The sequence below is a fragment of the Burkholderia theae genome, assembly GCF_048565265.1.
GTDB classification, from domain to species: domain Bacteria; phylum Pseudomonadota; class Gammaproteobacteria; order Burkholderiales; family Burkholderiaceae; genus Burkholderia; species Burkholderia theae.
The window spans coordinates 683960-914645 of the sequence record NZ_CP183462.1 but is presented as its reverse complement, the minus strand read 5'-3'; the positions used below and the strand labels follow the sequence as shown (position 1 = coordinate 914645).

Annotated in this window: 192 protein-coding genes and 2 pseudogenes (2 of these 194 cut by a window edge); 93 read left to right on the top strand and 101 right to left on the bottom strand. The window is 67.6% G+C overall.

The genetic code is table 11. The features are described from left to right. On the bottom strand, positions 1-506 hold the 5' portion of the coding sequence (locus ACN22W_RS21575) for a class I SAM-dependent methyltransferase (protein WP_419689878.1). The gene continues 346 nt to the left of window position 1, outside the view; only the first 506 of its 852 coding nucleotides appear in the window; the start codon lies at positions 504-506; its stop codon lies off the left edge, out of view. Between the two features lie 131 nt (positions 507-637). Here ACN22W_RS21575 and ACN22W_RS21570 point away from each other — a divergent pair, with 131 nt between their 5' ends. Beyond that, positions 638-1612, top strand: a complete 975-nt coding sequence (locus ACN22W_RS21570; protein WP_419689336.1) for a LysR family transcriptional regulator — start codon at positions 638-640, stop codon at positions 1610-1612. A gap of 28 nt (positions 1613-1640) precedes the next feature. Here ACN22W_RS21570 and ACN22W_RS21565 read toward each other — a convergent pair whose 3' ends face one another. The 4 genes from ACN22W_RS21565 to ACN22W_RS21550 form a co-directional block, all read right to left on the bottom strand. After that, positions 1641-2099, bottom strand: a complete 459-nt coding sequence (locus ACN22W_RS21565; RefSeq protein ID WP_048251997.1) for an MEKHLA domain-containing protein — start codon at positions 2097-2099, stop codon at positions 1641-1643. Positions 2100-2371: 272 nt separating this feature from the next. Next, positions 2372-2749 (bottom strand): hypothetical protein, encoded by a 378-nt coding sequence (locus tag ACN22W_RS21560; RefSeq protein WP_419689335.1) that lies wholly within the window; start codon positions 2747-2749, stop codon positions 2372-2374. A 91-nt stretch (positions 2750-2840) separates the two neighbouring features. Continuing rightward, the gene (locus ACN22W_RS21555; RefSeq protein ID WP_412024628.1) at positions 2841-3113 is read right to left on the bottom strand and encodes a hypothetical protein; all 273 of its coding nucleotides are present in this window, start codon (positions 3111-3113) and stop codon (positions 2841-2843) included. 264 nt (positions 3114-3377) lie between these two features. After that, positions 3378-4337 carry a GlxA family transcriptional regulator gene (locus tag ACN22W_RS21550; RefSeq protein ID WP_419689334.1) on the bottom strand — a complete coding sequence of 320 codons (960 nt, stop codon included), beginning with the start codon at positions 4335-4337 and terminating at the stop codon, positions 3378-3380. A gap of 136 nt (positions 4338-4473) precedes the next feature. On the opposite strand from ACN22W_RS21550, the gene ACN22W_RS21545 reads away from it, so the two are divergent. Continuing rightward, positions 4474-5274, top strand: coding sequence for an SDR family NAD(P)-dependent oxidoreductase (locus ACN22W_RS21545; protein WP_419689333.1), 801 nt, complete (start codon positions 4474-4476; stop codon positions 5272-5274). Positions 5275-5656: 382 nt separating this feature from the next. Further along, on the top strand, positions 5657-7459 hold the full coding sequence (locus tag ACN22W_RS21540) for a sensor domain-containing diguanylate cyclase (protein ID WP_419689332.1): 1803 nt from the start codon (positions 5657-5659) through the stop codon (positions 7457-7459). 57 nt (positions 7460-7516) lie between these two features. Here ACN22W_RS21540 and ACN22W_RS21535 read toward each other — a convergent pair whose 3' ends face one another. From ACN22W_RS21535 to ACN22W_RS21525, 3 genes are all read right to left on the bottom strand, one after another. Then, on the bottom strand, positions 7517-8869 hold the full coding sequence (locus tag ACN22W_RS21535; RefSeq protein ID WP_419689331.1) for an MFS transporter: 1353 nt from the start codon (positions 8867-8869) through the stop codon (positions 7517-7519). A gap of 83 nt (positions 8870-8952) precedes the next feature. Next, positions 8953-10305, bottom strand: coding sequence for an MFS transporter (locus ACN22W_RS21530; RefSeq protein WP_419689330.1), 1353 nt, complete (start codon positions 10303-10305; stop codon positions 8953-8955). 157 nt (positions 10306-10462) lie between these two features. Next, a complete protein-coding gene (locus ACN22W_RS21525) occupies positions 10463-11422 on the bottom strand; it encodes an MBL fold metallo-hydrolase (protein ID WP_048245347.1) in 960 nt (319 codons plus the stop codon). A 177-nt stretch (positions 11423-11599) separates the two neighbouring features. Between ACN22W_RS21525 and ACN22W_RS21520 the strand changes: the two genes are divergently transcribed. Continuing rightward, on the top strand, positions 11600-13249 hold the full coding sequence (locus ACN22W_RS21520) for an IclR family transcriptional regulator domain-containing protein (protein WP_419689329.1): 1650 nt from the start codon (positions 11600-11602) through the stop codon (positions 13247-13249). 790 nt (positions 13250-14039) lie between these two features. Here the strand turns inward: ACN22W_RS21520 and ACN22W_RS21515 are convergent. Then, the gene (locus tag ACN22W_RS21515; protein ID WP_034179616.1) at positions 14040-14522 is read right to left on the bottom strand and encodes an Lrp/AsnC family transcriptional regulator; all 483 of its coding nucleotides are present in this window, start codon (positions 14520-14522) and stop codon (positions 14040-14042) included. Positions 14523-14807: 285 nt separating this feature from the next. Here ACN22W_RS21515 and ACN22W_RS21510 point away from each other — a divergent pair, with 285 nt between their 5' ends. Beyond that, positions 14808-15476, top strand: coding sequence for a LysE family translocator (locus ACN22W_RS21510; RefSeq protein WP_419689328.1), 669 nt, complete (start codon positions 14808-14810; stop codon positions 15474-15476). A 31-nt stretch (positions 15477-15507) separates the two neighbouring features. Continuing rightward, positions 15508-15939, top strand: a complete 432-nt coding sequence (locus ACN22W_RS21505) for a YqaA family protein (protein ID WP_419689327.1) — start codon at positions 15508-15510, stop codon at positions 15937-15939. Positions 15940-15963: 24 nt separating this feature from the next. Here the strand turns inward: ACN22W_RS21505 and ACN22W_RS21500 are convergent, their stop codons facing one another. Continuing rightward, positions 15964-17616: an acyl-CoA synthetase gene (locus ACN22W_RS21500; RefSeq protein WP_419689326.1), complete on the bottom strand. Its 1653-nt coding sequence runs from the start codon at positions 17614-17616 to the stop codon at positions 15964-15966. 168 nt (positions 17617-17784) lie between these two features. On the opposite strand from ACN22W_RS21500, the gene ACN22W_RS21495 reads away from it, so the two are divergent. The 7 genes from ACN22W_RS21495 to ACN22W_RS21465 all read left to right on the top strand — a co-directional run bounded on the left by ACN22W_RS21495 (position 17785) and on the right by ACN22W_RS21465 (position 27535). Next, complete coding sequence (locus tag ACN22W_RS21495) at positions 17785-18540, top strand: Crp/Fnr family transcriptional regulator (RefSeq protein ID WP_343493792.1); 756 nt, start codon at positions 17785-17787, stop codon at positions 18538-18540. 191 nt (positions 18541-18731) lie between these two features. Further along, positions 18732-21899, top strand: a complete 3168-nt coding sequence (locus tag ACN22W_RS21490) for an efflux RND transporter permease subunit (RefSeq protein ID WP_129514789.1) — start codon at positions 18732-18734, stop codon at positions 21897-21899. Positions 21900-21935: 36 nt separating this feature from the next. Continuing rightward, positions 21936-23165 (top strand): efflux RND transporter periplasmic adaptor subunit, encoded by a 1230-nt coding sequence (locus ACN22W_RS21485; protein ID WP_193100633.1) that lies wholly within the window; start codon positions 21936-21938, stop codon positions 23163-23165. Further along, positions 23162-24676, top strand: coding sequence for an efflux transporter outer membrane subunit (locus tag ACN22W_RS21480; RefSeq protein ID WP_419689325.1), 1515 nt, complete (start codon positions 23162-23164; stop codon positions 24674-24676). Before ACN22W_RS21485 ends, ACN22W_RS21480 begins: the two co-directional genes overlap by 4 nt. Before the next feature lie 22 nt (positions 24677-24698). Beyond that, positions 24699-25394 (top strand): heavy metal response regulator transcription factor, encoded by a 696-nt coding sequence (locus ACN22W_RS21475; protein ID WP_048245357.1) that lies wholly within the window; start codon positions 24699-24701, stop codon positions 25392-25394. After that, a complete protein-coding gene (locus tag ACN22W_RS21470) occupies positions 25391-26848 on the top strand; it encodes a heavy metal sensor histidine kinase (protein WP_419689324.1) in 1458 nt (485 codons plus the stop codon). Before ACN22W_RS21475 ends, ACN22W_RS21470 begins: the two co-directional genes overlap by 4 nt. A gap of 99 nt (positions 26849-26947) precedes the next feature. Beyond that, the gene (locus ACN22W_RS21465; RefSeq protein ID WP_419689323.1) at positions 26948-27535 is read left to right on the top strand and encodes a LysE family translocator; all 588 of its coding nucleotides are present in this window, start codon (positions 26948-26950) and stop codon (positions 27533-27535) included. 12 nt (positions 27536-27547) lie between these two features. Here the strand turns inward: ACN22W_RS21465 and ACN22W_RS21460 are convergent, their stop codons facing one another. Next, a complete protein-coding gene (locus ACN22W_RS21460) occupies positions 27548-28393 on the bottom strand; it encodes an AraC family transcriptional regulator (protein ID WP_419689322.1) in 846 nt (281 codons plus the stop codon). Positions 28394-28564: 171 nt separating this feature from the next. Here ACN22W_RS21460 and ACN22W_RS21455 point away from each other — a divergent pair, with 171 nt between their 5' ends. Then, positions 28565-29359, top strand: coding sequence for an SDR family NAD(P)-dependent oxidoreductase (locus ACN22W_RS21455; protein WP_419689321.1), 795 nt, complete (start codon positions 28565-28567; stop codon positions 29357-29359). A 32-nt stretch (positions 29360-29391) separates the two neighbouring features. On the opposite strand, the gene ACN22W_RS21450 is transcribed toward ACN22W_RS21455, so the two are convergent. From ACN22W_RS21450 to ACN22W_RS21425, 6 genes are all read right to left on the bottom strand, one after another. Continuing rightward, the gene (locus ACN22W_RS21450) at positions 29392-29760 is read right to left on the bottom strand and encodes a hypothetical protein (protein ID WP_419689320.1); all 369 of its coding nucleotides are present in this window, start codon (positions 29758-29760) and stop codon (positions 29392-29394) included. Between the two features lie 233 nt (positions 29761-29993). Continuing rightward, the gene (locus tag ACN22W_RS21445) at positions 29994-31064 is read right to left on the bottom strand and encodes an AI-2E family transporter (protein ID WP_419689319.1); all 1071 of its coding nucleotides are present in this window, start codon (positions 31062-31064) and stop codon (positions 29994-29996) included. 107 nt (positions 31065-31171) lie between these two features. Continuing rightward, positions 31172-32281, bottom strand: a complete 1110-nt coding sequence (locus tag ACN22W_RS21440) for an NADH:flavin oxidoreductase/NADH oxidase (RefSeq protein WP_193100641.1) — start codon at positions 32279-32281, stop codon at positions 31172-31174. A 149-nt stretch (positions 32282-32430) separates the two neighbouring features. Then, a complete protein-coding gene (locus ACN22W_RS21435; RefSeq protein WP_048245365.1) occupies positions 32431-33117 on the bottom strand; it encodes a type 1 glutamine amidotransferase domain-containing protein in 687 nt (228 codons plus the stop codon). A gap of 479 nt (positions 33118-33596) precedes the next feature. Continuing rightward, entirely contained in the window at positions 33597-34346 is a 750-nt protein-coding gene (locus tag ACN22W_RS21430; RefSeq protein WP_419689318.1) for an SDR family oxidoreductase, read from the bottom strand. A 140-nt stretch (positions 34347-34486) separates the two neighbouring features. Further along, positions 34487-35404 carry a LysR family transcriptional regulator gene (locus ACN22W_RS21425; protein WP_419689317.1) on the bottom strand — a complete coding sequence of 306 codons (918 nt, stop codon included), beginning with the start codon at positions 35402-35404 and terminating at the stop codon, positions 34487-34489. Positions 35405-35567: 163 nt separating this feature from the next. Between ACN22W_RS21425 and ACN22W_RS21420 the strand changes: the two genes are divergently transcribed. The 8 genes from ACN22W_RS21420 to ACN22W_RS21385 all read left to right on the top strand — a co-directional run bounded on the left by ACN22W_RS21420 (position 35568) and on the right by ACN22W_RS21385 (position 43507). Next, the gene (locus tag ACN22W_RS21420; RefSeq protein WP_419689316.1) at positions 35568-37052 is read left to right on the top strand and encodes a PLP-dependent aminotransferase family protein; all 1485 of its coding nucleotides are present in this window, start codon (positions 35568-35570) and stop codon (positions 37050-37052) included. 94 nt (positions 37053-37146) lie between these two features. Further along, positions 37147-37584, top strand: a complete 438-nt coding sequence (locus ACN22W_RS21415) for a carboxymuconolactone decarboxylase family protein (protein WP_193100648.1) — start codon at positions 37147-37149, stop codon at positions 37582-37584. 10 nt (positions 37585-37594) lie between these two features. Continuing rightward, entirely contained in the window at positions 37595-38014 is a 420-nt protein-coding gene (locus ACN22W_RS21410; protein ID WP_419689315.1) for a cupin domain-containing protein, read from the top strand. Positions 38015-38259: 245 nt separating this feature from the next. Next, the gene (locus tag ACN22W_RS21405; RefSeq protein WP_419689314.1) at positions 38260-38937 is read left to right on the top strand and encodes a TetR/AcrR family transcriptional regulator; all 678 of its coding nucleotides are present in this window, start codon (positions 38260-38262) and stop codon (positions 38935-38937) included. Beyond that, positions 38934-39899: an HlyD family secretion protein gene (locus tag ACN22W_RS21400; RefSeq protein ID WP_419689313.1), complete on the top strand. Its 966-nt coding sequence runs from the start codon at positions 38934-38936 to the stop codon at positions 39897-39899. Before ACN22W_RS21405 ends, ACN22W_RS21400 begins: the two co-directional genes overlap by 4 nt. Further along, positions 39896-40855, top strand: coding sequence for an ABC transporter ATP-binding protein (locus ACN22W_RS21395; protein ID WP_419689312.1), 960 nt, complete (start codon positions 39896-39898; stop codon positions 40853-40855). The genes ACN22W_RS21400 and ACN22W_RS21395 overlap by 4 nt, the downstream gene beginning before the upstream one ends. Next, positions 40852-42006, top strand: a complete 1155-nt coding sequence (locus ACN22W_RS21390; protein ID WP_419689311.1) for an ABC transporter permease — start codon at positions 40852-40854, stop codon at positions 42004-42006. Before ACN22W_RS21395 ends, ACN22W_RS21390 begins: the two co-directional genes overlap by 4 nt. A gap of 10 nt (positions 42007-42016) precedes the next feature. Then, entirely contained in the window at positions 42017-43507 is a 1491-nt protein-coding gene (locus ACN22W_RS21385; RefSeq protein WP_419689310.1) for an efflux transporter outer membrane subunit, read from the top strand. Between the two features lie 219 nt (positions 43508-43726). Here ACN22W_RS21385 and ACN22W_RS21380 read toward each other — a convergent pair whose 3' ends face one another. Both ACN22W_RS21380 and ACN22W_RS21375 read right to left on the bottom strand, forming a co-directional pair. Beyond that, positions 43727-44947 (bottom strand): porin, encoded by a 1221-nt coding sequence (locus tag ACN22W_RS21380; protein WP_419689309.1) that lies wholly within the window; start codon positions 44945-44947, stop codon positions 43727-43729. Between the two features lie 477 nt (positions 44948-45424). Then, entirely contained in the window at positions 45425-46489 is a 1065-nt protein-coding gene (locus tag ACN22W_RS21375; RefSeq protein WP_419689308.1) for a phytoene/squalene synthase family protein, read from the bottom strand. 370 nt (positions 46490-46859) lie between these two features. On the opposite strand from ACN22W_RS21375, the gene ACN22W_RS21370 reads away from it, so the two are divergent. Further along, positions 46860-48005 carry a glycerophosphodiester phosphodiesterase gene (locus ACN22W_RS21370; protein ID WP_412024659.1) on the top strand — a complete coding sequence of 382 codons (1146 nt, stop codon included), beginning with the start codon at positions 46860-46862 and terminating at the stop codon, positions 48003-48005. A gap of 74 nt (positions 48006-48079) precedes the next feature. On the opposite strand, the gene ACN22W_RS21365 is transcribed toward ACN22W_RS21370, so the two are convergent. Both ACN22W_RS21365 and ACN22W_RS21360 read right to left on the bottom strand, forming a co-directional pair. Then, the gene (locus ACN22W_RS21365) at positions 48080-49705 is read right to left on the bottom strand and encodes a rhodanese-related sulfurtransferase (protein ID WP_419689307.1); all 1626 of its coding nucleotides are present in this window, start codon (positions 49703-49705) and stop codon (positions 48080-48082) included. Positions 49706-49809: 104 nt separating this feature from the next. After that, positions 49810-50376, bottom strand: coding sequence for a cysteine dioxygenase (locus ACN22W_RS21360; RefSeq protein WP_129517267.1), 567 nt, complete (start codon positions 50374-50376; stop codon positions 49810-49812). 17 nt (positions 50377-50393) lie between these two features. On the opposite strand from ACN22W_RS21360, the gene ACN22W_RS21355 reads away from it, so the two are divergent. After that, a complete protein-coding gene (locus ACN22W_RS21355; protein WP_419689306.1) occupies positions 50394-51368 on the top strand; it encodes a LysR family transcriptional regulator in 975 nt (324 codons plus the stop codon). Between the two features lie 61 nt (positions 51369-51429). Here the strand turns inward: ACN22W_RS21355 and ACN22W_RS21350 are convergent, their stop codons facing one another. Beyond that, positions 51430-52767: an acyl-CoA dehydrogenase family protein gene (locus ACN22W_RS21350; protein WP_419689305.1), complete on the bottom strand. Its 1338-nt coding sequence runs from the start codon at positions 52765-52767 to the stop codon at positions 51430-51432. 269 nt (positions 52768-53036) lie between these two features. Between ACN22W_RS21350 and ACN22W_RS21345 the strand changes: the two genes are divergently transcribed. The 8 genes from ACN22W_RS21345 to ACN22W_RS21310 all read left to right on the top strand — a co-directional run bounded on the left by ACN22W_RS21345 (position 53037) and on the right by ACN22W_RS21310 (position 61109). Continuing rightward, positions 53037-54122, top strand: coding sequence for an LLM class flavin-dependent oxidoreductase (locus tag ACN22W_RS21345; protein WP_419689304.1), 1086 nt, complete (start codon positions 53037-53039; stop codon positions 54120-54122). A 20-nt stretch (positions 54123-54142) separates the two neighbouring features. After that, on the top strand, positions 54143-54982 hold the full coding sequence (locus tag ACN22W_RS21340) for a class II aldolase/adducin family protein (RefSeq protein WP_412024663.1): 840 nt from the start codon (positions 54143-54145) through the stop codon (positions 54980-54982). A gap of 32 nt (positions 54983-55014) precedes the next feature. Next, complete coding sequence (locus ACN22W_RS21335) at positions 55015-56049, top strand: ABC transporter substrate-binding protein (protein WP_193100663.1); 1035 nt, start codon at positions 55015-55017, stop codon at positions 56047-56049. A 4-nt stretch (positions 56050-56053) separates the two neighbouring features. Further along, complete coding sequence (locus ACN22W_RS21330; protein ID WP_412024664.1) at positions 56054-57136, top strand: ABC transporter permease; 1083 nt, start codon at positions 56054-56056, stop codon at positions 57134-57136. After that, positions 57130-57945 (top strand): ABC transporter ATP-binding protein, encoded by an 816-nt coding sequence (locus tag ACN22W_RS21325; RefSeq protein ID WP_419689303.1) that lies wholly within the window; start codon positions 57130-57132, stop codon positions 57943-57945. Before ACN22W_RS21330 ends, ACN22W_RS21325 begins: the two co-directional genes overlap by 7 nt. A gap of 50 nt (positions 57946-57995) precedes the next feature. Further along, positions 57996-59180: a c-type cytochrome gene (locus tag ACN22W_RS21320; protein WP_419689302.1), complete on the top strand. Its 1185-nt coding sequence runs from the start codon at positions 57996-57998 to the stop codon at positions 59178-59180. Positions 59181-59217: 37 nt separating this feature from the next. Further along, positions 59218-60171, top strand: a complete 954-nt coding sequence (locus tag ACN22W_RS21315) for an ABC transporter substrate-binding protein (RefSeq protein ID WP_419689301.1) — start codon at positions 59218-59220, stop codon at positions 60169-60171. A 71-nt stretch (positions 60172-60242) separates the two neighbouring features. Then, the gene (locus tag ACN22W_RS21310; protein ID WP_412024667.1) at positions 60243-61109 is read left to right on the top strand and encodes an MOSC domain-containing protein; all 867 of its coding nucleotides are present in this window, start codon (positions 60243-60245) and stop codon (positions 61107-61109) included. Between the two features lie 122 nt (positions 61110-61231). On the opposite strand, the gene ACN22W_RS21305 is transcribed toward ACN22W_RS21310, so the two are convergent. The 4 genes from ACN22W_RS21305 to ACN22W_RS21290 form a co-directional block, all read right to left on the bottom strand. Further along, the gene (locus ACN22W_RS21305; protein ID WP_419689300.1) at positions 61232-61720 is read right to left on the bottom strand and encodes a hypothetical protein; all 489 of its coding nucleotides are present in this window, start codon (positions 61718-61720) and stop codon (positions 61232-61234) included. Positions 61721-61992: 272 nt separating this feature from the next. Continuing rightward, a complete protein-coding gene (locus ACN22W_RS21300; RefSeq protein WP_419689299.1) occupies positions 61993-63393 on the bottom strand; it encodes a sensor histidine kinase N-terminal domain-containing protein in 1401 nt (466 codons plus the stop codon). A gap of 79 nt (positions 63394-63472) precedes the next feature. Next, complete coding sequence (locus tag ACN22W_RS21295; RefSeq protein WP_047903423.1) at positions 63473-64144, bottom strand: response regulator; 672 nt, start codon at positions 64142-64144, stop codon at positions 63473-63475. A gap of 125 nt (positions 64145-64269) precedes the next feature. Next, positions 64270-65505 (bottom strand): multidrug effflux MFS transporter, encoded by a 1236-nt coding sequence (locus tag ACN22W_RS21290; RefSeq protein ID WP_419689298.1) that lies wholly within the window; start codon positions 65503-65505, stop codon positions 64270-64272. Between the two features lie 102 nt (positions 65506-65607). Here ACN22W_RS21290 and ACN22W_RS21285 point away from each other — a divergent pair, with 102 nt between their 5' ends. From ACN22W_RS21285 to ACN22W_RS21265, 5 genes are all read left to right on the top strand, one after another. Continuing rightward, complete coding sequence (locus ACN22W_RS21285; RefSeq protein WP_419689297.1) at positions 65608-67095, top strand: PLP-dependent aminotransferase family protein; 1488 nt, start codon at positions 65608-65610, stop codon at positions 67093-67095. 217 nt (positions 67096-67312) lie between these two features. Beyond that, positions 67313-68413, top strand: coding sequence for an ABC transporter substrate-binding protein (locus ACN22W_RS21280; protein WP_048245395.1), 1101 nt, complete (start codon positions 67313-67315; stop codon positions 68411-68413). A 100-nt stretch (positions 68414-68513) separates the two neighbouring features. After that, complete coding sequence (locus tag ACN22W_RS21275) at positions 68514-70286, top strand: ABC transporter permease (protein ID WP_419689296.1); 1773 nt, start codon at positions 68514-68516, stop codon at positions 70284-70286. After that, positions 70279-71346 (top strand): ABC transporter ATP-binding protein, encoded by a 1068-nt coding sequence (locus ACN22W_RS21270; RefSeq protein ID WP_419689295.1) that lies wholly within the window; start codon positions 70279-70281, stop codon positions 71344-71346. Before ACN22W_RS21275 ends, ACN22W_RS21270 begins: the two co-directional genes overlap by 8 nt. 157 nt (positions 71347-71503) lie before the next feature. Then, on the top strand, positions 71504-72595 hold the full coding sequence (locus ACN22W_RS21265; RefSeq protein ID WP_419689294.1) for a porin: 1092 nt from the start codon (positions 71504-71506) through the stop codon (positions 72593-72595). 159 nt (positions 72596-72754) lie between these two features. Here ACN22W_RS21265 and ACN22W_RS21260 read toward each other — a convergent pair whose 3' ends face one another. Beyond that, positions 72755-73717 carry a quinone oxidoreductase family protein gene (locus ACN22W_RS21260; RefSeq protein WP_419689293.1) on the bottom strand — a complete coding sequence of 321 codons (963 nt, stop codon included), beginning with the start codon at positions 73715-73717 and terminating at the stop codon, positions 72755-72757. 46 nt (positions 73718-73763) lie between these two features. Beyond that, positions 73764-74015, bottom strand: a complete 252-nt coding sequence (locus ACN22W_RS21255) for a hypothetical protein (protein ID WP_419689292.1) — start codon at positions 74013-74015, stop codon at positions 73764-73766. A 95-nt stretch (positions 74016-74110) separates the two neighbouring features. On the opposite strand from ACN22W_RS21255, the gene ACN22W_RS21250 reads away from it, so the two are divergent. Continuing rightward, entirely contained in the window at positions 74111-74902 is a 792-nt protein-coding gene (locus ACN22W_RS21250) for an AraC family transcriptional regulator (RefSeq protein ID WP_419689291.1), read from the top strand. Positions 74903-74977: 75 nt separating this feature from the next. Here ACN22W_RS21250 and hpaI read toward each other — a convergent pair whose 3' ends face one another. Genes hpaI through ACN22W_RS21215 form a run of 7 tightly spaced genes read right to left on the bottom strand, consistent with a single transcriptional unit; the run spans position 74978 to position 80877 of the window. After that, the gene (gene hpaI, locus ACN22W_RS21245; protein WP_419689290.1) at positions 74978-75784 is read right to left on the bottom strand and encodes a 4-hydroxy-2-oxoheptanedioate aldolase; all 807 of its coding nucleotides are present in this window, start codon (positions 75782-75784) and stop codon (positions 74978-74980) included. A 7-nt stretch (positions 75785-75791) separates the two neighbouring features. Beyond that, the gene (hpaH, locus tag ACN22W_RS21240; RefSeq protein WP_343493755.1) at positions 75792-76595 is read right to left on the bottom strand and encodes a 2-oxo-hept-4-ene-1,7-dioate hydratase; all 804 of its coding nucleotides are present in this window, start codon (positions 76593-76595) and stop codon (positions 75792-75794) included. 20 nt (positions 76596-76615) lie between these two features. Further along, the gene (locus ACN22W_RS21235; RefSeq protein WP_057928246.1) at positions 76616-77008 is read right to left on the bottom strand and encodes a 5-carboxymethyl-2-hydroxymuconate Delta-isomerase; all 393 of its coding nucleotides are present in this window, start codon (positions 77006-77008) and stop codon (positions 76616-76618) included. Between the two features lie 34 nt (positions 77009-77042). Then, positions 77043-77891: a 3,4-dihydroxyphenylacetate 2,3-dioxygenase gene (gene hpaD, locus ACN22W_RS21230; protein ID WP_419689289.1), complete on the bottom strand. Its 849-nt coding sequence runs from the start codon at positions 77889-77891 to the stop codon at positions 77043-77045. A 49-nt stretch (positions 77892-77940) separates the two neighbouring features. Further along, positions 77941-79404: a 5-carboxymethyl-2-hydroxymuconate semialdehyde dehydrogenase gene (gene hpaE / locus ACN22W_RS21225; protein WP_129517246.1), complete on the bottom strand. Its 1464-nt coding sequence runs from the start codon at positions 79402-79404 to the stop codon at positions 77941-77943. Positions 79405-79426: 22 nt separating this feature from the next. Continuing rightward, entirely contained in the window at positions 79427-80191 is a 765-nt protein-coding gene (locus tag ACN22W_RS21220; RefSeq protein WP_419689288.1) for a fumarylacetoacetate hydrolase family protein, read from the bottom strand. After that, positions 80188-80877, bottom strand: a complete 690-nt coding sequence (locus ACN22W_RS21215) for a fumarylacetoacetate hydrolase family protein (RefSeq protein ID WP_419689287.1) — start codon at positions 80875-80877, stop codon at positions 80188-80190. The genes ACN22W_RS21220 and ACN22W_RS21215 overlap by 4 nt, the downstream gene beginning before the upstream one ends. 152 nt (positions 80878-81029) lie before the next feature. On the opposite strand from ACN22W_RS21215, the gene hpaR reads away from it, so the two are divergent. Continuing rightward, positions 81030-81470, top strand: coding sequence for a homoprotocatechuate degradation operon regulator HpaR (gene hpaR / locus ACN22W_RS21210; RefSeq protein WP_129517243.1), 441 nt, complete (start codon positions 81030-81032; stop codon positions 81468-81470). A gap of 55 nt (positions 81471-81525) precedes the next feature. Here the strand turns inward: hpaR and ACN22W_RS21205 are convergent, their stop codons facing one another. Then, positions 81526-82737: an SDR family oxidoreductase gene (locus ACN22W_RS21205; protein ID WP_419689286.1), complete on the bottom strand. Its 1212-nt coding sequence runs from the start codon at positions 82735-82737 to the stop codon at positions 81526-81528. Between the two features lie 651 nt (positions 82738-83388). On the opposite strand from ACN22W_RS21205, the gene ACN22W_RS21200 reads away from it, so the two are divergent. The 4 genes from ACN22W_RS21200 (at position 83389) to ACN22W_RS21185 (ending at position 87998) form a co-directional block, all read left to right on the top strand. Next, entirely contained in the window at positions 83389-83733 is a 345-nt protein-coding gene (locus ACN22W_RS21200; RefSeq protein WP_129517420.1) for a DUF3564 family protein, read from the top strand. A 418-nt stretch (positions 83734-84151) separates the two neighbouring features. Then, positions 84152-86050 (top strand): peptidoglycan D,D-transpeptidase FtsI family protein, encoded by a 1899-nt coding sequence (locus ACN22W_RS21195; protein WP_419689285.1) that lies wholly within the window; start codon positions 84152-84154, stop codon positions 86048-86050. A 168-nt stretch (positions 86051-86218) separates the two neighbouring features. Beyond that, positions 86219-87214 carry an arabinose ABC transporter substrate-binding protein gene (locus tag ACN22W_RS21190; RefSeq protein WP_193100684.1) on the top strand — a complete coding sequence of 332 codons (996 nt, stop codon included), beginning with the start codon at positions 86219-86221 and terminating at the stop codon, positions 87212-87214. A 19-nt stretch (positions 87215-87233) separates the two neighbouring features. Next, positions 87234-87998: an SDR family oxidoreductase gene (locus ACN22W_RS21185; RefSeq protein ID WP_419689284.1), complete on the top strand. Its 765-nt coding sequence runs from the start codon at positions 87234-87236 to the stop codon at positions 87996-87998. A 65-nt stretch (positions 87999-88063) separates the two neighbouring features. On the opposite strand, the gene ACN22W_RS21180 is transcribed toward ACN22W_RS21185, so the two are convergent. From ACN22W_RS21180 to ACN22W_RS21165, 4 genes are all read right to left on the bottom strand, one after another. Further along, complete coding sequence (locus ACN22W_RS21180; protein WP_129517238.1) at positions 88064-89779, bottom strand: cation:proton antiporter; 1716 nt, start codon at positions 89777-89779, stop codon at positions 88064-88066. Positions 89780-89987: 208 nt separating this feature from the next. After that, on the bottom strand, positions 89988-91382 hold the full coding sequence (locus tag ACN22W_RS21175) for a c-type cytochrome (RefSeq protein WP_419689283.1): 1395 nt from the start codon (positions 91380-91382) through the stop codon (positions 89988-89990). After that, positions 91379-93157 carry a GMC family oxidoreductase gene (locus ACN22W_RS21170; protein WP_419689282.1) on the bottom strand — a complete coding sequence of 593 codons (1779 nt, stop codon included), beginning with the start codon at positions 93155-93157 and terminating at the stop codon, positions 91379-91381. The genes ACN22W_RS21175 and ACN22W_RS21170 overlap by 4 nt, the downstream gene beginning before the upstream one ends. Continuing rightward, positions 93157-93897 carry a gluconate 2-dehydrogenase subunit 3 family protein gene (locus ACN22W_RS21165; protein WP_419689281.1) on the bottom strand — a complete coding sequence of 247 codons (741 nt, stop codon included), beginning with the start codon at positions 93895-93897 and terminating at the stop codon, positions 93157-93159. The genes ACN22W_RS21170 and ACN22W_RS21165 overlap by 1 nt, the downstream gene beginning before the upstream one ends. A gap of 565 nt (positions 93898-94462) precedes the next feature. Here ACN22W_RS21165 and ACN22W_RS21160 point away from each other — a divergent pair. Further along, a complete protein-coding gene (locus ACN22W_RS21160; RefSeq protein WP_419689280.1) occupies positions 94463-95047 on the top strand; it encodes an RNA 2'-phosphotransferase in 585 nt (194 codons plus the stop codon). Positions 95048-95059: 12 nt separating this feature from the next. Here the strand turns inward: ACN22W_RS21160 and ACN22W_RS21155 are convergent, their stop codons facing one another. Further along, positions 95060-95476 (bottom strand): DUF3995 domain-containing protein, encoded by a 417-nt coding sequence (locus ACN22W_RS21155; RefSeq protein WP_419689279.1) that lies wholly within the window; start codon positions 95474-95476, stop codon positions 95060-95062. A gap of 323 nt (positions 95477-95799) precedes the next feature. Between ACN22W_RS21155 and ald the strand changes: the two genes are divergently transcribed. Then, positions 95800-96915, top strand: coding sequence for an alanine dehydrogenase (gene ald / locus ACN22W_RS21150; RefSeq protein WP_419689278.1), 1116 nt, complete (start codon positions 95800-95802; stop codon positions 96913-96915). 39 nt (positions 96916-96954) lie between these two features. Here ald and polX read toward each other — a convergent pair whose 3' ends face one another. The 4 genes from polX to ACN22W_RS21130 all read right to left on the bottom strand — a co-directional run bounded on the left by polX (position 96955) and on the right by ACN22W_RS21130 (position 101849). Continuing rightward, positions 96955-98718: a DNA polymerase/3'-5' exonuclease PolX gene (polX, locus tag ACN22W_RS21145; RefSeq protein ID WP_419689277.1), complete on the bottom strand. Its 1764-nt coding sequence runs from the start codon at positions 98716-98718 to the stop codon at positions 96955-96957. A 147-nt stretch (positions 98719-98865) separates the two neighbouring features. Then, the gene (locus ACN22W_RS21140) at positions 98866-99258 is read right to left on the bottom strand and encodes a TraR/DksA family transcriptional regulator (RefSeq protein WP_129517231.1); all 393 of its coding nucleotides are present in this window, start codon (positions 99256-99258) and stop codon (positions 98866-98868) included. A 390-nt stretch (positions 99259-99648) separates the two neighbouring features. Continuing rightward, positions 99649-101055 (bottom strand): undecaprenyl-phosphate glucose phosphotransferase, encoded by a 1407-nt coding sequence (locus ACN22W_RS21135; protein ID WP_419689276.1) that lies wholly within the window; start codon positions 101053-101055, stop codon positions 99649-99651. Positions 101056-101066: 11 nt separating this feature from the next. Next, complete coding sequence (locus tag ACN22W_RS21130) at positions 101067-101849, bottom strand: Crp/Fnr family transcriptional regulator (protein WP_419689275.1); 783 nt, start codon at positions 101847-101849, stop codon at positions 101067-101069. Positions 101850-102792: 943 nt separating this feature from the next. Here ACN22W_RS21130 and ACN22W_RS21125 point away from each other — a divergent pair. The 6 genes from ACN22W_RS21125 (at position 102793) to ACN22W_RS21100 (ending at position 109711) form a co-directional block, all read left to right on the top strand. Then, positions 102793-103575: a Crp/Fnr family transcriptional regulator gene (locus ACN22W_RS21125; protein ID WP_419689274.1), complete on the top strand. Its 783-nt coding sequence runs from the start codon at positions 102793-102795 to the stop codon at positions 103573-103575. A gap of 179 nt (positions 103576-103754) precedes the next feature. Beyond that, positions 103755-104006 (top strand): acyl carrier protein, encoded by a 252-nt coding sequence (locus tag ACN22W_RS21120; RefSeq protein ID WP_129517227.1) that lies wholly within the window; start codon positions 103755-103757, stop codon positions 104004-104006. Further along, the gene (locus ACN22W_RS21115) at positions 104003-105199 is read left to right on the top strand and encodes an acyl-CoA dehydrogenase family protein (RefSeq protein WP_343493740.1); all 1197 of its coding nucleotides are present in this window, start codon (positions 104003-104005) and stop codon (positions 105197-105199) included. Before ACN22W_RS21120 ends, ACN22W_RS21115 begins: the two co-directional genes overlap by 4 nt. Then, a complete protein-coding gene (locus tag ACN22W_RS21110; protein WP_193100696.1) occupies positions 105196-106170 on the top strand; it encodes an amino acid--[acyl-carrier-protein] ligase in 975 nt (324 codons plus the stop codon). The genes ACN22W_RS21115 and ACN22W_RS21110 overlap by 4 nt, the downstream gene beginning before the upstream one ends. Further along, the gene (locus ACN22W_RS21105; RefSeq protein ID WP_419689273.1) at positions 106167-107222 is read left to right on the top strand and encodes a DUF1839 family protein; all 1056 of its coding nucleotides are present in this window, start codon (positions 106167-106169) and stop codon (positions 107220-107222) included. The genes ACN22W_RS21110 and ACN22W_RS21105 overlap by 4 nt, the downstream gene beginning before the upstream one ends. Further along, complete coding sequence (locus tag ACN22W_RS21100; protein WP_419689272.1) at positions 107219-109711, top strand: glycoside hydrolase family 2 protein; 2493 nt, start codon at positions 107219-107221, stop codon at positions 109709-109711. Before ACN22W_RS21105 ends, ACN22W_RS21100 begins: the two co-directional genes overlap by 4 nt. A gap of 40 nt (positions 109712-109751) precedes the next feature. Here the strand turns inward: ACN22W_RS21100 and ACN22W_RS21095 are convergent, their stop codons facing one another. Further along, the gene (locus ACN22W_RS21095; RefSeq protein WP_164992106.1) at positions 109752-111143 is read right to left on the bottom strand and encodes a sigma-54 dependent transcriptional regulator; all 1392 of its coding nucleotides are present in this window, start codon (positions 111141-111143) and stop codon (positions 109752-109754) included. 1149 nt (positions 111144-112292) lie between these two features. On the opposite strand from ACN22W_RS21095, the gene ACN22W_RS21090 reads away from it, so the two are divergent. Beyond that, the gene (locus tag ACN22W_RS21090) at positions 112293-112877 is read left to right on the top strand and encodes a drug:proton antiporter (RefSeq protein ID WP_419689271.1); all 585 of its coding nucleotides are present in this window, start codon (positions 112293-112295) and stop codon (positions 112875-112877) included. Next, on the top strand, positions 112874-114439 hold the full coding sequence (locus ACN22W_RS21085; protein ID WP_343493735.1) for a mannose-1-phosphate guanylyltransferase/mannose-6-phosphate isomerase: 1566 nt from the start codon (positions 112874-112876) through the stop codon (positions 114437-114439). Before ACN22W_RS21090 ends, ACN22W_RS21085 begins: the two co-directional genes overlap by 4 nt. A 7-nt stretch (positions 114440-114446) precedes the next feature. Here the strand turns inward: ACN22W_RS21085 and ACN22W_RS21080 are convergent, their stop codons facing one another. The 13 genes from ACN22W_RS21080 to ACN22W_RS21020 form a co-directional block, all read right to left on the bottom strand. Continuing rightward, positions 114447-115730 carry a hypothetical protein gene (locus tag ACN22W_RS21080; RefSeq protein ID WP_419689270.1) on the bottom strand — a complete coding sequence of 428 codons (1284 nt, stop codon included), beginning with the start codon at positions 115728-115730 and terminating at the stop codon, positions 114447-114449. Positions 115731-115743: 13 nt separating this feature from the next. Beyond that, a complete protein-coding gene (locus ACN22W_RS21075; protein WP_419689269.1) occupies positions 115744-116958 on the bottom strand; it encodes a glycosyltransferase family 4 protein in 1215 nt (404 codons plus the stop codon). A 153-nt stretch (positions 116959-117111) separates the two neighbouring features. Then, positions 117112-118278, bottom strand: coding sequence for an acyltransferase family protein (locus tag ACN22W_RS21070; RefSeq protein ID WP_419689268.1), 1167 nt, complete (start codon positions 118276-118278; stop codon positions 117112-117114). A gap of 157 nt (positions 118279-118435) precedes the next feature. Next, positions 118436-120112: an alpha/beta hydrolase gene (locus ACN22W_RS21065; RefSeq protein WP_419689267.1), complete on the bottom strand. Its 1677-nt coding sequence runs from the start codon at positions 120110-120112 to the stop codon at positions 118436-118438. A gap of 353 nt (positions 120113-120465) precedes the next feature. After that, positions 120466-121674 carry a glycosyltransferase gene (locus tag ACN22W_RS21060; protein ID WP_419689266.1) on the bottom strand — a complete coding sequence of 403 codons (1209 nt, stop codon included), beginning with the start codon at positions 121672-121674 and terminating at the stop codon, positions 120466-120468. A gap of 118 nt (positions 121675-121792) precedes the next feature. Beyond that, on the bottom strand, positions 121793-123031 hold the full coding sequence (locus ACN22W_RS21055) for a hypothetical protein (RefSeq protein WP_419689265.1): 1239 nt from the start codon (positions 123029-123031) through the stop codon (positions 121793-121795). After that, positions 123028-124461 (bottom strand): DUF6418 domain-containing protein, encoded by a 1434-nt coding sequence (locus ACN22W_RS21050; RefSeq protein WP_419689264.1) that lies wholly within the window; start codon positions 124459-124461, stop codon positions 123028-123030. The genes ACN22W_RS21055 and ACN22W_RS21050 overlap by 4 nt, the downstream gene beginning before the upstream one ends. Before the next feature lie 11 nt (positions 124462-124472). Continuing rightward, positions 124473-125654, bottom strand: a complete 1182-nt coding sequence (locus ACN22W_RS21045) for a glycosyltransferase (RefSeq protein ID WP_419689263.1) — start codon at positions 125652-125654, stop codon at positions 124473-124475. Between the two features lie 24 nt (positions 125655-125678). Further along, the gene (locus ACN22W_RS21040; RefSeq protein WP_419689262.1) at positions 125679-127901 is read right to left on the bottom strand and encodes a GNVR domain-containing protein; all 2223 of its coding nucleotides are present in this window, start codon (positions 127899-127901) and stop codon (positions 125679-125681) included. A gap of 235 nt (positions 127902-128136) precedes the next feature. Continuing rightward, a complete protein-coding gene (gene gmhB / locus ACN22W_RS21035; RefSeq protein WP_419689261.1) occupies positions 128137-128709 on the bottom strand; it encodes a D-glycero-beta-D-manno-heptose 1,7-bisphosphate 7-phosphatase in 573 nt (190 codons plus the stop codon). After that, entirely contained in the window at positions 128699-129430 is a 732-nt protein-coding gene (locus tag ACN22W_RS21030) for a nucleotidyltransferase family protein (RefSeq protein WP_419689260.1), read from the bottom strand. Before ACN22W_RS21030 ends, gmhB begins: the two co-directional genes overlap by 11 nt. Then, complete coding sequence (locus ACN22W_RS21025) at positions 129427-130008, bottom strand: D-sedoheptulose-7-phosphate isomerase (RefSeq protein ID WP_129517211.1); 582 nt, start codon at positions 130006-130008, stop codon at positions 129427-129429. The genes ACN22W_RS21030 and ACN22W_RS21025 overlap by 4 nt, the downstream gene beginning before the upstream one ends. Continuing rightward, positions 130005-131051 carry a dehydrogenase gene (locus ACN22W_RS21020; protein WP_193100710.1) on the bottom strand — a complete coding sequence of 349 codons (1047 nt, stop codon included), beginning with the start codon at positions 131049-131051 and terminating at the stop codon, positions 130005-130007. The genes ACN22W_RS21025 and ACN22W_RS21020 overlap by 4 nt, the downstream gene beginning before the upstream one ends. Before the next feature lie 651 nt (positions 131052-131702). Between ACN22W_RS21020 and ACN22W_RS21015 the strand changes: the two genes are divergently transcribed. Together ACN22W_RS21015 and ACN22W_RS21010 are read left to right on the top strand one after the other, a co-directional pair. Next, entirely contained in the window at positions 131703-132881 is a 1179-nt protein-coding gene (locus ACN22W_RS21015) for a polysaccharide biosynthesis/export family protein (RefSeq protein WP_419689259.1), read from the top strand. Positions 132882-133366: 485 nt separating this feature from the next. Next, the gene (locus ACN22W_RS21010) at positions 133367-135568 is read left to right on the top strand and encodes a glycoside hydrolase family 3 C-terminal domain-containing protein (RefSeq protein WP_419689258.1); all 2202 of its coding nucleotides are present in this window, start codon (positions 133367-133369) and stop codon (positions 135566-135568) included. A 144-nt stretch (positions 135569-135712) separates the two neighbouring features. Here the strand turns inward: ACN22W_RS21010 and ACN22W_RS21005 are convergent, their stop codons facing one another. Both ACN22W_RS21005 and ACN22W_RS21000 read right to left on the bottom strand, forming a co-directional pair. Further along, entirely contained in the window at positions 135713-135904 is a 192-nt protein-coding gene (locus ACN22W_RS21005) for a hypothetical protein (protein WP_419689257.1), read from the bottom strand. After that, positions 135901-136479, bottom strand: coding sequence for a DUF4865 family protein (locus ACN22W_RS21000; protein ID WP_419689256.1), 579 nt, complete (start codon positions 136477-136479; stop codon positions 135901-135903). The genes ACN22W_RS21005 and ACN22W_RS21000 overlap by 4 nt, the downstream gene beginning before the upstream one ends. Before the next feature lie 129 nt (positions 136480-136608). Here ACN22W_RS21000 and ACN22W_RS20995 point away from each other — a divergent pair, with 129 nt between their 5' ends. Both ACN22W_RS20995 and ACN22W_RS20990 read left to right on the top strand, forming a co-directional pair. Then, positions 136609-137466, top strand: coding sequence for a LysR family transcriptional regulator (locus ACN22W_RS20995; RefSeq protein ID WP_419689255.1), 858 nt, complete (start codon positions 136609-136611; stop codon positions 137464-137466). Positions 137467-137662: 196 nt separating this feature from the next. Then, a complete protein-coding gene (locus tag ACN22W_RS20990) occupies positions 137663-138250 on the top strand; it encodes an IMPACT family protein (protein ID WP_412024712.1) in 588 nt (195 codons plus the stop codon). Between the two features lie 94 nt (positions 138251-138344). On the opposite strand, the gene ppk2 is transcribed toward ACN22W_RS20990, so the two are convergent. The 7 genes from ppk2 to ACN22W_RS20955 all read right to left on the bottom strand — a co-directional run bounded on the left by ppk2 (position 138345) and on the right by ACN22W_RS20955 (position 145919). After that, positions 138345-139295: a polyphosphate kinase 2 gene (gene ppk2, locus ACN22W_RS20985; RefSeq protein ID WP_412024713.1), complete on the bottom strand. Its 951-nt coding sequence runs from the start codon at positions 139293-139295 to the stop codon at positions 138345-138347. Positions 139296-139382: 87 nt separating this feature from the next. Next, positions 139383-140768, bottom strand: a complete 1386-nt coding sequence (locus ACN22W_RS20980; protein WP_419689254.1) for an OmpW/AlkL family protein — start codon at positions 140766-140768, stop codon at positions 139383-139385. 4 nt (positions 140769-140772) lie between these two features. Beyond that, entirely contained in the window at positions 140773-142068 is a 1296-nt protein-coding gene (locus ACN22W_RS20975) for an HlyD family efflux transporter periplasmic adaptor subunit (RefSeq protein WP_419689253.1), read from the bottom strand. 12 nt (positions 142069-142080) lie between these two features. Beyond that, the gene (locus ACN22W_RS20970; protein WP_419689252.1) at positions 142081-143085 is read right to left on the bottom strand and encodes a hypothetical protein; all 1005 of its coding nucleotides are present in this window, start codon (positions 143083-143085) and stop codon (positions 142081-142083) included. Beyond that, positions 143082-145202 carry a peptidase domain-containing ABC transporter gene (locus ACN22W_RS20965; RefSeq protein WP_419689251.1) on the bottom strand — a complete coding sequence of 707 codons (2121 nt, stop codon included), beginning with the start codon at positions 145200-145202 and terminating at the stop codon, positions 143082-143084. The genes ACN22W_RS20970 and ACN22W_RS20965 overlap by 4 nt, the downstream gene beginning before the upstream one ends. A 132-nt stretch (positions 145203-145334) precedes the next feature. Then, a complete protein-coding gene (locus ACN22W_RS20960) occupies positions 145335-145520 on the bottom strand; it encodes a hypothetical protein (RefSeq protein WP_048245454.1) in 186 nt (61 codons plus the stop codon). Positions 145521-145742: 222 nt separating this feature from the next. Further along, positions 145743-145919 (bottom strand): hypothetical protein, encoded by a 177-nt coding sequence (locus ACN22W_RS20955; RefSeq protein WP_006479216.1) that lies wholly within the window; start codon positions 145917-145919, stop codon positions 145743-145745. Between the two features lie 279 nt (positions 145920-146198). Between ACN22W_RS20955 and ACN22W_RS20950 the strand changes: the two genes are divergently transcribed. Next, positions 146199-147614, top strand: a complete 1416-nt coding sequence (locus ACN22W_RS20950) for a TolC family protein (RefSeq protein ID WP_419689250.1) — start codon at positions 146199-146201, stop codon at positions 147612-147614. A gap of 300 nt (positions 147615-147914) precedes the next feature. Here the strand turns inward: ACN22W_RS20950 and ACN22W_RS20945 are convergent, their stop codons facing one another. After that, positions 147915-149135, bottom strand: a complete 1221-nt coding sequence (locus ACN22W_RS20945) for an ISL3 family transposase (protein WP_419684184.1) — start codon at positions 149133-149135, stop codon at positions 147915-147917. Between the two features lie 132 nt (positions 149136-149267). Here ACN22W_RS20945 and ACN22W_RS20940 point away from each other — a divergent pair, with 132 nt between their 5' ends. The 6 genes and pseudogenes from ACN22W_RS20940 to ACN22W_RS20915 all read left to right on the top strand — a co-directional run bounded on the left by ACN22W_RS20940 (position 149268) and on the right by ACN22W_RS20915 (position 155046). After that, the gene (locus tag ACN22W_RS20940; protein WP_174969392.1) at positions 149268-150305 is read left to right on the top strand and encodes an aliphatic amidase; all 1038 of its coding nucleotides are present in this window, start codon (positions 149268-149270) and stop codon (positions 150303-150305) included. Between the two features lie 68 nt (positions 150306-150373). Continuing rightward, positions 150374-150856 (top strand): AmiS/UreI family transporter, encoded by a 483-nt coding sequence (locus ACN22W_RS20935; protein WP_129517196.1) that lies wholly within the window; start codon positions 150374-150376, stop codon positions 150854-150856. Further along, complete coding sequence (locus ACN22W_RS20930) at positions 150856-151689, top strand: CbbQ/NirQ/NorQ/GpvN family protein (RefSeq protein ID WP_419689249.1); 834 nt, start codon at positions 150856-150858, stop codon at positions 151687-151689. The genes ACN22W_RS20935 and ACN22W_RS20930 overlap by 1 nt, the downstream gene beginning before the upstream one ends. Beyond that, positions 151686-153242 carry a nitric oxide reductase activation protein gene (locus ACN22W_RS20925; RefSeq protein ID WP_419689248.1) on the top strand — a complete coding sequence of 519 codons (1557 nt, stop codon included), beginning with the start codon at positions 151686-151688 and terminating at the stop codon, positions 153240-153242. The genes ACN22W_RS20930 and ACN22W_RS20925 overlap by 4 nt, the downstream gene beginning before the upstream one ends. Before the next feature lie 44 nt (positions 153243-153286). Then, positions 153287-154428 (top strand): annotated as a pseudogene (locus ACN22W_RS20920) (transporter substrate-binding domain-containing protein). Positions 154429-154434: 6 nt separating this feature from the next. Then, positions 154435-155046, top strand: a complete 612-nt coding sequence (locus ACN22W_RS20915; protein ID WP_129517192.1) for an ANTAR domain-containing response regulator — start codon at positions 154435-154437, stop codon at positions 155044-155046. Positions 155047-155097: 51 nt separating this feature from the next. Here ACN22W_RS20915 and ACN22W_RS20910 read toward each other — a convergent pair whose 3' ends face one another. Beyond that, on the bottom strand, positions 155098-155730 hold the full coding sequence (locus ACN22W_RS20910) for a hypothetical protein (protein ID WP_419689247.1): 633 nt from the start codon (positions 155728-155730) through the stop codon (positions 155098-155100). 145 nt (positions 155731-155875) lie between these two features. Further along, positions 155876-157597, bottom strand: a complete 1722-nt coding sequence (gene ggt / locus ACN22W_RS20905) for a gamma-glutamyltransferase (protein WP_419689246.1) — start codon at positions 157595-157597, stop codon at positions 155876-155878. Positions 157598-157994: 397 nt separating this feature from the next. Here ggt and ACN22W_RS20900 point away from each other — a divergent pair, with 397 nt between their 5' ends. From ACN22W_RS20900 to ACN22W_RS20890, 3 genes are all read left to right on the top strand, one after another. Further along, complete coding sequence (locus ACN22W_RS20900; RefSeq protein WP_129517190.1) at positions 157995-158519, top strand: metal-dependent hydrolase; 525 nt, start codon at positions 157995-157997, stop codon at positions 158517-158519. 202 nt (positions 158520-158721) lie between these two features. Then, entirely contained in the window at positions 158722-163164 is a 4443-nt protein-coding gene (locus ACN22W_RS20895; protein ID WP_419689877.1) for a DEAD/DEAH box helicase, read from the top strand. A 135-nt stretch (positions 163165-163299) separates the two neighbouring features. Further along, entirely contained in the window at positions 163300-164574 is a 1275-nt protein-coding gene (locus tag ACN22W_RS20890; RefSeq protein ID WP_419689245.1) for an APC family permease, read from the top strand. A gap of 166 nt (positions 164575-164740) precedes the next feature. Here the strand turns inward: ACN22W_RS20890 and ACN22W_RS20885 are convergent, their stop codons facing one another. The 4 genes and pseudogenes from ACN22W_RS20885 to ACN22W_RS20870 form a co-directional block, all read right to left on the bottom strand. After that, entirely contained in the window at positions 164741-165037 is a 297-nt protein-coding gene (locus ACN22W_RS20885) for an XRE family transcriptional regulator (protein WP_048245468.1), read from the bottom strand. Positions 165038-165110: 73 nt separating this feature from the next. Beyond that, positions 165111-165469 (bottom strand): annotated as a pseudogene (locus tag ACN22W_RS20880) (type II toxin-antitoxin system RelE/ParE family toxin). A gap of 127 nt (positions 165470-165596) precedes the next feature. Next, positions 165597-166583: a pca operon transcription factor PcaQ gene (gene pcaQ / locus ACN22W_RS20875; RefSeq protein WP_412024725.1), complete on the bottom strand. Its 987-nt coding sequence runs from the start codon at positions 166581-166583 to the stop codon at positions 165597-165599. 77 nt (positions 166584-166660) lie between these two features. Continuing rightward, the gene (locus ACN22W_RS20870) at positions 166661-167398 is read right to left on the bottom strand and encodes a helix-turn-helix domain-containing protein (RefSeq protein WP_419689244.1); all 738 of its coding nucleotides are present in this window, start codon (positions 167396-167398) and stop codon (positions 166661-166663) included. Between the two features lie 120 nt (positions 167399-167518). On the opposite strand from ACN22W_RS20870, the gene ACN22W_RS20865 reads away from it, so the two are divergent. From ACN22W_RS20865 to ACN22W_RS20855, 3 genes are all read left to right on the top strand, one after another. Then, positions 167519-168082, top strand: a complete 564-nt coding sequence (locus tag ACN22W_RS20865; RefSeq protein ID WP_419689243.1) for a YiiX/YebB-like N1pC/P60 family cysteine hydrolase — start codon at positions 167519-167521, stop codon at positions 168080-168082. Between the two features lie 349 nt (positions 168083-168431). Continuing rightward, entirely contained in the window at positions 168432-169055 is a 624-nt protein-coding gene (locus ACN22W_RS20860) for a response regulator (RefSeq protein WP_419689242.1), read from the top strand. A gap of 9 nt (positions 169056-169064) precedes the next feature. After that, positions 169065-172337: an ATP-binding protein gene (locus ACN22W_RS20855; protein WP_419689241.1), complete on the top strand. Its 3273-nt coding sequence runs from the start codon at positions 169065-169067 to the stop codon at positions 172335-172337. 24 nt (positions 172338-172361) lie between these two features. Here the strand turns inward: ACN22W_RS20855 and ACN22W_RS20850 are convergent, their stop codons facing one another. The 6 genes from ACN22W_RS20850 to ACN22W_RS20825 all read right to left on the bottom strand — a co-directional run bounded on the left by ACN22W_RS20850 (position 172362) and on the right by ACN22W_RS20825 (position 182946). Next, entirely contained in the window at positions 172362-173243 is an 882-nt protein-coding gene (locus ACN22W_RS20850; RefSeq protein ID WP_419689240.1) for a LysR family transcriptional regulator, read from the bottom strand. Positions 173244-173538: 295 nt separating this feature from the next. Next, positions 173539-174795 carry a DUF3300 domain-containing protein gene (locus ACN22W_RS20845; protein ID WP_419689239.1) on the bottom strand — a complete coding sequence of 419 codons (1257 nt, stop codon included), beginning with the start codon at positions 174793-174795 and terminating at the stop codon, positions 173539-173541. Positions 174796-175198: 403 nt separating this feature from the next. After that, positions 175199-176899 carry a mechanosensitive ion channel family protein gene (locus ACN22W_RS20840; protein WP_419689238.1) on the bottom strand — a complete coding sequence of 567 codons (1701 nt, stop codon included), beginning with the start codon at positions 176897-176899 and terminating at the stop codon, positions 175199-175201. 85 nt (positions 176900-176984) lie between these two features. Further along, positions 176985-178460 carry an efflux transporter outer membrane subunit gene (locus tag ACN22W_RS20835; RefSeq protein WP_419689237.1) on the bottom strand — a complete coding sequence of 492 codons (1476 nt, stop codon included), beginning with the start codon at positions 178458-178460 and terminating at the stop codon, positions 176985-176987. Next, positions 178457-181657 carry an efflux RND transporter permease subunit gene (locus ACN22W_RS20830; protein ID WP_419689236.1) on the bottom strand — a complete coding sequence of 1067 codons (3201 nt, stop codon included), beginning with the start codon at positions 181655-181657 and terminating at the stop codon, positions 178457-178459. The genes ACN22W_RS20835 and ACN22W_RS20830 overlap by 4 nt, the downstream gene beginning before the upstream one ends. Positions 181658-181668: 11 nt before the next feature. Beyond that, positions 181669-182946 carry an efflux RND transporter periplasmic adaptor subunit gene (locus tag ACN22W_RS20825; protein ID WP_343495348.1) on the bottom strand — a complete coding sequence of 426 codons (1278 nt, stop codon included), beginning with the start codon at positions 182944-182946 and terminating at the stop codon, positions 181669-181671. A 619-nt stretch (positions 182947-183565) separates the two neighbouring features. Between ACN22W_RS20825 and ACN22W_RS20820 the strand changes: the two genes are divergently transcribed. The 6 genes from ACN22W_RS20820 (at position 183566) to pcaG (ending at position 188927) form a co-directional block, all read left to right on the top strand. Next, positions 183566-184174: a hypothetical protein gene (locus tag ACN22W_RS20820; protein WP_419689235.1), complete on the top strand. Its 609-nt coding sequence runs from the start codon at positions 183566-183568 to the stop codon at positions 184172-184174. Positions 184175-184270: 96 nt separating this feature from the next. After that, complete coding sequence (locus ACN22W_RS20815) at positions 184271-185530, top strand: DUF3300 domain-containing protein (RefSeq protein ID WP_419689234.1); 1260 nt, start codon at positions 184271-184273, stop codon at positions 185528-185530. Positions 185531-185549: 19 nt separating this feature from the next. After that, entirely contained in the window at positions 185550-186485 is a 936-nt protein-coding gene (locus ACN22W_RS20810) for a DUF2950 domain-containing protein (RefSeq protein WP_419689233.1), read from the top strand. A gap of 249 nt (positions 186486-186734) precedes the next feature. After that, positions 186735-187484, top strand: a complete 750-nt coding sequence (locus ACN22W_RS20805) for a DUF4410 domain-containing protein (RefSeq protein ID WP_419689232.1) — start codon at positions 186735-186737, stop codon at positions 187482-187484. A gap of 138 nt (positions 187485-187622) precedes the next feature. Next, positions 187623-188330, top strand: a complete 708-nt coding sequence (pcaH, locus tag ACN22W_RS20800; protein WP_034179751.1) for a protocatechuate 3,4-dioxygenase subunit beta — start codon at positions 187623-187625, stop codon at positions 188328-188330. Positions 188331-188333: 3 nt separating this feature from the next. Then, entirely contained in the window at positions 188334-188927 is a 594-nt protein-coding gene (gene pcaG, locus ACN22W_RS20795) for a protocatechuate 3,4-dioxygenase subunit alpha (RefSeq protein WP_419689231.1), read from the top strand. Positions 188928-189397: 470 nt separating this feature from the next. Here pcaG and ACN22W_RS20790 read toward each other — a convergent pair whose 3' ends face one another. Beyond that, positions 189398-190177: an AraC family transcriptional regulator gene (locus ACN22W_RS20790; RefSeq protein ID WP_419689230.1), complete on the bottom strand. Its 780-nt coding sequence runs from the start codon at positions 190175-190177 to the stop codon at positions 189398-189400. A gap of 142 nt (positions 190178-190319) precedes the next feature. On the opposite strand from ACN22W_RS20790, the gene ACN22W_RS20785 reads away from it, so the two are divergent. Then, positions 190320-191099, top strand: coding sequence for an alpha/beta fold hydrolase (locus ACN22W_RS20785; protein WP_419689876.1), 780 nt, complete (start codon positions 190320-190322; stop codon positions 191097-191099). Between the two features lie 35 nt (positions 191100-191134). On the opposite strand, the gene ACN22W_RS20780 is transcribed toward ACN22W_RS20785, so the two are convergent. The 8 genes from ACN22W_RS20780 to ACN22W_RS20745 all read right to left on the bottom strand — a co-directional run bounded on the left by ACN22W_RS20780 (position 191135) and on the right by ACN22W_RS20745 (position 200494). After that, the gene (locus ACN22W_RS20780; protein WP_419689229.1) at positions 191135-191962 is read right to left on the bottom strand and encodes a M55 family metallopeptidase; all 828 of its coding nucleotides are present in this window, start codon (positions 191960-191962) and stop codon (positions 191135-191137) included. Then, the gene (locus ACN22W_RS20775; protein WP_419689228.1) at positions 191959-193053 is read right to left on the bottom strand and encodes a P1 family peptidase; all 1095 of its coding nucleotides are present in this window, start codon (positions 193051-193053) and stop codon (positions 191959-191961) included. Before ACN22W_RS20775 ends, ACN22W_RS20780 begins: the two co-directional genes overlap by 4 nt. Continuing rightward, on the bottom strand, positions 193053-193946 hold the full coding sequence (gsiD, locus tag ACN22W_RS20770; RefSeq protein ID WP_129517173.1) for a glutathione ABC transporter permease GsiD: 894 nt from the start codon (positions 193944-193946) through the stop codon (positions 193053-193055). Before gsiD ends, ACN22W_RS20775 begins: the two co-directional genes overlap by 1 nt. A gap of 7 nt (positions 193947-193953) precedes the next feature. After that, positions 193954-194874: a glutathione ABC transporter permease GsiC gene (gene gsiC / locus ACN22W_RS20765; RefSeq protein WP_048245480.1), complete on the bottom strand. Its 921-nt coding sequence runs from the start codon at positions 194872-194874 to the stop codon at positions 193954-193956. A gap of 67 nt (positions 194875-194941) precedes the next feature. After that, positions 194942-196504, bottom strand: coding sequence for a glutathione ABC transporter substrate-binding protein GsiB (gsiB, locus tag ACN22W_RS20760; RefSeq protein WP_419689227.1), 1563 nt, complete (start codon positions 196502-196504; stop codon positions 194942-194944). A gap of 129 nt (positions 196505-196633) precedes the next feature. Then, entirely contained in the window at positions 196634-198535 is a 1902-nt protein-coding gene (locus tag ACN22W_RS20755) for a dipeptide ABC transporter ATP-binding protein (RefSeq protein ID WP_419689226.1), read from the bottom strand. Between the two features lie 25 nt (positions 198536-198560). Then, positions 198561-199553, bottom strand: coding sequence for an isoaspartyl peptidase/L-asparaginase family protein (locus tag ACN22W_RS20750; RefSeq protein ID WP_419689225.1), 993 nt, complete (start codon positions 199551-199553; stop codon positions 198561-198563). Continuing rightward, positions 199550-200494, bottom strand: a complete 945-nt coding sequence (locus tag ACN22W_RS20745; protein ID WP_129517169.1) for a MurR/RpiR family transcriptional regulator — start codon at positions 200492-200494, stop codon at positions 199550-199552. The genes ACN22W_RS20750 and ACN22W_RS20745 overlap by 4 nt, the downstream gene beginning before the upstream one ends. 467 nt (positions 200495-200961) lie before the next feature. Here ACN22W_RS20745 and ACN22W_RS20740 point away from each other — a divergent pair, with 467 nt between their 5' ends. The 5 genes from ACN22W_RS20740 to ACN22W_RS20720 all read left to right on the top strand — a co-directional run bounded on the left by ACN22W_RS20740 (position 200962) and on the right by ACN22W_RS20720 (position 208766). Continuing rightward, entirely contained in the window at positions 200962-202233 is a 1272-nt protein-coding gene (locus ACN22W_RS20740; protein ID WP_419689224.1) for an MFS transporter, read from the top strand. Between the two features lie 27 nt (positions 202234-202260). Next, positions 202261-204681, top strand: coding sequence for a TIM-barrel domain-containing protein (locus ACN22W_RS20735; protein WP_419689223.1), 2421 nt, complete (start codon positions 202261-202263; stop codon positions 204679-204681). 115 nt (positions 204682-204796) lie between these two features. Next, on the top strand, positions 204797-205984 hold the full coding sequence (locus ACN22W_RS20730; RefSeq protein WP_193100755.1) for a porin: 1188 nt from the start codon (positions 204797-204799) through the stop codon (positions 205982-205984). A 387-nt stretch (positions 205985-206371) separates the two neighbouring features. Continuing rightward, positions 206372-208393 carry a BCCT family transporter gene (locus tag ACN22W_RS20725; RefSeq protein WP_419689222.1) on the top strand — a complete coding sequence of 674 codons (2022 nt, stop codon included), beginning with the start codon at positions 206372-206374 and terminating at the stop codon, positions 208391-208393. Positions 208394-208454: 61 nt separating this feature from the next. After that, entirely contained in the window at positions 208455-208766 is a 312-nt protein-coding gene (locus tag ACN22W_RS20720; protein ID WP_419689221.1) for a hypothetical protein, read from the top strand. A gap of 99 nt (positions 208767-208865) precedes the next feature. Here ACN22W_RS20720 and ACN22W_RS20715 read toward each other — a convergent pair whose 3' ends face one another. Beyond that, positions 208866-209705 carry a class I SAM-dependent methyltransferase gene (locus ACN22W_RS20715; protein WP_419689220.1) on the bottom strand — a complete coding sequence of 280 codons (840 nt, stop codon included), beginning with the start codon at positions 209703-209705 and terminating at the stop codon, positions 208866-208868. 179 nt (positions 209706-209884) lie between these two features. On the opposite strand from ACN22W_RS20715, the gene ACN22W_RS20710 reads away from it, so the two are divergent. From ACN22W_RS20710 to ACN22W_RS20700, 3 genes are all read left to right on the top strand, one after another. Further along, on the top strand, positions 209885-211348 hold the full coding sequence (locus tag ACN22W_RS20710; protein ID WP_419689219.1) for a metallophosphoesterase: 1464 nt from the start codon (positions 209885-209887) through the stop codon (positions 211346-211348). Beyond that, positions 211345-212730 (top strand): cytochrome-c peroxidase, encoded by a 1386-nt coding sequence (locus ACN22W_RS20705; protein ID WP_419689218.1) that lies wholly within the window; start codon positions 211345-211347, stop codon positions 212728-212730. Before ACN22W_RS20710 ends, ACN22W_RS20705 begins: the two co-directional genes overlap by 4 nt. A gap of 95 nt (positions 212731-212825) precedes the next feature. After that, positions 212826-213101 carry a hypothetical protein gene (locus ACN22W_RS20700; RefSeq protein WP_048245493.1) on the top strand — a complete coding sequence of 92 codons (276 nt, stop codon included), beginning with the start codon at positions 212826-212828 and terminating at the stop codon, positions 213099-213101. 180 nt (positions 213102-213281) lie between these two features. On the opposite strand, the gene ACN22W_RS20695 is transcribed toward ACN22W_RS20700, so the two are convergent. From ACN22W_RS20695 to ACN22W_RS20685, 3 genes are read right to left on the bottom strand one after another with little or no spacing between them, the layout of a single operon-like run. Then, positions 213282-213704, bottom strand: a complete 423-nt coding sequence (locus ACN22W_RS20695) for a DUF6691 family protein (protein ID WP_419689217.1) — start codon at positions 213702-213704, stop codon at positions 213282-213284. 1 nt (position 213705) lies between these two features. Then, on the bottom strand, positions 213706-214140 hold the full coding sequence (locus tag ACN22W_RS20690) for a YeeE/YedE family protein (RefSeq protein ID WP_419689216.1): 435 nt from the start codon (positions 214138-214140) through the stop codon (positions 213706-213708). After that, positions 214130-214480, bottom strand: a complete 351-nt coding sequence (locus ACN22W_RS20685) for an ArsR/SmtB family transcription factor (RefSeq protein ID WP_419689215.1) — start codon at positions 214478-214480, stop codon at positions 214130-214132. Before ACN22W_RS20685 ends, ACN22W_RS20690 begins: the two co-directional genes overlap by 11 nt. 161 nt (positions 214481-214641) lie before the next feature. Here ACN22W_RS20685 and ACN22W_RS20680 point away from each other — a divergent pair, with 161 nt between their 5' ends. Continuing rightward, on the top strand, positions 214642-214785 hold the full coding sequence (locus ACN22W_RS20680; protein WP_419689214.1) for a hypothetical protein: 144 nt from the start codon (positions 214642-214644) through the stop codon (positions 214783-214785). 43 nt (positions 214786-214828) lie between these two features. On the opposite strand, the gene ACN22W_RS20675 is transcribed toward ACN22W_RS20680, so the two are convergent. The 4 genes from ACN22W_RS20675 to ACN22W_RS20660 are packed head-to-tail and all read right to left on the bottom strand — an operon-like array spanning position 214829 to position 218380. Beyond that, the gene (locus tag ACN22W_RS20675) at positions 214829-216097 is read right to left on the bottom strand and encodes an FAD-dependent oxidoreductase (RefSeq protein ID WP_419689213.1); all 1269 of its coding nucleotides are present in this window, start codon (positions 216095-216097) and stop codon (positions 214829-214831) included. Further along, positions 216094-216327, bottom strand: a complete 234-nt coding sequence (locus ACN22W_RS20670) for a 2Fe-2S iron-sulfur cluster-binding protein (protein WP_419689212.1) — start codon at positions 216325-216327, stop codon at positions 216094-216096. The genes ACN22W_RS20675 and ACN22W_RS20670 overlap by 4 nt, the downstream gene beginning before the upstream one ends. Continuing rightward, entirely contained in the window at positions 216324-217451 is a 1128-nt protein-coding gene (locus ACN22W_RS20665) for an NAD(P)/FAD-dependent oxidoreductase (RefSeq protein ID WP_419689211.1), read from the bottom strand. The genes ACN22W_RS20670 and ACN22W_RS20665 overlap by 4 nt, the downstream gene beginning before the upstream one ends. After that, on the bottom strand, positions 217448-218380 hold the full coding sequence (locus tag ACN22W_RS20660; RefSeq protein WP_343495382.1) for a 4-hydroxyproline epimerase: 933 nt from the start codon (positions 218378-218380) through the stop codon (positions 217448-217450). Before ACN22W_RS20660 ends, ACN22W_RS20665 begins: the two co-directional genes overlap by 4 nt. A 266-nt stretch (positions 218381-218646) precedes the next feature. Between ACN22W_RS20660 and ACN22W_RS20655 the strand changes: the two genes are divergently transcribed. The 5 genes from ACN22W_RS20655 to ilvD all read left to right on the top strand — a co-directional run bounded on the left by ACN22W_RS20655 (position 218647) and on the right by ilvD (position 226193). Then, on the top strand, positions 218647-219567 hold the full coding sequence (locus ACN22W_RS20655) for a dihydrodipicolinate synthase family protein (protein WP_011547925.1): 921 nt from the start codon (positions 218647-218649) through the stop codon (positions 219565-219567). 186 nt (positions 219568-219753) lie between these two features. Further along, positions 219754-221379: an APC family permease gene (locus tag ACN22W_RS20650; protein WP_343495317.1), complete on the top strand. Its 1626-nt coding sequence runs from the start codon at positions 219754-219756 to the stop codon at positions 221377-221379. 77 nt (positions 221380-221456) lie between these two features. Continuing rightward, a complete protein-coding gene (locus tag ACN22W_RS20645; protein ID WP_419689210.1) occupies positions 221457-223049 on the top strand; it encodes an aldehyde dehydrogenase (NADP(+)) in 1593 nt (530 codons plus the stop codon). Further along, positions 223042-224064, top strand: coding sequence for an Ldh family oxidoreductase (locus ACN22W_RS20640; protein WP_343495315.1), 1023 nt, complete (start codon positions 223042-223044; stop codon positions 224062-224064). The genes ACN22W_RS20645 and ACN22W_RS20640 overlap by 8 nt, the downstream gene beginning before the upstream one ends. A gap of 269 nt (positions 224065-224333) precedes the next feature. Continuing rightward, positions 224334-226193, top strand: a complete 1860-nt coding sequence (ilvD, locus tag ACN22W_RS20635) for a dihydroxy-acid dehydratase (protein ID WP_419689209.1) — start codon at positions 224334-224336, stop codon at positions 226191-226193. A 109-nt stretch (positions 226194-226302) separates the two neighbouring features. Here ilvD and ACN22W_RS20630 read toward each other — a convergent pair whose 3' ends face one another. Next, positions 226303-227130 (bottom strand): SH3 domain-containing protein, encoded by an 828-nt coding sequence (locus tag ACN22W_RS20630; protein ID WP_419689208.1) that lies wholly within the window; start codon positions 227128-227130, stop codon positions 226303-226305. Between the two features lie 33 nt (positions 227131-227163). Continuing rightward, positions 227164-227574: a hypothetical protein gene (locus ACN22W_RS20625; protein ID WP_343495310.1), complete on the bottom strand. Its 411-nt coding sequence runs from the start codon at positions 227572-227574 to the stop codon at positions 227164-227166. 298 nt (positions 227575-227872) lie between these two features. On the opposite strand from ACN22W_RS20625, the gene ACN22W_RS20620 reads away from it, so the two are divergent. Together ACN22W_RS20620 and ACN22W_RS20615 are read left to right on the top strand one after the other, a co-directional pair. Next, a complete protein-coding gene (locus tag ACN22W_RS20620) occupies positions 227873-229408 on the top strand; it encodes a sigma-70 family RNA polymerase sigma factor (protein ID WP_419689207.1) in 1536 nt (511 codons plus the stop codon). A 181-nt stretch (positions 229409-229589) separates the two neighbouring features. After that, a complete protein-coding gene (locus ACN22W_RS20615) occupies positions 229590-230471 on the top strand; it encodes a helix-hairpin-helix domain-containing protein (RefSeq protein WP_129517147.1) in 882 nt (293 codons plus the stop codon). 1 nt (position 230472) lies between these two features. On the opposite strand, the gene ACN22W_RS20610 is transcribed toward ACN22W_RS20615, so the two are convergent. Continuing rightward, positions 230473-230686 carry the 3' end of a hypothetical protein gene (locus ACN22W_RS20610; RefSeq protein WP_419689206.1) on the bottom strand. It continues 539 nt past the right edge of the window, so the window shows 214 of its 753 coding nt (coding positions 540-753); the start codon falls outside the window, past its right edge; its stop codon occupies positions 230473-230475.

The window sequence follows — 230686 nt, the reverse complement described above, 5'->3', positions numbered from 1 at the left end:
TAGGTCGCGAATTTGCCGTCGGGCTTCAGCACGCGCCGGATCTCGCGGTAAAGCCGTGCACGATCGGCGATGTTCATCGCCACATGCTGCAGCAACACGACATCGAAACGGCCGTCGTCGAACGGAAGATCCAGCGCGCTGGCGGTACGAAACGACACCTGCCCGCTCTGCCCGGTGCGCTGCGCGAGATACCGCGCGGCATCCACGAACGGCTCGCTGAGGTCGATGCCCGTCACCCGGCAGCCACGGGTTGCAGCCAGCACGCGAGCCGGCCCGCCGATGCCCGAACCGACGTCCAGCACCGTCGTGTCGGCCGTGATCCCGACCAGTTCGGCAAGCTCGTCGGTGGCAGCCAGCCCGCGGGTGTGAAACTGGTCGAGGGCGTCCAGTTGCCGTGGTGTGAACAGTTGATCCTCCGGTCCAAGCGCCGTGAGTGCGGCTTTCAGCCGCTCGGTCAGGCCGGTCGCGCGATAGTGTTCGCGCACGCCATCCAGTGCATCGTTCACGGTGAGTGCCTCCATGGTTTCGAGCAGATCGTTTCGGGCTTGCGTACCGAGATCGGCGCGATGCCTCGTCTGCATGTGCAGGTGTACCATGGCCGCTGGCGAGCGACTATTCATCACAATGTTGATGGGCCATGAAGCAGAACTTCACAGTCAGGCAAGGCGCGCTCGACGGCGTGGAAGCTTTCCTCAGCGTTGCCCGGCATCGCAGTTTTCGCCGCGCGGCCGCCGAACTCGGCGTGACGCCGTCGGCCGTCAGTCAGGCCGTGCGTGTGCTTGAAGAGCGCATTGGCGCCGCACTCTTCATCCGCACCACGCGCAGTGTCGGCCTGACCGAAGCCGGCGAACGATTTCTGTCGCGTGCCAAACCTGCGTTCGAAGAACTCGTCGCCGCTAGCGAGGTCGCCCGCGATCTCGGCCAGAGGCCCACCGGACTGTTGCGCCTTTCGGTGCCGCGCGCGGTGGTGCCGATCCTGCTGGAACCGCTGATTGCCTCCTTCTGCCGCGCATATCCCGAGATCGAAGTCGAGATTGCCGCGAACGAAGCGCTGGTCGATCTCGCGGCGGAAGGATTCGACGCCGGCATCCGCCTGGGCCAGTTCGTCGACGCCGACATGGTCGCGGTGCCGTTGACGCCTCCGTTCCGTCTCGCCATCGTCGGCAGTCCGACCTACTTCGCAGGCCGCAGCCGTCCTGAACGCGTGGACGATCTGCGCGAACATGCATGCTTGCGATGGCGGAGATCCAGCGGTGCGATCGCGCCGTGGTCATTCAACGACGACAACGATCGCGAGATCGAGGTCGCCGTATCGGGCCCGTTTATCGCGCATGATTTTCCTACCCTGCTGGGTGCGGCAGTCGAAGGTCTGGGCCTTGCGCAGCTACCTGAGCCGATGGTCTCGGAAGCGCTGAAAGCGGGGACCCTGGTGCACGTGCTGGAGCCGTTTGCGCCGGTGAGGCCGGGCGTGTTTCTCTACTATCCGGGCCGCCGGCAGATCATGCCGAAGCTGCGCGCGTTCATCGATCACGTGAAGGACCACCCGCCAGGTCCCGGCAAAGTCGCGGCGCATCTTGCACCGGGGCGCGCAGGACCGAGGAAAAACGGATGATGGTTTCTTGAATGATCGCTATGCGCGATCAGATGTCACGCGTGCGCGGGATGACAACCGCCTGGCCGTGCAGTGTGCCGTCGGCGTCGAGTAGTTGCCACAGCGTGGCTTCCTCGATCATGAAGCGCTGGCCGGACTTGGTGACCCGCACGCCCTTGTAGCCCGCCTCGTAGCCGAGCCGCTGTACGCGTGCGAGGAATTGCTCCCGCTCCTCGCGATTCGGGGCCTCGGCTGAAAGTCGGGACGGCAGTCGGGTGATTTCATCCCAGCTATACCCAAACCGGCGCTGCGCGGCCTTGTTGCCGTAAATAAAGAGCGGGTCAGGATCGGTGTTGTGCGCGAGTACCGCGAACGGCGCACGCTCATAGAGCCATTCGGTAGCTTCGACCACGGGCATGGCCTGAGGCACCAGGGGGCGGCCAAGCAGCTGGGCATAGCTGTCGGCAAGGAGCTGATAGAAGGCTGGATTGCTGTGGAGTGGGATCATCTGAGACATCTCGACGGAGATCGTGGGGGCCGTCTGCGCGACTGTGGTGGTGCTCACGATACCGCATCTGCAGGCCAAGGTTCCTTGTTTCCCCGGCGTCCAGCGGCGGCAGAGAGCGGTGATTGGTCAATCGGCCGGAAAATGGTGCGAAGCGGGCATTCCACTGTCCGAGGTATGCAAGCGGTCATGGAGCGCTCGTGGTCGGTAGCCGTCGGCCACGAGCGGCGCTTCCCGACCCAGTTCAGTCACTCAGTTTTACCCGAACCGGCCATTCAAGTATCCGTCCGACGCCACGTCCATTGGTATCTTTCGACTAGTCTCGCAGCAGCAGAAAGCGCCTTCTCGCGCCAAAATTCTTCGGCTGCTTCGATGCGAAGATCTTCGCGTTCGAGCGCATCAGTCGCCCAGTGCAATCGGACGTCGCCGACGGGAAGATCGTCGGTATCCGACGCGACTGCACGAAACAGCAGAAACTCCGGTTCGCCTTCGACCTTTGTCCAATAAGCCAATGGAAGCATGGCCCGCGCCGTTTCAATGACGCCAAGACGACCCTCAAGCAAGTCCAGCGCTCTTGCGCGAATCTTTCGACAATTCTTGCGCCAAAGCGCTTCGTTTGTGATTCCCGCAGGAATCTGCATCTCTTGGTCCATCACTTGAGCACTTCATCGGGCTGAAACGACATTGTCGATGATCTGAACGGTGACGTCGAACGACCGAATCTGGCCGACATCGGGCAGACGTTCAGCAGAGGAGCGGGCCCAACTCAACCATGTCTGCGTCTTCCAGGGCGAAAGTGAGATTTTGCTTTGGGCACAGTTCCGCATCCCCTCGGATTACGTGGATGTCGACCAATTGGTTCACGCCGCTAAGCGCGTCGACGTAGCGAAAATATTTGTCGCCGAACTTTTCGTCCGCATCCTCCGCGTCGACGTGAGGTGAAATCCGGACGCTGAAGCGAGATTCGTACTGTGCGATGGCGTCGCCGAGAGTCAGAGCATCGACCTTCAGGGCCAAGTCCGTATGCGGGCATGGGCTGCCAGTGTATGTATAGCGCGAATTTTTTGGACCAAACACAAGAGGCATCTGCGTTCCTTTTTCGCTCGAAATAATGAACGCGATATCCCTTGACCAGTCCCGGATCGCGATCCGACATCAATTGTCGACAAAGTACCCGTCAATGTCGAGCGTCCGAAAGTGGCCGAATCCAGCCGGCAACAGCCCCCCCCACCCAAGCCGCCCCGATTCATCCACCTGCCCCTGCCTTTGGCGACCACCGCCCTAACGACCTCCCCGGTCGCCCGTGCGCGCATCGCGACGCATCGCCTGCGGCGGCACACCGAACCCGCGCACGAACGCCTCGCGCATATGCCGGCGATCGCGAAAACCGTTCTCCTTCGCGATCACGTCCAGCGGATGGCGGCTCTGTTCGATCATCAGCCGCGCCGATTCGAGCCGCAACCGCTCGATCGCCTTAGCAGGCGACTGCCCCGTTTCGAGCGTAAACACGCGGCTGAACTGCCGCGGGCTCAGATGAACCGCCTCGGCCAGGTCCTCGACCGTCAGCGCGCGGCCGAGGTTCTGCCGCGCGTAGTTCAGCGCGTTCTGGATGCGGTCGGATTTCGGCGCGAGCTCCAGCATTTCCGAATGCTGCGACTGGCCGCCGGCCCGCCGCTGGTGCATCACGAGCTTGTGCGCGACCGAGCGCGCGGCCTCGGCGCCGAGATCCTTTTCCACCATCGCGAGCGCGAGGTCGAGGCCGGCCGTCATCCCGGCCGACGTCCAGATCGGACCGTCGACGATGTAGATCCGGTCTTCCTCGACGCGAATCTCCGGATAGTGCCGCTGCATGTCACGACCATACGCCCAGTGCGTCGTCGCGCGGCGCTGCGCGAGCAGCCCGGCCTCCGCCAGCACGAACGCGCCCGTGCAGATGCCGGCGACCCGCCGCGCGCGCACGTTCGCGCGGCGCAGGAACGCGACGACGCCGGCCGGCGCCGGAGCAGCGACCGGATCGTTGACGCCCGCGACGATCCACGTATCGACGTCGAGCCGGCCGCGCAGCGCGCGCGTGGCGACCGACAGCCCGAGCGACGAGCGCACGTCGCCGCCTTCGACCGAATAGTTGTCCATCACGTAGAACGGCTCGCCCGCGCCCATGTTCGCGTACTCGAACACCGACTGCGCGGCGAGCGCCATGATCTGGAAGCCGTCGCTGATCAGAAAACCGATTCGGTGCATGTGTGTTCTCCAGTCCCGGGCGGGTCGGTCGGCCCGATGTCCTGAATCATACCTATCTACGTCATTTGTGTCGTGGCGATCCGAGGCCAGAATGCATTCACGCCATCCGGCTAACTTCATCGAAACGGAGCACATCATGACGCAAACGCATCGCGGTACCGCCCTCATTACCGGCGCCTCGTCGGGCATCGGCGCCCTCTACGCTGACCGGCTCGCGCGCCGCGGCTACGACCTGATCCTGGTCGCGCGCAACCGCGACCGGCTGGCCGCCCTCGCCGAGCGCATCACGAACGACACGCAGCGCAGCGTCGAGATCGTCGACGCGGACCTCAACGACCGCACGGCGCTCGCCGCCGTCGAGGCGAAGCTGAAGCAGGACGCGAGCATCACGCTGCTCGTGAACAACGCGGGTGTGGGCACGCATGCGCCGCTGCTCGACAGCGACGTCGACGCGATGACGCGGATGATCGACCTGAACGTGACCGCGCTCACGCGCCTCACCTATGCGGCGGTGCCCGGCTTCGTCGCCCGTGGCCGCGGCGCGGTGATCAACATCTCGTCGATCGTCGCGATCTCGCCGGAAACGCTGAACGGCGTGTACGGCGGCAGCAAGGCGTTCGTGCTCGCGTTCAGCCAGTCGCTGCATCACGAACTCGCCGACAAGGGCGTGCAGGTGCAGGCCGTGCTGCCCGGCGCCACCGCCACCGAGTTCTGGCAGACGGCCGGCCTGCCGGTCGAACACCTGCCGAAGGAAATCGTGATGCCGGCGGCCGACCTGGTCGACGCGGCGCTGGTCGGCTTCGATCGCGGCGAACTCGTGACGATCCCGTCGCTGCACGCGGGCGACGAATGGGAGGCGTACGAGACCGCGCGCCGCACGATGGCGCCGCACCTGTCGACCGATACGCCGGCACTGCGCTACGCGCCGGCGCGCTGATCGCACCGGAAAACCGGCTGATCGACGGCGGCACGCGCGTCGATCACCGGATCGTGCCGCCGGACGACGCGACACGCGGCGAATCGGCCGGCAGTCGTCCGGTGTTCGGCGGCACGTTTCCGGGCACGCGCCGATCGCTTCATTCGTCTGCGGGAAGGCGCCGGCGACGCATGCCGGCCTGCCGCCCGCGGGCCGGGAACGCGGGCCGGATTATTTCCCGGCCGGCGCAAATAGGTCACACAAAAAGCCGATTCCGGTTCGCTTGCCATGCATTCCGCGCAACAGTAAGCTCTACGATTGCAGTTTCCAGAGCAGTCTCATTCGACCGGCGTTCGTCCGATCGCAAGAGCAATCGTCAATCGTACCGTTGCGGAATTCGACCATGCGGTTCCGTATGTTCATTACCGAGACCGGCGACGCGCCGGCCTCCGCGCGCGGTTCGGCCGACAGTCAACCGGCGCCGCCCCCCGAACTGGAGACCATCTGCCGCGTCGCGCGTGCCCATTTCGGCACGGCAGGCGCATTCGTGGCGCGCGCCGAAGCCGATACGCAACGCGTGCTGGCGGCCGACGGCACGTTGCCCGGCCCACTTCCCGCCGACTTTTTCCCGTCACACGTCGAACGCGATCCGTCTGCCGACCGACGATACGTCGTGCACCGCGCGAACGGTAACCTGCAAAACGACGACAGCCCGCCTCACGCGCCGCAGATCGTCGCGGCGTGCGAGCTGGCTGCTCCCGATGGCACCGCACTCGGCACGCTGTGCATCACCCACGACGCCCGCCTGACGCTCGATGCGGCGCAATGCGCGGTGCTGCACGACCTCGCCACGCTGGCCGAACGCGCGCTCGCTCGCGCCATCGAGGAAGCCGCGTTGCGCGATCGGCTCGGCCGCGTCGAGGAGCACAGCAGGCTGACAACGCTCGCGCTGACCGAAAGCGGCACCGGCGTGTGGGATCGCAACGTGGAAACCGGCGAGATCCATTACTCGCCGGCCTGGAAGGCAATGCTCGGCTACGCGCCGCACGAATTGAGCTGCCGGATCGAGGATGCGTACGAACGGCTGCATCCGGACGATGTCGACGACGTGAAGGCGGCCATGCTCGCGCACTTCGAGCGCCGCACCGACAGCTACGAAGTCGAGCACCGCATCCGCTGCAAGGACGGTACGTACAAATGGATCTGCAGCCGCGGCAAGGTGATCAACCGCGACGAGACCGGCCGCGCGCTGCGCATGGTCGGCACGACCACCGACATCACGGCGCTGCGCGAGCTGGCCGCGCGGCTGCGCGATTCGGCCGCGCTCGTCACGGATCTCACCGACCAGGTTCCCGGGCTCGTGTTCCAGTTGCGGCAGGCAGCCGACGGGCGCCGCTACTTCTCCTATGCGAGTGCGGGGATCAGCGACATCTACGAACTGACGCCGGAGCAGATTGCCCGCAACGCGGAGACGGTCGAGACCCGGATTCATCCGGCCGACCTGGTCGCCTATCGGCAGTCGCTGCATGACTCGTCGCTGCGGCTGACGCCGTGGCGTCTCGAATATCGGGTGCTGCTGCCCGGCCAGGGCCTGCGATGGCGCGAAGGCGATGCGCGCCCGCAACGCATGGCCGACGGCGGCACCGTGTGGCACGGCTTCATCACCGATGCGACCGAGCGCAAGCACATCGAGGCCGAACTGCACCGGATGGCGACGACCGACCATCTGACGCAACTGTCGAACCGCCATGCGTTCATGCGGCAAAGCGAAGCCGCGCTGCGCGACGTGCGCGCGACCGGCCTGCCCGCCGCGGTGCTGATGCTCGATCTCGATCACTTCAAGGCGCTGAACGACCGCTGGGGCCACCCGCTCGGCGACCGCGCGCTCCGGCATTTCGCGCGGCTGCTGCTCGCGGAAACGCGGCCGGAAGCGATCGTCGGGCGCGTCGGCGGCGAGGAATTCGCGATCGTGCTGCCGAGGTCGGACCTCGATACGGCGCTGGCATTTGCGCGGCGCGTGCAGCAACGCACGATGCAGGCGCGGCTGATGCACGAGGATCAGCAGGTCGAGCTGACCGTCAGCATCGGCATCGACGCAATGCGGGAGTCGGACTTCGGCGCGTACCAGCCGCTGTCGCGCGCCGACAAGGCGCTCTATCTCGCGAAGGAGCGCGGCCGCAACCGGATCGAGGTGTATCGGGCGTAGCGGCAGCGCCCGCTTCCGCCTGAAACGGGACGACGGCAACGCGCTCCGGCCTCGCCTTCAATGCGGCGCTTCCGCTCTCGCCCCTGCGTCGCCGCGCGGCACCCCCAGCAGCATCGCGACCGCGCACGCGGCCAGCAACGCGGCGATCATCAGCATCGCCGGATCCATGCTGCCGGTTCGCGTGCGGATCAGCCCGACAAGCCAGGGCGTGATCATCCCGCTCGACACGCCGATGCTGCTGATCAGCGCGATCCCGCCTGCCGCGCCGGCGCCCGAGAAATACGCGGACGGCACGGCCCAGAACACCGGGTGCGCGGCAAAGATCAGCATGGCAGCAACCGACAGCAGCGCCATCATCGCGACGATGCTCGGCAGGTGCAGCGTCAGCAGCGCGAGCGCCACCGCACCGCCGAACGCGCACGCGGCGAAGTGCCGGCGCCGTTCGCGCTTGCGGTCCGAGCGCCGCGCGATCGCGATCAGGCCAACCGCGCCGATCGCGTTCGGCACGACCGACAGCAGGCTGATCTGCACGACGTCGTGGATGCCGAATTCGCGGATCATCAGCGGCATCCAGAACAGCAGCATCAGCAACGCGGTGGTCAGCGAGAAATAGATGAACGCGAACAAATACGTGCGCGGCTCGGCCAGCACCTGCCGCAGCGAACGCGGCGCATCCGCGCCCGCACCGGCGCGGTCGGCGGCCAGGTCGGCCGCGAGCCGCTGCCGGTCGGCGTCGGACAGCCAGCGCGCGTGCTCGGGACGATCGCACAGCCAGAACCACGCGATCACGCCGAGCAGGATCGCGGGCGCGCCCTCGATCGCGAACATCCATTGCCAGCCGTGCAGCCCGAGCACGCCCGACATCCCGCGCATGAGCCAGCCCGACAGCAGCCCGCCGACCATCCCGGCCACCGCGACGCCCGCGTAGAAGATCGACAGCACCGACGCGCGCCGCCGCGCCGGGTACCAGTACGTCAGGTAGAACACCACGCCCGGAAAGAACCCGGCCTCGAACAGCCCGAGCAGGAAGCGCAGCACGTAGAAATGCTTCGCGCTGTCGACGGTGATCATCGCGACCGACACCGCGCCCCACAGGAACATGATCCGCGCGAACGTGCGGCGCGCGCCGAAGCGGCGCAGCAACGCGTTGCTCGGCACCTCGAACAGCACGTAGCCGACGAAGAACAGCACCGCGCCGAGGCTGTACATCGCGTCGGTCAGGCCGAGATCCTGGCGCATCTGCAACTGCGCAAAGCCGATGTTGCTGCGATCGAGGATCGACACGATGTAGCAGATGAACAGGAACGGCACGATCCGCGCGCCGATGCGGCGGTACAGCGCGTCGTCGTCCGTCGAACCGGCGCCGGACGCGACGGCTCGCGCGGCGTCCGCTTGAAGAGGGGCTGACATCGATCGTCTCCTCGATGGATTCAGGTACGGGGCGGACATGGTGCGCCGCTCGCCGCCGCCCGCGGGCAGCGACCGGCCGTGGTTCAGTCGCGCGGTGCGGCTTCGGCCTTCACGCCGAGCATCAGCGCGGCGCCGCTCACGACCAGCAGCGCGGCCAGCAGGTACACCGCGAGATCCATGCTGCCCGTGCGGGTGCGGATCATCCCGATCACCCACGGGCTGACGATGCCGCTCGTGATCCCGATGCTGCTGATCAGCGCGATCCCGGCCGCGGCCGCATTGCCCGACAGGTAGCGGGTCGGCACGGCCCAGAAGATCGGCAGCGCGGCGAAGATCAGCGTCGCCGCGATCGACAGGCACGCGAGCATCGCCGCGAAGCTGTGCAGGTGCAGCGTCAGCGCCGCGAGCGCGAGCCCGCCGCCGATCGTGCAGCACGCGAAGTGCTTGCGGCGCTCGCCGGTGCGGTCCGAGCGGCGCGCGATCAGGATCAGCCCCACCGCGCCGACCGCGTTCGGCACGACCGTGTAGAGGCTCACGGCCACGACATCGGTCACGCCGAAGTCGCGGATCATCAGCGGCATCCAGAAGTTGAGCGTCAGCGACGCGCAGGTCAGCGAGAAATAGATGAACGCGAACAGGTACACGCGCGGATTCGCGAGCGCGGCCGCGAGGCTGCGACCGTCGTGCGTACTGCCGTGCCCGCGACCGTCCGCGCACAACGCGGCGACCCGCGCCTTTTCGTCGGACGTGAGCCACGCGGCGTCCTGCGGCCGGTCGACGAGGCACGTGAACGCGACGAACGCGAGCAGGATCGCCGGTGCGCCTTCGATCGCGAACATCCACTGCCAGCCGTGCAGCCCGAGCACGCCGCTCATGTCGCGCATGATCCAGCCCGACATCAGGCCGCCGAGCACGCCGGCTACCGCGACGCCCGCGAAGAACACCGAGATCGCCGCCGCGCGCCGGTTCGCCGGGAACCAGTAGGTCAGATACAGCACGATGCCGGGAAAGAAGCCGGCTTCGAACACGCCGAGCAGGAAGCGCATCACGTAGAAATGCGACGGCTGTGACACGAACATCATGCCCGTCGACGCGATGCCCCACAGCAGCATGATCCGCGTGAACGTGCGGCGTGCGCCGAAGCGTGCGAGCAGCATGTTGCTCGGCACTTCGCAGAACACGTAGCCGACGTAGAACACCGCGGCACCGAGGCCGTACATCGCATCGCTGAAGCCGAGATCGTGCTTCATCTGCAACTGCGCGAAGCCGATGTTGATGCGGTCGAGGAACGACACGACGTAGCAGAGGAACAGGAACGGGACGATCCGCCACGCGATCTTGCGGAACAGCAGCGCGTCTCCGGATTCGGACGTCGATGAGGATACCGAAACGCTCGCGTGTGCGATCGTCGCTTCGGCGGGAAGCGATTGGGGCATGTCTCTCTCCAAACGGGCCGCGCGAATCGAGCGCGCAGCAGTCTCCGAGGGCGTGCATGCGCCCTGCTTTCTTGTGAGACCGGATACGGCGGCGGAAACCGCCGCCTTCAGGGAAACGGCGGCACGTTCACGCGAACGCCCCGCCGCCGTGCGCCGCTCAGTCCTGCAGCGCGGCCCACATGTCCTTGTCGCGCTGCGCGGTCCAGATGCGCGGATGCGTGATGCCGCTCGCTTCGTCGAACGCGCGCGACACGTCGAACGGCAAGCAGTGCTCGTAGATGAACACGTGGCCGAACTTCGGATCCATCGCTTCGCGCGTGAGCGCCATCGACGCCTTCAGGTCGAGATTGCGTTCGACCGCCTTGCGGCCCTGCGCGAGCAGCGTCGTGACGAAATCCTTCGTGTAGTCGAGGCCCTTGTCGACCTCGGCCGGATTCAGCAGCGCAGGGCCGCGGCCCGGCACGAGCTTCTCGGCGCCGAGCGCGCGCAGCGCCTCGAGCGTGGCCGGCCACTGTTCGAGCTGCGCGTCGCCGCAATAACACGCGGCGTCGTATTCGACGAGGTCGCCCGAGAACAGCACCTTCTGCGACGGCAGCCAGACGATCGTGTCGCCCTTCGTGTGGCCCGAGCCGACGTGCATGATCTTCACTTCGAGCTTGCCGAGGAACAGCGTGATCTCGCGCTCGAACACGAGCGTCGGCCAGGTCAGGCCGGGCACCGTCTCGACGCCGGCGAACAGGCGCGGGAAGCGCTCGATCTCCGACTTCATGTCGGCCTCGCCGCGCTCGACGATCATCTCGTACGTGCCGCGGCTCGCGATCACGTGCTGCGCGCCTTCGTCGAAATACGCGGATGCGCCGAGCACGCGCACCGCGTGGTAATGCGACAGCACCACGTGCTTGATCGGCTTGTCGGTCACGCTGCGGATCTTCGCGATCAGGTCCTGCGCCATCGCGGGCGTCGCGGTCGTGTCGACGATCAGCACGCTGTCGTCGCCGATGATCACGCCCGAGTTCGGGTCGCCTTCGGCGGTGTACGCGTACGCGTTCTCGGACAGCTTCGTCCAGGTGACTTTCTTCTCTTCCAGATCGGCTTGGGAGGCGAATGCTTTGGCCATGTTGCGTTCCGTGGCTGCGAGCCATGTGTTGAGGGGAGTGAGCGGATCATCTTCCCGCATCGATTATTTGTCAATGACAAAGTCGCTTGCTATTGTCTAATACGGGTAAACCTGCGGGCTGGCGCGATAAATGGCGTCGGATACCATGCGGGGTTTCGTCAACGGAAGAATCATCGCGTGCAGAACCACGAAGTCAGCGCAGACGACGCGCCGCCCAAGGCGCAGCGCGGGATCCAGAGTGTCGAGGTCGGCGGCCGGCTGCTCGACGCGCTCGCGCGCCGGCGCAAGCCGCTCGGGCTGTCGGAGCTGGCCGCGGCGGCCGACCTGTCGACCGCGCAGGCGCACACCTATCTCGTCAGCCTGACGCGGCTCGCGCTCGTGAAGCGCGATGCGATCACCGGCAACTACGAGCCGGGCCCGTTGTCGCTGCGGCTCGGGCTGATGTCGATCGAGCGCCAGCCGGCCTACCGTGCGGCGCTGCCGCACGCGGTGCGGCTCGCGGAAGCGGTCGGCTTGAGCGTCGCGCTGTCGGTGCCGGGCGCGCTCGGCCCGACGATCGTGCGTATCGAGCACGGCGGTTATCCGCTGCACGTGAACCTGCATGTCGGCTCGGTGATGTCGCTCGACACGACAGCGACCGGCCGTGTTTTCCGCGCGTTCGGCGATCCCGCGCAACTCGATGCGATGGCGGCCAGCCAGGCCGGCGCGGGCGACACGCTCGCGGGCGCCGAAGGCACGCAGCCCGCGCCGGACGCCGACGCACAACAGGCCGCGCTCGACGCGATCCGCGCGCGCGGCATCGAACGTAGCGTCGACCGGCCGAGCCCCGGCGTCAGCGCGATGTGCGTGCCCGTGTTCGACGCGCACGGTCGCCTGCAGCTCGCGTTGACGGTAATCGGTTCGACGGGATCGATCGATGTCGACTGGGATGGCCCGATCGCGGCCGCGTTGCGCGATACGGCGCGACGGGCCACCGCGTCGCTCGGCGCGGAACCTGCCGAACCGGCGCCCGCACCGGAAGCAACCGCACCGCACGTGCCGCCGGCGCTGGCCGACGATGCGAAGGCGCAGCGCGGGATCAATGCGCTCGACAGCACCGGCGAGCTGCTGCTCGCGCTGGTGTCGGCGGGCCGTGCGCTGCCGCTGCGCGATCTCGCGGCGGCGGCCGGCATGCCGGCCGCGAAGGCGTTTCCGCATCTCGTCAGCCTGCAGAAGATCGGCCTGCTGAGCCGCGATGACGCCGGCTGCTTCGCCGGCGGCCCGCTCGGGCAGGCGCTCGGCCTGATCGCGATGCAGCGCGTGTCGCCGACGCGCGACGCGGAAGCCGAGATCGTCGCGCTGGCCGGCGCGACCGACATGAGCGTCGCCGCCGCGACGCTCGGGCCGCTCGGCCCGACCGTGATCCGCCTGGAGGAATCGGCGCGGCCGCAGCACGTCAGCCTGCAGGTCGGCACCGTGATGTCGCTCGTCAATACCGCGATCGGCCGGATCTTCGCGGCCGGCATGTCCGACGACGTGCTGGCCGACCTGCTCGCCAACGAGCCCGTGCGTCTCGCCGGCGGTGCCGCCGCGCAGGCCGACGACGCGTTCCGCGCGCGGCTTGCCGCGATCCGCGCGGCCGGGCTCGATTTCGCGTTCGACGCGCCGGTGCCGGGCATCGGGACGGTCGCCGCGCCCGTGTTCGATCACACCGGCAGCATCCGGCTCGTAATCGCGGTCATCGGCTCGTCGCGCGGCTTCCCGCGCGGGCCGGACAGCGACCTCGCGCAGACGCTGCTCGCCGCGACGCGACGGCTGTCGTGGCGGTTCGGATGGATCGGCCGGTAATCGCCGCTCCGCCTCGCCCCCGTCCTTCCCGCCGCTCGAATCCCCTCTCTTGCTCCACGCGAGGCCGTGCAAGCATGGCCTCGTCACGCCTGCACGCGACGAAACGGCGGCCAATATTCATGTTGCGCAGCAGCAACACAAATTGTCAGTAATTCTCATATAACGAAATCGCATTTCACAAGGCGGTGATGTTTCGTTATGATCAGGGTTATCCCTAACTCGCCACCTATATGGGGCTTCGTCATGCAAACGTCTAATGTCTCCGATCGTTCCACCGAATCCGCCGGCTGGCTCGCACGTGTTGGCGAGCTGATTGCAGAAGCTTGGCAACTCCACCTCGATAACTGCGAAGTCATCGCTGAAGCGCACGCGCGTCTGCCGCACTAAGCGGAACGACCGCACGACGACCTGCCTGATCCGCTTGCCCGGACGCGCGCCGCAAGGCCGCTGCGTCCGGCATCGGAGTTGGGCTGGTGTCGTGGTAACAAGCCGGGCTGGTCCCGGTTGAATGCGCTCATCACGTCGGGAGCGCGTTGAGGTCTGTGCCAACGCCGATCGATCTCGGCGCGGTTTTGTCGGTAAGTGGCCCGAGCGGGCCACCGTCATCCCGACGACGTGCAATTGCGTCAGATCATCCCTGACGGAAGATTCATCCGTTTTGCCTGCCTGTGTGCAGTACCCCGCCGGGCGCCTTCCGCGCCGGTCGATCGCAGGCTTTCTCCGCGCGATCGCGCAGCCGCATGCGCGATCCGTTCGACGACGGCCGCGCGCCCCATCCCCGCCCCCGCCTTCACACCTGGATCGACGGCACGTCCTTCATGCAGCGCAGCGCGAACATCGAGCGGCTGTGACGGATGCTCGAGATCTTGTAGAGCTTTTCGCGCAGGAAACGCTCGTAGCCGGCCGTCCCGTCCACGGCCACCTTGATCCAGTAGTCGTATTCGCCCGACACCAGATAGGCCTCGAGCACTTCGGGCAGCGCCGCCAGTTCCGAGCCGAAACGCGCGAGCGCGTCGTCCTCGTGGCGATCGAGCGTGACTTCGAGGATCACGATGTCCGCGTAGCCGAGCATGCGCTGGTTGACCAGTGCGACGTAACCGTCGATGTAGCCGTCGACTTCGAGCTGCCGCGTGCGGTTCCAGCACGCGGTGGTCGACATGCCGATCTGTTCGGCCAGTTCGGCGTTCGACAGGCGCGCATTTTTCTGCAGTGCACCGAGGATCTTGCGGTCCTGATTGTCGAGGGTTTTCGGCGTGCGTTCGCGAGTAGCCATGATGAGAAGAATCTTCTACTGAAAATCGGCATTCTATCTGAACAGGATTCCGGTTTCAGGTCCCTTTTGCCTGAAAACAGGAAGCCTTTTAACCGGGCCGCTTGATACATTTTCACCATGCCTGTTGCCCGGCACGCTCCCCGCGACACCCCCTTCGCACCGGGACGCACGGCCGCAATCACGAGTTGCGGTGCCGGACAAGCAGGCATGCGATTCCCCGCCGCCCGCACGCTTATCCACCGCGTGCGGACCCGGTGCCTGCTCCCCGTTCTTGCACTTCCCGTCATGTCGTTCAGGCTTTATCTGTCGTTCCTCGCTGCTTCCGTCGTTCTCATCTACGCCCCCGGTCCCGTCAACCTGCTCACGATGAACCAGGCGCTGCGCGCCGGCTGGCGCCGCGCGCTGCCGTGCGTGTGGGGCGGCACGCTCGCCGTACTGCTGCAACTCGCGCTGACCGCGCTGTGCCTGAATTCGCTGGTCCACATCAACGAGCACGCGCTCACCGTGCTGCGCTGGGCCGGCGCCGCGTATCTCGTGTGGCTGGGTGGCAAGCAATGGCTCAGCCGCGCGCCGGCAAGCGCGCCCGCCGCTTCGGCCGAAGCCGGTGCCGGTGCCGGTGCCGGTGCCGCGATCGTTCCGCAGGACACCGACACCGGACGCGCGCTGTTCTGGCGCGGCGTCGTGACGTCGGGCCTGAATCCGAAGACGTTGCTGTTTTTCCCATCGTTCTTTCCGCAGTTCATCAGCCCGACGGCCGACTGGAGCCTGAACCTCCAGTTCCTGCTGCTTGCCACGACGTTCGCGCTGCTGTTCGCGGGCGGCGTCGCGTCGATGGCGCTGTTCTCGCACCGGTTGAGCCGCGCATTGCAGCGCCCGGCGCGGATGCGCGCGATGAACCGCGTGACGGGTGGCTTGCTCGTCGGGATGGGCGCGATCATGGTCGGCTGGAACTGAGCGGCCGTCTTGCGGCCGGTACAATCGCGCGATGTCCGAATTGCTCACTTACGGCGGCCTGTTCGCCGTGTCGATGGTCGCCGCGACCCTGTTTCCGCTCCAGTCCGAAGCCGTGCTCGCCGGCCTGCTGCTTGCCGGGCGTGAACCCGTGTGGGCGCTGGTGCTCGTCGCCAGCATCGGCAACGTCGCCGGTTCAGTGATCAACTGGATGCTCGGGCGCGGCATCGAGCACTTCCGCGACCGCCGCTGGTTTCCGGTCAAGCCGGCCGCACTCGCGCGCGCCGAGCGCTGGTATGCGCGCTACGGCCGCTGGTCGCTGCTGCTGAGCTGGGCGCCGGTGATCGGTGATCCGCTGACGATGATCGCCGGTGTGCTGCGCGAACCGCTGCCGACCTTTCTGGCGATCGTCACGATCGCGAAGGTCGGCCGCTACCTGGCCGTCGCGTGGCTCGTCGTGCATTGAGCCGCGCGACGCGCCACGCTTCTTTTATTTCTTGCCGCCCGCCAGGTCGATCGCCTTGTCCGAGCCGACCGCATTGCGCAGCTGGAATTTCTGGATCTTGCCGGTCGATGTCTTCGGCAGCTCGCCGAAGCGCACGGCCTTCGGCACCTTGAAGCCCGCAAGCAGTTGCCGGCAGTGCGCGACGATCTCCTCCTCGGTCGCGCTCGCGCCTTCGCGCAGCTCGACGAACGCGCACGGCACCTCGCCCCATTTCGGATCGGGCATCGCGACGACAGCCGCGACCGCAACAGCCGGATGCCGGTACAACGCGTCCTCGACCTCGATGCTCGAGATGTTCTCGCCGCCCGAGATGATGATGTCCTTGCGGCGGTCCTTGATGCGGATGTAGCCGTCCGGCGTCAGCACGCCGAGATCGCCTGTATGGAACCAGCCGCCGTGGAACGCCTCGTCGGTCGCCTTCGGGTTCTTCAGGTAACCCTTCATGCAGATGTTGCCGCGGAACATGATCTCGCCGAGCGTCTCGCCGTCGGCCGGCACCGGCGCCATCGTGTCGGGATCGAGCACCGTCGCACCCGCTTCGAGGTGATAGCGCACGCCCTGGCGCGCATTGAGCCGCGCGCGCTCTTCATCGGGCAGTGTTTCCCAGTGCGACTGCTGCGCGCACACGGTCGCGGGGCCATAGACCTCGGTCAGCCCGTACACGTGCAGCAGGTCGAAACCGATCTCCTTCATCTTCGCGATCACGGCCGGCGCGGGCGCCGCGCCCGCGACCATCGCGTGCACCGTGTGGTCGATGCCTTCGCGGAATTCGGCCGGCGCGTTCGCGATCGCGCTCTGCACGATCGGCGCGCCGCAATAGTGCGTGATGCGTTCGCGGCGAATCAGGTCGAACACCGTCTTCGCGTCGAACTTGCGCAGACACACGTTCACGCCCGCGCGCGCCGCGACGGCCCACGGGAAGCACCAGCCGTTGCAGTGGAACATCGGCAGCGTCCACAGATACACCGCGTGCTTCGGCATGTCCCATTCGAGCAGGTTGCTGATCGCCGCCAGATACGCGCCGCGATGGTGGTAGACGACGCCCTTCGGATCGCCGGTCGTACCGGACGTGTAGTTCAGCGCGATCGCGTCCCACTCGTCGGCCGGCAGCGTCCATGCGTAGTCGGCGTCGCCGCCGGCAACGAACGCTTCATAGTCGGTCGCACCCGCGAAGCGGGCGGGATCGGCCGGCATCGCGTCGGCGACGCTGACGATCTTCAGGCCCGGCACCTCGAGCGCCGCGCGATGCGCGAGCTCCGCGTATTCGGTGTCGACGATCAGCACCTTCGCCTCGCCGTGACGCAGCATGAACAGCACCGACGGCACGTCGAGCCGCGTGTTGATCGTGTTCAGCACGGCGCCGGCCATCGGCACGCCGAAGTGCGCCTCGACCATCGCCGGGATGTTCGGCAGCATCGCCGCAACGGTGTCGCCGCGCCCGACGCCGGCCTGCGCGAGCGCACTCGCCAGCTGTTTCGCGCGCGTGTAGGTCTCGCCCCACGTGCGCCGCACGTCGCCGTGCACGATCGCGAGGCGCTCGCCATAGACTTCGGCCGTCCGGACCAGAAAGTCGATCGGCGTGAGCGGCACGTAATTGGCGTCGCGGCGGCCGAGCCCGGCCTCGAACATCTGCGTCATGATCCTGTCTCCCGTGTTCTGTCGACCGGGGTGCATGCACCCCGAATCGTTTTGATGTGGTTCAATTGCCGACAGCCTAACGGTCGCTATTGTGGGCCGTCTGTCATCGAAACGACAGAGTGCCCTTCGAGCGCCGCGCGTTATCCCTATTCTCGCAAACCCGCACCCATGCACGACCCTCTCGTTGCGCCGCCCGACGCGGCCGCCTACCCGGCCGACGCGCTTCCCGAACCCGGCCCGATGCCGGCGCTGTCGACGCTGTTCGGCCAGTGCGCGTGGTTCCGCACGCTCGCGCCCGAGCACCAGGCGCTCGTGCTCGCGCAGTCGCGCGTCGAGCAGTGCGAGGCCGGCGACGTGATCGCGCATCGGCTCGCGCCATCCGAATACTGGATCGGCGTGCATCGCGGGCTGCTGAAGCTCGCGATCTTCAACGTGTCGGGGCGCGGCTGCACGTTCTCCGGCGTGCCGTCGGGCGGCTGGTTCGGCGAAGGCAGCGTGATCAAGCGCGAGCTGCGCAAATACGAGGTCGTCGCGATCCAGCGCTCGACCGTGCTGTTCGTGCCGGTCGACACGTTCCATGCGCTGCTCGACACGAGCCTGCCGTTCACGCGCTTCGTGATCCACCAGTTGAACAACCGGATGGGCGAGTTCATCGCGTCGATCCAGAACAGCCGGCTGCTCGACGTCGATGCGCGCGTCGCGCAGTCGCTCGCGCAGCTCTTCAACCCCGACCTGTATCCGGACACCGGCCCGTCGCTGTCGATCTCGCAGGAGGAACTGGGGATGCTCGTCGGCGTGTCGCGGCAGCGGATCAATCAGGCGCTGCAGCAACTCGAGAAGCGCGGCGTGCTGCGGCTCGCGTACAACCAGATCGAAGTCGTCGATCTGGGTGCGCTCGCGCGGGTCGGGATGGAGCAGATTTGAGCGGCGCGCGATGAGCGAAACCGTCGCCGGTTGAAGCGCGCGCATGCATTTCGTCTTAGCAATCGGCCGACGACGCGCGCGCGGCAACCTGACAATTCCGCCAGTTTCGCGCCAGTAACCCGTTCAGCCCCAACGCCTATCATTCGGGTTCCCTTCACCGACGCCTGATCACCGCCTGTCCCGCTGCCTCCATGTGGATCGTCAATCTCGCGCTCAGGCGCCCCTACACGTTCATCGTAATGGCCATCATGATCGTGCTGGCCACCCCGCTTGCGCTGATGCGCACGCCCGTCGACGTGCTGCCCGCGATCAACATTCCCGTGATCAGCGTGATCTGGAATTACAGCGGCTTCTCCGCGACGGAGATGACGAACCGGATCACGGCCGTCCATGAACGGATCCTGACGACGACCGTCAACAACATCCAGCATGTCGAATCGACGTCGCTGCCCGGCATCGCGGTCGTGAAGGTGTTCCTGCAGCCGGGCGCGAACGTGCAGACGGCGATCGCGCAGACGGTATCGTCCGCGCAGGCGATCGTGCGCCAGATGCCGCAAGGCGCGACGCCGCCGCTCGTGATCACCTATTCCGCGTCGAGCATCCCGGTGATCCAGCTCGGGCTGTCGAGCACGACGCTCAGCGAACAGTCGCTCGCCGACATCGCGCTCAACTTCCTGCGCCCGCAACTGATCACGATTCCGGGCGCGCAGGTGCCGTTCCCGTACGGCGGCCGCACGCGCGTGGTCGCCATCGACCTCGATCCGCAGGCCTTGCTCGCGAAGGGCCTCACACCGGCCGACATCGTCAACGCGGTCAACGCGCAGAACCTCGTGCTGCCGACCGGCACCGCGAAGATGGGCCAGACCGAATACCGGATCGACACGAACGCGTCGGCCGACACGGTCGCCGACATCAACAACCTGCCGATCCAGACCGTCAACGGCGCGACGACCTATCTGCGCGAGGTCGCCGCGGTACGCGACGGCTTCGCTCCGCAGACCAACGTCGTGCGCCAGAACGGCCAGCGCGGCGTGCTCGTGTCGATCCTGAAGAGCGGCGACGCGTCGACGCTCAAGGTCGTGTCGGACCTGAAGGCGCTGCTGCCGAAGGTGATCCCGACGCTGCCCGAGGGGCTCACGATCACGCCGCTGTTCGACCAGTCCGTGTTCGTCAACGCGGCCGTGCAAGGCGTGATCCACGAGGCGCTGATCGCCGCCGTGCTGACCGCGATGATGATCCTGCTGTTCCTCGGCAACTGGCGCAGCACGCTGATCATCGCGATCTCGATCCCGCTGTCGATCTTCACGTCGCTGATCGCGCTGTCCGCGCTCGGCGAGACCATCAACATCATGACGCTCGGCGGGCTCGCGCTCGCGGTCGGGATCCTGGTCGACGACGCGACCGTCACGATCGAGAACATCGAACGGCACCTGCATCTCGGCACGAACCTGCACGAGGCGATCCTCGAAGGCGCCGGCGAGATCGCGGTGCCGGCGTTCGTGTCGACGCTGTGCATCTGCATCGTGTTCGTACCGATGTTCTTCCTGACGGGTGTCGCGCGCTTCCTGTTCGTGCCGCTCGCGGAAGCGGTGGTGTTCGCGATGCTCGCGTCGTACGTGCTGTCGCGTACGCTGGTGCCGACGCTCGCGATGCTGCTGTTCCGCCCGCAGCAGGCCAGCACCGGCCCCGACCACGCGACGTCGCGTTTCGCGCGCATCCATCACGCGTTCAACAACGCGTTCGAGCGGCTGCGCGCGTGGTACATCGTGCTGCTTAGCATGCTGCTGGTGCGCCGCCGCTTCTACGCGATGTGCTTCCTCGGCTTCTGCGTGTTGTCGACGGGCCTCGTATTCGTGCTCGGCCGCGACTTCTTCCCGAACGCCGATTCCGGCAACATCCGGCTGCACATGCGCGCGCCGACCGGCTACCGGATCGAGGAAACCGCGCGCCTCGCCGACCAGGTCGAACGCGTGATCCGCGAAGCCGTGCCGCCCGACGAGCTCGGTGCGATCGTCGACAACCTCGGCCTGCCGGTGAGCGGCATCAATCTGTCGTACAGCAACGCCGGCACGATCGGCACGCTAGACGGCGAGCTGCTGATCGCGCTGAAGCCGGGCCACCGCGCGACCCAGCACTACGTGCAGACGCTGCGCACGCTTCTGCCCGAACGCTTCCCGGGCGTCGAGTTCTTCTTCCAGCCGTCGGACATCATCACGCAGATCCTGAACTTCGGTCAGCCGGCCGCCATCGACGTGCAGGTGCTCGGCAACGATCTCGCGAGTAACATGACAATCGCAAGCAGCCTGATGAAAAAGGTCAGGCAAATCCCCGGCGCCGTCGACGTGCACGTACTGCAACGCAACGACGAGCCGACCCTGCTGGCCGACATGGACCGCACGCGCATGCAGCAGCTCAATCTCTCCGCGCAGAACGTCGCGCAGAACATGCTGATCTCGCTGTCCGGCAGTTCGCAGACGACCCCGTCGTTCTGGATCAACCCGCGCACCGGCGTCCAGTATCCGCTGCAGATCCAGACCCCGCAATACAACATCTCGTCGGTCGACGACCTGCTCGGCACGCCGATCTCGGCGAGCGGCCGCACGGGCGCGCCGCTGCAACTGCTCGGCAACCTGGTGCAGATGCGCAGCGGCGCGAACCCGGCCGTGATCACGCACTACAACATCCGCCCGGCGATCGACCTGTACGTGAGCGTCGAGGGCCGCGACCTCGGTTCGGTCGCGGGCGAGATCGACCGCATCGTGTCCGACGCGCGCGCGACGCTGCCGCGCGGCACCGAGCTGACGATGCGCGGCCAGATCGAGACGATGCGCACGTCGTATATCGGCCTCGGCGCGGGTGTCGCGATGGCGATCGTGCTCGTGTACCTGCTGATCGTCGTCAATTTCCAGTCGTGGCTCGACCCGCTGATCATCATCAGCGCAATGCCGGCCGCGCTCGCCGGTATCGCGTGGATGCTGTTCATCACCGGCACGCACCTGAGCGTGCCCGCGCTGACGGGCGCGATCATGACGGTCGGTGTCGCGACCGCGAACAGCATTCTGGTCGTGTCGTTCGCGCGCCAGCGCCTCGCGGACGGCGCACCGCCGCTCACGGCCGCGCTGGAGGCCGGCGCGACGCGGATCCGGCCGGTGCTGATGACGGCGCTGGCAATGATCATCGGGATGGTGCCGATGGCGCTCGGTCTCGGCGAAGGCGGCGAGCAGAACGCGCCGCTCGGCCGCGCGGTGATCGGCGGGCTGCTGTTCGCGACCATTTCGACGTTGTTGTTCGTGCCGCTCGTGTTCGGCGGTGTGCATTCGCGGCTGGCCCGACGGCGCGCGCGCCAGGCCGGTCACTGACTTTCGCCTATAGACCCGGTTGAATTGGTTGAATTCATGGAAGAGAAACATCACAGCTCCGTCGGCATCCAGGTGGACGAACACGGCATGCACCTGCCGACGCGCACGTCGGTGTCGCGGCGCGGACGGATCGTCCTGATCGTGATCGGCGTGCTGCTGGCCGCCGGCGCCGCGCGCACGATCGTCGTCAACGTGCTGAACCGCAACCGGCTCGACGCGGTCGCGGAGCAGAACACGCGCCAGTACGTGAACGTCGTGCATCCGGTCGACGCGGCGACCGGCGGCAAGCTGACGCTGCCCGGCACGCTGCGCGGCTTCGTCGAGGCGCCGATCTACGCGCGCGCCAGCGGCTACGTGCTGCGCTGGCAAGCCGATATCGGCGCGCACGTGAAGCAAGGGCAAGTGCTCGCCGAACTGGATACGCCCGAACTGAACCAGGAACTCGCGCAGGCCACCGCGCAGCGCCAGCAGGCGCAGGCGACGCTCGCGCTCGCGAAGACGTCGTTCGACCGCGCGCAGCAGCTGCGCCAGCGCGATGCCGTCTCGCAGCAGGAACTCGACGACCGGCAAGGCGCGTTCAACCAGGGCACCGCGAACCTCGCCGCGGCCGACGCGAACATGCGCCGGCTCACCGAGCTGAAAGGCTTCCAGCGGATCGTCGCGCCGATCGACGGGATCGTCACGCAGCGCAACGTCGACGTCGGCGATCTCGTCAGTTCCGGCAACGCGGGCCGCTCGCTGTTTACGGTCGTGCAGGCCGACCGGCTGCGCCTCTACGTGCAGGTGCCGCAGGCCTACGCGCAACAGGTGAAGGTCGGCCAGCACGTGAGCGTCGCGCAGACCGAGCTGCCGGGCCAGACCTTCGACGGCACGATCACGCGCACGTCCGAGGCGATCGACGTCGCGACGCGCTCGCTGCAGATCGAGATCACGCTGCCGAACCCGGACGGCCGGCTGCTCCCCGGCGCGTACGTGCAGGCGACGCTGCCGATGACGCCGATCGGCCGCCTGCAAGTTCCGGCCAATACGTTGCTGTTCCGTGCCGAAGGTCCGACGGTCGCGACCGTCGACGCGAACGGCCAGGTCCGCCTGAAACAGGTGACGATCGTGCGCACGATCGGCCAGACGCTCGAAGTCGACGGGCCGCTCACACCGAACGACCGGCTCGTCGCGAACCCGGGCGACGCGCTCGCCAATGGCGACCAGGTCATCGTGTCGGCGCCGGCGGCGAAACCCGCGTCCGGCGCGGCGGGAGCGAAGTCGTGATCGCGACACGCGTTCGCGTGCGGCCCGCGGCGCTTGCCGCCGTCGTGGCGGCCACCGCCCTCGCCGCCTGCACGGTCGGCCCCGACTACCAGCGCCCGTCCGTCGATACGCCGGCCGCGTGGCGGCTCGATCCGGCCGACGCGTACTGGCATCCGGCCGCGCCCGCCCGCGCGCCGCTCGATCCGGCGTGGTGGACCGCGTTCGGCGATCCGCAGCTCGACGCGCTCGAAACCGATGCGCTGCGCAACAACCAGAACCTCAAGGCCGTCGCCGCGCGCTACGACCAGGCGAAGGCGACGCTCGCGTCGGTCGCGTCCGCGCAATATCCGGCGGTCGGCCTGAACGCGAGCGGCCAGCGCTTCAAGATCTCCGCCGACCGGCCGCAGACCAACTACACGACAGTCAACGCGTCGACCGTGCAGAACGACATCCAGGTCGGCGCGAGCGTCAGCTACGAGCTCGACCTGTTCGGCCGCGTGCGGCGCAGCGTCGAATCCGCGCAGGCGAGCACCGAGCAAGCCCACGACGATTTCGTGAACGCGCGCCTCGTGCTGACCGCCGATCTCGCGTCGAGCTATTTCGCGCTGCGCGAGCTCGACACCGAGATCGACGTCGTCAAGCGTTCGATCGACCTGCAGCAGAAGGCGCTCGACTACGTGGACGCGCGCCATGAACTCGGCGCGGTGTCGGGCCTCGACCTGCTGCAGCAGCGCGCCCAGCTCGACGCGACGCGCACGCAGGCGCAGTTGCTGCTCCAGCAGCGCGCGCAGGTCGAAACCGCGATCGCGACGCTGGTCGGCACGCCGGCACCCACATTCTCGCTGCCGCCGCGTGTGGTGCCGATCAACGCGCCCGCGCTGCCGACCGGCATGCCGAGCGACCTGCTGCAGCGGCGGCCCGACGTCGCGTCGGCCGAGCGCGCGATGGCCGCCGCGAACGCGCAGATCGGCGTCGCGCGCGCCGCGTATTTCCCGCGCATCATGCTGTCGCCGGACCTCGGCTGGGATGCGACGCGCTTCGCGGGCCTGTTCACCGTGCCGGCGCTGCTGTGGTCGGTCGGCGCGTCGGTCAGCCAGCCGCTGTTCGAAGGCGGCAAGCTGAAGGCCGGCGTCGATTTCGCGCAGGCCGGTTATACGGCCGCGCAGGCCAGCTACCGGCAGACCGTGCTCACCGCGTTCCAGGAGGTGCAGAATGCGGTGACGGGCCTGTCGGTGCTGGCCGAAGCCGCGCAGCAGGCCTCGGCGGCCGTCGACGACGCGCGCAAGCTCGTGTCGCTCGCGCAGGATCGCTACGCGGGCGGCCTGACGCCGTTCATCGACGTGCTGACGGCCCAGCAGCAACTGCTGACGAGCGAGCGCCAGGCCGTGCAGATCCAGGGCCAGCGCGCGGCGCTCGTCGTTTTTCTCGCGAAGGCGCTCGGCGGCGGCTGGGACGGCGATGCGACGCACGGCCCCGCGCCGTCCGACGTCGCGGCGGCGGGCCCGCAGCGCACCGCGGGCGTCGGCCCTTAACCCGGTTACGCGGACACACAATATGAAAGTGCTGATCGTCGAAGACGAACCGAAAGTCGTCGAATACCTGAAGAGCGGTCTGACCGAGGAAGGCTGGGTCGTCGATACCGCGCTCGACGGCGAGGACGGCGCGTGGAAAGCCGTCGAATTCGACTACGACGTGGTCGTGCTCGACGTGATGCTGCCGAAGCTCGACGGCTTCGGCGTGCTGCGCGCGTTGCGCGCGCAGAAGCAGACGCCCGTCATCATGCTGACCGCCCGCGACCGTGTCGACGATCGCGTGCGCGGGCTGCGCGGCGGCGCCGACGATTATCTGACCAAGCCCTTCTCGTTCCTCGAACTGATCGAACGGCTGCGCGCGCTGACGCGCCGTGCCCGCGTGCAGGAATCGACGCTGATCTCGATCGGCGACCTGCGCGTCGACCTGATCGGCCGCCGCGCGACCCGCGACGGCACGCGGCTCGACCTGACCGCGCAGGAGTTCCAGCTGCTCGGCGTGCTCGCGCGGCGCAGCGGCGAGGTGCTGTCGAAGACGACGATCGCCGAACTCGTGTGGGACGTGAACTTCGACAGCAACGCGAACGTCGTCGAGACGGCGATCAAGCGCCTGCGCGCGAAACTCGACGGCCCGTTCGCGGAGAAGCTGCTGCACACGATCCGCGGCATGGGCTACGTGCTCGAGGCGCGCGAGGAAGGCGACGCCGAGAGGCAGGCATGAAACGCTCGATCGTCCTGCGGCTCTCCGCGATGTTCGGCATCGTGTCGCTGCTCGTGTTCACGCTGGTCGGCTGCGGGCTGTTCGTGATGATGGAGCGCCAGTTGTTCGCGGAGCTGCGCGCGACGCTCGACACGCGCGCCAAGGTCGCCGAACTGATCGTGTCGCATGCCACCACGGCCGCGCGCGGGCGCCTGCTGCAGGAGAAGCTCAGCGATTTCGAACCGCCCGATGGCTCGACGCACTACCAGATCGTCAGTCCCGATCCCGCCTTCCGCTTCGGCAACCCCGTGAACGGCGTGCCGATCGAGCCGCCGAACGGCTCGTTCCAGCGCTACGCGCTGAACGACAGCAGCTACGACGTGATGACGAAAACCGTCACCGTAGCCGGCAGCGGCGAGCGGCCGACACTGCAGCTGGTCGTCGCCAGTTCGTGCGAGCGCACGCAGCGGATGCTGCGCCGCTTCGGCTGGACCCTCGCCGTGCTGATCGCGACGGCCACCGTCATCACGCTGCTGCTGAGCCGCGCGGTCGCGCGCTTCGGGCTCGCGCCGCTCGACCGGCTGTCACAGGATGCGGCAACCGTGAGCGCCACGAACCGCCGCCAGCGGCTACAGACCGACGCGCTGCCGGCCGAACTGCGCGACCTCGCCGCGGCGTTCAACGGCGCGCTCGACCGCATCCAGCAAACCTACGCGCGGCTCGAGGCATTCAACGCGGACGTCGCGCACGAGCTGCGCACGCCGGTCAGCATCCTGATCGGCCAGACCCAGGTCGCGCTGACGAGCCGCGACCGCTCGGTCGACCGGATGCGCCAGACGCTGCAGTCGAACCTCGAGGAGTTCGAGCGGCTGCGCGTGATCATCAACGACATGCTGTTCCTGTCGCGCAGCGACCGCGGTGAACGCGCGACCGACCTGAAGGACGTGTCGCTCGCCGACGAGGTGCGGCGCATGCTCGACTTCCTCGAAATCCCGCTCGATGAGGCGCAACTGCACGCCGAACTGCACGGCGATGCGCGCGCGGCCGTCGATCCGTCGCTGTTCCGCCGCGCGATGACGAACCTGCTGATCAACGCGATCCAGCATTCGGCGCCCGGCGCGACGCTGAACGTGACGATCACGCGCCGCGACGCGCTCGTCGAAATGGCCGTCGCGAACCCCGGCGAACCGATCGACCCCGCCCAGCGCTCGCACGTGTTCGAGCGTTTCTACCGGCTCGAGGAAGCGCGCGCGAACAGCAAGGAGAACCACGGGCTCGGGCTGTCGATCGTCAAGGCCGTGGCCGAGATGCACGGCGGCGGCGTGTTCGTCGCATGCTCGGGCGGCGTCAATACGTTCGGCTTCTCGGTATCGACCCAACCTTGCGCGGGCGGCCCGCTGCGCCCGGCCGATGCAAACAGCCCCGCCGATACGCACGACGCGCAACCGGCGCACCCGCCGCGCGCGTTGCACTGACGGCGGCCGCGCGCCGTCGAGGGCAGTTTTCTTCAATACGGGCCGATGCGGCTTCCGTAGTCTCGATGCGACTTTCGACATTTCGCATGGAGACATCCAATGAGCATGCTGGTTTCGATGGCCGCGTTCGCGCTCGCCTCGTCGATCACCCCCGGTCCCGTCAACATCGTCGCGCTCAGCGCGGGCGCGCGCCACGGGCTCGGCGCGAGCCTGCGCTATGCGGCAGGCGCGACGCTCGGTTTCGTCGCGCTGTTCCTGCTGATCGGCCTCGGCCTGCACGCGGCGCTCGCGCGCTGGCCCGTGCTGACGACCGCCACGCAGTGGTCGGGGATCGCGTTCCTGCTATACATGGCGCTGCGGCTCGCGCTCGATGACGGCCGGCTGTCGGCCGACCCGAACGTGGCCGGCCCGACGGCGGCGGCCGGCGCGGCGATGCAGTGGCTGAACCCGAAGGCGTGGCTCGCGTGCGTGGCCGCGATGGGTGCGTATGCGGCCGATGGCGACCGCACGCAGGTCTGGTTATTCGCCGGGCTGTATCTGGTGATCTGTTTCGCGTCGATCGCGTGCTGGGCGTATGCGGGCGCATCGCTGCGGCACCGGCTTGCGAATGCGCGGCGCATGCGCTTTTTCAACCGGTTGATGGCGCTGCTGCTCGCGGGCAGCGCGCTGTTTCTGCTTGACGTGTAGCCACGCGCCCGTTCAACTCATCGCGCTGCGGTACTGCCCGGGCGTCGCGGCCGCGATCCGCCGGAACGCGCGCTGGAAATGCGCCTGGTCCGCAAAACCCGCGTCGAGCGCGACGTCGGCGATCGGCCGGCCGCGGCGCAGCTCGGTGCGGCCGTACTGCACACGGCGATCGATCAGGAACGCATGCGGCGTCATGCCGTAGCGCGCGTTGAATGCGCGGATCAGATACGACGGCGACAGATCAGCCGCCGCGCAGATCGCATCGAGCGAGACACCCTCGCGGCAATTCGCGGCGATGTAGTCGGCCGCGCGCGCGAGTTTTGCGTTGTCGTCCCCGGGCCGCGGGTCGGGCAGTTCGCGATCGAGCGCGCCGTGCAGCGCGGTGAAGAATTCGACCGCCGAGCTCTCCTTGCCGAGCGGATCGATCGCGGGCGACACGAGCGTGCGATAGAAGCCGACAAATTGCGTGAACAGGTCGCGCCGTTCCGTCAACTTCGGCGAAAACCCGTGGAAATCGCCATTCGGATCGCGGCCCAGCGAATGCTGCAGCCGCGCGAGCCATGGCACGTCGACGTAGACCATCCGGTACGCCCATGCGTCGGGGCCGTACGGATTGCACGCGTGCACCTGTTCCGGATCGATGATCACGAGCACGCCGCGCCCGACGTGTTCGTTCGTCGCGCCGTTCACGTAGGTGCTCGTGCCGCCGACGATCGCGCCCACCGAAAACGTGTCGTGCGTGTGCTTCGCGTAGCAGATCGAACGCCCGTCGTCGACGGTGCGCGCCTCGATGAACGGCAGCGCGGCATCGCGCCAGAACGGCGACGGTACGGCGGATCGGTTGGCGGAACGGCTCACGCGGCGGGCTCCCGGTTCGGACGGCGAACGCTCACCGTACAAGACTGTGCGGGACGATGCAACCGGCACTTTGCAGCTTCGATACCGGATCGCGCGGTTTGACCTAAGCTTTGAATTCCGCTCGCCGCGGCATGCGCGGCGGTTCCTGTTCACTCCTCTCCCGTCACCCACATGCACATCGATCTGAAAGGCAAGACCGCGGTCGTCACCGCCTCCACCGCCGGCATCGGGCTCGCCATCGCCGAAGGCCTCGCGCGCGCCGGCGCACGCGTCATCGTCAACGGCCGCAGCGACGCGTCGGTGCAGTCCGCGCTCGCGCACCTGCGCACCGCCGTGCCCGGCGCGAGCGTCGACGGCGTCGCCGCCGACCTGTCCGATGCCACTGGCGTCGCGCGCATCACGCAGCACACGGCCGATGCCGACATCCTCGTCAACAACGCGGGCATCTACGGCCTGAAGGCGTTCTTCGACATCGACGACACCGAATGGGAGCATTACTTCCAGACGAACGTGATGTCCGGCGTGCGGCTCGCGCGGCATTACCTGAAAGGGATGATTGAACGCAACGCCGGGCGCGTCGTGTTCATTTCGTCGGAATCGGGCCTGAACATCCCGGTCGACATGATTCATTACGGCTTCACGAAAACCGCGCAACTGTCGATCGCGCGCGGCCTCGCGAAGCTCGCGGCCGGCACGAACGTGACCGTCAACTCGGTGCTGCCGGGACCGACGATGTCGGACGGCGTGCGGGCGCTGCTGAAGGAAACGGCCGACGAATCCGGCCGCAGCGTCGAGGACGTGGCCGTGGATTTCGTGCGCAACCATCGCTCGAGCTCGATCATCCAGCGGCCCGCGACGCCCGAGGAGGTCGCGAACCTGGTGGTGTACGTGTGCTCGCCGCAGGCTTCGGCGACAACCGGCGCGGCGCTGCGCGTCGACGGCGGCGTGGTCGACACGATCGCGTGACCGCGTGATGCGGCCGGCGGCGGCCGTACTGCCTAACTGCCCTTGCCCGACTGCAGCTTGCCGTTGCGGTCGGCGTCCATGCAGGTATCGAAGCCGTGTTGCGTGACGACGCCGGCCCGGTCGAACACGACGAAATAAGTCCGGTGATCGTTGCCGTGTTCGATGAAGTAGTTGTAGCAGACGCCGCTGCCGTTGCGGACCATCCAGACGCTGCGCGGGTTGCCGCCGGCGCGGACGATGTCGGCGCGGGTCGCGCCATGCCGCGACGCGGCCCTTGCCAGCGGCGTGCGCGAATACGAAAACGGCAGCCACGAGTCGAACCACGCGCAGCCATGCAACATCAGGCAGCTGGCGGCCAGGGACAGCGTCGCTGCGGGACGGGACATCGTAATCAATCGCATGCTTGGGGAAATCTGCTGCGCCGTGCCGGCGCGATCGAAAACCTCATGCTACTCGACCTTTGGGTCCGGATCGAAAAGAAATGTAGAGATCCGCATCCGAATCGCTGGTTTCCACGCACGTTGCATGCCCCAGCGCAAGCCCGAGCGTTACCGACCGTTGCGGCCGGCGGATGCTTGCCCGCGCATCCATGCCGCTGCGCCGATGCGTCAAACCGGCGCAACGGCGTGCATCGTCACGCGATCCATTCGACCCACAGCACCGTCAGCACCGTCATCAGTGCGGGGCCGACGAACAGCCCGATCAGGCCGAACGTCTCGGCGCCGCCGAGGATGCCGAACAGCACGAGCAGGAACGGCAGCCGCGCCGAGTTGCCGATCAGCACCGGCCGCACGAAATGCTCGGCGACGAACACGACGACGAAACCGAGCACGGCCACCACGACGGCCCACACGGTCGCGCCCTGCACGAACAGCCAGAGCGCCGCGCCGCAGAACACGATCGGCGCGCAGAACGGCAGCATCGCGGCGACCGCCGTCACGAGGCCGAGCAGCGCCGCATGCGGGACGCCCGCAAGCGCATAGGCGATACCGAGCAGCGCGCCCTCGCCGAGCCCGACGACGACGAGCCCCGTCACCGTACCGAACACGGCCGCGACCATCCGCTCGATCAGTTCCGCGCCGTTGCGCCCGAACGCACGCCGCGCGCCCTGCAGCAATGCGCCCGACAGCTTGTGGCCCGCGCGCAGGATCACGAACAGCGTGACGAGCATGAAGCCGAATTCGAGCAGCGCATGCGCGAGCTTCGTGCCGAATTGCCGGCCGTACGCGAGGAATTTCTCGCTGTTGACGCCGTGCATCGCGCTGGACGCATGCAGCGGATGGCCGAGATTGGCCTGCCACCATTCGGTGATCTGCGCGGCGCCGTAAGGCAGCCGGCCGACCACTTCCGGCAGCGGAATGCCGTTGTCCTGGATCGAGTGCAGCCACTCGCGCAGGTCGTGCGCCTGCCCGACCGCCTCGGTCGCGGCGATGGCGACCGGCAGCACGACGAGCAGCGAGATCGCCGCCGTGATCACGAGCGCGATGACCGTCGGCCGGTCGCGGAACAGCCGGTGCGATTCGAAGCACTTCAGCAGCGGCCACATCGCGATGGCGCTCACGCAGGCCCACGCGATGGCGGGAATGAAGTCGCGGATCACCCACAGCGCGAGCACCAGCAGCGCCGCATACAGCACGGCGCGGGCGATCTGCTGGCCGCGCGGTCGCGCGGCGGGATCGTGAGACGACGGGACATGGACGCCCATGGCACCTCTGTCGAAATGGAAAAATGGCGGTTCGCGCAAGCCACCGGCCTGCGCGAACCGCCATTCTATCCATCGGCGCCGGATCGGCGGCGTGTTATCTCACCCGCTCAGGCCACCTTGTCGGCGATCCGGTAACGTTCGAGCCAGTGTGCGTATGGCGCGGGCAGCGTCCACGACGGGCGCTCGACGCCGAGCTGCTTCGCCGCGTAGTACGGCCAGTGCGGATCGGCGAGATGCGCGCGGCCGACCATCACGAGATCGAGCTGCTGTTCGGCGACGACGCGGTTCGCCAGTTGCGGTGTGTCGATCCCCCACGCGGACGACACCGGCAGCCCGGCCTCGCGGCGCACGCGCTCGGCGATCGGCGCGAGGAACGCCGGGCCCCACGGAATCCGTGCGTCGGGCGTCGAGAAGCCGACCGACACGCTCAGCATGTCGAGCCCTGCCTGCTTCATCCGCTGCGTGAGCGCGATCGATTCGGCGAGCGTCTCGTCGTCGCGGCCGTCGTATTCGATCACGCCCAGGCGCGCGGTCAGCGGCAGATGTTCGGGCCATACCTTGCGGACGGCCGCGAGCGTGTCGACGAGGAAGCGGCCGCGGTTCTCGGCCGAACCGCCGTATTCGTCGTCGCGCTGGTTCGAATGCACCGAGAAGAAGCTCTGGCCGAGATAGCCGTGCGCAAAGTGCAGTTCGAGCCATTCGAAGCCCAGGTCACGCGCGCGCTTCGCCGATGCGACGAAGTCGGCCTGCACGCGGGCGATGTCGTCGTGCGTCATTTCACGCGGCACCTTCGGCAGATGCGCGCCGAACGGTACGGCCGACGGCGCGATGGTCTGCCAGCCGCGCGGATCGCCTTCGGCGATATGGTCGTCGCCTTCCCACGGACGGTTCGCGCTCGCCTTGCGGCCCGCGTGCGCGATCTGGATGCCGGGCACCGAGCCGGCCGCCTTGATCGCCGCGACCGACGGCGCGAACGCTTCGGCCTGCGCATCGTTCCACAGCCCCGCGCAGCCCGGCGTGATGCGCCCTTCCGGCGACACGGCCGTCGCCTCCGCGATCACGAGGCCCGCGCCGCCGCGCGCGATGCTGGCCAGATGCACGTGATGCCAGTCGTTGACGACGCCGTCTTCGGCGACGTACTGGCACATCGGCGGCACCGCGATGCGGTTGCGCAGCGTGACATCCTTGAGTTTGAACGGTTCGAACAGGGCAGACATCCACGACTCCTTTGCTTGGTTCTGCAAAACGACTGGGAACGCGCCGTGCGGCGCGCACGGCGGAACGATTCGGGCCGTCGGCGGGCAGATCGCGCCCGGCGACGGATACGGAACGGCGCCGGCCCGGCCGGCGCCATGTGCTTGCGTGCTTACTGGCGGCCGAGCTTCGCGAGCAGCGCCTCGGCGGCGGGTTCCGACGACGCGGGGTTCTGCCCCGTGATCAGCAGCCCGTCGGTGACGACATGCGGCGCCCAGTCGGCGCTGCGCTCGAATTCCGCGCCGTTGGTCTTCAGCATGTCCTCGACGAGGAACGGCACCACTTCCGTCAGCTCGACGGCCGCTTCCTCGCTGTTGGTAAAGCCCGTCGCGCGCTTGCCGCGCACGACCGATTCGCCGGTCTTCGGGTTCTTCACGTGGCGCAGCACGCCCGGCGCGTGGCAGACGGCCGCGACCGGCTTGCCGGCCGCGAGCGCATGCTCGATCAGGCGGATCGAATGCAGATCCTCGGCGAGATCCCACAGCGGGCCGTGGCCGCCCGGGTAGAACACGGCGTCGTAGTCGTCCACCGACACGTCGGCCAGCTTGTGCGTCGAAGCGAGTTCGGCCTTGGCCGCCGCATCGGCTTCGAAACGCCGCGTCGCGTCGGTCTGCGACGCCGGATCGCTGCTTTTCGGGTCGAGCGGCGGCTGGCCGCCCTTCGGCGACGCGAGCGTCAGCTCGACGCCCGCATCCTTGAACGTGTAGTACGGCGCGGCCAGTTCCTCGAGCCAGAAGCCGGTCTTCTTGCCGGTGTCGCCGAGCGTGTCGTGCGAGGTCAGGACAACCAGAATCTTCATGATCGGATACTCCTTCGTAAGTGGACGGGAACGGAGCCGTGCGGCGCGGCCGCCTGGATCGAGCAGGCGGCGTGCCGATCACGCAGGCACCTGACGGTTAGTCAGTTGTCGCGCGCCGACGTGCGGCGGACGTCGCCGAAAATCCGTTTCCGTCTATTAGACCAGTCGTCTATAAATCGGCTTAAAAAAAAGCATCACGGCCAAGCGATACCCGATGGACTCAAGGACAACGCCTTCAGCATCCCAGCCGCATGTGGCAATTTCGCGTTCGCGGTGCGAGTGCCGTCGCATTCATGAAGCCGGATCATATCGCCGGATTAGACCGGTCGTCTAGTAAACACCCGCTCGACCCTGCCGCCCGCATGGGTTTCACAGTGCGGCCGGGCGAGCGGCCCAATCGCCGCCCGCCCGACCCGCACCTGGCCCCAATCGCTCCGGCTACCGGCCGGTCACGTCGTCGCCCCGCTACCCTTCGGCGCTCAGAGCAACCCCATCCCGCCCGACGCGATGATTTCCGCGCCGACGATGAACGCGGACTCCGGCGCACTGAGGTGCAGCACCGTCGACGCGATTTCATCCGGCGTGCCGAACCGGCCGATCGGGACAAGGCCCTTGATCTTGTCGGCCGTCGCATCGAGCGTCGCCGCATCGAGCCCGAGCTTGCCGTACAGCGGCGTCTGCACCGGCCCCGGGCTCACGACGTTCACGCGCACGCCGTGCGGCAGCAATTCCGTCGACAGCGTCTTCGCGAACGAATTGACGGCCGCCTTGCTCGCCGCGTAGACCGACGAGCCGGGCATCCCGATGTGCGCGTTGATCGAGCCGTTGATCACGATCGACGCGCCGCGGTTCAGCAGCGGCACCAGCGACTGGATCTGGAAATACGCGCCCTTCACGTTGGTGTTGAACACGAGGTCCCACATGGCCTCGTCGCTGTCGGCGAACGGCGCGAGTTTCGCGACGCCCGCGTTGATGAACACGGCGTCGAGCCGCACGCCGGCCGTCGCGATCGCGTCCGCCAGCGCGCGGGCCGACGCGACGCTGCCGGCCTCGTTGCGGATCGCGAGCGCGCCTTCGCCGAGCGTCTGCCGTGCGGTCTCGAGCGTCTGCGCGTCGCGCCCGGTGATGATGACCCGCGCGCCTTCGGCCGCGAATGCGCGGGCGGCCGCCAGGCCGATACCGCTGTTGCCGCCCGTGACGAGGACCGTTTTTCCTCCGAAGCGTTGCATGATGTTCTCCTGTGAACCGGTGAGTTGACCGTGAACACAGGATGCGCTCGGCACCCTGCGTTGCCGTACGACGCGCGTGGCGAACATGTTCGAAATCGTCGAACGTGTTCGAGCGGATGCCCCGCCCGCCTTTCTCCGTCTCAGCCGGCCACGTCGATCCCGTCGAGCAGGCGCTGCGCGAGTCTCGGCTCGCGCAATTGCTCCAGCCACCATTGCAGCGCGCGGCCGTCGCGGTCACCGCGCCACGCGACATACAGCAGGTTCGGTTCGCGCGGATCGGCGGTCCGTTTCTCGACGAGATCTCCGCGCGCGAGCAGCGAGGCCACGCGCCGGCGCGGCACCCAGCCGACGCCGAGCCCGTCGCGCTGCGCGAGGATCTTCGCGCGCATCGACGGTACCGCGAGCATGGCCTGCCCGCCGAGCAGGCCGTATGCGCGGCCGGCCGCGCGCCGCGACGAATCGGCGACGACGACCGCGCGATGCGCGCCGATCGCATCCCGCGTCAGCACGTCGTCCGAGGAGGCCAGCGGATGGCGCGGCGACACCGCGAACACCCACTCCATCGCGCCCAGTTCGAACCACTTGAAGCCCTGAATCGCCGGCGGCTCGTTGGTCGCACCGACCACCAGGTCCGCGCGACCGTCGCGTAGCGCTTCCCAGGTGCCGCCGAGCACTTCGTGCGTGAAGCGCAGCGACACGCCCGAGTCGAGCGCGTCGAACGCGCGGACCACCGGCAGCAGCGTGTCGAACTCCAGCACTTCGTCGCTGACGATCGACAGCCGGTCCTCCCAGCCGCTCGCGACCTGCCGCACGCGCTGCGTCAGCCGCGCGACGTCCAGCGCCAGCCGCGACGCCTCGTCGGCCAGCAACTGTCCGGCCGGCGTGAGCTGCAGCCGGTAGCCGCGCCGGTCGAACAGCAGCGCGTCGAAACGCGTTTCGAGCTGGCGCGCCGCGTGCGACACCGTCGACGGCGCCTTGCCGAGCCGCGCGGCGGCGCGCGACAGGCTGCCGGTGGCGAGGATCGCGTCGAGCAGCGCAAGTTCGTCTTCGGACAGCATGGGGACGCTCCGGTTTGGGGTTGTCGTGGATCGTAAGGCAGCGGCGGGCCGCGGTCCAATCGGGCGACGGGGCTGCGGCGTCGGTCGATGCCGGTGACGGGAGTATGCCGACTTCCGGTATGCTGATCGAAGCAAAATCACCCCAATCGAGGTAACCACTGCGATGGACATCGCGATCCGCATCGAAGGCCGTCACGACCTGTCCGGGCAAATCTTCCGGCAACTGCGCACCGCGATCGTCGACGGGCGTCTCGAAGGCGGCGCGCGGCTGCCGTCGACGCGCGATCTCGCGAAACAGCTCGGCGTATCGCGCAAGACGACGCTCGATGCGTTCGAGCGCCTCGTCGCCGAGGGTTACCTGAATACGCGTGCCGGCGACGGCACGTTCGTCGCCGACGGCCTCGCGCGCGTGCCGCATGCCGCCGCGATGTCGGCGCCGTCGCTCGTCGAGGACACCCCGCGCATCGACGCGGTCGACGCGCGCGCGCTATGGAACGAGCTGCCCGACGCGCTTGCGATGCCCGCGCCGCAGGATTCGCCCGGCTTCGATTTCCGCGGCGGCGTGACCGACAAGACGCTGTTTCCGTTCGACGCGTGGCGGCGCTGCCTGCACCACGCGCTACGCCAGCAGGCGCGCGGCCCCGGCCAGTACCACGACCCGGCCGGCGACCCGCAACTGCGCGGCGCGATCGCGCGCTACGTCGCGTTCAGCCGCGCGGTGGCGTGCAGCTGGGACGACGTGCTCGTCACGCATGGCGCGCAACAGGCGCTCGATCTGCTCGCGCGCGTCGTCGTGCGGCCCGGCGACGTCGTCGCGGTCGAGGATCCCGGCTATCCTCCCGCGCGCGCCGCGTTCGCCTCGCTTGGCGCGACGGTGATCGGCGTGCCGGTCGACGCGCACGGCCTCGTCACGGAGCGGCTGCCCGACGATGCGCGCCTCGTCTACGTGACGCCGTCGCACCAGTTCCCGCTCGGGATGCCGATGACGCTGGAGCGGCGCATCGCGCTGCTTGAATGGGCGCAGCGCCGCCGCGCGCTGATCATCGAGGACGACTACGACGGCGAATTCCGCTTCGAAGGCCGGCCGGTGGAATCGCTGAAGAGCCTCGACCGCGCGGGCCTCGTCGCGTACGTCGGCACGTTCTCGAAGACGATCTTTCCCGACCTGCGGATCGGTTATGCGATTCCGCCACGCGCGCTGCGCGGCGCGCTGGCCAAGGCAAAACAGATCGTCGACTGGCACACCTGCGCGCTGACGCAGGCGGCGCTCGCGCGCTTCATGCTCGAAGGCGATTTCGCCCGGCACCTGAAGCGCGTGCAGAAGCACTACGACGCGCGCCGCAAGATGCTGATCGCGCATCTGCGCGGCGCGCTCGCGCCGTGGTTCGACCCGATCGTGCCGACCGCCGGCATCCACCTCGCCGCGCACCTGAAGCCGGGAATCGACGAAGCGGCGCTGGTTCGCGCGGCGCGCGCGCAGAACATCGGCCTGTACGGAATTTCGGGGTTCCATGTCGGCGTGCCGGTCCGCGCGGGGCTGCTGTTCGGCTATGGCGGGATCGACGCGCTGCGCATCGACACGGCGCTCGCGAAGCTGGCCGGATTGCTGGGTTCGGGCCGCGCCGGCAACCCGGCACTGGTTACCTGAATTTACCGAAAATTGGCTATTCAAGCAGACCAATCTGCGTCTTAAAGTGGGTCCTGTCGCGCCACCCGGCGCACCAACCGAACAAGGACCTGCCATGCAACAGCGCCTGAACTTCTATACCGCCAGCCCGAATGCGATGAAGGTGATGCGCAACGCCGAGGAATTCCTCGCGAAGAGCTCGATCGAGAAGCCGCTCGCCGAACTCGTCCGCCTGCGGGCGTCGCAGATCAACGGCTGCGCGTTCTGCGTCGACATGCACACGACCGACGCGCGCAAGGGCGGCGAAACCGACCGCCGTCTCGCGACCGTCGTCACGTGGCGCGAAACGCCGTTCTTCACCGAGCGCGAACGTGCCGCGCTGGAGTGGACCGAAGCACTGACGCTGGTCGCCAGCAATCACGTGCCCGACGCCGTCTGGGAAGCCGTGAAGCCGCATTTCAGCGACGAGGAGCTGTTCGACCTGTCGATGCTGATCGCGACGATCAACTCGTGGAACCGCTTCGCGATCGCGTTCCGCAAGATGCCCGAGTAAGGAGACGACGATGATCCGCTCCACGCTCCATCGAGCCGCCCTGTGTGCGGGGCTCGTGCTGACCGCCACGCTGCCAGCCGCCGCCCATGCGCACGACGCCGGCGACAACGTGCACGCGATCATGCGGCAGGCCGTGCCCGAGGCGCCCGGCAAGTTCGCCGTCGTCGCGACCGTCGACTATGCGCCCGGCCAGGCTTCCGAAGCGCACAAGCACCTCGGCTCGGTGTTCGCGGTCGTGTCGAAAGGCGAAGTGCTGTCGCAGGTGAACGGCGGCCCGCTGCGCCGCTACCGCGCCGGCGAAGGCTGGTACGAAGCACCTGGCTCTCGCCACCAGGTATCGCGCAACGCCAGCGCGACCGAACCCGCGCAGCTCGTCGTGTTCGGGCTGACCGGCGAACACGAACCGCTGAAGTCGCCGATCGATCAGTAACCCCGCTCCGGGGCGCGTGCCATGCCCGGCCCGCGCCCCCGCTTCGCAGCCGGCTTCCCCGTCGGTTTCGCCGGTTCTCTCTGTTTCTCGTTAATCACTCCCTACACGCCACCCGCGGCACCCCGCCCGCCGCCACGTCCCGCCCCCGCTTGTCCGCGCCGCCATTCGACGCTCGCCTGATCCCGATCAAGGACGGCGAAAACCCTTCCTTGAAATTAACTAACTCATCAATTAGCGTCGATTTCATGAACGCGAAATCCACCGTCGCCAAGCCGCGCGGGCGCCGCCCGTCGGTAAGCGATTTCGACCTGCGCGACCACATGCTCGACGTCGCGACGCAGTTGTTCGCCGAGCGCGGCATCGCCGCGACGACGGTCGCGCAGATCGCTTCCGCCGCCGGCGTCACGTCGGCGATGGTCCACTACTACTTCACGAACCGCGAACAGCTGCTCGACGCGATCGTCGAGGAACGGATCGCGCAGGCCATCGCGTTCGTGTGGCGGCCGACCGAGCCGCAGATCGACAACGATCCGTTCGCGCTCGTCGCCGAACTCGTCGACCGCTTCTTCGACGTCACGCACCGCATGCCGTGGCTGCCGTCGATCTGGCTGCGCGAGATCATCCACGAAGGCGGGCTGCTGCGCGAGCGGATGGTCCGGCGCATTCCGCTCGAGCATGTCGGGCGTTTCGCCGAACGCATCCGTGGCGCGCAGCAGGCCGGCACGCTGAACCCCGCGCTCGAACCCGCGTTCCTGTTCCATTCGATCATCGCGCTCGTGATGCTGCCGCTCGCGACCGCGAAGCTGTGGCAAAGCGCGCGCGGCCTGCCGCCGATCGACCGCGACGTGCTGCACCGGCACGTCCGCGCGCTGCTCGGTTCCGGCCTGCAGCCGCCGGCCGCCGCACCGCGGAGTCGGTCATGAACGCCACCCGCGCGTTGCCGCTCGTACTGGCCGCCGCCGTCGCGCTGCTCGCCGGTTGCGGACGGTCGACGGACCACGCCACGACCTACCAGGGTTATGTCGAAGGCGAATTCGTGTACCTGTCGTCGTCGCAATCGGGCACGCTGACGCAGTTGTCGGTCGAGCGCGGCCAGGCCGTCGCCGCCGGGACGCCAGCGTTCTCGCTCGAAGCCGCCAGCGAAACGGACGCGCTGCTGCAGGCGCAACATCAGCTCGCGGCGGCACGCGCGCAGCTTGCCGACCTGCAGACCGGCAAGCGCCCGCCGGAAGTCGCGGTCACGCAGGCGCAGCTCGCCCAGGCCACCGCGCAGGCCGCGCGGGCCGCCGCGCAACTCACGCGCGACGAACGCCAGTACGCGGCCGGCGGCCTGTCGAAGCAGCAGCTCGACGATTCACGCACGTCCGCGCAGACCACCGCCGCGCAGGCGCGCGAGCTGCGCAACCAGGTCGACGTCGCGCGCCTGCCGGGCCGCGCGCAGCAGCTCGCCGCGCAGGCCGCACAGGTCGACGCCGCGCAGGCGGCGGTGGCCGCCGCGCAATGGAAGCTCGACCAGAAGCGCGTCGCCGCACCCGCCGCCGGGCGCGTGTACGACACGCTGTACCGCGTCGGCGAATGGGTACAGGCGGGCAATCCGGTCGTGCAGATGCTGCCGCCGCAAAACCTGAAGGTGCGCTTCTTCGTGCCGGAAGCCGCCATCGCATCGCTCGCGCCGGGGCGCACGGTCGCGATCCGCTGCGACGGCTGCACGGCCGACGTGCCCGCGCGCATCACCTATGTGTCGAGCGAGGCCGAATACACGCCGCCCGTGATCTACAGCAACGAGAGCCGGACCAAGCTCGTGTTCATGATCGAGGCGCGTCCGGCCGTTGCCGACGCGCCGAAGCTGCATCCGGGCCAGCCCGTCGCCGTGAGGATGCAATGAACGCGCCGGCCGCTCCGTACGCAATCGACGTCGATCGCCTGAACAAGCGTTTCGGCGACAAGCACGTCGTGAAGGACGTGTCGCTGCGCGTCGCGCGCGGCGAGATCTTCGGCTTTCTCGGGCCGAACGGCAGCGGCAAGACGACGTCGATCCGGATGATGTGCGGCCTGCTCACGCCCGACTCGGGTAGCGGCACCTGCCTCGGCTACGACATCGTGCGCGACAGCGCGCAGATCAAGCGGCGCGTCGGCTACATGACGCAGCGCTTCTCGTACTGGGAAGACCTGTCGATCCGCGAGAATCTCGATTTCGTCGCACGCGTATACGGGATGCCCGACCGCAAGGCGGCTGTTACGCGCGCGCTCGACGGGCTCGGCCTCGCGAGCCGCGCAGACCAGCTCACGGGCGCGCTGTCGGGCGGCTGGAAACAGCGTCTCGCGCTGGCCGCCTGCATGCTGCACGAGCCGGAACTGCTGCTGCTCGACGAGCCGACCGCCGGCGTCGACCCGGCCGCGCGCCGCGCCTTCTGGGAAGAACTGCACCGGCTGGCCGCACAAGGGATTTCGGTGCTCGTCAGCACGCACTACATGGACGAGGCCGAGCGCTGCCACAAGCTCGCGTATATCGCGTACGGCGAACTGCTCGCGCAGGGCACGTCGGCGGAGATCGTCGCGTCGCAGGGACTGTCGACCCGCTCGATCACCGGCGAGCGCCTGGCCGAACTGTCCGCGCGGCTGCACGCGATGCCGGGCGTCGACCAGACGGTCGTGTTCGGCTCGGCGCTGCACGTGAGCGGCCGCGACCGCGCGCTGCTCGACGCGACGCTCGCGCAGGTCGCGGCGCGGGCCGACGGGAATGGCGCGCTGCAGGTCGCGCCGATCGACACCGGGCTCGAGGATGTCTTCATCTACATGATGGGCCGCGCCTCCGGGCCGCCCGGCGGAGCGTCGTCATGAACGCGTGGGCGGGCCTGCGCGAATCGTTCTCGGTCGCGCGCTGGTGGAGCATCGTGCTGAAGGAATTCCTGCAGCTTCGCCGCGACCGCGTGACGTTCGCGATGATCGTCGGCGTGCCGATCATCCAGCTCGCGCTGTTCGGCTTCGCGATCAACACCGATCCGAAGCACCTGCCGACCGCGGTGATCGTCGCCGACTCGAGCCCGTTCGCGCGCAGTTTCATCGCCGCGATGCGCAATTCCGCGTACTTCGACATCGTCGAGACGCTGCCCGACGAGGCGGCCGGCCGGCATGCGCTCGCACGCGGCGACGTGCAGTTCGTGCTGAGCGTGCCGGCCGATTTCTCGCGGCGGCTGCTGCGCGGCGAGCATCCGTCGCTGCTCGTCGAAGCGGACGCGACCGACCCCGTCGCGACCGCGTCGGCGATCGGCGCGCTGCCGGGCCTCGTACAGCCCGTCGCGGACAAGGACCTGACGGGGCCGCTCGCTCACCTGAACGGCCGCCCGGCCGCGTTCGACATCGTGCTGCACCGGCTGTACAACCCCGAAGGGATCACGCAGTACAACGTCGTGCCGGGCCTGATGGGCGTGATCCTGACGATGACGATGGTGATGATGACGGGCCTCGCGATCACGCGCGAACGCGAACGCGGCACGATGGAGAACCTGCTCGCGACGCCCGTGCGGCCGCTCGAGGTGATGACGGGCAAGATCGTCCCGTATGTGTTCATCGGGCTGATCCAGGTGTCGATCATTCTCGCGGCCGCGCGGTTCGTGTTCGACGTGCCGTTCGTCGGCGGCGTGTTCGCGATCTACCTGTCCGCGCTGCTGTTCATCGCCGCGAACCTGACGGTCGGCATCACGCTGTCGTCGCTCGCGCAGAACCAGTTGCAGGCGATGCAGCTCGCGGTGTTCTATTTCCTGCCGAACATCCTGCTGTCGGGTTTCATGTTCCCGTTCGCCGGGATGCCGAAGTGGGCGCAGTTCGTCGGCAACCTGCTGCCGCTCACCTACTTCAACCGCCTCGTGCGCGGCATCCTGCTGAAGGGCAACGGCTGGGCCGACCTGTGGCCGTCGGTGTGGCCGGTCGCACTGTTCACCGTGGTCGTGATGGGCGTCGCGCTGCGCTTTTACCGGCGCACGCTCGATTAGGCGGCACGCGATGAAACCGGCTTCGTATCGCGCCCTCATCACTGCCCGCGGCTTGACGTTGGCCGCTGCGGTGCTGCTCGTCACCGGATGCGCGGTCGGGCCGGATTTCCGCACACCCGATGCGCCGGCCACGCAGCACTACACGCACGGCGAGCCGCCCGCGACGACGGCCGCCACCGCCGGCCCGGCCGGCGACGCGCAGACGTTCGCATCCGCCACGCACACGCCGCAACGCTGGTGGACGCAGTTCGGCTCCGCCCCGCTGAACCGGCTCGTCGACACCGCGTGGCAAAACAGCCCGACGCTCGCCGAAGCCCGCGCGCGGCTCGACGAAGCGCGGCAGAACCATGCGGCCGAAGCCGGCGCGACGATGCTGCCGCGCGTCGACGCGAACCTGTCCGCCACGCGCGAGCAAGTCGACACCACCGCGTTCGGGTTGCCGGCCAACGTGCCGAATCCGGGGCCGTTCACGCTGTATGACGCATCGGTGAGCGTGTCGTACGCGCTCGACGTGTTCGGCGGCAACCGGCACGCACTCGAAGCGCTGCGCGCGCAGGTCGACTATCAGGCGTTCACGCTCGACGCCGCGCGCCTGACGCTCGCGGGCAACGTCGTCGCCACGGCAATCCTGCGCGCGTCGCTCGCGCAGCAGGTCGCGCTCACGCGGCAGCTCGTCGACGCGCAGGCGCGGCAGTTGCGCATCGTCGAAGCGCGCTTCGCGGCGGGCGGCGTGTCGCAGGCCGACGTGCATGCGCAACGCGCGCTGCTCGCGCAGACGCGGGCGTCGCTGCCGCCGCTCGCGGTTCGCCTTGCGCAGGCCGATCACCGGCTCGCGATCCTGCTCGGCACGCCGCCGTCCGACGCCGTGCTGCCCGATCTCGCGCTCGATGCGCTCGCGCTGCCGCGCACGCTGCCCGTCGCGCTGCCGTCGACGCTGGCCCGAGAACGGCCGGACATCCGCGCGGCGGAAGCCATGCTGCACCAGGCGAGCGCGAACGTCGGCGTGGCCACCGCGAACCTGTATCCGCGTTTTTCGATTACGGCGGGGATCGGCTCGGAGCGCACGCGTGTCGCGGATATCGTGAGCGGGCTCAATGTCTGGAATGTCGGCCTCGGTCTGACGCAGCCGCTCTTTCACGGCGGCGAGCTGCGCGCGAAGAAACGCGCGGCCGAAGCGGCGTACGATGCCGCGTTCGCGAGTTACCGGGAAACCGTGCTGCAGGCGTTGCAGCAAGTGGCCGACGCGATGCGCGCGGTGGAACACGACGCGGCCGAACTGCAGGCGAGAGAGAGCGCCGCGCGGGAAGCCGCGGCAAGCAACGCGATCGCCGGCGACCGTTACGCGGCAGGCGGGATCAGCACGTTCGATCTGCTCGACGCGCAGCGGCAGGCGCTGCAGACGGCGCTCGACCGCACCCGCGCGCAGGCCGACCGGCTTGCCGATACGGCGGCGCTGTTCCAGGCGCTGGCGGGGAGCTGGACGGATGAGGCCGCGCAGTGACGGGCAGGACGGCGTTGGCACTGGCCGAACACTTCGCCATGCATCGAATGATGCTCGCATCTGTCAGGCTCGACTGCCGTCGCTCCCTGCTTCCATTCGATGCCCGCCAGTGAAGGAACCTGCACTGCGCGCAATACGTCCCGCCAATAAAAAAAACCGGCCCGAAGGCCGGTTTCTTCATACCGCATGCCGTAAGCGGCGCTCGCGCGCCGCGCGACATCAGAAGCGGTGGATCATGCCGACGCCGAGGCCGATCTGGTTCTGCTTCGAACCTGCGCCCACGCCGTCACCGATCGACGTGGTCGCCGAGATGATCGCGTTGCCCTTGCCGTTCAGCGTGTTGCCGCTCGCGTGCTGCCAAGCTTCAACTGCGTACAGGCCCGTGCGCTTCGACAGGCTGTAGTACTGCGACAGCGTGACCTGGTGGTACTTGGCCGCGCTCGAGATACCGTTCGACTGCGTTGCCGCCGTGTACGAGTAGCCTGCCGCGAAGTCCCACTGAGCCGCTGCCTTCCAGTGCAGCACGGCGCCTGCCGTGTTGAAGATTGCCGTGTTCTTGAAGAACGAACCCGTGCCCGGCGTGTACTGGACGTTCGAGTACGACGCCGAAATGTCCCATGCCGGCGTGAACTGGTAGCCCGCCGTCACAGCGACGCGTTGCTGCGATTGCGCGGTTGCATAACCGTTGTTGATCGACGAAACAGCCGGCTGGTTGCCGTCGCCCGTCGCCGTCAGGCCGTTCTGGACCGTCGAGTTCGCGCCCCACACGCCGCCGCCGAGCGTCGCGTTGTTGACCTTCTGGTAGCCGACCGCGATGCCTGCCGGGCCGTTCAGGTACTGGATCGCCGCGCTCCACGTCGAGCCACGGTTCGTCGCGCCTGCGACGCCGCCGAACGAGTACGAACCGCCGACCGTGAAGCCGTAGATCTTCGGCGACATGTAGACGAGCGAGTTGTTCGCGCGGTAGCTGGTATCCAGCGAATCGATATCGCCCGGGTGCGCGCCGTAATAGCCGGTCAGCCAGGTCGTCGGGCTGTACGGCGACAGCAGCGTGTAGTACGCGGTGTACTGGCGGCCGGCCGTCAGCGTACCGTACGTCGCGTTGGTCATACCGACCCATGCCTGACGCGTGAAGATGCCGTTGGTCCACTGCGACGAGCCGTTAGCCGTGTTGACGCCGGCTTCCAACTGGAAAATCGCCTTCGTGCCGCCGCCGAGATCTTCGCTGCCCTTCAGGCCGAAGCGGCTGCCTGCCCACACGCCGGTGGACATCTGCACCTTCGAGTGACCGCCCGTGGTCGCACCGACTGCCGACGAGTTGTTCTGCCAAGCGATACCGTTATCGACGATACCGTACAGGGTCACGCTGCTCTGGGCGTGGGCGGCGGTAGCGGCTGCAAGGCCAACTGCCGTCATGGCGAAAGCGACGCGCTTTTTCATTGATTCTCCGTCCTCAAAGAATGATTTCTTTTCTGGTGTGGTTTTATGACTGACACATGTGCGAGTACATGCCGGCGCAATTCTGACGGATTACCGATTGTTTCCCAACATGTGCAGTCGGTCATCGTATGATCGACGCAACGCGCGGGTTCACCAAGCGGTTACATAACACCTGAAAACGCTTACGCGACGGGCATTTCCGGCCTTTCCCGGTGAAAACCCTAGCTTTACATTTTTACTGGTGTAACACGACCGTCCGATGTCGTCAGACGCCTTCGGCATAAATTCATCTTACAAATGCGCGATCGGGACCTGACATCCGATTCACGCCGCCGCGCAGGATCGCTGACATTCATGACACCCACATTTCGGGAAACGAAATCATGAAAACGTTTTAGTCCGCACACGGGAGATCGAACGGGAGCGGCCCGGCGAACGCGGGCCGAAGGGGATGCCGGCGCACCGCGCCGGCGAGATTCAACGCGATGCGGGCTGGACGAGCCGCGCAGTCACCGCATCGGTGAGCGCGGTCATGCGTGCGCGAATCGCCGCGTTCGAGCCGACGAGCGCGAGCGACGACGCCATGATCCGGTAGATGCGCTTTCTCGGCACCTTGGCCGGCTGCGCCGGGTCGAGCCACGCATCGTGGCCGGCCAGCAGCTCGAGCGTTTCGAGGCCGATCATGATCGGCCACAGGCACGCGAGCCGCAGCCGCACGAAGCGGCGCGGGATCGCGAGCGTGTACAGGCAGGCGTCGCGATATTGGTCGAGCGCGACGCGCAGCAAGTCGACCAGCACGCCGCGCGCACGCGCCGACGCATCGGGCTGCATCAGGTCGGCGACGACGAGCCCGTGCGCGCCCAGCACGTCGTCGGGCAGGTAGCAACGGCCGATGCGCAGATCCTTCGCGCAATCGCGCAGGATGTTGGTCATCTGCAGCGCCTTGCCGAACCGGATGCCCTTCTCGCGCATGTCCGGCAGATCCCAGTTGCGTGCGGCGCGCGTGTGCGCGCCCGTCATGTCGGTCCAGAACTCGCCCACGCAGCCCGCGACGAGATACGTGTAGCGGTCGAGCAGGTCGCGCGTCGGCAGCGACGCGACCTGCCCCGACTGCTCGTCGGGAAACGTGCGCAGGTCGAACTCCATACCCGACGTGAGCGTCGCGACGACCTTGCGGATCGACGCGCGGTCCGCGTCGGGCTGCGCGCGCAGCAGCGCGAGCATCGGCTCCATCGAGCCGAGCAGCACATGTTCGTGCGAATCCGTCTGCATCCGCGTCACGTCCTCGAGCGAACGCGACAGCGCCGCGCCGTCGCCGAGCCGTTCGATCTCGTCACGCAGGTCGGTCAGCAACGCCGCCCGGCGGTCGGGTGCAACGAGCGCCGTGTCGGCGATCGTGTCGGCCGCGCGCGCGAGCAGGTACGCGAGGCCGACCGGGGCGCGCATGCCGTCGGGCAACACGCGCAGCGTCAGGTAGAAGGAGCGGGAAACGTTCTTCAGCAGCTCGCCGAGCAGATAGGCGGGATCGGTATGGGTCGTCATGGGTCGGAAAAAATCGGCCGGCGCGCGCCTCGGACGCACAGAGCGCCGGGCGCCCGCGCCGGCCCGCGAGTCGCCGCATCGTCACGCCAGGCGGGCGTCGGCCCCGGTGCGGCGATGCAAAATTCCCGCAAGTTTAGTGCATCCGGCGCGCGACCTCCCGGCGACGGCCGGATTGCGGTGCGCGCACGGCCGCCGTGCCCCCTTCTACTGCGTGCATCACGTCTCGAACAAAATAGAAAGACACAAGTAATACATATGTAATTATTCGATGCGACGATCGCGTCCCGTTCGATTCCGTCCGGTGCGACATGACAGCCGTACCGGCGGAACGACCGCCCTTTTCCGACTCCCGTTTCGAAGGTTCATCGACATGCTCCTCAAGCGCCCGAGCGCCCTGCGCTACGTCCCGTTCGCCTGTGCCGCCACGTTCCTGCTCGCCGCGTGCGGCGGCAACGACGATCTGACGTCCGATCCCACGCAGCCGATTTCCGCGAAGGTCCAGGTGGTCGGCCATCGCGGCGCGAGCGCGCTGCGCCCCGAACACACGCTCGCGTCATACCGCAAGGCGATCGAGGACGGTGCGGACGTCATCGAGCCCGACCTCGTGTCGACCCGCGACGGCGTGCTCGTCGCGCGCCACGAAAACGAGATCTCGGGCACGACGAACGTGTCGGTACTGCCGCAGTTCGCGAGCCGCAAGGCGACCAAGACGATCGACGGCGCGCAGTTGACGGGCTGGTTCACCGAGGATTTCACGCTGGCCGAGCTGAAGACGCTGCGCGCCCGCGAGCGCATTCCGCAGGTCCGCCCCGCGAACACCGCGTACAACGACCAGTTCGAGATTCCGACGTTCGACGAGATCGTTGCGCTCGCGAAGCAGATGTCCGCGCAGACCGGCCGCACGATCCACCTGTATCCGGAAACCAAGCATCCGACCTATTTCCAGTCGATCAACCTGCCGCTCGAGGACCGCCTCGTCGACGCGCTGCTGAAGGATGCGTACACGTCGCGTACCGCGACCGTCTATATCCAGTCGTTCGAGGTCGCGAACCTGAAGACGATCCGCAACCGGATCAAGTCGAGCCAGCCGAACTGGAAGCTCGTGCAGTTGATGGACGAAGCCGGCCAGCGCCCGTACGACTTCGTGAAGGCGAACGACAAGCGCACCTACGGCGACCTGTCGACGCGCGACGGCATGCGCGAGATCGCGACCTATGCGAACGGCGTCGGCCCGTACAAGACGTCGATCATCGCGGTTGCCGCGGACGGCACGCTGCAGCAGCCGACGCCGTACGTGCGCTACGCGCACGAGGCCGGCCTCGTCGTGCATCCGTACACGTTCCGCCCCGAGAACAACTTCCTTCCCGCATCGCTGAAGGACGGCGGTACGCCGAGCACGCGCAACACAGCCGGCTCCGTGCGCGAGATCCAGGCCTACCTGCGCGCGGGCATCGACGGCTTCTTCACCGACGATCCGGCCGTCGGCCGCACGGCCGTCGATACGTTCAAGCGCTGATCGCGCCGGACGCGCCGAACATGCGGTAACCGGGCGCGGCGCGCAACGTGCCGCGCCCGGTCGTGCCGCATCCGTCAGATCACGTTGAAGTGGTGCGTGCCGTCCCGCTTCAGCTGGTCGACCAGCCCGTATTCCCAGTCGAGATACGCCTGCATCGCGGCAGCCGCGTTGTCGGTGCCTTCGTACGGGCGCCGGTAGCGATCGACGCGCGGCGACGCGAGGCGCGTCTCGCCGCTTTCGAGCGGCAGCCCGGCGTCGATCCAGGCAGCCGTGCCGCCGGTCAGCACCGAGATGTCGGCCGAAGCCGGCAGCAACGCGCGTGCGTCGGCGGCCGCGAACCGCGCAAGCAGGCTCGATCCGCACGTGAACACGTAGCGCTTCGCGGGCGGGATCGCCGCGAGCGCGTCGCGCAACTGCGCACGCACGACGAACCAGGCGCCCGGGATATGGCGCTTCACGTAGTTCGCGCTGGCCGTCACGTCGACGATCGCCAGTTCGCCGGGCGCGGCTTCCTTCAGCCAGCCCGCGAGCGTCGCGGGCGACACGTCGGTCGCCGCCGGCGTGACCGGCACGTCGCGCGGCGGCTGGCCGCGCTCGCCGAACGCCGCCGCGCCGGCCGGCTCGACGACGCGCACGTCCCAGCCCATCTGCGCGAGCCACGACGCAGTCATGTCCGCGCGCACGCCGTCGTCGTCGGCGAGCACGATCCGCGCGCCGCGCACGGCCGCATGATGGTCGGTCTCCTGCACGAGCTGGCCGCCCGGCGTGCTCAGGAAGCCCGGCAGGTGGCCTGCCTCGTACTCTTCCGGCGTACGCACGTCGAAGCGGTACAGCGTGCGGCCCGGCTCGTCGAGCGCGGCGACGTCCGCGAGCGCGATGCGCGGCACGCCCGCACGTTCGGCCACGGCACGCGCGGCCTCGCGCGCAGCGGCGCGCTGCGTCGCGTCGATTTCATCCGGAAAGCGGCGCGCGGCGCCACGCTCGAGCGTCTGGCCGGCGAGCGTCCAGCCGATCGTACCGTTGCGCAATGCCGCGACCGGGTTCGGCAGCCCCGCGTTGACGAGCGACTGCGTGCCGATGATGCTGCGCGTGCGGCCCGCGCAATTGACGACCACCTGCGTCGCCGGGTTCGGCGCGAGCGCGCGCACGCGCAGCACGAGTTCCGCGCCCGGCACGCTCGTCGAGGTCGGGATGTTCATCGTCTGGTATTCGTCGAAACGGCGCGCGTCGACGATCACGACATCGGCCTTCGCGTCGATCAGCGCCTGCACTTCCTGCGCGGACAGCGACGGCGTATGCCGCTCCGCCTCGACCCATTCGCCGAACGACTTGCTCGGCACGTTCACGTCGATGAACAGCTCGCCGCCCGCGGCAACCCAGCCCGCGAGGCCGCCGTCGAGCAGCCGCACGTCGGTATACCCGAGCTGCGCGAGTTTCGCGGCCGCGCGCGGCGCAAGATCCTCGCCGCCCGCTTCGCCGAACACGACGATCGGCGTGTCGCGGCGCGGAATCCGCGTCCACGCGTCGAGTTCGAGTTTCGACAGCGGAAAGTTGGCGGCCCACAGCGGATGGCCCTGCGCGTACGGATCTTCCTCGCGTACGTCGATCAGCGCGATCTCGTCGCGGGCAAGCAGGCGCGCGCGCACGTCCTGATACGACGCGACGGGAAAGCGGGAGGTGGAATCGGCGGATTGCGTCACGATGTCTCTGTCTGATTCGGTTGAAGTCGGTGAAGAAAACAAAACGGATGAATCTTGAGCCTGCCGGCGCACGCCCGCAACGGGCCACGCCAGCGGGCCCGGCGTCAGGCGTTCGAATAGCCCGACACGAACGGCTTCACGGTGCCGTCGTCCAGGAACACCGCGCGCTCGACCTTGCCGATGTTCGCGCCATACACGTGGATGCTGATCGATACGCGATCGGCGAATGCGTTGGTCACGCGATGGACGTCGCCGATGCGCGGCGACACGGCCTCGACCTGCCCCGGTTCCAGCCGCACGGCTTCGCCGAACGGCACGGGCTTGCCCGCTTTGCCGAACCGGTACGGCTGCGAGAACTCGCCGCCGCGCAGCATCCCGATCAGCCCCCACACCGTGTGGTTGTGGATCGGCGTCGTCTGGCCGGGCCCCCACACGAAGCTGACGACCGAGAACCGCTCGTCCGGGTCGAGATGCAGCAGGTACTGCCGATAGCGCGCCGGATCGGGCTCGGCAAATGCGTCGGGTAACCAGTCGTCGTGTGCGACGAGCGCGGCGAGCAGCGCACCGCCCTCGTCGAGAATGCGCGCCTCGTTCGCGCCGGACGCGAGCAGTGCGCCCAGCGCGTCGACGAACGGACGCAGCGGCGTCTGATGCAACGAAAGCGTACTCATCGACTGGCTCCTCGAATATGATGCCGAATATGATGGATCGTCATGATGCACCCGAAAGACCATGCAGAACAAACATGAAAATTAGCGATATCGACGCTTTTGCAGCGGTCGTCCGCTGCCAGACCCTGAGCCAGGCCGCAGCCGAGCTCGGGATGACGCAGCCGGCGATCACGCGGCGCGTCCAGAATCTCGAGGAAGCGCTCGGCGTGATCCTGCTCGATCGCAACACGAAACCGCCGCGCCCGACCGACATCGGCCGGCGGGTATTCGAGCAGTGTCGCGCGATCCTGCGCGAAGTCGATGCGCTGCGCGAATTGACGGCCGGCGAGCAGCCGCCCGCCGGCGAATTCCGGATCGGGCTCACGCAGGGGCTCGGCGAGCTGATGCTGCCCGCGCTGATCGCGGAACTCGCCGCGCAGTGGCCGGCGCTCGCGACACAGGTCACGACCGCGTGGGGCGGCATGCTGGTCGAGCGCGTCGCCCGCCGCGAGCTCGATGCGGCGCTCGTGTTCCTCGCGCGCGAGATGGTGCTGCCGGCGCAGGTCGAAGGCGAGCGATTGCTGGCCACGCGGCTCGTCGTCGTCGGCCGCAAGGGCGACTGGCCGCGCCGCGGCTACCGACTCGCCGATTGCCATGCACGCGGCTGGGTGCTCAATCCCGACGGTTGCGGTTTTCGCGCGGGCTTGCGGCGTGCGCTCGACGCACAGGGCCTGCCGATGCCGGTCACGCTCGACACCTACGGCCGAGACCTGCAACTGCAGAGCGTCGCGAACGGCTTCGGCGTCGGGCTGATGCCGCTGCCGCTCGTCGAAGGCAGCCCGCTGCGCGATGCGCTCGACATCGTGTCGCTCGCCGATTTCAAGCCGCAGATCGATCTGTGGCTGCTGCGCCGGCACGACGCGGCCCGTTTCGACGCGCCGCTCGCGGCCGTCGCCGCGCATGCGCGCACCGCGTTCGCGTTGCCCGAACAGACGCACGGCAAGGCTGCGTGACCGTATGGGGCGGTGTCTGCATGGCATCGCCCTGTCTGCCTGCGCGGCAGCCCTGCACCGCTCACGCATCGTTTCGACCGCGTTCGCCCTCGTGGCGTGACGTCCCGCCCGCCTCACCCTTCGTTTCGCCCCGGCTCGCCGCTTCGAGCACCTCGCGCCCCGCCGCCACCGCGATCGCATCGTCCTGCGGCGTATGCACGCGGCTGCACAGCACGTCGCGATAGTGACGCTCGAGCGGGTTGCCGCGGCTCAGTCCGTGATTGCCCGACAGCTTCAGCGCCTGTTCGACCGCACGGATCGCGTGCTCGGTCACCGTCCGCTTGACGAGGCCGCTGGTCGTGACCGACGGCGCATCGCCCGCGTCGGTGCGCGCGATGTGATCGTCGAGCAGCACGCGGTTCGTATGCAGCCAGCCCTCGATTTCGCCGACCGCCTCCTGCACGCGCGGCAGCGTCGCGAGCGGCGCCCCGAGCCCGCTCGGCGCACGCGTCGTCGCGAATCCGGTCAGCCAGTCGCGCGACGCGCGTGCCACCGCGTCGTACAGGCTGCCGAGCAGCGCGACCATCCACGCCTGCTGGTCGGCCTGTGCGTCGGCATCCGCATGCGTCGCGGCGGACACGGCCCAAGCTTGCGGCGCGCGCACGTCGACCGCGTGATCGGCCGGCAGCCGCACGTCGTCGAACACGACCTCGTGGCTGCCCGATGCGCGCAGGCCGAGGTGATTCCAGCTTTCGATCACGCGGATCCGATCGCCATCCGCATCGCGGTCGCGCGGCACGAGAAACACGCCGACACGCGGCTCCGGCTCGTCGGTGCGCGCCCACACGGCCAGCCAGCGCAGTGCCGGAATCCCGGTGCTGTACAGCTTGTGGCCGGACAGCCGCCAGCCGTCGCCATCGCGGCGTGCAACGGTTTCCGGCAGACCGCCGCGCGACGGCGAACCAAGCGCGGGCTCGACGCGCAGCGCGTTGATCAGCGCGCCGTGCGCGACCGCGCTGTCGAACACCGCGCGCCGTGCCGGTGCCGGCCAGCGGTTGTCGGCGCGGCCGAGCGCGCGATGCTGCAGATACGTCATCGTCAACACCAGCGCGGTCGCCGGATCGGCGCGCGCGACGGCCGCAACGATCCGGCTCGCCTGCGCGAGCGTCGCACCGGCGCCGCCATGTTCGCGCGGCACGACCTGCGCGATCAGCCCCGCGCGATGCAGCCGCGCGAAGTTCTCGTGCGGAAAACGGCCGTCGACGTCGTTGCGGGCCGCATCGGCGGCGAGTTCGGGCGCGAGGCGGTCGAGCAGCGCGGCGACGCGCGCGGCGTCGGCAGCGTCGGCCGTGTCGGCAGGCAAGAGACGCAGCGAAGGCGGCTGCGGCGACGGCGAGGAAGCGGCAAGGCTGGCGGACATCGAGACGGATTCCCTGGGTAGTGCAAGCGCGGCAATGCCGGCCATGGCGATGATCGATCGGCACGCGATGCGCGGCGCACGATACGGCGCCAACGCGCGCCCGATCGTTCGTGAGCCCACAGCGTATGCGCACCGCGCACCCGCCCAAACCATGCAAATCTGATATTCAAATCGGGATTGATTATTTCCATTCCGCATGATCGCGGCGTTAACCTGCGCTCCATTCCTGCCCGGCCGTGCGCCGGGACGTCCCTGCACCGGAGACCCAGATGAGCGTCGAATTCATCGGCATGATCCAGAGCCAGAAGCAGTCGGAAATCCATCCGGCGTCCGGCCCCGTGGTCGATCCCGACTATGTGCGCGACTTTGCGCGCGCCCACGAAACGGCCGGCTTCGACCGGATCCTCGTGCCGCATCACTCGACCGGCCCGTCGGCGACGCTGACGATCGCGTTCGCGGCGGCCGCGACCGAGCGCATCCATTTCATGCTCGCGCATCGGCCGGGCTTCACCGCGCCGACGCTCGCCGCGCGGCAGATCGCGACGCTCGACCAGTTCAGCCGCGGCCGGCTCGCCGTGCACTTCATCTCCGGCGGCTCGGACAGCGAGCAGCAGCGCGACGGCGATTTCCTCGACCACGACGCGCGTTATGCGCGCACCGACGAATACCTCGGCATCCTGCGGCGGATCTGGACCGAAGCGCAGCCGTTCGATCACGACGGCACGCACTACCGGTTCAAACAGGGCTTTTCGGAAGTGAAGCCGTTCCAGCAGCCGCACGTGCCGATCTATTTCGGCGGCGCATCGGAAGCCGCGCTCGCGGTGGCCGGCAAGCACGCGGACGTCTATGCGCTGTGGGGCGAATCGCTCGACCAGGTGCGCGACCTGACGACACGCGTGCGCGCGGAAGCCGCCCAGCACGGCCGGCAGGTGCGGTTCTCCGTGTCGTTCCGCCCGATCCTCGCCGCGACCGAGGACGAAGCATGGGCGCGCGCGCACCGCATCCTCGACGAAACGCGCCGGCTGCGCGAAGCGGCCGGCCTCGGCGCCGGCGGCCCGCAGCAGAGCGAAGGCGCGCGCCGCCTGCTGGCCGCGGCCGAACGCGGCTCGCGGGTCGACAAGCGGCTGTGGACGGAAATCGCGAAGCTCACCGGCGCACGCTCGAATTCGACGGCGCTGGTCGGCACGCCCGAACAGGTCGCCGACGCGCTGCTCGACTACTACGACCTCGGCGTGACGACGTTCCTGATCCGCGGCTTCGATCCGCTCGAGGACGCGATCGACTACGGCCGCGAACTGATTCCGCGCGTGCGCAGCGCTGTCGCGGAACGCGACGCGGCACGGCGCGCCGCATGACGCCAACGGAGCGATACGCCATGTCCGCCGTTCTTTCCTCGCCCGTCCGCACCGCATCGGGCCTCGTGCTCGCCGACGCGCCGCGCCAGCATTTCTGGTTCGACCCGCCCGCGCCGCGCATCGACGTCGCCGCCGAACGCCGCCACCGGCAGGAGCGGCTCGCGGCCGCGTTCCGCCTGTTCGCGCGCTTCGGTTTCGCGTCGGGCCTCGCCGGCCACATCACCGCGCGCGATCCGGAGTTGCCCGACCATTTCTGGGTGAATCCGCTCGGCGTGCATTTCTCGCAGATCAAGGTGTCCGACCTGCTGCTCGTCAACGCGCATGGCGAAACCGCGATCGGCACGCGCCCGCTGAACAAGGCCGCGTTCGCGATCCATGCGGCGATTCACGACGCGCATCCGCACATCGTCGCCGCCGCGCACACGCATTCGACCTACGGCAAGGCCTGGTCGACGCTCGGCCGCCCGCTCGATCCGCTCACGCAGGACGCTTGCGTGTTCTACGAGGATCACGCGTTGTTCGACGACTTCACGGGGATGGTCGTCGACACGAGCGAAGGCGCGCGGATCGCCGATGCGCTCGCGAAACCGGACGGCACCACGCACAAGGGCGTGATCCTGAAGAACCACGGGATCCTGACCGCCGGCCCGACGGTCGAGGCCGCCGCATGGTGGTACATCGCGCTCGACAATGCCGCGCACACGCAGTTGCTGGCCGAAGCGGCCGGCACGCCGCAGCCGATCGATCACGCGACCGCGCGCCACACGCACGGCCAGATCGGCGGCCCCGAGGGCGCGCTGCATGCATTCGACAGCCTGTTCGCGCGCGTCGTCGCCGACGAACCCGACCTGCTCGACTGAGCGCCTTTCCGCACGACCGGAGACCCGACCACATGACCCGAACCACCGCACCCGCGCCCACCGACGCGCACGACGACAAGCGCCGCAGGCTGCTGCGCGCGGCCGGTGCCGCCGCGCTTGCCGCGCCGGCGATCACGCTCGGCCGCAAGGCCTGGTCCGCGCCGCCGCTGAAGAAACTCACGTTCGCGTGGAACCAGAACGCGTTCTGCCTGACGCCGATCGTCGTCGCGCAGGAACGCGGCTTCTTCGAGAAGAACGGCCTGAAGGTCGAGCTGATCAACTACAGCGGGTCGACCGACCAGTTGCTCGAATCGATCGCGACCGGCAAGGCCGATGCAGCGGTCGGGATGATCCACCGCTGGCTGAAGCCGCTCGAAGCCGGCTTCGACGTGAAGATCATCGGCAGCTCGCACGGCGGTTGCGTGCGCCTGCTCGGCGCGAAGGCGGCCGGCGTCACGACGCTGCAGGCGCTGAAGGGCAAGACGGTCGGCGTCAGCGATCTCGCCGCGCCCGGCAAGCATTTCTTCTCGATCCTGCTCGCGAAGAACGGCATCGATCCCGAGCGCGACATCACGTGGCGGCAGTATCCGGCCGACCTGCTCGGCGTCGCGGTCGACAAGGGCGAGATCCACGCGATCGCCGACGGCGACCCGAATCTCTTCCTGCTCGAAAAGCGCAGCAATGGCGCGTATACGGAACTGGCGACGAACCTGTCCGGCGAGTACGCGCGCAAGGTGTGCTGCGTGATCGGCGCGCGCGGCGACCTCGTGCGCAACGACCGGCCGTCGGCTGCCGCGCTCGCGCGCTCGATCGTGCAGGCCACCGAGTACACGCACGACAACCCGAACGAGGCCGCGAAGGTGTTCGCGAAGTATTCGCCGAAGATCAGCCCCGACGATCTGCGCAAGCTCTACGCGACGCTCACCTACACGCATCACCCGACCAACGTCGATCTGCAGCAGGAAATCGCGTTTTATGCGGACGATTTCCGCCGCATCAGCGTGCTGAAGAAAAGCACGGACCCGCAGCGCTTCGCGCAGCAGGTCTATGCGAACGTGCTGGGGTGACGCGATGTCGACGATCGAACACGCTTCCCCCGCACGCACCGCATCCGCACCCAGCGCCACCGCATCCGCGCGAGCCGCATGCACGGTGTGCGAAGCCACGCTCGCCGCCGAAGCCCGCCGTGCACGGACCTGGCCGACCGGCATCGCCGCCGCGCTCGCGTGGGCCGCGCTCGGCGCGCTCACGCAACTGTGGCCGAACCGCATCGTCGGCTTCAGCGACTGGGCGTACACGGACACGTTCGGCACGGCCGCCTGGTCGATCGGCGCGCTGCTGCTCGCCGCCGCGACGCTCGGCCATCTCGTCCCCGCCACCCGCACGCGGCTCGCACGCGTGCGTCCGGCTGGCCCGTGGCTCGTCGCGCTGCCGCTCGTGCTCGCCGCGTGGGAAATCGTCACCGCGAAAACCGGCTGGCTGCCGACGCCGTTCTTCGCGCCGCCGCAGGCGCTGATCGAGGTCTATGTCGACGACTGGCCGCGCCTCTTCGGCAGCGCCGGCAACACGCTGAAACTGCTCGCGCTCGGGTTTGCGTACGGCGTCACGGTCGGCTTCGCGGTGGGCGTGTCGATCGGCTGGTCGCGCCGGATCGGCTACTGGGTGCATCCGGTGCTGCGCGTGCTCGGCCCCGTGCCGGCCACCGCGCTGCTGCCGCTCACGTTCTACTTCTTCCCGTCGAGCTATTCGGCCGCCGCGTTCCTGATCGCGCTGTCGACCGGCTTCCCGGTCGCCGTGCTGACGTGGTCCGGCGTCGCGAGCGTCAACCGGCAGTACTACGACGTCGCGCGCACGCTCGGCGCGAACGCGCGCTTCCTCGTGCTGCGCGTCGCGATTCCGGCCGCGCTGCCGCACGTGTTCGTCGGCATCTTCATGGGGCTGAGCGCGTCGTTCACGGTGCTGGTCGTCGCCGAGATGATGGGCGTCAAGTCGGGGCTCGGCTGGTACCTGAGCTGGGCGCAAGGCTGGGCATCGTACGTGAACATGTATGCGGCGCTGATCGTGATGGCGCTGCTGTTTTCCGGGCTGATCGCGCTGCTGTTCGCGGTGCGCGACCGCGTGCTCGCGTGGCAGAAAGGAACCGTCAAATGGTGAGCACCGCCGTACTCGAACCGTCCGTTACCGCTGCGCCCATCATCACGGCGCCGCGCGGCGCGCGCATCGACATCCGCCGCGTGAGCCATGCGTTCGACGGCCCCGGCGGCCCGCTGCCGGTGCTCGACGACGTCACGCTGTCGGTCGCGGCCGGCGAATTCGTCGCGCTGCTCGGCCCGAGCGGCTGCGGGAAATCGACGCTGCTGCGCCTTGTCGCGGGCCTCGACGCCGCACGGCAAGGCACGATCGCGCAGGATGGCGTGCCGATCGAGCGCCCCGATCCGTCGCGCATCGTCGTGTTCCAGGACCCGACGCTGTACCCGTGGCGACGCGTGCGCGCGAACGTCGCACTTGGCCTCGAAGCGCGCGGCGTGGCGCGCGTCGCACAGCATCGCGTCGACGATGCGCTGGCGCGCGTCGGGCTGCAGGAATTCTCGAACGTGTTCCCGCATCAGCTATCGGGCGGGATGGCGCAGCGCGTCGCGCTCGCCCGCGCGCTCGTCAACGATCCGCGCCTGCTGATTCTCGACGAACCGCTCGGCAAGCTCGATTCGCTGACGCGGCTCACGATGCAGGGCGAGCTGACCGCGCTGTGGCAACGCGACGGGTTCTCCGCGCTGCTCGTCACGCACGATGTCGAGGAAGCACTGTTCCTCGCGCAGCGCGTGATCGTGTTCGGGCCGCGTCCCGCACGGATCGTCGCCGAATTGCATGTCGACCTGCCCTACCCGCGCCATCGCGGCGACCCGCGCCTCGCGGCACTGCGCCACGACGCGCTGCGGCATCTCGGGCTCGATGCGAGCTGGTAGATGCGGGTTGCCGTTCGACGATCGGCCGCCACGCGGCGGGCGCGCGGCCGATGAACGCGCCGCCGTTCGCCGACTGGGCGCTCGTGTTCCTGCAAGGGCTGTATCGCGCGCAACTCGCGTTGGCACGCGTGCTGCACATGCTCGGGCTCACGGGCGACGCCGACGGTCAGGCCGCGTGGCCATGGGCGCACCGCATCGCGCTCGAGACGCTGCGCATCGACGCGGGCCTCACGCGGCAACTGGCGTTCGCGCTGGCGGCGACCGCGTGTGCCGTCGTGCTCGCGTGCGTCGCGCTCGTTTCGCGCAAGGGGCGTTTCGCGTCGGCGATCGCCGCGCTGGCCGTTGCCTGGTTCGCGCCCTGGCCGCCGTCGTCGCTGTGGCTCTCGCCCGCCGTGCCGACGAGTTTCCAGCGCGATCCCGCGCCGTTTTCGGTGTCGAACGTGGTGCGCGGCGCGCATCTCTACACGCAACACTGCGCGGCCTGCCATGGCGCGGACGGCCGTGGCGAAGGGCCGCTCGCGGCCACGCTCGCGCACTGGCCGCCGACCTTCGCCGGCGCGCTGCTCGCCCGTCGCCTCGACGGCGAACTGTTCTGGCGGGTGCGCCACGGCACGCGCGACGAACACGGCGTGTCGACGATGCCCGGCTTTGCGGCCACGCTCGGCCCGCAAGACACGTGGGCCGTGCTCGACTACCTGAAGGCGCTTTCCGCGGGCAGCGGCGCGCGAGCCGAAGGCGCGTGGCCCGTGCCCGTCCCGCTGCCGACGCTCGATGTGCGCTGCGGCGACGCCGCGCCCCAATCACTCGAACACTGGCGCGAAGGCCAGCGGGTGCGCATCGTCGCGCTCGCGCCGGGCGTCGCAGCGCCGCCGGAAGACCCGCGCTGGCAGACCCTGCTCGTCACGGCACGCGGCGCATCCATGCCGCCCGCAACCGGCACGCGTGCGGCCAACTGCGTCGCGTCGACGCCCGACGCATGGCTCGCATTCGCGACGATCGCGGGCCTAGCGCCCGATGCGCTCGGCGGCACGCAACTGCTCGCCGATCGTCGCGGCTGGCTGCGGGCGCGCGCGTTGCCGGGCAGCGCCGGTTGGTCGGACGCCGACCTGCTGTGCCGCTCGGACGCCGCCGCACGGCCGGCCGCGGCGTCGGCGACCGGCGATCCGCTGACCGCGCTGCTGCTGCGCGTCGACACGGAACCCGTCCGCGACGTGCAGGCCGGACTCCCGCATTGAATTCCCGAACCCTTTCTCCGACCGACCGAACTTCACGATGAATCCGACCCGACGCCATTTCCTCGCGCAAGCGAGCGCCCTCGCCACGATCGCCGCGGCCCCGGCCGCGCTGCGCGCGCAATCGGGCACACGGCCGCTGCTGCGCGCCGGCGACCAGAAAGGCGGGCTGCGCGCGCTGCTCGAAGCGGCCGGCGAACTGAACGGCCTCGCGTACGACATCGCATGGACCGAGTTCCCGGCCGCCGCGCCGCTCGCCGAAGCGCTGAACGCGGCCGCCGTCGACTGCGGGCCGATCGGCGACGCGCCGGTGATCTTCGCGCTCGCGTCGGGTGCTCGCATCAAGGTGATCGGCGCGAACCGTTCCGATCCGTACGGCACGGCCGTGCTCGTGCAGCCCGACGCGGCGCTGAAAAGCGCGGCCGACCTGAAGGGCAAGCGCATCGGCACCACGCGCGGCTCGATCGGCCATTTCGTAACGTTGAAGGCGCTCGACGCGGCCGGCCTGCCGCCGGACGCCGTGTCGTTCCGCTTCCTGCCGCCGGCCGACACGATGCTTGCACTCGCGACCGGATCGATCGACGCGTGGGCAACGTGGGAGCCCTATACCGCGCTCGCCGAAACGAGCGGCCGCGCGCGCGTGCTCGTCAACGGCCGCGGACTGTGGTCGGGCCTCAGCTATGTCGCGGCGACCGACGCGGCGATCGCGTCGAAGCGCGACGTATTGCACGATTTCCTGTTGCGCGTCGTGCGCGCGCAGACGTGGTCGTACCGGCATGTCGACGCGTATTCCGCGGCGCTCGCGCGCATCATCGGCATTCCGCCGGCCGCCGCGAAGCTCCAGTTCGAGCGCCGCAACACGCGCTGGTTGCCGATCGACGCGACGGTGATCGCCGGGCAGCAACGCACGGCCGACTTCTACCTGAAGGCCGGGCTGCTGCGTCAGCCGCTCGACGTGCGCACGACGTTCGACACGGGCTTCCCGCTCGCGTAACCGGCCAAACGGCTTCGGCCCGATCTGGCACAATCGCGATTTGACTCTCCACGTCATTCGAAGCCAGCGCCATGCCAGCCATCAGCGAACTTTTCGTCTACCCGATCAAATCCTGTGCCGGCATCGCGCTGACGCGTGCGCAACTGCTCGAAACGGGCCTCGCCTACGACCGCCACTGGCTGATCACCGATCGCGACGGGCAGATGATCACGCAGCGCACGCACCCGCGCCTCGCGCTGATCCGCACCGCGCTCGACAGCGACGCGCTCGTGCTGAATGCGCCGGGCATGCGCGAGATCCGCACGCCGCTCGACGGCGACGCGTCGCCCGCCACGCCGAAAATGGCCGCGACCGTCTGGCGTGACACTGTCGACGCGATCGACACGGGCGCCGAAACGGCCGCGTGGCTCACCGAATTCCTCGGCACGCCGGCGAAGCTCGCCCGCTTCGGCGCCGACGCGCGCCGCGGCTGCAACCGCAAATGGACCGGCGAGATCGATACGCACACGCAGTTCGCCGACGGCTATCCGCTGCTCGTGATCGGCCAGTCGTCGCTCGACGACCTGAACGCGCGGCTCGCCGCGAAAGGCGCGCCGGCGATTCCGATGAACCGCTTCCGCCCGAACATCGTCGTGTCGGATCTCGATGCGTACGAAGAGGATTTCGTCGAGCACCTCGATACCGAAGGCGCGACGCCCGTGCGGCTGCGCCTCGTGAAGCTGTGCACGCGCTGCCCGATGCCGACGATCGACCAGGCCACCGCCGCACCCGATCCGGCATGGCCGCACGAGCCGACCGACACGATGCAGACCTATCGCGCGAATCCGAATTACGAAGACGCGCTGACGTTCGGCATCAATGCGATCGTCGTCGAAGGCGCGGGTGCGTGGCTCGAAATCGGCCAGCCGCTCGAAGCGGAGATCGGGTTCGGCGATTAACAAATCGCGAACCCGCATGAATGGCACAAGGCGCTGAATCGGAAGGCGGCGCATGCGATCGTTTACCGCAATGCGCCACCGGATTCGATTTCAGACAATGTGTCGATTGATTTCCGCTGGAATCACAGTTCCGTAATCTTTGCGTCGCTCACCGTGATCTTTTCTTCCGGATTTTGGGGATCGACGCTCGTATAACTGGCCGTTCCGGTTTTCGAACCCTGCGGAATAAGGGACGACAAATCCAGCACCGGAAACAGTGCCGGCGGGATGCCATGATACTTGTTGACGGGAATGATTCCGCCGACGTAACCATGCACGTGCAGCAAAAGCGACCGTACCAGAAGAGCGGACGCGCTTTCCTCTTCCTTTGACGGGAAGTAGGTATAGTTTCCGCCGATCGTGATTCTGGTCACGTTATTGGGCCGATGAGCCCAGACAATCGTGCCGGAGCCTTGCAGCGAGCCCGACGGATGATCCAGTTCCGGGTGGAAAGCGGCGGCAAACTGGATGGCCGGCGCATGTCCCTTTCCTGACGTGACCTGCCCACCGCTGATTCTGAATCGTTTGACGAAAATCTCCGGCAGAACTTCTTCATCGAGTGTCGTGGCCATGGCCTTTCCCTCACATAATTGTGGAAAATTACGATTCATCCCTGAATTAACGAGACGACGCCGTGCATTGAACGGCTGATTCAGCTTAGGTCGGATAATCGGAATTTGTAGCTGTTATAAATAGCAGCATGTCATGTGAGTATAAAAATACTCAATTCCATTATTGAATATCTCGATTTTATGAAATCTCGCGACTGTGCATAATGGCGCAGATAATCACCTGCGCTCCGCATATCCATCGCCATCCGGGAAACACATTCCGAAATGTGTTTCTAAAGGCTGATCGGCAGCGCCACCGTGACGATCAGCCCGCCGCCGCCCGCATCGGCCAGCGCCACCGTGCCCTGGTGCACGCGTGCGATCTCCCGCACGATCGACAGCCCGAGCCCCGTCCCTTCGACCGTCTGCGTCTTGCTGCCGCGATGAAAGCGCTCGAACACCGCGTCGCGCTCGTCGGCCGGAATGCCCGGCCCGTTGTCGATCACGTCGAGCCGTGCATGCTCGCCGTCGCGCGACACGCGCACCGTGATCACCGCACGATCGCCCGCATAGCGGATCGCGTTGTCGATCAGGTTGCCGATCATTTCGCCGAGCAGGTCGGACTGCCCATGCACGTCGACGTCGGCCTCGTGTTCGAAGCCGAGATCGATGTCGCGCGCGCGCGCGACGGGCGACCAGTCGAGCGTCACGCTGCGCGCGAGCCGGTGCAGTTCGACCGGCTTGCGCGCGACCGCGTGGCCGCTGTCCGAATCGAGCCGCGACAGCGACAGCAATTGCTGGACGATCTTCGCGGCCTGTCGCACCGCGCCGTTCGCGCGCCGCAGGTGGGCGTTCGCGCGCGGCTGCTCGTCGGGCCGCAGCGCGAGCTCGACGCCGGCCTGCACGGCCGCGAGCGGCGTCTTCAGTTGATGGGCCGCATCCGCGAAGAAGCGGCGCCGCGCGACCTGCATGCGCTGGGTGCGGCCGATGTACTGGTTGATCGAATCGACGAGCGGCGTCAGCTCGCTCGGCATCGCGCCCGTGTCGAGCGGCGTCGTGTCGTCCTCGCTGCGCGCGGCGACCGTCGCCGACAGCCGGTTCAGCGGCCGCAGCCCGCGCCCGACGCCGAGCCATACGATCCCGAGCGCGAGCACGACGAGCAGCCCTTCCTGCAGCAGCGAACCGACCAGGATCTCGCGCGCGAGCGCCTGGCGCGCCTCGATCGTCTCGCCGACCATCACCCACACGATGCGCGACTGTGCGGTCGGCACGTCGTGCACCGGAATGCGCAGCGCGGCCATCCGCAACTGCTCGCCGCGATAGACGACGTCGTAGTAGCGCGTGACGAACAGCGCGCCGTCGCCCGCGTCGCGCCCCTGCGGCAGCGGCAGGTCCGGGTAGCCGGTGATCGTGTGGCCGTTGTCCTCGCGGATCAGGTAGTAGATCTTGCCGCCGTCGCTCGATTCGAGCATTTCGAGCGCGAGATACGGCAGGTCGACCTCGATTTCGCCGTCGTTGAGCCGCACGCCTTCGCGGATCGACTTCAGCGACGACGACAGCGTGCGGTCGAACGCGACGTGCGCGGCGCTCATCGCGCGCTGGTACGTGAGCCACGAGTCGAGCGCGAGCAGGCCGAGCAGCGGCAGCAGCAGCCACAGCGCAACCTGGGTGCGCAGGTTCGGGCGGGTCACCATGCCTCCCGCCGGGCCGCCCCAAGGAAGGCATGCGCCCCCTTGGGGGGCAGCGAACGAAAGTGAGCGTGGGGGCAGTCACTCATACCGCCTTCGCTTCCAGCAGATATCCGAGCCCGCGCAACGTGACGATCGCGACGCCCGTGTTCTCGAGCTTCTTCCTCAGCCGGTACACGTAGATCTCGATCGCGTCGGCGTTGACCGACTCGTCGAGCCCGAAGATCTTCTCCGACAGCGTTTCCTTGTTGATCGCGCGGCCGTTGCGCAGGATCAGCACCTCGAGCACCGAGCGCTCGCGCGGCGTGAGCGACAGCGGTTCGCCCGCGAGGTGGAAACTGCGATCGATACTGTCATACGAAAGCGGCCCGCATTCGACCCGCGAATGCTCGTGGCCGAGGCTGCGCCGGATCAGCGCGCGGGCGCGCGCCTCCAGTTCGGTCAGCTCGAACGGCTTCGCGAGATAGTCGTCGGCGCCGAGATCGAGCCCCTTCACGCGGTCCTCGACCGACCCGTGCGCGGTGAGGATCAGCACCGGCACCGGATTGCGGCGCGCGCGCAGCCGCCGCAGCACCTCCAGCCCGTCGAGCTTCGGCAGCCCGAGATCGAGGATGACCAGCGCGTAATCCTGCGTGCGCAGCACGTGGTCCGCCGCCTCCCCGTCCGCCATGTGATCGACCGCGAAGCGCGCGGCGCTCAGCGCGTCGTTCAGCGACTGGGCCAGGTTCGGGTTGTCTTCGACGAGCAGCACACGCATGGGGAATCCGGTAAGGTCAGCGACAGGCCGCTACATTACATGATCCTTTCCATTTCGACGCCTCGCGGAAACACCTGTTGCACCGCGCCTGCGAACCCGCGCCGCGCGGTCCGGTCGACTGTCGCTCATCGCTCGGGCGCGCGACGGCTCCCTGTCGCGAAGCGCGAACCGTCGGTCACGCGACGCTCACGCAGACCGACGGCCACCGCGACGAACGCGACGCTCGCACCGACCGTGACGGCAATCATCGGGCGGGCGGTGCCGTCCGACAGCCACGCCAGCACGCCGCCGCACGCGGCCGTGATCGCCATCTGGATAAAGAAGAAGAGCCCGGACGCCGTGCCGGCGATCTTCGTGTACGGCTGCATCACCGCAAACTGGCAGGCCGGAATCGCGATCCCGACGGCAATCATCACGACGAACATCGGCACGACGAGGGCCGTCACCGCCGTGGGGGCGATCGCACCGCCCGCCCACAACACCGCGGCGCCGACCAGATTGACGCCTGCCGCCGCGACGATGACCGCATCGGCTTCCCAGCGGCCGCTGGTCCGCGCGAACAGGCTCGAACCGATCAGGTAGCCGAGCACGGTCAGGCCGAAGATCGCCGCATAGACCGGGCCGGACACGCCCATCTGCCGCTGGAACAGCGTCGACGACTCCGCGATGAACGGATAGTACGTGCAGTAAGCGAAGCTGATCGCCAGCGAATAGCGCAGGAACCGGCGCTCGCGCAGCAGGCCGGCATACGTCCGCAAGAGCCCGCGGCCCGGCACCGGCCGCGCGTCGTATTCGCGGGTCTCGGGCAGGTAGCGCAGCACCATCGCCGTCGCGACCAGCCCGCCCGCCGCAAGACACCCGAACACCCCGCGCCAGCCGCACCACTCGGCGACCGCGCTGCCGGCCAGCGGCGCAATCACCGGCGACAACGCCATGCCGGCCGAGATACGACCCAGCATCGTGGCCTGCATCGCGGTCGGAAAGCGCTCGCGCACAATGACGCGCCCGATCACCGTTCCGCTGCAGCCGCCCAGCGCCTGGAAAATGCGTGCGGCGATGATCGCCGGGATGCTCGTCGACAACGCGCAGGCAACGCTCGCGATCGCGTAGATGCACAGGCCGCCGACGAGTACCGGACGGCGTCCGTACCGATCGGACAACGGCCCCGACACCAGCATCGACAACGCATAACCGACCATGTAGAGCGTCAGCGTGAGCTGCAACTGGGCATCGGTGCCGTGCAGCGCGTCGGCCATCGCGGGCAGCGACGGCAGGTAGGCATCGATCGTGACCCGCGGCAGGCATACGACGAGCATCAACAGGAACAACCAGCCCCACTGGGGCAATAAACGCGTCTTCATGCGGTGAGTCCGTCTTCGGTCGGATAGGTGGGGTCGACAGCAATCTAAGGGGAAAGTGATATAAGCTGAAGGACCATTAAATCGAACACCGACTGGACCACTATGCCGCGAGGCAAAGCCGCGATTCCGCTTGATCTGCCGCGCCCTTCCGGGCTGTCGACCGGCAGCCCGCAGTCGAAGCAGGCGTGCATTGCCGACGCGATTCGCGACGCGATCCTGAAGCGGCTGCTGCCCGGCGACAGCCCGCTGCCGTCCAGCCGGACGCTTGCCGCGCGCTGGAGCGTCGCGCGGGGAACCGTCGAAGCGGCGTACGACCTGCTGTGCTCCGAGGGCTACATTGCGCGCACGCGCGGCTCCGGGTCGCGGGTCTGCGCGATGGTGCCGGACAGCTATCTGCGCGCGGCCGCGCAGCCGCGTCACGGCGGCGCCGATCGCCCCGACACGCCGAGCGCGTCGGCGGGCACGACGGACACGGCCGAGCCGGAACATGGCGTGCGCCCCGGCGTCCCGTTCGTCGCGCGGCTCGCGGATCCCGGCCTGCTGCCGATGCAGCAATGGAAGAAGGCGCTCGGCGCGAGCCTGCTCGCCGCGACGGCGAACGACCTCGGGGCGACGCCGTCGCAAGGCGTCGAAAGCCTGCGCGCCGAAATCGCCGCGTACCTGCGGGAATACCGCGGCATTCCGTGCGAAGCCGGCGACATCTTCATCACGACCGGCATCCGGCATTCGATCGATCTCGTCGCGCGAACGGTGCTCGCGCCCGGCGCGACGGTGCTGATGGAAGATCCGGGTTATGCGTCGGCCTGGCAGATTTTCACGATCGCGGGCGCGACCGTGATCGACGTGCCGGTCGATCGAGAAGGGATCGACACGGCATCGCTGGATCGCCATCCGGATGCGCGCGCGGCCTACGTGACGCCCGCCCATCAGGCACCGCTCGGCGTCACGATGTCGGTGTCGCGCCGGCTCGAACTGCTCGACTGGGCGCAGCGCAACCGGGCATGGATCATCGAGGACGACTACGACGGCGAATTCAGTTACCAGACCGCCCCGCTGCCCGCGCTGAAATCGCTCGACGCATGCGATCGCGTGATCTACTGCGGCTCGTTCAACAAGACGCTGTTCTCGGGGCTGCGCATCGGCTTCATGGTCGTGCCGACGGAATTGCGGCCGATGCTGGCGGCCGTGTGGCACGCGACCGCACGCTCCGTCGGCGTGGCGCCGCAGCTTGCGCTGGCCCGCTTCATCGCGCACGGCGATTTCGCGAAGCACCTGCGCGCCAGCCGCCACGCGTACCGCCAGCGGCGCGACATCGTGCTCGACCAGTTGGCGAAGCACGCCGGCGGGCGGTACACGGTGTCGGGCGAGCACGCGGGATTTCATTTCGTGCTGTGGCTGCCGCCCGGGATGGACGACGCGTCGTACGTCGCGCAGGCGCACGCGGCCGGCGTCACGTTGCAGGCGATCCGCGGATTCTGCCGAAGCGCCGAGCGCGAAGCGGGTGTCGTCGTCGGCTATTCGGCACTGACGGCCGCGCACGCGCGGCACGGCGGCCGGATCCTCGGAAAGCTGCTGGCGCAATCCGCCTAGCCGTCTTCGGCATCGTTGCCGCGCCCGTCGGCAACGCACTTCCCTCCCTTTTCAAACCGTGTCGCGCGCCGCGAAAACCGCGGCCGCCGTCGTTTCGACCTCGGGAAATCCATGACACAAAGGACGCGATTGTGAACGGAAATGAAAGCAGGCTGAAAGTGCCTCGCAATTAACATCCGCGTCACTCGAACAACACCGATACGTACTGGAGGAAGACATGTCGTTTGCACCGAAGACCCTCGCCGCCGCGCTGGCGGTCGTTCTGGGCACTGCCGCCGGCAGCGCCGCCGCGCAGGTTCCGGCCGGGTATCCGGGTAACTACCAGGGCGTGATCGACGCCGCGAAGAAGGAAGGCAAGCTGATCGTCTACTCGACGACCGACACGGGCCTCGTGCGTCCGCTGATCAAGGACTTCGAAAGCCTGTACGGCGTGAAGGTCGAGTACAACGACATGAACAGCACCGAGCTGTACAACCGCTACATCAGCGAGAACGCGGCGAGCAGCACCAGCGCCGACGTGCTGTGGAGCTCGGCGATGGACCTGCAGGTCAAGCTCGTCAACGACGGCCTGATGGCGTCCTACGATTCGCCCGAAAGCCCGAACCTGCCGCAATGGTCGCAATATCAGAAGCAGGCGTACGGCACGACGTTCGAGCCGCTCGCGATCGTCTACAACAAGCGCCTGATTCCCGAGAACGAAGTGCCGACGACGCGCGCCGACCTGATCAAGCTGCTCACCACGCAGGGCGACAAGTTCAAGGGCAAGGTCACGACCTACGACATCGAGAAATCGGGCGTCGGCTTCAACTACCTGACGCAGGACGCGCACGTGAACGAGAAGGTCACGTGGGAACTCGTGCGGGCGATCGGCGCGACCGGCCCGAAGCTGCAGTCGAGCACCGGCGCGATGATGGAGCGGATCTCGTCGGGCGAGAACCTGATCGGCTACAACATCATCGGTTCGTATGCCTATGCGAAGGCGAAGAAGGACAAGTCGATCGGTTATGTGTTTCCGAAGGACTACACACAAGTCGTGAGCCGCCTCGCCACCGTGTCGAAGAAGGCGAAGAATCCGAACGCCGCGAAGCTGTGGGTCGACTACCTGCTGTCGAAGCGCGGCCAGACGCTGATCGCGAACCAGGCGAACCTGTACGCGATCCGCGCGGACGTCACGGGCGAAACGTCGGCCGCGAGCCTGTCGAAGGAACTCGGCGATTCGCTGAAGCCGATCCAGATCGGCACCGGGCTGCTCGTCTATCTCGACCAGTCGAAGCGGCTTGCGTTCCTGAAGCAATGGCAGCAGTCGATCAAGCGCTGATCCGCTGATTGCCGGCCGCCCGCCGCATCTGGCGCGGGCGGCCCCTTCCCCTTACCGACTTCCTAAAGGCGGCCATCCGGATGGCCGCAGGGGCGAACTCATGCTTTCAACCAGCACACGCGGAACGGCGCCGGCCGTTCCGCCCTCTACCGGCCAGAGCAGCGCGATCCCCGCGCTGCCGGTCAACAGCCTGCAGCCGCTCGCCGGCATGCTGCGCTGGATCGTCGTCGCGGTGCTGACCATCGCGGTCGCGCTGCCGCTCGGTTTCATCCTGTTCCAGAGCCTGTTGTCCGCGCCATTCTTCGATGCGAACAAGACGCTCGGCATCGAAGGTTTCCGCTTCATCTTCAGCGATCCCGACTTCTGGTCGGCCGTGAAGAACTCGTTCATCATCGCCGGCGGGATGCTGTTCATCTCGATCCCGCTCGGCGGCATCCTCGCGTTCCTGATGGTGCGCACCGACCTGCCCGGCCGCCGCTGGCTCGAACCGCTGCTGCTCACGCCCGTGTTCGTGTCGCCGATGGTGCTCGCGTTCGGCTACGTGGTCGCGGCCGGCCCGGTCGGCTTCTACTCGGTGTGGTTCAAGGAACTGTTCGGGGTCGCGAACGTGCCCTGGAACGTGTATTCGATCTTCGCGATCACGGTGATCGTCGGCCTCACGCACGTGCCGCACGTGTACCTGTACTCGTCGGCCGCGCTGCGCAATCTCGGTTCCGACGTCGAGGAAGCCGCGCGCGTGACGGGCGCCCGCCCGTTCCGCGTCGCGCTCGACGTGAGCCTGCCGATGACGATGCCCGCGCTGCTGTTCGCCGGCGTGCTCGTGTTCTTCCTCGGCTTCGAAGTGTTCGGGCTGCCGCTCGTGCTCGGCGATCCGGAAGGCCACCTCGTGCTCGCGACCTACCTGTACAAGCTGACCAACAAGCTCGGCGTGCCGTCGTATCACCTGATGGCCGCGGTCGCCGTGTGCATCGTCGCGATCACGTTCCCGCTCGTGCTGCTGCAGCGCCGCCTGCTGAAGACCGCGAACCGTTTCGTCACCATGAAGGGCAAGGCCGGCCGCGCGACGGTGCTGCCGCTCGGCGTGTGGCGCTGGGTCGCGCTCGCGATCGTCGCGCTGTGGCTGATGCTGACCGTGATCGTGCCGATCTCGGGCATCGTGCTGCGCGCGTTCGTGACCAACTGGGGCGAAGGCGTGGCGCTCGCCGAGGTGCTGACGCTGTCGAACTTCATCGAGCTGTTCGAGCAGGACAACCTCGTGCGCGCGATCGTCAACACGCTCGGCATCGGCGTGATCGGCGGTGCGCTCGCGGTCGGCTTCTACTCGCTCGTCGCGTTCGCCGGCCACCGCCGCCACGACTGGGCGACGAAGCTGCTCGACTACATCGTGCTGCTGCCGCGCGCGGTGCCCGGCCTGCTCGCCGGCCTCGCGTTCCTGTGGATCTTCCTGTTCGTCCCCGGCCTGCGCGAACTGAAGAACTCGATGTGGAGCATCTGGATCGCGTACACGGTCGTGTGGCTCGCGTACGGAATGCGGCTCATCCAGAGCGCGCTGCTGCAGGTCGGCCCCGAGCTCGAGGAAGCCGGCCGCAGCGTCGGCGCGACGCGCAGCCGCGTGTCGCTCGACGTGACGCTGCCGCTCGTGCGTTTCGGCCTGCTCGCCGCGTGGCTCCTGATCTTCATGATCTTCGAGCGCGAATACTCGACGGCCGTCTACCTGCTGTCGCCCGGCACCGAAGTGATCGGCGCGCTGCTCGTGTCGCTGTGGGCGACCGGCGCCGTCGACCAGGTCGCCGCGCTCTCTGTCATCAACATCGCGATGGTCGGCGTCGGACTCGGCGTGGCCCTGCGTTTCGGAGTGAAACTTCATGGATAAGCTCATCGTCGACGACCTGCATCTCAGCTATGGCGTCAATCCGATCCTCAAGGGCGTGTCGTTCGAACTGAAGGCCGGCGAAGTCGTCTGCCTGCTCGGCGCGTCGGGCAGCGGCAAGACCACGCTGCTGCGCGCGGTGGCCGGCCTCGAACAGCCGTCCGACGGCCGCATCCAGCTCGACGACCGCGTGTTCTTCGACGGCGCGCGGCGCGTCGACCTGCCCGTCGAGCAGCGTTCGCTCGGCCTCGTGTTCCAGTCGTACGCGCTGTGGCCGCACCGCACCGTCGCCGACAACGTCGGCTACGGGCTGAAGCTGCGCCGCGTCGCACCGGCCGAACAGAAGCGCCGCGTGCAGAGCGCGCTCGACCAGCTCGGCCTCGGCCATCTCGCGGAACGCTTTCCGCACCAGTTGTCGGGCGGCCAGCAGCAACGCGTCGCGATCGCACGCGCGCTCGTCTACAACCCGCCGGTGATCCTGCTCGACGAGCCGCTGTCGAATCTCGACGCGAAGCTGCGCGAGGAAGCGCGCGCGTGGCTGCGCGAGCTGATCGTGTCGCTCGGGCTGTCGGCCCTGTGCGTGACGCACGACCAGACCGAAGCGATGGCGATGTCCGACCGCATCCTGCTGCTGCGCAACGGCCGCATCGAGCAGGAAGGCACGCCGGCCGAGCTGTACGGCGCGCCGCGCTCGCTGTACACGGCGGAGTTCATGGGCAGCAACAACCGGATCGACGCGCGCGTCGCCGCGATCGACGGCGAATGCGTGACGCTCGCCGGCGACGGCTGGGAAATCCGTGCGATGGCACGCGACACGTTCGCGCCGGGCCAGGACGCGCAGGCCGTGATCCGTCTCGAACGCGTGCAGGTGACCGACGGCCCGGGCGCGAACCGGCTGCAGGCCGACCTCGTCACGTCGATGTATCTCGGCGACCGCTGGGAATACCTGTTCCATTGCGGCGACATGCGCCTGCGCGCGTTCGGCAACGTGCCGCGCGCGGCCGGCAAGCACTGGATCGAATTCCCGACCAACGACTGCTGGGCGTTCGCGAAAGCGGGCTGACCCGAGCGCGGCGGCCCGCGTGCCGCCGCGCATGCACTGCGCGCGCCCCGCCGTGCGATGACTTGCATGACCGGCGAACGTCTTCAGGCGTCCGTCGCGGGCTGCCGCGCGCCGCATCCGTTTCACCCAACCCACAAGAACCAAGGAGACACCGTCAATGAAGTCACGCGCAGAACGTTCGATTCGTACAGTAGTCCTCACGGGCTCGGCCGCCGCGGCCTGCATCGCCGCGCCCGCCGCGCACGCGCAGTCGTCGGTCACGATGTACGGGATCATGGATGCCGGCATCGAATTCGCGAACCACGCGGCGCCGGAGGGCGGCAATTCGGTCAAGCTCAAGTCGGGCAACAAGAACACGTCGCGCTGGGGCCTGCGCGGCGTCGAGGATCTCGGCGGCGGGCTGAAGGCCGTGTTCCGCCTCGAAAGCGGGATCGATCTCGCGAACGGCGCGTCGGACGACGGCCCCGACTCGATCTTCGCGCGCCGCGCGACGGTCGGCCTGAAAGGCAAATGGGGCGAGCTGTCGCTCGGCCGCAACTTCACCGTCACCTACGACTACATGCTGCCGTTCGACCCGATGGGTTACGCGCAGAACTACTCGTGGGCGACATCGTCGATGGCGACGGGCGGCCGCAAGGACGGCATGTTCACGCGCTCGTCGAACGCGGTGCGCTACGACGGCGAATTCAGCGGCTTCAAGTTCGGCGCGCTGTACGGCTTCGGCAACGTGCCGGGCAGCGTGAAGACCAGCTCGAAGTACGACATCGCGCTCGGCTACGAGACCGGCCCGTTCGCGGCCGTGGTCACGTTCGACCGCCAGAACGGCGCGGCCGACAGCGTCACGCCGGCCGACACGGTCAACTACATCCAGGGCATCCACGCGGGCCTGAGCTACGACTTCGGCAACCTGAAGACGATGGCCGGTTATCGCAATTACAAGCGCACGTTCCGCACCACGGCGGCAAACCAGCTGAGCGACATGGCCTGGATCGGCGGGTCGTACCAGTTCACGCCGACGTTCTCGCTGATCGCGGCCGTCTATCACCAGAACGTCAAGGGCGGCACGGATGCCGATCCGACGCTCGTGTCGCTGCGTGCGCAGTACGCGCTGTCGAAGCGCACGGTGCTGTACGCGGCCGGCGCGTTCGCGATCGCGAAGCACGACCAGAAGGTCGGCGTGTCGCGCGATTTCAACGGGTACGGCACGACGCAGGTCGGCGTCACGGCGGGGATTCAGCAGCGGTTCTGAGCCTGATGCGGCGGGCGGCGACGGGCGTCTTTCGCGCGCGGCCGCCCTGCTTTCGCCCCACGCGCGGCGGCTTCACGACGGATGACGGCGTGTCGCCGCGCGGCTCGACCGTCGTGCCGTATCCGGCCCGCCGCGATCCGACCGCGATTCAACCGCGGCTCAGTCGCCGCGCATCGTGAACACCGTGCGCACGAGGCTGTTTGCATCGCCCCAGTGTTCGCCGACCGCCGACAGCGGCACGGTACGCGTATCGATTGCCAGCCGCGCCGGCCCGGCCGCGTCGAACACGCCGCGCACCGAGTCCAGCAAACGCGGCAGCGATACGCTGCCGATGCCGCTGCCCATCAATTCGATTGCGGTCGCGCGCAGCACCGCACCGGGCAACGACACGTCCGCGCCGCCGATCGAGCCGATCTGCACGAATCGCAGCCGGCGCCCATCGGGCGTCGCCTTCGCCGCGGCAACCAGCAGCGTCTGCGCGCTGGCACCCCACAAGTAGTCGAGCACGACATCCACGCCCGCGCGGAAATGCGGTTCGAGCGCACGCGCCAGATGCGCATCGTCCTGCTGCAGCGACACGACGGCGTCCGCACCCGCGTTCAGCAAGGCGTCCAGCGCAGCCGCGTTGCGGCCCGTCGCGATCACTCTTGCAGCACCGAGATGCTTCGCGATCCGCACCGCCAGCCGCCCCGACGTCCCCGTCGCACCGTTGACGAGCACCGTCTCGCCCGCGACGAGCCGCGCGCGTTCGGTCAGCGCGGCCCACGACGACATCCCGGGAATCGCGATCGCCGCGGCCGTGACATCGTCGAGCGCGTCCGGCAGCGGCACGCACCGCGCGTCGGGCGCGATCGTGCGCTCGGACATCGCGCCGAACGGCGCGGGCGCACCGAAGAAATAGACGCGCTGCCCGTCGTCGAGGCGGCCAACGCCATCGACGCCGACGACGAACGGATAGCCTCCGTCCGACGAGTAATGCGTGCCGGACGCACGCGCCTGCGCGATCCGGCTCAGCGCGGACGCCGTCACGTCGATCAGACGGTGGCCCGGCATCGTGCGCGGCGCTTCGAATTCCATATGGACGGGACGCTCGCCGGCGCCCGTCACGACTGCAGCTTTCATCTTGGCTCCTTGAATCGGGGATCTCGATTGACGGTTCCGGCTGGCATCAGCGTGCGGCGAGCCACGCGCGCAGCGCGGGATCGCGTACTTCCAGCACGTCGAAAAGGCCGAGCGCGTGTAGTGCCGGCAACGCGTCGATCGTGTCGGCCTCCGCGCGCGCCCGGTCGGCGGGCGCGGCGTTCGGATCGGTCAGCACACGCGCGTTGACCAGAAACGCGCCGATGGTGCCCTTGCGGATCGTCGTTCCGCCGGCCTCGATCCGGTCGGCATGGTCGGGAAGCATTTGTTCTGCTCGCATCGTGTCGTACTCCGGTTGTCATCGATGGACGCAGTGTAGGCGTGCGAAGCCGGCCAATCTCCGGTATAACAGCCATTCGATACCGCTATCCGGCCATGTCCGATCCACTCCTGCCCGCCCGATTCGTCGTGTCCGACGACGGCCCGTTCGTCGTCGCCGCGGTCCTGTCGCAACGCGACCCGCGTATCACCGCACCGCACGCGCATACGCGCGGTCAGCTCGTCGGCGCGCTGAGCGGGCTGCTGACGATCGGTCTCGACGACCAGGACTGGGTCGTGCCGGCGATCCACGCGATCTGGATTCCGCCGCATTGCCGGCATTCGCTGCGTTCGTTCGGGCCGATTTCCGGCTGGTCGGCGTTCGTCGCCGAAGCGCGCTGCGCGGCACTGCCGGACACGCCACGCGCGATCCGCACGACGCCGCTGCTGCGCGAAGCCGTGCAGCGCGCCGCAAGCTGGGGCGATGCGGAACTGGATGCCGCGCAGACGCGGATCGCCGACGTGATCCTCGATGAAATCGCGTCGTCGGAGGTCGAAGCGCTGGGGCTGGTGCGGCCGCAGGACCCGCGGCTGATGAAGATCACCGATGCGCTTGCCGCGGATCTCGCGGACAACCGGCGACTGGAGGAATGGGCGGAATGGGCCGGCATCAGCGCACGGACGATGAGCCGTCGCTTCGTCGCCGAGACCGGGCTGACGTTCGCGCAGTGGCGTCAGCAGGCAAGGCTGCTGCGTGCGCTGGAGAAAATCGCCGACGGCGTGCCGGTGACGACGATCGCGCTCGATCTCGGGTACGACAACGTGAGCGCGTTCATCGACATGTTCCGGCGGGCGTTGGGGACGACGCCGGGGAGATATATGGAAATCGGGCAGCGCGGAACGCGATAGTCGCGATCATGCGCAGGCATGAAGCCGCACTGCGGAAGGCGGGCGTTCCGCAGACGGCCGGCCGCTGTCGCTTCGTCAATACGTGCCGTCGCCCTTCTTCCCTGCCTCGCCGCCGCTTCCCTTGAACTGCGCCGCCAACCGCTCCGCGCTTCGCGCGAGCAGCGTCGTATCGACCCCGACCGCGACGAACAACGCGCCCGCTTCCAGATAGCGCCGCGCCGCCGCTTCGTCCGCACTCAGAATGCCCGGCGCCTTGCCGGCCGCCTTGATCGTGCGGATCGCACCGTCGATCGCGGCCTGCACGTCCGGGTGCCCCGGATTGCCGAGATGGCCGAGATCGGCGGCCAGGTCGGCCGGCCCGATGAACACGCCATCGACGCCTTCGACCCGCGTTATCGCGTCGATCGCGTCGAGCCCGGCGCGCGTCTCGACCTGCACGAGCACGGCCATCTCGTCGTTCGCGCGATGCAGGTAGTCGCCGACGCGGTTCCATCGCGACGCGCGCGCCAGCGCGCTGCCGACGCCGCGAATCCCGTGCGGCGGGTAACGCGTCGCGGCAACGGCCGCGCGCGCTTCGTCGGCGCTCTGCACCATCGGCACGAGCAGCGTCTGCGCGCCGAGATCGAGCACCTGCTTGACGATCACCGGATCGTTCCACGGCACGCGCACGACCGGATGCGACGGATATGGTGCGATCACCTGCAGTTGCGCGAGGATCGTCGGCACCGTGTTCGGCGCATGCTCGCCGTCGATCAGCAGCCAGTCGAAACCGGCGCCCGCGACCACTTCGGCGCTGTACGGATTCGCGAGCCCGAGCCACAGCCCGACCTGCGCGTCGCCGCGCGCGAGCGCGGCCTTGAAGACATTCGTAGGAATCTGCATCGCTCGCTCACTCGAAGTAGCACTGAATCGTCCCGAGCGGGCCGTAGTCGACACTGAACGTGTCGCCCGGCCGCGCCGCGCACGGCCGCGTGAATGAGCCGCCGAGCACGATCTGCCCGGGTTCCAGCGCGACGTCGAAGCGCGACAGCCGGTTCGCGAGCCACGCGACGCCGTTCGCCGGATGGTTCAGCACGCCGGCCGCGACGCCCGTTTCCTCGACCACGCCGTTGCGCGACATGATCGCCGCGACCCAGCGCAGGTCGACGTCGTGCGGCTTCACCGGCCGCCCGCCGATCACGACACCCGCGTTCGCGGCGTTGTCGGCGATCGTGTCGAACACCTTGCGCGGCCGTTTCGTATCGGGGTCGATCGACTGGCTGCGCGCGTCGATGATCTCGAGCGCGGGCACCACGTAGTCGACCGCGTCGTACACGTCGAAGATCGTGCAGTCCGGGCCCGAGAGCCGCTTGCCGAGTACGAACGCGAGTTCGACCTCGACGCGCGGCACGATGAAGCGACTGGTCGGGATCGTGCCGCCGTCCGCGAAGAACATGTCGTCGAGCAGCGCGCCGTAGTCGGGTTCGTCGATCTGCGACGTGTTCTGCATCGCCTTCGACGTGAGGCCGATCTTGTGTCCCTTCAGCGTGCGGCCTTCCGCGAGCTTGAGGGTCACCCACGCGCGCTGGATCGCATACGCGTCGTCGATCGTGATGTCGGGATGGTCGAGCGAGATCTGGCGGATCTGCGTGCGCTCGCGCTCGGCGTCGTGCAGACGCTGCGCAAGCTGGTCGATGAGGGCGGGTTCGAGCATGGTCGGATCGGGAATGGGGTTCAGCCGGCCCGCTTGTAGCGGGCGTGGATGTTGTTGTGCTTGTACGAGCCGCTTTCGCTGAACTCGGTCAGCTCCATCGACAGCGCGAGGTAGCGTTTCGCGTACAGCTCGGCGAAATGCGCCTTGATCGCGTCGAACAGCGCGTCGCATGCGGCCTTCTTCGTTTCGTCGCTGCGGCCCGAGCCGATCTTCAGCGTCACGTGGACGAACGCGTCGTCCTCCGTGCCGTCGGCGACGCAGTAGTCCTGCAGTTCGATCGCGCGCGAGCGGATGCCGCCCGTCGGGAACACGCCGCCCTGCGCGATCAGCGTTGCATTGATCGTGCGCAGCAGCGTGGGGATGCGCGCGTCGTCGCGGATGTTCGCGGTGTATTCGACGACGATGTGTGGCATGGCTTGATCTCCAGTCGTTGCGGGGCGGCGCCGTTCAGGGCAGCGGGAAGATCGCGTTGATCTGCCCCGTGCCCGAACTCGCGAAATAGTCGGTGACGATCTCGACGGGTTTGTCGTAACGATCCCAGCCGAGCAGGCCGAGCAGCATCGCCGTGTCGTGCATGCCGCCTTCGCCGTGGCAATGCGTGTTGTACTCGGGCAGCATCGCGCAGAAGGTCTTGAAATCGCCCTGCTTCCACAGCTCGACCACGCGCAGGTCGACCTGCCGGAAGAATTCGCGGCTGATCTGGTGGATCGATTCCTCGGGGCTGCCGTTGTCGTTGAAGCGGTGCGACAGCGAACCGCTCGCGAGGAACGCGACGTTCGAATCGCTCTTCTCGATCGCCTCGAGCAGCGCCTCGCCGAAGCGCCGGCTTTCGTCGAGCGTGTGCCACATGCACCAGCCGGCGATCGACACGACCTTGAAGTGCTGGTCGCCGTTCATGTAGCGCATCGGCACGAGCGTGCCGTATTCGAGTTCGAGGCTGTCGATCTCGTGCGCACGCGTCGCGACGCCACGTGCGCTGGCCGTCTCGGCGATCAGCCGGCCGAGCGCCGGGTTGCCCGGATATTCGTACTGCATGTCGCGGATGAAATGCGGCAGTTCGTTGCTCGTGTACGTGCCCGCGAAGTGCGCATTGCAGTTCACGTGATAACCCGCGTTGACGAGCCAGTGCACGTCCGACACGACGATCGTGTCGACGCCGAGCGCACGGCAGCGCTCGCCGATCAGCTGATGGCCGCGGATCGCCGCTTCCCGGCAGCCGTGATGCCTGCCGGGCAATTCCGACAGGTACATCGACGGCACGTGCGTGATTTTCGCGGCGAGGGACAGTTTGCCCATCGTTAAGTCTCCGTATCGTTCGTTTTAGCGCCGAAACGACCCGCGCCCGTCACACGCCCCAGCGCGGAATGTGGTGCGAACCCATCGAGATGCACACGTTCTTGATTTCCGCGAACACCTCGAAACTGTACTCGCCGCCCTCGCGCCCGGTACCCGATTCCTTCACGCCGCCGAACGGCTGGCGCAGGTCGCGCACGTTCTGGCTGTTCACGAACACCATCCCGGCCTCGATGCCGCGCGCGAGGCGATGCACCTTGCCGACGTCCTGCGTCCAGATGTACGACGCGAGGCCGTACGACGTGTCGTTCGCGAGCCGCAGCCCTTCTTCCTCGTCCTCGAACGGGATCAGGCACGCAACCGGCCCGAAGATCTCTTCCTGTGCGACGCGCATCCGGTTGTCGACGTCGGCCAGCACGGTCGGCCGCACGAAGTTGCCGTTGCGCAGATGGTCGGGCAGGCCCGCCGGCTTGTCCGCGCCGCCCGCGACCACGCGCGCGCCTTCCTGCTCGCCGATGCGGATATAGCCCGTCACCTTTTCCCAGTGCTGGCGCGTGATCATCGCGCCCAGATTCGTGGCCGGATCGGACGGATCGCCGACCACCAGGTTGTTCGCGCGGCGCGCGAATTCCTGCACGAAGCGATCGTAGATCGTGCGCTGTACGAAGATCCGCGAGCCGGCCGTGCAGCGTTCGCCGTTGATCGAGAAGATCGTGAACAACGACGCGTCGAGTGCGCGGTCGAAATCGGCATCGTCGAAGATCAGCACCGGCGACTTGCCGCCGAGTTCCATCGAATACTTCTTGAGGCCCGCGCGCTCCATGATCCGCTTGCCGGTGACGGTGCCACCGGTAAACGACACCGCGCGCACGTCCGGATGCCGCACGAGCGCGTCGCCGGCCGTTGCGCCGTAACCCTGCACGACGTTCAGCACGCCGGGCGGAATGCCGGCTTCGAGCGCGAGCCGGCCGAGCTGGTCGGCCGTCAGCGGCGACAGCTCCGACATCTTCAGCACGGCCGTGTTGCCGAGCGCGAGGCATGGCGCCGTCTTCCACGTCGCGGTCATGAACGGCACGTTCCACGGCGACACCAGCGCACACACGCCGACCGGCTGGTAGAGCGTGTAGTTCAGCATCTGGTCGTCGACCGGATAGGTGCGGCCGTTCATCTGCACGCACACTTCGGCGAAGAAGTTGAAATTCTCGGACGCGCGCGGAATCAGCTGCTTGCTCGTCTGCGCGATCGGCAGGCCGGTGTCCTGCGTCTCCAGCGCCGCGAGCATCGGCACGTTCTTCTCGATCAGTTCGCCGAGCTTGCGCATCAGCTTCGCGCGTTCCTTCGCGGGCGTGTTCGCCCATTTCGGGAAGGCTTCCTTCGCCGCGCGCACGGCCGCGTCGACTTCGGCTTCGCCGGCCGACGCGACGTCGGTGATGACATCGCCGGTCGCGGGATTCAGCGTCGTGAAGGTCTCGCGGCTCTCGACTTCGCGGCCGTCGATCCAGTGCTTGATGGTCATGGGTTCTCCTTGGGCGACGGGCTCAGCCGGCGCGATAGTAGTCTGCTTCGCCGACGATCGTGTTGACGAGCCGGCCGATCCCTTCGATTTCGGTCACGACCTCGTCGCCCGGCTTCGTGTCCGCCAGCCCCTCGGGCGTGCCGGTCAGGATCAGGTCGCCCGGCGAGAGCGTCATGAAGCCGCTGATGTGCTCGATCAGCGCCGGCACGTCGAAGATCATGTCGCGCGTGCTGCCGCGCTGCGTCTCCTGGCCGTTCACCGTCGTGCGCAGCGTCAGGTCGCCCGGGTCGCCGATCTCGTCGCGGCTGACGAACCACGGCCCGAGCGGCGTGCAGGTGTCGCGGTTCTTCACGCGCAGGTTCGGGCGGTAGTAGTTCTCGAGATAGTCGCGGATCGCATAGTCGTTCGCGACCGTATAGCCGGCCACGTAGTCGAGCGCCTGCGCGCGGCGCACGTTGCGCGCGGGCCGGCCGATCACGACGGCCAGTTCGCACTCGTAGTGCATGTGGGTGGCATCCGCCGGGCGCACGGTATGCGACCGGTGGCCGATGAACGTGTTCGGCCCCTTCAGGAAGATCAGCGGCTCGCTCGGCGCCTTGAACGCGAGTTCCTTCGCGTGGTCGGCGTAGTTGAGGCCGAGCGCGAACGTCGTGCGCGGCGCGACGGGCGGCAGCCACGCAACCGCCTCCTCGGCCACGACGCGCCCGGTATCGAGGCGGATCGCGCCGTCGCCGGCCGGTTCGGCCGCATGCAGTGCGCCGTTGTAGATGATGCGCGCCGTCTTCATCGGGTTTCCTCCGCAATCAGCGTGTGCCGCAACGTGCCGATGCCGGCGGCGGCGATCTCGACCGTGCTGCCCGCGCGGGCGCGCGGGGCGCCGCCCGCGACGCCGAGCAGCAGCACGTCGCCCGCGTCGAACGACATGAACGCCGTCACGTCGGCGATCAGTTCGCGCACGGGGCGGATCAGCGTGGCGGTCGAAGCGGAGACGGCAAGCTCGCCGTCGATCCACACGGTCAACACGAGCGCGTCGACATCGGTGAGCGCGGCGGCCGGCACGATGGCGGGACCCAGCGGACAGAAGCCGTCACGGCACTTGAAACGCACGGCCGGACGGTAGTAATCGGGATGCGGCACCGACACGTCGCTCGCGAGCGTGAAGCCGTGCACGTAGTCGAGCGCCTGTGCGGCCGGCACGCGGGTGGCGCGCCGGGCGAACACGACGGCCACCGACGCGCCGATCTCCAGCGCGTCGACATCGGCCGGCACGACGACGGCCGCGCCGTCGGTCGAATGCGTGTTGGCCGGCTTGATATACAGGATCGGCGCCTGCGGCGGGCGGCCGTAAGGCGGTGCGTTCACGGCAGCGCCGAGTGCGTCGAGCGCCGCACGCTCGTTGAGCAGCGCACCGTAGACGGTACCGATGGCGACCGGCAACGGCGGCGCCGCGGCGGTCGTGCAAGACAGCTCCATGCGTCATTCCCCTGCCGCGCGTCGCGGCGCATCGTCAATAGTTAATATCTTAAGTAAACAATCGGGCGCTGGCAACCTCGATTACCCTGATACGCGAAATTCACCACCTTCGGCTGTTAAGATTGATGCGTCCCCGTCCACTGTCCACCCCGATGAACCGTACGCTCGACCATCGCAACCTGGCCATGCTGCTGCTCGAGGCCCGCGAAACGCTGATGGGTATGTTCCGCCCCATTCTCAAGGAATTCGCGCTGACCGAACAGCAATGGCGGATCATCCGCGTGCTCGACGGTGAACCGGCGCATGCGCTCGAAGCGGGACAGATCGCCCGGCGCTGCTGCATCCTGAGCCCGAGCCTCACGGGCGTGCTGGAACGGATGGAGCGCGACGGCCTGATCACGCGCACGCGCGCGCAGGAAGATCAGCGCCGGCTGCTGGTCAGCCTGACGCCGCAAAGCAGGAAACTCGTCACGGAAATCGGTCCGCGCATCGACGAGCAATACCGGCAGCTCGAATCGCGCTTCGGCCAGGACGGCCTCGAAGATATCTACCGCGCGCTCGACCGGCTGATCGAACTCGGCGGTAACGCGTGAGGATGACGCCCGTTCCCGCCAGTCGCGGGAACGGGCGCCGATATTGCGCCGGCAGTCAGTGCACCGCGCCGCGCATCAGCTCGGTCACCGCGACGCCGCGCGACGTGCGCATGCATTCCTCGACGTAATCGATGAACGGCAACGGCTCGAAATCGATTTCATCGCGCACGCGGCGGTTGTCGAATACGCGATCGACCGTCGCGAATTCCCCGCAACGCTGCAGCGCCCGGCCGATCACGCGTTCGAGTGCCGGATCGGGCCGCCCGAGCACGTCACGCACCACGAGCGGCAACTCGGCCGGCGCGCATGCCGCGTAGCGCGGCGCGCCCGTCATCCCCGCCGCCTCGTCCATCGCACGCACGATCTGCGCGACCTGCGGCGCCTCGTCACCGGCCGACACATGATAGACGTCGTGCGCGAGCGTCGGCTTGACGGCCAGCAGCATCGTCGCGCGTGCCACGTCGTCCACCGACACGATGTCGATGCGCGTCATCGGCCGTGCGGTGAAGCGGCGCGCGGCATGCGCAAGCCGGAACATCCAGAACGAATTCGGCGCGGGCCGTGTGCCGAGCACCGTGTGACCGACGACGTGCGACGGCCGCACGACGACGAGCGGCAGCCCGAGCGCGCGCAGGCGCTGCTCCGTTTCCGCCTTCGCGTGCAGGTAGTCGGCCGCGAGCACCGCGCCCGGCAAGCCTTCGTCGTCGTCCGCGACGTCGTTCGCCGCGTCGCCCGCCGCCTCTTCCTGCACGATCCCGCCACGGCCCGCATGCGCGTAGGCCGTGCCGACATACACGAAGCGCTGCAGGCGCGGCGCCCGGGCGAAGCGTTCGGCAAAACGCACCGAATCGGCGATGTCCGACTGCAGGTGCGCGCCGTCGGCCGGCGATGCATGACCCGCGCAGTGAATCACGTGGGTCGCACCGCCGAGACGCGGCGCGTCGGCGCCCTGCCATACGTCGCCGAGCGCGCCGACGATCACGTTCGCTTCGGTCAGGCGCGACGCCCAGTACGGCGCGAGTCCCGCGCGCAACGCCGCTTCACGCAGTCGCGCGACGGCGTGGCCGCGGTTCTGCGCACGCACGACGCACACGATACGTTCGAGCAGCCCTGCATTGACGAGCGCCGTCAGCACGGTACTGCCGATGAAGCCGGTTGCGCCGGTCAGCACCAGGCGTCCGACGTTGGCCGCCGCGACCGGTGCGCTGGCCGGCGACACGAGGCTGGTCCGCCAGTTGAGCGACAACGCGGTTTTCCAGATCAGCACGATAGTCTCCTTCGAAGAGTCGGCCGGGCGGCGCAGCACCCGCGGTTGCGGGCTGCGCACGGCTCACCGGCCGGGCCGGGGCTAACGCGCGCCCTGGCAGTCCCGATCGGGCATGCGGCCCGCGATCGCGTCGATCGCGTCTCTGGCACGAGGCGGCGGCAGCCGCCGAGGACGGGCGTCCGCGGCACAGGATCGGGAAGGTCCCAGTGTGGGGCCCGACCGTATGCAAGTCTGTCCCGAAAGTTTCGCGAAAGTGTGCCGATTTGTACGCGATTGTCTGAGTGTGTCGTTCCGGACGCGCCGTCAGAACACTGACACATCCGATCGGGCGACATTCGGGCGGTGCCGTGTCGCATCGGCCGGCGCGGTTTCGCCGGCCGGCCGCACGCGACAGATCGACGCGCCCCACGGCCATGTCATCGCATGTCTCGAACGTCGGCCATGCGGGCGTCGATACCACGATCGCCGGTGTCGCCTGCGATTGCGCACGCGCCGCCGGAATAACCATGAATCGTCAGACGTCGTTTCATCCGAAACCGAAATAGACTCAATACGGATTTATTGCGGATTATCACTTGCGTTTCACACCAGTCTATCTAGACTGTTCAAGTCAAAACGGTCGAATACGTCAATTTCTTGGGAGACGATCCTATGCGCCTCACTATTCGGATTAATGGCAGCGAATCAGCAACCCGGCAATCGTTCGCGGTACTGTGGGTCGATACCGACGAGGGGCTGTGGTCGCGCGAGGCACATCAGGGCATGGATCTTCCGACCTGGGGCAAGGTCCGCGATGTCGAGGGCGCAATGGCGCTCTGCGCGGCCGACGGCGGGAATGCCGTATGCCAGTTGAAGGGCCTGTCGTTCGGTGCGACGCAGCGTGAACAGGGCCCCGCCGTGCTCGCCGGCGATCACGCCGGTGCATGGCGGCTGCAGGCCGTCGATCGTTGCACGACCCAGCCGGAATACCGGGAATTTATTTCCGTCGCGCGATAGCAATATTGACCTGAATCGTCTGCGGTTTTCGGGTTTATTCCAGGCTCACCGATATTCATTTCGATATTCAGTATTAACAGCGCCTCATTTTGGGGCGCTTTTTATTTTCTGCACCAAATAAATAATCGGCGACCGGGCAATTGATCGCGTGCAAGTGACGGTCGCGATCGACCTGACCCGGATGTTCTGCACCCGGATCGACACGCCGCCGATCGCCCGTCTTTCGTCGTCTGCCGCGGCGGTGAAATTCCGCTTCCGCCCGCCTTTCCTGCCCCCTTTTCCGCACGTCGCCGAATGGTCGCCGAACGCTCTTTCACGGGGCCGGAACACACTTTCCCCACACGACGTTTACTCCTTTATTACAATTGCTTTATTCAGACTGACTTGCCGCCGCCCGGCGGCCCGACCCGGCCATTGCATGAGCGTAAAAAAGAAGACCCACCCCGCCGATCCGTACGCGGCCGCGACCAAGAATCCGATGCTCGCGTCGCGCCTGCCGATGTGGCGCTCGAAGCTGATCGTGATCGTCGTGTTCCTCGCGTTCGCCGCACTGATCGGGCGCGCTTTCTGGGTGCAGGTCGCCAACCAGGATTTCTACGTCGGCCAAGGGCAGAAACGTTACCAGCGCACGATCGAGCTCGGCGCGATGCGCGGGGGCATCGTCGACCGCAACGGCGCGATGCTCGCGGTCAGCCTGTCGACCTATGAAATCTGGGCGAACCCGAAACAGGTCGCCGATACCGACTACCCGCAGATCGCGAAGCTGCTCGACATGCCGCTCGTCGAGGTGAAACGGCGCCTCGGCAACGACAAGACGTTCGTGCTGCTCAAGCGGCAGGTCGACGCGGACACCGCAGGCAGGCTCGACAAGCTCGCGATCGACGGTGTCACGCAGATCGCCGATTCGAAGCGCTTCTACCCGGAAGGCGAATCGGCCGCGCACGTGGTCGGCTTCACGAACGTCGAGGATAAAGGCCAGGAAGGCGTCGAACTCGCGGCGAATGCACGCCTGTCGGGCACGTCGGGGCAGCGCGAGGTGATCCGCGACCGGCTCGGCCGCATCGTGTCGGACACGCGCCCGCTCGTGCCCGCGCAGCACGGTGCGACGATCGAACTGACGATCGACCGCCGGATCCAGCAGCTCGCGTTCAGTCAGCTCAAGGCAGCCGTGGTCGAAAACAACGCGGTGGCCGGCAGCGTCGTCGTGCTCGACGCGCAGAACGGCGAGATCCTCGCGCTCGCGAACTACCCGACCTTCGACCCGAACGACCGTGCGCGCCTCACCGGCCAGCAGTTGCGCAACCGCGCTGTGATCGACACGTTCGAACCCGGCTCGACGATCAAGCCGCTCGTCGTCGCGCTGTCGATCGACGAACGCAAGGTCACGCCGAACACGATCATCAACACGTCGCCGGGCACCTACAAGATCGGCCCGGCCGTGATCCACGACACGTCGAACCACGGGTCGCTGACGGTGTCGCAGGCGCTGCAGAAGTCGAGCAACATCGCGCTCGCGAAGCTCGCGCTGAACCTGCCCGCCGAAACGATCTGGAACAAGTACCAGGAATACGGGATCGGCCGCGCACCGGAACTGACGTTCCCGGGCGTCGCGTCGGGCCGGCTGCGCGGCTACAAGCGCTGGCGGCCGATCGAGCAGGCGACGATGGCGTACGGCTACGGCCTGTCGATGTCGCTGCTGCAGATCGCGCAGACCTACACGGCCTACGCGGGCGACGGCACGCTGCACCCGGTGTCGCTGCTGAAGAACGGCACCGACCAGCAGACGATCGACGCGCATCGCGGCCACCGCGTGACGACGCCGCAAACGGCCGCGTCGATCCGATCGATGCTCGAGATGGCGGTCGGCGAAGGCGGCACCGGGCGCCGCGCGCGCGTCGACGGCTACCGGATCGGCGGCAAGACCGGTACCGCGCGCAAGCAGGTCGGCGCGACCTATGCGAAGGGCAAGTACCGCGCGCTGTTCGCGGGGATGGCGCCGATGAGCAACCCGCGCCTGATCGTCGCGGTGATGATCGACGAGCCGCGCGGCAAGGGCTACTACGGCGGCACGGTGGCCGGCCCGGTGTTCGCGTCGGTCACGAGCGGCTCGCTGCAGTTGCTCGGCGTGCCGCCCGATGCGCCGGTCGAGCCGGAGAAGCCGCAGCCGGCCAAGGCGGTTGCACCGCAGAAGACGGTCGCGGCGCCGAAGGCGGCGGCTCAACCGAAAACGGCTGCCGCGCAGAAAGCCGCCGTGCCGGTCAAGACAGCCGCGCAGGCCGGCACGGCCGCCGTGCAGGCGAAGGCGACGGCAAGCTGAAACCGCCACGCGGGCGATGCCGCACGCCCCACACCCCCATCTCGCTTTCATCCCACTTACTAGGAACACACCGCATTATTTGAGCGTTCCCGCCGCGTCCTCCTACAATTTTTTCGCGCCGCGGGCGGCCTTGCCCGCGCGCCCGACTACAACAATGGAGTGAGACGCATGCGATTCCACTGGAAAACGCTCGTGCTGGCCACCGCGAGCCTCACGCTGTTTGGCGGTGCCCCGGCCCGCGCCGCCGATGCCGCCGACGTGAAAATCGGCTTCCTCGTCAAACAGCCGGACGATCCGTGGTTCCAGGACGAATGGCGCTTCGCCGAGCAGGCGGCGAAGGAAAAACACTTCACGCTGATCAAGATCGCGACGCCGAGCGGCGAAAAGGTGTCGACCGCGCTCGACAGCCTCGCCGCGCAGAAGGCGCAGGGCGTGATCATCTGCGCGCCCGACGTGAAGCTCGGCCCCGGCATCGCGGCAAAAACGAAACGCGCGGGGCTCAAGCTGATGTCGGTCGACGACCAGCTCGTCGACGGCCACGGCGCGCCGCTGCAGGGTGTGCCGCACATGGGCATCTCCGCGTACAAGATCGGCCAGCAGGTCGGCCAGGCCATCGCGGACGAGACGAAGCGGCGCGGCTGGAATCCGGCCGAGGTCGGCATCATCCGGCTCGCTTACGACCAGTTGCCGACCGCGCGCGAGCGCACGACCGGCGCGGTCGACGCGCTCAAGGCCGCCGGCTTTCCGGCCGCGAACGTGATCGACGCGCCCGAGATGACGGCCGACACCGAAGGCGCGTTCAATGCGGCGAACATTGCGCTCACCAAGCATGCGAACTTCAAGCGCTGGGTGGCGTTCGGCTCGAACGACGACACGACGGTCGGCGCGGTGCGCGCCGCCGAGGGGCGCGGCATCGGCGCGGATGCGATGGTCGCGGTCGGCATCAACGGCAGCCAGGTCGCGCTCAACGAGTTCGCGAAGCCGAAGCCGACGGGCTTCTACGGTTCGATCCTGCTGAATCCGCGCCAGCACGGCTACCAGACGAGCCTCAACATGTACGACTGGATCACAAAGAACCAGGCGCCGCCGCCGCTCGTGCTGACGTCCGGCACGCTGATCACGCGCGACAACGAAAAGCAGGCGCGCGCCGCGCTCGGTCTGTGAGACTGCACCAGGAGCCGACATGACACGTACCACCCTCGTGACGGGCGCCGCCGGCGGCATCGGCCAGGCGCTGTGCCGCACCTTCCTCGCGGCCGGCGACCGCGTGCTCGCGCTCGATCGCGACCGCGCGGCGCTCGACCACTTCATCGACACGCTCGCCGACGCGCACGCGACACCGATCGTCGACGACCTGACCGACGCGGCGCGGCTGCATTCGATGCTCGAATCGCATCCGGAAGTCGACGTGCTGGTCGCGAACGCGGGCACGGCCGCGTCGACCACGCTGCGCGATACGACGCCTGCCAGCTGGCGCACCGATCTCGATGCGAACCTGACGGCCACCTACGTGAGCGTCGAAGCCGTGTTGGCCAGCATGCGTGCGCGCCGGCACGGTGCGATCGCGATCATCGGTTCGGTGAACGGCGTGCACGCGCTCGGGCATCCGGTGTACAGCGCCGCGAAGGCCGGGCTGATCAGCTACACGAAATCGCTCGCGATCGAATACGGCCGCGACGGCGTGCGCGCGAACATCGTGCTGCCGGGCACGGTGAAGACGCCCGCGTGGGAAGCGCGCGTGCAGCGCAACCCGCAGGTATTCGAGCAATTGAGGAAGTGGTATCCGCTCGACGATTTCGCGACGCCCGACGACGTCGCGCAGGCCGCGCTGTTCCTGTGCTCGCCGGCCGCGCGGATCATCACCGGCGTCGCGTTGCCCGTCGATGGCGGCCTGCTGGCCGGCAATCGCGTGATGGCGCAGGAACTGACGCTCGAGACGTTTTACTGACCGCAGCGCGGGCGGCCGCCTGGCCGCCGCGCTGCCCGGTGCGCGGCGCGATGCCGCGCGCCGTCTCAATGCGCAGCCGCGACCGGCTTCACCATCCTGCCGAGCACGTGCTCGGTCATCCCGCGCGCGAGTTCGGTCTCGCCCATGAACACGGTGCCGATGCCCTCGCTCGACAGCAGCGCGGCCTCGTCGCCGCTGTTCGTGCACAGCACGACCTCGAGCGTCGGGTTGAGCGTGCGCGAGATCTCGACGATCTGCCGCACGTCGAACACGTCGGGCAGCGTGACGACCAGCATCCCGGCACGCGCGATATGCGCCTGCACGAGCACGATCGGCTCGATCGCGTCGCCCGACACGGCCGCGATACCGTCCGCGCGCAGCTTCTCGACGAGCTCGCGGTTCTGCTCGACGACGACATACGCAATCCCGCGCTCGTCCAGCGCATGCGCGATGCGCGTGCCGACCTTGCCGTAGCCGACGATCACGACCTGCCCGGTCAGGTGCGTCTGCGGCGTCGACATCGGCAGCGCGGCGAGCGGATCGTCGCGCGCCTCGAGCCTGCGCGCGAACGCCGAATGCTTGCGGATCCATGCGAGCGCCGGATCGATCATCGCGAACAGCAGCGTATTCATCGCGATCGAGATCAGCGCGACCGCGAGAATCAGGCTCTGCCCCTCGGCCGACAGCAGCCCGAGCGCCCGGCCGAGCCCCGCGAGGATGAACGAGAATTCGCCGATCTGCGCGAGGCCGGCACCGACCGTCAGCGCAGTGTTCAGCGGATAGCGGAACGCGATCACGAGTGCGACCGCCGCGAGCGTCTTGCCGACCAGCACGATCGCCGCGACCTCGATCACGTGCAGCGGCTCGTCGAGCAGCACCTTCGGGTCGAACAGCATCCCGACCGAAATGAAGAACAGCACCGAGAACGCGTCGCGCAGCGGCAGCGTCTCGTCGGCCGCGCGCCGGCTGAATTCCGACTCGCGCATCATCATCCCGGCGAAGAACGCGCCGAGCGCGAACGACACGTCGAACAGTTTCGCCGCGCCGAACGCGATGCCGACCGCGGCCGCGATCATGCACAGCGTGAACAGCTCGCGCGAGCCCGTGCGCGCGACGAGCCACAAAATCCGCGGGAACACGCGCTTGCCGACCACGAGCATCAGCGCGATGAATGCCGCGACCTTCAGCATCGTGACGCCGAGCGTGCCCCAGATGCTGCCGCCGGCCGCATGCGCGTCGCCGGGCGGCGTGCCGCCGAGCAGCCCCGCGACGGGCGGCAGCAGCACCAGCACGAGGACCATCACGAGATCCTCGACGACGAGCCAGCCGACCGCGATGCGCCCGTTGACCGTCTCGACGAGCCCGCGCCCTTCGAGCGCGCGCAGCAGCACGACCGTGCTCGCGACCGACAGCGCGAGCCCGAACACGAGCGCCGCACCGACGCTCCAGCCCCACGTGAGCGCAAGGCCGCCGCCGAGCAGCGTCGCGACGGTAATCTGTACGACGGCGCCCGGCAGCGCGATCTTGCGCACCGCGAGCAGGTCGCCGAGCGAGAAATGCAGGCCGACGCCGAACATCAGCAGCATCACGCCGACTTCGGCGAGTTGCTGCGCGAGCGAAAGATCGCCGACGAAACCGGGCGTGCCGGGGCCGATCACGATCCCGGCGAGCAGATAGCCGACGAGCGGCGGCATTTTCAGCAGCGACGCGAAGTAACCGAAGATCATCGCGAGACCGAAACCGGCCGCGAGCAACGCAATCAGGCTGACGTCATGAGGCATCCCCCCTCCCAAGTTCTTGTAACTATTTAGTAAGGTTCAAGAATGGAAGGATAAGGGATGAGGCGGAACAATGGCGCGCCGCCGCGAAAATTTCACGTGGCGGCGCGCCTTGGCGGGGTGCAACCCCGGCGAAACGCAAGGCGCCGCGCGAGCACGCCGGCGCGTTGAAACGGCCCGAACAGGCGGGGCTGGCGCCCCGCCGCTGCCGTCAGCGCGACGCTTGCGGGAACCGCGCGCCCGGCGGCGGTTCGGGCCGGGTCGACGGGACGCTCTTGCGCACTTTCGCGACCTGCGCGGCCGTCACCGGCGCGCCCGTGTTGCCCCAGCTCGTGCGCACGAAGTTCGACACGTCCGCGACTTCCTGGTCCGACAGGCGCCAGCCGAGCGGCGGCATCGTGAAGGTCGACGGCGCGGTGCGCGTGCCTTGCAGCGCGCTGCCTTCCAGCACGACGTGGATCAGCGACGTCGGATCGTCGCCCTGCACGACCGGGTTGCCGGCCAGCGCCGGGAACACGCGCGTGTAGCCGTGGCCGTCGCTGCGGTGGCAAGCCATGCAGTTGTCGCGATAGACGGCCGCGCCCGGCTTGCTCGCGTCGCCGGTCTGCAGCGCCTTCGCGGCGGCCGCGTCGTACACGTGCGCTTGCTCGCCCTGCGCGCGCGGCGGCAGCGTCTTCAGATAACGTGCGATCGCGTTCAGGTCGTCGTCGGTCATGTGCTGCATGCTGTGGCCGACCACGTCCGTCATCCCGCCGAACGCAGCCGTGCGCAGCGTGCGGCCCGTCTTCAGGAACTGCACGATCTCGGTGTCCGTCCACGTGCCGAGCCCCGTGCGCGGCTCGCCGCGCAGGCTCGTCGGCACCCAGCCGTCGATCGCCGCGCCGCCGGCCAGGAAGTCCGGGCCGTCCGCGTCGGTCAGCCCGCGCTCCTGCATCGTCGGCGCGCGCGGCGTGTGACACGCGCCGCAGTGGCCGAGACCCTGCACGAGATACGCGCCGCGCGCGACCACCGGATCGGTGTACGGCGCCGCGTCGAACGGCTTCGGCGACGGTGCGAACATCTTGCGCCAGATCCCGAGCGGCCAGCGCATCGACAACGGCCACACGATGTCGACCGTGCGGTTCTCGTGCTCGACCGGCGCGACGCCGTGCATGAAGTACGCGTACAGCGCCTTCATGTCGTCGTCGGTGAGGCGCGCATAGGACGGGAACGGCATGGCCGGATACATCGTGTCGCCGTTCTTGCGCACGCCCTCGCGCACCGCGCGGGTGAAGTCCTCGACCGTCCAGCCGCCGAGGCCCGTTTTCGGGTCCGGCGTGATGTTCGTCGAATAGATGCCGCCGATCGGCGTGTCGAACTTCAACCCGCCCGCGAACGGCTTGCCGCCGCTCGCGGTGTGGCACGCGATGCAGTCGCCCGCGCGTGCGAGATATTCGCCGCGCTTGACGAGGTTCGCATCGGCGGATTGGGCCGCGGGCGCAGCCGCCGGCTGGGCGAAAGCCGCCGTGCCCGCGAGACCGAATGCGGCCCAGGCCGCACCGGCCGCCAGCGCGCGTCGCACCGGCGAAAGGCGACGCGCGGCGTCGTGGTTCATCGTCCTCTTCATACGGTCACCAGCGGGGCGGGATTTTTCAGGTATTGCTCGCGGATCGCGCGTGCCGACCAGTAGGCCAGCGCCGCGATGATCCCGGTCGGGTTGTAGCCGATGCCCTGCGGCAGCGCCGAGGCGCCCATCACGAACACGTTGTGCACGTCCCAGCACTGCAGGTAACGGTTCAGCACGCTCGTCTTCGGGTCGGTGCCCATCACCGCGCCGCCGACCAGGTGGGTCGTCTGGTACGCACGCGAATCGAAGTGCTTGCCGAACTCGCGCGTCGATACGCCGATCGACTTCGGCCCCATCGCCTCCGCGATCTTCTTCATCTGCCCGGTCACGTACTGCGCCATCCTGATGTCGTTGTCCTTCCAGTCGAAGGTCATCCGCAACAGCGGCTGGCCGTACGAATCTCGATAGGTCGGATCGAGGTCGAGATACACGTCGCGGTACGACATGTTCGAGCCGTGCGCGTCCATCGAGATCGTGTGCGCGTAGTAGTCCTTCACGGATTTCTTCCACGCCGAGCCCCACTGCGGCGTGCCGGCCGGCGTCGCGATGCCGCTGACCGGCTTCACGCCGGCCTGGTTCACCCACAGCGGCGAACCGCCGACGAAGCCGAGCGGGCCGTGGTCGAAGTTGTCCGCGTTGAAGTCGTCCACCGCGACGCCGTTGCCGCCCGCGCCGATGAACGGATTCGTGTAGGTGTCCTTGTCGAAGAACGCCTTGATCGTCGACAGGTTCTGGTACGCGAAATTGCGGCCGACCACGCCTTCGCCCGAGATCGGGTCGTACGGCTTGCCGATGCCCGACAGCAGCAGCAGGTGCACGTTGTGATACTGGAACGCGGCCACGATCACGAGATCGGCCGGCTGGTGCACTTCACGCCCGGCCGGGTCGACGTACGTCACGCCCGTCGCGCGCTTCTTCGTGTCGTCGAGGTCGACGCGCAGCACGTGGCACTTCGAGCGCAGCTCGAAGTTCGGCGCCTGCTTCAGCGCGGGCAGGATGTTCAGGTTCGGCGACGCCTTCGAATACATGTAGCACGCGTAGCCGCTGCAGTAGCCGCAGAAGTTGCACGGGCCCATCTGCACGCCATACGGGTTCGTGTACGGGCCCGACGTGTTCGCCGACGGCAACCGGTACGGGTGCAGGCCGAGCGATTGGGCCGCATCGAAGAAGCGCTGCGCCGAATACGTATTGAGCTGCGCGGGCAGCGGGAAGTTGTCGCTGCGGTTCGCCTCGAACACGTTGCCGTCGCCGACCACCTTGCCGCCGACCTTGTACGCCTGCCCCGACGTGCCGAACACCTTCTCGGCGAAATCGAAATGCGGCTCGAGCTCGTCGTAGCTGACGCCCGTGTCCTGGATCGTCATCTCCGCGGGGATGAACTTCTTGCCGTAGCGCTCTTCGTAGTGGCTGCGCAGGCGCAACTCTTCCGGCGTGATCCGGAAATGCACGCCCGACCAGTGCAGCCCCGCGCCGCCCACGCCCTCGCCCGGCAGGAACGCGGCGAGCTGCCGGTACGGCAGCGCGGTGTCCTGCACGCCGTGGCGGATCGACACAGTCGTCTTCGACAGGTCGAGGAACAGCTTCTTGCGGATGTTGTAGGTCAGCTCGTCGATCGTGTTCGGATACGCGCCGTCCGGATAGGTGTCGCGATATTCGCCGCGCTCGAGCGCGACGACCTTCAGGCCCGCTTCGGTCAGTTCCTTCGCGAGAATCGCGCCGGTCCAGCCGAAGCCGACGATCACCGCATCGACATGCGGTTTTTTATCTGCGGCCATCAGCTGCGCTCCCCGTTGATCGAGACGGGGCCGTACGGATAGGCCTTGCCGTTCTGGTTGACGAAATCCATGAAGTCCGCGCGCGCGCCCGGAAAACCGATCATCTTCCACGCGGCCATGTCGTGATTGCCGCCATGCACCGGATCGCAGAAGTAGCCTTCGCGCGTGTTCTGCAGCAGCTGCCCGAAGAACACCTCCGGCGGCACGTCGTCGATCTGCGCGCCGCCCTTCTCCAGCGCGCCGAGCATCGTGTCGCGCGTCGGCGCGTCGAGCTCCGCGAACGCCTTGCCGTGGGCATTCTCGCAATAGCGGTTGACGGCCGCGATGCCGAGCCGGTAGATGTCGCGCGGCACGAGCTTCAGCTGGTAACCGAGCTCGGGCACGCCCTGCTGGAACGGCCCCTGCATGTACCACGTCGCGCCCTGTGCATACGGCGTCTCCATCTGGCGGTCGATGAATTCGGGCACGCCCGATTCGAGCGCGCCGGGGCCTTCGGCGTCGGCGGGGATCAGCCGGTCGACGGCGGCCTGGACGAACGCCCATTCCTTCGCATCGAAGAAGGTCGGCTTGTACGGGGCGCGTTCGGCGCCGGCCGATGCAGCGGGCGCGCTGCCGGCCGTCGTCGCGGACTGCGACGACGAGCGCAGGTCGCAGCCGGCAACCGACGCGATCGGCACGAGCGCGACCGACGTGCGCAGGAAACGGCGGCGCGAGTTGGGTTTGTCAGATGGCGTGGACATGGTCGGATGTTGATCGTTGGGGATCGGGGGCCGGACGCGCGCATTCCGCGTGCGGCGTGTCCGGCACGGCAGCCATGCCGCACGCGGCCGGCCGTCCTGTTCTTTCGGATGCTGCGAACAACCTCGATGCAGCCGCGTGCGCGCCGGGTTCCGGAGGCGCTGCGCGGATCGACCTCTACGTGGGCCTTATCGTCGGACAAATACCAGCCATCGGCCCGTATCTGCCCGCCATCGCCATGACCCTGATTCAACTTAGACGCCACGTTTGCCGACGGCAAGCGCAACGTGCACGACCCTCTTTCGGGTCCGGCGACGCGTGGCGCGAATTATAAATGGAACCGGTTCCATTACTAGACGGTTCAATGCAATTCAATGCATCGAAAACTGCAACAATTGAAAAATCCGGGATGTGGAATGCGCAAGGACCGCGCGATGACAGGCCGAACCGCCCGCCGGGCAGACGATTGTTCTGCGTCGGGCCGGGCCAATGACTGTCTCTTTCCAGCCACGCTGGCGCAACGCGACGGTGCCGGTTTGCAACGCGGTCTGGTAGCCTCCGCGTCTCATGAATACACAGAACAACAAATCGCTGGCGCCCGACGCGACCAGTATCAGCAAAACCCTCAGCTACCTGCTGCGCCACGCACCGCAGACGATCGGCCTGCAACTCGACCCGGAAGGCTGGGCCGACATCGGCGAGCTGATCGCCGGCGCTGCCCGCAACGGGCGCAGCCTCGATCGCGCGACGATTGAAACCGTCTGCGCGACCAGCGACAAGCAGCGTTTCGCCCTCTCCGACGACCGTCGACGCATCCGCGCGGTACAAGGCCATTCGACGTCCGCCGTGCAACGCCGGTATCCGGCCGCGCAGCCGCCCGAGCGCCTCTATCACGGCACCGCGACGCGCTTTCTGGATTCGATTCGTGCACAAGGGCTGAAGCCCGGCGCCCGACATCACGTACATCTGTCGCCGGACATCGGGACGGCACTGGCCGTCGGTACACGCTACGGCGTACCCGTGATTCTCGAGATCGATGCGCAGCGCATGCAGCGGCAAGGCCACACGTTCTTCGTCGCCGAAAACGGCGTATGGCTGACCGATGCGGTGCCGGCCGAATGCCTCACACCGATCGATCCGCCTGCGTGCTGAGCCGCACGCCGCTCACCACGGCCAGAACATCGACGCGATGGACAGCGCGAGGGCCGCACAAAGCGGCGAGTAGTACAGCGTGTCCATCCGCGCGAAACGCGACCCGCGAATCCGCTTGAAGAAACCGACGTAGCGGAAATCACCAACGGCCCGCACCGCGAAGATCAATGCGAGCGCAACGACCGCGCACGCGATCGTGCCGGGATACGGGTTCCGCCCGAACCAGCCGGCTCGCGTGGCGACCATGCATGCGCCGGCCAGCAGCGCCGCCGCGACGGCGAGCGTGCCGACGGCGGTCGGCCGCAGCAGCGGCTCGCCGTCCTGTTCCGGAATGGCCGCACGCTTGCCCAGCCGCCCGCCGAACGCCCAGTAGACGTGAACGAGCGCAATCGCGCAAAGCGTCGGCACGCTGAAATACGCACCGGTCATGTCGGTAAATGTCCTCGTCTCGATGTGTCGTTGTTCTGCCGGAACGGTTCCGGCACGCGGCCCCGGCCCGCGCCACGCATGACGATACCGAAACCCGGCAACGCGTGCATTGCGACGTCCGGTCGCAACCCGCGACTGCGCATGTTGCGATGCAGTGCGCGTGCATCGTTACGCCGGCCGGCCGCTTGACTTCCCTCCGCGCACTACTACGCTGTTATTCCAGTACTGCGGCCCGCACGCCCCTGCGCCAGCGGCCGCACGTGCATCGTCCGCCGCGCCGAGTGGATGCACGACAACGATAACGAAGGCCATGGAGGTGACTCATGCTGATCGGTGTGCCGAAGGAGATCAAGAACCACGAATACCGCGTCGGCCTCACGCCGGCCAGCGCACACGAACTCACGCGGCACGGCCATTCCGTGCTCGTGCAGCGCGGCGCGGGTACTGCGATCGGCCTGCTCGACAACGACTACACGGCCGCGGGCGCGTCGCTGTGCGACGGGGCCGACGAAGTCTTCGCACGCGCCGACATGATCGTCAAGGTCAAGGAGCCGCAGCCGGTCGAATGCGCGATGCTGCGGCGCGGCCAGATTCTCTACACGTACCTGCATCTCGCGCCCGATCCCGATCAGGCGGCCGCGCTCGTGAAATCCGGCGCCGTCTGCATCGCATACGAAACCGTGACGGGCCCCGGCGGCGGCCTGCCGCTGCTTGCGCCGATGAGCGAGGTGGCCGGACGCATGTCGATCCAGGTCGCGGCGACCCATCTCGAAAGCCCGCGCGGCGGCCGCGGCCTGCTGATGGCGGGCGTGCCCGGCGTACCGGCCGCGCATGTCGTCGTGCTCGGCGCGGGCGTGGTCGGCACCGGCGCGCTGCAGATGGCGGTCGGTCTCGGCGCGCGCGTGACCGTGCTCGACACCAACGTGAACCGGTTGCGCCAGCTCGACCTGGTCTTCGCGAACCGGATCACGACCGTCTGCTCGAACGCGCACACGATCGACGAAGCCGTACGCGATGCCGACGTCGTGATCGGCGCCGTGCTCGTGCCCGGCGCATCGGCGCCGCGGCTCGTCACGCGCGACATGATCGCGACGATGCGCACGGGGGCCGTCGTCGTCGACGTCGCGATCGACCAGGGCGGATGCTTCGAGACATCGCACGCGACGACGCACGCGGACCCGACCTTCGTCGTCGACGGCGTCGTGCACTACTGCGTCGCGAACATGCCCGGCGCGGTCGCGCGCACGTCGACCTTCGCGCTGAACAACGCGACGCTTGGGGCTGCGCTCGCGCTCGCCGACAAGGGCTGGAAGCAGGCGATGACCGACGATCCGCACCTGCGCGCGGGCCTGAACGTCTGCGACGGACACATCACGTACGAAGCGGTCGCGCAGGCACTCGGCCTGCCTTATGTCCCGGCGGCCGGCGTGCTGGCCTGACCTGGACGCACGGCGGGCGGCACGCGCTGCCGGCCGCCTTCACGCGCCCTTCGAGCGGCCGCGCTTCGACGCGCCGCCCGCCCCCATCGTGCGCGCCAGCAGCGGCCGCAGTTGCGCGAGCGTGCGCGTGTTCAGCACGTCCTGCCGCGTAAGCCAGCCGCGCCGCGCCTGATCGACCCCGTACGCGAGATTGTCGAGTTCATCCGCGCTGCACGCATCCGAACCGATCGCCACCGGCACACCGGCCTTCGCGGCCTCGCGGCACCAGATGTCCGGCAGGTCGAGCCGCCGCGGCTGCGCATCGAGTTCGACGAAGCAGCCGCGCGCCGCGGCCTGTGCGATCACACGCGGCAGGTCGAGTTCGCATGCGTCGCGCTCGCCGAGCATGCGGCCGGTCGGGTGCGCGAGCATCGTGAAATGCGGATGGTCCATCGCGCGCAGCATGCGCTCGGTCTGCGCGTCGCGCGACAGGTCGAAGCCGTCGCGTACCGCGCCGACCACGAGATCGAGCCGGCCGAGCATCGCATCGGGCACGTCGAGGCTGCCGTCTTCGCGAATGCCGGCCTCCACGCCCTTGAGCAGCACGAAATCGTCGAACGACGCATTGACGCGATCGATCTCGTCGAGCTGCCGCGCGAGCCATTCGAACGCGTTGCGGCCACCGCCGGCATGCGGCGTCCGGTCGGTGATGGCCAGATACGCGAGCCCGCGTGCGCGCGCCGCATCGGCCATTGCGCGCAGGCTGTCGCGGCCGGCCGATGCGTCGGTATGCGCATGCAGGTCGCCGCGGACGTGCTTGCGCTCGACCAGCACCGGCAGCGTGCCGGCGCGCGACGCGTCGATCTCGCCGCGATCCTCGCGCAGTTCGGGTGGTACCTCGTGCAGCCCGATTGCTTCGTAGACCGATGCCTCCGTCGCGCCGGCAATCCGTTCGTCGCCGCGAAACACGCCGTATTCGTTGATCTTCAGCCCGCCGGCCTGCGCGATCCTGCGCAGCGTGATGTTGTGCGCCTTCGATCCCGTGAAGTAGACGAGCGCCGCGCCGAACGCATCGGCATCGACGACGCGCAGGTCGACCTGCAACCCGTTGACGAGCACGACGCTCGAACGCGTCTTGCCGTGTGCGAGCACGCGCGCCACGTCGCCGTAGCCGACGAATGCGTCGGCGACGGCGACCGGATCGCGTGAGGTAACGAGGATGTCGAGATCGCCGACCGTCTCGCGGCGACGGCGAAAACTGCCGGCCGGCACGGCCTTGCCGACGCCTGCGACCGCGCGCAGCCGTTCGAGCAACGGCATCAGCGCGTGCGCGGCATCCGGCAGCAGGAAACGTTGCGGATCGCGCAAGCGCTCGTCGATCGCGTCGAGCAGGTGCGCTTCGGTTCTCGCGCCGAAGCCCGGCAGCTCGCGCACGTGCCCGTTCTTCGCTTCGGTGCGCAACTGTTCGAGCGAATCGACGTGCAGCGCGTCATGCAGCGCTTTCACGCGCTTCGCGCCGAGCCCCGGCACCTCGAGCAGTTCGACGATCGCGCCCGGCAGCGCATGGCGCAGCGTTTGCTGCAGTTCGCAGGTGCCGGTCGCGGCGATCTCGCGCAGCTTCGACGCGAGGTCGGGCCCGATCGACGGAATCTTCCCGAGATCGTCGCCGTTCGCGACCATCGTCGGAATATCGCGCCCGTAGTCGGCGATGGTACGCGCGGCATTGCGGTACGCACGCACGCGGAACGGGTTGGCGCCCTGGATCTCGAGCATGTCGGCGATCTCGGCGAACACGGCCGCGCACTCGGCATTGCGGATCGGCATGATCGGCGTGGCTCCCTTCCACGTGGATGACGCCGCGCGTGCGCGACGGCGCCTGCCTGCCCGGCGCCGCATGTCGACGCCGCCGGGCGCCCGTTCGTCATCGTACGCCGACCGCGCAGCACATGCAGCGCGCAGGCGGCCGTCACGTCAGAGCGATGCGCGTGGTGTCGTGGCGTACCGTCGTTCGTAGATCGACTGGCAATGCGTGCAGCGTTCGGCGGTCGGACGCGCGAGCAGGCGCGCGTAGGCGACTTGTGCATCGCAATCGATGCATTCGCCGTAGCTGCCGTCGCGCATCCGCTGCTGGGCGCGGCCGACGGCACGCAGTTCGGTCAGCTTCATGCCGATCAGTGCATGGTCGACGTCGACGAACAGGTCCGCGTTTGCCTCGTCGCCCTCGTCCGGCGCCGCGCCGGCAAGGTCCGCATAGGATTCCGACGCGCGCTGGTCTTCGCTCGTGCGGATTTCCGCACGCAACGTCAACTCGCTCTCGTTCAGGCGCTGTTGCAGCGTCCGCCGTTGTTGTTGGTCGAGCGCCATGGCCATCTCTCCTGTTCCGGGTTCCGCGCGGAAATGCGGCGCGCGGTGTCGCGCCGGTGTGCGGCGGGCATGGCAAGACCGGCGCCGCCGCGCCCGGATGCACGCCCGGACACGTGAAGCGCCGAACGCATTCGATGCAGGATAAACCCATTGAACACGTGTGTGTTGACGGGAATCAGCGGGCCGTCGACGCGCGCGACACGCTCGCGGAAACTGGGGACCGACGCGAAATCGCCACGCTCGATGTGTGCCGGGAAGCCCGGTGGCGCAACTGCAGTGCAGCAATTCGCTGCGCCACTGCAGGCTTCCTTCGACACACTCGTACCGCCGCCAACCCGTTCGTTGGCGGCTTTTCACACGACGCACCACTTCCTGGATGATTCGCAATCCTCAGAAAGCATTCCGCCCGGTGAAACCGCGCACGACCGTCAACAGGATGATCTTCATGTCGAACCAGAAGCTCCAGTTCTGCATGTAGAAGAGATCGAACTTCACGCGCGCTTCCATCGCCTCGACCTTGCGCGTCTCGCCGCGATAGCCGTTCACCTGTGCCCACCCGGTGATGCCGGGCCGCACGCGGTAGCGGTACATGTAGCTGTCGATCAGCTGCCGATAGAAGTCATCGTGTTCGATCGCGTGCGGGCGCGGGCCGACGACCGACATCTGCCCGAACAGCACGTTGAAAAACTGCGGCAGCTCGTCGAGCGACGTGCGCCGCAGGAACGCGCCGACCGAGGTGATCCGCGAATCGTTGCGCGATGCCTGCCGCACGACGCCCGGCTGCGCACGATGCACGCGCATCGTCCTGAACTTCAGGATGTTGAACTCGCGGCCGTCGACGCCCTTGCGGCGCTGCCTGAACAGCACGGGCCCCGGCGACGACAGCTTGACCGCGATCGCCAGCATCGACAGCAGCGGCAGCAACGGAATCAGCACGCCGACCGCGAACAGCCGGTCGAACGCGAACTTCGCCCACAGCTCCGGCGCGGAGCGCGGCGTAGTCGCGAGATTGATCGCCGGCATGCCAAGCACGTCGGTCGCCGAGCGATCGATCACCGCCATCCGCCGCACGTCGGGCAACAGCCGCAGCTCGACGAATTCGTCGCGCAACTCGCGCACGATGCGCTGGATCCGCCACTCGTGCGACATCGGCAGCGTGAGCCACACCTCGTCGATCTCGCCGCCACGAATCAGGTCGCGCAAGGTGTTCCAGTCGTCGATCACGGGTACGCCGCCGATGCCGCCCGTGGCGGCCTGCGTGTCGTCGTCGAATACGCACGCCGCCACGAAGGGGCCATTCGGCGCCAGTTGCATCCGCTCGATCGCCACGCGCCCGTACGCCGTTGCGCCGACGACGGCGACGCGGCGCTGTCGCGCGCGCGGATCGTCACGTGTCAGCGCGAGTGCCAGCAGCACCGCGCGACCGAGCAGCAGCGCCGCGTCGCCGGCCAGCACCGTGCGCACGATCCAGCGGGGCGTGACCGTGCCGCCGCGGTTCATGATCCACATCGTGCCGGCCACCGTGAGCACGCTCGCGCAGACGACGGCAACCATCGTCTGCGTCAGCGCGTGCACGCCGCCCTGCGCCGCCATGCCGCCGCGCACGGTGCGCAGGTAGCGCGGCAGCAGCGCCGCGGTCAGCACGCACAGCAGCGCGATCGCGCCGCGCTGCGCGTCGGACAACTCGCGCCAGGCAAGGCCCGACGCCGCCTGCGCCGCAAGCGCGCCGGCCAGCGCGAGCACGACGTCGGCCGCCGCGATCGCGGCACGCCGCATCGCATTCGTTCCACCGGACATCGACTGCATCGTCACGCACCATGTGCCGGGAATCCGCAACGTACCTCCGGCAGGCGGGGGCGAACCGGCGTCGGCCTCGTATTCCCGCGCGTGCCGAGCAACCGGCGATAGTCGGCGCGAATCAGGTCGTAGCATTCGCATGCGTGATGTTCGAGACCGTCGCGGTCGAGCACCGTGATGCGGCCGCGGCGCTGCCGGATCAGCCCGGCTTCCTGCAGGCTGCCGGCCGCTTCCGTCACACCCTCGCGCCGCACGCCGAGCATGTTCGCGATGGTTTGCTGCGTGACGGCCAGCTCGTCGCCGTCGATACGGTCGTGCGCCAGCAGCAGCCAGCGGCTGAGCTGCTCGCTGACCGAGTGATGCCGGTTGCACAGCGCGCTGCGCGAAATCTGCGCCATCGTCGCCTGGCAGTAGTTGAGCAGCAGCCGGTAGGTTGCCGGCGAGCGCTCGAATTCGGTGCGCATCACACAGCTCGGCACGCGATACGCCATCCCGCCGATGCGGACCTCGATCCGGCTCGACGCCGCGGCGCCGCCGACCAGCGTCGCGAGCCCGACCACGCCCTCGCGGCCGACCACCGCCACCTCGACCATCGCACCGTCCTCCATCAGGTGCTGCACCGACATCATCGCCGTCGTCGGAAAATGCATGTGACGCATCGGCTCGCCGACCCGGTCAAGCATGCCGGCCTTGATCCTGACCAGTTCGAGGTGTGGTGCGATGGCGCGGATGCTGTCCTCCGGGAGGGCATCGAGGATGGCATTCGCCGAGTAGCTCGAGTGAAGATGAAGCATGTCTGTATCCTTTTATTGTCCGTGCAGCCTGCAGCCGCGTGCACGGAACTCGTTATCGCGATGCGCGCCCGGACGTTGACAGTGGTTGCGGCCCACAACCCTGAATCCGATTGACCGTCGGCTTGTTGCCGTCGGATTGAATCGACCGTCCCGTTTCGACACGCCAGCCCGAATAAGCGATTTACGTGCCAATACCCGCCCATGCTTAATATATGAATCACGTCCGATTTAGATCGATCGAATTAGCCGTCTAAAAGCAAAAAAAGCGTCTCATTTCCGGACACTCTTCCGTGCGACGGACACTCTTCCGTGCAAAGGACCCGGCTCGCCATTCGACTGATCAAATCGCGCACGTCGTGCTGGAGCAGTCGCTTCGGAGCCTGCGAGGCTTATCGTTCAAATACTTACAGCCGATTTTCAATTGTTTCCGTGATGTGCCGGGCGGCGCTCCGCAGCGACCCCACGCCTCAGACACACGTTTGAAACTGTCTCAAATTTGAATCTGTGCACTAATTCCCGGATCTGTACGCCACCGCACACATCGCACGCAAGCCATTGATCCATATGACCAATTTTTCATTGCTCGAGCATTTGTCAAATAGTGTTCAATGTGCGCCCGGCACTTTTCGCTGTACGATGCGCTGCGTCGCGCGATTGATTCCCGTTCGACATCGAATGGTTCGCCGGCCTGTCATTCCGTTTCCGGATGATTAATTTCGTGGAAATGAATCATTAAATCCACATAACGTTTTCGCCCAATCCCAATCGTCAAACTTTGTGAGATGACGCAAGGTGCAATTGTTTTAATTCAATTGCGTGTTAGCCTTTTCGCCAGCATCGTCATTTTATTTTCGACGAACACAAGTCCGCACGATCGTGCGAAATCCCGATTTACGGGGTATCGCCGCGACGACGCGCGACCGCCACCCTACGAGGATGTGCCGTGACTCTCCAGGCCCTTGACGCCGTCGCGCACGCGAACGGCATGATCGAGCTTTCCCACAGCTTCGATGCCAACCGGTTTCTCGCGGCCATCGATCGGGACGAGCTCGCCACGCTGGTCCCCCATCTTCAACTCGTCCACCTGAAATCGGGGCAAGTGCTCTGCGAACCCGGCGAGATGCTGGCCGCGGTCTACCTGCCCGTCACGACGGCGATTTCGCTGCAGTACGTGTCGTCCGGCGGCATGACGCTGGAGGTCGCGGAGATCGGCAGCGAGAGCGTGGTGTGCGACGACGTGACCGGCGGCAGCGGCCGGATGCCCTGCCGTGCGGTCGCCTGCCGCGACGGCTTCGTCTACCGGCTCGACCGGCGTGTATTCGCCGCCGCGTTCGATGCGTCGCCGGTGATCCGCCATCTGGTGTTCGTCTGCGTGCGGCTGCTGATGGCGCAGGTGTCGCAGATCACGTTCTGCAGCCGTCATCACGTGCTCAAACATCAGTTATGCAGATGGTTCCTGCTGGCGTACGACCGGACGCGCAGCATCGAGATCCAGGTGACGCACAGCATGCTGGCGCAGATGCTCGGCGTGCGGCGGGAAACGGTGACGGATGCCGCCGGCGAAATCCAGAAGCTCGGCCTGATCCGGCAATACCGAAGCTCGATCGAGCTGGCCGACCTCGACGGCCTCGAAAAAATGTCGTGCGGCTGCCGCGCGATCGTGCGCGACGAGATGAAGCGCATCCTGTCGGCCGACTCGGGTGTGCCGGCCGCGGCGCGCGCCTGATTGGCCTGCCCGATCGGTGCGGCGCTTTGGCGCCAGCCGCATCGGGGTTAGCTGTTTGTAGGGTGGCGAACAGAACGCCGTGCCTGCCAATGGTCTACTGATGCCGGACTGCCGGGGGGACGTCAGCGCATAACGCGCGTCTGCCCGAGCGGACGACACCACGCACGCCGGAGCAGCACGTGAAAAACGAAATCAGAACCATCCTCAGGCACGTCGCCCATCTCGAAGCCGCGATCGATTCGATCGGCGACGGGGACGACCTCTACGAAGCGGGCCTCTCCTCGCTCGATACGATCCAGCTGATGCTCGCGATCGAGAAGCAGTTCAACATCGAGATTCCCGACGAGATGCTGAACCGCAACCTGTTCCGCAGCATCGATGCGCTCGCGGACACGATCGCCACACTTCAACGCACCGAGCATTCCGCATGAGCGGGCTGCTTCCCGAACTCGCGGCCGACAGCGACGCGCATCGGCTCGACGAGGCCGCGCATGCCGTAGCACAGATCGCCGCGCAGCACGCGGATGCGGTCGATCGCGACGCGCGCTGCCCCGTCGAGGCAATCGAGGCGATGCGCGCGCGCCGGCTGCTGAGCGCGATGGTGCCGACCCATCTGGGCGGCGCCGGCGCATCGCTGGCCGACGTCGCGTCCGCCTGCTCGATCCTCGGCCAGGCCTGCGCATCGTCGGCGATGGTGTTCGCGATGCACCAGATCCAGGTCGCCTGCATCGTCAACCACGCCGTCGACCAGGGCTGGCACAAGCTGTTCCTGCAACAGCTCGTGCGCCACCAGTGGCTGCTCGCGTCGGCGACGTCGGAAGACGGCGTCGGCGGCAACCTGCGCGCGAGCCAGTGCGCGCTCGAAACCGACGGCGGCGAGTTCCGGCTGCGCAAATCCGCGCCGACGATCTCGTACGGCGACTACGCGGACGGCATCCTGGCCACTGCGCGACGCGACGCGGACGCGCCGCCTTCCGAACAGGTACTCGTCACGCTGCTGCGCGACGGTTATACGCTCACGCGCCGCGGCGAATGGGACACGCTCGGCATGCGCGGCACGTGCAGCAACGGCTTCGCGCTCGATGCGCAAGGCGCCACCGTCCAGTGCCTGCCCGTGCCGTTCGCGAAGATCGCCGAGGAAACGATGGTGCCGGTCTCGCACATCCTGTGGGCCGCGGTGTGGATCGGCGTGGCCGGCGACGCGTTCCACCGCGCGCACCAGTTCTTCCGCGCGCAGGCACGCCAGACCGACGGCGCGCCGTCGCCCGCGGCGCGGCGCATCGCCGAATCGCTCGCGCTGATGCAGGCGATGCAGACCCGCGTCGACCACGTGCTGCACCTTTATGCGAACGCGTCAGCCCGTTCGTGGTCGGCCGGCATGGCCTGGGCCGCCGAGATCAACACGCTGAAGACCTACGTGTCGGCGACCGCGCTGGAAGTCGCGCACCAGGCGATGATGATCTGCGGGATGGCCGGTTACAAGCAAGGCACGCCGTTCAGCATCGGCCGCCATATTCGCGACCTGTACGCGGCGCCGCTGATGATCAGCAACGACCGCATTGCCGCCAACACCGCGAGCCTGCTGCTCGCGCTGCGTCCTGCGACGCTGGAGAAACATACGTGAACGATCGCCTCGCCGTGCCCTCCGCCGCCTCCGCTCCCGCCGATGCACCGCTCGACCGCGCGGGCGTCAACCCGCTGCGCGATGCGCTGATCGATGCGGGCCTGCTGGTCTCGACCGGCATCCAGGGCCTGTTCGGCCGCAGCGAACGGTTCGAGCGCGTCGTGGAAGCGCTCGACGCGTTCGTCACGCGCGTCGGCGCCGACCAGCAGGCCGAAGTGCTGCGCTTTCCGCCGGCGATGAGCCGCCTGGAGTTCGAGCGCAGCGAATACATGAAGAGCTTTCCGCAGCTCGCGGGCAGCGTGCATGCGTTCTGCGGCGACGAGCATCAGCACCAGCGCCTGCTGCAGTGCCTCGATCGCGGCGACGACTGGACCGAAAACCAGAAGCCGACCTACGTCGTGATGACGCCGGCCGCGTGCTACCCCGTCTATCCCGTCGTCGCGCGCGCGGGCGCGCTGCCCGGCGACGGCCGGATCGTCGACGTGTTCTCGTACTGCTTCCGCCACGAGCCGTCGCTCGACCCGACCCGCATGCAGTTGTTCCGGATGCGCGAGTTCGTGCGGATCGGCACGCCCGAGCAGATCGTCGCGTTCCGCGAGACCTGGATCGAACGCGGCACGCGGATGATCGAGGCGCTGCGCCTGCCGAACGCGATCGATCTCGCGAACGACCCGTTCTTCGGCCGCGGCGGCAAGATCGTCGCGAACAGCCAGCGCGAGCAGAACCTGAAGTTCGAGCTGCTGATCCCGATCGAACACGACGACCGCCAGACCGCCTGCCTGAGCTTCAACTACCACATGGACCATTTCGGCCTGCTGTGGGACATCCGCACCGCGACGGGCGACGTCGCGCACACGGGCTGCGTCGGCTTCGGCCTCGAACGGCTCACGCTCGCGCTGTTCCGCCATCACGGCTTCGATCTCGACGCATGGCCGCGCGAAGTCCGCGACGTGCTGTGGGGCACGCGATGAGGTTCGTGTCCCGCGACGGCGAAGACGCGTCGTTCGAGGATGTGCGCCACCGCGCGCGCCACTACCGGCCGCACCCGCTGCACAGTCAGGAGATGGTCTGGAAGCAGACCAACTGCTACGTCGACATGTGGCTCGAAGTGCTCCGGTGGTGGGGTTTCAATCCGTACGCGGCGCTGCCGTTTACGATCGCGCTCGATTTCGAGGGCGACCAGTTCACGTTCTTCAAGTTTCCGCACGACGAACTGGAGCGGCTCTACGGCGTCGTCGTGCAGGAACACTCGATCTACGAACCGCTCGACCAGCACATCGAAACGCAGGTCGCGCGCGGTCACCTGATGATCGTCGAGGTCGACGCGTGGTTCCTGCCCGACACGCGCGGCAGCAGCTATCGCACGCAGCACACGAAGACGACGATCGGCATCGATGCGATCGACCGCGACAAGCACCAGATCGGCTATTTCCACAACAGCGGCTATTACGTGGCCGAGGATCTCGACTACAACGGGCTCGTCGGCGACAGCTCGACGATGACGCTGCCGCCGTACGTCGAATGCGCGAAGCGGCGTTTTGCGCCGCTCGACGAGCGCGCGCTGTGCGAAGCGTCGCTCGGCGCGCTGCAGCGTCACCTGCGGCGCCTGCCGGTCGTCAATCCGATCGCGGCATTCCGGCGGCAGTTGCAGACCGATGCGCGGACGCTCGCCGATTCGCCGCTCGAGCGCTTCCATGCGTACTCGTTCAATTCGGTGCGGCAGCTCGGCGCGAATTTCGAACTGTTCGGCCATTACGCGCGCTGGCTGCAGGCCAGCGGCTGCGTCGGGCCGTTCGCCGAGATCCGCGCCGCATGCGAGCGCATCGCGTCCGAAGCGATGGTGCTGGAATTCCGGCTCGCGCGCGCCTGCGCGCGCGGCAAGGAAGAGCGCGGCGATTCGACGCTCGAAGCGATCGAAACCGCGTATGCCGACCTCGTGGCCTGCGCGCGGCAGATTGGCGCGCCGCTGCGGAACATGACGCCTGCACGCAGCGACACGGCGCCCGTGCCGGTCATGCGGTGACGCGCGCACGTGCCCTGCCCGCATGGTCGATGCTGGCGACGGCCGCGGGCGCCGCGCAGGCACCGCGCGACCTCCCGGCCGCCGGCGACGGCTGGATCGCGGCGCCCGTGCCCGGCACGGTCGCGCAGGCGCTCGCGCTCGCCGGCCGGCTCGACGAAGCCGGGACGCTCGACGAACGCGACCACTGGTACCGGATCGAGCTGCGCGGACGCGGGCCGCGCGTGCTGCGCTTTCACGGCCTCGCGACGCTCGCGCAAGCGTGGCTCGACGACACGCTGCTCCTCAGCTCCGACAGCATGTTCGTCGCGCACGACGTTACCGTGTCGCTCGACGGCACGCACCGGCTGACCCTCTGCTTCCGCGCACTCGCCCCGCACCTGCGTGACACGCGTGCGCCGCGCCGTGCGCGCTGGCGCACGCGGCTCGCGGAGCCGGCGGCACTGCGCACGGTCCGCACCTCGCTGTTCGGACACATGCCCGGGTGGTTTCCGCCGTACGTGCCGGCGGGCCCGTGGCGGCCCGTCGACGTGCTCGATCCGGCCGCCGGGCCCGTTCTGGTCGATTGCGACCTGCATGCGCGCATCGAAGGCGACACGGGCTGGCTCGACGCGGAGCTGACGTTCTCCGCGCCGCTGCCCGATACGCTCGCGGCGCGGCTGTCGTGCGGCGAACACCACGCAACGCTCGAACGCGCCGGCGCCGACCGGCTGCGCGCGAGCATCGCGGTACCCAACGTGCGCCGCTGGTGGCCGCATACGCACGGCGAGCCGGCACTCTACGAGATCGCGCTGCACCTCGGCGACGAGCGGCGGCCGCTCGGCTCGACCGGCTTTCGCACGATCGAGATCGACGCCGGCGCCGACGGCAAGGGCTTCGGGCTGCGCATCAACGGCGTGCCGGTGTTCGCGCGCGGCGCGTGCTGGAGCAGCGCCGCACCGCTCGCGCTGCACGCGGACGACGCGACCTACGGCCGCCTGCTCGGGCTCGCGCGCGACGCCGGCTTCAACATGATCCGTGTCGGCGGCACGATGACCTACGAAGCCGACGCCTTCCACGCGTGGTGCGACCGGCTCGGGCTGCTGGTCTGGCAGGATTTCATGTTCGCGAACTTCGACTACGCGCTCGACGATCCCGGCTTCGCGGAGAACATCGACCGTGAAGCCCGGCAGTTCCTCGCGCGTCACGGCGCGTCGCCGTCGCTCGCGGTGCTGTGCGGCGGCAGCGAGATCGCGCAACAGGCCGCGATGTCGGGGCTCGGGCCGAAGCAGCGCTTCGTCGAGCTGACCGCCGAGCGGCTGGCCGGCCTGGCGGCCGCGCGCCGCCCCGACGTCCCGTACGTGCCCGATTCGCCCGACGGCGGCGTGCTGCCGTTCATGCCGCGCGAACGCGTGTCGCACTACTACGGCGTCGGCGCGTACCTGCGCCCGCTCGACGACGCGCGCCGTGCCGACGTGCGCTTCGCGAGCGAATGCCTCGCGTTCGCGAACGTGCCATGCGACGCGACGCTCGCCGAGCTCGGCTGGCCCGGCGTGCACGAGCCGCGCTGGAAGGCGGCCGTGCCGCGCGACCCCGGCACGTCGTGGGATTTCGACGACATCCGCGACCACTATCTGCAGACGCTGTACGACGTCGCACCCGACCGGCTGCGTCGCGAGGATCCGGCGCGCTACTTCGAGCTGTCGCGCGCGGTGATCGCGGACCTGATGCGCGAGACGTTTTCCGAATGGCGGCGCACCGGCTCGCGCTGCGCCGGCGCGCTCGTGTGGCAGCTACAAGACGTGATGCCGGGCGCCGGATGGGGTGTGATCGACGCCGCGCACCGGCCGAAATCGGCGTGGTATGCGCTGCGCCAGGTGCTGCAGCCGGTGCAGGTGCTGCTCGTCGACGAAGGCCTGAACGGGCTCGACGTCCACGTGGTCAACGAGCACCCGGCGCCGCTGTCGGCGGCGCTCGAGCTGGTCGCGCTGCGCGACGGCCGCACGCCGGTCGCGCGAGCCGGCTGCCCGGTGCGGATCGCCGCGCACGACGCAATGCGGATCGGCTCGGCCGAGCTGCTCGGTCGCTTCTTCGACTGGACCTATGCGTACCGCTTCGGGCCGTGTGAACACGACACCGTCGTCACGACGCTGCGCGCCGACGACGGCACGCTGCTGTCGCAGGCGTTCCATTTCCCGTCCCGCACGCACCCGGCCGTGCTGGCACGTCGCGAACTCGGGATCGAGGCATGCGTATCGCGTAGCGGCGACACGTGGCACGTCGACATCGATACGCGACACGTCGCGCGACACGTGCAGATCGACGCGCCGGGTTTCATGCCGCGCGACGACTGGTTCCATCTTGCGCCCGGCACACCGGCGCGTGTCGCGCTCGTTCCGCTGGAAATTGCAGGGGATGCCGGGAAGCATCCGGCCGCCGCCGATGCGCCGCCCGTTGTCGAAATCCGCGCCGTGAACGCCGCGCGAACGGTGCGCGCCACGCAGGCCGGTTGACGCGACGCTCGCGGCCGCCGCGAGCGTCGCCAGTCCAATCTCAGTCGGACGAGCCCGTGCCGCGCGGCCGCTCGATCCCGTACGCCTCCATCCAGCGATACAGCGTCGCGCGCGACACGCCGAGCTCGCGCGCCGAAGCCGCGACACGCCCGCGCGTGCGCAGCAACGCGGTTTCGATCGCCTCGCGCTCGATCGACTTGCGGATGTCGGCCACCGACGGCGACGCCGCGTCGAGACAGTATTCGAGTTCGAGGTCCTGCGCGGTGATCAGGCGCCCTTCCGTCATCACGACCGCACGGCGCACGCGGTTGATCAGCTCGCGGACATTGCCGGGCCAGTCGTGCTTGTACAGGGCCGTGATCGCATCCGTCGAGAAGCCGCGCACGCGATGGCGCGCGTCGCCGCGGAAGCGTTCGAGCATGTGATGCGCGAGCAGTTCGATGTCCTTGCCGCGCGCGCGCAGCGGCGGCTGGTCGATCCGCATCACGCACAGACGGTGGAACAAGTCCGCGCGAAAGCGCCCTTCTTCCATCGCGCCGCGCAGGTCGACGTGCGTCGCCGACACGATCCGGACGTCGACCGGCACCGGATCGCTGCCGCCGAGTCGGTGAATCGAGCGCTCCTGCAGAAAGCGCAGCAGGCTCGCCTGGCTCTCGTGCGGCAGGTCGCCGATCTCGTCGAGCAGCAGCGTGCCGCCGTTCGCGGCCTCGACATAACCGATCTTGCGCGCGTTCGCGCCGGTAAACGCACCGCGCTCGTAACCGAACAGCTCCGATTGCAGCAGGTGCGGCGGAATCGCGCCGCAGTTCACCGCGACGAACGGGCCGTTGCGCCGCTCCGAATGACGATGGATCGCGACCGCCGTCAGTTCCTTGCCGGTTCCGGTTTCGCCGAACACGAACACCGGTGCGTCGGTGCGCGCGAAGCGTCGCACCGTATCGAACAGCCGCAGCATCGCACTGCAGGTGCCGACGATGCCTTTCTCTTCCGATTCGAGCTGTTCACGGTCGCGCGCGAACAGGCATTCCATGCCGTACGCATGGCCGACCGTATCGGCGATCCGCTGGTGCGACGCGGGCAACGTGACGTAGTCGAAACAATAGTCGCGCAACAGCGCGCGCACGTTCGGCGACGCGGTCTGACCGACGTCGATGAGCGCGACCCAGACGACATCGCGCATCGACGCGCAGGTCGACGCGATGCTGCCGATCGCATCGGCATGACCGCCGCTCAGGTCGAGGATGCCGCAGGTGATTTCACCGGACGTGTCGCGCAACTCGCTCGCCTGCGCGACGATCGAGACTTTCCAGTCGCGTCGCGCCAGTTCCTTTCGCAGCATGACGGACGGCGACTGCGTCCAGTAAATCAACGGACGCTGCCCGTTACCGCTCCCCGCGCCGGCGCTCTTATCGCGCGTTATTGGCATATTCATAACGAACCATCACTTTCTCCACTCCGCGAACCGTTCGCGTGCGCTGCGGCCGGCGGCGCATGGCCGCCTGTCCGCGCCGCGTTTCCGCAGCTTTGGCGAAGATCGAAACTGCACACGGCGAGAGCCCCCGGAGGTCGAGCCGGATGTTATCCGGCCTCGTTGTCATCGAACTCGAACGGAACGCGCGGCTGCGGAAGCCACGACGTTCCGGCTTTGATGCGACCCGCCGTCAGGCGGGGCACGTCGGCAAACGGAAATTCCGTCCGCATGTGCGTCGCGTCGTACACGACAGTCGCGCCCGATGCTGAACCGAATGGCGGCCACCCCGCTTCCGGAATGACCGCCTCATTACATCCGCTCCTGAATTTACACCCCGTTTCAAGATGGTCGTGTTACCAAAAGATAATCCTGATTCAGCCGGTTACGCTAGCGGTCGCCCCGTACTTTGTGCCTTTGACCACTGAGATTTGATTATCTCTAACCATTCCCGTCAATCAGTGGCAAATACTACTTTTCCGCAAGATAGGTGCAGTCGATTGCCTGCCAATTCCACCGAAATCCCCGAAAAAGGCCGGCACCGCATTCCATGCATCGCATAATCGCGCGCGCCGCCGTACGCCCATGGCGCGCCGCGACGGCGCGCGGCCCGCTCTTCCGTTACACGTCGTAATCAACCAGGTCGCGGCGCGCGTCACGTTCATGGTGCCGACGCACCCCGGGATGTGCGCTTCTCGTGCACGCCATTCTCCGGCGAACCACTGTTGCCCGGCGCGAAATCGGTGGGGGTTGCACTCGCTCCCCGCAGTGCAGCATGACCGTCCGGCACGCATGCAAAGGCACGCTGCCGTCACCGGATTGGCCGTCCAGTTGAACACGCGCGCAAACAACGGTGCGTCGCCGCGGCCCGCCGGGATGGGTCAATTATGAAAAGGCACCTGCCCCGGCGGTGTGTGCTACCGCACATTGCAGCGTTCCCGGGGCCCGCGCGCGGCCACGCCGCCCCCTGCCTCCCGTGCGAATCCGGAGCGTGAGTACGCTTTCGAACAGACCGGCGCACGGCGTATCCGGATGATGAGGATCGTCGCATCGCACGGAACGATCGCGTCCGTGCGATGCGGCGTGCCGAAGGCATCACGCGAGGACCGCATCATGGAATGGCATTGTTGTGAATTCGAACATCTGAGCGCCGTGGATCTCTATGCAATCCTGCGCGCGCGCAGCGCCGTGCTGGTGGTCGAGGACGCGCACACGCATCTCGACATCGACGGTAAAGACGCAGGCGCGCTGCATGTCTATGCGAGCGTGAACAACGGCGACACGACGGAAGTCGCCGCCTACGCACGCATCCTGCCCGGCGACGACATCGATCCGGATGTCGTGATCGACAAGGTGTTGACGAGCGAGAGCTGCCGCGACGACGACACGCTCGAGCGGCTGATCGGGCGCGCGCTCACCGCCGCGCAGGCCGCATGGCCGGACGCCGCGGTGCGCACGCACGTACCCGCCCCGCGCCAGGCGTTCTACAAGCGCTTCGGATTCCGCAAGGCCTACGGCCCGTATCTCGAACAGGGCGCGCCGTTCGTCGGCCTGGTCCGGTCCGCCGACCGCGCCGCCGGCGCGCTGCGCAATCTGCTGTCCCGGGCCGTTTCGGCGCCGCGGTCGCGCCACGATGAATCGCGCGCCGACGGTCGTGCGCTCAACCGGCTGCCCGCCGATACCGGAGTCACCCGATGACCCGCACCCTACGCCCGGTTCCCGAACCCGATCTGCCGCGCATCCTGCCGGTGATCCTCGCCGGTGGCTCCGGCACGCGGCTGTGGCCGCTGTCGCGCGAGCAGTTCCCGAAGCAGCTGATCGAGCTGGTCTCGAACGAATCGCCGCTGTCGGCGACGGCACGTCGCCTGAACGGCATCGAGAACGCGTCGCTCGGCGACACGCTGCTCCTGGTCTGCGGCGAGCAGCATCGCGTCATGAGCGCCGCGCAGGTGCTCGGTCGCGCGGCGCCCGCCCGCATCCTGCTCGAACCGGCCGCGCGCAACACCGCGCCCGCGCTGACGCTTGCGGCGCTCGACGCGAGCGCGCTCGCGGACGATCCCGTACTCGCGGTGATGCCGGCCGATCACGTGATCGCCGATGTCGGTGCGTTCCAGGACGCCATCGCGCGCGCGGCGCGTTACGCGCAGGAAGGCGCGATCGTCACGCTCGGCGTACTGCCGCGTCGCGCGGAAACGGGCTACGGCTACATCCAGGTCGGCGAGCCGCGCACCGGCCGCCACGGCGGCCAGGGTGGTTATGCGATCGGGCGCTTCGTCGAGAAACCCGATGCGACGCTCGCCGAGCGCTACCTGCACTCGGGCGACTACTGGTGGAACAGCGGGATTTTCGTCACGCGCGCATCGGTCTGGCTGAAGGCGATCGGCGCGCTCGCGCCGGACATCCTCGCGGCCTGCGAGACCGCATGGCGCGCGGGCGTCGCCGAGGATCCGTTCTTCCGGATCGATGCGGCGGCCTTCGACGCGTGCCCGTCGGACTCGATCGACTATGCGGTGATGGAACGCCTCGCGGAGCACGGCGAACTCGGCATCGAAGGCATCGTGGTGCCGCTCGCGGCCGGCTGGTCGGACGTCGGCACCTGGGATGCGATCTGGGAAATCATGCCGAAGGATGATCACGGCAACGTCGCGCGCGGCCCGATCGTGTTCGAGGACACGCAGGACAGCTTCGTGCGCTCGGAGGGGCGCCTGATCGCATGCGTCGGGATGAAGGACGTCGTCGTGATCGAGACGCCCGATGCGGTGCTGGTCGCGAACAAGCACGACGTGCAGCGCGTGAAGAACATCGTCGCTCGCCTGAAGACCGACCGGCGCCCGCAGGCGAGCGAGCACCGCAAGGTGCAGCGGCCGTGGGGTCATTACGATTCGATCGATCTCGGCGAGCGCTTCCAGGTGAAACGGATCGTCGTCGAGCCCGGCATGCGGCTGTCGCTGCAGATGCACTATCACCGCGCCGAGCACTGGATCGTCGTGCGCGGCACCGCGAAGGTGACGCGCGGCGCCGAGACGTTCCTGCTGTGCGAAAACGAGTCGACGTACATCGCGGTCGGCGAAGTGCATCGACTCGAGAATCCCGGCCGGATCCCGCTCGAGATCATCGAGGTGCAGTCGGGCAACTATCTCGGCGAGGACGATATCGTCCGCTTCGACGATCAATACGGCCGGCCGACTTGCGCGCCGGCGGAACTCGAAGCGGCGATGGCGGTGCCGCTCGCCCGATCGACGGCAGACGACGTGCGATAGCCGCGCATCAGCGCACGACGATGGCCGCCGAAACGACGTTCTGGATGAACGGCTTGCCCACCGCCTTGATGAAATACGTGCCCACCCGCGCCTCCGGCAGCGCAATGCTCGTCACATCGGACGGATAGCGTCCGACCAGCCTGAACGACGACGGACCCAGCTGCTCGTAGAGCTCCAGATGATCGACGGTGTCCGGATGAGTGATCCGGACGGTCACGCTCGCGCCCAACGGCTGCGCATCGATCTCGGTACAACTCGCAATGCCGGTTTCGAGCGCGCTCCCCTCCTCGTAGTCGTTCCACGTAATCAGCTGAACGAACGGAAGCTGCTGCCGCGCGCTGTAGCGCTCGTTGATGCTCCTGAACGTGTCGAGCCAGGTGCGGCCGCACGCAGGCGCGAGAAAGCGCGGCGCGGCGGCACCCCACGACGCCTTCTTGTCGTCGAACCCGCTCCACACGCCGCCGACCGTGATCATCCCCGGCGGCTGGTTCCGGCCAATGTTGTAGAAGCGCTCGCGATACAGCAGGTCGTGCCGCGTGCCGGCCGGTTGCGGCGTGGCCCACGACGACGGCTGCGCCCAGACAAACGCCCCCTTGCTGTACGGCAGATCGAAACCCGGCGCAAGCGTATGGATCCAGTAGATGTCCGGGTACGCGGCATGAATGCGCGCCCAGTCCGCCTTTCCAACCGCATCCATCCCGAACTCGGACACGACCGGATGGCCTTCGTAACGCAGATACTGGGTCGACGTGAAGAATTCGCGGCTGATGTACGCGAGGTTGTTCAGAATCGTTTCGGTCAGGTCGCACCCGTGACATGCATTGAACTTGAAGCTGCCGCTGTCGATCATGATCGAGAACGTCATCCCGGGAAACTTCGCGAGTTCGGGCATGGATGCCTGCCACGCGGTGTCGACGAAATGGCCCTGGCCGTACCAGTCGACGATCACGCCGTCGATCCCGCGCGACTGCATGTCGGCGAAGGTGCGATAGGCCTGGCGAGGATCGTCGGATCGGTAACCGACGTCCACGCCGCGCGGGTCGGGGCCCCACCACGGCAGGTAGTGGGCCAGCACCCGGGTCGTGCTGCCGGGATACAGCAACGTATGCACATCGATCTTCGAAACCGAAGACGTGCCGGCGAGCAGCCCGTTCGATGAACCCTTGAAATCGCGGCTGCCGGACGTATTGGCGGGCGCGATCGTCGCCACCCGCTCTTCGCCGTAGCCATGCCCCGCCGACAAGGCCAATGCGACGAGCACGGCCACCGCGTTGCGTCGAAGTACCCGCATGACGCTCCTCTTCCTAGACGTTCCGTTGCCCGTCAATGCCCATCCACGACGCAAGCTGCTCCGCGTAGTGCGACGGCGTGTATGCCGAACAATCGTAATGGCGATCGTCGGTACGCAAGTGACGGTTCAACTCGTCGAGTGCGCTCGTCAGGCCGGCCGGCGAATTCCGGTACAGGATCTTGTTGCCAATCTCGCTGCCGAACGTCGACAGACTGCCGATCTCGTGCGCGAGAACCGGCAACCCGAGCGTGGCCGCCTCGACCAGCACGAGCGGCGCGTTCTCGGCCCAGACGGACGGCAACACCAATGCATCATGGGCGCGCAGTGCGTGGAACAGCTCGCTGTGGTCAAGCCGCCCGGCAAAGCGCAGCCGTTGCGCCTGAACCAGATCCTGGTGGTGCGTTTCGAGCTGCGCGCGCATCGCCCCGTCGCCGTAAAGCGTCAGGCTGCCGATACGATGAAAACCGGTCTGGCGCGCCAGTTCGATGAACTCGTGAATACCCTTTTCCGCATCGAGGCGCCCCACATAGGCGAGATCGAACCGCTCACGATGACACACGCGCGGCGGAAACGGCTCCGCCAGCGTGCTCACCGGGTTCGGCAGCAATGCGCTTCGCGTGATGCCGCGCTGCGCCAGTGCGGTGCGCATATACGGGCTCGGGCACAGGAACAGGTCGAATACGTGTTGCGGGTTGCAATACGCGTACACCGCATGCCAGTGCAGCTTCTTCACCGTGTCGTGAATACGCCCTCGAGGGCTCGCAAGCCTGAACAATCGCGCCGGCTTCGACAGCGCATCGACCGGCACCGGCACCGGACGCCCGTTGCGATAGGCCAGCAGATTCGGGTTGTAAAAGACCAGGTGGTAGTCGTGGCACGTGAGATACGTACGGAATCCCTGCTCGCGTCGGTAACGCGCGAGTACCGGCAGGATCGATTGCGTCAGCAGATTGTGATAGTTGTGCACGAGCACGCGATGCGGGCGCACCTCGTCGAGCAGCGCCGCCAGGGCACTCGCCGCGGCGCGGTTCCAGCCGCGCGTGAACGAGCCTTCGCCCGGCGGGAAATTCGTCTCGTCGAACGAGTACACGTCGACGCCGGGAATCTTGCGCAGCATTTCGATGGAGGTCCGGTAGACCTCTTCCGCGCCACCCTTTCGCGCGTAGTCATTGATCACGACGATGCGCGTCGCTTCCGCGCGGGAGTCAACCGACGGGAAGCGATTCAATTGAAGTTCCCGGACGCGGGTTGAAACATTCGATATCGCGGCACACCGCCGCCTTCATCACTCGCCACCATCCTCTCCCACTCCGTACAGTCCATTCCATTCACGTCGGCGACACGAGGTCGCCACTTTCAGCCGCAACGCTTCCGCGCCCGGTCAGTTTCGAACCGGATCCTGCGCCGCGCTGACCGGACGATTGCCGGTCGGCAGATCGCCGCGTGGCCGCGACACGGTCAGGCGGTGCGCAAGCCGGACACAGGGCGCCTCGCAATACCGGTAGCTTGCATACGACAACGCAATCAACGGCGCAACGGGCACGATCATGTAGACGCCCAGCGGCCACCCGGTCCATTGATAACGCTCGCACAGCCAGTAAAACCCGAACAACGGGATCGCATGAAACAGGTAGATCGAGTAGCTGACTTCGCCCAGCTTCGCGAACGACCGCGCGCGGATTTTCAATACCGTGGCCATCGCCGCGAATATCGTGATGCCGATCACGTAAGCGAGTGACGACGGCAGATGAACCAGATTGTGATGTCGCCAATCGTTGACGGCGCCAATCAGTGCGACGCCCACGATCATCGCCGCCAGCAGGCCAACGACGGATCGGTACGTCAGCGTGATTCCGGCACGCTCGCCGCGCCCCCATCTCACACGCAACACGTCGAGCGGATGGTCGTAGGCCTGACGAAAACAGGCCCCCCAGAACATGATCGCGAGGTGATACGGCATGGCCTTGTACTGGCCCAGCGCATTCTCGGGAATGATGTGCAACCCGAGGGTGATCACGAATACCGTGCAGAGCGCGATGCAGACGAGCGCGAGATCACGCATCCGGTGCAGCCCGCCCCACCAGAACAACACGAGACACAGCGCGTAGAAATACAGTTCCGTTTCGAGCGTCCAGTAATGCCCCATGACCGGCTCCTGCCCGAACGCGGTCGGAATCATCGTTGCGTTGGCAACGAGCAGCGACACACTCACCGGTTTTCCGAACAACGTCCAGAAGACAAGGCAGCCGACCGGAATGGACAACCAGAACGCCGGATACAACCGCAGGAAGCGACGGATCAGGAAGCGCTGTGTGCCTTGTCCACGGGCGCCGCGGAGGCTACTCGGAATCAGCAAACCGCTGATGCCGAAGAACACCACCACGCCGATCCGCCCGAAATTGACGGAGCGTTGCAGCGTGTCGAGCCACTGTTGGGCGCCCGCCAGCGCGACGAACCGCTCGGCGTAATGCGTCCAGATGACGAGCAGGACCGCGACGGCGCGCATCGCGTCGATATGATCCAGACGTCCGGGGCTTTTGGAGTTCATCGTTGGGGTCGTGTAGTGGGCAGGCAGCATGGCCAAAGACAGGCGAGTTACCGTATCACCGCACCCGCTCGCCGACTGTGCGACATCTGACATAGCCCCGTGCCGTCGGGCAACAATGAGGCCGGCGCACATGGCAAAGACCGGCGCCGGCCTCGCATCACGCGGGCGATCCAGCCTTGACGATCCTGCCGAGCGGCGCGCGGCGGGAATCGAGACCCTTGACGAATTCGCTGCACAACCCGATCACCTGTTCGGCCGCATGCGAACTGAACAGACTGTGATCGAGGTCGTCGAGCACGACCGTGCGCGCGCCCGAGAAGCGCGACAGCCGCTTTCCGCGCGGGCCGAAATACATCGTCATCAGGTCCAGGCTGCTGTCGTATGCGCCGCAGACGAACAGCGTGCTCACCTCCTTGCGCTGCAGCGTGCGCAGGATTTCATGAGGATCGACCGGTATCGTCTGCGCGCACGACCATCCGGCGATCCGGTGTCGCCACGCGCCGATCCGGACCGCCGCAAGCGTCGCCACGCGCTTCAGGACGAGCCGGACGAACGGCATGATCTTCCGATCGCCGCACAGCACCTGCTTCCATTTCTTCAGCTCGAAGAACGACGACCGGTAACCGGCGATCGAATTGGGCCGATGCCTGCGCAGCGCGTCCGTCGGCATGTCGTCGGGCATATGGAAACTCTGCAGGTTCACCGAGATGACACCCGACAGCGCGCGCCCCACGAGCGCCGCACGCAACGCGCTGTACGCGCCCGAGCAGATGCCGAAGGACACGACATGGCGATACCCTTGTTCCTTCAACCAGTGGGCAGCCGTCGCGACATCGTCGACGACGGTACTCGAATAGACCGGCGCGCGCGCACCGCTCGCAGAGGCACTGTCACCGATCCCGCGTCCGTCGAACCGCAGCGATGCGATGCCGCGGCGCGCCAGTTCCCGGGCAATGCGCACCGAAAGCCGGCTGTCGCCGACATGCGCGCTGGCCGACGTGTTCGTGATCAGCAGAACCGGGCCACGATCGCGCATGGCCGGCGGCAGGCACAGAATGCCGAACAGCCCCGCAACACCGAACCTGACCGGCTGTTCGCACGCTTCCGGCGTCCGGAGCATCAGGCCGGCATCCCAGTCCGCTTTCAACGCGACGCCGGGCGACGGCGCCTGCCCGGTCGCCCTGGCCGCGATCCAGTCGACCACGGCGTCGAATACACGCGTCGGCATGCTCGAGAACGTCGTTTCCTGCATGAACGCGGCGTAGCCTTCGAACGACCTTGACTCGACTTCACCGCCCAGCGCTTCCAGCTTCTGTTTCAGCGCTTCGCTGCCGCCGACATTCACGTCGACGATCAGCGTGTCCGGCGCCGGCGCGCGTACGCTGTCCTTCAACGCATCGACCGCGTCGAACGCATTGAGCCGCGCACGAAACACCGGACTGTAGACCTGCCCGAGCACGTTGAATGGTGCGTCTTTCGGCTGGGCCTCACGCAAGGGCGCCGGCAACTGGTCGAGCCAGATATTGCGCATGATCGACAACTCGCGCACGTAGCTGCGCCCGCTCGCCACCGGCGCCAGCAGCACGAGCGCATCCACGTCGCACTGGCTCGCCGCGACCAGCGCGAATGCCGCGCCCAGCCGCAGGCCGCACAGCGTCACCCGGGCGACGCCCGTTTCTTCGCGAAGCCGCGCGATGGCCGCGCGCACATCGTCGACGGCCGTCTCGAACTGGTCGTTCGCGCCATCGGCCCCGTCGGAATCGCCCGTTCCGCGGTAATCGAAACGCAGCACCGGAATCCCGCTGGCGGACAGTCGGTCCGCCAGGCTCCGCATGCCACCGTGACTCCAGACGGATTCGTGCCCGTAAGCGTTGCACAGGACGACACCCCTCGTCCCTTCGCCCGGATGCAACCATCCGAACCGCCCGCCAAATATGATCGGTCTCATTTTTAATTAGATATCGGTGAAGAATGGGATATGGCGTCCTTCGGCCGAGCGGTTGAATCGATCGGCCGAAGGACGGCAAGTCGCTCGCGGAAGGCTCTCCCCTTTCCGGTTACCACGCATCCCCATGCGAGGGTCCGGAAGCCGGCCATCCGCGAACCGTTCAGATCACGACGTCGAGGCCCTCCTTTCGACTGCGCCGGCTTTCCGGTTGGATCGGGCGCGGCGCGCTGCCCGGCCCGTCACGACGGGCTGCCCGGCGTGGGCGCGATCACGTCGCGCCAGCGCCGATCGAATACCGACATGCTGAAATGCTGCTCGCAATAGGCGGCGAATCGCGTCGCCGCTTCGACGACATGCACCAGATCCGCGGACGGTTCGGCGACGAACCGCTCCAGTCGCGCTTCGCTCATCGCCAGCGCATCGTCGTGGAATCCGAGGCCCTCGTAAGCGGCTTCGTTTCCGACCGGCACACACCCGTACGAAATGGCTTCCAGCACCTTCGATTTGATGCCGCCGCGAAGGAACGCGGGACACAGCGCGATCGAGGATCCGGTATAGACGTCCGCCTGCGTTGGCGCGAATCCGGCGAATTCGACGTTCGGAACGGGATCGTAGCGACCGGTCATGCGCCCGAAGATCACCAGCGGCGTGGCCGGCCTGACACGCGCCCACAACGCCACCAGGTACTCGATCGCGAGCCGGTTCTGCAACTGGCGGTCCGAACCGATAAACACGAACCGGAACGGTGCCGCCGGATGACGCACCGGCTTCAGCGCATTCATCGGCGGCGCGATCACATGCGTCTTCACGGCTTCGTCGTCAGTGAGCGACATCCTCAACGAATGCGCGTCTTCCGCGGAAACGAGCGTGACGACATTCGACGACCCGATCGCCGCGCGTTCCTGCCGCTTGAGCGCGAACGCTTCATAACCCAGGAACGCGTTGCGGATCATCCTCGCGTTGGCGAGCTTGACGAACGGCCCCGGAATCGACTTTTCCAGATACCCGGCCGACAGCGGAAAATCCTGCTCGCGCAGGATGTTCGCGCGGCGCGACATGAGATCGTCGAAGTCCACGACGATCCGGCATGCGGGCACGTTGCGCCGAACCAGGATCGCGTAATCCACCAGCCGGATGCCGTCGAAATAGATCACGTCCGGCTTGAACGCATCGACGGCGCGCAACAGCGCCGTCCGCTTGCCCGGGTGCGAGAACATCGCCACCTGAAGCGCGCACGGCGCACCGCGCAACACGCTCCATCCGACGCGCACTGCCGCGCCGATCTTCGCGCGCAAGCCACCATCCTCGAACACGGACCGAATCTTGAATTCGGCCACTTCCGTCTGGTCGCCAAGCGCCTTCCGGATGAAGCTCAGCGTACGCTCCCGCCCGTTCGTCACTTCCTGCGGAATGTCCCGCGTCATCACCATCAGCACTCGACTCTTCACGAGCGGCCCCTCCATCGATCCGAAACTCTCTTCATTCCATTCACTGCATGCGAATCCCGGCGCCCGCGTTCGGCCGGTTGCCGGTGCGGCAAACCACGGGCTGCCCGGAAGCGGTTCTTCATGAGCGCTCCCGGTTGTATGCAAGATTCCCGAGAACGATGCACCAGAAGGCGACCAGCGATACGGCGATGCCCGTCGACGGCGCATACATCACCAGCGAGCGCGGCATGACGAACGGCGCGGCGACGATGGCCGCGACGATCAGCACCTGCTTGATCATGATGAGCCGGTAACGGCGCACGGCCAGCAGCCACGTGCTCAGCCCCGCATCGACGAACGTGGCGATCGAGCATCCGGTCGCGTAGATCATGATCGGCACACCCTGGACGAACGCGGGCCCGTAGATCATCAGGAACACTTTCTGGCCGATGAAATAGCTGCCCACCCACGCGACACAGCCGACCAGGCCGAGATACAGGCCGAGCTTGAATGCCTTCGCACGCACGAGCGACTCGGTCCGCGCCACAAAGACCATGCTCGGCGCCAATGCCAGCGCCAGCGTCGTTCCGACCGAATTCCACTGCTCGACCAGCGACGCCGCCGACGCGTAGATGCCGAGATCCGCCTTGGAGACCAGCACGCCGAGCAGCAGCCGGTCCATCCGCAAGACCAGGACACTGGCCGCGATGGCCGGCCAGATCCTCAGCCCGCGCACGACCAGCGCTTTCGTCACGGCTGCATTGCCGCGAAACGATTTCGGCGACTTCAGCGCCAGCGAGCGATAACGGCTGAACGGCGCGGCTGCCGCCACGCATGCCTCGAGCGGCCACGCGAACGCGGCCACGATCACGCCCATCGACGCGTGTGCCGCGACGTACAGCCACAGCACCCGGACACAGCTCGCATAGGCCCTCGCCCGCGTGATGACCCACGGCTTGGATTCGGCATAGGCCATCAGCGAGCCGAGCGCGATCGGCTCCACGATCAACGCGAAGGCCGCGATCAACGTGAGCTCGGACACGCTCGACGGGCGCATGACGATCACCACGATGCCCATGAACAGCAGCATGACGGCCAGCGTCAGCGTGAGCCGCAGACGAAACGCGCGGTAAACGACCATGTGCCGCAAACGCGGATGCTTGCCGAGGATCGGCTGGATCACCTGCGCACCGAAGATCAGCGCGACGCTGCCGATCACATAGGCAAGCGACAACGCGAACTGCAGTTCGCCGAACAGGCGCGCGCCGTAGATGTTCGCGAACAGGTGATTGCTCGCGATCGCGGCGAGCGCTCCGATGATCTTTTCGCACACCACGCCCGCGAACGACGAGAACAGAAGCCTGACGAACGCGTTCAAGATAGCCCCGTCCGCGTCGCATCGACGTTCGCACGCCTCGCGTCGATGCAAACCCACCAGATCAGCGCGATCAGCAGGTAGAAGAGCGTGCGCGCGCCGAACAGGGTCCAGTAGTCGCCTTGCTGGATCGAGTAGGTTGCGTAGGCAAAGATCTTCGTGGTCAGCCACAGCATCACGACACCGCCGCGCATCGCGACCTGAATCAGCATCGCGCTCACCGCCCCGTATATCACGCCCGTCAATGCAACGAAGAGCGCGCCGCCCGCATAACCGAACCAGTAGACCGGCACCGCCATGTTTCCCATCGTGAACGTGACGTCGTCGAACACGTAGGCCTTCAGGATCTCCGGCGTGCCGTACGACAGCATCAGGTCGCGCAAGCCGCTCACCGGCGCATCGCTGAAGAACGTCGGTTCCGTGAAGGAGCCGAGCGATGCCGCGAAACGCCCGAACGCCGCCATCCCGCCGAGCGCCGGCGCGCCGAACAGGTGCGCGTCGCCGTCCACCACGTACCACGCCTGCCCCTGCTCGAGAAAACGCGACATCACCGTTTCGGCGACATCCAGCCCCTGCCCCTTGTATGCGTAGAACACGGACACGCCGCCGATCACGAGTGCAATGGCCGAGCCGATTCCCAGATAGCGCATCACCGGCTTGCCGTTCATCGCCTGAATCGCGATGAGCGGGGTCAGGACGGTCAGGCACACATGCAATACGGCCATGAACTGCTCGCCGTGCAACGCCTCGAGCACCAGATCGGCGACCATCATGACGACGGACACCCATCGCACGGTCTTGTTCGAACTCGTGCAGAAAGTACTGAGCAGCACGGCAACGAAGGTCTGGTTGTTCAGGAACAGGTTGAACAGCGTACTGTTCGACGCGTCGTTGCGCAGCGCGTAGCGGTTGATGCCGCTCAGCACCGCAAAGCCGCCCGTCAAGCCCGCCAGCACGCCCGTGGCGAGGATCGCCGCGACCAGCCCCAGGCCGAGTGCAACGCTGATCGGCTGGAGCGTCAACCGCGCGCGGATCGGCTCGTGCGCGGTACGCACCTTCAGAAACCGGTTGAACCCGAACAGTGCGCACGCAACGAAAATCACATAGAACGACAGCAACCGGCTGAACGCGCCGTTCGCGACGCCGAAGATGTCCGTTTCCCGGAGAAACCCGCCGGATTCGATCCCCACGCCGGCCACGAAAGCGGTCAACCCGATCACCAGCGTGTAAAGCATCGACACGGCGAACACCGGGCGCGCGACGATCAGCGCGATCACCCCCGCCACCGCCAACAGCAACGTACAGGTCGCGCTCGGTTCCATCGCGCCGAGCGCCGGCAGCATCGCGTTGACCGTCAACGCGAGCAGGAACAGCGTCGCGACGGTCAGCCCCAATGCCGCTTCGGCCCTGCCGTCGGCTCGAATCGTTCGCATCACCGCCTCTTTCACGCTTCGGCCCGGCTTGCGCGCGAGCCGTCATGCACGGCACGGTCCAGCACATCGTGCAGCTGCGCGCTGACCGCGCGAGACGAAAAGCGCTGTGCGTTCGCCCGCCCGTCGCTCACCAGTCTCGCGCGGAGTGTCGGGTCGCCCGCGACGCGATCGATCTGCCGGCCCCATTCGGCGGCATCCATCGCATCGGCCACGGCCACGAACGAATCCCCCATCGTGTAGCGATACACCGGCAGATCCGATGCGACGACCGGCACGCCGACGAACTGCGCCTCGATCACCGTGCGGCCGAAACCTTCATGCAGCGTCGGCGACACATACAGGTCCGACGCCTGGAAGAAATAACCGAGATCGTCGTCGCCGACGTTCTCGACGAAATGGGCGACGATTCCCGCCTGCGCGGCGATGGCCCGGCACTCGTCGCGATTGGCCTGGTTTTGCGCGCTGCCCACGCGCAGCACCACGACGTCCTTGCGCCCGAGCGACGCCAGCGCGCGAAACAGCGTCGCGTTGTTCTTGCGTGTTTCATCCGAGCCGACGTTCAGCACCACCAGCGCTTCACCGATCCGGATGCCGAAGCGCGCCAGCAGCGCCGCGCGCGCCTGTTCGCGCACGCCGGCGTCGATCGGCGCATAACGATCGTCGAACGCATTGGGGACGACCTGCAGCCGGTCGGCCTGAATGTGCAGATCCGCCAGCGCTTCTTGCGCCGTCACCTCCGACGGCGCGAGCACCACGTCCGCCGTCGCGATCAGCGACTGCGTCAACCGCATATACGCGTTCTTCAGCTTCTCGACCACGCCGCGCACCTGCCCCGGACGCTGCACGTGATGAAGCACGATGCCGACCCGCCCGCCGACCCACTGGATCAGCGGAATCATGAAGGCCAGGTCCTCCTGGTACAGCATCACGAAGTGCCCCGCGCGCGCCGCCGACACCGCACGCAGCGGATACAGCACGAACTGCGTCCAGTAGCGCCGCAACGAACGCGGCTCGGCCGGAATGTCGATCGGCTCGACGTCGAACCCCGCAAATGCCGGGATGAAATCGATACATTTGAGGCTGTACCGCATCACGCCATTCCAGCTCACCGGTCGCGGCCCGAGAAACCACACGACCCGCACCGCTTGCGACGCGCGTCGCAGTCCATCCTTGCTTGCCATCGAATCACTCATGCGATGCGCTCCTCGCCTGCGCAATCACGCGCGTGCCGCGGCGAAGCCGGCGCCGATTCGGCGAACGCCCTGCAACGGCGACGGCGCGAAGCCGTTGAACACCAGCCCGTCGACGCGCACGCCGACCTTGCCCAGGCTCTCGAGCGCATCCGTCACGCCGGCCGAACTGGCCGAACCCTGCCGCGCCACCAGCAGCGTCATGTCGGAGATGCGCGACAACGCGGCGATATCGCCCACCGGCAGCGCCGACGGCGCATCCACGACGATCATGTCGTACCGGCCTCGCAACGCCGCGGCCAGCTTGTCGAGACGAGCGATGTTGAACAGGTTGCGCGTCGACGTGCCCTGCTTTCCGGCAGACAGCGCGTCGAGGTGTTCGGTCGCGCGGGTGATCGCCTCCTCGGCCGGCAGCGAACCCTTCAACACCTCGGACAGACCCTTCGTCGCGGTCACCGGAAAGTAGCGATGCAGCCCCGGCGCGCGCACGTTGGCGTCCACGATCACCGTCTTGAGCCCCCTCTCGGAGAACAGGTAGGCGAGATTGGCGGCAATCATCGACTTGCCCTGCGCGGGCGCCGCGGACGACACCAGCACGATCTTCGCGTCGCCGCCATAGGCGGCCAGCCGGTGCCGCAACGTCAGCGCGAGACTGTCCATCGCATCGGCCAGCGGCACGTCGGCCGGCTCCTTCGTCGCGATGAAGGCCGGCGTGCGATGCGCATCCGCGTCCGCCTGGCGTCGCGAATTCGGCAGGATGCCGAGCATCGGAATACCGAGCGCCGCTTCCAGGTCGTGCGGATCGCGAATGCGCCCCGACAGCAATGCACGGCCCTGCGCGGCCAGGAAGCCGAGCATCAGTCCGATCAGAGCACCGGCCAGGATCGCGATCAGGCGCTTCGGCCGGACCGGCTTGTCGCTGACGACCGCCTTGTCGACGATCGACGCGTTGCCGACCGTCCCGGCTTCCGCGATCTGCAACTGCTGCGTGTTGTTCAGCAGCCCGACATAGAGCTGATTGTTGACCTCGACGTCCCGCGCCAGGCGCAAGTACGTCTGTTGTTGCGACGGCAGGCGCGCCGCCTTGTCCTTCAGCACGGCGGCCTGCTTGTCGAGTTCCTTCAGCTTGTTGGACGCCGCGACGACCTGCGGTTGCCCCGGAACGTATTTCGACAACAGGTCCTGGTATTCGAGCTTGGTCTCGAGCCGCGATTTGTCGACGAACGCGAGCTGTTCGACCAGCAGCCTGACGTCGCCCTGCGCATCGATCGAACCCTGCTGATTGCGGAACGCGTTCAACGCCTGCTCGGCTTGTTGCAGCCGGGCCTTGACGATCGGCATTTGCGCGTTGAGGAACGTGAGGCTGCGCTCGGCATCGTCGGCGCGGCGGCGCGCGTTGAAGCTCAGGTAGGCCGCGGCGATCGCATTGAGCATGCGCGCGGCGAAGATCGGATCGGCATCCTCGAAACTCAGTTGCATGATGCCCGACTGCCGTTTCGTCTCGGTCACGCCCAGCTTCTTCAGGATCGCGTCAACGCGAACGTCGGTGGCCACGCGCCGCACGCGGAATTCCGCACCGGGGCGCGCGACGATCCGCGCCACGTCGACCTGATAACCGTTGCTCGCGCTCGGCACGCCGACCACCCCGCTCAGCACTTCCTGACCGTTACGGTCCCTCAGCTGAAACCGGTTGTCGTCGAGATAATCGAACTCCAGCGCCTTGCCGATCTGCGCGGACGGAACCTCGAACGTCCTGAATTCAAGACGCTCGCCGCCCCACGCCCACGACGACATCCCGAGCGGCGGCTCGGCGAGACCATTCGCGTCCTTCGACAGGAACGCGCCGATGAGGCCGCCGACGAGCGGGAAGCGGTTCTCGACCGACACCTCGGCCTGGGCGGCCGTCGCGTTGATCGCTTCCATCACGACCGAGCGCGAGCGGACGATGTCGATTTCGCCGACCACGGCCGAATTCTGAATATCCAGCGCCTTGGAGATCGACGACAGCGAACCCAGCGCGCTGGCCTTGTTTTCCTCGATCTGGATCAGCGTGTCGGCCGAATACACCGGCGTTGCCGCGATCGCATAGACGATCGCCAGCAACAGGCATGCCGCGACGACGGCCGCGAAGAGGCGCCCGTTGTCGAGCACGTTCTCCACCAAGTCGATCGGCGACAACCGCGTCACATGCCGGGAAACAGGTTTCGTTTCGTTTTGGTGCCCGGTCAATGCAGGTCGGTCCATCTTCATGCTGAACTCCAGAATTGAAGAGCCGGCTGGCTTCGCCGCTTTACGCGCGTTGTTGTTCACATTCATTTCTTTGAAAATCCGGCTGAAAACCCTTCAGTGCCGACCGGGAATCCACCGCGCCGGAAACCTGAATTCCCCGGATGTTTCCGCTCGAATCGGCGCAACGGCCGGCAAGCCGTTATCGAGGCCTCGTTCATTTCATTCCGGTATGCGGCCGTCGACCCTGCCGCCACGCCTAAACACGCGCGGCTGCGATTCCGGTCTCTTCCAGCGCCGCGCCGATGTCGGACAGCCGCGTCACGACGTCGATGCCCGATTCGGTTTCCGCGCGACCGGGCCGGTCGCCGACGAACAGGAAACGACGCCCCACGCCGGCCCGCGCGCCGGCATCGAGATCGGATGGCTTGTCGCCGACCAGGATCGAGGCGGACATATCGAGGCCGAGATCCCGCTGTGCGTCGTTCAGCATCCCGGGCTCCGGTTTCCTGCACGCGCATGCCTGCCGGTAGCGGCCCATACCGGCCACCGGGTGATGCGGGCAGAAATAGACGCGGTCGATTCTCGCGCCGCGCTCCTCGAAACTGCGGCGCATCCAGTTCATGAACGCGACGAACTGCGACTCCGAAAAATACCCGCGGCCGATCCCGGCCTGATTCGTCACGACAACCACCTTGTGGCCGGTCGCATTGGCCTGCCGCACGAGATCGAAGATCCCGTCGACGAACACGCAGTCCTGCTGCCGGTGAACGTAGCCGTAGTCGACGTTGATCACGCCGTCGCGATCCAGAAAAAGGGCTTTACGCTTCACTGGTCCCGGTCTCCAGCATCAGCGGAATGACGGTTTGCGCACGCGCATAATCCGCCGGCACCCCGATATCGATGAACTCCGTGACCTCGGGGAACACGCGAATGTCGAGCGTGGCGACCTGTTCGCCCAGGAAATCCTGTTCGAACGAGAATTTCGCCGGGAGATCGAAGCCAAGCAACGTGCGCGCATTGACGACATACGTGCCCGCGTTGATGTAGCCCTGTCCCGGACGCTTCTCGCGGAACGCCGACAACCGCCGCGACGCCGCATCGAAATCGAGCGTGCCGTAGCGTGAAGCATCGTCGACCTGCGCCGCCGCCACGACGAGATCGGGGCCCGTCGCGCGATAAAACGCCGACAACGACCGCAGATCCAGATTCGACAACGTATCGCCGTTCATCACGATCATGTCGGGCGCACCGTGGGCCTTCATCGCGTGAACGATCGCGCCGCCGGTGCCGAGCGGCTCGTCCTCCTCGATCACGGAAATCGCGAGCCCGAAGTCGCGGGACGTCACGAGTTCCTTGATCGGGCCGCTGCCGTAGCCGAGCGACAGCACCACATCCGTCACGCCCTGCTGCAGGAGTCCTCTGAGCATCCAGCACAGAAACGGCTCGCCATCGATCGATGCGAGCGCCTTCGGCATCGTGTCGCCCAACACCGGGCGCAGCCGCGTGCCGAGGCCGCCCGCCAGGATCAGGCATGGCAACATCGCGTTCATCCGAAGATCCGCTCTTCGACGATGCCGCAAATGATGTGGCCGCACACGAGATGCCCTTCCTGGATCTTCGGGGTCGACGCGGACGGAATCTCGATGCTGATGTCGGCACGCTGACGCATCTCGGCCGCACCGGGCCCGTTGCCGGTGAAGCCGACCGAAAACATGCCGGCCGCCTTCGCCACTTCCAGTGCACGAAGAATGTTCGGCGACCGCCCGGACGTCGAATAGGCCCAGAAGATGTCGCCGGGACGCCCCGTCGCCTGGATCTGGCGCTCGAACAGTTTCTCGTAGCCGTAGTCGTTGCCGATCGCGGTCATGACCGAGCTGTCCACGGTCAGTGCAAAGGCCGCGAGCCCCGGCCGGTCGAAGTTGAAACGGCTGACGAATTCGCCGGCGATATGCTGTGCATCCGCCGCGCTGCCGCCATTGCCCGCGAGCAGGATCTTGTTGCCCGTGCGCAGCGCCGCCGTCACCCGATCCGCTACCTGTTCGATCCGCGCCAGTTGCTCGCGGTCGGACACGAGCGCCGTCAAAACCGACAGCGTCTGGCGAATTTCGCTCTCTACTCCGATCGTCATTGATTCTTTCTCCACGACTGCGCGCCGATATCCGTGAACGTGCAGTTGAGCACCTGGCCATTGATCCCTTTGTACGTATCCAGCGCACGCATCACGGCCGACCGTTCGACCGGATCGACGAAGAACATCATGAAACCGCCGCCGCCGGCGCCGGACACCTTGCCGGCCTTCGCGCCGGCGCGGACCGCGACCTTGTACAGGTCGTCGATCATCGAGTTCGAGATGTTCTTCGCCATCCGCTTCTTCGATTCCCATGCGTCACGCATCGACGCGGCGAACGCATCGAAATCGGCGCGCAGCACGGCCTCTTTCATCCGGATGGCTTCGTCCTTCACTTCGTGCAGCGCGGCCAGCGAATCGACGACGCCTTCCGTCACGTTGCTGCTCTGTTCCTTGATGATGTTGGCCGACTCGCGCGAGACGCCGGTGTAGTACAGCACCAGCGACGCCTCCATCTCGGCCTTGATTTCCTGCTTGATCCGCAACGGATTGACGATCACGCGGTCGCCGTAGAACTCCATGAAGTTCAGCCCGCCGAAGGTCGCCGCGTACTGATCCTGCTTGCCGCCGGCCAGCCCGAGATCCTCTCGTTCGATGTCGTGCGCGAGGTGTGCGATGTCGTATTCGCCGAGCGGCAACGACAGCAGTTCGCAGAACGCCCGGACCAGCGCGACGACGATCGTCGACGACGATCCGAGCCCCGATCCCGGCGGTGCTTCGGAGCACGTCGTGATCGTGACGGCCAACGGGTGACCACCATGAAAATCCCGGACGATCCGGTTGTAGACGCCGACGTGCAACCCGAGCCCGTTCTGCACCTCGAGCACCGGCGCCACAGAGCCGATCCAGCGCGTGTCGGTATCGGCCGCCACCAGCTCGACCTTCGCGTCGTCGCGCGGCGCGATCGATGCATACGCGAATTTTTCGATCGTCACATTGAGCGCCAGACCGCCGAACCGGTCCGAATAAGGCGGCACATCCGTTCCGCCGCCGCCCAAACCCAACCGCAAAGGAGCCCTCGAACGGGCAATGAAGCGTGTCATGAAATTTCTCGCAGGCAATGAGTCGGAAGCCGGCGCGATGCCGTGCCCGACCCGCACATTCGTCGTTCATGCCGGGCCGCTCGCCTGACGCATCGCGCCGGGCACCGGTGCCGGAACACGAATGCGCATGACCAGGAAGCTGCTGCCTTGCCGCCGGGAATGCGCGACCATGTTCGTTGGCGCAACTATGCGATAGATGCGCAACACGCTGCGTGCGATGGCTTACATTAAGCCGTCTCCGCGAAATGGAAGCGGCCAACCTGCGTTACGCTCTGTTCGCGATCGGCAATCGCGACGTGCGAATCGGCATCGAAATCGCCGCCACGTCCCCGGCCGGGCATGCAAACGTCAATCCGTCATTGCCGATTTTTGACAATCGATTCCGGAAGCGACGTCGCCATGAAGAACGGATCGATTGCCGTGGATTTGTATGCCATCAAGGAGCGTCACGACGATGTGAAGAGCGAATCGGGCTCGCGACAGCCGGCCCGAATTCGATCCGGATACCGTATCAAATGAACGGCCGCCGAAGCGTTGCGGCGACGACTGCGCCGGGTAGTCGTTGTTTCGCAATCCGCAGGCAAGCAGCCCGATACCCCGACACCGACTTGACGACCCGAATTTCCCGATTCAACGATGCTGGATAAAAAAATGAACAACGATCGACCGTTCGATGCCGTGACGCCGGATCACCATCGCACTGCCATGCGCCGCGTGTGCACGGCCCTCTCCTTCGCGACCGTCGCGATGCTTTCCGCCTGCACGTTGGTGCCGGGGCAGCACATGAGCTCGACCGCGTTGCCGGTCACGACCGCCGACAACGGCGACGTGACCAGCGACATGCAGGTGCCGGTCAAGCAGATCGACCTGACGCAGATCGAGCGGATCCGGGCCGAACAGAAAAACGCGCCCGCGACGTCCGTCCCGCCGAACTTGTTCGCGAAGCCGGACATCTACCGGATCGGCGCCGGCGACGTGCTGCAGATCACGGTATGGGATCACCCGGAATTCGCCACGGCCGCGGGGCAACCGGTGCAGAACACGAAGGCTGCCGACGCCGCGCCCGGTTTCGTCGTCGACAACAACGGCAACGTGCAGTTTCCGTACGTCCCGCGCGCGATCCGCGCGGTCGGGAAAACCGCCGCGCAGATTCAGCACGAGGTCACGACCGAACTCAGCAAGGTATTCGTCAAGCCGCAGGTCACCGTTCGCGTGGCGTCGTTCCGCGCCACGCAGGTCTATATCGACGGCGAAGTGCGCAACCCGGGCGCACAGGCGATCAACGACATTCCGATGACGCTGATCGAAGCCGTCAGTCGCGCGGGCGGCTTCGCGCCGACCGCGGATCAAAGCCGCGTCACGATCACCCGCAATGGCACGATCTATCCGCTGAACGTCGCGCGGATGATGAAGACGGGGAAGAATCCGGCCGACATCATGCTGAAGCCCGGCGACATGCTGCATGTCGGCGCGCGCGACGACAATCCCGTGTACGTGATGGGCGAAGTGGTCAGGCCGCAAGCCGTTGCACCGCTGCGCGACGGTTCGCTCACGCTGAGCGAGGCGCTCACGCAGGCCGGCCAGCTCAACCAGCAGACCTCGAATGCGAAGCAGGTGTTCGTGCTGCGCAAGGACGCCGACAGCGCGCCCGTCATCTATCACCTCGACATGGAGTCGCCGGTTTCGATGCTGCTCGCGAACCAGTTCCCGCTGGCATCGAAGGACATCGTCTATGTCGACAACACCGGGCTCGTCCGCGCGAGCCGCGTGCTGAACCTGCTGCTGCCGGCGATCAGCGCGGGCTTGACCGGCGCACTCGTCACCAAGTAACGCTCCACATGCCGGCCGGGTCGCGCGGGTCTCCGCGCGCCCGGCCCGGTTCGATGCGCACGCAACGAGCCGCACCGCCCTCCTCGTCACATTCCCCCGCGCAAACGCCCATTCGCAGGTACTTCTTACTCCGCTCCACCACCGCAATCGGGAACGATGACCGTCTTTTCGTCGCGTCTCACGGCCGTGCCGAATAAAGATCGTACGTATCGGTAGAAACACCGATGCTGTAGTCAAACTACATTCATACCATTAGTCGCTGCAGAGAATCGCTACATCCGATTCGACAGCGTCGGGCGGCCTGTGCGTCGCCGCCCGCGTTGACCGGTCGAGCCCAACCGGCCGTAACGATTCCCCGCCTGGCCTGGCATGCCGACGCGCAACCACCCTGCATCGCCAGCCGAATACGTCCGGTGCGAATCCACCGGACGTGCGCAGCTCCAGACATCATTCGAACAACCGGCAATACGATCATGGAGAGCAACATGCGGGACACACTCTGGCCGGCCGTCGTGCTGGCAGCGACCCTCTGCACCAATGCCTACGCAAGCAACGCCGATTTCAACTCGCAGGGCGACGCCACCGAAGCGTTCGCGTCGGCCGCCGCGCAACAGCGCGCCGACCGGCTCGTGCGCAAGATGACGCTCGACGAGAAACTGCAGTTCATTCATTCGCAATACGAAATGTCCAAGGTGCCGGGCGGCGGTGCCGGCTACATCCAGGGCGTGCCGCGGCTCGGCATCCCCGATCTCAACATGGTCGACTCGGCGACCGGTTCCGGCAGCACGTCGCAGGCCAGCACGACGTTTCCCGCGACGATTGCCGTCGCCGCGAGCTGGGATCGCCGCCTGTCGTACGACTACGGCAAGCAGGTCGCGATCCAGTTGCGCGCGCAAGGGTTCGGCATGGGCCTCGGCGGCGGCACCAATCTCGCGCGCGAGCCGCGCGGCGGCCGCCTGTTCGAGTATCTCGGCGAGGATCCGCTGCTCGCGGGCGACCTGCTCGCCGAACGCACGCTCGCCACGCAACGGCAGAAAGTCATCGCGACCATCAAGCACTACGCCGGCAACGAACAGGAGCATGGCCGGATGGGCGGCAATACGCAGATCGACGAACGCACGCTGCGCGAGCTGTACCTGCTGCCGTTCGAAATCGCCGCGAAGCGCGGTCGGCCCGGCAGCGTGATGTGCAGCTACAACCGCCTGAACGGCGCGTATGCGTGCGAGAACAACCATCTGCTGAACGACGTGCTGAAGAACGAATGGGGCTTCCAGGGCCAGGTGCAGTCCGACTGGGGCGCCACGCACAGCACCGCCGCCGCGATCAACGCGGGGCTCGACGAGGAAGAAGACGTCGGGACGACCGTGTACCTGACGCCGACGGCCGTCAAGCAGGCGATTGCGAACGGCTCGGTATCGACCTCGCGCCTCGACGACATGGTGCGCCGCAAGCTCGCCGTGATGATCCGCGTCGGCGTGATGGACGATCCGGCCAAGGGCGGCGGCACGATCGATTTCGCGGCCGCGAACGGGTTCGCGCAGGCAGCCTCCGAGCAGTCGATCGTACTGCTGAAGAACGACGGCAACCAGTTGCCGCTGGCCGCGTCCGCGCTGTCGCGTATCGCCGTGATCGGCGGCCATGCGGATGCGGCCGTACTGTCCGGCGGCGGCTCCGGCAACACGCGCGACCCGGTGTCGGGTTCGTTCGCGGGCTGCGGCGGGCTGACGTTCGGATCGTCGACGGGGTGCAGCTGGTGGCGTAATCCGTGGCTGAAGGTCGACGTGCCGATCGTCGCGGCGATCCGCGCGCTCGCGCCGGCGGCGCAGGTCACGTATGCGGGCAACAGCGACCAGCAGTCGCCGTTCCGCGCGTACACGCAGCAGGAGATCGACCAGGCCGCCACACTCGCGGGCCGCTCGGATGTCGCGATCGTCGTGGTCGCGCAGCCGGCCGGCGAGGATTTCGGCGATCTGCAAAGCCTGAGCCTCGCGAACCCGTCGAACCAGGATGCGCTCGTCGAAGCCGTTGCGCGCGCGAATCCGCATACGATCGTCGTCGTCCAGAGCGGCAATCCGGTGCTGATGCCGTGGAAGGACCAGGTGTCCGCGATCGTCGAGGCGTGGTATCCGGGCGAAGCCGGCGGCAAGGCGATCGCGAACGTGCTGTTCGGTGCGGTCAATCCGTCCGGCAAGCTGCCCGTCACGTTCCCGGCGCGCGATCAGGATTCGCCGACCTGGGGGCAAAACGGCGCGTTCGACACCGATCCCGTCTACGCGGAGAAGCTGAACATGGGCTATCGCTGGTATGACGCGCGCAACATCAAGCCGATGTTCGAATTCGGCTACGGGCTGTCGTATACGCACTTCGCGTATTCGGGGCTGTCGGTGTCGCGGCAATGGGACGGCTCGCTGAGCGTCGCGTTTACCGTGCGCAACGACGGGCGCGTTGCGGGCGCGGAAACGCCGCAGGTCTATCTCGGCGTGCCGTACAAGGACGAGCCGCCAAAGCGGCTGGTCGGCTGGGAGAAGATCCGGCTGAATCCGGGCGAGGCGCGGCATGTGCGCGTCACCGTGTCGCCGCGGATGCAGAGCGTGTGGGACACGTCGCGTAACGGCTGGCGGTTCGTGTCGGGCGGGACGGTGTATGTCGGGGCGTCGTCGCGCGATATCCGGTTGCAGGGCAACTGAGCGTGACGTGAAACGGCCGGGGGCGCCGCACGTATCGTGTGCGGCACCCCCGGCCATCCGACGGTACGACGGCCGCATCGCATCTCGTGCCATCGGCTTGTGCTGCTGCGTCAACGGGCGGACTCGCCCGCCCGCTGACGACCTTTACCGCAACATCAGCGCGAACACCATCGTCAGCACGGCGATCGCCGCTATCGCCGCCGCGATGCCCGCCAGATGCGCGGCAACCGCCAGGCCGGCGGGCAATCGCGTCGATGGTGCATCGCCCGCGCTGCCGGACCATCGGCCGCGCGCCGCCGGCCGGACCCGCGCGCGCGACGCGAGCCCGGCCATCACGCGCCGCTCCCTTCCAGCGTGTCGAGCAACGGCCTGGCCAGATGCATGACCTGATACACGGTGCCCGCGCCACTGTCGTCCGGCTCGTGTTCCGATATGCGTATCCGCGTCAGCCGCCAGCGTTGCGGATCGAGGCTGACGGCCGCCGCGATCACGCCCTGCCGCGCGGCCGCTTCACGATTGCGCGCGACCTCCGTAGCAAGCGTCGCGTCGAGATCGGCATCCGCCGGAATATCCACGGTTTCCAGACGGGCGAAGCGCGCCGTCGACGCGCTGCCCTTGCGCGCATCGAGCGCGACCTGCACGTCGATCGGCGCGCGTCCAAAGCTGTCCGTCACGATCCGATAGCGGCCGTCCGTCACGAACTCGGCGAACGCGCGGTCGTTGCGCCACAGATAGAACGACGCATAGCCGTTTTCCGTCGCGCCGTGGCGGCCGGCCTCGCGCAGCAGGAACCCCTTGAACAGCAGGTCCGGCGTGTCGTCCCACAGCTTGCCGCGCTCGCGGACGCGATTGCGGATGATGTCGAGGTCGTAGTCCGCCGGCAGGCGGTGCACGTAGTACGCGGTCAGCATGGTCGACTCCTGGCGAAAGAAACGGAGAGATTCCGGACGGCTTGAAAACAGCGTAGAAGACCTTGAATCATTTGAAAAGACGATGGCAGAATATTTCAATGATTCAATTCTGAAATGGATGGGTGCGCGATGAAAACGCTCGACATCGAAGCCGTGCAGGCGTTCGTGCTGACCGCCGACCTCAAGAGCTTCACGCGGGCCGCCGAGGCGCTGGACACGACGCAGTCCGCGGTGAGCCTGAAGATCAAGCGGCTCGAGGACGGGCTCGGCCGCCGCCTACTGGAGCGCACGCCGCGGCAGGTCCGCCTGTCGGCCGACGGCACCGCGTTCCTGGAACCGGCGCGCGAACTGGTGGCCGCTCACCAGGGGGCGGTCGGCGCATTCGGCACCGGCCAGCGGCGCCTGGTGATCGGCGTGAGCCACCATGTCGTCGGCGCCGATCTGCCGATGCTGCTGCGGCGCATGAGCGAGGCGGAGCCGGGGCTCGTGCTGGAGATCCGGGTCGCCGCGTCGCGAGACGTGCTCGATGCATTCGACCGCGGCCAGCTCGACGCCGCCGTCGCGCTGCAGCACGACAGCCGCCGGCTCGACGGCGAAACCATCCTGTCGGAGTCGTTCGGCTGGATGGCGGCGGCCGATTTCGAGTACCATCCGCCGCAACCGCTGCGGCTCGCGACGCAGGCCGAACCCTGCAGCGTGCGCCGCATGGCGGTCGGCGCACTCGACGAAGCCGGCGTCGCATGGACGGAAGTCTTCGTCGGCGGCGGCGTGGCGACGATCGGCGCGGCGGTGTCCGCGGGGCTGGCCGTCGCGGCGCTCGGGCATCGCGTGGCGCCCGCCGGGACGGTCGACGTCGGCGCGCAATACGGATTGCCGCCGTTGCCGACACGAGAGGTGGTGCTCTACTCGAGCCAGACCGATGCGCGGGCCAAGCAAGCACTGCGCACGCTGGGCGCGGCGCTGCGGTCGTCGGTAGGCGTGCGGTGACCGCACGCGCGGCATCGGCAAGCCGGCATGCGCGCCGGCGGCCGAACGAAAGCGCGTTCGCGGGATGTTTCGCCGCCCTCCCGCGTCGCACGCGGTATGCTTCGGCACGCGCCGTGCATCCGCCGCGGCCGAGACAGACAACACCCGGAATACCGGCAGGCGACGGCATCGATCGCGCCTGCCCCTGACGATCAACGTGACCTACACCCTATCCGCTCCCCGCACGACCGAACTCGAGATCCGCAAGAGCCGCTTCATCGCGTTCGCGATTCCCGTCGACGACCGCGACGCCGCGATGCAGGTGCTGCAGCGCCTGCGCAACGAGCATCCGGCGGCCACCCACGTGTGCTGGGCGCTGCTGGCGGGCGGCCAGTCGGGCATGTCGGATGACGGCGAGCCGTCGGGCACCGCGGGCCGGCCGATCCTCGAGGTGCTGCGCCATCACGATCTCGACGGCGTGCTGGGCGCGGTCGTGCGTTACTACGGCGGCGTGAAGCTCGGTGCGGGCGGGCTGGTGCGGGCCTATACGGATGCGATCGCGTCGGCGCTGCTCGATGCCGAGCGCATCGAACGCATCCGCCAGACGCGGCTCGCGATCGAGATCGGCTACCCCGAGGAGGCGCGCGTGCGCCGCTGGGTCGAACAGGCCGGGTATGAACTGGTGGACAGCGCGTACGGGATGACGGTGAAGCTCGTGATCAAGCTGCCGGAAACCGCCGAGGCGAATGCGAGAACCGAGCTGTTCGATCTGACGCAGGGGCGATCGGGGTTCCCGGCGCTGTGAAGCACGGGTCAAGCATCTACCCTTCACCGCCCTGCCGATCGCGAGCCGGCAAGCGCGCCGCCCGCGCGACGCGCATACCGGATGAATGCCGGCGTCAGTAAATATCCGGCACGATCATGTTGTCCGGCACCGGACGACGAATGTAATCCTCGTGATGCTCGCGCTGCGGCAGATCGATCGTCGGGCGCGGCACGTCGTGATATGGCACCTGGCCCAGCAGATGGTGGATGCAGTTCAGCCGCGCGCGCTTCTTGTCGACGGCCTGCACGACCCACCACGGCGCCTCGGGAATATGCGTCCGCGCCAGCATCTCTTCCTTCGCGACCGTATAGGCTTCCCAGCGGCGGCGGCTCTCGAGGTCCATCGGGCTCAGCTTCCACTGCTTGAGCGGATCCTCGATCCGGCTCTGGAAGCGCGCCTCCTGTTCATGATCCGTGATCGAGAACCAGTACTTGACGATCTGGATGCCGCTGCGCACCAGCATTTTCTCGAACTCCGGCGCGGACCGGAAAAACTCCTCGTACTCGTCGTCGGTACAGAAATTCATCACGCGCTCGACGCCCGCGCGGTTGTACCAGCTCCGGTCGAACAGCACGATCTCGCCGCCGGCCGGCAGATGCGCGACATAACGCTGGAAGTACCATTGCGTGCGCTCGCGGTTGTTCGGCGCCGGCAACGCGGCCACCCGGCACACGCGCGGATTCAGGCGCTGCGTGATGCGCTTGATCGCGCCGCCCTTGCCTGCCGCGTCGCGCCCCTCGAAGATCACGACGAGCCGGTGACCGGTGTTCACAACCCAGTCCTGCAGCTTCACGAGCTCGCCCTGCAGCCGGAACAGTTCGCGGAAATACTGCTTGCGCGCCTCGCGACGCTCCTGCGAGAACAGCAGGTCGTCGCTGTCGTCGAAGCGGCGGTCGTCGAGCTCCATCTCGAGCTCTTCGTCGTAGGCATCGACCAGGTCTTCCTCGAAGCGACGCTGACGCGTCTCCAGCGATGCCATATCGGTGAGGTTGTCGGTCTCGGTGCGGGTATCGTTTTCGCCCATGGGGCCTCCTTCCATCATTGACGCAGCCAAACTCGGCCATTATCTCAGTGTCACGCGTCAAAATCATGAAAACGGCCGGTTGCCCCCTCAGAATCGGAACGAGAACAGCACGCTGGCCAGCACGGGGTTCGCCGAAATGTCGAACGTGTTCGACGCGAGCTGCCGGTTCGGCTGGTCGATGTCCAGCGTAATCTTCGTACGTAACGGGACATACGTGACCATGCCGGTCACCCAGAAGCGGCGCGTGATCTGGTAGCTCGCGCCGACGGTGAAAACCGGCTCCCAGACGCTCTTCACCTTGGCCGACACATTGGTCTTCCCGGACAGCAGCAGGTCGCCGCCGGCATCCCAGATCCGCTGGAACAACGCGGGATCGAGCAGCAGCGACTGCAGGCTGCCGATATCCGCGCCCGCCGCGAGCAGCCCGCCGAGCGATGCGAGCTTGCGCTGGAACACGGGGTTCAGGTTCGTGTTCGTGAAACGCGTATAGCTGATGCCGATGCCCGCGAACGGACGGAAACGATCGTCGCGCTCGCCGAGGTAGTACTTGAACACGACGGACCCGAGCCACGCGCGCGTGGTCGCGAGCGGGTTGCTTTGCGTGTTCGCGAGATCGATCAGCGGCAGGCGCCCCTGGACGCCGGAAAAAATCCGGTCGAGCGGCAACCCGATGCTGCCGTGCCCGCGCAGCGTCAGCACCGGCGGAATGCCGCCGCCGACTTCGGCCGCCCAGTTCTCGGAGAAAAAGTGAGTGAACGTGAACGCCAGCGTGTTCGTATTGCTGAGCGACAGGCTGGAGCCCTGGTTCTCGAAGCTGTTCAGCCCGAGCGCATCGGTGTGTGTCGTCACGGGCGTCGACCGGCCGGTCGTCGCGATGAAGTGCCAGCCGAGGCCGACCATGTTGTGGTCGTCGCCCATCAACTGCTCCAGCAACGGCGGCGCCTGCGCGGCCGGCAGATCGGGCAGGCGCGACGGATCGACCGGATGCAGTTCGTACGGCATCCGGTCGGCGTGGACGACGCCGCCGGCCGGGGCGTCGTCCGCCGTTGCATCTTGCGTCGCGGCCGGATTGCAGCCGCCGGCCGCGCCGTTGCCGTCGAAGCCGATGCCGTCCGCGCCATCGTCGCGCGCTGCCGCGCATGCGCGCCCCGCTCCGCCGGCACGCTGCCCAAGCGTGATCTTGCGGGCCGTCAGCGGAACGTCAGGCTGCGACACCTCAGCCGAACCGTCGCGCCCGCCGCGCGCCGGCCCGGCCTCGGTCGCCCAGGCGCTCGCATCGAACCCGTCCGCATCGCCGCCCGGCCAGAAGCCGATCCCGTCGGCGCCGGCCTGCCAGCGGGCCTGCGTGTCGCCGTCCGGCTGCGGCGCGCCGTGTGCGGCGGCCGCGCATGCGAACAGCGTGGCGCCGAGCCAGCGCGACAGCGGACACACGGATCCCGGCCGCGCGCGGCGGCATTCGTCGCGACGCGTCATCGGCTCAGGCCGGCACGCCGAACAGGCGCTGGCGAATCCGGTACAGCGGCTCGAACAGCCATTCGAGCAGGCTGCGCCGTTCGAGCACGATGTCGGCCTTCAGCATCATCCCGGCCCGCAGCGACAGCGGCCGCCCGTCGAACGACGGCGTGCGGTCGGCCAGTTCGACCCAGGTCTTGAAGTAGGTCTGCGGCGCAGCCGAATCGCCCGGCAGGTTCAGTTCCTTCGCCGAGAACGCGACGGGCGAGATCGACAGCACCTTGCCGCGATAGGTGCCGAACTTCTCGACCGGATAGCTTGCGTACGCAACCTTCACTTCCTGCCCCTTCTTCACGAAGCCGGCCTTCGACGACGGAATGTAGACCTCGGCGATCAGCCCGTCGGCCTTCGCGGGCAGGATCTCGACGACACGCGTGCCCGGCGGGTCGATCACGCCGCCCTGCACGACGTCGAGCCGCACGATCTGCCCGTCGGCCGGCGCGTACAGCACCTGGTTCACGTTCTCGTCGATGTTGTATTCCTTCGCGTTCAGCTCCTCCTGCTTGATCTTCAGTTCCGCGTTCGCGCCGTCGTACTTGCTCTGCATCGTGTCGAGATCGCCGCGCAGCTTCATCGCGTTCTTCGCCAGCTCGGCGCGGCGCAGCAGCAGGTCCTGGTACGCCTGGCCGGCCTGCAGGTACTGCGTGTTGACCTGGTTGTACTGTTCGAGCGTCACGACCTGTTCGTCGAGCAGCTGCTTCACGCGCGCACGCCGTTCGCCGTACTCGTCGACGATGCGCTTCTGGTTCTGGATCTGCCGGTCGATCAGCCCGCGGCTCTCGCCCTGCGCGGCGATCTGCTGGTTGGTCTGCTGCACCGACGACCGGTATTCGAGGCGCGCCGCGTCGATCTGCTGCGTCACCTCGACACGCTGCCGGTCGAGTGCCGCGCGCATCCCCTGCACGTTGTTCCCCTGGCTGACAAAGCTCGTGTCGCGCGTCACCGCCAGCAGCCGCTGGCCGGCCTTCACCTGCTGGTCCTTGCCGACGTAGATGTCGCGCACGGCCCAGCCCGGCAGCGCACTGACGCCGATCAGCCCCGAGCGCGGCGTCAGCATCCCCGACACGCTCTCGGTATTCGCGTAGCTCAGTTCGACGAGCGCGGTCACGAACATCGCGAACATCGCCAGCGACAGGTAGCAGAAGAACCGCATCGATACCGGCACGTCGACGACGCCGTGGATCACGGTGCCGAAGGTCGTGCCGCGCGCGAGCTTGCGCGACGGCTTCTGTTCTCGGAGAGCGGAGTTCCAGGTCGGCATGGCGCGGGCTCGTCAGGAGCGACGCCGCGCGGCCGCATCGAGCAGCGGCGTCGGCATCAGGTAAGGCGTGAAGTGTTCCCAGAAATGCCACTGCTCGGGTTGGCGCACGAGCGCCTGCTCGAGCCGGTCGACGATGCGCTGATGCGTCGCGCGCACCGGCGACGCGTCGTCGTCCGCGCCGAGCATCGGCGTGAGCGGGCTGGCCGCGAGTTCGGTGAAATGCACCGCGCAGCGATCGCGGAACGGCACGCCCGTCGCATAAGCGACGAGCAGCGGAATCCCCTGCTCGACCGCGAGCTTCACGCCGCCGCCGGCCATCCGCACCCAGCGCCCGCCGAGCCGGCAGCGGTTGGTCTTGCCGAACTTGCCGTGCAGGTCGGAGAACAGCAGGAACACCGGCGCCTCGCGCCGCAGGCTCGTGATCAGCCGCCGCAGGTGCACGCGCTCCTCGATGTCGATGAACTCGACTTCGCCGGCGCCGTATTCGGCGACGAGCCGCAGCGCGTCGTCGAAGAACGCGCCGGGCGCATCGCGGTGCAGGATCACCATCAGCTTGCGGTCGTCGGGGATCATGAAGCGCAGCTTCGTGACGAACAGCATCAGGTTGCCGAAGTGCAGCCCCGCGAGCATCAGCGGGCCGCCGCGCGCGAGTGCCGTGCGCAGTTGCGCGTCGCCTTCGCATGCCATCCCGTCGATCATCGCCTTCATCGATTCGAGGCTGTGCGTGCGCAGCTTGAGCCCCGCGAACTCGGCCTCGAACAGCTCGCGCACGATGGCCGCCGACACGTCCCGCACACGCTGCGGATCGTCGTTCAGGTGCCCGCTCAGCATGTAGGCAACCGCGCGTTCGATCGACTCGCGAATGCACGGAAAGCAGCGCAGGCACGCGCCCGAGCACCAGCGCATCAGCCGCAGCCCACGCGCGGGCGACGTGCGCAGCGCGACGGCGCGCACCGCGCGTCGCACCAGGAACGCATACGAGAACGGATTGAGCAGAAAGAGTCGCCCGAGCATCACCGCGTCTCCTCGATCGTGCGCCACTCGTCGGTCGCATCGGCCAAGACGCCGTCCTGCATCCGGTAGATCCGGTCGACCATCGACAGGATCGACGCATCGTGCGTGACGAGCACGATCGTGCACGGCAGCGTCAGCACGTTGCGGCAGATTTCGTGCGTCGTCGCCTGGTCGAGGTTCGACGAGAATTCGTCGAGGATCAGCAGGCGCGGCTCGCAATACAGCGCCCGCGCGATCAGCAGCCGTTGCATCTGGCCGGCCGACAGGAATTTCTGTGTGTCGCCGAGCGGCGTGTCGTAGCGATGATCGAGCCGCTCGATCTCGTCGTGGATGCACGCGAGCTTCGCCGCGTCGAACATCGCACCGATCCGCGGCGCGGGCGCGAAGTTCGTGATGTTGTCGCGGATCGTGCCGCGAAACAGCTGATCGGACTGCGTGACGGCCGCGAGATGCTTGCGGTACTGCCGCAGGTTCACGTCCGCGAGATCGACGTCGCCGACGAACAGCGTGCCGCGTTCGGGCCGCACGAGCCCGCAGATCAGGTTCAGCAGCGTCGTCTTGCCGCTGCCGGTGCGGCCGACGATCGCGATCTTGCCGCCGGCCGGCACGTCGAGCGCGACGTCGCGCAGGATCGGGCGATTGCCGCCCCTCGGCGTGTACGACAGCGCGCGGATCGACAGCGCGCCGTCGAAACCGTCGACCGGCCGCACGACCGCGTCCGGCGCCGGCTCCTCGGTCTCGGTCTGCAGCACGTCCGCGACGCGATCCATATGCACCTGCAGCACCTTGCGGCGCACGTAGAGCTGGATCGAATCGATGAACTTGTCCGCGAACAGGTTCTTGTACTGGATGAACGCGTAGATCACGCCAATCGTGCTCTGCCCGTGCATCACGAGCCACGCGCCATACGTGACGATCACGAGCTGCTCGACATGCACGATCCCCTTCGAGACCGCGTCGAACAGCAGTTGCAGCCGCTCCTGCTGGCGCATCGCCTGCAGCTTCTGCGTGAACGCGTTGATCCACAGGCTGCTGCGCGCGGTCTCGGCCGACAGCAGCTTGATCGAATGTGCTGAGCGGATGTTCTCGATCAGCAGCGCGTCGGCCTCGGCGCCGCGCGTGAGGATCTGCGACATCGCATCCTGCAGCTGCGGCTGGATCGCGAGCCGGCTGAGCGCGAACAGCACCATCCCGGCGAGGCTGATGCCGGCCAGCACGGGGCTGTAGTACAGCATCAGCACGAGCGTCAGCGTGCAGGTGACGATATTGAGCAGCCCGCCGACCAGGCCGTCGACGAGAAACCGCCCGACCTCCGACACCGACGACACGCGCGAGATCGAATCGCCGGTGTTGTGGAACAGGAAATAGCCGATCGGCAGCCGCGCGAGATGCCCGACCATGTTCGCCGACAACTGCTGCGACACGATGTTGCGCAGGTAGCTCTTGATGTTGCCGACGAGGTTCGCGTACAGCGTGTCGAACAGGAACACGATCGCGAACAGGATCGTCAGCAGGTACAGGATGTCGACGTCGGTCTTCTTCAGTGCCTCGTCGATCGTCAGTTGCACGTACGACGGGCCGAGCAGCAGCAGGAGCTGCGCGGCGACGCCGCCCGCGATGCCGATCGCGAGGCTCTTGCGAATGCCCGTCAGCCCTTCGAGGTAATCGCGCAGCCGGATCCGGTCGGCCGGCCCCGCATGCGCGAAGCCGATGTCCGGATTCAGTTCGAGCGCATAACCGGTGATGTGCGTGAGCGCCTGCGCGAGCGGCAGCTTCGTCTCGCCGAGCGCGGGATCGACGATGTGCACGCTGCCGTAGCCGACCTTCGTCAGCACGACATAGTGGTTCATCCCCCAGTGCAGGATGCACGGCGTCTTGAGCGCGTCGAGCTCGCCCGCGTCGAACTGCAGCCCGCGCGCACGCAGGCCGAGATCGTTCGAGATCTCCATCAGGTCGAAGAACGACAGCCCGGAATCGATCCGCACGGGATAGCGGTTGCGCAGCGTGCGCAACGTCGTTTCGCGCCCGTGCCACGACGCGATCATCGCGAGGCAGGCCAGGCCGCACTCCGTCACCTCGTCCTGCAGGACCGGACGGACTTTACGCGTATTGAAAAGCATGGTCGGGCACCCGGGGCGCGACAACGCGCCGCCCGGGCCTGCCGGTGCGGGCCCGTGGCGGGTCGTGCGCGATACGCATGGGCGCAGCCGGCACGCTGCCGGCTGCGACGGAAGATCGGTGTTGCCGGCCGCTCAGCGCGACGAGCCGAGCGACATCCGGAACTGTTCGACGGCGCGGGTCTGGTACTGGGTCATCAGGCCCTGCAGCGTGGATCCGATCGACTGATTGACGAGATCGACCGTATAGGCGGCCGAATTGGAGTAAAGCGACGCGCCGCCGCGAATCTGGCGGGCCTGGTCTTCCGTGATGTCTCGCATTTTTGTGGCCTTTATATTGTCGGAATGCCTGCAGCCGTCAGCCAATTGAAAATCAATAGCCGTTGACTTTATTACGAGGATAATCCGGCATTCCTGCCTCCTGATAATCGCCCGAACCGAAATGGTGCATTTCGGATTCGATTTACTGCGATTGCGGCGATCGATTCTTTTCCTTCTGTTTCGCAGCATTTCACGCGGGGGGCGCCTCCCCGCGCACGGCGGTTACTTGCCGGTGTTATTGAACGTCTTCGGGTTCTGCAGGTAATTGCCGAGGCTCGGCAGGAACTGGCCGAGCGCGGTCACCACCGGCGCGGCGTCAACGGCGAGGCTACCCAGCGAGCTGATCGCACCGCCGCCATGCACATTCCTGACCTGTTCCGTCGTCATGACCTTCATCATTCTCTCCTCGTAAAAAAATAAAGATGATGCAAAGAACCTTCATTGAAAGACAAACGGCCTTTAATCCCTAGCGACTTGTTAATCTAATAATCACTGCGATTACGAGCCGAAATCAGGCTATCATGCGAGCGCATCGGAATTCAATGGAGGACACACTCTTACATGCGCGTTTTCCGATGCTCGATGGATAGCAGTCATTCACGCTGTTTGAATTTCAATTTCAAAACGTTTAAATCCCGCCGCAATGCGTTGCGGCACGGGCAGGAGACGGAGACGGCCATGTTTGAAACGAGGCGTGCGAATCGCGGATCGGCGGAGCGAGATAAGGGTAATTCCCTATCAAGATTTTCGACTAGGTGGAATCCCCTACTTGCAACCGTAACACTGTTCACTGTAACGATAGTCGGCATGCCTGCGCACGCGCATGCGTTTTGCCTCGACACCGCTTACCAGTACGCGGCCGTGCACGATCCGCGCTACCTGCAGGCGCGCAGCGAATACGATGCGGCCCGGCAGAAATTTCCGGAGGCGCGCGCGCAGATGCTGCCGCAGGCCACCGCGCAGCTCGAATGGGGGCGCTACGGTACGCACGCGAACCTGTTCGGCATCGACGTCAGCGGCTCGAACAACGCCGCCTACGGTGCCGCGCAGGTCACGCAGGCGCTGTTCAACGTGCCCTACCTCTACGACATGCGGCGCGCGACCGAGTACGAGGAATCGTCGAAGCAGAAGCTCGAGGTCGCGAAGCAGGACCTGATCCTGCGCGTCGCGAACGCATGCTTCGACCTGCTGAGCGCGCGCGAGAAGCTGCAGTCGGCCGACGACGAGGTGAACGCGCTCACGCGGCTCGAAAGCGATACGCGACGCATGGCGCAGCTCGGGATGAAGACGATCGGCGACACGGCCGAGATCGAGGCGCGCCGCAGCCTCGCGCAATCCGACGAAGCGCTCGCGCAGACCGACGTCGATGCACGCCGCGCGCGCTACGAGACGCTGCTCGGTTCGACGATCGATTTCGCGCGCTGGCCGCGGCTCGCGATGCGCGGGACGTCGCCGCGCATTCCGTCCGGCGACTACGCGCCGCAGGACAACCCCGCGTACCAGCAGGCGTACCGCGACGTCCAGGTCGCGCGGCTCGCCGCGAAGCGTGTCGGCGCGGAGCACCTGCCGACCGTCGACCTGTTCGCGTCGTATTCGCGCGGGCTCAATCCGAACCTGCGCGGGCTCACCGATCGTTCGGACTTCCATCAAAGTGCGTTCGGCGTGCAGGTGACGATCCCGATTTTTTCCGGCGGCAGCGTGTACTACCGGCAGGTCGAAGCCGAGCACGTGACCGAGCAATACCGCAACCGGCTGCGCGAGGTCGAGGAGCAACTGGGCACCGATCATCGCGAGGCGCTGTCCGCGCTCGAATCGGTCGGCACGCGCATCCGTGCGCTGCAGCAGTCGCTGCAGGCCGCACGGCTCGCGTACGACTCGTCGATGAAGGCGCATCAGGTCGGCTACAGCACGACGTACGAAACACTGAACCTGCGGCGCGACATCTCGGGCATCCGGCAGAAGCTGTTCGACAGCTATCTCGATGCACTGAAGCTGCAACTGAAACTGAAAAGCGTGCTCGGCACGCTCGACGAGCAATCGCTGATCGCGGTGGACAGCTTCCTCGAAAGCAACGCGGCGAACGACCGGAGCTGAATGCGACGCAACGCGCAACGTGGGTACCCGCACGTGCCCCACCGGCTCGCGCAGCGGTCACGACGTGCAGGGGTATACGCGATGTTGCGTCCGAAAAAAACTTTGCATAGAGTGCATCCCATCGATCCGGCGGACAAAGACGTCCCACGATCGTGCGCAGCGCGAGCCCGATAGCCCGCGCTTCGCCGGCCGCACATCCGGCCACCTATCCGCATTCCCGTTATCCGACAGCGTTGTCGGATGAACGGACCGGCAAAGAAGCCCTTGCCTCGCTCGTCGAGGCAAGGGCTTTTTTTTGGTTCATCGCGGAATTCCGGGGAACGCGGCGCGGATCTTGAGGAAGAAGTATTCCTCGTCGCGGTACCCGTAAGCCCTGCGCTTGATGACCTTGATAGTGTTGTTGATGCCTTCAACAACGCTGGTATTGAGCGGATGGCGGCAGCGAGTCACGATTCCATGCCAATACCCCTGCAAGCGCTGGGCGAACTTTTGCAGGGCGGCAATCCCGCTTTGCTGGGCCTGTTCGAACCATTGCCCCCAGGCTTTTTCCGCCCAGGCTGGCTTTCGGTAGAACCAGAGCCGCTTGAGTTCGTCGCGCAGCACATAGACGCATAGCAGCGATTGATTGGCGGCCAGCAGTTCCTTCAGGTGTACCGCCTGTTCTGGTTTCAAGTTATGGCGGTTGCGCAGCAACAGCCAGCGGCTGGACTTCAGAACCTTCCGCGCTGGTTTGTCATCTCGCAGTTGGTTGGCCTGATCCACCCGAACTCGGTCGATCACTTCGCGCCCGTACTTGGCCACGACGTGGTACAGATCGAAGACGATTTCCGCCTGCGGGCACTGTTCCTTGATCTCCAGCTCGTAGGCCGTGGTCATGTCGATCGCAACTGCTTCGATACGCTCGGCCACGCCTTCAGGGAGTTGTTCGAAGAAGGCTCGCGCCGTTTCGCGCGAACGTCCTGGCCCGACCCAGAGCACCTGCCGGCCGATCGGATCAACCACCACCGTGGCGTAGCGATGGCCTTTGTGCAGCGCGAACTCGTCCATCGCCAGATAGCGGATCGTCGACCAGTCCGGCTCGGCCACGCGTGCTCGCAGGCGCATCTTGTCGATCGATTTGACCGTGTGCCAGCCCAGATCGTAGAAGCCCGCCACCGCTTGTACGCTGGCCGCTTGCAGCAACTTCTCGCAAGCCTTGGCGAACCGCTCCGTCACTCGCTGGTAGCGGCCCAGCCACGCCAGCTTCTCCAGTCGCGGGCCGCCGCAGTGTTCGCACCAGACCCGGCGACGGGGAACGTGCAGCACCACCCGATATTCGAACAGCGGCAGATCGCGCACTCGACGAACCACCGTCTCATGGATTTGCTGGCAGCGTGCACCGCATTGCTCGCAGTACATGACCTTGCTGACCGGCCTCAGATATAGCGACAGCGTGCGCTCTTCTCCTTGCGGCCATTCCACCCGTTCCAACCGATAGCCGGTCCAGCAGCCCAGCGCCTGAAGTGCCTTTCGATCGAGCAATTGCTTCCTCCGACATCCTTAAAATCATGTGTCAGATTATGCAATCGCTCGAAAACGCTCCACGGTTTCCTGCGATGAACCTTTTTTTTGCGCTTCGAAAACGCACGTCTTCACCCGAACCAGGAGCACACCATGCGTCATGGCGATATTTCCAGCAGCAACGACGCCGTCGGCGTCGCCGTCGTCCAGTACAAGATGCCGCGCCTGCACACGCGCGCCGATGTCATCGCGAACGCACGCGAAATCGCGGAACGCGTGGTCGGCATCAAGCGCGGCCTGCCCGGCATGGACCTCATCGTGTTTCCCGAATATTCGACGCACGGGATCATGTACGACGCGAAGGAGATGTATGACACGGCCTCGACGATTCCCGGCGAGGAAACCGACATCTTCGCGGCCGCGTGCCGCAAGGCGAACGTGTGGGGCGTGTTCTCGCTGACCGGCGAGCGCCACGAGGAACACCCGAACAAGGCGCCGTACAACACGCTCGTGCTGATCAACAACCAGGGCGAAATCGTGCAGAAGTACCGCAAGATCATGCCGTGGGTGCCGGTCGAAGGCTGGTATCCGGGCGATTGCACGTATGTCGCCGACGGGCCGAAGGGGCTCAAGATCAGCCTGATCATCTGCGACGACGGCAACTACCCGGAGATCTGGCGCGACTGCGCGATGCGCGGCGCCGAGCTCGTCGTGCGCTGCCAGGGCTACATGTACCCGGCGAAGGACCAGCAGGTGCTCGTGTCGAAGGCGATGGCGTTCATGAACAACTGCTATGTCGCGGTCGCGAACGCATCCGGGTTCGACGGCGTGTACTCGTATTTCGGGCACTCGGCGATCGTCGGCTTCGACGGCCGCACGCTCGGCGAATGCGGCGAGGAGGAGAACGGCGTGCAGTATGCGGAGCTGTCGGTGAGCCTGATCCGCGACGCGCGCCGCAACATGCAGTCGCAGAACCACCTGTACAAGCTGCTGCATCGCGGCTACACCGGCAAGATCGGTTCCGGCGAATCGCCGAACGGCGTCGCGCAATGCCCGTTCGAGTTCTACGCGAACTGGGTGAACGACCCGGACGGCACGCGCCAGGCCGTCGAACGCCTCACCCGCGCGACGCCCGGCACGCCCGAATGCCCGATCGAGGGCATTCCGTCCGAAGCGCCCGCGCACCGCTGAGCACGTGCCCCGCCCGGCCGTTCGCGCCGCGTGCGCGAACGGCGCCGTCTCACTCTGGAGCCCTCATCATGCTCGGTGTCGCTCTCTTCTTCATCGGCGCGGTGCTGGTCGTCAACGGCGTCGCGCTCACCGGCCGCATCGAACCGCGCGACGCGGCCGGCCTGAACCTGCTCGTCGGGCTGCTCGCGCTGCTGATCAATCTCGCCGGCCTCGTGCAGGCATCGGCGCCGCCGCAGTTTTTCTCGAGCGCCGGCGGCCTGCTGTTCGCGTTCACGTATCTGTATCTCGCCGCCGTCCAGTGGCGCGGCCTGCAAGGCGCGGGCCTCGGCTGGTACTGCCTGTTCGTCGCGATCAGTGCGCTCGTCTATGCGGGCACGTCGCACGACGTGCGCTTCGGTGCGATGTGGCTGCTGTGGTCGAGCCTGTGGTTCCTGTTCTTCGTCGCGCTCGGGCTGAAGCGGACCGTGCGCTTCCTGCCCGGCTACACGATCGCGATCGGCATCGGCACCTGCTGGCTGCCCGGCATGCTGATGATGACGGGGAGGTGGTAATGAGCGCAGGCGATACGCCGCTTGCCGCCGATCCGCTCGCCGGACACCGCATCGCCGACGCGCCGTTCTACCAGCCGGCCGGCGCCGAGGCCGACTGGTTCGAGACGGCCTGCCGCCATCACCTGCCGGTCCTGCTGAAAGGGCCGACCGGCTGCGGCAAGACGCGTTTCGTCGAATACATGGCGTGGCGCATGGGCCTGCCGCTGATCCAGGTCGCGTGCAACGACGACACGTCGGCGGCCGACCTGACGGGCCGGCACCTGCTCGATGCCGACGGCACCTACTGGGCCGACGGGCCGCTCACGCTCGCGGCGCGGCATGGCGCGATCTGCTATCTCGACGAGATCGTCGAGGCGCGCCCCGACGCGACGGTCGTGATCCACCCGCTGACCGACTCGCGGCGCGTGCTGCCGCTCGACCGGCTCGGCGAGGTCGTGCATGCGCATCCGGATTTCCATCTGGTGATCTCGTACAACCCCGGCTATCACGGCGAGCACCGGCGGCTGAAGCCGTCGACGCGGCAACGCTTCGTCGCGATCGACTTCGGTTATCCGGATGCCGCGCACGAGGCCGACGTCGTCGTGCGCGAAAGCGGCGCCGACCGGGAAACCGCGCGCCGCCTCGTCGATCTCGCCCACCGCACGCGCGCGCTGGCCGGCAACGGGCTCGACGAAGGCGCATCGACGCGCCTGCTCGTGCACGCGGCCCGGCTGATCGTCGCGGGGCTCGCGCCGCTCGATGCGTGCCGGATCGCGATCAGCGACGCGGCAACCGACGACGCCGACACGCGCGCCGCGTTGCAGACGATGGCCGCCGCGCACTTCGCGACATGAGCGCGCTGCAGCTTGCCCGCTTCCTGCACGGGATGACCGCGCGTGAAACCGACGTGCGGCTCGACGATGCGACGCTGCGCGCGACGCTCGGCCACGCAGCGTTGCGGGTGCCACGCGCATTGCCGCCCGATGCACGCATCGCGGCGGCCTCGCATGCGCTCGCGCACTGGCTGCATTCGCCGTCCGGCGAGCCGGTCGATACGCTGACGCCGCTCGGCATCGCCGTCGCCGGGTTGATCGAGGATGCGCGCGTCGAGGCATTGCTCACGCACGAATGGCCGGGACTCGCGACGTTCTGGGCCCCCGCGTTCGCGCCGATCGATCGTGAAGGGCTCACGTTCGGCCGCCTGTGCGCACGGCTCGCGAAGGCGCTGTTCGATCCGTCGTATCGCGACGGCAACCCGTGGGTCGACAAGGGCGCGCAACTGTTCGCCGCACAGCGCGACAGGCTCGGCGACTATCGCGCGTTCCGCACGATCGCATCGCGGCTCGCGAACGATCTCGGGCAGATGCGCGTGCGTTTCGAACCCGACGACGGCGCATGGCTGCGCTATCGCGACGACAACGCGTGGTTGTGGGCGCAACCGGCCGGCGCGGCCGAGCGCGCGGGCAACGCAGGCGTCGCGATGTCGGCCGCGACCGGTGGCCACAGCAACGAACCCGACGACCCACCGCCGCAGGCGCCGGATGCGCGGCGCTATCCCGAATGGAATTGCCACACGCAGCGCGAGCGCCGCGACTGGACCACGGTCGTCGAACGCGCGCCTGCCACGTCCGCGCCGCCACGTTCGCTTGCCGCGCTGATCGAAGCCGACCGCCGCGCGGCGAAGCGGATGCCGTCCGCGCGCGCGGCGGAACCGATGCGGCGCGTCGGCCGCCAGCTCGACGGCGATGCGCTCGATGTCGATGCGGCGATCGCGGCACGCATCGCGCGCCGTGCCGGGCATGCGCCCGATCCGCGCGTGTTCCGGCGCCGCGTGCCGCACGATGCGCGCGGGCCGGTGCTGATCCTGCTCGATTTGTCCGCGTCGACGGCCGCGCACGTCGCCGCGCTCGAGAAGCGCGCCGCGTTCGTGCTCGGCGACCTGTTCGACCGGCAACGGCGGCGCTGGGCCGTGCACGGCTACACGTCGGATGGCCGGCACCGCGTGTACTACGCGCGCTTCAAGGATTTCGGCGACGCATTCGACGCCGGTCGCCGCGCGGCGCTGCTCGCGGCCGACGCCGGGATGAGCACGCGCACGGGCGCTGCACTGCGCCATGCGCTGGCGTTGCTGCGCCGCGAAGCCGCCTGCGCGCGGGCCGCCGTGCTGATGATCGGCGACGGCGAAGCCGCCGACATCGACGTGTTCGACCCGCGCTACCTCGTCGAGGATGCGCGCCATGCCGCGCGCCAGGGCCGGCAGCGCGGCGTCGCGATCGCCGGCCTGTCGTTCGGCGCGCCGCCCGGGTTGTCTACAATACTTGGCGTCGGCCCAGGCTGCGTTCACGCGGCGAACGGCGACGCGTTGCCGGCCGTCGTCGCGCACGCGGCCGGGCGGCTGACCGCGTAACGCCCTTACCCGGAACAAACAGGGCAGACTCAGGACAGACACGAATGAACAGTGTGAAGGTTGGCGTATTGTTCTCGCAGAGCGGATGCACGTCGCACCTGGGCCAGAGCCAGTTGCGCGGCACGCTGCAGGCGATCGCCGAGATCAACGAAGCGGGCGGCGCGAACGGCTGCGAGATCGTGCCCGTCGTGCGCGACGCGTGTTCGGACCCTGCCGTCTACGCGCGGCTCGCCGAAGAGCTGATCGCCACCGAACGCGTGAACGTGCTGTTCGGCGCGTATATGTCGAGCAGCCGCAAGGCGCTGATTCCGATCGTCGAGAAGTGGGACAAGCTGCTGTTCTACCCGACCCTCTACGAAGGCTTCGAGTTCTCGCCGAACGTGATCTACACGGGCGCCGCGCCGAACCAGAACAGCGTGCAGCTCGCCGCGTTCATGACCGCGCAGTTCGGCGCGCGCGTGTATCTGGTCGGGTCCGACTACATTTATCCGTACGAGTCGAACCGCATCATGATCGACCTCGTCACGCAGCATCCGGAAGGCCAGATCCTCGGCGAGGTGTACATGCCGCTCGTCGCGTCCGAGCAGGATTTCGCGGCGGTCGTCGCGGACATCCGCGCAAAGGCGCCCGACTTCGTGTTCAGCACGCTCGTCGGCGACAGCACGGCCGCGTTCTACCGCGCCTATGCGCAAGCCGGCCTCGATGCGCGCAAGATGCCGATCGCGAGCCTGACGACGTCCGAGATCGAGCTCGGCCAGATGGGCGCGGCCGCGGCCGGCCACTACACGTCGTCGCCCTATTTCCAGACCATCGATTCGGACGTGAACCGTCGCTGCATCGCGCAGCTCAAGGCGCGCTTCGGCGACGATGCGAGCGCGTCCGCGCCGTGGGAGGCCGCGTATTTCCAGGTCCACCTGTTCGCCAATGCGCTCGCGCGGGCCGGCACCGACCAGCGCGACCGGCTCGTCGAACATCTTGCGGACGCGGAATTCGACGCGCCGCAGGGGCGCGTGAAGATCGACCGGCTCACGCAGCACACCTGCCTCTATCCGCGCATCGGCTGCGCGACGGCCGACGGCAATTTCACGATCGTGCGCGAAGCGACGCGGCGCGTGCATCCCGATCGTACCTCGTCACGCACTCGCTCGGCGATCGCGTGCACACGCCCGACGAACAGAAGGCGTAACCGACGATGCGCGCCCGCACCCCGATCCGCTCGACGCCTCGCCTGCTCGCCGAACTGCGTTCGCTCCGCGTGATGGTCTACTACCCGGATGACGACAACGGCCTGCTGATCGTCGAGCAGCTGTCGCGTATCGGCTGCCCGAGCGAGCAGCGCTGGCCGCCGCCCGCGACGCTGCCGGAAAGCGTCGATCTCGTGATTCTCGCGGTACGGCCCGACCTGCTGCACCTGTCGATCCCGTGGCTGGAAGACGACGCACGGCCGCCGGTCATCGCCGTCACGACCTACGAAAGCCCGACCATTCTCGAACTGATGCTGCGCATCGACGCGCAGAGCGCGGTCACGACGCCCGTGCGTTCGTTCGGCCTGTTGAGCGCGATGGCGCTCGCGTGCCACCAGAGCCGCCGGCACGAAGAATACCGACGCCGCATCGCGCAGCTCGAACAGCGCGTGATGTCCGCGCGCACGCTGCAGGAAGCGAAATCGCTGTTGATGCAGCACAACGCGATCAGCGAGGAAGAGGCGTACCAGCAGATCCGCTCGCAGGCGATGGAGCGGCGTATCTCGATCAACCAGCTCGCCGAGCAGATCGTGCACGCGCATGGGCTGCTGAAGCGGTGACGCGGCGGCAAACGCGCCGCCGCCGACCATTCACCACTTACGATTGATCTCTCACGAAAGACCCGACGTAGACACACCTCGGACCTTGGTGTTCGCCAAATGTGCTCGATCCTTGTCTTGCAGGTCATCCATACTTATAAAGAACTCCGGCTCTGCATCGACCTTACCCTCCAGAATTCGATGGCAGTGGATCGGTGCTTTTTTTCCATTTTCCGAAAGGTACTGATACGCGATGCGATGCCCTTCAATTAGTTGGGCATCGATACGTTGAGTTCGAGGCGCCCTCGTAAGGAAACGAACGACGACTGCCACATCAAGATCATCAAAATACACAACATCCCTGAATTCAAGCAGCTTTTCATCTGGAATCTTGATTTTCTCAATGACCCTCTCAACACACTCGCCAACTCGCCGCTTCAGAAGACGATCATAGAATTCATCAAAGACCTTTTTAGCAAAGCAGGTGGCCGTGAACGCCATAATTCCACCGACAATTTCCATTCCGGAAAATGCAGTTATACGAGGCGTTATACGAAGGACAGGGTTTCCCTTGAAATATTCTGGCGCAGCCTCCCATCCATCTTCATTCCAGGCGGTTTCCAGCGACCCGATGGCATCGATCGCCACCTCCATAAAATGTGACTGCCCGGCCATACCCAGCGTGTATTTATATTTCTCTTCCATAGTTAACTCTCATCCCCGACAAGATTTCAAATTTACGACAGGAATATTTTTTCAATCAATTCAACACCAACAAAAAAGCCGCCTGGTATTTTGGCGGCTTCTACCTCAATCGCATGGCCGATCACTACAACCGACCACTCGCTTATCAATGGATGATCCGCGTCACACCACGCCCGCGCGGATCGGCCATCGCCTCCGGCGTCTTGCCGTCGATCTTGATGACCTGGATGTCGCCGCTGAAATCCTGCCCCTTCAGCGTATAACCGCGCGCCTCGATCTGCTTCGCGAGTTCGCCTTCGATCGGATGGTACGGCTCCCAGAAGATCGTGTTCGGCGGCAGTAGCTGGTGATGGAAGCGCATCGCACCGACCGCGTCCTTCAACGGCATCTTGAAGTCGTAGATGTTGTTGATCACCTGGAAGATCGACGTGAAGATACGCGAGCCGCCCGGCGTGCCGATCACGAGCGACACCTTGCCGTCCTTCGTCATGATCGTCGGCGACATCGACGACAGCGGCCGCTTCTTCGGTTCGATCGCGTTCGCGTCGCTGCCGACCACGCCGAACATGTTCGCGACGCCCGGCTTCGCGGAGAAGTCGTCCATCTCGTCGTTCAGCACGATGCCCGTGCCGTCGGCGATCACGCCCGAACCGAAATAGCCGTTGATCGTGTACGTGTTCGACACCGCGTTGCCCCACTTGTCGACGACCGAGAAGTGCGTCGTTTCGGCCTTCTCCGGCATCGTCGTGCCGAGGCCCGGCTGCACGCTCTTCGTGTCAGACGGCTCCTTCGGGTTGACCTCGCCCGCGCGCTTCGCGATATACGCGTCGTCGGTCAGCTGCGCGATCGGCACCTTGTAGAAGTCGGGATCGCCGAGGTACTGCGCACGATCGGCGAACACGCGCTTCTCGATTTCGGCGACGAGGTGGATGTATTGCGGCGAGTTGAGCTTCACGCCCTCGAAGTCCTGCTTGAGGTCGGCCTTCATCTTCAGCAATTGCACGAGGCCGATGCCGCCCGAGCTCGGAGGCGGCGCGGTGATCACGTCATAACCGTTCCACTTCGCCTGTACCGGCTGGCGCCACACCGCGCGGTATTGCGCGAGATCCTCGGTGGTGATCAGCCCGTTGCCGTCGCCGGTCTTCATCGAAGCCGCGATCAGCTCGGCCGTCTTGCCCTTGTAGAACCCTTCCGCGCCGTCGTTTGAGATTCGCGTGAGCACGTCGGCGAGATCGGGCTGCTTGAAGTTCGTGCCGGCCTTCAGCCCGGCGAAGTACTTGTCGAAGTTGGTCTTGCCGCCGAACTCCTTCGACGCGTCGACGCCACGCTGCGCCAGTTGTTCGTCGACGACGAAGCCGTCGCGCGCATAGTGGATCGCCGGCGCGAGCACCTGCTTCCACTTCAGCTTGCCGAAGCGCTTCTGCGCTTCCCACATGCCCGCGACCGTGCCCGGCACGCCGACCGCGCGCGGCCCGTACAGGCTCATACCCTTGACGACGTTGCCGTCCTTGTCGAGATACATGTCCTTGGTCGCGGCGAGCGGCGCGCGCTCGCGGTAGTCGATGAAGTACGGCTTGCCGTCCTTGTAGATCGTCATGAAGCCGCCGCCGCCGATGTTGCCAGCTTCCGGGTACGTGACGGCGAGCGTGAACGCGATGGCGACGGCCGCGTCGATCGCGTTGCCGCCTTCCTTGAAGATCCGCTCCGCGGCATCCGCGCTGTACTTGTCGGCCACCGCGACCGCGGAGCTCGTCAGGACCGCCGGCTGCGGCCCTTTCGCATAGGCAGGCGCGTTCGGCAGGAACCCGATGCCGGCCACCGTCGCGAGCACGACAGCGGATGATTTGAAGCGATTCAGCGTAGTCATTGCATGTCCCCCATGTGGATCTCGTTCAGGCAGGAAAAACACCTGATCCGCTTATAGCCGCTGGCGCGCCGACGGCCATATACCGGTTTCGTAGTATAGGGGGACAAAAAGGGTCGAACACGCGGCGCGCCACGAAAGCGCATCGATTGTGTGCGCACGATCACACTGCGGTGCCGACGCACGCATGCGGATCGGTCGAAATTGCACGCGATGCGCGTCATCGCGCAATGCACAAAACAGAAAGTTGCAAACCTCACTGCATGCGATGCAGCACACGCAAAAAATCTGCGAGCGAACCACCCGCTACGCGAGCCGATCTGAGAAGATAGCGCCCCGCTTTCGCACGGCATCGCTGTTTCGTTCACGCGCCGCTTCACGCTTCTTCGTCTCGCTCCGTATGGCATCACACAATGCGCATCACGCGTCCGGCTTCGCAGCCGGCGTCGCCGCCGCCGTCCTCGTTGCACAAACCGGCGGGACCGGCCCGTGGCACATGGGCCTGCTCGCCGCGTTCGTGGCCGGCATCGCGGGCGGCACCGCGCCCGACTGGCTCGAAGTCGCATGGTGGAGCCGCAAGCGCCGCCTGTGGATCACGCACCGCACCGTCACGCACTGGGGCATCGGCTGGATCGCGCTGCTCGCGCTCGGCTGGCACGGGCTCACCCATCATCCGCATCCGCTGTGGGCCGCGCCGCTGTTCGGCTTCGCGTGCGGCGGCGTGATGCACCTGCTCGCCGACTGGCCGAACCCGCTCGGCGTGCCATGGATCTGGCGGCGTCACTCGCTCAATCTGTGGAATAGCGGACATTGCGACCTGATCGTCGTGGCCGCCGCATGGGGTGGCACGCTGTGGCTCGCGCAGTCGCTGTGGACACGCGCGCCGTTGCTCGAACACTGGCTCGGCTGGCTGCATCGCGTGTAGTCGCGTTTCGGCGCGGGACCGAAGGTGGCCCGTGCATGTCCATCACGTCCGTTGAAAGTACCGCGCGAGACCTCATCTGAAGGGTCGACCCACGTGCCCGGACAGCACGCGATGCCCGGCACGCACGCACGACGTCTGGCACACTGACGATTCGATTTGCGTGCGATTCGTCCGCGCGCTCGCACCCCATTTCAACGCTTCGATGGACGTCACAGCTACCCGCCCTGCCGCCAGTGCGCTCGACGTGTTCCACCCGGCCGTCGCCGCGTGGTTCCGGCGCACGTTCGCCGCACCGACCGGCGCGCAGGCGCTCGCGTGGCCGCACATCAAGGCCGGCCGGTCGACGCTCGTCGCCGCGCCGACCGGCTCGGGCAAGACGCTCACCGCGTTCCTGTGCGCGATCGATGAGTTGGTGCGCGATGCGCTGTCGCACGACGGCACGCTTCCCGACGCGACGCTCGTCGTCTACGTGTCGCCGCTGAAGGCGCTGTCGAACGACATCCATGTGAACCTCGACGCGCCGCTCGCCGGCATCGCCGAATCGCTCGCGCAACTCGGCCTGCCGGTGCCGGCGATCCGCACCGCCGTGCGCACCGGCGACACGACGCAGGCCGAACGCGCGGCGCTGCGCAAGCGTGCGCCGCACATCCTCGTCACGACGCCCGAATCGCTGTACGTGCTGCTGTCGTCCGTATCGGGGCGACAGATGCTGTCGAACGTGCGCTCGGTGATCGTCGACGAAATCCATGCGCTCGCATCGTCCAAGCGCGGCAGCCATCTCGCGCTGTCGCTCGAACGTCTCGACGCGCTGGCCGGCCGCGCGCTGCCGCGCATCGGGCTGTCGGCCACGCAAAAGCCGATCGACGCCGTGGCGCGCTTCCTGGTCGGCGGCCCGACCGACGCGCCGCGCGACTGCACGATCGTCGACACGGGCCACACGCGCGAGCGCGACCTCGCGCTCGAACTGCCGAACGTGCCGCTCGAACCCGTGATGGCGACCGACGTGTGGGACCAGATCTACGACCGGATCGCGGGGCTCGCGGCCGCACATCGCACGACGCTGGTGTTCGTCAACACGCGCCGCACCGCCGAGCGCATGGCGCGCCATCTCGCCGACCGGCTCGGCAAGGAAGCGATCGCCGCGCATCATGGCAGTCTCGCGAAAGAGCACCGCTTCGATGCCGAGCAGCGCCTGAAACGCGGCGAACTGAAGCTGCTCGTCGCGACCGCGTCGCTCGAACTCGGTATCGACATCGGCGACGTCGATCTCGTCTGCCAGGTCGGCTCGCCACGCGGGATCGCGCCGTTCCTGCAGCGCGTCGGCCGCTCGGGACACCAGGTCGGCGGCGTGCCGAAGGGCCGCCTGTTCCCGCTGTCGCGCGACGAACTCGTCGAATGCGCGGCGCTGCTCGATTGCGTGCAACGCGGCGAACTCGATGCATTGCGAATTCCCGAAGCGCCGCTCGACGTGCTCGCGCAGCAGATCGTCGCCGAAGTCGCGTGCGCGGAATGGCAGGAGGACGCGCTGTACGCCAGCTTCACGCGCGCGGCGCCGTATGCACGCCTGACGCGCGAGCGTTTCGACGAAGTGATGAAGATGCTCGCCGAAGGCTTCACGAGCCGCCGCGGTGTGCGCGGCGCGTACCTGCATCGCGACGTGGTTGGCGGCACGGTGCGCGGGCGCCGCAATGCGATGATGACCGCGGCCACCTCGGGCGGCACGATCCCCGACATGGCCGACTACGCCGTGCTGCTCGAACCGCAGGGCATCCAGGTCGGCACCGTCAACGAGGATTTCGCGATCGAGAGCCTGGCCGGCGACGTGTTCCAGCTGGGCAACCAGTCGTACCGGATCATTCGCGTGGAAACGGGCCGCGTGCGCGTCGAGGACGCGCAGGGCCAGTCGCCGAACATCCCGTTCTGGATCGGCGAGGCGCCGGGGCGCAGCGATGAGCTGTCGGCGGCGGTCGGCCGGCTGCGTGCGCGACTCGACGGGCTGTTCGCCGACGGCGACCGGCAAGGCGACACCGGCGGACACAAGCGCGCGGGTGGTAACGCGGCGAGCAAGGCAGCAGCCAAGGCGGGAGCCGTAGCAAGCACCGCCGAAAGCCGACTCGCACCGGCGTTGCGCTGGCTCATCGACGATCTCCGCCTGTCGCCCGACGCCGCGCACCAGATCGCTGATTATCTGGCCCGCACGCGCGCCGCGCTCGGCGCGCTGCCGACGCAGGACACGCTCGTGATGGAGCGTTTCTTCGACGAATCGGGCGGCACGCAACTGGTGATCCATTCACCGTTCGGCAGCCGCATCAACCGCGCATGGGGGCTCGCGCTGCGCAAGCGCTTCTGCCGCAATTTCAATTTCGAGCTGCAGGCCGCCGCGACCGACGACGCGATCATCCTGTCGCTGTCGCTCGCGCACAGCTTCGCGCTCGACGAAGTGTGGCGCTACCTGCGTTCGGCCAGCGCCGAGCACGTGCTGGTCCAGGCGCTGCTCGACGCGCCGATGTTCGGCGTGCGCTGGCGCTGGAACGCGACGACCGCGCTCGCGCTGCCGCGCTTCACGGGCGGCAAGCGCACCGCGCCGCAACTTCAGCGGATGAAGAGCGAGGATCTGCTCGCGACCGTGTTCCCGGATCAGGTCGCGTGCCTCGAGAACATCGTCGGCGAGCGCGAGATTCCACATCATCCGCTCGTCGACCAGACGCTCGACGACTGCCTGCACGACGCGATGGACACCGACGGCTGGCTCGCGCTGCTGCGCCGGATCGAAAGCGGCGCGATCGAGCTCGTCGCGCGCGACTTGCCCGCGCCGTCGCCGCTCGCGGCCGAGATCCTGAACGCGAAACCGTACGCGTTCCTCGACGATGCGCCGCTCGAGGAGCGCCGCACGCAGGCCGTGCAATCGCGCCGCTGGAGCGATCCCGAATCGGCCGACGATCTCGGCGCGCTCGACGCCGACGCGATCGACGCGGTGCGCGACGAAGCATGGCCGCTCGTGCGCGACGCCGACGAAATGCACGACGCGCTGCTCACGCTCGCGTGCGTCGCCGACAGCGAAGCGCAAGCCCACGATGGCTGGCCCGACCGGCTCGCGGAACTCGCCGAACGCCGCCGCGCGACGCAACTCGTCGCGCCGGGCGGCGCCGCGCTGTGGGTGCCGGTCGAACGGCTCGTGTGCGTACGCGCGCTGCATCCCGACGCGCGCACGGCGCCGGCGCTCAAGGTGCCGGCCGCCTGCGCACAGCCGTGGGAAGCGGATGCCGCGCTCGTCGACGTGATCCGCGCGCGGCTCACCGGCTTCGGACCGCTTGCGCTCGACGCGATCGCAACACCGCTCGGCCTGCCGCCTGCGTCGATCGCGACGGCGCTCGCGGCGCTGGAGCGCGAAGGTTATGTGATGCGCGGCCGGTTCACGCCGGGCGCGACGACGGACGAATGGTGCGAACGGCATCTGCTCGCCCGCATTCATCGCTACACGGTGAAGCGGCTGCGTCGCGAGATCGAACCGGTCGAACGCGCCGATTTCATGCGCTTCCTGTTCCACTGGCAACACCTGACGCCCGACACGCGCGGCACCGGCCGCGATGCACTCGCGGCCGTGGTCGAACAGCTCGAAGGCTTCGAGGCCGCGGCAAGCGCGTGGGAAGACGCGCTGCTGCCCGCGCGGCTCACCGACTACATGGCGGGCGGCCTCGACGAGCTGTGCCGCTCGGGCAAGCTCGTGTGGACACGTATCGGCGCGCCGGCGCGCGCGGCCGGCACGCCCGTGAAGACGACACCGATCGTGCTGCTGCCGCGCCGCCATCTCGCCGCCTGGCAAGCGCTGCGCGACCCGGACGCGCAACCGGCACTGTCCGCGCGAGCCACGCAGGTGCGCGACGCACTCGCCGCGCACGGCGCGATGTTCTTCGATGCGCTGCTCGACGACCTGCACATCCTGCCCGTCGAACTCGAACAGGCGCTCGGCGAGCTCGTGTCGGCCGGCCTCGTGAATGCGGACAGCTACGCGGGCCTGCGCGCGCTGCTGAAGCCGGCCGTCAAGCGCAGCGCGACCTATGCGCCGCGCACGCGGCGCGGCGGCGCGCTGATCGGCGGGATGGACGACGCCGGCCGCTGGGCGCTCGTGCAGCGCCACACGCCGCCGGACGATGCACCCGCGCCGAAACGCGGCCCGGCCGCGACCGATCCCGACGCGCTCGAACACATCGCGTGGACGCTGCTGCGCCGCTATGGCGTCGTGTTCTGGCGGCTGCTCGAACGCGAGGCCGACTGGCTGCCGAGCTGGCGCGAACTCGTGCGCGTGCTGCAGCGCCTCGAAGCACGCGGCGAGATTCGCGGCGGGCGCTTCGTCGCCGGGCTCGCGGGCGAGCAGTTCGCGCTGCCCGAGGCGATCCCGATCCTGCGCGAGCTGCGACGGCAACCGGGCGACGGACAGTACGTCTGCGTGACGGGCGCCGACCCGCTGAATCTCGCCGGCACGCTGCTGCCCGGCGACAAGGTGCCGGCGCTGGCCGGCAATCGCGTGCTGTTCCGCGACGGCGTGCCCGTCGCGTCGCTCGTATCGGGGACGTTCCACTACGCACCCGAGCTGTCGCCCGCCGCGCGCGAGGATGCGCGCCTGCGGCTCGCGCGCCACTGCTGACACCGACTGACACGCGGCACCACGCAGACTACTGATCGCCGGGCCGCGCTGCCGTCATCGTTCGGGTAGCATCGAACGATTGACCGCGCGGGCCCCCGCGCCCGAACACAACAACACTTCCGGAGACTGCCGCCAATGCCTTCACATGCCGATTCGCCCACCGCCCATCACGCCGGCTCGCTGACGATTTTCCAGGGCGCCGCGCTGTATATCGGCGCGGTGCTCGGCACTGGCGTGATCGCGTTGCCCGCGCTGGCCGCCGAGGTCGCGGGCCCTGCGTCGCTGCTCGCGTGGGCCGCGCTCGTCGTGCTGTCCGGGCCGCTCGCGGCCACCTTCGCCGCACTCGGTGCGCGTTATCCCGACGCGGGCGGCGTATCGACCTACGCGCGGCGTGCATTCGGACCGAAAGCCGCGGCGATCGTCGGCTGGTGCTTCTACTTCGCGGTGCCGGCCGGCGCGCCGGCTGCCGCGATGTTCGGCGGCGCGTACGTCGCGGCCGTCACGGGCGGCGGGCATACGACGATCATCGTCACGGCCGCCGCGCTGATCGCGACCGTGTCGGCCGCGAATGCATTCGGCGTCACCGTATCGGGCCGCATGCAGCTCGTGTTGTCCGCGCTGCTGGTCACGCTGCTGGTCGCCGCGGTGTTCGCGTCCGCGCCGCATGCGCGCACCGCGAACCTGCATCCGTTCGCGCCGCACGGCTGGCTCGCGGTCGGCCAGGCCGCCGCGCTGCTCGTATGGAGCTTCGCGGGCTGGGAGGCGATCACGCATCTCGCCGCCGAATTCCGCCGGCCCGCGCACGACATGCCGCGCTCGGCCGGCATCGCGGTCGTGGTCGTCGGGTTCCTGTATCTGTCGGTCGCCGCGGCGAGCGTGATGGTGCTCGGGCCGTCCGCGGGCGCATCGGGCGCGCCGCTCGGCGAACTGATCGCGGGCGGCATCGGCGGTCACGCGCAGGTGCTGGCCGCCGCGGCCGCGGTGCTGCTCACGCTCGGCACGATGAACGCGTATTTCGCGGGCGCCGCCAAGCTTGGCGCGGCGCTTGGGCGCGACGGCGCGTTGCCTGCGTGGCTCGCGCAAGGCAGCCAGGTCGGCGGCGTCCCGCGCCGCAGCCTCGGCGTGATCGCCGCGCTCGCGGCCGTCGCGCTGGCCGCGACGATCATCTCGGACGTCGGACCGAAACCGCTCGTGCTCGTCACGTCCGGATGCTTCGTGATGGTGTATGGGCTCGGCGCGGCTGCCGCGCTGAAATTGCTGCCGCGCGGCGGCATCGCTTACCGCTGCGCATGGATTTCGCTGGTCGCGGTCGCCGGGCTGTTCCTGACGACCGGATGGTATTTGCTGTGCCCGCTGCTGCTCGCGGGCGGTGCGCTGCTGTATCTGCAGGTGAGCGGACCGCGCAAATGACACGGCGCAAGTGACACGGCGTGTGCGCATGAGCTGATGCCCGCTCGTGCGCGGCAACGCGCCGGTGAATCGCAAACCGAATCGCAGGTCGAATCACCCGCCAATTCACCGCGCACATCGTGCGGACGGTCGCCGCAAACCAACCGCGCGCCGATTCGTCACGCCGTCAGGCCGACACCAGTTCGAAACTGAGCCGTTTGCCGAGCGCGGTGGCCGCGCTCGCGAGCGTCGCCAGCGTGAGGCTCGTGTCGGTTTCGTCGAGCAGCCGGTTGAGCGCGGCACGGCTGGTTTTCATCCGCGCGGCCATCGCGGTTTTCGTGATGTGCTGTGCCTTCATTTCCTGCCCGATCTGCCACGCGATCACGCGCTTGATCGCGGTGGCGGTGGCCGCTTCGAGATTGCCGTCCTCCTCGAGGAAGGCATCGAAGTCGCTGCCGATATGCGGATTGTTCGTGCTCGTCATGTCGTACTCCAGTGCATGGCGTTGCCGGTTGCCCGACCGTCGAGGACGGTACGTTCCGGCACAACCGGGAAATTCAGATGGCGTGCGTCAGCGCTTTCAGGCGCGCGACGGTGACGTCGAGATCGTCCGACGGCGTGGCCCGCGACTGCTTGAAGAAGCCGTGCAGCAGAACCATCGTGTCGCCGACGACCGTGAACATCACGCGCGCGCTCCGCCCCGGCAGCATCACGCGGATCTCCCACAGACCCTTCGCCATCTTCCGGACCACCGGCATGCCGAGCGGCCAGCCGAGTTGAACGGTCTTGATCTCTTCGCCGATCAACCTTCGCTCCGCTTGCCCCAGCGCGTTGAGCCATTCGCGCACCGGCTCGTTGCCGCGGCCGTGCGGAAGAACCGCACGCCGAGCGTGACCTGAATCTGCTGTCTCGCCATCGTCTTGTCACCAATCGTACCAAAAACGATACGATATGCCAAGCACCGCGAGACCGGCTACTGGCCGGATGGCCGATCCGCCCACACGGAAAGGGAATGAGCCGGGCTTGCCGCCCGGCACGGCGCGTCAACGATCGCGGCGAGCCGGCTTGCGCGCGGTGCGCGGCGTCCGGTCCCGGCGCGTATCGCCGAACCGCGACCGCGCGATGTCGCGCACGGCATCGATCAGCGTCCGCGCGACCGGCGACGGCTGCGCGTCGGTGCGCAGGACGAGCCCGACCGGTTCGTCGGTGCCCGCCGACGGCAGCGGCAGGCGCGCCAGCGCACCGGCCGACAGATCGTATTCGGCCGCATAGAGCGGCACGAACCACACCGCGTCGTTCTCGAGTGCCAGCGCGCGCGCGACCGATACCGACAGCACCTCGATGAACGAATCCAGCGGCGGCACGCCGCATGCGCCGAGCAGTTGCTCGGCCGACTGGCGGATCAGCGTGCCGAACGGAGGCAGCACGACCGGATAACGCGCGAGCTCGGTGGCCGGCGCCGCGCTCGACAGCAGCGGATGCCCGGCGCGCACCACCGCAACGAGCGGCTCGTTGTACAACTGCTCGAACGCGAGCCCGATCATCCGCTCTGGCTCCGACAGCCGCCCGATCGCGCATTCGATCGCGCCGGCCTTCAGCCGCTCGAGCAGATCGGCGTTCGCGGCCGTCGCGATCCGCACGACGATGCGCGGCCAGCGCTCGGCCAGCGCCTTCATCAGCGCCGGCGCGAGCGATGCCGCGACGGTCGGCAGCATGCCGATTTCCAGCGTCGCGGCGGCGGCCCCGCCCTCGCGCGCGAGCAACCCCACGCCCTGCCGCAGCGCCAGCACGCACGCGTTCGCGTGCGGCATGAACAACTGCGCTTCGCGGGTCGGCTGCGCGCCGTGCCGGCCGCGCTCGAACAGCTTCACGCCGAGGATCGCTTCCAGTTCGGCGATCGTCTTCGAGACGGCCGGCTGCGTGATCGACAGGCTTTCCGCCGCCTTCTGCACGCCGCCCAACTGCGCGACCGCGAGAAAGCACTGCAGGTGCCGGAACTTGACGCGGCCGTCGGCGATACGGTTATTCATAACGGGGAGTTATGCGAGTGCGAGTGAAATGCCATTTTGCATAACTTTCCGGATATCCCCAAGCAATCGGTGATGCATCACGCGTCGCGCCGCAGCGCCTGGAAACCGGACGGCTCCCAGATCCGCTTCGCGATCAGCAAGCCCGTCCCGTGCTTCTGCCCGAGCGGCGCGGACGACGACTCCGCATGCAGCGCGGCCGCCTTGCTGCGCAGCCGGCGCAGTTCCAGCTCCAGTTCCGCGGCGGCAGCCTCGGTCAGCATCCCTTGCGAGAACGTCATCGTCTCGCCCGCGCCGTCGAAGCGGCTGTCGAGGAAATCGCCGAGCGCGTGCGCATGGAAATAACGGCGGATCGGCCCGCCCGGCAGCCAGTCGAAATCGCGCGCGACGCGCACGCGTATCCGGTCTCCCGGCAGCAGCGCGACCACGTTCATCCGGTCGAGCATCAGCAGGTACTTCACGCACTCGGCCTTCGTCACGCGATAGGCCGACACGATGTCCTGCACGGTCCAGTAGTTGATTGCGCACACGGCGACGAGCAGCAGTTTTTCGTCCGACACGAGCAGCGCCTCCTGCTGCTCGGTCAGCACGTGCAGCCTCGGCGCCGACGCCGACGCCTCCTGCACGAGCTCGGCCAGCGTATAACCGAGCAACTGCGCGATCTCCGCGACGCGCTCCAGCGTAAAGCGGCCGCTCGCGAACAGCCGCTTCACGCTGGTCTCGGATACGTCGAGTGCGCGCGCAACGTCGCGGTAGGTCATTCCCTGCGCCTTCAACTGGCGCTTCAGCGTTTCGATGAGTTGGGCGGTTTCGGTCATTTTGGTATCGAAAAACGATGCTCGAGGTCAGATATTAGGCTACCTGCGCATGCGGATGAACACTTTTGGATACTTGTCTGCATAATCCGCTCCGTCCTGTCACTCAACGACGGAGCCGAAATGGCCACCCGAACCGAAACCGCCGCCTACGAAACGCAGCACACCGCACCGCGCGATGCACGCGATACGGATCGCACCATGCCGCTCGCCACCGTCCGCACGCTGGCCGCCGGCGCGCATGTCGGGGATCTCGTGTTCATCCGCGTGCCGGCCGGTACGCCGCGCGATGCTGCCGGCGCGACGGGCGCGTGGACCAACCGCTTCGGGATCGTCGTCGACACGTCGGGCGACGAACCCGTGATCGCCGAGCCCGCATTGGCGTGGACGAAACTCACGCCGCTGTCGCGCTTCGTCGCCCGGACCGACGGCGGACGCATCGCGCTGGCGCGCCGCGTCGCGGCATCGACTACCGACGCGCAGCGCCGGGCCCATGCGACGGCCGAACAGCGGATCGACGCGCTGCTCGGCAGCCGCTTCAACCTGCGGGCGCGGCGCGGGTTCTGCGCGCAGTACGTGAGCGACGTGATCGGTGCCGACCGGGCCGCGACGCCGGCCGCCCTGCTGCGCAGCGGCATGCTGTCGCTCGAATTCGACGGGATCGTGTTCGATCCCGGCCACCCATAACGACGGGCACGCTCGGGGAGACCGCATAACAACAACAAGAACGAAAGACAAAAAAGCAGCGACGGGCTGGCTGGAGGGCCGTGCACGGGGTCGTCACCGACGACGCGAAGCCCGATCGCTTTTTTCCGCCGGACAGGGCATCCCGTCCGGCGGAATTTTCATTGGTGCATGGCCCGGTTGGTCGCACGGCGCCGGCTTCGTTGCGACCGCAACCACCTGCGCGATGCGCATCGCACCCAAGATTGCGATCGCATGCACGCCGCGATGAAATCGTCGACCTTATCGTAATAAAATCGAACGCGGCGCCGTCTGTCCGGCGCCGCGACTTTTTTCCGATCGAGGTCTGCGTATGTTCAAGGTCCTGGTGGTGGACGACCACCCGGTGATGGTCATGGCGATCACGATGGTGCTTGAGCAGGATCCGATGATCAAGGTCATCGGATCGTCGGGCGACGGCAACGATGCGCTCGCGCTCTATCGCCGTCATCGCGACGAGCTCGACCTGCTGATCGTCGATATCGAACTGGCCGGCCTCAACGGGCTCGACCTGATCGAGAGGATTCGTACGTCGGATCGCGATGTGCGGATTCTCGTGATGTCGTCGCAGCCCGGCGAACTGGTCGCGGCGCGCTGCCGGGCGCTCGGTGCGAATGGCTATGTCGAGAAATCGAATGACGCATCGCACATCCTGAACGGTGCCAAGGCCGTGCTGTCGGGATTCAGCTGCTTTCCCGAAGCCATCGCCAATACCGCACCGGGCGACGCCGCCGGTTCGCCGCTCGCACGACTCAGCGAGCGGGAACAGGTGATCTTCCGGTATCTCGCGAAAGGTTGCAGCAACAAGGAAATCGCCGAAATCCTGTCGTTGAGCGGCAAGACCGTCAGTACGCACAAGACCAACATCCTCGGCAAGCTCGGCGTCAAAAGCGTCGTCGACCTGGCGGCGCTCGCCCGGTCCCATCGACTGATCTGACCGATGCGCGTGCTCCGGACCAGTTGGCCCAGACTGCTCACCTGCGTCGCGTCGTTCGTCTGCGCGGTCGGTATCGCGTCGGCGCAGACCGAGTTGAAGCTCGTCGCGCACGACACCAACGCGCACACCCCCATGCCGCTGTCGACCACGGCGCGCGCGTGGCTCGCAGACCATCACGACGCGATTCGCGTCGGCACGGTGCCCGGCGCACTCGGCCCGCTCGACCTCGTCGACGCGAACGGCGGTTACGTCGGCATTTCCGCCGAGTATCTGGGCGCGCTCGCGGACAGCCTGCCCGCCCGCGTGTCGGTGATCGCGTTTCCCGACCGCGCGTCGCTCGATGCCGCACTGGCCGACGGGCAAGTCGATCTCGCGACGACTGCCCGGCGCAACCCTGCCGATCGCACGCGCATGACCAGCGCGCCTTATTTCGCCAACAAGCTGGTCCTGGCCACACGGATCGATCATCCGGCCTTTGCGATCCGCGAACACGCCGGCCCTGCCGCGATCGCGTACGTCTCGGGGGACGGCGACCCCGACGAATTGCGGCGCGCGTATCCGTCGATGACGCCGCGCGCCTACCCGACGCTCGAGCGTGCGCTCGCGGCCGTTGCATTCGGCGAGGCCGACGTATGCATCGGCAACGCAACGGCGCTCAACTACCTGATCGAGCGGCAGCAGTTGCAGAACGTCGCGATCACGCGCGATGCGTTGCTCGACGGCGACGATTTCCGGTTCGCGGCCCTCCCGCGCAATGCGCCGCTCGTGCAGATGATCGATGCGGCGCTGGCGACGATTTCCGCCACCGACCGCGCCGCGATTCGCACGCGCTGGGAAGGCCTCGGCACACACTATGCGCTCGGCACACGCTTTGTGCCGTCGCAGCGCGAGCGCGACTGGATCGCGGCGCACCATGACGTGCGGTTCGCGGCGCCCGCCGATGTCCCGCCGTTCGCGGTGGCAACCGGTTCGGACACGGTCGCCGGTTTCGCCGCTGACCTGCTCGACCTGATCGGCGCGCGTGCCGGATTCGATCCGGTGCGCGTGCCGATCGCGCCGGGCGCCGCCGTGCCGACGGACATTCCGGCGATGATGGTCGACGAGGCCGGCCACGCGCCCGCCGGCTGGACGACCACCACGCCGTACGCATCGACGCCGGCCGTGATCGTCGCACGCGCCGGCCAGACCTTCGGCGATCTCGCGTCGCTGCGCGGCCGCCGCATTGTGGTCGCGCCCGGATCGGGCGGCCTTTTCGCTACGCTGTCGGCAGACGGCGTCAACGTCGAACGCGCCGACGACGCATGGGCCGCCGCCGAGCGGGTCGAACGCGGCAAGGCCGATGCGTTCGTCACCAACATCGTGACGGCGAGCTACGTGATCGACCAGCGCTTCCAGACGCGCCTCGCGATCGTCGGCCGGGCCGGCGACGCACCCGTGCAGCTCGCGTTCGCGGTGCGCGCCCAGGATGCGCCGCTCGCGACGCTGCTGGACCGCGGGCTGGCGTCGATTCCCGCGCCGCGCATGGACGCGTTGCGCGAGCAATGGCGAGCCGACGTCCGGATCCCGTCGCGCTGGGACCGGCGCAGGCCCGAGGTGCTCGCATTCGTCGCGGGTATCGCCGTGCTCGCGATCCTGTTCCTGGTCTGGAACCACCGGCTGCGCCGACAGATCGCACGACGCAAGCGCGCGGAAGCGCAGCTCGAAACGGCCAAGCTGGCAGCGGAAGACGCCAACCGCGCGAAATCGACGTTCCTCGCGACCATGAGCCATGAAATCCGCACGCCGATGAATGCCGTGCTGGGTGTGCTCGAACTGCTCGGCGAAACCGACGAGCCGGCCGAGCGCCGGCAGGTGTCGCTCGACGCCGCGCAGGAAGCGGCGCGCAGCCTGCTCGCATTGATCGACGACATCCTCGACCTGTCCCGGATCGAGTCGGGCAAGCTCGAACTGCACGCCGAGCCGACCGATTGCGCGGCGCTGATCCGGGGTGTCGCCGCGATCTTCGCGGGGGTTGCGCGTCAGCGTCAGGTCGGCTTTCGCGTCGACATCGACGGTGGCGACGCAGGCGGCGTGCTGATCGATCCGGTTCGCTTCCGCCAGATTCTCAGCAACCTGCTGTCAAACGCGGTGAAATTCACGCAGGAAGGCGAAGTCGCGCTGAGCGCCCGCCTGTCGCGGGACGGCGACACCGTCGGCATCGACGTCGACGTGACCGACACCGGGATCGGCATCACGCCCGACCAGCAGGCGCGCCTGTTCGAACCGTTCAGCCAGGCCGCCGCCGATATCGGCCCGCGCTACGGCGGCAGCGGGCTCGGCCTGTCGATCTGCCGCCGGCTCGCCGACCTGATGGGCGGCGAACTGTCGCTGACGAGTACGCCCGGCGTCGGCACCGCCGTTCGCTTCACGCTGCGCGCCCATGCCGCCGCCATCCCCGCGTCAACGCACTCGCCTCGCGCATCGTCCGACGCGCTGCGGCAGCGTTTCGCCGGGCGCACGGCGCTGATCGTCGACGACCATCCCGCGAATCGCTTCATCCTCGAACGGCAATTGACCCATCTCGGGTTCCGGGTCGCCTGCGCCGCCGACGGATCGTCCGCGTTGTCGCAATGGAAGCAGGATCGCCCCGACGTCGTCGTCACGGATTGCTACATGCCGGGCATGACGGGCTACGCGCTCGCGCGTGCCATTCGCGACGACGAAGCGCATGGGCACGGCACGCCGGTCGCGATCATCGGTTGCACCGCCGACATTCAGCCGGGGCTCGTCGATCGAGCGCGGGCGGCCGGCATGGACGACTGCGTCCGCAAGCCGCTCGGCTTGCGCGACCTCGCCGAACACCTCGAGCGTCTGTTGGGCGTGACCTGTACCGCTCCGCTCCAGGCAGCCGACATCCCGGTGCGGGACGCGACCGCCGAAATCCTGCTCGACGCCGCCGCCATCGAACGCATCACCGCCGGCGACGTCGATGCGGAACGGCAACTGCTGACGAAAATCGCCGAAGCGAATCGCGATGACGGCCTGCGGCTCTCTGCCGCCGCCGCGTCGAACAACCGGTCCTCATTCCGCGCGATCCTGCATCGCCTGTGCGGCCCGCTGACGCTGATCGGTGCGCACTCGGCCGAGCACACGTGCCGGCTCGCCGAGCAACGCGCACTCGACGAAGGCTCACCGCTGTCCGAACTCGAGCCCGCCGTCCAAGCAGCCTTGGCACGGCTCGGCGACGCGATCGACGCCCGGATCGAGCAACACGCGCGGCCGCAGGCAGACAGCGACGCGTAACCGGTCGCGCATCGCGCGGCCACGTCACATGCGCAGTGTGTCGCGGATCATCATCAGGGCCGTCTCCGATGCGGGAGACAACGTTCGATCGGCCAGATACGCGAGCCCGAATTCGAGCCCCATCTCCGGACTGTCGACCGGACGCAGCGGGACGAGCGTGCCGTCCGCATCCGGCGTCACCGTCGCAGCAGTGGCGAACATGATCGCGTCGGTGCGCCGCACCACGCCTTTCAGGACCGACACGTCGTTGCATTCGGACTGCAGGCGGAATTCCTCGTGCGGACGCAGCTTCAGCACACGCCTCACGGCCGCCAGCAGATAAGGCGGCACCGGCACCGACACGATCGGATAGTCGCGCAGATCGGTCATCACGATCCGGTCGCGCGCCAGCAGCGGATGCGTCTCCCGCACATACAGCGATGCTTGCTGGCGCGGCAGAAGATGAATCGAGAGCCTCGAATTCGCGAGCAGCCCGCGCTGGTCGGTCACGATCAGGTCGAGTTTTTCGTCGAGCAAGCCGCCGAGCAGCGCCGCGCCGTCGGATACATGCACCCGCACGCTGATGCGCGGGTAACGCTTCGCGAATTCGACGAGGAGATCCGGCAACAGGATTTCGGCGACGTAGGGGCCCAGCCCGATCGAGAGATCGCCGATCTCGTTCGCCTTCAGCAGCTCGACGTCGCGCTCGAGGCGGCGGGCCTCGAACAGCACACGCTTCGCACGGTCGACGACCATCACGCCGGCAGCCGTGGCCGTCACGCCGCGCGCCGCGCGATCGAACAGCCTGACACCCAGTTCGTCCTCTAGCGACTGGATGCTCCGGCTGAGCGCCGGCTGGCTGAGATGCACACGCGCGGCGGCCTTCGCGAAACTGCCCTCCTCGCTGAGCGCAACCAGATGATTCAAACGCCGTGGATTGAGATCGTGCATGTCCAGTGGGCCTGTATTTGTTGTTTGTTCGATCGGTTCTTATGTGCGCCGATCCTCTCAGAACACCATCCGGCTGGCAAGCCGCGGCACTCTAATTCCCGGAATTGGCCAGGGTTACATCGGCCGGTCACGATATCGCTCAACCGTTTCGCATTGCAGCAATACGCGCCTTCATTCCGCAATGGTTGCGCCCGCAACCGCTCGGCAGGCCGTTCGGCCCCGCGCATCGCGCAGGGCCGTTTCGCCGTGTCGCGAACCGACACCACGGCGATCAGCCGCGCATGAAGCGTCCGCGTGCCGCGAGCCCGTGAAACGCGCCGCGCTCGATCCTGCCGTAGGATTCGGCCCCATGTGCGAGCGTCGGATGATTGGCGGCCACCGTCATCGCGCGGCCGCTCACGCGCCCCGACTCGCCACGCCCGACCGCGTGCGATGTCATCCCTTCGTCGGCGCGACCGCGCTGCGCAACCGGGCGCGTGTCGTGCATGCCCTGGACCCGCTGCATCGCGCTGCCGGAAACCGGTTCGCCCGTGCGGGCGCCGAGCACCTGCTGCGCCCGCGCACGGGCCGAATCGTTCGGCGCGAAGCCGGTCCGGCGCGCGGGATCCACCGGCCCCGGGCCGCCCGGGTGCGCGAGGCCACGCGACCAGCCGCCGCGATCGATGCCCGCGCTGCGGATCGAGTCGTGTCGCCATGTCGTCGAGCCGTGCGCGGTGATCGGGTGATTCACGTTGATATGGTTGTAGTGGTTCACGTTGATGTTGACGTTGTGGTTGTTCCAGTCGCAATTGCCCCACAACGCATCGGTTACCGCGATGCCGATGCCGAAACCGACGCCTGCGGCCACGCCGGACGCGAACGCATACCCCGGAGGCGGCGGCAGATAGACGGGCGGCATGGCCGGATAGGCCCAGACGCCGTACACCACCGTCGGATCGTAAGTCGGCACGTAGACCACCTGCGGGTTGGTCGGCTTGATCACGATCGTTTCCGTGGGACCGGTTTGCTGGACCACGACCGTCTGTTGCGCCGTCGTACTCAGGTGACCGGCGGCCCGCGCACTGGCGCGCAGGCGCTGCACCGAATCCATCACGCCGTTCGGATCCGCAAGGAACGCGCTGCCGAGCTGATGCACCCAGTCGGGCTTGCCGCCCATCATCGCGAGCACCGACGGCACGGCCATCAGCGACTGGACGCTCGGATCCCACGGCTGCGACGCGACCGCCTTCACCGCGTCGTCGCCGCCCTTCGTCGGATGCGCATTCAGCCAGTGGGCCGCCTGCACGACTTCGGACGGATAGGTCGACGCCATCAGGATCTGCGACAGCAGCGCATCGGGATACAGCGCGATCGGTGCCGTCACCGAATCGAGTTGCTGGCGGGACCAGCTTGCGGACGTTGCGGTGGCGGTCGTCGTGGCGGCCACGGCAGACGGCGCGGCGGCAAGCATCGCGGTGCCGCCGACGATCCCGATCATGCAGGCCGAGATCACGTTGCGGGCAATGCGCTTCATGTGTCGGGTATTCATCTCTTTCTCCTTTGCCGCGAGTCGGGCAATGTCACGGCACCGGTGTGCCGCGGAAACAGGACGCAGGACGAACGATCGCGCAACGCAAGCGCGTGCCGTCGGGCGACGCGGGCCGCGATTCAGTCCTGCTGCGAATCGGAACGGGATCGGGAGATCGTCGTCACGAGACGACGTCCGCTCGGGCCGACGCGTACGACACGGCCCGCAGGGCACGCGCGTCGTCAGGAACGGAAACGGAAAGGCGGGGTTGCGTCATCGTGCGTATCGCACCGGACTTCGGCGCTGGCTCCATCGGTTGGGATGGATTCATTCTGGCGGACCGGCGGAGTCGCAGCGCTCGGAAAATTCCGAGACCGGGCCGGAATCGCCTGAATCCGGCCCAAACGACGCGCCCGCGAAAGCGTTACGCCGCGTCGCCGGGCGTCGAGCGGTTGCGCGCGGGATCGGTCGATGCCGGCGCCCGGTACCAGTCCGCTTGCGGCACGACGACGGACTGGTCCGGCTGCGCGCGGAAATGCGGCGACATGATCTGCACGCCGTGCTCGTTGAACACGTCGACGATATGCGCGTGCAGGTCCGACTGCACGCGCGGATGCAGTTCCGGCCGATCGAGCGGCGCGACCAGCGAGTATTCGATGTAGTAGTCGGACAGGCTCGTCTGCAGCACCAGCGGCTCCGGCTCGGCGGGCACGTGCGGCGTGCGGCGCGCGGCTTCCTCGAGCATCGCGCGCACCTGCCGCCACGGCGCGTCGTAGCCGATCGTGACCGACGCGGACACACTGGCCTTGCGCCCCGACAGGCGCGTCGTGTAATTGACGACGACCGAGTTCACGACGACGGCATTCGGAATCGTCACTTCCTCGTTGCGCACGGTCGCGATCTTCACCGACAGCGCGTCGATCGCCAGCACGACACCGGTGGTATCGCCGATCTTCACGAAATCGCCCTTGCGCAGCGCACGCGCATAGACGACCACGATCCCGCCCATCAATTGCGTGACGACCCCCGACGAACCGAGCGTGACCATGAAACCGAGCAACACGCTCAAGCCCTTGAATACTTCGCTCTGCGAACCGGGGATATACGGATACGCGAACGTGATGCCCAGCACCCAGATGCCGATCGACACGAGCCGGCGCGTCGCGCCGATCGTCTCCTGATGCACGCCCGGCACGGCCAGCCCGCCGCCCTGGATCGCACGGAACAGGTTCGCGACGAAGCTCTGCACCGCGCGCGTGAGCAGGAAGATCACGATGACGGTCACGATGCCCGGCACCGCGTCGACGACGGCCATGCCGATCCGGCCGGCCAGGTCGAGCAGGAACGCGCTCAGCCGCGCGCCTTCCTGTTCCGTCGCCGGAAAGCGGTCGAGCACGAAGATCAGCCACGCATACACCGCGAGCCCGATCAGGAACGCGGCGATGAGCTGGACGAGCTGCCGCACGAGCTGGACCGCCGAGCCGGACCAGTCGAAGCGCGTTGAGGTCCGGCGCAGCAGGCCGTCCTCGAGCGTGCGCTGCAATCGCACCTGCAGCAGCGTGCGCATTTTCAGCACGACCCATACGATGGCAGCCAGCACGAACGTCGCGGCAATGCTGAACAGCACGCCGCGCAGCAGGTTAGGCCAATGCAGCGTCGCGCGCCGGGCCGCGAGTGCCGCGGCGAGATTCTCGCGCGTTGCCGCGACGAGCTGCTCCGTCGTTTCGGACGACGCCGCATCGGCGTCGTCGCGCGTGACGACGAACAGGAGGTGGTTGCCGAGCCGGAACACCGTGCCTGTCACACCTCCGAGGGCCGCGTCCGCCGTCTCGACCGGCAGGGTGAGCGCCGCCTCGGGCAAGGTATCGAGCATGGCGCGCGCCCGTGCGGCACGCGCCTGCGGCGGCGCGCCGGCCACGTCGCCGCGAAACACGACGACCGTATGCCCGGAAAAGCGCAATTCGGCAGGCTCCGGCGCGGTGGCGCCGGCCGGGCCGGATACGGCGGCAGCCATGCCCGGCAGCGCAAACGCAACGGCGATGACGGCGCCGACGATCCGCACACAGGCCGCAAGCCATGCGGGCGCCGTCGCCGGGCGCCCACGCAGTCCCTTCAGGTTCAACATGCGTTCAATCCATGCGCCCGGCGGGCGCCCAAAAAACGATTGCCACCGCGCGCCTGGCCACGCACCTTCATGCCGCACATGGCGATCAGACGGCACCCTGTGGATGCGGCACGGCCGGCGCGGGCGCCGCGACCGACGGCTCGCCGGCACTGCGCACGTCGTCCGGCAGCGCGCCCCACCCGCCGCCCAGCGCCTTGTACAGTGTCACATAGCCGTTCAGCAAGTCAACGCGCCCCTGCACCGCGGCGAGTTGCGCGCTGAACAGTTTCTCCTGCGCGGTCGTCACCTCCAGGTAGCTCGAGTAGCCGCTTTCGTACCGCGCACTCGACTGCTTCGAATAAACCGTCAGCGCGTCCTGCTGGTTGTCGAGGCTCGCGAGCCGCGACTCGGCCTCGCGCGTCGTCGCATAAGCCGTGTCGACTTCCGCGAGCGCCGACAACACGGCACCCTGATAGGCGAGCCGCGCCTGTTCGCTTTGCGAGCGCGCCGCACGCACCTGCCCCTGGATCGCACCGCCCTCGAAGATCGGCTGCGCGACGCCGGCCGACAGCCCCCAGATGCGCGACGCGCCGTGCCAGAGCCCGCCCATCGTGCCGGCTGCCTGCCCGATGAACGCGCCGATATCGAGCGACGGCAGGTAGAGCGCCTCGGCGGCGCCGACCAGCGCGTTGGCCGCGACCGCCGTCTGCTCGGCCTGCAGCAGGTCCGGCCGGCGGTTCACCAGCGCGACCGGCGTATCCGCGCCGAGCGGCGGCGGCGTCAGCGCGCCGATCGGCTGGCCGCGCGCGATCGGGCCCGGCGCTCGGCCGAGCAGCACCGACAGCGCGTTCTCCGTCTGCGCGATGCTCGCGCGCAGCGGCGGAATGGCGGCCTGCGTCGAATAGTAGTCGTCCTGTGCCTGGCTGAGCTCCACCTCCGAGATCACGCCGTGCGCGTAGCGCAGCTTGAAGATGTCGAGCGCGTGCGCGCGTGAATCGAGCGTCTGCTGCGCGATCGCGAGCTGTGCGTCGAGCCCGCGCAAGTTCAGGTATCCCTGTGCGACCGACGCAGCGAGCGACAAGGCCACGCCGCGCCGCGCATACTCGGCCGCCCACAGGTCCGCGCGGGCTGCCTCGGTCTGACGGCGGATCTTGCCCCACAGATCGATTTCCCAGCTCACGCTGCCGCGCAACTGGAACTGGTTGCCCGGCTCGTCGAAACCCGCGAGCGGCGTGCCGGCGAACACCGAGCGCCGTTCACGGCTCGCACCGAACGATGCGCCGAGCTGCGGAAACAGTCCGGCGCGCGCCGCTTCGAGCTGGCCGCGATATTGTTCGAGCCGCGCCACGGCGACGCGCGCGTCGTAGTTGTTGCGCACGGCCTCGTCGACGAGCGACGCAAGCACCGGATCGCCGAACGCACGCCACCACGCGATGTCGGGATCGACCTGCATCGACGGTGCGGGCGCATTGCGGTATGCGTCCGGTGCGGCGGTCGGCGCACGCGCGTAATCGGGGCCGATCGCGCAACCGGCGAACGACAGGCATCCCGCCAGCGCCAACGTCAGGTAACGGGCCTTCATCGCGCGTCTCCTTCGCCGTGCTGCGCACCGGACAGCGTCGCGCCCGGCGGAACCGAGCCGCCCGCGTCCGCATCCGGCGCCCGCGGCCCGCGCGACAGACGCTCGGCCAACAGCGAAATCAGGTTGAAGAACAGCGGCACGAACAGCAGCGCGAGCGACGTCGCCGCGATCATCCCGCCGATGATGCCGGTGCCGATCGAATGACGCGCATTCGCGCCCGCACCGAACGCGATCGCGAGCGGAATCGCGCCGAGGATGAACGCCAGCGACGTCATCACGATCGGGCGCAGCCGCAGCCGCGCCGCTTCGATCGCCGCTTCGAGCGCGCTCAGCCCTTCCTTGCGCTTTTCCACCGCGAATTCGACGATCAGGATCGCGTTCTTCGCGGCGAGCCCCACCAGCGTGACGAGGCCGATCTGGAAATACACGTCGTTTTCGAGCCCACGCAACCAGATCGCCACCAGCGCGCCGAAGATGCCGAACGGTACGGCGGTCAGGATCGACAGCGGCAGCGTCCACGATTCGTACTGTGCGGCCAGGATCAGGAACACCATCACGATGCCGAACGCGAACACGGCGACCGTCGTGTTCCCGGCCTTCTGCTCCTGGAACGCCTCGCCGCTCCATGCGAATGCATAACCGGGCGGCAACGTCGCGCGCGCGACCTCCTCCATCGCGGCGATCGCCTGCCCTGAGCTGTAGCCATCCGCCGCGTCGCCGGTAATCTTCGCCGCCGGAAAGCCGTTGAAGCGCGTCTGGAGATCGGGGCCGCTGATGTAGGACGCCTTCACGAGCCCGGCGATCGGCACCATCTTGTTGTCGCCCTGGCGCACGTAAAGGTTCTGCAGGTCCTGCACGCGATCGCGATACTGCGGCTCCGCCTGCAGGATCACCTGCCACACCCGGCTGTCGAGCGTGTACTGGCTCACGTAGGCTGAGCCGAACAACGTCTGCAGCGTTCCATACACCTGCGAGATCGGCACGCCGAGCGCGGCGGCCTTGTCGTTGTCGGCCTCCACGCGCAGCTGGCGCGACGACGACTTGATCGTCGTCATCAGCTTCGCGAGTTCCGGACGCTTCGACGCGGCCGCGATGAGCGCGCGCGTCGTCGCCTCGAGCTGCGCGGCCGTCCCGTCGCTGCGGTTCTGCACCCAGAACTCGAACCCGCCCTGCGTACCGAGCCCCGGAATCGACGGCGGCGCGACCGGCACGACGACGGCCTCCTGGATCTCGCGCAGTTGCGGCACGAGCGAGCGCATCACGCCGAGGATCGACAGTTCGAGGCTGCCCGAACGCTCCTTGAAGTCCTTCAGCGCGATGAACACGGTGCCGGCATTGGTCTTGTACTGCCCGTCAACGAAGCTGTAGCCCGACAGCGCGGACGCATCCGCGACGGCCGGATGCTTGCGGAACAGCGCCGCGACCTGCTCGGTGGTCTGCTGCGAACGATCGAGGCTGGCCGAATCGGGCATGAAGATCGCCGCGAGCGCGTAACCCTGGTCTTCGTTCGGCACGAAGCTGCTCGGTATGTGCGCGAACAGCCCCCACACGGCCACCAGCATCGCGCCGCACAGCACGACCGACAGCAGCGCACGCCGCATCACCGCGCGGACCATCGCCGTATAGCCGGCTGTCAGGCGCTCGAAGCGCGTGTTGAACCAGGTGAAGATGCGCCACGGCTTGCCGTGCGTCGGTTTCAGGATCATCGCGGCCATCGCGGGCGACAGCGTCAGCGCGACGAACCCCGAGATCACGACCGACACGACGAGCGTCAGCGCGAACTGCTTGTAGAGCATCCCCGTCGTGCCGCTGACGAACGCGACCGGGATGAACACCGCGGACAGCACGAGCACGATCGCGATGACGGGCCCCGTCACTTCCTCCATCGCCCGCAGCGTCGCATCACGCGGCGACAGGTTGAACTCGTGCATGTTGCGTTCGACGTTCTCGACGACGACGATCGCATCGTCGACGACGATGCCGATCGCGAGCACCAGCGCGAACAGCGTCAGCAGGTTGATCGAGAAGCCAAGCGCGAGCAGCCCCGCGAACGTGCCGATCACCGAGACGAACACCGCGATCACCGGAATCACGGTCGTGCGCCAGCTCTGCAGGAACACGAACACGACGGCGACGACGAGCACGATCGCCTCGACGAGCGTTTTCACGACTTCGTCGATCGACGCCCGCACGAACTCGGTCGTATCGAGCGAAACCTTGGTCGCGATGCCTTGCGGCAGCGTCGCGTGCATCTTCTCCAGCGTGTCGCGCACGCCCTTCGAGACCTGCAGCGCGTTCGAACCCGGCTGCTGGTACACCGCGATGATGGTCGCGGGCTTGCCGTCGAGCGACGAGCGCAGCGCGTAGCTGTTGAGCCCGACCTCCGCGTGGCCGATGTCGCGCACGCGCACCGCGGCCGCGTTCTGGCTCGCCGCGCGCACGATGATGTTGTCGAAGTCCGCCGGCTTCGCGAGGCGTCCGGGCGTCACGATCGGAAAGCTCAGCACCGTGCCTTTCGGGCTCGGCGCCTGCCCGATGCTGCCCGCACCGTATTGCTGGTTGTAGCTCGCGACCGCGTTCTGCACGTCGGTCGCCGTGATGCCGAGCGCGGCCATCCGGTCGGGCTTCAGCCAGATCCGCATCGCGAGATCCGCGTCACCCATGATCTGCGCCTGGTTCGCGCCCGGCACGCGCTTGATCGCGTCGAGCACGTACAGGTTCGCGTAGTTGCCGACGTACTGCTGGTCGTAGCGTCCATCCGGCGAATAGACCGCGATCAGCATCAGGAAGCTCGACGAGCGCTTCTGCACGTTGACGCCGTTCTGCTGCACGGCGGTCGGCAACTGCGCGAGCGCGAGACTCACGCGGTTCTGCACCTGGACCTGCGCGATGTCCGGATCGGTGCCCGTATCGAAATATACGTTCAGCGACATCTGCCCGGTGGGCGAACTGGTCGACTGCATGTAGATCATGTTGTCGACGCCGTTGACCTGCGTCTCGATCGGCGCGGCGACCGTTTCGGCGACCGTCTGCGAATCGGCGCCCGGATAGGTCGCCGTGACGGTGACCTGCGGCGGCGTCAGCTCCGGATACTGCGCGATCGGAAGATTGAACATCGCGACGAGGCCACCGATCACGATGACGAGCGACAGGACGACCGCGAACACCGGCCGCTTCACGCAAAACGCGGATAGCATGGGCGGTCTCCTCAGCGGTTCGCAAGCGTGGCCGACGGCGCCGATGCGGCGGCCGCGGCGGCGGTGCCGGATGCCGGCGCGTCGGCCGCATCCGCCGGCAGCTGACGCGACACCGCGACGGGCGCACCCGCACTCAGCTTGAGCGCGCCGTCGACGACGACGTTCTCTCCGTTCTGCAGGCCCTCGCTGATCAACCAGCGATCGCCGACCGTCTCGCCGACGGTCACCGGGCGCTGCTCGGCCTTGAAGGTCGCCTGGCCTGCCCCGCCCTTGTCGGCCGACTCGACCACGTACACGAAATCGCCCTTCGGGCCGTGCATCACCGCGCGCTGCGGCACGGTAATCGCCGCCGGGAACGTCGCACCCAGCACGCGCGCGCGGACGAACTGCCCGGGCCTGAGCACGGCCTTCGCATTCGGCATCTCCGCACGTACGAGGAACGTGCCGGTCTGCTGGCTATAGGTCGAATCGGCGAACGTGATGCGGCCGCGCTCCGGATAGACGGAGCCGTCGCTCAACGTGATCTCGACTTCGTAGCGGCCGTCCTGCGGCGCGACCAGGCGCCCTTCCTTGCGCGCGTTTTGCAGTTGCAGCATCTGGTTTTCCGACACGCTGAAATTCACGCGCATCGGCGACAGCGCCGACACGCTCGTGAGCTGGCTGTTCTGCGCATTGACGTACGCGCCTTCCATCTGCGAAGCGAAACTGGAGACGCCGTTGATCGGCGAACGAACGTACGTGTAGGACAGGTCGAGCTGCTTCGCCGCGAGGTTCGCGCGCGCCGCATCGACCGCGGCTGCCGCTTCATGCTCGCTCGCGACGGCGTCGTCGAGATCCTTCTTGCTGAGTGCGTTCTGCGCGGCAAGCGGCTGCACGCGCGCGAGATTGGCCCGCGCGCGCCCGAGCCGCGCCGTCTGCTGCGCAAGCTCCGCCTTGGCCGCATCGACCTGGACCTGGAATGGCTGGTGGTCGATCTCGAACAGCAGTTGCCCGGCCTTCACGTCCGAGCCTTCCACGTAGTTGCGCTTGACGAGGAAGCCCGACACTCGCGAGCGGATTTCAACCTCGTGATCGCTTTGCGTCTGGCCGACGAACTCCATCGTCGCGGGCGCCGCCTGCGCGCCGACGCGCTGCGCCGTCACCTGGGCCGGACCCGAGGCGGGCGGCACGCCGCCCGGCTTGCAGCCGTATAGCGCCGCGAGCGTCGCGGTCAGCGCGATCGCGCCACGCGCGGCGACGCCGACGGATGTCTGGGAATCGCGCTTCGACGCCAGGCCCGGTTTTCTCATGGTCAGTCCTCGTAGATCTGCACAGTCGGGAAATCGCCGTCGCCCGCCGTGCGGCCGGCGGCCGGCGCGGAGCAGAACGACTCCACGCCGATTCGCGGCTCGAATAACGCGCGCACGAAGAACGGACAATGCCTTTTACCTGTTCTATGAATACGAATTCCAGGAAACGTCATTAAGTCGAAAATATAAATAGACCTGGCAATTACCAGCCGACATCGATTCCATTGAAATTCGACGGATGATTCTGCCCCAGAAAAACAGGCCTTACAAATGCATACAATGCATTGGACATCGCGTGATCGAAAACGCATCATCATCGCCTGTCAGCCCGGCCGGCCGGATCGGATCCTTTGTGCATAGGCTTCTCCGGGATGACCGAACGACGATCGGACAATCGAACGCCCTGCCCGCAGCGATGCATGAATGGCATTGCCGGCACCGGTCGCAAATAGGCGTTTCAATTCCGCCGATTATCGTGAATCCGGGCCTCGCATCCATGGCTCACCATTTCAAACGATATTTCCGGAGTATTTTCGAGAACTTTTTTCCGATGCACGGAGCGTTTTCGGTAAATATTGAAGCAGTTTTCCGGACAATTATTGATAACGAGGGAAATGAGATGAAAATGTCCGTCATCGCGGCAACGTTGCTGGCCTCCGCGCTGAGCCTGAACGCCCATGCGCAAGATGCTCAAGACACGCAAGCCAAGCAGGACAAGCTCGCGACGGCCACGCAGGTGCTGATCGACAACGTCGCGCCGCTGGAGATGCAGGCCCGAATCGTCGAGATCGATCACGCGGCCCGCACGCTGGTGCTCGAAGGCAAGCGCGGCAACTCGGTGCTGATCGCCGTGCGCCCGGACGTCAACGGATTCGACGACCTGAAGGTCGGCGACACCGTCAAGGTGGCGTACAAGAGCGCATTCCTGCTGACCGCCGACAAGGTCAAGGGCGGCAACGGCGGCATCCGCGAACGCGTCGAGACGCAGACCTACGCACCGGGCGGCACCAGCTACGACTCGACGCGCAAGGTCGAGGTCGTCGCGACCGTGTCGAAGATCGATACGAAGAAGCGGCTGGTCACGTTGCGCGGCGCGACGCGTACGCAGACGCTCTATGCGAATCCGGCCATCGACCTGAAGACGCTGAAGCCGGGCGACACCGTGCACGCGGTGTTCCAGTCGGCCACTGCCGTCGAGATCGTGCCCGGCCAGGCCGTCGCCCAGTAACGCCCACGCTCGCGGTCCGGCGGTCGCGCCGGACCGCGGCACGCCCATGCCGGTGTGCGCCCGCTATCGCCCTCATCCGTCGAACAGGAGAATTCCATGACGACCACGCCATGGCTTCGCCGATCGCGCATTGCGCTTGTCTGCGCGATGCTCGCAGGCTCCGCCGCCTTCGTCCTCGCGTCGGTCGGGCAGGCCCATGCGCAGACGCAGGCCAAACTGTCGAGCCAGCAACTCGACTCGCTCACCGCGCCCGTCGCGCTTTATCCCGATGCGCTGCTCGCGCAAGTGCTGATGGCCGCGACCTTTCCGGATCAGGTCAATGCCGCGGCGGCGTGGGCACAGGCGCATTCGAACCTGAAGGGTGACGACGCCGTGAAGGCTGTCGCGTCCGAACCGTGGGACCCGAGCGTGCAGTCGCTCGTCGCATTCCCGCAGGTGCTCGCCACGATGGCGTCGAAGCCCGACTGGACCGCGCAGCTCGGCAACGCGTTCCTCGCGCAGCCGAACGACGTGATGGATTCGGCGCAGCGGCTCAGGCGCGCCGCCCAACAGGCCGGCCATCTGCAATCGAACAGCCAGCAGAAGATCGTCGTCGAACAGAGCACGATCCAGATCCAGCCGGTCAATCCGCAGGTCGTCTACGTGCCGACCTACAACCCGACCGTCGTCTACGGCACGTGGCCCTATCCGGCCTACCCGCCCGTCTACGTCCCGCCGCCGCCCGGCTATGCGGCCGTGAACGGCCTCGTCGCGGGCCTCGCGTTCGGCACCGGCGTCGCGATCACGAACGCGCTGTGGGGCGGATTCGACTGGAATCATCACAACGTCAACATCAACGTCAATCACTACAACAACATCAACGTGAATCACCGGATCAGTTCGACAACGAACGTGACGCACTGGAACCGCAGCTCCACGACGGTTTCGGACCGCCGCACCACCGTCGACCGTTCGACGCACGACGCGTATCGCGGCCGCGACGACTCGCGCACGCGCGCGGAGCAGACGCTCCAGACGCGCACCGGACAGCATGTGTCGGGCTCCGCGTCGGACCGCGTCGGCGCGATCCGGCAGGACGACACGCACGACCGCACGCACGCATCGACGCGGCAAGGCAATGCCGACCTGCAGTCGCGCGCGCAGTCGGTCAACCGTGACGGCGCGCTGCGCGGCGCCGGCGACGGCAACGCGGCGCGCCAGGACGTGCAGCGCGGCCAGGCGAGCCGTCAGGCCGCAACGACACGCGCCGGCGGACTCCAGGCATCGCGCACGGAAACCACGACGACGCGCGGCAGCCGGCGCGAACGCGACAGCAGCCTGCGCGCAGAAGGCGGCCGCTTCGGCCGGCAACGCTAACCCGCTCGAGGAGCTCACGATGAACCGTTCCTTCCTCCGCGCGATGCGCAGCCATGCAGAATCTGCATCGAAGCGGCGCGCCCGAAGCCTGCTGGCGATCCCGGCACTGCTGGTCGGCATGCATGCCGCGCACGCGCAGACCGTCTTTCCGACCGCCGACGCCGCGGCGCAGGCGTTCGTCGACGCCGTCGCAACCAGCGACCCCGACGCGCTGCACCGCATCCTCGGGCCGGACGCCCGATCGATCGCGACGCCGGGCGGCTTCGATCCCAACGACATCGACCTGTTCCTGGCCGCCTGGTCGAAAGGCCACAAGATCGAGACGGCGCCCACGTCCGACGGCCGCTTGCCGACCGCCCACCTGCTCGTCGGCGACAGCGACTGGCCGCTGCCGGTGCCGATCGTCGAAACGAAAGCGGGCTGGCAATTCGACATCAAGGGCGCGCGCGACGAAATCCTCACGCGCCGCATCGGCCGCAACGAAAACGCGGCGATCCTGACGTCGCTCGCGTACGTCGACGCGCAACGCGACTATCACGACGGCACCGGACGCTACGCGGCCCGCCTCGTCAGCACGTCGGGCCAGCGCGACGGGCTCTACTGGCCGACCGCGCCCGGCGAGCCGCCCAGCCCGCTCGGACCGCTCGCCCAGGTGATGGGCAACCAGACGACGGCGAACGAGGCCTATCACGGTTATCACTACCGGATCCTGACGGCACAGGGTGCGCACGCGCCGGACGGCCCGCGCGACTACCGCTCGAAAGGCGGGCTGTCGGACGGCTTCGCGCTCGTCGCGTGGCCCGCCGCGTACGGGCAGACGGGCCTGACGACATTCATCGTCGACGCCGACGGCCAGGTGTACGAGAAGAACCTCGGGCCGCGCACGGCGAAAGTCGTCGAGTCCATCCGGGCCTACGACCCCGATCCGTCGTGGCGCGCCGTGACGCCGCCCTGACGCCCACTACGCAAGCTTCCGCGACCGCGGGCGGGACGGCCCAGCCGCCCCGCTTTCCCGCGCCCAGCGGCGGATGTTCGGCGGCGGCCGGTGGGCGCGGCCGCACTTAAAACGCTCGATTACCGCAGAGCTTCGGACACGCTGCCATATGCGAACGCCGAGCATCCGCCGCTGGGCAGTCGTCGCCACTCCCACGGCCCCTGCCCCCCGACCGGCCGGCGTGCGGACCTGACCGAACAGGACAAGACCATGACTGTAACGAACCGTACACGCGGCCGCCGCCGCACGATCCTCGCCGTCTGCGCGCTGCTCGCGCTCGGCGGCTGCGCCGGCGGCGACATCCACGACATGAAGTCGTATTCGAACCGGCAACTGCCTCGCCCGGACGAGATTTACGTGTATCCGTTCGCCGCCGATTTCGGCGACACGAGCACCGATTCGGGCCTGCTGTCGCGGCTCGAATCGTCAGGCGATCCCGCGACGACCCGCCACGCGATCCAGCAGGAAGCGTTGCAGGTACGCGACGCGGTGACCGATGAAATCGTGAAACGCCTGCGCGACGGCGGCCTCCCCGCCCTGCGCGCGACCGCGACGCCGCCGGCCGGCCGCAACGTGCTGATCGTCAACGGCGCTTTCAGGAAGGTCAGCGCAGGCAACCGCACGCGCCGGCTCGTGATCGGGCTCGGTGCAGGCAAGAGCGACGTCGAAACCGATGTGCGGCTCTGGTACCAGGCGGCCGACGGCACGCCTGAACTGGTCCGCCGCTACGACGCGAGCGCCGAGGGCGGCAAGGAGCCCGGCATCGCCGAAACCGCCGGCATCGGCGCGGCGATCGGCCATCTCGGCACGTCGCTCGGGATCAGCGCAGGCGCGCATGCGGCGACCGAGACGCTGCGCGACTCGGTCAACGACGACGCGAAGCGCGTGGCCGACACGATCGCGAAGGAAATCGGCGACTTCGGGCAGGCGCAGGGATGGACCGCATCGGGCACGCCGTAAGCCGGCCCGGCCCGGAGCGCGCGCGTCAAATATAACGAACCGTTATGCGTCTCGCGAAAAAAGGTCATTTTGCATAACTTTCCGGATTGGCTACAGTCCTGCCATCCACTTCGCGAAATACCTATCAGGAGACGCCCGATGGATTCCCCCACGATCCTCACGCCGCGCGACTGGCCGTCGCATCCGGCCTATGTCCACCCCGAGTACCGCTCGTCCGTGAAGCGCGGCCCGACCCGCCCGCTGATCCCGCTGAAGGACAAGCTGCGCGACCAGTACGCGCCCGTCTACGGCGCAGAAGATCTCGGCGCGCTCGACCACGACCTGACGAAGAACGCCGTGAAGAACGGCGAGCCGCTCGGCGAACGCATGGTCGTCACGGGCCGCGTGCTCGACGAAGGCGGCAAGCCCGTGCGCAACACGCTCGTCGAGGTATGGCAGGCGAACGCGGCCGGCCGCTACGTGCACAAGGTCGACCAGCACGACGCGCCGCTCGACCCGAACTTCCTCGGCGCGGGGCGCTGCCTGACCGATGACGAAGGCCGCTACCGCTTCCTGACGATCAAGCCCGGCGCGTATCCGTGGGGCAACCATCCGAACGCGTGGCGCCCGAATCACATCCACTTCTCGCTGTTCGGCGATTACTTCGGCTCGCGTCTCGTCACGCAGATGTACTTCCCCGGCGACCCGCTGCTCGCGTACGACCCGATCTTCCAGGGCACGCCCGAGGCCGCGCGCGATCGCCTGATCTCGCGCTTCTCGATGGACATCACCGAAGAAGGCTATGCGCTCGGCTACGAATTCGACATCGTGCTGCGCGGCCGCGACGCTACCCCGATGGAGCGCTGAACCATGACGACGCTAAAGCAAACCCCTTCGCAGACGGTCGGCCCGTACTTCGCCTACGGCCTGTGCCCGCAGCAATACGACTACGACCTGAAGAGCCTGTTCACGCCGACGATCGCCGCGACGCACGCCGACGGCGAGCATGTGCTGCTGGTCGGGCAGGTGTTCGACGGCGACAGCAACGTCGTCGGCGACGCGGTGCTCGAATTCACGCAGGTAGACAGCGCAGGTCGCTACCCGGCGTCGCGCGACGACATCGCGAAATCCGGCTTCACGGGCTTCGCACGGGTCGGCACCGGCACCGATGCGCAGCAGCGCTTCGTCGTCGAGACGGTGAAACCGGGCCGCATCACGGCCGACGACGCGCCGCACATCAACGTGACCGTGATGATGCGCGGGATCCTCACCCATGCGTTCACGCGCGTGTACTTCGACGACGAAGCCGCGGCGAACGCGGTCGACCCCGTGCTGAACGCGGTGCCGGCCGAGCGCCGCGCGACGCTCGTCGCGAAACGCGACGCGCAGCCGGGCCGCCCGACCGTCTACCGCTTCGACATCCGCATGCAGGGGCCGGACGAAACGGTGTTCTTCGACGTGTGACGCACGCCCGCGCAGGCCGGTTTCGAATGCCGACACACCGCCGCGTGGCGCGAATCCGACAGGGAGCGCGCCACGCGGCGTTTTTCGTGTTCCGCCGAAATCTTTCGATGCTGCAGCGCATCGCGCCGACGCACGGTTGCCGATGTCCATTGGCCGGGGCTTCTGCCCCCACATCGAACACGCGATTCAAACGCATGCTGCGAGAGCACATGAATCGTCGGAAAAGCACGATTACGTTTGCGCGTTATGCGGCGTATTCTTGGGTATCAAAGACGAGCCGGCAGGATTCAATCGGAAAAAGCAACAATCCCACAAGTCATGCGCGCACCGCCCTTGCTGGCTGTTCGCGCATTTTTTCTGACCGAGTGCCTTTAAACGCGTCTGACCAAATTTGGCAGGCGCGTATTTTTTTGCCTTGCCGCTACGACCGGCGAACGGGCATCACCCGCACCGGCGCCGTTCTCTTTCGGTCAGCGGCGAATCTCCAGATACCGGCTCGGCGTGTCGCCCAGAATGCGCCGAAACGCCGACGTAAACGCGCTGGCGCTCGCGTAGCCGAGATCGAGCGCGACGCGCGTCACCGGCTGCCCGTCGCTCAGGCGGGCAATCGCCGCGAGCATGCATACCTGCTGACGCCATGCGGCAAAACTCACGCCCGTCTGCGCGCGGAACTGCCGCGTGAACGTGCGCCGGCTCACGCCCGCGTCGACGGCCACCTGGTCGAGATCGGCCGCGATCGACGGCGACGCGAACAGGTGCCGGCAGACCTTCGCCAGCCGTGCGTCGGCCGGCAGCGGCGCATGCAGCGATAAGCGCGGCATCGTCGCGATTTCCGCGACCAGCAGCGCCATCAGCTTGCCCGCGCGCCCGTCGACGTCGTACAGGGCCGGCAGGTCGATCGCATCGTCAATCAAATGCCGCAGCAGCGCAGACACGCCATACACGCCGCACTGCTCGGGCAGGCCCGCCGCCTGCGCGGCGTCGCCCGACACGAACGTGTTGAGCATCGTGACCGGCCCGGTCATCGTCATCTCGTGCCGTACGCCGGCCGGCACCCAGCACGCGCGCTGCGGCGGCACCAGCCAGCGCCCATGCGGCGTCGACACGCTGATCGTGCCGCGCGACGCGAACGCAAATTGCCCGCGCCCGTGCGCGTGGTCCGGAAACGTCGTGCCCGCAGCATAGTCGTTGGCGGTCACGACCACGCTCCGGGGAATGTGTTCGTAGGGATCTAACAGCGTATTTCTCACGGCCCGAATTCCATCATCAATGACCCGATATCGAAGGCGGGTCACCTTCGATCGATCTACGATCCGCTCCACCCTTGCGCGACCTGACGGCCGCAAGACCCGTCGGCCTGATCGGCCGGATTTCAACACCCTCGGAGCGGACATGCCGAATACGTTTCATCGCGTGGGGGACGGCCCCCACCCTGTTCTCGTGCTGCACGGCTGGTTCGGCGACGCCCACGCATTCGAACCCATCGAAGCGTGGCTGTCGCGCGAGCACTTCAGCTATGTATTCATGGACTTCCGCGGCTACGGCCGCATGCGCGACGCACGCGGCGACTACACGATCGACGAGATCGCCGCCGACACGCTCGCGCTCGCCGACGCGCTCGGCTTCCCGACCTTCAGCCTCGTCGGCCATTCGATGGGCGGCATGGCGATCGAGAAAGTCGCCGCCATCGCACCCGAACGCGTACGCGCGCTGGTGCCGATCGCACCCGTGCCGTGCGGCGGTCTGCCGTTCGATGCCGAGCGGCGCGCGCTATTCGAACGCGCCGCCGACCATGTCGCCGATCGCAGGACCATCATCGATCGCAGCACGGGCGGCCGGCTGCCCGCCGCCTGGGTCGAGTGGAAAGCCGCGTATTCGGCCGCCCATTCGTCGCCGCAGGCATTCGGCGCGTACTTCCGCGCGTGGGCCGATACGGATTTCAGCGACGAGATTGCGGGCGTGCATCCGGTGAAAGTGCTGATCGGCGAGCACGATCAGGCATTCGATGCGGCGCTGATGGCGCGCACCTACCTGCGGCGCTACCCGCGCGCCAGCGTCGACGTACTGCGCAACGCGGGCCACTATCCGATCAACGAGACGCCGCTCGCGCTGGTCGCGGCGATGGAAGCGTTCCTGCTCGCCTCGACGGCGCATCCCGCCTTCAGCGGCTGACACGCTGCGTGCAAGCGGCCTCGTTGCAGCACGCATCACCGCAGCATGAACGACATCGCCGACAGGCTGTTCAGCGTGCGCACCACGTGCTCGACCGAAGGTCCGTCGAAGCGCAGCGTCACCGCGTCGACACGTTCGAGCGACGGCAGCACGCAGAACAGGTCGGCGAGCGCGGCCGTCTGCACGCGCAGCGTGCACGCCGCCGGTGCGGGCCGATGCGCGCCCGCGCGGCGACCGGACGACAGTGCCTGCGCAACCGTTTCGCGCGCGGCGGTTGCGATGCGGGCACACGACGCGGCGGGCGTGAGCGTATCGCCGCTCGATGCGCCGCCGGCCGTCTTGACCGTCTCGAAACGCGCATCCGGAAACAGCGGCTGGGTTTCTTCCGCGAACACGTCGTCGCCCGTCGCCAGCGCGACGTGCGCGCCATATTCGCGCGCCAGCGCGCCGTACAGCCCGGCTTCGCCGAGCTCGACGCCGTTCAGCCACACCTGCGTGAACGCGAAACTGTTGATCGTATGCGCGAGCACGCCGCGCGTCTGCGACTTCGCGTGATAGCCGATCATGAACACGAGGTCGGGCTGCTGTTCGAGGCCCGCCATCATCCCGAGCGTGCGCGGCTTGCCGAGCACGACGCGCGTGCGCGCATCGAGCCCGTCGGGCAGCAGGTTGCGATAGCCGCCATGCGAATCGTTGATCCAGACGGCCTGCGCGCCGCCCGCGAACGCGCCTTCGATCGCCGCGTTCGCTTCGGCGGTCATCCAGCGGCGCGCGCGCTCGTATTCCGGATTGCCGGCGCGCGTCTGCTCGGTGGCGAACACGCCGGCGACGCCTTCGATGTCGGTCGAAATCAGGATCTTCATGAATAGTTGGGACGGTGTACGTTGAGCAAAGGGTCGAGATCGGGCACCGCGTCGCGCAGCGATTGCCGCACGTGGCCGTCGCGGCCGGTCACGGTAACGGCCTGCAGCAGCGCGTCGACGATCGCGCGCTCGACGCTGTCGGCCGCTGCCGCGAACAGCGGATCGAGCATTGAATCGGCCAGCAACGCCGGTAGCGAAACGTAACGGGCGTCGTGCGCGATCGTGCCGGCGGTCGAGAACGCCAGCGCGATGTCACCGCTGCCGTGTCCGTAGACGGACCCGGTGCGCGCCAGCCCCGCTGCCGCGCGTCGCGCGAGCCGCGACAGTTGCCGCGCGTCGAGCGGTGCGTCGGTCGCGAGCACCATGATGATCGAGCCCTGCTCGGGCGGCGGCGCCGCAACCGCGGCAGCGGCACGTGCAGCGCGCGCGGCGGCGATCTGCCCGACCGGCACGCCATCGAGCGTCAGCATCGGCAGCCGGCCGAAATTCGCGAGCACGAGCACGCCGACCGTATACATGTGGCCGGCCGCCACGGCAACCCGCGACGCCGAGCCGATCCCGCCCTTCAGGTCGAAACACGACATCCCGCGCCCGGCGCCCACCGCGCCGCGTGCGACGTCGCGCGACGCCGCGCGGCATGCGTCGTCGTAATGCGCGGCCGTGACCGCGAACGCCTGGATGTCGTTCAGGTAACCGTCGTTGCACTCGAACACGAGCGGATTGACGGTCGGCCAGTCGCGACCGATGGCCGGATTTGCGGCGATCGCCGCGCGGATCTGCGCCTGTGCAACCGCGCCGACACCGAACGTATTGGTCAGTGCGATCGGCGTCTCGAGCGTGCCGAGCTCGTCGACCTGCACGAGCCCGACGCTCTTGCCGAAACCGTTGATCACGGCCGCGCCGGCCGGCACCTTGCTGCGGTACACGTCGCCCGGATGCGGCTTCACGACGGTCACCCCCGTCTGCACGTTGCCGGCATCGAGCGTGCAATGGCCGACCGTCACACCCGGCACGTCGGCGATCGTGTCATGCGCGCCGGTCGGCAGCACGCCGCCGCGCAACGCGCCGTTGAATCTGCTGCCTGTCGCCATCAACGGCGCTCCAGCTTCGGATCGAGCGCGTCGCGCAGCCCGTCGCCGAGCAGGTTGAACGCGAGCACGGTCAGGAAGATCGCGACGCTCGGGAAGATCGCGATATGCGGCGCCGTTACCATGTCGGCGCGCGCCTCGTTGAGCATCGCACCCCACTCCGGCGTCGGCGGCTGCGCGCCGAGCCCGAGGAACGACAGGCTCGCGGCCGTGATGATCGACGTGCCGATCCGCATCGTGAAGTAGACGACGACCGACGATACGGTGCCCGGCAGGATGTGCCGCATGATGATCGTCCAGTCCGACGCGCCGATGCTGCGCGCGGCCTCGACATAGGTCATGTGCTTGAGCATCAGCGTGTTGCCGCGCACGAGCCGCGCGAACGCCGGGATGCTGAAGATCGCGACCGCGCAGATCACGTTGACCATCCCGTTGCCGAGGATCGCCACCACGCCGATCGCGAGCAGGATGCCCGGGAACGCGAACAGCACGTCGGCGACGCGCATCGTGATGCGGTCCCACCAGCCTTCGTAGTAACCGGCGAGCAGCCCGAAGAACGTGCCGATCAGCGCGCCGAGCGCGACCGAGAAGAAACCGGCCGCGAGCGAGATGCGCGTGCCGGCGATGATCCGGCTGAAGATGTCGCGGCCGAGCGAATCGACGCCGAACCAGTGCACGACCGACGGCCCCGCGTTCAGCGCGTCGTAGTCGAAATAGTTCTCCGGATCGAACGGCGCGATGTGCGGGCCGACGAAGGCCAGCACGACGAGCGCCAGCACGAAACCGCCCGCGACGAGCGCGACGGTCTGCTTGCGGAACTTGCGCCAGAATTCGCGCCACGGCGTACGGATCTCGGTCGCGGCGGCCGGCGCCGCGGTCTGGACAGTCGCGTTCATGCGCGCCTCACTTGAACCGGATGGTCGGGTTGATGACCGCGTACAGCACGTCGACGGTCAGGTTGATCAGGATGAATTCGAGCGAGAACAGCAGCACGATCGCCTGGATCACGGGGTAGTCGCGCATCGTCACCGCATCGACGAGCAGGCGCCCGAGGCCCGGCCAGTTGAACACGACCTCGACGACGATCGAGCCGCCGAGCAGGAACCCGAACTGCAGCCCCATCATCGTGACGACCGGAATCATCGCGTTGCGCAGGCAGTGCTTGAGCACGACCATCGGCTCGTGCACGCCCTTCGCACGCGCGGTGCGCACGAAATCCTCGTTCAGCACCTCGACGAACGACGCGCGCGTGAAGCGCGCCATCACGGCCGCGACCGCGGCGCCGAGCGTCAGCGACGGCAGCACGTAGCTCCGCCACGAGCCGTCCGGCACGACCGGCAGCCAGCCGAGCTTCACCGAGAAGATCTCCATCAGCAGCATGCCGAGCGCGAACGCGGGAAACGAAATGCCCGACACCGCGATCGTCATCCCGAGGCGGTCGGGCCAGCGATTGCGCCACACCGCCGACGCGATCCCGATCGCCATGCCGAACAGCGTCGCCCACACCATGCTGACGAGCGTCAGCAGCAGCGTCGGCATGAAGCGCTCGCCGATCTCGGTCGAGACCGGCCGCTTGCTGCGCGTCGACATGCCGAAATCGCCGTGCGCGATCTTCACGAAGAAGTTCGCGAACTGGGTCGGCATCGGTTTGTCGAGGCCGAGGTCGGCGCGCACGAGCGCGACCGTTGCATCGTCGGCTTCGGGCCCGGCCGCGAGCCGCGCCGGGTCGCCCGGCAGCAGGTGCACGAACAGGAACACCAGCACCGCGACGATCGCGAGCGTGGGCAGCAGGCCGAACAGGCGTTTGACGAGGAAATTCAGCATGGGGCACCGATCGAATCAGCGCGCCGGCAGCTTGCGCCGCCGGCGCCGCGTGGCGGGCAAACCGCCGTCATTTCAGCGAGATCTCGTCGAAGTTGAACGAGCCGTCCGGCATCACGTACGCGCCTTGCAGCCGCTTGCTGCGCGCATACACGATCTTCTCCTGCACGAGGAAGATCCACGGCGCATCGGCCCAGATCTGCTTCTGCGCGTCGCCGTAGAGTTCCGTCTTCTTCGTGCGGTCGACCGTCTCGAGCGCCTTCGCGAGATCGCCGTCGACCGCGTCGCTCTTGTAGTACGCGGTATTGACGAGCTTCGGCGGCGCCGACGCGCCGGCGAGCAGCGGCGTGATCGCCCAGTTCGCCTCGCCGGTCGACGACGACCAGCCGATGTAGTACATCCGCACCGGCGCCTTCGCCGGATCCGGCGCGCTCTCGACCTTCGCGACGCGCTCGCCGGCTTCCAGCGCCTGCACCTGCACCTTCACGCCGACCTGCGCGAGCTGCTGCTGCACGAACTGGATCGCCTTCTGCGACGTCGAGTTGTTATACGCGGACCACAGCGTCGTCTCGAAGCCGTTCGGATAACCGGCCTCCTTCAGCAGCGCGCGCGCCTTCGCCGGGTCGTACGGCCAGGGGCCCAGCTTCGTCGCATAGTCGACGCCCTGCGGCACCACGCCGGTGGACGGCGTCGCGAAACCGGAGAACGCGACCTTCGCGAGCGCTTCCTTGTTCACCGCGTAGTTCAGCGCCTGGCGCACCTTCGGGTTGTCGAACGGCTTTTGCAGCGTATTCAGCGACACGAAGCGCTGCACGATCGACGGCCGTTCGACGACGTCCACCTTCGGGTTGCCCTTCAGGTCGGCCGCCTGCTCGAACGGGATGCGGAACGCGAAATCGGCTTCGCCTGTCTTCATCAGCGCGGCGCGCGTGTTGTTGTCGACCACCGGCTTCCAGTCGATCGCGTCGATCTTCGGATAACCCTTCTTCCAGTAGCCGGCGAACTTCTTCACCTTCAGGTCGTCGGTCTGCTTCCACTCGACGAACTCGAACGGCCCGGTGCCGACCGGATGCAGCGCGATGTCGCGCCCCCACTTCTTCATCGCGGCCGGCGAGATCATCACGGCCGACGGGTGCGCGAGCGTGTTGATGAACGCCGAGAACGGCTCGTGCAGCGTGACCTTCACCGTATACGGATCGACGACCTCGGTCCTCTCGATCACACGGAACATGTTGTAGCGCTTCAGGTGGTTCGCGGGATCGGTCACGCGGTCGAAGTTCGCCTTCACGGCTGCCGCGTTGAAATCGGTGCCGTCATGGAATTTCACGCCCTGGCGCAGCTTGATCGTGTAGGTCTTCGCGTCGGCGCTCGCGTCGTAGCTCGTCGCCAGCACGTTGACGAGCTTCATGTCCTTGTCGAAACCGAACAGCCCCTGGTAGAACGACTTGACGACGGCCTGCGACACCGTGTCGTTCGCGTCATACGGGTCCATCGTCGTGAACGTCGAATCCACCGCCATCACCGCGGTCTGCTGTGCGAACGCGGGTACCGCGGCCGACAGCGCGAACGCGCCTGCACCCGCAGCGAGCAGCGCGCGCGGTCGGAACATCGGGAACGAATACGACTTGCTCATCTTGTTGGGCTCCTGTGGATGATTCGGTAACGCGTGGTGGAAATCGCGGCGTGACTGCCCCCGTTCGGGATAAAGCCGCCGTTGTCTCGCTCGTGCGCAGCTGCGGTCCATATGCAACCTCCCGCACGTTCAGTACGCGCCGCCGACGCGATGCGTCGCGACGTAATGATCGGGGCCGACCGCGACCAGCGGCGCAATCACCGGCTCGTCGCCGGCCGCGCGGATCGGGCTCGGGATTTCGTCCGCCGCGAGCTGGCGCGGCGCATGCCGGCGCGCGGGGTCGGCCACGGGCACCGCGCTCATCAGCTTCTTCGTGTACGGGTGCTGCGGCGCTTCGAACACCGCGCGGCGCGGGCCGATCTCGACGATCTGGCCGAGATACATCACCGCGACGCGATGGCTGATGCGCTCCACGACGGCCATGTCGTGCGAGATGAACAGGTACGCGACGCCGAGCTCGCGCTGCAGGTCGAGCATCAGGTTGACGATCTGCGCCTGCACCGACACGTCGAGCGCCGACACCGACTCGTCGGCGATCACGACCTTCGGGTTCAGTGCGAGCGCCCGCGCGATCGCGATCCGCTGGCGCTGGCCGCCGGAGAATTCGTGCGGATAACGGCGCGCGGCCTCGGGCGGCAGGCCGACCTTGTCGAGCAGCCAGTCGACGCGCGCCTGCGCTTCGCGGCCGCTCGCGACGCCGTGCACGAGCAGCGGCTCCATGATCGAGAAGCCGACGGTCAGGCGCGGGTTCAGCGACGCGAACGGATCCTGGAAGATGAACTGGATGTTCCGGCGCAGCGCCTGCAGGTCGTGGCCCTTCAGCGCGCTGATGTCGCGGCCGTCGAATTCGATCGAGCCGCTCTGCGATTCGACGAGACGCAGCAGCGAGCGGCCGGTGGTCGACTTGCCGCAGCCCGACTCGCCGACGAGCGCGAGCGTCTCGCCCGCGCGCAGCTCGAAGCTCACGCGCTCGACGGCGTGCACGTATTGCGACACGCGGCCGAACACGCCGCTCTTCACCGGGAAGCGCGTCACAAGATCGCGCACGCGCAGGATCGGCGATGCCGCGTGATCGACGGGCGGCTGCACGTCGGCATGCGCAACGTCGTTCGCCGCAGGCGCAGCGGCGCCTGCGCCATCCACCTTGAGCAGCGGGAATTTCTCGGGCGCGTCGGTGCCCTGCATCGAGCCGAGCCGCGGCACGGCCGCGAGCAGCGCGCGCGTGTAGCGATGCGCGGGTGCCGCGAAGAGGCGATCGGACTCGCCCTCCTCGACCTTCTCGCCGCGATACATCACGAGCACGCGGTCGGCCACTTCGGCCACCACGCCCATGTCGTGCGTGATGAAGATCACGCCCATGTTCATTTCGTCCTGCAGCCCGCGCACCAGTTGCAGGATCTGCGCCTGGATCGTCACGTCGAGCGCGGTCGTCGGTTCGTCGGCGATCAGCAGCGCGGGCCGGCACGACAACGCCATCGCGATCATCACGCGCTGCCGCATCCCGCCCGACAACTGGTGCGGATAACGCGCGAACACGCGGCGCGCTTCCGGGATCCGCACGAGGTCGAGCAGCCGCAGCGTTTCCGCGCGCGCTTCGGCCGCGCTTTTCGACTGGTGCAGCGCGATCGCCTCGCTGATCTGGTCGCCGACCGTGAACACCGGGTTCAGCGACGTCATCGGCTCCTGGAAGATCATCGCGATATCCGAGCCGCGGATGCCGCGCATCGTCGAAGCGCTCGCCTGCGCCAGATCGACGAGCGCGCCGCCGCGGCGCCGGAACGCGATGCTGCCGCTCGTGATCGCGCCGCCGCCGTGCTCGACGAGCCGCATCAGCGCGAGCGACGTGACCGACTTGCCGGAGCCCGATTCGCCGACGATCGCGAGCGTCTCGCCGCGATCGACGTGAAACGACACGTTGCGCACCGCGTCGAACGTCGCGCCTTCGCGGCGGAACGTGACCGACAGGTCGTCGACGGCCACCACGCGCTGCTCGGGCAGCGTCAGGCCGGACGGGTTACGGCTCGAAGTCATGCGTGTCTCCTCGTACGATCCGGAATCAGGCCGCGTCGTCGCGGTAAATGCCGACGACCGGCGCTTCGCCGACGCGCGCGTAGCCGCGGTACATCCCTTCGGTGTTGAACGGCATCGCGACGTTGCCGTGCGCATCGACCGCGATGAGCCCGCCGCGGCCCGCCAGGCGCGGCAGCTTGTTCATCACGACGTCGTGCGCGGCGTCGGCGAGCGACGCGCCGCGATACGCGATCTGCGCGGCAACATCATGCGCGGTCGCGAGCCGGATGAACATCTCGCCGGTGCCCGTCGACGACACCGCGCAGGTTGCATCGTCCGCATAACAGCCCGCGCCGATGATTGGCGAATCGCCGACACGCCCCGGCTGCTTGTTCGTGATGCCGCCCGTCGACGTCGCCGCCGCGATGTGGCCATGCAGGTCGCACGCGACCGCGCCGACCGTGCCGTGCTTGCGGTCCGGATCGAGCGGTTCGGCCGGCTGCGGCTGCGAACTGCCGAACGCGAGCGTCGCCGCATCGTGGTCGAGCATTGGGCCGGCCGCCGCACGCGCCTTGATCCATTGCGCATGACGCGCTTCGGTGTCGAAGTAGCCGGGCTCCGCCAATTCGAGCCCTTGCGCGGCCGCGAATGCATCGGCACCCGCGCCGGCGAACATCACGTGCTCGCTCGCTTCCATCACGCGCCGCGCGGCGAGCACGGGATTGCGCACGCGCGTCGCGCAGCAGATCGCGCCGGCGCCGAGCGTCGCGCCATCCATGACCGCCGCGTCGAGTTCATGCTTGCCTTCGGCCGTATAGACGGCGCCGTGCCCGGCGTTGAACAGCGGGCAATCCTCGAGCATCCGCACCGCGACGGTGACGGCGTCGAGTGCGCTGCCGCCGTCGGCCAGCACTTGCTGCGCGGCCTCCAGGATCGCGGTCAGTTCGGCACGGTACCGGCGTTCGGTGTCGGTATCCATCGCATTGCGCAGGATCGTGCCTGCGCCACCGTGAATCGCGACGATCGCGGATGAAGTCATGATTTTTTCGGACGAGAGGAAGAAGGGTTGGCGGCCGGCAGCGCCGCTTGCGGCTGCATCAGCCACGGCAGCAGGAATTCGGTCATTTCGGCGGCGGACTTCGCGGACCGGTGCGTGCGCAGCGCGACCGCGTCGATCAGCGCCTCGATCATCGTGAGCACGGCGGCTTCCGACGTGGCCGCGAAGCGTCGTTCGGCCTTGACGTACAGGTTCAGCGACGCGATCGGCGCAAGCGGCGATTGCGGGCCGTCGGAAATGCCGAGCACCTGCGCACCGCGCGCCGCCGCGCGGCGGGCCAACTCGATCGTGTCCTTCACGTAGCGCGGAAAGGCGAGCGCGATCACGAGATCGCGCGAGTCGGCGGTATACAGGCGCCGCGCCGCGTGCGACGGGCCGCCGAGCAGCGCGAGCGACTGCACGCTGTCGTGGCACACGGACAGCCCGTGCTCCATCAGCCCGGCAAGAAACGCGCTCGACCCCGCGCCGAGGATCAGCACGCGCCGTGCGCCGACGATCGCCTCGACCACGGCCTCGACATCCGCCGCGTCCAGTTGCACGCGCGTGTTCTCGATGTTCGCGACGGCCTGGTCGAACACCGCGTCGATCCATGCGGCGCCACGTACGCCGGGCTCCTGCTCCTGCGCGGAACGCAGCCGTTCGACCGGGCCGAGCGTCGCCTCGAAGCCGCGCACGAGCGCCGCGCGCATTGCCGGATAACCGTCGAAGCCCAGCGCCTTCGCGAAACGGTTCGCGGTCGCGATCGATGCATTCACGGCCTGCGCGAGTTCGTCGATGCGCATCGTCGCCGCGCGAAACGGATTCGCGAGCACGAACTCGCCCATGCGCCGATGGATCGGCGTCATCAACGGCATCGCCGACGCGATCCGCTCGGCGATCGCGGGTTCGTCGTGACTGGCGTCGTGTGAAACGAGAGGCGTCATGCGAAGGGTCGTTGCAAGGTAGATGAAAATGAATTTACACAATAAGCGACCAAGAAAAAAATAAATTTTCACTGGGGTTGTCGCGCCTCATGCCGCGCCCGCAGATCGCCCGGTCGTCGCACAGCCCCGCCGCACGGGCATCCGGTGCGCGACCGCCGTGCATCTCCGCGCGCCGCCGCCACCCGTGCTTCGGGAAAACCCCGATCATGTTCGTTCGAATGCAAATTCACGTTGACCGGATTCGAATTCGAACATAGGATGCTCGAAAATGATCAGTCGTCAGATAACATCCCCATCCGACGACCACGGAATGTTCGCTTGAACAGCGTAATTTCGATATAAACCGGTAAAGCCGGCGCCTATTAAGATCGGACATCGTATGAATAAGCCGATAAAGCCGGCCTGACCGGACGGCTTGCATGGATCAGGCGGGCGCGCATGCCCGCCCTGCCCAACAGGAGACAGCAGTGAAGACAGTCAAGGCGTTGCGCTGGTGGATCATCGTGCTCGTATGTCTCGGCACGATCCTCAACTACCTCGCACGGAACTCCCTCGCGGTGCTCGCCCCCGAGCTGAAGCAGGTATTCGCGATCTCGACGCAGCAGTACTCGTACATCGTCGGCGCATTCCAGATCGGCTACACGATCATGCAGCCCGTGTGCGGGTTCGTCGTCGACCTGATCGGGTTGCGGCTCGGATTCGCGCTGTTCGCGATGCTGTGGTCGGTGGTCGGCGTCGCGCACGGCTTCGCGTCGGGCTGGCTGTCGCTCGGCATCCTGCGCGGTTTTCTCGGGCTGTTCGAGGCCGCCGCGATCCCGTCGGGCATGAAGGCCGTCGCCGAATGGTTTCCCGATCGCGAGAAATCCGTCGCGGTCGGCTACTTCAACGCGGGCACGTCGCTCGGCGCCGCGATCGCGCCGCCGCTCGTCGTGTTCCTGTCGATGCGGTTCGGCTGGCAGGCCGCGTTCATGGCGACCGGCGCACTCGGGTTCGTGTGGGCCGCGCTGTGGTACTCGCAATACCGGTCGCCCGCCGATCATCCGCGCATCACGCCGCAGGAGCGCGCGCTGATCCGCGACGGCCAGGCGACGATGCCGCCGGTGTCGAAGCGCCGCATTCGCGACGTCGTCACCGCGCGGCGCTTCTGGGCCATCGCGCTGCCGCGCTTCTTCGCCGAACCCGCATGGCAAACCTTCAGCTTCTGGATTCCGCTGTACCTCGCGACCGAGCGCCACATGCCGCTCACGCAGATCGCGATCTTCGCGTGGATGCCGTTTCTCGCAGCCGACGCCGGCGGCATCGCGGGCGGCTATCTGTCGCCGTATCTCGCGAAACGGTTCAGCCTGCCGCTCATCTGGTCGCGCGTCGCCGGTGTCGCGCTCGGCGCGGTGCTGATGCTCGGGCCGGCGCTGATCGGACTCGTATCGTCGCCGTACACGGCCATCGCGCTGTTCTGCGTCGGCGGCTTCGCGCACCAGATGATCTCCGCGCTCGTCAACACACTGTCGGCCGACGTGTTCGATCCCGAGGAAGTCGGCACCGCGAGCGGCTTCGCCGGGATGGCCGCGTGGATCGGCGGGCTCGGTTTCTCGCTGCTGGTCGGCGCACTCGCCGACAAGATCGGCTATGCGCCGCTGTTCGCGTGCCTCGGCCTGTTCGACATCATCGGCGTTACGCTGCTCGCGGTGCTGATCCGCGGACAGTCGAAGCAGGAACGCCTGCTCGCACGGCACGCCTGACATTCGCTCTTACCAGGAATCGCATTCATGACCTCGCTTCTTCATCCGCCCGTGTTCCGCATCGCCGGCCGGCACGCGAACCGCGTGCTGCTCGCGTCCGATGCGGGCGCGACCCTCGAGATCTTCGTGCTCGAGGACGACATCGTGCGTGTTCGCGTGCTGCCCGATGCGACGGCACGCAACCCGCGCACGTGGACGATCGCACCCGGCCTCGACGACGTGCCGCTCGACGGGCGCGACCGCCTCGACCTGGACGGCTTCGCGCTGCCCGCCTACGAACTCGCCGAAGACGACGACGGCCTGCGCATCGAAACCGCGCGGATCCGGCTCGCGGTGCGCTGGCAAGGCGGCCATTGCACGTGGTCGATGCGCGGCGCGGACGGCACGTGGCGCGTCGCGCTCGCCGACCGTGCGACGCAGGCGTACAACTTCGGCTGGTGGGACGATCGCGCGTATCACTACGTCGCTCGCGAGCGCGGCGACAAGGTGTTCGGTCTCGGCGAACGCGCGGGCGACCTGGACCGCACGGGCGCGCGCTTCGAGATGCGCAACATCGACGCGATGGGCTACAGCGCGAAGCACACCGACCCGCTGTACAAGCACATCCCGTTCTACATCACGTGGTCGCCCGACGCGTGCCAGGGGTTCGGGCTGTTCTACGACACGCTGTCGGACTGCTCGTTCGACATGGGCCGCGAGCTCGACAACTATCACGGCCCGTACCGTTATTTCGTCGCCGAGCACGGCGATCTCGACTACTACTTCATTGCGTCGCCCGATACGCCGCTCGCGGCCGCACGGCGCTTCACGTGGCTCACCGGGCGCCCCGCACGCACGCCGAAATGGGGGCTCGGCTACTCGGGCTCGACGATGAGCTACACCGATGCGCCGGACGCGCAGCAGCAGATGAACCAGTTCGTCGAGCAGTGCGACGCGCACGACATCCTGTGCGATTCGTTCCACCTGTCGTCGGGTTATACGTCGATCGGCGCGAAGCGCTACGTGTTCAACTGGAACCGCGACAAGTTTCCCGACGCGAAGGGTTTCGTGAAGCACTATCGCGACCACGGCATCCGCCTGTGCGCGAACATCAAGCCGTGCCTGCTGCGCGACCATCCCGCGTTCGACGATGCCGCCAGGCGCGGGCTGCTGATCCGCTCGGCGTCCGGCGAACCTGCGTGGGTGCAGTTCTGGGACGAGGTCGGCGCGTATCTCGACTTCACGCAGCCGGACGCATACCGCTGGTGGCGCGAGCAGGTCACGTCGGCGCTGCTCGAATACGGGATCGAGTCAACCTGGAACGACAACAACGAATACGAGATCTGGTCGCCCGACGCGATCGCGCACGGCTTCGGCCATCCGTTCCCCGCGCGTGAGGCGAAGGTGCTGCAGACGATGCTGATGATGCGTGCATCGCGCGAAGCGCAGCGCGCGCATGCGCCGGCGCAGCGGCCGTTCCTCGTGTCGCGCTCCGGCGGCGCCGGCATGCAGCGCTACGTGCAGACCTGGTCCGGCGACAACTATACGTCGTGGGAAACGCTGCGCTACAACCTGAAGATGGGCCTCGGGCTCGCGCTGTCGGGCGTATCGAACATCGGTCACGACATCGGCGGCTTCTCCGGGCCCGCGCCGTCGCCCGAGCTCCTGCTGCGCTGGGTGCAGTTCGGCATCTTCATGCCGCGCTTCAGCATCCATTCGTGGAACGACGACGGCACCGTCAACGAACCGTGGATGTATCCGGAAGTCACCGCGCAGGTCGCGTCGCTGATCAAGCAGCGCTACCGGCTGCTGCCCTACCTCTATCACCTGCTGTGGCTGTCGACGACGCGCTACGAGCCCGTGCTGCGGCCGACCTTCGCCGATTTCCCCGGCGATGCACGCTGCTACGACGAGTGCGACGACATGATGCTCGGCGACGCGCTGCTGGTCGCGCCGGTCGTCGATCCCGGCCGCACGGAACGCACGGTCTACCTGCCGGCGGGCGCGCGCTGGATGTGCTGCGCGAGCGCGCGGTCGTTCGACGGCGGCGCAAGCGTGACGCTGCCCGCGCCGCTCGACACGCCGGTGATGCTGCTGCGCGAAGGCCGCGTGCTGCCGCTGAACGTCGCGGAACAGCATTTCGGCACACGCGCCGACACGCGCGGCTTCATCGTCGCGCCGCGCATCGAGGACGGCGTCGCATACGGCGAATGCGTCGAGGACGACGGAGAGACCGAAGCGTGGCGCGACGGCGAATACGGACTGTGGCGGATCGAAACCGGCCGCGAGGCGTCGGGCACGCTCGGCGTGTCGGTCCGCTGGGACGGCCGCCCGGGCCGCCCGGCCGACCACGTCGAAATCCTGCTGCCCGCGTCGCTGCAAGGCCCGGTCGCCGTGCGCGGCGCACGCGTCGAGCAGGAAGCGCAGGACGGCGCATGGCGCCGCATCGGCGTCGCGCTCGACGACTGATACGTCAAGCACTGTACCGATCAGGCGGGCCGTTCGCGCGGCCCGCCGCCCGCCACAGAGGAGGTCGCCAAGCCTCCCGCCCCGTTGAACTGATGAAGAGATCTGGAGATCGACAATGAAAGTACCCGTCAACCGCTTTGCAATCCTGATTTTATCGGCCGCATCGCTCGGCTCGACCGCCGCCCGCGCACAGAGCAGCGTCACGCTGTACGGCGTCGTCGACGATTCGCTCGCGTACGTGAACAACCAGCAGGGCCATTCGAACATCTACATGCGCGACGGCAACCTGTATGCATCGAAATTCGGGCTGCGCGGCGACGAGGATCTCGGCGGCGGCACCCATGCGATCTTCGATCTGCAGTCCGGCTTCAACCTGAACACCGGCGCGCAGGCCGCCGCCGGCACGATGTTCAATCGCCAGGCATTCGTCGGCCTGCGCAACGATCACTACGGCACGGTGACGGCCGGCCGCCAGTACACGCCCTACTTCCTGTTCGTCGGCCCGTACGCGTCGAGCAGCTGGCTGACCGGCGCGACGGGCGCGCATCCGGGCGACATCGACGGCCTCGACACGACGATCCGCGTGAACAACTCGGTCACCTATACGTCGCCGATCTTCGGCGGGCTGAGCGCGAGCGCGATGTACGCTTTCGGCGGCATTGCCGGCGCGACCGGCAAGGGCAACACGTTCAGCGCCGCGCTGCGTTACGCGAACGGGCCGATCGGGATCGCGGCCGGCTACCTGCGCATCAACAGCTCGGGCTCGTCCGCGGGCTTCCTGAACCCGGCCACCGCGCCGTCGGGCAGCTTCGCGGTGTCCGTGCTGAACCAGGGCTACCTGACCGCGAAGGCCGTCGAGCAGGTCGCGGCAGCCGGCAACTACACGCTCGGCGACCTGACGATGGGCGTCAACTATTCGAACGTGAAGTACCTGCCCGGCAACGGCTCCGCGTTCACGGACACGGCCGTGTTCAACACCTACGGCGCACTCGCCGCGTACCGCTTCACGCCGGCGTTCTCGGTGGCCGGCGCGTTCGCGTACACGCTCGCGTCGAAAGCGAACGGCGTCCCGAACGCGGCCCGCTACCAGCAGTATTCGCTGAAGGAGTCGTACAGCCTGTCGAAGCGCACGACGCTCTACGCACTGCAGGCGTACACGCATTCGAGCGGACAGACGCTCGGCGCGCAAGGCGCAGGCCACGTCATCGACGCGGCGCCGATCGTCGGCGATTCGCAGCAACTCACGCCGTCGACGACGCACGGCCAGTTCGTCGGCATGGCCGGGATCGCCGTCACTTTCTGAGCGCCCCCAGACCTGTCGCTTCGCGCCAGGCCCCCCGAGGGGGTCAAGAAAACTTGGGGCGGCCCGGCGTTTTCTTGAGACCCCGCACGGCAGCGCCTTCCGCGCGCTGCCCCGCCCCGGACAACGCGCACTTCGCGCGCGCCGTCCGGGCGCCTGCTGTACCCCCACCGCAGCGCTTTCCTCGTTCCGTCCGCCCGCCGCGCGAATCACGCGGGTTTTCTCGATCGCCCCAATACCTTACAATTCGTCAGGTTGATCCCTTCTGCATGCCCCTTCTTGCAGTCCTGACACCGCGGTACACTCGACGCACGCCGTATCAGGGTCCGACGCGCGACGCGCGCGCCGGGCGGCGTCGCGCCTCGTTGCGCCCACAACTGGATGCCCGCCATGCCAGATTCCCGTCCCTCGCCCCGCACGACATTCAAGCCGCAGGTCGTCCTGCCCGCGCTCGCGGTCATCGGCGCGCTGCTCGTCGTGTGCGCGCTGCGTCCGAGCGAAGCCGGCGCGCTGTTCTCCGCCGGCCAGCAATGGGTCATCGCGCGTTTCGACTGGTTCTACGTGCTGGCCGTCACCGGCTTCCTCGTGTTTCTCGTGCTGATCGCCGCGAGCGGCTTCGGCAACATCCGGCTCGGCCCCGACGACGCCGAACCCGAATTCAGTTTCGTGTCGTGGACAGCCATGCTGTTCGCGGCCGGCATGGGCATCGGCCTCATGTATTTCGGCGTCGGCGAGCCGATGCAGCATTTCCTGAAACCGCCGACCGTCGCCCCCGGCACGCCCGCCGCCGCGCGCGAAGCGATGCTGATGACCTTCTTCCACTGGGGCTTCCATGCGTGGGCGATCTACGGGCTGATGGGGCTCGTGCTCGCGTACTTCGGCTTTCGCTACAACCTGCCGCTGACGCTGCGCTCGGGGCTGTATCCGGTGCTGCGCGAACGCATCAACGGCTGGATCGGCCACACCGTCGACGCGTTCGCGCTGGTCGGCACCGTCGCCGGCATCGCGACGACGCTCGGCTACGGCGTGATGCAGTTGAGCGCCGGCCTGCATACGGTTGCCGGCTGGGACACGGGCAGCAACGTGTTTCGCATCGGGCTCGTCGCGGTCGTCGTGATCCTGGCGGGCGTGTCGGCCGCGACCGGCCTCGACAAGGGTGTGCGTCGGCTGTCCGAGCTGAACCTGCTGCTGGCGTTCCTGCTGCTCGCGTTCGTGGTCGTCGCGGGCCCGACGGCGTTCCTGCTGCGCGCGCTCGGCGACAACATCGGCCAGTACCTGTCGAGACTCGTCGACCTGTCGTTCCGCACGTACGCGTATGCGCCGCCGCGCGAGGAAGGCTGGTTCGGCGGCTGGACGATCCTCTACTGGGCGTGGTGGATCTCGTGGTCGCCGTTCGTCGGCATGTTCATCGCGCGCATCTCGCGCGGCCGCACGATCCGCCAGTTCGTGATCGGCGTGCTGCTCGTGCCGACCGCGTTCAACCTCGTGTGGATGACCGTGTTCGGCAACAGCGCGATCTGGCTCGATACGCACGGCGCGGCCGGCGCGCTCGCGCAGACGGCCACCAACGTCGACGCGCTGCTGTTCCGCTTCTTCGATTTCCTGCCGCTGCCGCAACTGCTGTCGATCGTCGCGATCGTGCTGATCGCGGTGTTCTTTGTCACGTCCGCCGATTCGGGCGCGTTCGTGATCGACCAGATCGCGACGCGCGGCAATGCGCACTCGCCCGTCTGGCAGCGGCTGTTCTGGGCCGCGCTGCTCGGGGTGACGGCCGCGGTGCTGCTCGTCGCGGGCGGTCTCGGTGCGCTGCAGGCGATGACGCTGATCGCCGCGCTGCCGGTCGCCATCATCATGCTCGCGCTCTGCTACGGGCTGTGGCGCGGGCTCGCGGCCGACCGCGCACACTATTCGCAGGACGTCGCGCCCGCGACGACCTTCTGGACCGGCCAGCACTGGCGTCACCGCCTGACGCACATCCTGCGGCAGACGACCGAGGCCGAGGCACGTCAGTTCGTTGCCGAGACGGTCGAGCCGGCGCTGCGCAAGGTCGCCGACGAACTGCGCGTGAGCGGCGTCGATGCGCACGTGCAGCGCGACAGCGACGACGCCGTGCGGCTCACCGTGCCGACCGCCGAACACCGCGATTTCGTGTACGGCGTGCGCGTGACGGTGAAATCCGCGGCCGCGTTCCTGATGCGCGAGGCGGCCGAGCCGGAAGCCGCGCGGGCGCACGTGTACGGGATCGTCACGTTCTTCGAGGACGGACGGCTCGGCTACGACGTCGAATACCTGCGCGGCGACGAAGTGATCGCCGACGTGCTGCGCCAGTACGAACGCTACGTATCGCTCGCGGGCGACAAGCGCACGCATCTGCTGAGCCGCGCGCCGGGGCACGCGACGGAGGCCGAATGAACGCGCACGCTGCAGCCTTTACAACGCCGCGTCGGTCCGCCACGCTCGACGGAGCCACGCGATGAGCTGGCTCCTGCAAAGCCGCTCCGCCGACATCGTCGCGCTCGGCACGCTCGCGTTGCTTTATCTCGGCGGAGCCGGCATCGCGCTGTGGCGCATCCGGGCCGCGGCGCCGCGCGGCAAGGTCTACTGGGTCGTCTGCATGATGCTGCTGGCAGGTGGCGCCATCGCGATGGGCGGCAACCTGTCGCCCGCGCCGAACAGCGGTGAAATGCCGCCCGGTTTCGCGCTCGGCGTCGAAGCCGTCCTGCTCGGCCTCGCGTTCGTTGCCGGCGGTTGTGCGTGGCTGATGCTGCGCAACCGGCGACGCTGACGCGCGCACGTCGCGCGGCCCGGCTTCATCACGCGCGAACGGCAACGCGCCGGGCGGCCCGGCCGCCGCCCCTTCCCCGATCCGTTTTATCGCAACGCGTTACGCACGCGCCGTCACGAGCCAGCACGCTGCGTCGAAGCACACGTCCGCGCCGTGGATGTAACGCTCGAACGCCGCGCGCACCATATCGACCACGCGCCGCCGGGTTGCGTCGTCCGTCTCCAGCAGCGCGAGCCCGACCGGTCCCAGCCGGGCGATGTAGTCATCCAGCGCCGGCTCGGGCAGCACGCATGCCATCTCGACCGGCTCGATCTCGACGTCGGCCCAGCCGCTGTCCGACAGCACCGATGCGATCCGCTGCCGATCGCCGAACGCGAACTGCCCCGGCGCACCGGGCCGTCGCGCGGGCAGGTTCGGCAGCAACGGCGCGGCGGCCCGCTCGGCCGTCGTCATGAACGGGTTGTCGGCCGCGCTGCGCCACGCGACGAACCGCATCTGCGCGTTCGGCCGCGCCGCGTGCCGAAGGTTCGCGAACGCCCGCACCGGATCGTCGAAGAACATCACGCCCAGGCGCGACACGATCAGGTCGACGCTTGCGGGCGCGAACGCATGTGTCTGCACATCCGCGCGCACGAAGCTGGCGTGAAGGTCGCTACGTTCGGCGCGTGCCTGCGCGGCATCGATCATCCTGGCCGAGATATCGATGCCCGTGCATTGCGCATGCGCGCCGAGCCGGCGCGCGATCGCGAGCGTGACTGCACCCGTGCCGCAGCCGACGTCGAGCACGCTGCGCGCGGACGACGCGGCCGCCGCATCCGCGAGCAGCGTCTCGAACGGCGCGAACATCCGGTCGAGCGACGCCTGCGCATCGACCCAGGCGCGCCCCGACGGGCCGTTCCACAGCGCGAATTGTTCGTCGTTGGGCCGGTTGGTTTCCATCGTCGATTCCCCTTCTGGTTCATTGATCATGAACCGGACTGTGCCGCTTCAAGCCGGCTTGAGGTCAAGGCCCCGGCGGCAACCTGCCGCAGCGGTCCCGACCCGGCTACGCGCCCGGTCTTTTCATATTTCTTACATTCGCGCTGCGTATCGTTGACGACTTTCCTACGGTGCCTCCCATGCGACGACTCTTCCCGCGCGCACTGCACGTGCGCTGCGCCCCTCTTGTTGTCCTCGCCGCGCTCTCCGCGTGTTCGAATCACATCGATACGCCGGCCGATCCGGCCAGCGCGTCGGTCAACGTCCAGGCCGCATGGGTCGAGATCGGCGACGCGAACCAGGCGATCGCGCGCGTCATCACGAACTACACGCCCGCGTCGGCCAGCGAGCCGCTGTGTCCGCAACTGACCGTCGACGGCAAGCTGTCGCGCATGACGCTGCGCGCGGGCGCCGCGACCGTGGCCCAGCGGCCGACCGCCAGCGATCCGTCCGACTCGAAGCCGTCGAGCTTCCCGGTGTCCATCTGCGAGACGACGCTGCCGGCCGACGCGCAGGCGGCGAGCGTCGCGGGCCGCACGCTGCCGCTGCCGAAAGCGCAGCCGCAGCGCATCGCGATCATCGCCGACACGGGCTGCCGGATGAAGAAAGCCGACAACGCGTGGCAGGCATGCAACGACGCGACGGTCTGGCCGCTCGACACGATCGCGGCCAGCGTCGCGAAGCTGTCGCCCGACCTGGTGCTGCACGTCGGCGACTACCACTATCGCGAGAACGCATGCCCGCCGGACATCGCCGGCTGCAAGGACAGCCCGTGGGGCTATGGCTGGGATACGTGGCAGGCCGACCTGTTCCGCCCGGCCGCACCGCTGCTCGCGAAGGCGCCGTGGGTCGTCGTGCGCGGCAACCACGAGGAATGCGCGCGGGCCGGCCAGGGCTGGTTCCGTTTCCTCGATCCGCGCCCGTATTCGGCCGCCCGCTCGTGCGACGATCCCGCCAACGACAACGACGCGAACTACTCCGAGCCGTATGCGGTCTCGCTCGGCAGCGGCTCGCAGGTGATCGTGTTCGACACCGCGAAGGTCGGCCGCACGCCGCTCAAGACGACCGACGCGCAATTCCGCATCTACCAGAAGCAGTTCCAGACGGTGGCATCGCTCGCGTCGAAGGCCGGCATGACGACGACGATCTTCACGAACCATCATCCGATCCTCGCGTTCGCGCCGATCGCCGGCAGCACGCCCGCGCCGGGCAACCTCGCACTGCAGTCCGTGATGTCGAGCCTCAACGCGCAGGCGTACTACCCGCCCGGCGTGCACGTCGCGCTGCACGGGCACGTGCACGACTTCCAGGCGATCAATTTCTCGTCGGGACACCCGGCGACGATCGTGTCCGGCAACGGCGGCGACAACCTCGACGTCGCGCTGCCCGACCCGTTCCCGGCCGGCCTGACGCCCGCACCGGGCGCCGTGATCGAGCGGCTGTCGCACAACAACAGCTTCGGCTTCCTGATCATGGAGCGCAACGCCGCCCCAGCGACGGGCTGGGTGTTCCGCGCGTATTCGGCCGCAGGCAAGCTGCTCGCGTCGTGCAACCAGTCGGGGACGACACTCGCTTGCGACAAGACGGGGTTCATTGCGCCGTGAGTGACGAGGTTCGATGTGACGGCCGCGTTGCGCGCGGCCGGCAAACGCTGCAGGCGCTTGCCGCGGCCGTGCTCGCCGGCCTGGCGCTCGCGGCCCATGCCGCGCCGGCCGATACGGTCCTGCTCCCCGGCGCGCCGCCGTCGCGCGTCGTCGACACGATCGGCAACGGCACGCCGCAGGTGACGGGCAAGATCGACGCGGCCACCGCGCGCTTCGCGCCCGACCCGACACTCGTCGCGCTCGGCCGCCGGATCTTCTTCGACCCGCGGCTGTCCGAGCCGCGCGGCATGTCGTGTGCGGGCTGCCACGATCCGGGCCGCGCATTCGCGCCGACACTGTCGGCCGCCTCGCTCGCGGGGCCCGGCGTGCCTGAGGGCAGCCGGCACGGGCGTTTCAGCCAGCGCAATGCACCGTCGCTGCTCTATGTGCGCTACGTGCCGCGCCGCCACTTCTACCAGGACGACGATGCGCCCGCGCCGTCGCCGTTCGGCGGCCTGTTCAGCGACGGCCGCGCGGATACGCTCGCCGAGCAGATCCGCGGGCCGCTGTTCGATTCGAACGAGATGAACAACCGGTCGCCGGCCGCGCTGCTGCGCAAGGTCAACGCGACCGAGCTCGCACCCGATCTCGCCGCGCGTTTCGGCGCACCGGTGCGGCGCGATCCCGAACAACTGGTGCGCGCGCTGGGTTCGGCCGTCGAGGCTTATCTGCAGAGCGACGAGATGGCGCCGTTCACGTCGCGCTTCGACGCGTTCCTGCGCACGCGCAAGCCACTCGCGCCTGCCGAGATGCGCGGCCTCGCGCTGTTCCGGAATCCGGACAAGGGCAACTGCATGACCTGCCATACGCTGTCGGAGACCTCGAGCCGCCCGGAGCGCTCGCTCTTCACCGATTTCGGTTATGACGCGATCGCGGTGCCGCGCAATCGCGCGCTGCCGGCGAACCGCGATCCGCGCCATTTCGACAACGGGCTGTGCGACACCGCGCGGCGGCTGCGCTGGCCCGAGCCGACGCAATGGTGCGGCTACCTGCGCACGCCGGGGCTGCGCAACGTCGCGGTCAAGCAGACGTTCATGCACAACGGCGTGTTCACGACGCTGCGCGATGCGGTCGCGTTCTACAACACGCGCTCGACCGACCCCGGTTTCTGGTACCACGGCGCCACGACGTTCGACGACGTGCCGGCCGCCTATCGCGGCAACATCAACGTCAATTCGACGCCGATGAATCGCCGGCCCGGTACGCCGCCCGCGCTGACCGAGGCGGAAATCGACGACATCGTCGCGTTCCTCGGCACGCTGACCGACGCGCGCTATGCGGGCATCGCCCCGCCTGCTGCTCCCGCCGCGCGGATCACCGGAGCCGCCGTGCCGGCGCGTTGACCCTGGCCGAACGGCCAATCGCACGCGCCCGCTTGCAGTCGCCTCATATACTGGTTATATTTACAGTACTGTATTTATGAACAGTGAGGTGCGCGATGGAACATCTGGTCCGTATCGTCAACGACACCGATCGCCAAGTGCTGGCGTGGCTTCGCGCGCAGGCCGGCGATGCCCGCGTCGAGCGCGCGGCGCGCCAACTCGGGCATACGCGGAAGCCATTCCCGTCCGCCGTATGCCGGTACCTGGGCATGAGCGTGCCGGCTACGCTGCGCCCGGCTACCCAGCCGCGCGCCGCCCGCGATTTCTCGGTCGGTGATCGTTACCTGTCGCTGATCCGCCAGCACCTCGCCACGCACTCGGCTGGCCGCTGACATGGCGGCGTTCGGCGGCCGCGGTGGGTCGGCATGCCGGCGCACACGGGCGAGCCTGGCCGGCAGCCGCCGTGCTGGCGCAGTCGAGGCGACGAGCAGACGCATTCCGCTTCAGCCCTCGTCATCCGGTGATGACGGCATCGACCACCGCTACCGGTCCGGCACGCGGCGGCCATCGCGTCACCGCGCGCTCCTGCGCCGCTCGGCCCATTCGAATACCGCCATCCCGGCCAGCATCGCGACGAAGAACACGATCCCCTTGGCCGATCCGAGGCCGATCGACACGATCGCGGGCCCCGGGCAGAACCCGGCGATCCCCCAGCCGATGCCGAACACGGCGCTCCCGGCGACCAGGCGCACGGTGATCGCCCGCAGGGCCGGCAACTGCATCGGCAAGCCGAGCCACGACCGCGTCCGGCGCTTTGCCCAAGCGAACGCGAACACGGCCACGCCCGTCGCGCCGGCCATCACGAACGCGAGTGACGGATCCCAGCGGCCCGCCAGGTCGAGAAAGCCGAGCACCTTCTGCGGATTGGCCATGCCCGACACGATGAGGCCGACGCCGAACAGCAGCCCCGCCAGAAACGCGAATCCTGCCTGCATGTCAGCCTCCCAGCACGTGCCGCCGCACGAATACGGTCACGAAGCCCGCGACCATGAAGACTGCCGTCGCGACCACCGAGCGCAACGCACCGCGCGACATCCCGCACACACCGTGGCCGCTCGTGCATCCGCCTGCGTACCGCGTGCCGATCCCGACCAGCAGCCCGGCCGCCAGCAGGTCGAACCAGCCTGCATCGACCTGCGGCGTCAAGCCGGCTCCGGCGACGCGCATCACCAGCGGTGCGACGATCAGCCCGGCGACGAATGCAACGCGCCAGTCGAGCTCTCCCGCGCCCGCCGTGAACAGGCCGCCGACGATGCCGCTGATGCCGGCAATCCGGCCGTTGAACGCGACGAGCCACGCGGCCGCCAGCCCGATCAGCACACCGCCGGCCAGCGACAGCCACGGCGTGAAATGAATCGCATCAAGCTGCATCGCGCGCCCCCTTCGCGGCCGGGCCGCAGAACTGTTCGTACAGCACGCCCATCACCGCGATCGCGGCCGGGCTGTCGAGCGAATAGTGGATGTTCTTGCCTTCGCGGCGCGTACGGACCAGCGCGTTGTCCCGCAACACGCCGAGCTGCTGCGACAGCGTCGGCTGGCGGATGTCCAGCTTCGTCTCAAGATCGCTCACGCAGCGCTCGCCCTGTGACAGTTCGCACAGCAGCAGCAACCGGTCGGGATTCGACAGCACCTTGAGCAGCGCGCAGGCCGATTCGGCGGCTGCGCGCATCTGGTCGGGCTCGGGCAGCCCGGCGGGAAGATCGTCGTTCATCAGCGCAGGAGAACAATTAAAGAATCAATATTATATCAACTTATATAATATTGATTCTGGCTGCTTGCCTGTCAGCGACCTTGTGCCCTCCTCGGACCTGTTCAGGTTCGCTCGCCCGCGTCGCTTCGGCGCGCACCACGCTGAGCGCCAGCCTCTTGCCAATGAAGCGCCAAAGTCAGCGCGCGGTGTCGATGGTCTGGCACCCCGACAGCGCGAATCGCGCGGCCGTGGCCGCGACGATCGAGCGCCTGCGCGCCTGTGCGGCGCCTCAGATGGGCGGATGGAAGAAAATGAAGGTGGAGTGAATGGCGCGGCCCGGCGCGAACCGGGCCGCTTCGCCGTGACGCGTCACGCGCCGTCGCACGACGCCGCGCCGTCCAGCATCAGCGTGCCGACCCGCGCGGGCACGAGCGGCGTGCGCGGCGCGGGCGGCGTCCAGCCGAACAGCGCCTGCGCAGCCGCACCGCACACGCGGCCCTGGCACGCGCCCATCCCGCAACGCGACTGCAGCTTCGCGGCCGTCCAGCCCGGTTCCTGTGCGACCGCATCGAAACGCACATCCTCGCAGCGGCACAGCAGCGTATCGGGCCGCGCGAGCCGGCGGATCGGCTCGCGAATCGCGAAACGCTCGCGTACCGAATCTGCAAAAGCCTGCCAGTGCGCCCGCCGCGCGACGAGCGCAGCCAACGGCGCCGTCTGCCCGGTCGCCGCATAACCGGCAATTTCACCTTCGACCATCGCCAGCTCGCTGCCGCCGACGCCCGTGCACTCGCCGGCTGCGAAGTGCCCGTCGCGGCTCGTGCGCTGGTGCGCATCGACCGCCACCGCGCCGTTCTCGATCCGGCAGCCGAGATGGCTCGGCAGCACGGTGTTCGGCACGAGGCCGAAACCGCACGCAAGCCGGTCGCAATCGACATCGAACTCGCGATCGCCGTGACGGATCCGCACGCGTTCGAGCCGCTTGTCGCCGAACGCTTCGACAACGTGCGCATCCGGCCGATAGACGGCCGTCACGAGCTTCGCGGCCTGCGCGAGCTTCGACGGCCAGCGCCACAGCCCCGCGCCGAAGCCGGCCACGTCGCCCCAGGCTGCCTGTTCGAGCACGTGCGACACGCGCGCGCCGGCCTGACGGGCCGTCGCCGCGCTCGCCAGCAGCAGCGGCCCGCTGCCCGCAATCACCGTGCGCTGCCCGCGCACGTCGAGGCCGTATTTGATCAGTGCCTGCAGGCCGCCCGCGCCGGTGACGCCCGGCAGCGTCCAGCCCGGAAACGGCAGCAGCAACTCGCGGGCGCCGCAGCAGAGAATCAGCGTCCGGTAGTCGAGCAGCAGCCCGCGTTCGTCGTCCTCGAGCAGCAGCGTGCCCGGCTGCGTTTCGGCGACGATGCGCGTCGCCGCGAGATGCGTGACGTTCGGTTGCCGCAATACGGCGAGACGTTCGGCGGCGGCCGGCGTCGGCGCGGCAGTGGCCGCCTGCCGCCAGATCTGCCCGCCCGCACGCGGGTTGTCGTCGACGATCGCGATCGTGGCACCGCTCTTTGCGGCAGCCCGCGCGGCCGACAGCCCGGCCGGGCCCGCGCCGACGATCGCGACGTCGACGCTCAGTCGTTCCTGGTTCATCGCGTGCGCTCCACCTGCATCCCGTCGCGGCACAGCGTCTGGCAAGCCAGCCGGCGCCGGCCGTCGATCGTCATCCTGCACTCCTGGCAGATGCCCATTCCGCAAAACGGCGCACGCGCCGCACCCGTGCACGACACGCGCATCGTGTCGTCGCCGCTCGCCGCGACCGCGGCCGCGACGGTCGCGCCGTCTGCCACCGTCAGCGCGCGGCCGTCCAGATGAATGATCATGTCAGCGCTCCGGCTACGGGGGACGCGGTCAGGAAGCGTCCCGGCAAATACGGTTCGATCTCGATGGCCGGCCGTTCGCCGGTCATCAGCGCGGCAACGAGCCGCGCGCTGCCCGGCGCCGTCGTCACGCCGAGCCCTTCGTGCCCGACCGCGAGCCACACGCCCGGCCGCGCCGGGTGCTCGCCGAGCAGCGGCAGGCCGTCGGGGCTCGCCGAACGGAATCCCGTCCATGCGCGGATCCCGTTCAGGTCGGCCAGATCCGGCAGATAACCGACCGCGCGGCGCAGCATGCGCGCGAGCACGGGCGGCTCGACGCGGGCATCCTCGGTGTCGAATTGACGCGACGAGCCGATCAGCAGTTGTCCGGTCGGCCGCGGCTGCACGTTGAACGCGACCGACGTGCCGTCGCTCGCGTGTGCGCTCGCCGCATAACCGAGCTCGACGAGCTGGTGCGACACCTGGCCCGGATAGCGGTCGGTAATGAGCAAATGGCCTTTTTTCGGGCGCAGCGGCAGCTCGGGCAGCAACGTGCGGGCCGCAACGCCGTTCGCGACGACCACGCGTTCCGCACGCAGCGTGTCGCCGCTCGCGAGCGTCACGCTCGGACCATCGACCGCAACGGCCCTGTCGCGGCGCAGCGTGATGCGCGGTGCGCGCTGCAACAGCCAGTTCGCGGTGACGGGCGCATAGAGAATCGCGTCGCCGGGAATCTTCAGCGCGCCGCCGAGGCCCGCGCGCAGCATCGGCTCCAGTTGCGCGAGCGTCGCCGCGCCGATCAGCTCGCCCGCCACGCCGTGCGCGGCAAGCGTCGCCTGCTTCGCGCGGGCCAGATCCATCTCGTGCGCATCGGCCGCGAGCCACAGCGTGCCGCAGTTGCGGTACGCGCAGCCTTCCGGCATCTCGCCGCTCAACGCGCGCCACAGCTCGATCGAGTAATGGCTTAGCGCGAGCTCGGCCGCGTTGTCGTCCATCGCGACGAGGTGGCCCATCCCCGCGCCGGTCGCGCCGCCGCTCGCGTCGTCGACGACGAGCACGCGCAGCCCGCGCTGCGCGAGTTCGTGCGCGCACGCCGCGCCGACGATGCCGGCGCCGATCACGACGACGTCGGTCCTTGTTTCGCTCACGACACGATGCCCCAGCCGAATGGATCGTCTTCCTCGATCAGCAGCGTTGCTTCCGCGCTCAGGTGCGCGCTGCCGCGGATGGTCGGCACGATACCGCCGTCGGCCTGCTCGTAGCTCGCCTGGAACACGCTGCCGATCACGCTCGCCTGCCGCCACACCGCGCCCGGCGCGAGCTTGCCGTCGGCCGCGAGGCACGCGAGCTTCGCGCTCGTGCCGGTGCCGCACGGCGAACGGTCGTACGCGAGGCCCGGGCACAGCACGAAGCTGCGGCTGTCGTGCGCGGGATCGTCGGCGAACAGCTCGATGTGGTCGATCTCGCCGCCGTTCGCGCCGGTGATGCCCGCGCGTTCGAGCCCTTCGCGCACGGCCGACGCATACGCGGTGAGCGCCGCGACGTTGTCGCCGGCGACGCGCTGCCCGTGATCGCTGATCAGGAAGAACCAGTTGCCGCCCCACGCGATGTCGCCCTTCACGGGGCCGTAACCCGGCACGTCGACCGCGACGCCCTGCGCGTGGCGATACGCGGGCACGTTGCGCACGCTGACCGACAGGTCGTCGTGCAGCGTCGCCTCGACGGTGCCGACGGGCGTTTCGATCCGGTGCGTGCCGGGACGGATGCGCCCCATGTGATGCAGCGTGCGCACGACGCCGATCGTGCCGTGCCCGCACATCCCGAGATAGCCGCTATTGTTGAAGAAGATCACGCCGGCCGCCGCGTCGGGCGACACGGGCTCGCACAGCAGCGCGCCAACCAGCACGTCGCTGCCGCGCGGCTCGAGGATGCACGCGGTGCGATAGCGGTCGTGCTCGCGCGCGAGCACGTCGCGGCGCTCGGCCATCGTGCCGTTGCCGAGCGACGGAAAGCCGGACACGACGAGCCGAGTGGGTTCGCCGCCCGTGTGCGAATCGATGATCTGGATGCGCTTCATCATGAGCCGTCCGAAGTGGGGAATGGAGAAGTGGGGAAAGGAGCATAGCTTCCTCCGTCGCGCGTCCGTCCGCTTGTGGCTTTTCGATAAGGACGACGACGAAATCGGCATAGTACGAAGCGCCCTTCGCACGCCGCCCGGCCGCTGTGCCGATTTCGTCATTTTGCTCCGCGATACGACTCAAGCGTGATGGGCATTTGCGCGGCGATACTGGTTGCCACACCGACACACCTGTCGGCCGACCGATACGAACGTAGGAGATTTCAGTGAGCCGCAAAGCCATTCAGTGGACCGGGGTTTTCCCGGCCGTCAGCACCCAGTTCAAGCCGGACTTTTCCCTCGACATCGACGCCACGCACCGCGTGGTGAAGAACCTGGTGAACGACGGCGTGTCGGGCCTCGTGGTCTGCGGCACGGTCGGCGAAAACACGTCGCTGTCGACGAGCGAGAAACTCCAGGTGATCGAAGCCGCGCGCGATGCGGCCGGCGGCAAGATTCCGGTGATCGCCGGCATCGCCGAATTCACGACCGAATTCGCGCGCAACACGGTGCGTGAAGCCCAGCGCGTCGGCGTCGACGGCGTGATGGTGATGCCCGCGCTCGTCTACTCGGCGAAGCCACACGAAACCGCCGCGCACTTCCGCGCGGTCGCGACGAGCACCGACCTGCCCGTGATGGTCTACAACAACCCGCCGATCTACAAGAACGACGTGACGCCCGACGTACTGATCGCGCTGCAGGACTGCGAGAACATCGTCTGCTTCAAGGATTCGTCGGGCGATACGCGTCGCTTCATCGACCTGCGCAATGCGGTCGGCGATCGCTTCGTGCTGTTCGCGGGCCTCGACGACGTCGTGGTCGAGAGCATTGCGGTGGGCGCCGAAGGCTGGGTGTCGGGCATGTCGAATGCGTTCCCGAAGGAAGGCGAGACGCTGTTCCGTCTCGCGAAGCAGAAGCGGTTCGACGAAGCGCTCGCGCTGTACCGCTGGTTCATGCCGCTGCTGCACCTCGACGCGCGCCCCGATCTCGTGCAGTGCATCAAGCTGTGCGAAGAGCTGGTCGGCCGCGGCAGCGCGATCACGCGTCCGCCGCGCCTCGCGCTGCAGGGCGACACGCTCGCGGAAGTGAAGGCAATCGTCGCGAAGGCGCTCGAAACGCGCCCGGCATTGCCCGACGTCGGTCTCTGACCGATTCTCCCCGGCGGCGGCGCAAGGCTTTCCCCCTCGCGACGCCGTCTCCGGTCCGGCATGGCCCGCACGGGCCCGCCCCGGTCGTTCGAACCGGGCGACGCCGGCCGGCAGGCGTGCGCCGCTGCTCCGTCGGAGCGCGGCGCACTCGACGCCTGCACCGCCCTTCCCCCAGGAGACAAGCCCATGCCAGGCCAAGGCAATGCTCACCCGTCCGTCCCGCTTTCCGGTTCCGCGCACCCCGACGCGGGTCACGGCAAGTTCAAGAAACAGCTGTCGCTGACCGATCTCACGTTCATCGGTCTCGGCGCCATTTTCGGTTCGGGGTGGCTGTTCGCCGCGAGTCACGTGTCGACGATCGCGGGCCCGGCCGGCATCTTCTCGTGGCTGTTGGGCGGCTTCGCGGTGCTGCTGCTCGGCATCGTCTATTGCGAACTCGGCGCAGCGCTGCCGCGCGCGGGCGGTGTGGTCCGCTATCCGGTGTTCTCGCACGGCCCGCTGCTCGGCTACCTGATGGGCTTCATCACGCTGATCGCCTTTTCGAGCCTGATCGCGATCGAGGTCGTCGCCGCACGCCAATATGCGGCCGCGTGGTTTCCGGGCCTCACCGTGGAAGGATCGAGCGACCCGACGACGATCGGCTGGCTCGTGCAGGCCGCGCTGCTGTGCTTCTTCTTTTACCTGAACTATTCGAGCGTGAAGACGTTCGCGAAGGCGAACAACATCATCAGCATTTTCAAGTTCATCGTGCCGCTCGCGGTGATCGGCGTGCTGTTCACGTTCTTCAAGCCCGCGAACCTGACCGTGCACGGCTTCGCGCCGTTCGGCATGCCGGGCATCGAGATGGCCGTGTCCGCGGGCGGCATCATTTTCGCGTACCTCGGGCTCACGCCGATCGTGTCGGTCGCGAGCGAGGTGCGTAATCCGCAGCGCACGATCCCGATCGCGCTGATCCTGTCGATCCTGCTGTCGACGCTGATCTACGTGCTGCTGCAGCTCGCGTTCATCGGCAGCATTCCGACCGCGATGCTCGCGGGCGGCTGGCATGACGTGAGCAAGGCATTTTCGCTGCCGTACCGCGACATCGCGCTTGCGCTCGGCGTCGGCTGGCTCGCGGTGATGGTCGTCGCCGACGCGATGATCTCGCCGAGCGGCTGCGGCAACATCTACATGAACGCGACGCCGCGCGTCGTCTACGGCTGGGCGAAGACGGGCACCTTCTTCAAGGTGTTCACGCGCGTCGACGAAGCGTCGGGCATCCCGCGCGCGGGCCTGTGGCTCACGTTCGGCCTCGCGATCTTCTGGACGATGCCGTTCCCGTCGTGGGAAGCGCTGATCAACATCGTGTCGGCCGCGCTGGTGCTGAGCTATGCGGTCGCGCCCGTGTCGGTCGCCGCACTGCGACGCACCGCCCCTGACCTGCCGCGACCGTTCCGCGCGAGCGCGTTCGGCATCACCGGGCCCGCGTCGTTCGTGATCGCCGCGCTGATCGTCTACTGGTCGGGCTGGAGCACGGTGTCCTGGCTGCTCGGCCTGCAGATCGTGATGTTCGTCATCTATCTCGCGTGCCGCCGCTGGGTGCCGACCGCGCACCTGAGCCTCGCCGAACAGGTGCGCTCGTCCGCGTGGCTGATCGCGTTCTATGCGGCGATGATCGTCCTGTCGTATCTCGGCGGCTTCGGCGGCACGGGCCAGCTCGCGCATCCGTACGACACGGTCGTCGTCGCGGCCGTCGCGCTCGTCATCTACTACTGGGGCGCCAACACAGGCGTCCGCTCCGACAAGCTGCAACTCGACGACGACGAGGACTGACGCGCCCGTCTCCCCTTCACACCATCCCTTCGGCCGGGCGCCCCACGCCCGGCCCCTGTTTTTTTCCGAGGAAAGCCATGCACATCACAGGTCAGCTCCTGATCGGCCCGTCCGCCGTCACCGGACAGAACGGCACCCTTCACCCGATCGCCGCCGCGACCGGCGAACGGCTCGAACCCGCTTTCGGCGGCGCGAGCCTGCACGACCTGGAGACGGCCTGCGCGCTCGCCGACGACGCGTTCGACACGTATCGCGAAACCAGTCTCGACGCGCGCGCCGCGTTTCTCGACGCGATCGGCCGCCACATCATGGCGCTCGGCGACGACCTGATCGAGCGCTGCGTCGCCGAAACGGGCCTGCCGCGCGCCCGCGTCGAAGGCGAGCGCGGCCGCACGGTCGGCCAGCTCGGGCTGTTCGCGTCGCTCGTGCGCGATGGCGGCTTTCTCGACGCGCGAATCGATCCGGCGCGCCCCGAGCGCAAGCCGCTGCCGCGCGTCGACCTGCGCCTGCGCAACGTCGCGGTCGGGCCCGTCGCCGTGTTCGGCGCGTCGAACTTCCCGCTCGCGTTCTCGGTCGCCGGTGGCGATACGGCGTCGGCCCTCGCGGCCGGCTGCCCGGTGATCGTCAAGGCGCATTCCGCGCATCCGGGCACGTCGGAGCTGGTCGGTCGCGCGATCCAGCAGGCCGCGCGCGAATGCGGGATGCCGGCCGGCGTGTTCTCGCTGCTGTTCGACGCGTCGCGCGAGATCGGCCAGGCGCTCGTCGCCGATCCGCGCATCAAGGCCGTCGGCTTCACCGGCTCGCGCCGCGGCGGCGTCGCGCTGATGCACATCGCGGCCGCGCGCCCCGAGCCGATTCCCGTCTACGCGGAAATGAGCTCGATCAATCCGGTGCTGCTGTTGCCCGCCGCGCTCGATGCGCGCCACGCTACGATCGCGCCGCAGTTCGTCGCGTCGCTCACGCTCGGCGCCGGCCAGTTCTGCACGAACCCGGGCCTCGTGCTTGCCGTCGACGGCCCCGCGCTGCGCGCGCTCGAAGCCACGGCGGCCGATGCCGTGCGCGCGGCGGCCGCGCAGACGATGCTGACGCCCCCCATCCACGCGAGCTACGTGCACGGCGTCACGGCGCTGCGCGATCACGAGGCGGTCGAGCTGCTGGCGGAAGGCGCCGAAGGCGGCCGCCATCAGGCCCGCGCGGCGCTGTTCGCGACGTCGGCCGACGCGTTCATCGCGCACCCCGAACTGCGCGAGGAAGTGTTCGGCCCTGCGTCGCTGATCGTGCGCTGCCCGGACGCCGACACGCTGCATCGCGTGCTGAAGTCGCTCGAAGGCCAGTTGACGATCGCCGCGCATCTCGCCGACGGCGACGCGCCGCTGTTCGCCACGCTGCGTCCCACGCTCGAACGCAAGGCCGGCCGCATTCTCGTCAACGGTTTCGGTACCGGCGTCGAAGTCGGCCATGCGATGGTGCACGGCGGCCCGTTCCCGGCAACCTCCGACACGCGCACGACCTCCGTCGGCGCACGCGCGATCGAGCGCTTCCTGCGCCCGGTGTCGTACCAGGACCTGCCGGACGCGCTGCTGCCGGACGCGATCCGCGACGGTAATCCGCTGAACGTGCCGCAACGCATCGACGGCATGCCCGCATCGCGGGAGGCGAACCATGTCTGAGCACACCACCGAAGTCGTCCTGTCGCTCGATGAGGTCCACGCGCTCGCGCTGCGCGTGCTGACGCATAACGGGATGTCCGATGCGCATGCGCAGGCCATCGCCAACGTGATCACGCAGGGCCAGCGCGACGAATGCCATTCGCACGGCGTGTACCGGCTGCTCGTGTGCGTGCGTTCGCTGCGCAAGGGCAAGGTCGATCCGCAGGCCGTGCCGACGCTGCGGCGGCTGTCGTCGTCGATCGTCGCGGTCGACGCGCATCGCGGCTTCTCGCTGCTGAGCTTCGAAACCGGGCTGCCCGTGCTGGTCGAGATGGCGAAGCAGCACGGGATCGCCGCGATGGCGATCAACCATTGCTACCACTTCTCCGCGCTGTGGCCCGAGGTCGAGGCGATCGCGGCCGAGGGGCTGGTCGGCATCGCGATGAACCCGAGCCATAGCTGGGTCGCGCCGGAAGGCGGCCGCGAGCCCGTGTTCGGCACGAACCCGATCGCGTTCGCATGGCCGCGCCCGGGTGGCGAGCCATTCGTGTTCGACTTCGCGACGAGCGCGATCGCGCGCGGTGACATCGAGCTGCACGCGAAGCAAGGCAAGGCGATTCCGCCGCACTGGGCGATCGACGCCGACGGCCAGCCGACCACCGACCCGAAGGCCGCGCTGCAGGGTGCGATGCGCACGTTCGGCGGTCACAAGGGCTCGGCGCTCGCGGCGATGGTCGAACTGCTCGGCGGCGCGCTGATCGGCGACATGACGAGCCGGGAATCGATGGACTTCGACGAAGGCGTCGGCGCGACGCCGTGCCACGGCGAGCTCGTGATTGCGTTCGACCCGAAGGTGTTCCTCGGCGACGATCTCGACGCGGGGCTCGCGCGCGGCGAGCGGATGTTCGGCTCGATCGTCGCGCAGGGCGCGCGGCTGCCGTCGCAACGGCGCTTCGACGCCCGCGCGCGCAGCATCGCGAACGGCGTGCGGATTCCGAAGGCGCTGTACGACGAGATCCTGACGCTGCTCGACTGACGCCGGCGGGCGGAAGCCGCGCGCATTCATCGCCGATCAACGCGCGATCCGGACGGTCGCGCGGGCGTGCCGCAGCCGCCCGCGCATTGCGCGCCGGGCACGCCGCACGCGCCGGTTGCCGGCCCCGCGGGCGCCACGCGCCCGGCGGCTGTGGGATAATCGTGCGGTTTGCCCAGGGCGCAGCTCAAGAGGTTGTTCGCACGGGCGCGAGAGAGGCCTTTATTCCCGTGCCTCCACCCTTTTCCCGCGATATTTCTTCAGCAACGACAATGCCCATTTACCGTTCCAAAACCTCCACCGCCGGCCGCAACATGGCAGGCGCGCGCTCGCTGTGGCGCGCCACCGGCATGAAAGACGACGATTTCTCGAAGCCGATCATCGCGGTCGTCAACTCGTTCACGCAGTTCGTGCCCGGGCACGTGCACCTGAAGGATCTCGGCCAGCTGGTTGCGCGCGAGATCGAGGCTGCCGGCGGCGTCGCGAAGGAATTCAACACGATCGCGGTCGACGACGGCATCGCGATGGGCCACGACGGCATGCTCTATTCGCTGCCGAGCCGCGACATCATCGCCGACTCGGTCGAATACATGGTGAACGCGCATTGCGCGGACGCGATGGTCTGCATCTCGAACTGCGACAAGATCACGCCGGGGATGCTGATGGCAGCGATGCGCCTGAACATTCCGGTGATCTTCGTGTCGGGCGGCCCGATGGAAGCCGGCAAGACGCGCCTCGCGAACCCGGTCACCAAGACCGTCGAACTGAAGAAGCTCGACCTCGTCGACGCGATGGTGATCGCGGTCGACCCGTCGTATTCCGACGCCGAAGTCGCCGAAGTCGAACGCTCGGCCTGCCCGACCTGCGGTTCGTGCTCGGGCATGTTCACCGCGAACTCGATGAACTGCCTGACCGAAGCGCTCGGCCTGTCGCTGCCCGGCAACGGCACGGTGGTGGCCACGCACGCCGATCGCGAACAGCTGTTCAAGCGCGCCGGCCGCCGCATCGTCGAACTGACGCGCCAGCACTACGAGCAGGACGACATGCGCCTGCTGCCGCGCTCGGTCGGCTTCGCGGCGTTCGAGAACGCGATGACGCTCGACATCGCGATGGGCGGTTCGACCAACACGATCCTGCACCTGCTGGCGATCGCGCAGGAAGCCGGCATCGACTTCACGATGAAGGACATCGACCGCCTGTCGCGCACCGTGCCGCAGCTGTGCAAGGTCGCGCCGAACACGAACAAGTACCACATCGAGGACGTGCACCGCGCAGGCGGGATCATGGCGATCCTCGGCGAGCTCGAGCGCGCCGGCAAGCTGCACACCGACGTGCCGACCGTGCACGCACCGACGCTGAAGGACGCGCTCGATCAGTGGGACATCGTCCGCACGCAGGACGAAGCGGTCCGCAGGTTCTACCTGGCCGGCCCGGCCGGCATCCCGACGCAGGTCGCGTTCAGCCAGGACACGCGCTGGCCGAGCCTCGACCTCGACCGCGCCGAAGGCTGCATCCGCTCGTACGAGCATGCGTTCTCGAAGGAAGGCGGCCTCGCCGTGCTGACGGGCAACATCGCGCTCGACGGCTGCGTGGTGAAGACGGCCGGCGTCGACGAGAGCATTCTCGTGTTCGAGGGCTCGGCTCACGTGACCGAATCGCAGGATGAAGCGGTCGAAAACATCCTGAACGACAAGGTCAAGGCCGGCGACGTGGTGATCGTGCGCTACGAAGGCCCGAAGGGCGGCCCCGGCATGCAGGAAATGCTCTACCCGACCAGCTACATCAAGTCGAAGGGGCTCGGCAAGGCTTGCGCTCTGCTGACGGACGGTCGCTTCTCGGGTGGCACGTCGGGTCTGTCGATCGGCCATTGCTCGCCGGAAGCGGCAGCAGGCGGCGCGATCGGCCTCGTGCGCGACGGCGACAAGATCCGCATCGACATCCCGAACCGCACGATCAACGTGCTGGTGTCGGACGAGGAACTGGCGCGCCGCCGCGAAGAGCAGAACGCAAAGGGCTGGAAGCCGGTGCAGCCGCGCCCGCGCAAGGTATCCGCAGCGCTGAAGGCGTACGCGAAGCTGGTCATGTCGGCCGACAAGGGCGCGGTGCGCGACCTGTCGCTGCTCGACGACTGACGGGGCGGGCGCGGGCTGCTCAGCGCCGCCCGCTCGCCTGATCCAGAAGCCGCTCTACGGAGCGGCTTTTTTTCGTCCGGCGCCGGGAGAAACCGCGGCGCTGCCGCCGTCAGTGACGGAACTCGTCGGTGCCACCACCGCCACCGCCTCCGCCACCACCACCGCTACCGCCACCGTGGCTGCCGCCGCCGTTTCCACCACCTTGCGGCCGCGCACCGTAGCCACCACCGCCCCCTCCACCGCCCTGGCGCATCGGCGGAGGCATCGTGCGCGCCTCTCCGCCCGGCCCGGCCGGCGCATGCAGCACGGCCGGCAGCGGACCCGCCGGACGGGCATTACCGCCGGCGTTCGGCATCGGCGCGGGTGCCTGCGGCGGCGGCGTGCGGATCGCACCGTTCCAGCCACCGCGTGCGGCCGACGGCCGTGCGTCATGCTGCGCGGGCGGGCCGCCCGGTGCGACCTGCATCGTCCCGCCCGGTTGCGGACGCCCCTGTCCCGGCGGCATGCCTCCGGGGCCGAGCCTCGGCTCCGGACGATGCGCCCAGCGATCGCGGTCGTGAAACCACGGCCGGTTGCGATAGTAGCGATCCCAGTACGCGGCGATCGCGAATCCGGTAATCGGGACACCGATGATCGCGCCATATTCCAGCATCGGCACGTAGCTGCCCTGGTACGGATATTCGAGCAGTTGCGCATCGATCCAGCCGCGCACGCCCGGCAGCGCGACATCGCACCACGAGTAGTCGCTCAGGCAGCCGAACACATCCAGCGCCGTATCGGGCGGGATCTGCGCGACCACCGGATAATCGGGCGCCGGCCCCGCGTACAGTTCGGCCGGCGAATTCGTATAAGCGCTGCTTTGCGCATCGGCGACGCCCGGCGCGGCCGCGAGGCCAAGCAGGACGACGCACAGACTTCGGACAATCGTGTTGCTCATGATGCTCTCCCGCGCGGTACCGCCGCGCGCCGGTCAGTGCCGATGGCCGCCGCCACCCCAATGCCCACCGCCCCACGGGCGGTGCCAGTAGCCGCCGCGGCCGCCCCAGTATCCGCCGCCCCAACGGCCCCAGAAGCCGATCGTCACGGGCGGCCCGTACCAGCCCGGGTAGTATGCGGGGTAGTAGACCGGATACGGCGGCGGCACATAGGCCGGTGCGACATACACAGGTGCCTGCGCGTCGACGTCGGCCGGTGTGCCGGGCACCGGTGAAAGGGCCGGACCGGATGGGGCCGGTGCCACCGGGATTTCGCGCTGCGTCACCGTGGCGGGCACCGGCGCGTAATAAGGCGCATAGCCGTACGGGCTCGTGTAGTAACAGCCGCCGAGCGTCAGCGCGGCGAGCGCGATGACGGCAGGCCTCGCGGCGGGAATCGGGTTCATCTCATGCTCCGGCAGAATCCGCGCGTCGCCGCCGGGCGCGCGCTTGACTCTAGCTTACGTCCCCTGCAGATTTCCGCGGGTATGATCGGTTACTTTTTGTTTCCTGCACCGGACGGTCGTGCGAGCATGGCGCGTGCCGGCACGTCTGCCGCACCCGCGTTGAAGTTGGCGGAAATGCCCTCAACTTGAACGATGTCAGGCTGACCGGCGCGAACGGGCGTTCGCGAGCACCCGGGTTGCCAGAACCAGGCGGACTTCGGCCCGCCCAGACAGGAACGCGGCTCACGCCGCCATCGACATGACTACGCCACGCCCCACTCCCCGGGCGGACTCGCCGCTCGATCCGATCATCCAGTTGCTGGCGCTTGCCGGCGAACAGGGTTATCTGACGCACGCCGACCTCGTCGACGCGCTGCCGCCCGAAAGCGACAGCCCCGACGCGCTCGAGGTCGTGCGCGCCGCGCTCGCCGACATCGGCATCGCCGTGCTCGACGAGCCGGCCGCGCCCGCGCCGTTTGCCGGCACGGCGCCTGTCGACGTCGATCGCGACGCGCTCGACGAAGGCCGGGCCGTGCTCGGTGACCTCGCACGCGGCACGAGCGCATCGACCGATCCGCTCGCGCTCTACATGCGGCGCATGCAGGCGGTACCGCTGCTCACGCGCGAAGGCGAAATCTTGCTCGCCCGCGAGATCGAGACGGGCCGCCACCAGGTGCTGCATGCGGTGGCCGGCTGTCCGGCGGCGGTCGACGCGCTGCTTGCGCGTCACCGCGCGACGGGTGCGGCCACCGCAACCGGTCCGTCCGATGACGACACCGCAGACACGCCGTTGCCCGCCAGCTACGACGCACTGCAGGCAGCCGTCTCGGCGCTGCGCGGCGCACTGCTTGCGCATGGCTGCCGTTCGGACGAATACCGCGACGCACGCAACCGCATGGCCGCCCTGCTCGGCTCGATCGCGTGGGTCGCGCCGGCCGTCGACGACGCGAGCCGCGTCGTGCGCGCGCTCGCGGCGGCGCCGCGTGATGGCGCCACCGGCGAAAGCGCCCGCTTCGACGCAGTCGCGCGACGGGCACTCGCGGCCGCGCTGAGCGACGGCCAGCAGAAAGTGCACGACGCCACCCGCGCGATGCTCGAGGCGAACCTGCGGCTCGTACTGTCGATCGCGCGCAAGTACATGAACCGCGGCGTCGACCTGCCCGACCTCGTGCAGGACGGCTGCCTCGGCCTGATGCGCGCGATCGAGAAATTTGAATACCGGCGCGGGTTCAAGTTCTCGACCTACGCGACCTGGTGGATCCGCCAGGCGATCACGCGCGCGGTCGCGGATCGCTCGCGCACGATCCGGGTGCCCGTGCACGTCGGCGACCAGTATCAGCGCGTGCAGCGGCACGCGCTGCGCTTTCGCCAGCGCACGGGCCGCAAGGCGACGCCGGCCGAACTCGCGGCCGAAACCGGCCTCGACGAGGACAAGCTGCGCGCGGTGCTCGCGCTGCCCGCCGAGCCCCTCTCGATCGACACGCCGCTGCCCGACGCGGACACCGGCCTCGTGGATCTGATCGAGGACCAGGCGTCGGCCAGCCCGTTCGAGCAACTGGCCGACACGCGCATGCGCGAATGCGTGACGTCGCTGCTCCGGTCGGTCACGCCGGCCGAGGCCGACGTGCTGCGCCGGCGCTTCGGGCTCGGCGGCACCGAGCCCGATACGTACGACGCGATCGCGCACGACGCGGGCATGTCGCGCGAGCGCGTGCGGCAGATCGAAAAGCGCGCGCTCGCCACGCTGCGCACGGCCGCCGAGGCCGAGAACGCGCAGTCGTTTCTCGACGCGTGATCGCGTCAAGCGACGCACGGCCGTGCCATCTGCCGGCACGACCGTGCGCTTCGCGCATGTGCTACGTTTGCCATTGACGTGCGTCAAGTTTTGTTCATCGCGTACCGCGACAATGGTGAAAGGCCGACCGGCGCATCGCTCGCCGCGTCCATTTCGTTTGTGCTTCCCCAGGTCCCGCGCCATGCAGACGACCATCAGCCAAACGTACGAGGAAAACCGGCATATCGCGGCATGCCTGCGCGAGGCTGCTCAACGGCTGGCCGACCAGGGTGCGAATCCGTATCGGGTCGCCGCGTACCGCGCGTCGGCCGATACGGTCGATGCGCTTGACCACGACATCCGCACGCTGTTCGAGGCCGGTGGCGTGGATACGCTCGGCGCGCTGCCCGAGATCGGCACGGGCGTTGCGCAGGCCATCGCCGAGCTGCTGGTGACCGGGCGCTGGCGCCAGCTCGACCGCCTGTGCGGCGACGCCGAACGCGCCTCCGCGTTCGAAGCCGTGCCGGGCATCGGCCACGGGCTCGCGCTGCGCATTCACGACCTGCTGCATATCGATACGCTCGAGGAGCTCGAACGCGCGGCCCGCAACGGCCAGCTCGAGACGATCTCGGGCGTCGGCCCGCGGCGCGCGGCCGGCATCCGCAGCGCGCTCGACGACGTGCTGACCCGCCGCCGGCGCTGGCAGGGCCACGCGCAAGACGCCGGCCCCGGTACGGAACCGCCGGTCGAACTGCTGCTCTACATCGACCGCCTGTACCGCAACAAGGCTGCTGCCGGCGTACTGCCGACGCTCGCGCACCGGCGCCTGAACGCGGACGGCTACGTGCCGCCGCCCGTGATGCACATGACCAAAGGCGGCTGGCATTTCACGGCGCTGTGCCTGCTGGCCGCCGCGCGCACGCCGGAAGCCGGCCGCCCCACGAACTGGGTGTCACTCTATTTCTACGACGCCGCGCAGTGCGAGCACCAGCGCACCGTCTTCACCGAAACGTTCGGCTCGCTCGTCGGCAAGCGCATCGTGCGCGGGCGCGAGAGGGAATGCCGCGTGTATTACGCGGGATGAGTCATGCGTCGGAGGCTTCGCTGACGTCGAATGCCGCGTCGAGCACGGACGCGATCTCGCGACACGCATGAGTGAGCGCACGTGAACGACGATCGGAATGTTCCAGATCGAGATCGAACAACGTCGAATGCGACACGTATTCGGCAGCCCTTTCCCGGTTCGGCACGTCGAACCATAACGTCACCATGTAGCCGCCCACCCAGCGCAGCGGCATC

Excerpts from the sequence above, each read along its gene's own strand:
- ACN22W_RS21105 (WP_419689273.1), top strand. The coding sequence starts at position 106,167 with ATGAGGTTCGTGTCCCGCGACGGCGAAGACGCGTCGTTCGAGGATGTG.
- ACN22W_RS20725 (WP_419689222.1), top strand. The coding sequence starts at position 206,372 with ATGCCAGATTCCCGTCCCTCGCCCCGCACGACATTCAAGCCGCAGGTC.
- ACN22W_RS21300 (WP_419689299.1), bottom strand. The coding sequence starts at position 63,393 with ATGGTGACCCGCCCGAACCTGCGCACCCAGGTTGCGCTGTGGCTGCTG.
- ACN22W_RS20715 (WP_419689220.1), bottom strand. The coding sequence starts at position 209,705 with ATGGAAACCAACCGGCCCAACGACGAACAATTCGCGCTGTGGAACGGC.
- ACN22W_RS21175 (WP_419689283.1), bottom strand. The coding sequence starts at position 91,382 with ATGAAGAGGACGATGAACCACGACGCCGCGCGTCGCCTTTCGCCGGTG.
- ACN22W_RS21405 (WP_419689314.1), top strand. The coding sequence starts at position 38,260 with ATGAACGCGAAATCCACCGTCGCCAAGCCGCGCGGGCGCCGCCCGTCG.
- ACN22W_RS20680 (WP_419689214.1), top strand. The coding sequence starts at position 214,642 with ATGAAGCGCCAAAGTCAGCGCGCGGTGTCGATGGTCTGGCACCCCGAC.
- ACN22W_RS20640 (WP_343495315.1), top strand. The coding sequence starts at position 223,042 with ATGTCTGAGCACACCACCGAAGTCGTCCTGTCGCTCGATGAGGTCCAC.
- ACN22W_RS20735 (WP_419689223.1), top strand. The coding sequence starts at position 202,261 with ATGACCTCGCTTCTTCATCCGCCCGTGTTCCGCATCGCCGGCCGGCAC.
- ACN22W_RS21505 (WP_419689327.1), top strand. The coding sequence starts at position 15,508 with ATGTCCGAATTGCTCACTTACGGCGGCCTGTTCGCCGTGTCGATGGTC.
- ACN22W_RS20775 (WP_419689228.1), bottom strand. The coding sequence starts at position 193,053 with ATGGCGACAGGCAGCAGATTCAACGGCGCGTTGCGCGGCGGCGTGCTG.
- ACN22W_RS20915 (WP_129517192.1), top strand. The coding sequence starts at position 154,435 with ATGCGCGCCCGCACCCCGATCCGCTCGACGCCTCGCCTGCTCGCCGAA.
- ACN22W_RS21425 (WP_419689317.1), bottom strand. The coding sequence starts at position 35,404 with ATGCTGTCCGAAGACGAACTTGCGCTGCTCGACGCGATCCTCGCCACC.
- ACN22W_RS21470 (WP_419689324.1), top strand. The coding sequence starts at position 25,391 with ATGAAACGCTCGATCGTCCTGCGGCTCTCCGCGATGTTCGGCATCGTG.
- ACN22W_RS21345 (WP_419689304.1), top strand. The coding sequence starts at position 53,037 with ATGAGCGTCGAATTCATCGGCATGATCCAGAGCCAGAAGCAGTCGGAA.
- pcaQ (WP_412024725.1), bottom strand. The coding sequence starts at position 166,583 with ATGAATAACCGTATCGCCGACGGCCGCGTCAAGTTCCGGCACCTGCAG.
- ACN22W_RS21085 (WP_343493735.1), top strand. The coding sequence starts at position 112,874 with ATGACCCGCACCCTACGCCCGGTTCCCGAACCCGATCTGCCGCGCATC.
- ACN22W_RS21320 (WP_419689302.1), top strand. The coding sequence starts at position 57,996 with ATGAACGCGCCGCCGTTCGCCGACTGGGCGCTCGTGTTCCTGCAAGGG.
- ACN22W_RS20950 (WP_419689250.1), top strand. The coding sequence starts at position 146,199 with ATGTTTGAAACGAGGCGTGCGAATCGCGGATCGGCGGAGCGAGATAAG.
- ACN22W_RS20925 (WP_419689248.1), top strand. The coding sequence starts at position 151,686 with ATGAGCGCGCTGCAGCTTGCCCGCTTCCTGCACGGGATGACCGCGCGT.
- ACN22W_RS21525 (WP_048245347.1), bottom strand. The coding sequence starts at position 11,422 with ATGGCCAAAGCATTCGCCTCCCAAGCCGATCTGGAAGAGAAGAAAGTC.
- ACN22W_RS21250 (WP_419689291.1), top strand. The coding sequence starts at position 74,111 with ATGTCCGATCCACTCCTGCCCGCCCGATTCGTCGTGTCCGACGACGGC.
- ACN22W_RS21180 (WP_129517238.1), bottom strand. The coding sequence starts at position 89,779 with ATGCCTCATGACGTCAGCCTGATTGCGTTGCTCGCGGCCGGTTTCGGT.
- ACN22W_RS21135 (WP_419689276.1), bottom strand. The coding sequence starts at position 101,055 with ATGTCCGGTGGAACGAATGCGATGCGGCGTGCCGCGATCGCGGCGGCC.
- ACN22W_RS20840 (WP_419689238.1), bottom strand. The coding sequence starts at position 176,899 with ATGTTGAACCTGAAGGGACTGCGTGGGCGCCCGGCGACGGCGCCCGCA.
- ACN22W_RS21305 (WP_419689300.1), bottom strand. The coding sequence starts at position 61,720 with ATGGCCACGACACTCGATGAAGAAGTTCTGCCGGAGATTTTCGTCAAA.
- ACN22W_RS20695 (WP_419689217.1), bottom strand. The coding sequence starts at position 213,704 with ATGCAGGCAGGATTCGCGTTTCTGGCGGGGCTGCTGTTCGGCGTCGGC.
- ACN22W_RS20860 (WP_419689242.1), top strand. The coding sequence starts at position 168,432 with ATGTTCAAGGTCCTGGTGGTGGACGACCACCCGGTGATGGTCATGGCG.
- ACN22W_RS20700 (WP_048245493.1), top strand. The coding sequence starts at position 212,826 with ATGGAACATCTGGTCCGTATCGTCAACGACACCGATCGCCAAGTGCTG.
- ACN22W_RS20745 (WP_129517169.1), bottom strand. The coding sequence starts at position 200,494 with ATGACGCCTCTCGTTTCACACGACGCCAGTCACGACGAACCCGCGATC.
- ACN22W_RS20670 (WP_419689212.1), bottom strand. The coding sequence starts at position 216,327 with ATGATCATTCATCTGGACGGCCGCGCGCTGACGGTGGCAGACGGCGCG.
- ACN22W_RS21500 (WP_419689326.1), bottom strand. The coding sequence starts at position 17,616 with ATGACGCAGATGTTCGAGGCCGGGCTCGGCCGCCGCGACGCCAATTAC.
- ACN22W_RS21570 (WP_419689336.1), top strand. The coding sequence starts at position 638 with ATGAAGCAGAACTTCACAGTCAGGCAAGGCGCGCTCGACGGCGTGGAA.
- ACN22W_RS20625 (WP_343495310.1), bottom strand. The coding sequence starts at position 227,574 with ATGAACCCGATTCCCGCCGCGAGGCCTGCCGTCATCGCGCTCGCCGCG.
- ACN22W_RS20835 (WP_419689237.1), bottom strand. The coding sequence starts at position 178,460 with ATGAAGGCCCGTTACCTGACGTTGGCGCTGGCGGGATGCCTGTCGTTC.
- pcaG (WP_419689231.1), top strand. The coding sequence starts at position 188,334 with ATGACGACGCTAAAGCAAACCCCTTCGCAGACGGTCGGCCCGTACTTC.
- ACN22W_RS21510 (WP_419689328.1), top strand. The coding sequence starts at position 14,808 with ATGTCGTTCAGGCTTTATCTGTCGTTCCTCGCTGCTTCCGTCGTTCTC.
- ACN22W_RS20815 (WP_419689234.1), top strand. The coding sequence starts at position 184,271 with ATGACGACCACGCCATGGCTTCGCCGATCGCGCATTGCGCTTGTCTGC.
- ACN22W_RS21190 (WP_193100684.1), top strand. The coding sequence starts at position 86,219 with ATGCGATTCCACTGGAAAACGCTCGTGCTGGCCACCGCGAGCCTCACG.
- hpaD (WP_419689289.1), bottom strand. The coding sequence starts at position 77,891 with ATGGGCAAACTGTCCCTCGCCGCGAAAATCACGCACGTGCCGTCGATG.
- hpaH (WP_343493755.1), bottom strand. The coding sequence starts at position 76,595 with ATGCTCGAACCCGCCCTCATCGACCAGCTTGCGCAGCGTCTGCACGAC.
- ACN22W_RS21285 (WP_419689297.1), top strand. The coding sequence starts at position 65,608 with ATGCCGCGAGGCAAAGCCGCGATTCCGCTTGATCTGCCGCGCCCTTCC.
- ACN22W_RS21270 (WP_419689295.1), top strand. The coding sequence starts at position 70,279 with ATGGATAAGCTCATCGTCGACGACCTGCATCTCAGCTATGGCGTCAAT.
- ACN22W_RS21430 (WP_419689318.1), bottom strand. The coding sequence starts at position 34,346 with ATGCAACGCTTCGGAGGAAAAACGGTCCTCGTCACGGGCGGCAACAGC.
- ACN22W_RS21390 (WP_419689311.1), top strand. The coding sequence starts at position 40,852 with ATGAACGCGTGGGCGGGCCTGCGCGAATCGTTCTCGGTCGCGCGCTGG.
- ACN22W_RS21475 (WP_048245357.1), top strand. The coding sequence starts at position 24,699 with ATGAAAGTGCTGATCGTCGAAGACGAACCGAAAGTCGTCGAATACCTG.
- ACN22W_RS21160 (WP_419689280.1), top strand. The coding sequence starts at position 94,463 with ATGAATACACAGAACAACAAATCGCTGGCGCCCGACGCGACCAGTATC.
- ACN22W_RS21095 (WP_164992106.1), bottom strand. The coding sequence starts at position 111,143 with ATGAATATGCCAATAACGCGCGATAAGAGCGCCGGCGCGGGGAGCGGT.
- ACN22W_RS21355 (WP_419689306.1), top strand. The coding sequence starts at position 50,394 with ATGATGCCGAATATGATGGATCGTCATGATGCACCCGAAAGACCATGC.
- ACN22W_RS21535 (WP_419689331.1), bottom strand. The coding sequence starts at position 8,869 with ATGTCAGCCCCTCTTCAAGCGGACGCCGCGCGAGCCGTCGCGTCCGGC.
- ACN22W_RS20690 (WP_419689216.1), bottom strand. The coding sequence starts at position 214,140 with ATGCAGCTTGATGCGATTCATTTCACGCCGTGGCTGTCGCTGGCCGGC.
- ACN22W_RS21550 (WP_419689334.1), bottom strand. The coding sequence starts at position 4,337 with ATGCACCGAATCGGTTTTCTGATCAGCGACGGCTTCCAGATCATGGCG.
- ACN22W_RS20630 (WP_419689208.1), bottom strand. The coding sequence starts at position 227,130 with ATGAGCAACACGATTGTCCGAAGTCTGTGCGTCGTCCTGCTTGGCCTC.
- ACN22W_RS21450 (WP_419689320.1), bottom strand. The coding sequence starts at position 29,760 with ATGCGATTGATTACGATGTCCCGTCCCGCAGCGACGCTGTCCCTGGCC.
- ACN22W_RS21335 (WP_193100663.1), top strand. The coding sequence starts at position 55,015 with ATGACCCGAACCACCGCACCCGCGCCCACCGACGCGCACGACGACAAG.
- ACN22W_RS21325 (WP_419689303.1), top strand. The coding sequence starts at position 57,130 with ATGGTGAGCACCGCCGTACTCGAACCGTCCGTTACCGCTGCGCCCATC.
- ACN22W_RS21465 (WP_419689323.1), top strand. The coding sequence starts at position 26,948 with ATGAGCATGCTGGTTTCGATGGCCGCGTTCGCGCTCGCCTCGTCGATC.
- ACN22W_RS21350 (WP_419689305.1), bottom strand. The coding sequence starts at position 52,767 with ATGTCCGCCAGCCTTGCCGCTTCCTCGCCGTCGCCGCAGCCGCCTTCG.
- ACN22W_RS20980 (WP_419689254.1), bottom strand. The coding sequence starts at position 140,768 with ATGACGCGTCGCGACGAATGCCGCCGCGCGCGGCCGGGATCCGTGTGT.
- ACN22W_RS21165 (WP_419689281.1), bottom strand. The coding sequence starts at position 93,897 with ATGTCCACGCCATCTGACAAACCCAACTCGCGCCGCCGTTTCCTGCGC.
- ACN22W_RS21370 (WP_412024659.1), top strand. The coding sequence starts at position 46,860 with ATGCTCCTCAAGCGCCCGAGCGCCCTGCGCTACGTCCCGTTCGCCTGT.
- polX (WP_419689277.1), bottom strand. The coding sequence starts at position 98,718 with ATGCCGATCCGCAATGCCGAGTGCGCGGCCGTGTTCGCCGAGATCGCC.
- ACN22W_RS20885 (WP_048245468.1), bottom strand. The coding sequence starts at position 165,037 with ATGACGAGCACGAACAATCCGCATATCGGCAGCGACTTCGATGCCTTC.
- ACN22W_RS21340 (WP_412024663.1), top strand. The coding sequence starts at position 54,143 with ATGTCCGCCGTTCTTTCCTCGCCCGTCCGCACCGCATCGGGCCTCGTG.
- ACN22W_RS20940 (WP_174969392.1), top strand. The coding sequence starts at position 149,268 with ATGCGTCATGGCGATATTTCCAGCAGCAACGACGCCGTCGGCGTCGCC.
- ACN22W_RS20870 (WP_419689244.1), bottom strand. The coding sequence starts at position 167,398 with ATGACCGAAACCGCCCAACTCATCGAAACGCTGAAGCGCCAGTTGAAG.
- ACN22W_RS21220 (WP_419689288.1), bottom strand. The coding sequence starts at position 80,191 with ATGAAGACGGCGCGCATCATCTACAACGGCGCACTGCATGCGGCCGAA.
- pcaH (WP_034179751.1), top strand. The coding sequence starts at position 187,623 with ATGGATTCCCCCACGATCCTCACGCCGCGCGACTGGCCGTCGCATCCG.
- ACN22W_RS20750 (WP_419689225.1), bottom strand. The coding sequence starts at position 199,553 with ATGACTTCATCCGCGATCGTCGCGATTCACGGTGGCGCAGGCACGATC.
- gsiB (WP_419689227.1), bottom strand. The coding sequence starts at position 196,504 with ATGAGCAAGTCGTATTCGTTCCCGATGTTCCGACCGCGCGCGCTGCTC.
- ACN22W_RS20675 (WP_419689213.1), bottom strand. The coding sequence starts at position 216,097 with ATGAACCAGGAACGACTGAGCGTCGACGTCGCGATCGTCGGCGCGGGC.
- ACN22W_RS21315 (WP_419689301.1), top strand. The coding sequence starts at position 59,218 with ATGAATCCGACCCGACGCCATTTCCTCGCGCAAGCGAGCGCCCTCGCC.
- ACN22W_RS21280 (WP_048245395.1), top strand. The coding sequence starts at position 67,313 with ATGTCGTTTGCACCGAAGACCCTCGCCGCCGCGCTGGCGGTCGTTCTG.
- ACN22W_RS21375 (WP_419689308.1), bottom strand. The coding sequence starts at position 46,489 with ATGACGACCCATACCGATCCCGCCTATCTGCTCGGCGAGCTGCTGAAG.
- ACN22W_RS21130 (WP_419689275.1), bottom strand. The coding sequence starts at position 101,849 with ATGCTTCATCTTCACTCGAGCTACTCGGCGAATGCCATCCTCGATGCC.
- ACN22W_RS21080 (WP_419689270.1), bottom strand. The coding sequence starts at position 115,730 with ATGCGGGTACTTCGACGCAACGCGGTGGCCGTGCTCGTCGCATTGGCC.
- ACN22W_RS21330 (WP_412024664.1), top strand. The coding sequence starts at position 56,054 with ATGTCGACGATCGAACACGCTTCCCCCGCACGCACCGCATCCGCACCC.
- ACN22W_RS20710 (WP_419689219.1), top strand. The coding sequence starts at position 209,885 with ATGCGACGACTCTTCCCGCGCGCACTGCACGTGCGCTGCGCCCCTCTT.
- ACN22W_RS21115 (WP_343493740.1), top strand. The coding sequence starts at position 104,003 with ATGAGCGGGCTGCTTCCCGAACTCGCGGCCGACAGCGACGCGCATCGG.
- ACN22W_RS21395 (WP_419689312.1), top strand. The coding sequence starts at position 39,896 with ATGAACGCGCCGGCCGCTCCGTACGCAATCGACGTCGATCGCCTGAAC.
- ACN22W_RS20935 (WP_129517196.1), top strand. The coding sequence starts at position 150,374 with ATGCTCGGTGTCGCTCTCTTCTTCATCGGCGCGGTGCTGGTCGTCAAC.
- ACN22W_RS21400 (WP_419689313.1), top strand. The coding sequence starts at position 38,934 with ATGAACGCCACCCGCGCGTTGCCGCTCGTACTGGCCGCCGCCGTCGCG.
- ACN22W_RS20890 (WP_419689245.1), top strand. The coding sequence starts at position 163,300 with ATGCCTTCACATGCCGATTCGCCCACCGCCCATCACGCCGGCTCGCTG.
- ACN22W_RS21385 (WP_419689310.1), top strand. The coding sequence starts at position 42,017 with ATGAAACCGGCTTCGTATCGCGCCCTCATCACTGCCCGCGGCTTGACG.
- ACN22W_RS21195 (WP_419689285.1), top strand. The coding sequence starts at position 84,152 with ATGAGCGTAAAAAAGAAGACCCACCCCGCCGATCCGTACGCGGCCGCG.
- ald (WP_419689278.1), top strand. The coding sequence starts at position 95,800 with ATGCTGATCGGTGTGCCGAAGGAGATCAAGAACCACGAATACCGCGTC.
- ACN22W_RS20645 (WP_419689210.1), top strand. The coding sequence starts at position 221,457 with ATGCACATCACAGGTCAGCTCCTGATCGGCCCGTCCGCCGTCACCGGA.
- ppk2 (WP_412024713.1), bottom strand. The coding sequence starts at position 139,295 with ATGGGCGAAAACGATACCCGCACCGAGACCGACAACCTCACCGATATG.
- ACN22W_RS21540 (WP_419689332.1), top strand. The coding sequence starts at position 5,657 with ATGCGGTTCCGTATGTTCATTACCGAGACCGGCGACGCGCCGGCCTCC.
- ACN22W_RS21495 (WP_343493792.1), top strand. The coding sequence starts at position 17,785 with ATGCACGACCCTCTCGTTGCGCCGCCCGACGCGGCCGCCTACCCGGCC.
- ACN22W_RS20965 (WP_419689251.1), bottom strand. The coding sequence starts at position 145,202 with ATGCTTTTCAATACGCGTAAAGTCCGTCCGGTCCTGCAGGACGAGGTG.
- ACN22W_RS21265 (WP_419689294.1), top strand. The coding sequence starts at position 71,504 with ATGAAGTCACGCGCAGAACGTTCGATTCGTACAGTAGTCCTCACGGGC.
- ACN22W_RS21455 (WP_419689321.1), top strand. The coding sequence starts at position 28,565 with ATGCACATCGATCTGAAAGGCAAGACCGCGGTCGTCACCGCCTCCACC.
- ACN22W_RS20660 (WP_343495382.1), bottom strand. The coding sequence starts at position 218,380 with ATGAAGCGCATCCAGATCATCGATTCGCACACGGGCGGCGAACCCACT.
- ACN22W_RS20685 (WP_419689215.1), bottom strand. The coding sequence starts at position 214,480 with ATGAACGACGATCTTCCCGCCGGGCTGCCCGAGCCCGACCAGATGCGC.
- ACN22W_RS20810 (WP_419689233.1), top strand. The coding sequence starts at position 185,550 with ATGAACCGTTCCTTCCTCCGCGCGATGCGCAGCCATGCAGAATCTGCA.
- ACN22W_RS21045 (WP_419689263.1), bottom strand. The coding sequence starts at position 125,654 with ATGAGTGATTCGATGGCAAGCAAGGATGGACTGCGACGCGCGTCGCAA.
- ACN22W_RS21565 (WP_048251997.1), bottom strand. The coding sequence starts at position 2,099 with ATGATCCCACTCCACAGCAATCCAGCCTTCTATCAGCTCCTTGCCGAC.
- ACN22W_RS20730 (WP_193100755.1), top strand. The coding sequence starts at position 204,797 with ATGAAAGTACCCGTCAACCGCTTTGCAATCCTGATTTTATCGGCCGCA.
- ACN22W_RS20865 (WP_419689243.1), top strand. The coding sequence starts at position 167,519 with ATGGCCACCCGAACCGAAACCGCCGCCTACGAAACGCAGCACACCGCA.
- ACN22W_RS20845 (WP_419689239.1), bottom strand. The coding sequence starts at position 174,795 with ATGAATACCCGACACATGAAGCGCATTGCCCGCAACGTGATCTCGGCC.
- ACN22W_RS20995 (WP_419689255.1), top strand. The coding sequence starts at position 136,609 with ATGAAAACGCTCGACATCGAAGCCGTGCAGGCGTTCGTGCTGACCGCC.
- ACN22W_RS21380 (WP_419689309.1), bottom strand. The coding sequence starts at position 44,947 with ATGAAAAAGCGCGTCGCTTTCGCCATGACGGCAGTTGGCCTTGCAGCC.
- gsiD (WP_129517173.1), bottom strand. The coding sequence starts at position 193,946 with ATGAACGCGACTGTCCAGACCGCGGCGCCGGCCGCCGCGACCGAGATC.
- ACN22W_RS21560 (WP_419689335.1), bottom strand. The coding sequence starts at position 2,749 with ATGGACCAAGAGATGCAGATTCCTGCGGGAATCACAAACGAAGCGCTT.
- ACN22W_RS20955 (WP_006479216.1), bottom strand. The coding sequence starts at position 145,919 with ATGATGAAGGTCATGACGACGGAACAGGTCAGGAATGTGCATGGCGGC.
- ilvD (WP_419689209.1), top strand. The coding sequence starts at position 224,334 with ATGCCCATTTACCGTTCCAAAACCTCCACCGCCGGCCGCAACATGGCA.
- ACN22W_RS21255 (WP_419689292.1), bottom strand. The coding sequence starts at position 74,015 with ATGCGAGCAGAACAAATGCTTCCCGACCATGCCGACCGGATCGAGGCC.
- ACN22W_RS21530 (WP_419689330.1), bottom strand. The coding sequence starts at position 10,305 with ATGCCCCAATCGCTTCCCGCCGAAGCGACGATCGCACACGCGAGCGTT.
- ACN22W_RS21275 (WP_419689296.1), top strand. The coding sequence starts at position 68,514 with ATGCTTTCAACCAGCACACGCGGAACGGCGCCGGCCGTTCCGCCCTCT.
- ACN22W_RS21410 (WP_419689315.1), top strand. The coding sequence starts at position 37,595 with ATGATCCGCTCCACGCTCCATCGAGCCGCCCTGTGTGCGGGGCTCGTG.
- hpaR (WP_129517243.1), top strand. The coding sequence starts at position 81,030 with ATGAACCGTACGCTCGACCATCGCAACCTGGCCATGCTGCTGCTCGAG.
- ACN22W_RS21025 (WP_129517211.1), bottom strand. The coding sequence starts at position 130,008 with ATGACGATCGGAGTAGAGAGCGAAATTCGCCAGACGCTGTCGGTTTTG.
- ACN22W_RS20910 (WP_419689247.1), bottom strand. The coding sequence starts at position 155,730 with ATGGAAGAGAAATATAAATACACGCTGGGTATGGCCGGGCAGTCACAT.
- ACN22W_RS21295 (WP_047903423.1), bottom strand. The coding sequence starts at position 64,144 with ATGCGTGTGCTGCTCGTCGAAGACAACCCGAACCTGGCCCAGTCGCTG.
- ACN22W_RS21545 (WP_419689333.1), top strand. The coding sequence starts at position 4,474 with ATGACGCAAACGCATCGCGGTACCGCCCTCATTACCGGCGCCTCGTCG.
- ACN22W_RS21155 (WP_419689279.1), bottom strand. The coding sequence starts at position 95,476 with ATGACCGGTGCGTATTTCAGCGTGCCGACGCTTTGCGCGATTGCGCTC.
- ACN22W_RS21050 (WP_419689264.1), bottom strand. The coding sequence starts at position 124,461 with ATGCGAACGATTCGAGCCGACGGCAGGGCCGAAGCGGCATTGGGGCTG.
- ACN22W_RS21070 (WP_419689268.1), bottom strand. The coding sequence starts at position 118,278 with ATGAACTCCAAAAGCCCCGGACGTCTGGATCATATCGACGCGATGCGC.
- ACN22W_RS21000 (WP_419689256.1), bottom strand. The coding sequence starts at position 136,479 with ATGCTGACCGCGTACTACGTGCACCGCCTGCCGGCGGACTACGACCTC.
- ACN22W_RS21515 (WP_034179616.1), bottom strand. The coding sequence starts at position 14,522 with ATGGCTACTCGCGAACGCACGCCGAAAACCCTCGACAATCAGGACCGC.
- ACN22W_RS21435 (WP_048245365.1), bottom strand. The coding sequence starts at position 33,117 with ATGAAGATTCTGGTTGTCCTGACCTCGCACGACACGCTCGGCGACACC.
- ACN22W_RS20900 (WP_129517190.1), top strand. The coding sequence starts at position 157,995 with ATGGCATCACACAATGCGCATCACGCGTCCGGCTTCGCAGCCGGCGTC.
- ACN22W_RS21185 (WP_419689284.1), top strand. The coding sequence starts at position 87,234 with ATGACACGTACCACCCTCGTGACGGGCGCCGCCGGCGGCATCGGCCAG.
- ACN22W_RS21485 (WP_193100633.1), top strand. The coding sequence starts at position 21,936 with ATGGAAGAGAAACATCACAGCTCCGTCGGCATCCAGGTGGACGAACAC.
- ACN22W_RS21140 (WP_129517231.1), bottom strand. The coding sequence starts at position 99,258 with ATGGCGCTCGACCAACAACAACGGCGGACGCTGCAACAGCGCCTGAAC.
- ACN22W_RS20895 (WP_419689877.1), top strand. The coding sequence starts at position 158,722 with ATGGACGTCACAGCTACCCGCCCTGCCGCCAGTGCGCTCGACGTGTTC.
- ACN22W_RS21010 (WP_419689258.1), top strand. The coding sequence starts at position 133,367 with ATGCGGGACACACTCTGGCCGGCCGTCGTGCTGGCAGCGACCCTCTGC.
- ACN22W_RS21415 (WP_193100648.1), top strand. The coding sequence starts at position 37,147 with ATGCAACAGCGCCTGAACTTCTATACCGCCAGCCCGAATGCGATGAAG.
- ACN22W_RS20620 (WP_419689207.1), top strand. The coding sequence starts at position 227,873 with ATGACTACGCCACGCCCCACTCCCCGGGCGGACTCGCCGCTCGATCCG.
- ACN22W_RS20820 (WP_419689235.1), top strand. The coding sequence starts at position 183,566 with ATGAAAATGTCCGTCATCGCGGCAACGTTGCTGGCCTCCGCGCTGAGC.
- ACN22W_RS21030 (WP_419689260.1), bottom strand. The coding sequence starts at position 129,430 with ATGAACGCGATGTTGCCATGCCTGATCCTGGCGGGCGGCCTCGGCACG.
- ACN22W_RS21310 (WP_412024667.1), top strand. The coding sequence starts at position 60,243 with ATGCCAGCCATCAGCGAACTTTTCGTCTACCCGATCAAATCCTGTGCC.
- ACN22W_RS21020 (WP_193100710.1), bottom strand. The coding sequence starts at position 131,051 with ATGACACGCTTCATTGCCCGTTCGAGGGCTCCTTTGCGGTTGGGTTTG.
- ACN22W_RS20720 (WP_419689221.1), top strand. The coding sequence starts at position 208,455 with ATGAGCTGGCTCCTGCAAAGCCGCTCCGCCGACATCGTCGCGCTCGGC.
- ACN22W_RS21490 (WP_129514789.1), top strand. The coding sequence starts at position 18,732 with ATGTGGATCGTCAATCTCGCGCTCAGGCGCCCCTACACGTTCATCGTA.
- hpaE (WP_129517246.1), bottom strand. The coding sequence starts at position 79,404 with ATGACCATCAAGCACTGGATCGACGGCCGCGAAGTCGAGAGCCGCGAG.
- ACN22W_RS20930 (WP_419689249.1), top strand. The coding sequence starts at position 150,856 with ATGAGCGCAGGCGATACGCCGCTTGCCGCCGATCCGCTCGCCGGACAC.
- ACN22W_RS21040 (WP_419689262.1), bottom strand. The coding sequence starts at position 127,901 with ATGAAGATGGACCGACCTGCATTGACCGGGCACCAAAACGAAACGAAA.
- ACN22W_RS20825 (WP_343495348.1), bottom strand. The coding sequence starts at position 182,946 with ATGAGAAAACCGGGCCTGGCGTCGAAGCGCGATTCCCAGACATCCGTC.
- ACN22W_RS21065 (WP_419689267.1), bottom strand. The coding sequence starts at position 120,112 with ATGCGGAGCCTGGCGGACCGACTGTCCGCCAGCGGGATTCCGGTGCTG.
- ACN22W_RS21015 (WP_419689259.1), top strand. The coding sequence starts at position 131,703 with ATGAACAACGATCGACCGTTCGATGCCGTGACGCCGGATCACCATCGC.
- ACN22W_RS21260 (WP_419689293.1), bottom strand. The coding sequence starts at position 73,717 with ATGAAAGCTGCAGTCGTGACGGGCGCCGGCGAGCGTCCCGTCCATATG.
- gsiC (WP_048245480.1), bottom strand. The coding sequence starts at position 194,874 with ATGCTGAATTTCCTCGTCAAACGCCTGTTCGGCCTGCTGCCCACGCTC.
- ACN22W_RS21170 (WP_419689282.1), bottom strand. The coding sequence starts at position 93,157 with ATGGCCGCAGATAAAAAACCGCATGTCGATGCGGTGATCGTCGGCTTC.
- ACN22W_RS21200 (WP_129517420.1), top strand. The coding sequence starts at position 83,389 with ATGCGCCTCACTATTCGGATTAATGGCAGCGAATCAGCAACCCGGCAA.
- ACN22W_RS20615 (WP_129517147.1), top strand. The coding sequence starts at position 229,590 with ATGCAGACGACCATCAGCCAAACGTACGAGGAAAACCGGCATATCGCG.
- ACN22W_RS21420 (WP_419689316.1), top strand. The coding sequence starts at position 35,568 with ATGGACATCGCGATCCGCATCGAAGGCCGTCACGACCTGTCCGGGCAA.
- ACN22W_RS20960 (WP_048245454.1), bottom strand. The coding sequence starts at position 145,520 with ATGCGAGACATCACGGAAGACCAGGCCCGCCAGATTCGCGGCGGCGCG.
- ACN22W_RS21440 (WP_193100641.1), bottom strand. The coding sequence starts at position 32,281 with ATGTCTGCCCTGTTCGAACCGTTCAAACTCAAGGATGTCACGCTGCGC.
- ACN22W_RS20975 (WP_419689253.1), bottom strand. The coding sequence starts at position 142,068 with ATGCCGACCTGGAACTCCGCTCTCCGAGAACAGAAGCCGTCGCGCAAG.
- ACN22W_RS20830 (WP_419689236.1), bottom strand. The coding sequence starts at position 181,657 with ATGCTATCCGCGTTTTGCGTGAAGCGGCCGGTGTTCGCGGTCGTCCTG.
- ACN22W_RS20785 (WP_419689876.1), top strand. The coding sequence starts at position 190,320 with ATGCCGAATACGTTTCATCGCGTGGGGGACGGCCCCCACCCTGTTCTC.
- ggt (WP_419689246.1), bottom strand. The coding sequence starts at position 157,597 with ATGACTACGCTGAATCGCTTCAAATCATCCGCTGTCGTGCTCGCGACG.
- ACN22W_RS20805 (WP_419689232.1), top strand. The coding sequence starts at position 186,735 with ATGACTGTAACGAACCGTACACGCGGCCGCCGCCGCACGATCCTCGCC.
- ACN22W_RS21235 (WP_057928246.1), bottom strand. The coding sequence starts at position 77,008 with ATGCCACACATCGTCGTCGAATACACCGCGAACATCCGCGACGACGCG.
- hpaI (WP_419689290.1), bottom strand. The coding sequence starts at position 75,784 with ATGCAGATTCCTACGAATGTCTTCAAGGCCGCGCTCGCGCGCGGCGAC.
- ACN22W_RS21445 (WP_419689319.1), bottom strand. The coding sequence starts at position 31,064 with ATGGGCGTCCATGTCCCGTCGTCTCACGATCCCGCCGCGCGACCGCGC.
- ACN22W_RS21360 (WP_129517267.1), bottom strand. The coding sequence starts at position 50,376 with ATGAGTACGCTTTCGTTGCATCAGACGCCGCTGCGTCCGTTCGTCGAC.
- ACN22W_RS20755 (WP_419689226.1), bottom strand. The coding sequence starts at position 198,535 with ATGACTTCGAGCCGTAACCCGTCCGGCCTGACGCTGCCCGAGCAGCGC.
- ACN22W_RS21090 (WP_419689271.1), top strand. The coding sequence starts at position 112,293 with ATGGAATGGCATTGTTGTGAATTCGAACATCTGAGCGCCGTGGATCTC.
- ACN22W_RS20650 (WP_343495317.1), top strand. The coding sequence starts at position 219,754 with ATGCCAGGCCAAGGCAATGCTCACCCGTCCGTCCCGCTTTCCGGTTCC.
- ACN22W_RS21290 (WP_419689298.1), bottom strand. The coding sequence starts at position 65,505 with ATGAAGACGCGTTTATTGCCCCAGTGGGGCTGGTTGTTCCTGTTGATG.
- ACN22W_RS20780 (WP_419689229.1), bottom strand. The coding sequence starts at position 191,962 with ATGAAGATCCTGATTTCGACCGACATCGAAGGCGTCGCCGGCGTGTTC.
- ACN22W_RS21215 (WP_419689287.1), bottom strand. The coding sequence starts at position 80,877 with ATGGAGCTGTCTTGCACGACCGCCGCGGCGCCGCCGTTGCCGGTCGCC.